This window comes from Marinovum sp., from assembly GCF_048263515.1.
Lineage (GTDB): Bacteria > Pseudomonadota > Alphaproteobacteria > Rhodobacterales > Rhodobacteraceae > Marinovum.
This window is the reverse complement of the sequence record NZ_JBLXEC010000003.1, coordinates 1-225,349: the sequence shown is the minus strand read 5'-3', so window position 1 is coordinate 225,349 and position 225,349 is coordinate 1. Positions and strand designations below refer to the sequence as shown.

Genomic DNA, 225,349 nt, shown 5'->3' with positions numbered 1-225,349 from the left:
CGTCGCGCCGCTCTGACCTCAGCACAATGACCTCCTGCGTTGGGAACTCCAACCCCTTCGGCAGCTTAGCGGCTTGCACGCGGCTATCTTCTGCCGGTGGCACAGTGCCCACCTCCACTATAGCCCCTGCCTTTAGTCCCGCCACTGGCAAGCGGTTATCCTGCCCTGCAAGAGGAATATCACCCAGGGCTGTGGTTAGTTGATCCAGGAGGCTTTTGGCATGTGCCGCATAATCATCGCGAAGCGGTTTGGGCTCAATCTTTCGCCGAGGAAAAGAATAGCCAATCCCATCCCGAAAAACATCGAATGAAATGTGCACATGCTTGCGTGCGTCGAAATCACCTTGCTCCGCCATTGGAACCTGCTCTGCTATTCAATAGGCCAGTTATGCACGCTCGGAGGGAAACTCTAAAGATCGGAGCCTTTCCGAAACTTACCCTTGAACGTCTGGCGATCATGCAGAGCCGAACGAAGCGCGTCAGCGGAAATCTTTGTCTCACCGTCAATAATCGCATCTTTCACAACGGAATCCGCTGCCCGGACCAATTCCCCGGGGCTCAAGCCGTCAAGAGCGGGAGCCAAAGCGGACCATGACCGAGCATTCAACTTGAACTTGCCGAGCCGCTTTTCGATGATCGCGCGCGCAGCCGCAGGGTCCGGCAACACGTATTCAACCACTTCATCGAAGCGGCGCGCCAACGCCTCGTCAAGAATTTCAACGTGGTTTGTCGCAGCCAGCACGAGGCTATCCGTGGCGTTCGGCTCTTCCATGAAGGCGAGCACAGAGTTAAGCACCCGACGGATTTCGCCCACGTCGTTCGGATCGCCCCGGCGCGCGCCGATGGCGTCGAACTCGTCGAGAAGATAAACGCCTCTCGTTTGCGCAATCTGATCGAACAGCACCCGCATTTTCGCTGCCGTCTCGCCGAAATAGCGGCTGAACAAGGATTCGAGTCGGACAGTAAACAAGGGCAGCCGGAGTTCCCCGGCCAGCGCCGAGGCTGTCATGGTCTTGCCCGTGCCCGGCGGCCCGACCAGAAGCAGATGGGTCGCTGGCTTCTGCCCGAAGTCCCGAAGTGTGGCCCGCTCCTGCTGCTGCCGCACCACGCGGGCCAGACGGATTCGGACTTCATCTGCCAGCACCATGCTTGCTAAGGTCGTTTTGGGATATGTGCTTTCGACAAGCCCCTGAAGTTCGGCACGCGGCCGAGCCATTGGAATCGGGGTCTGCCCGCCAGCCGGAGAACCGAGGCGGCGCTGATCGCGCGCTTTCTGCACGAGGCGCTTCAACTTCTCGGCGTCTTCGGGCTTGCCCTCACGGGCCTGCTGCGCCGCGATCTGTAGCGTGACCGAAAGGAACTGATCCTCGTCACCTTCAATATGCGAATTAAGGAGCGCGAGAATTTGCCGTGTCGTCATCATGCTCGCCTCCTCTCTTCAGAAGTATTGCCACAATCACAAAACGCCCGTGTCCACAGGCAGTTCACCAATTGAAAAATTCTCTACCTGAACCATGGATTCTACGCCACGAAAAAGGCACCGCTGTGGCGTCACGTCTCGTCGAAACGGCGTGCGAGCAACAGAATGTCGGTCAGCGCGGTGGTTTTGTGCTGCCCCTCGCCATCCAGATCAGCCTCCCCGACCGTTACCCGCGCATCACTGCCATTCATGCGCTGTGCGGCGAAGGTCGGCTGTCCGCCCTTCGTGTCGGAGGTTGGTCAGATGCTGGGTGAGGAATGAATATCGACGAATAGCTGTCTCAACCATTTCAGGCGCAGTCGGCGGATAGCGGACTTTTCGCTTCATCCGGGGGATGGGCATCCGCTTCACATGACCGGAAAGGACGGTCGCGACTGGTATCGCTGCGAGCACGTGAAGCTCGGCGGCATTCGCATGCCGACTTGTCCGGCCTGCGGTGTCGGCCTTCCGGTCCGGTGAGATCTGGTTTGCGGTGATTACGGCAACACCCCCAAAGGCCTATCCCTGCTGCGAAGCGAAATGACTGGTTGAACGGCGCGGCCGCAAAGGAGCATTTTTCGGCTGTGTGCGTTTCCCGGACTGTGCTGGCAAAGCCAAGCTAACGAAGAGCGCATGACATGCTGACAGGGCGGGGCTCAGCCCGCTTGCGGACCAATGATGGGCAATGCGACATCGCGAGGCTTAACAAGGGTTGAGAGGGAAGCCGTCGTCGTCGCCCCATGGAAGTGGTAATCGATCAAGGCTCATGTGCTCCGCTCTTACTGGATTCACATTAAGCCTTTCAGAACAGGTCAATTTTTCCGCTATCCGCGCGCCTGCGACGCGAAAAAATATGCGCGCCGCGAAAAAATATGCGCTCACCTACATGCCCTCAGAAGTCCAGGTTCTCCACGCTCAAGGCGTTCTTCTGGATGAACTCGCGGCGCGGTTCCACCACGTCGCCCATCAGCTTGGTGAAGATGTCGTCGGCCTCGGCCACGTCGTCTACCTTGACCTGCAACAGGGTCCGCGCGTCCGGGTCCAGCGTGGTTTCCCAGAGCTGGTCAGGGTTCATTTCGCCCAGGCCCTTGTAGCGCTGCAGGGTGTTGCCCTTTTCGCCCTCTTCGAGGATCGCCTTCAACAGGTCGAGCGGGCCGTAGATCATCTGGTGGCGATCCTTGCGGTGCAGCGTTGCCGCCTGGCCGTAGATCTCCTGCAGCGACTCGGTGAAGCTGCCGGTGCGGCGCGCCTCGCCGGAGCGCAGCATCGGGCCGTCGAGGGTGCGCACCTCTTCGACGCCGCGCAGGATGCGGGCGAGACGGATGCCGTGATCCTGAGTTATGCGGCCGCGCCAGCCCTTTTCGTATTCCAGCGCGATCAGGTCGAGCCGCTGCGCCACCTTGTCGGCCACGCCCTGCAGATCGGCATCGACCGCACCGGGCACGAAGCCGCCGGCAATCGCCGCCTGTTCGAGGATGTGGCGCGGGTAATGCGTCGGGAAGGCGTCGAGCACGCGCTTGAGTTGGCGCGCCTCTTCGACCACCCGCAGAAGGTCCTGACCGGTGATCTCCTCGCCGCCGGAGAGTTTCAGAACTGCGCCCTCAACCCCCTGATTCATCAGGTAATCATCCATCGCCGCCTGGTCCTTGAGATAGACCTCGGACTTGCCGCGCGACACCTTGTAGAGCGGCGGCTGGGCGATATAGAGATAGCCGCCTTCGATCAGCTCGGGCATCTGACGGTAGAAGAAGGTCAGCAAGAGCGTGCGGATGTGCGCGCCGTCGACGTCGGCGTCGGTCATGATGACGATCTTGTGGTAGCGCAGCTTGGCGATGTTGAACTCGTCGCGGCCGATGCCGGTGCCGAGCGCCATCACCAGGTTGCCGATCTCCTGACTGCCCAGCATCCGGTCGAAGCGCGCCCGCTCGACGTTGAGGATCTTGCCCTTGAGCGGCAGGATCGCCTGAGTGCCACGATCGCGGCCGGTCTGGGCCGAGCCGCCGGCGCTGTCACCCTCGACGAGGAAGAGCTCGGTCTTGGCCGGGTCCTTTTCCGAGCAGTCCTTGAGCTTGCCGGCAAGGAAGTTCACGTCCATCGCCGTCTTGCGCCGGGTCAGTTCGCGCGCCTTGCGGGCGGCTTCGCGGGCCAGCGCGGCCTCGATGATCTTGCCGACGATCTGCTTGGCTTCGTTCGGGTTTTCCTCGAACCATTCGGACAGCTTCTCACCGACGAGGTTCTCGACCGCCGGGCGCACCTCGGAGCTGACCAGCTTGTCCTTGGTCTGCGAGCTGAACTTCGGATCGGGCACCTTCACGGACAGCACGCAGGTCAGGCCTTCGCGCGCGTCGTCGCCGGTGAAGTTGACCTTCTCGCGCTTGGCGATGCCGGTTTCCTGGGCGTATTTCTGGATCGTCCGGGTCAGCGCGCCGCGGAAGCCGGCCAGGTGGGTGCCGCCATCGCGCTGGGGGATGTTGTTGGTAAAGGGCAGCACGGTCTCGTGGTAGCTGTCGTTCCACCACATAGCGACTTCGACGCCGATGTCGTCCCGCTCGCCGTTGACATAGATCGGCTCGGGCATCACCGGATGCTTGTGGCGGTCGACGTACTTGACGAATTCCTTGACGCCGCCTTCGTAGAACAGCTCGATATGCAGCGGCTCGGCAGGGCGGTCGTCTTCGAGGATGATCTTCACGCCGGAGTTCAGGAAGGCCAGTTCGCGCAGGCGCTTTTCCAGGATGTGGAAATCGTAGTCGAGGTTCGAGAAGGTGTCGGTCGAGGCGAGAAAGCGCACCTCGGTGCCGGTCTCGTCACCGCAGTCGCCGGTGACGCGCAGATGCTCGGTGGTCTCGCCATGTTCGAACTTGGCGAAATGCTCCTTGCCGTTGCGCCAGACCCGCAGCTCCAACCAGACCGAGAGCGCGTTGACAACCGAGACGCCGACGCCGTGCAGGCCGCCGGAAACCTTGTAGGAATTGCTGTCGAATTTGCCGCCGGCGTGCAGCTGGGTCATGATGACTTCGGCCGCCGAAACGCCCTCTTCCTCGTGGATGTCGGTCGGGATGCCCCGGCCGTTGTCGCGCACCGAGACCGAGTTGTCGGCGTGAATTTTCACGTGAACATAGTCGGCATGACCGGCCAGCGCCTCGTCGATGCCGTTGTCCACAACTTCGTAGACCATGTGATGCAGGCCAGAGCCATCGTCCGTATCCCCGATGTACATGCCGGGGCGTTTGCGGACTGCTTCTAAGCCTTTGAGAACTTTGATCGAATCCGCGCCATATTCGGGTGCGGGTTGTACTTGCTCGGACATGCGTAGCCTTCTTTTTCTCTTGCCCGGAATATATGCGGTTTTTGCGTATATGTCACGCAGATGCCACAAGATTTTGTGTGTCAGCCGGCGGGTCTCAGCCTGCCGCGACGTCGGATTCGCCGCCGGTTTCGCTGACCTCGAAACGTTGCGCCCGGTCGCCCAGATCGGCGAAAAGCTCGGGTCCCGTTCCGGTCATCCAGGCCTGGGCGCCAAGAGCGGTGATCTCGTCATAAAGCGCGGCGCGGCGGTTCGCGTCGAGGTGCGCCGCGACCTCGTCGAGCAGCAGGATCGGCGGGCTGCCGGTCTCTTGCGCCAGCGCCCGGCCATTGGCGAGGATCAGCGAGATCAGCAGCGCCTTCTGCTCGCCGGTGGAACAGTCGCGGGCCGGCACGCCCTTGGCCGCAAAAACGGCGTGCAACTCGGCCCGGTGCGGCCCGACCATAGCGCGGCCAGTGGCGAGATCGCGGAACCGGCTCTCGGCCAGCGCGGCGCGCAGGTCGGCCTCGCTGGCGGGCATCTCGCCTTCGGTGGCGGTGAGCTCCAGTTCGCTGACCGGAAAAGCGGTTTCGGTGTCGGCCTGGGCCTTGGCGATGCGTGCCAGCGCCGCCTGGCGGTTGGCATGGATTACCGCGCCGGAGCGGGCCATCTGCGCCTCGAGCGCGGCATACCAATGGGCGTCGCGCACCTGGTCCTTGAGCAGGCGATTGCGCTCGCGCATCGCCTTTTCGTAGTCGAGCACGGCAGAGGCGTGGTCGGGAAAGAAGCTGAGCGTGGTGCGGTCGAGAAACCGGCGGCGGCCATCGGCGCCTTCGATCCAGAGCCGGTCCATCGAGGGGATGAGCCAAAGCACTCGGGCGAGTTTGCCCAAGGCGATCTGGCTGGCGGGTTTGCCGTCGATCCTGACCTGCCGCGCGGCGCCGCGCTCTGACAGGCTCTCGATCTCTTGCGGACGAGCGTCGGCCTGAAGGCCGGCGGTGATCTTCCAGCCCAGCGCCTCTGGGCGACGGGTCATCTCTTCGGCGCTGGCGCGGCGCAACCCGCGGCCGGGCGAGAGCAGGGAGACCGCCTCGAGGATATTGGTCTTGCCGGCGCCATTGGCGCCGTAAAGCGCGACGGGGCGGGCGTCGGTGACCATCTCCACGCGCTTGTGCGAGCGGAAATGGGAGAGTTTGAGGTGGGTCAGATGCGTGGACATGGCTCAGACATGCAGCGCAAGCCGCGCGATCGCCGACCCGCGGGGTGGCGATGCCAGGTCAGTTCTGCCCGCTTTATCTCGACGTGTCAGGACAAAATCTGAACGATGCGCAAACGGCAACCAAATCGCCGCCCCGGGGTGCGGGTCGGCGATCGCGCGGCGCCTGCGGCGCTGTTCGCGCGGGGGTGCTGAAACAACGAGCGACAGTGAAGGGTCAGACCCGCATCGGCATGACGACATAGACCGCGCTGGTGTCATTGCCCTCGCGCATCAGCGTCGGGTCGCCGGCGGAGTTGAACATGAACACCGCGTTCTCGCGGTCCACCTGGCTGGCGATCTCCAGCAGGTATTTCGCGTTGAACCCGATCTCGAGCCGTTCGTCGCCATAGGCCACGGCCAGTTCCTCCTCGGCGGCCCCGCTGTCGGGCGCATTGACCGACAGGATCAGCCGATCCTCGTCCAGCGACATCTTCACCGCGCGCGAGCGTTCCGACGATACCGTCGCCACCCGGTCCACCGCGCGGGCAAAATCGCTGGCGTCGACCTCGAGCTTGCGGGTGTTGCCCTGCGGGATCACCCGGGTGTAATCCGGGAAGGTGCCGTCGATCACCTTCGACGTCAGCATGATGTCCGGCGTGGCAAAGCGCACCTTGGTCTCGGACACCGAGACCGCGATCTCCATGTCGTCATCGTCGAGCAGCTTGCGCATCTCGCCCACGGTCTTGCGCGGGACGATCACGCCGGGCATATCGGCCGCGCCCTCGGGCAGCGGCGCATCGATCCGGGCAAGACGGTGGCCGTCGGTGGCGACGCAGCGCAGCACCTTGCCGTCTTCGCCATCGGCCACGTGCATGTAGACACCGTTGAGGTAATACCGCGTCTCTTCCGTCGAGATCGCGAATTTCGACTTGTCGAACAGCCGCCGCAGCACCGGCGCCGGGGCTGAGAAGTTAGACGAATATTCAGACGAGGCCATCACCGGGAAATCCTCGCGCGGCAGGGTCGCCAGCGAGAAGTTCGAGCGCCCGGCCTCGACCGTGAGCCGCCCGGAAGCGCCCTCTTCGGCCAGGGTCACAAGCGCGCCGTCGGGCAGCTTGCGGACGATCTCGTGCAGTGTGACCGCGGCCACCGTGGTGGCGCCGGCGCGTTCGACCTGGGCCGGGGCCTTGTCGACCACCTCGATATCGAGGTCCGTGGCGCGAAAGGACACGGTGTCGCCTTCGGCTTCGATCAAGACATTGGCAAGGATCGGGATGGTGTTGCGCCGCTCGACGACCGATTGCGCCTGCGCCACTGCCTTGAGCAATGTGCCGCGTTCGATGCTGAATTTCATAACCCTGTCCCTCCGAAAGCCCGGGACCGGCACGTTAGCCGCATCCCCCCAGCGCTCCAAGCCCTTTTCGGGCAATTGCGAGAGGTTTCCAATGGTTTGACAGGGGCGTCAAGGGCACGGCGGGCCAAGAATGAACGCGGCCCGCCGATCGTGCTTTCCTGCTTACGCTTCGAGCGTCCGACGCAGCATTTCAAGATCTTCGGCGATCTGGCCGTCCTGCACCTTGAGCTCTTCGATGCGCCGCACCCCGTGCATGACGGTGGTGTGGTCACGTCCGCCAAAGCGGCGGCCGATCTCGGGCAGCGAGCGGCTGGTGAGCTGCTTGCAGAGATACATCGCCACCTGACGCGGCCGGGCAAAGACCCGCAAACGTTTGGGTCCGATCAGCTCGGACATGCGGATGTTGTAGTGCTCGGCCACCTGACGCTGGATTTCCTCGATGGTGATCTTGCGTTCCGAGGCGCGCAGAACATCCGCGAGGCAATCCTGGGTCAGCTCCATGGTGATCGGACGACCCACCAGCGACGCAAAGGCAAAGAGCCGCGTCAGCGCCCCTTCGAGCACCCGAACGTTGGTCGAGATCCGGTGCGCGAGAAACTCGAGCACCTTTTCGTCGAGCTCGAGCTCGGGATATTGCAGCCGGTGCGTCGCCAGCTTGGAGTGCAGGATGCCGAGCCGAAGCTCGTAATCCGTCGGATGCAGATCGACCACGAGGCCCGACTGCAGACGCGACTGGATGCGGTTCTCCATGTCCTTGATCTCGCCCGGGGCGCGGTCGGCCGAGATGATGATCTGCTTGTTCTGGTCGACCAGCGCGTTGAAGGTGTGAAAGAACTCCTCCTGCGTGCTGTCCTTGCCGGCGATGAACTGCACGTCATCGACCATCAGCACATCGACCGAGCGGAAGATCTGCTTGAAGTCCATCATCTTGCGGTCGCGCAGCGCCTGAACGAAGCGGTACATGAACTGCTCGGCCGAAAGATAGAGCACGTTGAGATGCGGCGACCGGGATTTCAGCTCCCAGGCGATGGCATGCATCAGGTGCGTCTTGCCGAGACCGACGCCGCCGTAAAGGAACAGCGGGTTGAAGGTCACTTCTCCCCCCTCGCCAACCCGGCGCGCGGCGGCATGGGCCAGTTCGTTCGGCTTGCCGACGACGAATGTGTCAAAGGTGAACCGCTTGTCGAGCGGTGCGCTCGGCAGCAGGTCGGCCAGATCCGCACGCGTTGTCATCGACTGTGCCGCCTTGGTCTGTTTCTGTCCGGTCCGTTCGGGCGAGTTGGCAGCCCGCGAAACGGCCGGCATGCTGGCCTTGTTGGCCGGCACGTCGAACTCGATCCGGCGCACATCTGCCCCGGCGTTGGTCATAGCATAGAGCAGCAGATCCCCAAAATTCCGCTGCACGTAGTTCCCCAGAAAGCTTGTCGGCACATTGAAATGTGCCACCCCGTCCGTCACCCCTTCGAATTCCAAAGGCTCGATCCAATTGGTGAAGTTGTTTACTCCAACGGTCTCGCGCAACTGCCCCTGTAGTGCTCCCCACTGGTCTTTTGTCATGTGTCCCTGCGTCCGTTCCCATGTATCCGGCTGTCTTTCGACAACCGGCGCTAAAAAATATGGCAGGTGGTCCCCTTGCCGGGCAAACCCGGCAACACCAGCCATCCTATAGAAACACCTGTCGTGTCCGGAGCTCATGGAGTCCGGGATTCGGTCTGACGACCCAAGTGTGTCTGTCTTGGACATGGCTTCGAGCAGAATGCTCTAGTCTGGTGTCGACACGGCCTTTCACGGCGCTGTCGACAACAATTTCAGTCGGTGCAAATCGACTGGTTCCGCCTGTCCCCCCAGTGCGAGCTGACTCGCAAGACCGAACCTAGCAACCTCTCCCGCAGAGCGGCAACCGAAACTAAATGTTGACTCGGCATGAGCTGAAAAAGAATCCCCAGCCCTGTGCAACTTTGCCACTATGCCGGAATGCACCCATTGATTTTGCACGAAAAAAAGCGCCCCAAGGGGCGCTTTAACTAACTTTACGTCACTTTTTCGGCTTAGCCGAGCGCGTTGACCCGTGCCGACAGGCGGGACATTTTGCGCGAGGCGGTGTTCTTGTGCATGACGCCTTTGGTCACGCCGCGCATCAGTTCGGGCTGGGCTTCGCGGAGCGCCTTGGTGGCCGCATCCTTGTCACCCGAGGCGATCGCCTCTTCGACCTGACGCAGGTAGGTGCGGATGCGCGAACGGCGAGCTTTGTTGATGGCAAAGCGCTTTTCGTTCTGGCGAGCGCGTTTCTTGGACTGGGGCGTATTGGCCATGCTGATCTTCCCTTTCGCGGGTCTGGTATGTCGATAACGCGATGCCAGACCGGCCCGGACGGATGTCACCGGGGATGATTCTAGCCGAGCGGGCTGCACGCGCATGTATGGCGGCGGGATATAAGCAAAATCGCCGCGCTTGCAAAGGCCAAAAGTGCGTGCACCCCGGCCTTTGCGATCTCTGGTCTATTTGTCGCGGAACTGCGGCTCGCGCTTTTCCTGGAAGGCGGCCATGCCCTCCTTCTGATCTTCGCTCGCAAAGAGCGAGTGGAACAGCCGTTTCTCGAAGAGCAGCCCCTCGGAGAGCGAAACTTCCTCGGCGCGGTTCACCGCCTCCTTGGCGGCCATGGTGGCCAGCATGCTCTTTTCGGCGATCTTCTGCGCCGCGCCCTGGGCCTCTTCCATCAGCTTCTTGGCCGGGACGACGCGGCTGACCAGCCCGGCGCGCTCGGCCTCTTCGGCGTCCATGAAGCGGCCGGTCAGGTGCATGTCCATCGATTTGGACTTGCCCACCAGACGGGTCAGACGCTGCGTACCGCCAATGCCGGCAATCACGCCCAGGTTGATCTCGGGCTGGCCGAACTTGGCGTTGTCGGCGGCGATGATGAAGTCGCACATCATCGCCAGTTCGCAGCCGCCGCCCAGCGCATAGCCCGCGACGGCGGCGATGATCGGTTTGCGAACGGCAGTGATCGCCTGATGTTCCTTGCTGAAGAAATCCTCGCTGAACACCTCGACAAAGGACTTGTCCGCCATTTCCTTGATGTCGGCACCGGCGGCGAAGGCCTTGTTCGAGCCGGTGAGAATGATGCAGCGCACCTTGTCGTTCGCCGATGCCTCGCCCAGCGCCTTGCAGAGCTCCCGCAGCAACTGCGAGTTGAGCGCGTTGAGTGCGTCGGGCCGGTTCAGGGTGATGGTGGCAACGTGGTCTTCTACTTCGACGGTGATCGTCTCATAGGCCATGTCAGATGCTTTCCGTTGTTTCGGTCGATTTCACGTGCTTATCACTCTGAATGTGCGGTTCAACCTATCTTTGGCAAGCCGGACAGTAGAAGCTCGAGCGGCCGGATTGCACGATCCGCGCCACCGTGGCGGTGCAGCCCGGGGTGCGACAGGGCTCGCCCTCGCGGCCGTAGACATCGAAGCTGTGCTGAAAATATCCAAGCTCGCCATCGGCTTGGCGGAAATCCTTGAGCGACGAGCCACCAGCGGCAATCGCCTGGGTCAGCACCTCGCGGATCGCCGGCACCAGGGTCGCGGCACGGGCCGCCGAAATCTGCCGCGCCTTGCGCCGCGGCGAAATTCCGGTGCGGAAGAGCGCCTCGCAGACGTAGATATTGCCCAATCCGGCGACGATTTTCTGATCCAGAAGCGCCGATTTGATCGGCGTGTTGCGATCCCTGAGCGCCGCAACCAGGACGGATTCGCCAAACTGGTTGCCCAGAGGTTCCGGCCCCAGCTTGGCCAGCAGCGGATGCTCTTCGGCGCGCGCGGTCTCCATCAGGTCCATCGCGCCGAAGCGGCGCGGATCGTTGAAGGTGATCCGCGCGCCGTTGGCCATGTCAAAGACCACGTGATCGTGCTTTTCCGGCGCCGGGTGGTCATGCACGAAACGCCCCAGCGGATCGCCCGAAATCAGGATGCGCCCCGACATGCCGAGGTGAACAAGCAGCGTCTCGCCACTGCCAAGGTCGGCCAGGATGTATTTCGACCGCCGCCGCAGCCGCAGTACCTTCTGCCCCGCCAGCCGCTCGGCCATCCTTTCAGGGAAGGGCCAGCGCAGATCGGGCCGGTTGACCGCCACCTGCGCCATGACCTCGCCCTCCATCACGGGGGCCAGACCGCGACGAACCGTCTCGACTTCGGGCAATTCGGGCATCAGGGCGCCTTCCGTTAGGGGGGCCGCATTGTAACGGCCATTCAGCGCTCTATAAGAAAGCGGGAGACAATAAAACGGCAAGCCCCATGAGCGACGACGAGCAGAAGACAACGCATTTCGGCTATCAGACGGTGCCCGAGACGGAAAAGGCCGGCCGGGTGCAGGGCGTCTTCAATTCCGTGGCCTCGCGCTACGACGTGATGAACGACGCCATGTCGATGGGCATTCACCGCATCTGGAAGGATGCGATGATGGACTGGCTGGCACCGCGCGTCGGGCAGAAGCTGCTGGATGTGGCTGGCGGCACAGGCGACATTTCGTTCCGCTTTCTCAAACGCGCCGGGCGCGGCCATGCCACCGTGCTCGACCTGACCGAACCGATGCTGGTCGAAGGCCGCAAGCGCGCCGAGGCCGAACAGATGGCCGGCAGCCTCGACTGGGTGGTGGGCGACGCCATGGCCCTGCCCTTTCCGGACAATACCTTCGACGTCTACACCATCAGCTTCGGCATAAGGAACGTGACCCGCCCCGAAGAGGCGCTGGCCGAGGCCTACCGCGTGCTGCGCCCCGGCGGCAGGCTCATGGTGCTGGAATTCAGCCAGATCCCGAACCCCGGGCTGCAATGGGCCTATGACCGCTATTCCTTCAACGTCATCCCGGCGATGGGCCAGGTGATCGCGAATGACCGCGACAGCTATCAATACCTGGTGGAGTCGATCCGCCGCTTCCCCGACCAGGAGACCTTTCTGCAGATGGTGCGCACCGCCGGCTTCGAGCAGGCCAAGTATCGCAACCTGACCCTGGGCGTCGCCTGCCTGCATTCCGGCTGGAAGCTCTGATGCGCGGACCGCACAATATCTTTCGCCTGATCCGCACCGGTGCCACGCTGGAACGCACCGGCGCAATGAACGACGTGCTCGATGCCTTTGACGCGCCGCCGTCGCTGCGGATCGCCGCCAAGACGCTGGGCTGGCCGTTCAAATGGCTGGGCTATCGCGGCGACCCCAGCCTGCCGCCGGTGACCCGCGCGCTGACGGCCATGGGCCCGGCCTATATCAAGTTCGGCCAGATCCTCTCAACCCGCCCCGACGTGGTGGGCGAGGACTTAGCGTTGCAGCTGCGCGTGCTGCAGGACAAGCTGCCGCCCTTCACCGTCGAGACCGCCCGCGCCAGCATCACCCAGGCCCTGGGCCGCCCGGCCGATGTGATCTTCTCGGAAATCAGCCCGCCGGTGGCCGCCGCCTCGATCGCCCAGGTGCACAAGGCCGTCGTGCGCGAAACCGGCGAAACCGTTGCGGTCAAGGTGCTGCGCCCCGGCATCGAACGCGCCTTCCGGCACGACATCGACGCCTTCTACTTCGCCGCCCGATGCGTCGATGTGCTGTCACCCTCGTCGCGGCGACTGCGCCCGATGGAGGTGATCCGGCATTTCGAAGGCGTGGTGATGGGCGAGCTCGACCTGCGCCTCGAAAGCGCCGCCGCCTCGGAATTTGCTGCCAACACAAAGGACGACGAAGGCTTCCAGCTGCCCGAGATCAAGTGGCACCTGTCGGACCGCCGGGTGATGACCATGGGCTGGGCCGAGGGGATACCCTTGGGCGACAATGCCGCGCTGGACGCTGCCGGCCATGACCGCGTGGCGCTGTCCGAACGGGTGCTGCAACTGTTTCTCAACCACGCCCTGCGCGACGGCTATTTCCACGCCGACATGCACCCCGGCAACCTCAAGGTCGCGGCCAACGGCGACATCATCGCCTATGACTTCGGCATCATGGGCCATATCGACGAATACACCCGCCGGGTCTATGCCGAGATCCTCTTCGGCTTCATCCGCCGGGATTATCAAAGGGTGGCCAAGGTGCACTTCGAGGCCGGCTATGTGCCCGCCGACCGCAATGTCGATGAATTCGCCCGCGCCCTGCGTGCGGTCGGCGAGCCGATCTTCGGCATGGATGCGACACGGATTTCCATGGCCAAGCTGCTGTCCTACCTCTTCGAGGTCACCGAACGCTTCGGCATGGAGACCCGCACCGAGTTGATTCTGCTGCAGCGCACCATGGTGGTGGTCGAAGGTGTGGCGCGCGCTTTGAACCCGCGCATGAACATCTGGGAAGTGGCCCATCCGATTGTCGAGGACTATATCCGCGGCAGCCTCGGCCCGCGCGCCTTTGCTGGCGATCTCGCCCGCACCGCTCAGGTTCTCGCGCGCTTCGGCCCGCGCTTGCCAGCGCTGGTGGAAAAGGCGCTGCTGTCAGAGGCCGAACGCAACTCGGAACCGGCGCAGGATCGCAATCGCGCCGCCCGCTGGGCCTATCTGGCCGCCGGTCTTTTCGCGGGGTTTGTCACCGCGGCGGTGCTGCTGCCGCTGGCTTGACCGCCAAACAGGCAAAGCTCCAGTCCCCAGACGCAGAAACGGCGGCCAATCGGCCGCCGCATCCGTGTTCAGCAGTAGAAATGTACTCAGTCGGTACCGGACGAGCTGCCGCTGCCGTTGGAGGTAGCCGCGAGGATCGTCAGCATGGTGACGCCGCCGACAACAATCAGTTCAGTGGTGCCTTGAGTGGACAGAAAGGGATTGGCGGCGGTGTCGGTCTGCTGAGCAACAGCAGGCACGGCCGTGACAAAAAGAGCAGCCGTCGCTGCCATGGCAAATTTCTTCATAATGTTCTCCAGACATTCTCGGGTGAACAATCACCCCACGCGGGAAGAACCTACTATGAAGGCCGTGTGGTTTCAAACCCGTTCGTCGGGAAAAAGCCGTCAATTCCGGAGGGTGCGCGGCCTGCGGCAATCGCGCAACAGATACGGGTGACGTAGGGTCTTTTGTCACCAGTATGCATCACCTGGCCGATTTCCATTGCCCAAAAAGCCGGCTTTCGGGTTAGGATTCAGCTGAAAGCGCGAATGCCGGTGACATTTCCCATGTCAACGGACTGGCCGCCCTCGACGATAAGCACCAGTTGGCCGTTCTCGATGCGCGCTTCGTCGACCTGCTGATAGCTGGAAACCGGTGACAGACCAATCGATTCGCCGCGCGAAAAGTTATCGACGACAAAGACATAATGGCCGTCGGGAAGCGGTGTGCCGCTGTCATCCAGACCGGTCCAGTCCATCTCGGTCTGGTCCACATCGATTGGCAGACGCTGCACCAGATTGCCCTGCAGATCGTGGACCTCGAGGAAGGCCTCTTCCGCCAACGGTGACGTCCCGACCGCAAGCGGAATGGACGAAGTGCCGTCGTAAAACGCCGGCGCGTCCGTGCGCACCTCTCGCCCGACCCAGCCGGCCATGTCGCCGAGACCTCCCACTTCCATCAGGGTGATCATGCCGCTCAGCAGGTCGTTGGTGACCACCTGCTGCTCGACCGAGGAAAAGGTCGCCAGTTGCGAGGCAAATTCGGTCGAATCGAGCGGGTTCAGCGGATCCTGGTTGCGCATCTGTGCGGTCAGCATCTGCAGGAAAGTGTCGAAATCCGACGAGAGCGCCCCGGTGGTCGACGCACCTCTCGCGCTGGGCTGAAACTGCGCCATGTTCTGGGCCGTCGGGCTGGTGGCGGTGATCATCTGTCTCTCCTATACACGAATGTCGAGGCGCGTGGTGGCGGTCCGGGCCGGCTCGGACTGCGCTTCGGGCGGTGTTTCCTCGGCCGGGTCGCCGGTGATATCGGCCTCCGGCAAGGGCGTCTCAGGCCCGGGCCGGCGCTTCTGCTGGCCCGAGGTGGAAAACTCGAAGGCGATATCGGTGTAGCCAAGCTCGCGGAACGCCCGCTCGACCACGTCGATGTGGCGCCGCATCAGGTCCTGGGTTTCCGGCCGCTCGGCCACCACCTGCAGCAGAATCTGCCCGTCCTGACCACTCATCCGCATCTGCACGCGGCCCAGCTCGTCCGGCCTGAGGGTGATCTCGGTGAATTCTCTGGGCACGGCGCGCAGGACCGGCGCCAACTGCTGGGCAATATCGCGGGCCATGGCCTGCGCTGCATGAGGCGGAGGCCCCCCCTGAAGCCCAGGCTCCCTGGAGGCCGTTGCCGGGTCTGCCATCGGAAGAGCCTGCGTCTCTGGCATGGGGGCGACTACAGCGAACTGGGCTGTCGGCCGCGTCTGGTCTGGCCCAATTCGCGGCGCGGCCACCATCGGTTTCGGAGCGTCGGCTGTCTCAAGCGCCCCTTTTGGCGGCGCCATCAGACGGTTCTCACCCTCGATTTCTCTGGGTGCGGCCATCACGGTGTCCTTCTGCGTCGGACCTTCCAATGAAAGGGCGGCGAATCGAGTGATCCGATCGCTGAAATCAGTCTGGTCCCGCGCAGGTGCCGCGATTTGGCGTTCGACTTCGACAGGCGCACTCGTTGACCGCACCTCAGACAGGTCCTTCGAGGTCGGTGCCATAGGCTTTCCCGGTGTTTCGGCGAGACCCAGGCTGGCGTGCCTTGGCCGGTTAACGCTTGCCAGGTTCACCGCGTCGGGCTGCGGTTCGTCGGTGTCGATTTCAGACATGGGTGCGCCTGCAGTCGACAATCTTTCAAGCTCGGGGCTGGCGCCCACGACCTTGGATTGCGCGACCTGTTGCGCCAGCAAGTCCGCTGACACAGGCCTCAGCGGTCGCGCCGCATGATCCGGCAGCGGGTTGTCGGGCGTCTTGGTCTCCACAGTCCACGCGACACGGGCTTGCCCTTCGTTGCCCGGTTGACGCGTCATGGCGGCTTCAAGATGGCCAGACTTTCCCGGGGTCGGCTCTGCTGTCAGAGCCTCGGTCGGGCGGGTGATGCGCAGGGTTCGACCAGAATCCATTGGTCTTTGCCGGACATCCACTGGCTCGGGAGTGCCGGAGCGAGCAAAGTTCGGCCGGTTCACGGGCCGTTTCTCAGTGGCGGATTGCGACGGCAGGGCTGCAGGCAAAGCGGATTGTCTTGCCTGATCTGAAGCGTTCGGACGGCCCACGCCGTGCTCAATAGAGGAAGGGCTCGACGCTCCTCCCGCTTGGATAGGGCGGACACCCAGCTCCTGACCACGTGATTTGTGCAATGGCCTCGCGTCGTCGCCGGTCTGGATCGGCACCCTCGCGGTGGCTTCGCGCGCACGAGAATGGCTTGGCAGCGCGAGATCGGGCATGTCCTGCGTTTCCTGCGTTGATCCGCCTGGGCGATTGGACTGCGGGACTACAGAGACTTCTGGGGGAAGAACTCTTCTCTGGAAGCGCTCAGGTTCGGGAGCATGCGGCCTGAGGTCCACAGCAGTGCGACCTGTAGCGCGAGGTGTCGGGTGCATCTTGGCAATGGGATCATCGGCGTGATCACCGGGACTGGCGCGTTCGATCAATGGAGCCGCAGTTTGTACCTGCTGCTGATCCGGAGGATCCCGACTGATCGTCGGGCTCGAATGCAGTTTCAGGCGAGCAGTGCCAGCCGGCCGGACGTCAGTCTCGAGGGCAGCGGCACCACGCTCGGGGCCCCTCTGTCTTGGGGAGGTCGCATGCGGCTCAGAAAGGGCAGGCCTCGGCGGAATTTTCGCATCAAGTTCGTGAGTTCGCACGCCTCCGGGCACCCTTTCGACCGCAACAAATCCTTTGCGCGCGGAGTTCCAGTGCTCTGGCTCAGCAGCGCTAGGTGCACCGGGCGGGTCCTCAGCTTTCGATGTCTCAGGAGCCGGCTGGAGCCTGGCGTCATTGGAACCTGGCCCGTCCTTGAGACCCATCGAAACAGAATCAGTCGATGCCCGAACCTGGACGTTCCGCGGCTCCATGCGGCTTGAGCTGAGCGTGTTCAGCGGACGGGCGTTGTGCGTTCTGTCGACCTGCGAAGGGGCGTCAGGCTGCGTTTCATCGAAGCCACGATCATTCGCTTTAACGGCGAGGAGTGACGGCGCGTCGGTTTGGGTAGAACCGCTCTCGGTCAAATTGGTACTACCGACGTCCTTCGCCACAGCTTGCGTTCGCAAAGGCTGCTCGATGGTCCCATCGGTCGCGGCAGGAGGATCGGCGGGCATTTCAATGGGCTCTGCGGCGAGCGTCGGAAGGCCGGATCGTATTGGGTTCTCCAACCGCCTCGTCATCTCCGGTTCTTCGGAGTCGGGACTGGCGCTCACCCTGCCACGGTCATTTTGCCCTCCGGCGGGAACCGTCCGGGGCGCCTTCGTCACGGCGGTCATTGAAGCAAAATCCGGGTCAGTATTGGTGCTACCGGCCACCTGCACAGCCAGAGGCTCACTTATTTCCGTCGACAAGACCGGGGTGTTGATCTCGCTGAATCGCTCGTCAGCCTCCCAGGGCCGAGTCCCATCCCTGTCCGCTGGCAGAACGTCCTGTGGTCCCCGGAGTGATTCGATGTTGCGACCGTCCGGCGTTGGCCGAGGTGCCGACGGCGACTCGACCCCCTGCTCTACCTGCCATGGTTCCATCGATCGGGGGGCCATCGTCTTTCGCCTCTCGGGTTCGATCACAGCCCGCTGGGGGTTGTCTTCAGCCAGCGGAGCCGCGTCTAAATCCGCCGCCTCATCGGAGGCCTCGGGTATGTCCCCCGCGCCTCCCGGCCCGTCCTCGGCCTGCTCATCCGCCTCGCCGGCCTGCTGATCAGAGGTCGCAGTGCTCTGGCGCTTCACCTCCAAAGCGCCATCAGCCTCCGGCGTTTGCGCTACGCGATCCTCTGTCGGGTGGCCAGATACCTGAAAGACCTGCGCGAAGCTGGCCGTCGGCTGCGCCCCTGCGGCAAGAGCCGCCGGCGCAGTGGCGCCTTGGCGTAGGGCGGGACCGCCCGCAATTGATTCAATTTGCATAAGGACTCCGGGAATTCTTCCTCTTCCGGTCCCTTATCCGCCATCACGGTTACCAGTTCTTTACCGCTGTCCCGTCAAATTGTGGAAAGCCGGAACAATTTAAAAGGATTGCGCCATGTACCCCGTGATACCCCCGACGAGCCTGCCCGCCCCGGGGCCGTCCGTCGACCCGCCTGAAATGAAAATGGTCGCGCAGGACCTCGAATCCACCTTCCTGGCCGAAATGCTGAAATCCGCCGGATTCGGAAAGCAGCCGGAAAGCTTCAACGGCGGCGTCGGAGAAGAGCAGTTCTCGTCTTTTCTCGTGCGTGCCCAAGCAGATGCAATGGTGCAGGCCGGTGGATTGGGGCTGACGGAACTGTTCGTCAAATCGATGTTGGAGGCCGAAAATGGCTGATCGGGAAGAGACTATTCTGGACGAATTGAACGATCTTCTGGAGCAGGAGCGGGCTTCGCTTCTCAAAGGCGATATCGACGAAGTCGGCCGGGTGCTCGATACCAAGGAAAAGCTGCTGCGCGAACTTACCCGATGCGCCAGCTCCGACACCGAGGGGCTGGATGAGCTTCGCATCAAGCTCAATAGGAATCAGGAACTTATCGAAAATGCCATGAAGGGAATCGAGGCCGTCGCCCAACGCTTTGCCACGATCAGCAAGGTGCGCAAGTCGCTCGAGACCTATGACCGCGCGGGCCAGCGCAGGATGATCGACATCTCGCCCGGTGGCCGCCTGGAAAAGCGCGCCTGAGCCGTTTGAGACAAATTCAGTCGATCCTCTCGGCAGGAATTAGGAAACCCTTAGGACATAGGCTGCAATTTGGCCCTTGCACCACATTGGTGGCGCAACCGACGCGAAGATCGTGAGGGTTGCACGTGTCAGAATGACAAGGACGCCGAGTGATCGGCGATGGCATTTAATTGGCGCAAAAGCGCCTCGCGTATGAGGAAAACCTATGTCCAGTATTCTGACCAACAACAGCGCAATGGTTGCACTGCAAACTCTCAAGGGGATCAACAAGGGCTTGTCCGACGTTCAGTCGCAAATCTCGACCGGCAAATCGGTCGCCACCGCCAAGGACAATTCGGCGGTCTGGGCGATTTCCAAGGTGATGGAATCCGACGTCAAGGGTTTCAAGGCCATCGGTGACAGCCTTTCTCTGGGCCAGTCGACGGTTGCCGTGGCTCGCAACGCCTCGGAAACGGTCACCGATCTGCTGACCCAGATGAAGGGCAAGATCGTCGCCGCTCAGGAAGACAACGTCGACCGCACCAAGATCAACAGCGACGTCACCGCCCTGAAAGACCAGATCAACGCAGTTGTCTCGGCCGCGCAGTTCAACGGTCTGAACCTGGTTGACGGCTCGACCGCCACCGCCTCTGTCCTGGCGTCGCTCGACCGTGACAGCTCGGGCAATGTGACCGCCTCGTCGATCACCGTTGCCGGTCAGGATCTGTCCACCGGCGCCTATGCCGCCAAGGACGTCTTCGGGTCTTCGGGCGGTGTGCCTTCGGCCGCTGGCGACACCGTGACGCTCTCGCTCAACGCGGGCGGCGGCAATGACTCGATCACCATCGACGATTCCGGCGCAGCCTTTGTTGCCGGTGACCGGGTGACACTGAATGTCGGCGGCGAGGAAGTGTCCTATACGGTCACCGCCGACGACGCTGCTGCCACGACCACCTCGGACATCGTCGCCGTCGGTCTGAAGAACGCGGTCGACAATCTGGGCATTGCGGGCCTGACCGTCGACTACGACAGCGGCACGCCGGGCGCACTGGCCTTCACCAATAGCGGCACCACCGACCTGACTGTCAGCGGCCAGTTCACCAATGCCGGTTCCGGCGGTCTCGGCGCCATGTCGGGGATCGATGTCACGACCAGCGGCGGGGCCACCTCGGCGCTGGCCACCGTCGAGACCCTGATCAACACCGCGATCAGCGCCTCGGCTGCCTTTGGTTCGGTCGAGGGCCGGATCGAGACCCAGGCCTCGTTCATCTCGAACCTGACCGACTCGATGACCACCGGCATCGGTGCCATGGTCGACGCCGACATGGAAGAAGCCTCTGCCCGCCTGCAGGCCCTTCAGGTGCAGCAGCAGCTGGGCGTGCAATCGCTTTCGATTGCCAACCAGGCACCGCAGCAGCTGCTGTCGCTCTTCCGCTAACGGTCACGGAGGGGGGCGATGCTTCGCCCCCCGAACCCCCGTTGACAGCAGACCCCACTTCAGAAGGAAGGATGCGGCATGAACGCCCAGTCCATGGCTCAGCGCGCCTATGCGCAATCCGCAGGCCCCACCAAGACCGACCGCCGGGCGGAATACGAAACCATTGCCCGCGCAACGCACGAATTGAAGGCCGCCGCCGAAAAGGGGGCCACGGATTTCCCCCGCCTCGCGGGCGCGCTCCACCGCAACAACCGGCTCTGGACCATTCTCGCCGCGGACGTGGCCGACCGCGACAACCCGCTGCCAAAGGATCTGAAGGCGCGGATCGTCTTTCTGTCGCAATTCACCAAGCGGCATAGCGCCCAGGTTCTGGCCAAGAAAGCCACAGTGGTCCCGCTGCTGGAGATCAACACCGCGATTCTGCGCGGATTACGCAACGGGAGCGCCAGCACATGACCGGCCTGGTTCTCAAACTCGGGCCCAAGGAGAGGGTGCTGATCAACGGCGCAGTGATCGAGAACGGCGATCGACGCAGCCGGCTCAATATCGTCACACCGAACGCCAACATCCTGCGGCTGCGCGATGCCATTCATCCGGAAGAAGCCAATACGCCGGTCCGCCGGGTCTGCTTTGCCACACAGTTGGTCCTGACCGGCGATGCCGAGCCCGGCGAATCCCGGCTGCAGCTCCTGCGCCGGATCGAGGAGTTGAGCCAGGTGTTGACGGATACCGACAGCCGCCGCCATCTGACCGCCGCCACCGATGCGCTCTTGGGCGATCAGTTCTATCAATGTCTCAAGTCGCTGCGCGCGCTGATCCCGCGCGAGGACCGGATTTTCGCCGCGGGGCACAGATGAGCTTTCAGCCGATCCTCTCCGGAACCGGCCTGCTGGGCTGGAAACTCCTCAATCGAACGATGGAGACCCAGCAGAGCGCGCTGAACCGATCTGCCGAGATCTCGCGCGATACGGCCTACTTCGAGGCCAATATCGCCAAGGTCGAAACGGCAGAGCAATTGGTCAGCGACCGCCGGCTGCTGCGGGTGGCTCTGGGGGCCTACGGGCTTCAGGACGATCTCGACAACAAGTATTTCATCCGCAAGATTCTCGAAGAGGGCACCCGCGACAGCGACGCGCTCGCCAACAAGATGGCCGACGACCGCTATACGCAGTTCTCTGCCGCCTTCGGCTTTGACCAGTTCTCCGGCGCCAACACCTATTCTCCGGCCTTCGCGCGCGAAGTGGTGGACAAGTTCAACCGCGCGTCCTTTGAACAGGCGGTGGGCAATCAGGACGACAGCCTGCGGATCGCGCTTTATACCGACCGCACCCTGCCCGAGCTGGCCGCCGACGAAAGCGCCACCGAGGACAGCCGCTGGTTTACCGTCATGGGGGTGCCGGCCCTGCGCGAGATTTTTCAGACCGCGTTGAACCTGCCCAGCAGCTTTTCGCAACTCGATCTCGACCAGCAGCTCGATGTCTTCCGCGAGAAATCAGGCGCCCGCTTCGGCGCCTCGGAAGTGGCGGATTTCGCCGACCCCGAGCTGCGCGAAAAGCTGGTGGAGCAATACCTGCTGCAAAGCCAGCTCAAGGAAAGCACCGCTTATTCCGGCATGTCGGTCGCGCTCACACTGCTGCAGAACGTATCACGCTAGGTCACCGCGGCCTGGCCTGCGGCCGCGCCGCCGGCATCCGGGCGGCCCCCTTCTGCCGCGGACGATAGGCCTCGGCCTCGCGCAGGACCACCTCGAGCCGCTCGAAGCTCTTGTCGATGCCGTCCTGCTTCTGTGAAATCAGTCCATCCAGCTTTTCGAACACCTGCACCGCCTGGTCGAGCACCGGGTCGCCGCCTTCGCTGTAGAGCCCGGCTTTGATCATGGTTTCCGAGCCGTGATAGGCGCTCAGCAGCTTGCGGGCAAAACCGATCCGCTCGTTTTCGCGATCGCTGGCGCAATCCGGCAGGCTGCGCGAGACCGAGCGCAGCACGTTGACCGCCGGATAGCGGCCGCGCTCGGCAATCGCCCGTTCCAGCACCACATGGCCGTCGAGCACCCCGCGCAGCACGTCGGCCACCGGTTCGTTCATGTCGGAGCCAGCCACCAGCACCGTGTAGATCGCCGTGATGTCCCCCGCGGCATCCGGCCCCGGCCCGGCGCGTTCGCAGAGCGACATGATCATGTGCGCCATCGAGGGCGGATAGCCGCGCAGCGCCGGCACCTCGCCACCGGCCACCGCGACCTCGCGATGAGCCTCGGCCAGACGGGTGATCGAATCGGTGAGGAACAATACCTGCAAGCCCTGGTCCCTGAAATGCTCGGCAATGGCCATGGCCGCGGCCGGGCAGCGCCGGCGCACCAGCGGCGAACGGTCCGACGTCGCGGCGACGACGACGCTGCGCGCCATGCCCTCCGGGCCCATCACGTCATCGACGAATTCACGCAGCTCGCGGCCGCGTTCGCCGACCAGCGCCACGACAACCACGTCGGCCTCCATCTTGCGGGCGAGATGGCCCAGCAGGCTGGTCTTGCCGACGCCGGACCCGGCGAAGAGCCCGATTCGCTGGCCGCGCACGATCGGCAGCAGGGTGTTGAACAGCACCAGCCCGGTGTCGAGCCGCCCGCCCAGCCGGCCGCGGCTGGCAGGATCAGGCGGGCGCGCGTGGATCGGGCGCAAATCGGGGCCGCCATGCAGCGGCCGACCGTCGAGCGGCGTGCCGTAGGGGTCGATCACCCGGCCGACCCAGCCGGAATGCGGCGCGATCTGCGCCTCGGGCATCAGAAAGACCTTGTCACCCAGCGCCACGCCCTCGAGCGCGTCATCGGGCAGCATCATCACCCCGCCCGGCGTGATCTTGAGCACCTCGCCGCCTAGCGCCGCCCCGCGCGAGCGCACCAGCCGCAGCTGGTCGCCCATGCGGACATTGTGGCCCAGCCCCGCCACCATCAGATAGGTGCCGTCGACGCTGACCACCCGTCCGAAGGGCCTGACCGGGGTCAGCCCGGAGATCCGATTCTTCAATCCTTCCAGTCGCGGCTTCTGCATCGTGCGCTTCCCTCATCTGTTGGGAACCATTTTTAAAGGAATCAGGGTTAAGCCTTGATTGAAGCCAATCGAGGGAGAAGCCCCGATGTTCGACAATCTCGAAGTCCTGCAACTTTCGCAGGCGATGGCCCGCCATGCGGGCGCCAGACAGGCCATTGCCGCGGGCAATCTGGCCCATGCGGATACGCCCGGCCACAAGGCGCGGGACCTCACGCCCTTTCCCCAGCTTGTCCTGCAGGATCAGGCGTCCTTCGGCCTGCGCGCCACCCGTGACAGCCATCTGGCCGGCGCCCGACATGGCGGCGCATATGAGCCGGTCGAGGACGAGGGCGCCGTGAGCGACCCCAACGGCAATTCCATCTCTCTCGAAACCGAAATGCTGCGCGCGGTCGACATCCGCCGCCAGCATGACAAGGCGCTCGCCGTCTATCGCGCCTCGCTCAACATCCTGCGCTCGAGCCTTGGCCGCCAGTGACCCGGAGCCCTGACCCATGACCGATTTCTCGTCCTCTTTCTCAGTTTCTGCCAGCGGGCTGAAAGCCCAGGCAGCGCGACTTCGCCATGTCTCTGAAAACATCGCGAATGCCGACACCCCCGGATACCGGCGCAAATCCGTGCCGTTCGAAGAGGTTCGCCAGAATGGCGAGACCCGGGGCCAGGTGACCACCGGTCGCGTCAGGCTGGATCAGAATGATCTGGCCACAATCTACGACCCCTCGCATCCGCTGGCCGATGACTCCGGCCATTACGAGGGGTCGAACGTCAACCTGGTGATCGAGATTGCCGACGCCAGAGAAGCCCAGCGCAGCTACGAGGCCAACCTCAAGATGTTCGACCAGGCGCGCCAGATGTCATCGAGCCTGATGGAGCTCTTGCGCCGTTAACCCCTTCCGAGGAGACCCAGAATGGATGTCCGCTCAATCTTTGCCGCCCAGAAATACGCGGCCTCTCGCCCCGCGACCCTGCCGGACGACGCTGCTCCTTCGATGGGCCAGGCGTTTACCGACAATGTCCGCGATTTCGCCCAGACCCTGCAGGAGGCCGAGGCCACGGCCAAATCCGCCATGGTCGGCGACGCCGATCCGCATGCGCTGGTCCAGGCGCTGGCGCAATCCGAGCTCGCGGTCGAGACCGTGGTGACGATGCGCGACAAGGTGGTCGAGGCCTACCAGGAAATCCTGCGGATGCCGGTCTGAGCCGATGGATGAAGCGGTCTTCTACGACACCATGCGCCACGGGCTTTGGATCTCGGTGACGATGTCGCTGCCGATCCTCTCGGCGGCGCTGGTCGCCGGGGTCACCATCGGGCTCTTCCAGGCGCTGACCTCGATCCAAGAGATGACGCTGACCTTCGTGCCGAAACTGGCCGCCATCGTCGCGGTCTTCTGGCTTTCGATGAGTTTCATGACCGAACGGCTCGTGGCCTTTTTCCAGAGCTGGATCATCCCCCTGATTGTCGAGGTTTGACATGGAAAACGCCACCTATACCACGCTGACCCGCCAGACCGGGCTGATGCGCGAAATGCAGGTCGTCGCCAACAATATCGCCAATGCCGCGACCACAGGGTTTCGCGCCGAGAACATGATCTTTTCAGAGCATGTGGTCGGCATCGAAAACGGCCCGTCGATCTCGATGGCCAGCGGCAATATCGGAGCGGCGTCGGACATGCAGGGCGCGCTGACCTCGACCGGCGGGCGCTTTGATTTCGCCATCGAGGGCGCGGGATATTTCCTCGTCCAGACCCCGGCGGGCGAGAGGCTGACCCGCGCCGGGAACTTCTCGCCCAATGGCCAGGGGGACCTTGTCACGAAGGACGGCTACCCGGTGCTCGACGCCGGCGGCGCGCCGATCTTCATCCCGCCGGACGCCAGCGATCTGGGCATCGGCTCCGACGGCACGCTCAGCTCGAACGGCCGGCCCTTGGCGCAACTCGGCGTCGTCATGCCGACCGACGGCCAGGACCTGATCCGGGAGGACGGTGTGATGTTCGCCGCCGAGGCAGGCTTTGAGCCGGTGGAAAATCCCAAGGTTCTGCAAGGGTTTCTGGAAAATGCCAATGTCGACCCGATCCGCCAGATCGCCCGGATGATCGAGGTGCAGCGCGCCTACGAGATGGGCCAGAACTTCCTCGACGCCGAAAACGAACGCATCCGCACCGCGATGCAGACCTTCCTCAAATAAGGAGAGCCGCCATGCGCGCCCTGAAAATCGCCGCCACCGGCATGACGGCCCAGCAGATGCGGGTCGAGACCATTTCCCAGAACCTCGCCAACATGTCGACCACCGGCTACAACGCCCGCCGCGCCGAATTTGCCGATCTGCATTACCAGCAATACGCTCGCGCCGGCGCGGTCAGCGCCTCTGATGGCACGGTCCTGCCCACCGGGGTGCAGCTCGGCCTCGGCGTGCGCCCGGCGGCGGTGTCGGTACAGCTCGAGCAGGGCTCGCTTTCGGCCACGCGCGGCGATCTCGATGTGGCGATCGACGGCAAGGGCTATCTCGAGGTCACCCTGCCCTCGGGCCAGGCCGCCTATACCCGCGACGGCGGGCTGAAACGCTCGGCCGAGGGGCTGATCGTCACCTCGGACGGCTTTCCCGTGGTGCCCGATATCGTCATTCCGCAGGACGCGCGCAGCATTTCGATCAGCGCCGACGGCGAGGTCTATGCCTACTTCAGCGACACGGTCGAGGCGCAGCTGCTGGGGCAGTTCACTCTTGCAGGCTTTACCAATGCCAAGGGGCTCGAGGCGATGGGATCGAACCTGTTTCTCGAAACCGAAGCCTCCGGACCCGCCATCACCACCGCCCCCGGGCAGGACGGGCTGGGCATTCTGCGGCAGGGCTATCTCGAAGACAGTTCGGTCGACGCGGTGCGCGAGATCTCCGAACTGATCGAGGCGCAGCGCGGCTACGAGCTCAACGCCAAGGTCATCTCCGCCGCCGACCAGATGCTGGGCGCGACGACGCAGGTGCGCTGATGCGGATCCTGCTGGCGCTCATATCCCTCTGTCTCGCCGGGGCCGCGCTGGCGGAAACCGTGGTGCCGGTGCGCACCCTGCGCGCCAACACGATCATTGCGCCCGGCGATCTGACCCTGCGCAGCGCCGATGTGCCCGGCGCCCTGTCGGATCCGGCCGGGATCATCGGCCAGGAGACCCGCGTCACGCTTTATGCCGGGCGGCCGATCCGCCCCGGCGACATCGGGCCGCCGGCGCTGGTGACCCGCAACCAGATTGTCACGCTGAATTTCACCGCCGGCGGGCTGCGCATTCTGGCCGATGGCCGGGCGCTGGGCCGCGGCGGCGCCGGTGACAGGATCCGCGTGATGAACCTGTCGTCGCGTACCACGCTCTTCGGCACCGTCCTGCCGGACGGCACCATCAAAGTCAGTCAATGAGGCCCGCGACATGTTGAAGATGACCTGCACCGCCCTGGTGGTCGCGCTGGGCGTGCTGCCCGGATGCGCGCGCCTCGATCATATCGGCCGCCCGCCGACCTTTTCCGAGGCCAGGGAAACGCCCGAACATTTCGCCATGCTGAGCCCCGGCCTGCCGCTCGAGACCGACCAGGGCCGGGTGTTGCCGGAACCGTCGCTCTGGGATGGCGGCCAGGCCTCGCTTTTCGGTGACAGGCGCGCCGCCAAGCGCGGCGACATCCTGACCGTGGTGATCGAGATCGACGAGAGCGCCGAGATCTCCAATTCCTCGAACCGCTCGCGCAACGGCAACGAATCGCTGGGCATTCCGCAGCTGCTTGGCCTGCCGCAGCGGATTGCCGACGACCTGCCGGAGAACTTCTCGCTCGACAACGCGGTCGACCTGAATTCCTCGTCCAGTTCCGGTGGCGACGGGTCGGTGCGGCGCAAGGAAAAGCTCGAACTCAAGATCGCGGCCACTGTCGTCGAGGTGCTGCCCAACGGCACGCTGTCGATCCAGGGGCTGCAGGAGGTGCGGGTCAACTTCGAGCTGCGCGAGCTGATCGTCACCGGCTACGTCCGCCCCGAGGACATCTCGCGCCAGAACGAAGTCACCTACGACAAGATCGCCTCGGCGCGCATTTCCTATGGTGGTCGCGGCCAGATCAGCGACGTGCAACAACCGCGGATCGGCCAGCAAGTGCTTGATGTCGTTCTGCCATTCTGAGGTATTCCGATGGGAAAGATCCTGCCCCTCCTGCTTGCCCTGATCGGCATCGGCGCCGGCGTCGGCGCCGGCATCCTGCTCAAGCCCGCGGAGGACCATGCCGAGATGGACAATCCCTGCGGCGAGCCGGTGCCGGCCAAAGCGGCGTCGGAGGAGGAGATGGAACCGACCGACGTCGAGTACATCAAGCTCAACAATCAGTTCATCGTGCCGGTGGTGAGCGAGGCCAAGGTCGCCTCGATGATGGTGATCGCGCTCAGCGTCGAAGTGCCCGAGGGCCGGTCGGAAGAGGTTTATTCCCGCGAGCCCAAGCTGCGCGATGCCTTTCTGCAGGTGTTCTTCGATCACGCCAACTTGGGCGGTTTCACTGGCACTTTCACCAGCTCCCGCAATCTCGACGTGCTGCGCCGCGCCCTGCGAGAAACCGCGCAGAGCCATTTCGGCGACCTGGTGCAGGATGTGTTGATCACCGATATCGCCCGGCAGGATGTCTGACCGGGCCTAATCCCCCGGCGGCGTCATCCAGCGCTTGTGCACTTCCAGCTCGACCAGCCGCTCGGTCTCCTGCCGGGCCGCCTCTTCCAGCGCCTCCTTGCGCAATTTCGTCTCCAGCGCGCCCAGCGCGGAGTGCCGGCCGAACGAGGCCCGCGCCCGCTGCTTGATGGTCTCCGTCACTGCCCGTTGATTGGCCAGCGCCATCAACAACTCGCGCCGCCGTGCCTCGGCCCAGGTCTGCCAGAGCGCCTCCCCGGTCTGGGCAAAGGCCACCGCCAGGTCACCGGTCAACGCTTCGGCCCGGCGCGCCTCGGACTCCGCGATCGCGTCCAGGGCCGCCTGCAACCGGGTCTCGGCCGCCACCGAGGTGCGCAACTCCGTGGCATCCCGGTCAAACTGCGCCTTGGCGAGTTTCTGCAGATCGGCAAGCTGCGTCACGTCCATGAGCGGCTCTTCCGGCTGAGAGCATCGGCATAGCGAATGGCCACCGCCACCGCCTCGTAGTGTTCGGGCAGGATCTGCTCGTCGAGTCGCACATGCGCGTGAAGCGCCCGCGCGGTCGGCGGATCGCTGTAGACGGCGATCCCGGCCTCATAGGCAATCTCCTTGATCCGCAAGGCAATTTCATCGACGCCCTTGGCCACGCAGACCGGCGCGCCGCCCGCCGTCCTGGACCATTTCAACGCCACGGCGTAGTGGGTCGGGTTGACGATCACCACGTCGGCCTCCGGCACCTGCTTGAGCATCTGGCTGAAGGCGATTTCCTGTGCCTTGGCGCGGCGGGCGGATTTCAGGTGCGGATCGCCCTCGGCATCCTTGACCTCGTCCTTGATCTCCTTGTCGGACATGCGGTTCTTGGCCATGTGGCTGCGGTATTGCCAGAGATAGTCGATGACCGCGATGGCCACGGCAATCGCCAGGACAATTCCCAGAAGCTGCACCGCGAGTTCAAGCCAGAGGGTGATCGAGCTGACCGCGTTCATCTGCATGGCGCCGATGATCACGTCGCTCTTGCCGCGCAGGAAACTGGCGAGGATCGCGGCGTAGATCGCCAGTTTCACCGCGCTCTTGAAGAACTCGAATAGCCCGTTCCAGCCGAACTTGTTCTTGAAATTGCTCAGCGGCGAGATCCGCGAGGCCTTGAATTCCAGCTTCTTGCCGGAAAACACCATGCTGCGCTGGGCGGCGATGGCGCTGAGCACGCTGACGAAGGGCACGGCGACCCAGGGCAGCACGGCCAAAGCCACCGCGCCGATCAGCTTGCCGGCAAAGCCCACGCCTTCGCCGTTGAACACCCCGGCGGCCAGACCGTGCGGCCGCGCCAGCAGCGGCGCCATGGCATCGCCCAGCGCCTGCAGCGAGGCCGCGCCGAAGACCGAAGCGACCACCAGAAAGCCGAAATACATCGCTGCGGTGTTGAGCTCGGCCGATTTGACCAGCTCGCCCTTCTTGCGGGCATCGTCGAGCTTTTTCGGCGTCGGCTCATGCGGCTTGTCGGCGGTTTCCGTCTCTGACGACATCAGGGCCCCCCGAGCGGATGGGTCAGGTATCGCAGGACGGCCGCCTGCCAGAGGCTCAGCATGTAGGGCGCGCTGAGCGCTAGGAACATCAGCCCGCCCAGGGTGATCACCGGCGCGCCGACGAAGGAGACCATGAGCTGCGGCATCGCCTTGTTGATGACGCCGAGCATCACGTTGTAGAGCATCGACAGGATGACGAAGGGCACCGCCAGGCGAAAGGCCAGCGTGAAGGTCTCGCTCACCTGGCCGGCGATCCACATTGCAAATTCGCCGGCGGCCGGCCGGGCGCCGATCGGCCAGACATCATAGAACCCGGCCAGGGTGCCCAGAAACTGCAGGTGCAGGCCCGACAGGAACATCAGCGCCAGCCCACCCACCACCAAAACGTGGCCAATGGCCGGCATCGGCTCGATCCCGGCGGTGCCGAAGATCTGGCTGAGCGATGTGGATTGCGCGGCGATGGTGCCAGCGGTGTGCAGCACGAAGATCATCAGCCGAAAAGACAGCCCGATGGCGAGGCCGATGAGCGTTTCGCTGGCCAGCAGGCCGATCTCGGGCGCGGGCACCGGCGTGGTCGGGTCGAAGAGCAGCAGCGCGAAGAAACCGCTGAGCGAAATCGCCAGCGCCAGCCTGACCCGCAGCGGCAGGCTCTGCGTGCCGATGCCCGGCATGACCGAGATCACCGCGCCGATGCGAAAGAACACCAGCGCCGCGAATTTCAGCCCCTCGCCCAAGGCGTCATAAAGCGCCTCGGGGGTCATGCCGCGACAGTTCCGACCAGCATCGGCTTGGCGTCCAACCCGAGTTCTTCGAAGGAGAGCACCGGCGTCTGAAATCCCTTGGCCCGCGCGATGCGGCTCAGAAAGCGGCGGCGGCGCGAGGAGGTGACGATCGAGGCGGAAAAGCCGCTTTCGCTGCTCTGCTCGATCTGATCGGCCATGGCGCGCGTCAGCTTGGCGAAAATCTCCGGCGGCAGGGCGACGTCGACGGTATTCTGATCGGAATCCACCTGGTAGGTGGTAAAGACATCCTCCCATTCCGGCGCCAGCTGGATCAGGGGCACCGAGCCATCGGGCCGCTTGAGCCCCGCGACGATCTGGAAGCCCAGCCTCTGGCGCACATGTTCGCAGATGCCTTCCGGCTGGGTGGAGAATTTCCGCGCTTCGCCGATGGCTTCGAGGATCACCGGCAAGTTGCGGATCGAGACCTGTTCGTCCAGCAGATGCTTCAGAACCTGATGCAGCAGGTCCATCGGCACCCTGTCGGGGATCATCTCGTCAAAGAGCTTTCGGTTGGCCTCGGCGCGGTCGGGCTCTGAAAGATTGACCATTTCGTCGAGCAGGCGGCGCAGCGCCTTGTGGGTGAACAGCCGGCTGAAACTGGTCTTGATGACCTCGAGCAGATGGGTGGCCAGCACCTCGTTCGGGGTGACGATGGTCAGCCCCTGAAGCGCGAGGTCTTCCTGCTCTTCCGGCTTGATCCAGCGGGCCGGGGCGCCATAGACCGGCTCGTCGACATCGCGCCCCGACGGCAGGTCGGACCCGCCTTGCGGGATCAGCGCCAGCACCAGATCGGGGTGCACCTGCGCCCGCGCCTGTTCGACGCCGTGGATGTGAATGATGTAGGTGCCCGGCGCGGCGGTGACATTGTCGGTCAGGCGGATTTCCGGCAGGATCAGCCCGAAGGCGGTGGCGATATGGGTACGCATGTTGGAGATCCGCGCGTCGAGCCCGGCGGCGGGATCGAGCACCATGTCCACCAGATCGCTGGCAAATTCGAGGTGGATGTCGTCGAGCGAGAGGACATCGCCAATCGGCCTGGACTGCGGGGTATCCGTCGTTTCGGGCTCCTCCGGCACCGCGGTGGCCTCGTCGTGCTTGCGGAACCGGTGCAGGCTCATCCCGATGAAGAGCGTCGCCCCGAGCAGGAAGGGCACCATCGGCAGTCCGGGCAAGAGCGCGAATAGCAGCTGCAGGATGCCCACGGCCATCAGCGCCGCGGGATGCTTGCCAAGCTGGCCCAGCACGGCGATGTCGGCGGTGCCGATATTGCCCCCTTTTGCCAGCAGCAGCGCCGAGCCGATCGAGACGATGACCGCCGGGATCTGCGTCACCAGCCCGTCGCCGACGGTCAGGATGGCATAGGTCTGCAGGGCGATGGTGAACTCCATCCCGTGCGACAGCACCCCGTTGGCGGTGCCGACGACGAGGTTGAGAATGGTGATCAGCAGCCCGGCCACCGCATCGCCCTTGACGAATTTCGACACCCCGTCGAGCGAGCCGAGAAAGGTGGTTTCGCGCTGATCATGTTCGCGGCGCTGCTTGGCGGTGGCATGGTCGATCGCCCCGGCAGAGACGTCCGAATCGATCGCCAGCTGCTTGCCCGGCATGCCGTCGAGCGCAAAGCGGGCCCCCACCTCGGCCATCCGGGCGGCGCCCTTGGTGATCACCATGAAATTCACGATAAGGATGACACAAAATGTAACGATCCCGATGACGAAATTGCCGCCCATGATGAAGCTGGCGAAACCGTCGATGACATTGCCGGCAGCCTTGGTGCCAGTGTGCCCCTCACCGATGATCAGCTTGGTCGAGGATACATTGAGCGCCAGCCGCAGCATCAGCCCGGCCAGAAGGATCGTCGGGAAGGAAGAAAATTCGAGCGGTTCGTCGATGAAGAGCACGATGACAAAGACAAGGATCGCCAAAGCGAAGGAGAAGGAGAGCCCGAGATCCAGCAGGAAGGCCGGGATCGGAAAGATCATCATCGCGACGATGCCGAGCAGGCCGACGGCCAGCAGCACCGTGTGATTGAGCATCATCGCGGTCAGGCCCCGTATCGGGCTGGTGCCGAGGTTCCTGGCCATTGTCAGCGCGCTCCCGCTTGCCTTGCCTGCATCATGGGTCGAGCCTCAGCGCCGGATCGGCCAGCACGGTGCCCACCAATTCGGCCAGCTCCGCGGTGGCATCGGTCAGGGCGCTGGCGTTCTTCAGGGTCAGTTCGGGTGCCGCATCTGCGTCCACAGGTTTTGACGCAAGCTCCAGCAGGGGATCGACCGGGTCGGGCTTGTTCAGCCGCAGCGCCACCTGCTTGGCCTCGGCAAAGCGGCCGGCGTCAAGTAGCGCGGCGTAACGGGCTTCGGCGGCTTCGGTAGTGTCGTCCTGCGGCGTTTCGAAAAGCACCTCGTCAGGGATGCCGACATCGCCGTAGTAGCGCGCGCCCAGCGCCTCGGCGAGAAGCGCGCCGCTCAGCGGTTCGGTGCGATCAAGCAGCCGGGCCGCGGGCTCGGGGAAGCGGTTTTCATACAGCCGCGCGGCCAGGGACTGTCGCACCTCTGCCGACGCGGTGGCGGCCAGATCGGGTCTGGCCAGCGCAATCCGCAGGAAGGTGACCGTGTCTGCGCTCTCGGCGAGGGCGCGGAAAAATTGTTCGGTGACGGCAGCCTGGGCCTTGGGCTCCAGGGTCTCGGCGGCCAGGATGGCAAGCGCGGCTTCGAAGTTCTGTTTCGAGATCAGCGAATAGGCCTCGGCCTTGCGCAAGAGGCCGCCTGTGTCGCTGTGGCGCTGCTCTTCGGCATGGCTCGCCACCAGATCGGCCAAGTCGTCCGACACCGTCTCGCCGGCCTCGATCTGGCGCTCGACCAGCATGGCGCTGGCCTCTGCGGCCTCCTCGCCAGTGGACTTCGCGATTTCGCCGAGGATTCGGGTCTGATCCGAGGGCGCATCGGCGAGCAGCACATCGGCCATGGTCGGGGTCTTGCCGGTGCCCGAACGGTCGAGGATGCGGGCGATCATGTTGGCCGGGTCCTTGCGGCCGGAACTGATCAGATTGGCCACGACCCGCGGCCCGACAAGGCGCAAGAGCGGACGCGGCAGAGATTCGGCGGCCCGGGCGATTTGCCAGGCGTCTTCCTCTGCCATCGGCTGGCGCGGTGCGGCCAGCACCGGCCAGATGGCACTGATCTCGGAACAATCTCGATAGGGCTCGAAGGTACTGCGCGGCAGGCTGTCGGGGTCTTCGATCAAGCGGGCCAGTTGTGCGAGAAAGGCGCGGCCGTCGTTTGGGCGCAGGATCATGGCAAGCATCTGCCGCGCCTCGGCGCCGAGCCCCTGCGACAGGTGCAACTGCGCCAGTTCCACTGCCACCGCCGGATCGAGCGTAAGCTGCTCGGTAAAGAGGCTGGCGGAAAGCTGCGCCTTTTCAGCGAAATAATCAATTTCCTCGGCAAATCGACCCAGCGGGGCCTCGACCACGCCGGAACAGGAGGCCAGGCGTTTTTGCGCCATCGCGCCGGAAGAACCTTCGGGCGCGTCCCCCGAAAAGGCGATATTCGGCAGGTCGATATTGCGGAACTCGGTACCCAGCGCGACCTGGCGTTCCGGTCTGGGGCTGTCTGGGTCGCCAACGTCGAGGATCTGCCGCGTGGTGCGGTCCGCCAGCGCCTCGGCGAACCGCGAGACGCTGCTGGTGGAATAGGTGTGGCGGGTGACCAATGGCGCGCGCAGGGAGGCTTCGAGCGCCGGCGGCGCGGCGTCTAGCGCGGGGGCTTCGAGACCTTCCTTGACGACGGCAGGTGCATCCTTGGTTTCCGCCACATCGATGATCAACAGTCTTGGGGGCTCGAAAATCGCCTTGGCCTCGCAGGCGCAATTCAGCGCGACGACGAGGCTGTTGCCGCCCGGCTGCGAGAGGCTGGCGATGCGGTTGCGGGCGATCCGGTCAAAGACGGTGGAGGTGTCAAACTTGTGCGTGGCCGTACCGCCGAGGGTCAACGTGGCACTCCGGCCCTCGCTGGTCATCCGCCATTGCGCGCCGTCCGGCAGAAAGGCGACGAGGCGGGTAAAGCTCCCATGCTCGCCGGATTTCACTGTCACCGTCGCGGCCTGGACCGCGGCGGCGACAAGCGTGAGGGCAAGGATGACCAGGGCGCGGATCATGCAGCATCCTGTTTCAGGGACTTCAACGCCTCTTCGAGATCGTTGAAATCGGGGCGAATGTGGGTCGGCGTGTTCTGCCGCCCGACCTCGATGCAGATGTTGGTCGGGTGGGAATGCAGGTTGGCCACCAGCACCTCCCGGATCAGCTGGTGAAAGTGCGAATCGTCCTCGACCACGGTCTTGACCCGCGCGGCGAAGGGGCCGACGAGGCCATAGGCCAGAAAGACGCCGAGGAAAGTGCCGACCAGCGCGCCGCCGATCATCTTGCCCAGCACCTCTGGCGGCTGGTCGATCGAGCCCATGGTCTTGATCACGCCGAGAACCGCGGCGACGATGCCCAGCGCCGGAAGCCCGTCAGCAATGGTCTGCAGCGCGTGGCTCGAGTGCATCTTGTGGTGCAGGCTCGCCTCCATGCGCTTTTCCAGCACCTCCTCGACCTGGTGCGGATCGTCGTAATTCATCGTCGCGGCGCGCAGCGTGTCGCAGATCAGATCGACCGATTCCTTGTCACCCTGGATCTTGGGGTATTTCGAGAAGATCGCGCTCTCGCCAGGGCCCTCGATATGTTCTTCGAGCGCCACCGGGTTCTGCTTGGCGATGCGGATCAGTTCGAACAGCAGGCAGAGCAGATCGCGGTAATCCTCCTGCTTCCATTTCGGGCCCTTGAAGACCTTGCCGATGTCCTTGACCGTGTGTTTCGCGCCGGCGCCGTCGTTGCCGATCAAGAAGGCGCCCAGCGCCGCGCCGCCGATCATGATCATCTCGAAAGGCAGCGATTTCAGGATGATGGCGAGCTTGCCACCCGCCAGCAGATAGCCGCCAAATACCATGACGAAGACCACTGCGATACCTACGAATCCGATCATCACTGCACCTGTTGTTTGCCTTCCCCTTCAATCGCATGGAAACCTAAACAAAGCGTTCGCTCACTCCTTGGGAACCTCGGCATTTCGGCCTGCCAGCACGACGCTGACCATGTAGGCGGTCTCGGGTGTGAGCCCGGTCATGATGCCGGCGGCGGCATCGGGGCGCATGCGGCCGAGGAACCCGGCGGCGAACTCGGGATCCATCGTCTCGAAGAGAGCAGCAGCGTCCTTGGGCTTCATGTTCTCGTACACCGTGGTGAGCCGGGTGAGATCGGATTCGGCAGCCTCATCGGCCAGGGCAATCGTCGCCCGCAGCGCCTGTTCCGAGGCCTTGAGCTCGGCCAGCTTGTCGGTGATCCGGTCGTCGGCCACCTGCAGCGCGCGCATCCGCATGGTCAGCCGTTCCTCACGCGTGCGCAGACGTTCCTCGCGCGCCTCCATCGCCTCGAGCAGGGGCAGGAGGTCGGGGTCGCTCACGCATTGCGCGGGTTCCGAAAGCGGCTCGGGCTCGGGCAGGCTCTGCGCCAATTCGGCGGGCTTGGCCTCGCGCGCGATGCCCTCGGTCGCCTGCAGCCCGACCCGCAAGAGCGCCGATCCCAGCAAAAGCACGGCAATGATTGACAAGGTGCCGCGACCGGGGCGGCGCGGGCGTTTACGGCGTTGCGTCATCTATTGGGCCCTCCCGTTGTCGCGCGGATGGCGGGCAAAGACCGGTGTCGGCGGCTCCTCTTCGGAGAGATCGGGCGGCGCGGCCTCCTGGTCGGAGATGTCATGCATCGAGGCGACCAACAGTTCGAGCTTGCGAGAGACGTTCTCGGCGCGCCCGGTCAGTTCCTCCAGCGACTTGCTGGAGCCGTTGGCTGCCGTCTGCGCCGCCTGCAATGTCCGGGTCAGATCATCGACCTGGGCCGAGAGCACCGCCACCGCGCCGCCGACCCCGGTTTCCAGATCGTTGAACCGGCTCAACCGCTTGGCCAGCACGTAACAATAGACCCCGGCGCCCAGCGCCCCGGCGACCAGAAGTACATCGGCAATCATTTCCACCATGTCACCCCCGTCAATTCACCACAAATTCCATGACCAGCAGGTTGTTCACCCGCTCGTCGCCCAGCACCAGCTGCGCCCGTCGCAAGAGATGCGAGCGGAACCGCAACAGCGCCGTCGGCTGTTCCAGATCGGCCACCTCGACGGCGCGCAGGTAGCTGTTGAAGACGTCCACGACCCGCGGCAGCAACAGTTCCACATCCGGTTTCGCGGCGATCGGCACTTCGAGTTGCGCGGTAAAGCGCAGGTGCCTGGCGCCGCCGCCGCCCTGAAGCGAGATCACCATCGGATCGAGCGGTACAAAGGCCACATCGGGCAGCACCATCGCCGCCGCCAGCTCTTCTTCGCTCTTCGGTTTCTCGGCCTTTGCCCCGTCGGAGGGTGGGCCGAGGATCATGCCGGAGCTGACCGCATAGAATCCACCACCGCCGCCGGCCAGCGCCAGGACGACGCCCAGGATCAGCGGCAGCTTGGATTTCTTCTTGACCGGCTCTTCTTCGATTTCCGCGTCCGACATGGGCCACCTCGATAACGGTTTCGAGTTTTATAACCTCAGAGGAACTAACCGATTGTTAAGGCTGATCGGCGAAACCGGAGGGGCACTGTCGTGCAGAACGCCGACCCGACGGAGGAAGCAGTGGACCAATTCGCCAAGACCTGGGCAGCGCTCAGCATGCAGAAGAAGATCGGCGCCCTGGTGGCCGGTCTGGGCATGTTCGCGGCTGTGTTCTTCATGAGTCGCATGGCGGCAACGCCCAACATGGCCCTTCTGTATGCCGGCCTCGAAAACGGCGCGGCGGGCGAGGTCGTGCGCTCGCTAGAACAGCGCGGGCTGGACTACGAGATCAGGGGCGGTTCGATTTTTGTTCCATCCAATCAACGTGATGAGCTGCGGCTCACGTTGGCGAGCGAGGGTCTGCCGGCCAACAGCACCAAGGGCTACGAACTGCTCGACCAGCTCAGCGGATTCGGCACCACATCGCAGATGTTCGACGCCGCCTATTGGCGCGCCAAGGAGGGCGAGCTTGCCCGCACCATCCTGTCGAGCCCCGGCGTTTCGGCCGCGCGGGTGCATATCGCCAATGCCTCGACCAACCCTTTTCGCCGCGATTCGGAAAGCTCGGCCTCGGTCTTTCTGACCACCGCCAGCGGCACGCTGTCGCCGCAGCAGGCCAAGTCTCTGAAATACTTGGTGTCTTCCGCCGTTCCCGGGCTCTCGCCGGAAAAGGTCGCGGTGATCGACAGCGCCGGCGGGCTGGTCTCGGCCAGCGAGGATGATGCCCCGGCCTCGGTCGGCGACGAACGCGCGGCGGCGCTGCGCGACGCGGTGACCCGGCTGGTCGAGGCGCGGGTCGGCTTCGGCAATGCGGTTGTCGAGGTCAGCGTCGACACGGTGACAGAGAGCGAATCGATCCGCGAACGGCGGATCGATCCCGATAGCCGCGTCGCCATCAGCACCGACACCGAGGAAAGATCGAACACCGCGCAGGAGGCCGGCGGAGGCGACGTCACCGTGGCATCGAACCTGCCCGACGGGGATGGCGGCGCCGGTGGCGAGTCGCAATCGCAGGGCAACGAGACCCGCGAGCGGGTGAACTACGAGGTGTCGCAGACCGAGCGTGAGGTGATCCGCGAACCCGGCGCCATCCGCCGGCTGACCGTCGCGGTGCTGGTCAATGGCACCCGCGCGCCCGACGACACCGGGACCGAGGCCTTTACCCCCCTGCCCGAGGCTGAAATCGAGGCGCTGCGCGAACTCGTGGCCTCGGCCGTGGGTTTCGACGAGGCGCGCGGCGACGCGATCACCATCCGCTCCATGGCGTTCGAGCCAATCTCAGAGATCGGCACCGAAGCCGCGCCGGGCCTTCTGGCGCAGCTGCCCTTCAACATCGGCACGCTGATCCAGATGGCGGTGCTGGGGGTGGTGGCGCTGATCCTCGGGCTCTTCGTGTTGCGGCCGATCTTCCGCAATCCGCCGGCGCCCGACGTGCTGGCCCTGCCGCCGCGCGACGGCCCTGCCCCGACCCGAGCCGAAGCCGCGCCGGTCACCGCCCTGGACGGCGAGATCGACGATGGCGAGGGCGGTTTCATCACCCTCACCCCGCGGCCCGACGAACAGGCCGCCGCCAAACCGCTCGCCCAGAAGGAGCCTCCGGCCGACCCGGTCGAACGGCTGCGCGGGCTGATCGGCGAGCGACAGGAAGAAACCGTCGAGATCCTGCGTGGCTGGCTCGATGACACCGGGGAGAAAGCCTGATGTCGATCCTGCACCTGGTGGAAGATTTCGGCGGCGCCCGGCGCGGCACCGGCCCCGGCGGCATCGCCATGGATGACGAAGAGATCGAGACCCGCCGTCTCGCCGCCTTTGAAGAGGGGTACCAGGCAGGTTGGGACGACGCCATCCAGGCTCATACCCGGGACAAGATGCGGATCACCTCCGATCTGGCCCAGAATCTTCTCGACATGTCCTTTACCTACAACGAGGCCTATACCCACCTGTTCCGCGAGCTTCGACCGCTGCTGGTCGAGATTGTCGACAAGTTGCTGCCGCGGATGATGCGCCGCTCGATCGGCCCCCGTATCGTCGAGGAGCTTCAGGCTGCCGCTTCCGACAACCTGCGCGGCGAGACGCATATCCTGGTCAATCCAGACCTCGTCGACATGGTGTCCGCGCTGGTCGAACAGGACGGCGCTTTCCCGGTCTCGATCCGCGGCGATGCCTCGCTGGCGGAAGGCCAGGCGCAGCTGTCGCTGCCCGACCGCGAGATCGAGATCAATCTCGACGAGATGATCGCCGAGATCTCCTCAGCGCTCGAAGCATTCACGCATGATCTTCAGAAGGAAGACAAGGATGAGCGAAAACAAGCCGTTTGACGCGGGCAAGAGCCCGTTCACCAGCGTTCCGATCGAGATCACCATTTCGGTGGGCAAGGCCCGCCCGACGGTGCGTGACCTGCTCCAGCTTGGCCCCGAGTCGGTTCTGACCCTCGACAAACGGGTCGACGACCCGGTCGAGCTCTACGTCGGCACCCGGCTGATCGCCCGCGGCGAACTGGTCGAAGCCGGCGATGACGCGCCCGGCCAGCTTGCCGTCAGGCTCACCGAGGTCGCCGATCTCCGGGACAACCTGGACCAGGGCTGATGGCCGGTCGCAAAGTCGCCCTCGGCGCGCTGTTCCTCGCCAGTGCCCTGCTTGCCGGCGGCGCGGCCGAAGCGCAGGAATTCTCGCTTGATCTCGGCGACGGCGGATCGCTCACACTGCGGTCGGTACAGCTGATCCTGGTGATCACCGTGCTCAGCCTCGCCCCCGGCATTGCCATCACCGTCACCTGTTTTCCCTTCATCGTGACGGTTTTGTCGATCCTGCGCCAAGCGCTCGGCCTGCAGCAGGCGCCGCCGAACATGCTGATCATCACCTTGGCGCTGTTCCTGACCTACTACGTCATGGACCCGGTCTTTACCGCCGCCTGGCAACAGGGCCTCCAGCCGATGATGGAGCAGGGCTTGCCGGTGGAAGAGGGCTTCGAGCGCACGCTTGCCCCCTTTCGCGATTTCATGGCCGCGCGGCTCGACCCCGAGACCTTCGAAGCCATGGCCGCCCTGCGCGCCGACGTGGCGGCGGATCAGGTCTCGCCGGAAGCGCCGCTGAGCGTGTTGATCCCAAGTTTTTTGCTGTCGGAAGTGTCGCGCGCCTTTCAGATCGGCTTCCTGATCTTCCTGCCCTTCCTGATCATCGACCTGGTGGTCGCCGCGGTGCTGATGTCGATGGGCATGATGATGGTGCCGCCGGCGATCGTCTCGCTGCCGTTCAAACTGGCTTTCTTCGTGGTGGCCGATGGCTGGGCGCTGGTCACCAGCAGCCTCGTGCGCGGCTATCTGGGGTAATTCAACCTCTTGCACGGGAAATTCCAATTCCGCAGCGACGTCGGAATGCGGTTGCTCGGCGTTCCCACGAACGCCCCACCCGTCGCAAACGGTGCGGCGCCGCCTCTCTGCCTTCATCATTATTGGCGAACCAACACCACGCCCCTCGGAGGGGCGTGCTTCCGTGTTGTTTCGCCCAAGCCGGAGCGGCGAGGCCGTCTCAGCGTACGATGAACTCGGCATGCAGCGCCCCGGCAGCCTTGATCGCCTTGAGGATGTCGATCATGTCGCGCGGCGCGACGCCCAGCGCGTTGAGGCCGGCGACAACCTCCGACAGCGAGGTGCCATCGGGCACTTCCGCCAGGTTGATGCCGGGTTCTTCCTCGATCTCGGCACGGGTTCGCGGCACCACCACCGTCTCTCCTTCTGAGAAGGGATTGGGCTGCACTGCCACCGGTGCCTCTTCGATCCGCAGGGTCAGGTTGCCCTGAGAGACCGCGACGCGGGATATCCGCACATCCTCGCCCATGACAATCGTGCCGGACCGTTGATCGACGACCACCCGCGCCTTGCGTTCCGGCTCGACGAGAATGTTCTCGATCCGGCCCAAGGCATGGGCCGGCGAGGCCATGCGGGTCGCCAGGATATCCAGCCGCACGGTGCCGGAATCGAGCATCAGCGCCACCGGTCGGCCAAAGGCCTGGTTGATCGCCGTTTCGATCCGGCCGGCGGTGGTGAAATCAGGCTCCCTCAGCGCCAGGCGAAGGATGTCCAGCGAGGAGAGGTCGAAATCGACTTCGCGCTCGATCCGCGCGCCGGCGGGAATGACCCCGGCGGTGGGCACGCCAAAGGTGACCTGGGCGGCATCGCCTTCGGCCTTGGCGCCGCCAGAGATTACCGTACCCTGCGCCACCGCGTAGATCTCGCCATCAGCGGCATTGAGCGGAGTCATGATCAGCGTGCCGCCGAGAAGGCTCTTGGCGTCACCAATGGCCGAGACGGTCACGTCGATCATGCTCCCGGACCGCGCGAATGGCGGCAATGTCGCGGTCACGAAGACTGCGGCCACGTTCTTGGGGCGGAACTGCTCGCCGGTCACGTTGACGCCGAGGCGTTCGAGGATGTTGGTCATGATCTCTTCGGTAAATGGCGCGTTGCGCAGCCCGTCGCCGGAACCGTCGAGCCCCACAACCAGGCCGTAGCCCACCAGGTCGTTGCCGCGCACACCGTCGAATTCCACCAGGTCCTTGATCCGGATCGGGTTGGCGGCGACATGGAGCGGCGCGATCAGCGCAACGAGGAGCAGCAGGCAGGTTCGCAGCATGGAAATCATCTCATGTAATCCAGAAGGCTCATGCGCGAGGCGCGCACGGTGACGGCGTAGAGTGTCTCGATCTGGGTCTGCACCAGCTCGAAGCGGGTGGCAGCCTCGTATTGATCCGCGGCCAGGAGCGTGTTGCGCGAGACCTCCAGCGCGAGGCCAGCGGCGGCGTTGCGCACCTGGCTGTCCTCGATCCGGGCCTGAACGACGCCAAGGCCGGCCATCGTCTCGGTCAGCGCCGGTTGCAGGGCGATTAACTCGGTTCCGGCGGTCTCGACCATCTGTGCCTGCAGATCATCTGCGAACCCGAGGCTGTCGTCAGCGGCAAGGGCGGCCATGGCTGTGGCCTTGAGCGTGTCGCGGAACACCTGATCGTCGGCCCGGATCGACAGGCCGATGCGCACGTCTTCGGAGAGTTGCAGAGGCGTGCCGTCCTCGGTCACGCCGAGATAGCCGAGGGTCTCGAAATCGCCGCCGCTGCCGAACCAGCTGTCGAGCCTGGCCTGGACCCCGGTCATCGTCACCTCTCCGGCGAGGGCGCCGCGCAGGGCGGCGAGCATCTCTTCCGGCGCGGCCAAGGCGGCACTGTCATAGGCAGCACCTGCAAAGAGCGATCGGCCTCCCGCGCGAGTGTTGAGCTGTCCGACGAGGCTGGCAAAGCCCAGCGCGGCGTCGCCGGAGACGTTTCGCACCGCCATCGGCGCGTCGGTCTGGGCAGCGAGCACGAGGCTGGTGGAGAGGTCCGACGTGACTTCCTGCATGGCGCCCAGCGCCGTCTGCATCATGGTGGTCATCGTGTCGCTTTCGGTGATGGCGACATCGTAGCTGTCGAGCATCGACAGGCTGCGCTCGATATCGGCGAGCTGGGCGTAGTCGCCGCGAAGGTGGCTGCGGGTATCCGCCGCCAGCCCGGTCGTCAGCTCGGTCTGACGCTGGAGCGATTCGGCCTGCAGGGCGGTCTGGCGGTGGCGCAGCATGTAGCTTTGCGACAGGTCGCCGATTGTGGTCAGGTTCATCAGGTAATCCCCAGCAAGACATCGATCATTTCATCCACTGTCCGAAGCACCTGTGCATTGGCGGCATAGGCCTTTTCGATCTGCATCAGCTTCTGCAGCTCGGTGTCGGAATCGACGCCGGATCGCAGTTTCTGCTCGGTCAGCTCGTTGCTGCGGGCGGCGGCAAAGCTCAGCCGATCCTCGTTGCGGGTCAGGTCCGCGCCGACCGTCGACAACAGCGCCCCGGTCAGCGCGGCGACGGTGCGGGACAGGCCGGACTGGCTGCCCGAGGCGATGGTCTCTGACGCAGTGAGCCGGTCGATCATCGACAGCAGCAGGCCGCCCTCGCCGGAATTGCCGGGCGTCGCGGCATAGAGCCCGTCGCGCAACCGCCAGGGAGCGCCGCCGGCCTCCACATCGACCTGGCTGTTCAGGGCGATGCGGCGGGACAGGCCGGTCTCATTGGCAGGATCAAAAACCAGGCCACCGTCGCTGAACAGCCCGGCATCGCCGGGGGCAATGGTGGGGTCGAGGCCGCTGTCCTGAAACCTTTCGACCAGGGTGCGGGCCAGAGCGTCGACCTCGGTCTGGTAAGATGGCAGCGTTTCGTCGCGCAGTTCGAAAAGTGCGGCGAGGCGGCCGCCGCTGATCCGGCTGATGGTGTCGCCGTGAATGTCGAAGCCGTCGATGCTCAACCCCGACAGGCCGCCATTGGCCAGGGTCCTGAACTCGGTCACCACATTGGTGGGCGTGAAGTCGAGTTCGGCGGCACTGCCGTCGAGCAGCACGGCGCCGGCGGTGGTGACCAGTGCCACCGCCTCGCGGTCGCGCGGCAGCACCCGCAGCGGCACGATCTCTGCGACCGTGTCGATGACCTCCTGCCGGAGGTCATGCAGCGCCTGGGTGTTCTCGCCATTGGCATTGGCGCTGATAATCCGGCTGTTGAGCGTGGCGATGTCGGACAGGTGACCGTTGAGAGCCTCGACGGTCTGGCCGATCGCACCGTCGACCTCGCTGCGCAGTGTCTGAAGTTCCGACGAACTGCTGCGCAGCGCCGCGGCGACGTCGCCGGCCGAGGCCGCAACGGCATCGAGACGTTGGCCGATGTCGGGCCGTGCCGCGGCCGAGACCAGCGAGGCCTCGAACCGGGTCATCAGGTCGGAAAGCGAGCCGGGCGTCTGCGGTGTGCCGAAGATCCGCTCGACCCGCGAGAGATAGCTGTTGCCGGTCGAGAGCTCTGCCGTGCTGGCCTGAGCGCGGCGCCATTCGCCCAGCAGCGTCGAGTTGACCGACCGGGTGACCCCGACAGCCTCGACCCCGCCCGAGCTGCCGTTGGTTCGGGCGGAGATCTCGAGATTGCGGGTCGCGTAGTTTTCGTTGGTGGCATTGGCCAGGTTGGACGCCACCAGCTCTGCCGCCAGCGACGACGTGCGCAACCCCGACAGGGCATTGGAAATCGATCCTGAAAAGGACATGGGTCACCTCGGTCCGGCGCGCTGCGCCCTAGCGTTTGATGTTGGTGGTTTCCTGCAGCATCTCGTCCACCGTCTGGATGACCTTGGCATTCGACGAATAGGCCCGCTGGGTCTGGATCATCGAGGTCAGCTCGGTCGCCACGTCGGTGGTGGATTCCTCGCGAGAGAAGGACTTGATGTCGCCGGTCGGGCCTTCACCGGAGTCCCACAGGAAGAACGAACCGCTGTCGGGCGAGACGCGATAGGTCTGCTGGTCGAGCGCCTGCAGACCGTTGGGGTTGGGCATGTCGACCAACGGGATCTGATAGAGCCGCTGGGTCACGCCGCTGTCGAAGAGCGCGTGCACATAGCCGTTCTCGTCGACCTCGACCGAGGTCATGTTGCCCACCGGCGAGCCGTCCTTGGTGATCGAGATCGGCGCGAAACTGTCGGACAGTTGCGACAGCCCGCGTGTGTCGCCGACCGCGCCGATATTGATGTCGATCGGACCGCCGGCCACCGTCACCGGGATGACGCCGGTGACCGGGTCATAGGCGCCGCCGGAGACATCCACCACCGAGGCGATGGTGCCGCCGGTGTCGCGGCTGTCGTCGAAGGTGATGGTATATTCGCCGACCACCGCGCCGGCCTGGGCGGAATCGGTCATCACCACGGTCCATTCGTTCGAAGCGCCGGTCGCCGGCACCGTTGGCGTGAACGTCATGGTGATGCTCTGCGAAGTGCCGAGGTTGTCGTAATATTCGACCGAGAGGTTGTAGGGATCGCCGGTGGCACCGGTGCTGGTGGCGGTGGCCGGCAGATTGAGGCTCATGTCAACCGCGGTGGTCGGATCGCCGGTCAGGTTCTGCGAGAACTGGATCGGCTCCAATCCGTCAGAGGTATCGCGCGAGAACGAAGGGATGGTGCCGTCGATATTGGCCGGCCAGCCCATGATGACGAGGCCAGAAGGCGTGCTGAGATAGCCATCCTCGTCCAGCCGGAACGACCCGGTCGAGGTCAGCAGCATCTCGGCATCGGAGCCGTTTGTGCGCACGTCGCCACCGGTGGCCACCGGCAGCATGCCGCGGCCGCGCACCGCCAGATCGGTCGGATTGGAGGTGGTGATCAGCGACCCGCTTTGATCGATCAGCCGCTGCGTGCTGGTTCGCACGCCGCCCGCCGTATAGGAGCGCGAGCTTTGCGTCAGCACCAGCGAATGGAACTCGGTCTCGACCCGCTTGTAGCCGTAGGTCGAGGAATTCGCGATATTGTCGGAGATGCCGGCCAACCGCGTGGCATTCGCGGTCAGCCCCGCCACACCGGCATTGAGGGAGGAAGAGATCGTCATGGACACGCCTTTCTGCTGCATCGGAGTTGATGCAACAGATAGACGCCGCGGCCTTAACAGCGCGCTAACAGCTAAAATCCTACGGGCTTTGAGTTCTGAGAAAGATCACCTCGAGCCGGCTGTTGCGCAGAGCCAGCGGGTTGTCATCGGCCAGTTCGCGGTCGGCATGGCCGGTCACCCGCGCCACATCGCCGGGCGGCAGGCCCTCGAGCTCGAGCATGTTGCGAAACACCTGCGCCCGCTGGACCGAGCGGTCCCAGGCGACATTCTTGCGCACCACGATCGGGCTGGTCGGCACATGGCCTTCGATCGCCAGCGGATTGTCGACCGTGCGCGCCGCCTCGGCCAGGGCATCGGCCAGCACCGCGAGGATTTCGGTCGGCTGACCCAAATCGTCGAACAGCCGGCTGTCGGCCAGTTCGAACAGTTCGAGCACAAGGCCTTCGTCGGTGGTCTTCATCACCACGTGTTTCAGCGCGTTTTCGGCCACCATGCTTTCGCCGCCGCGTCCGTAAAGCGCCTCCTTGATGGTGTTGACCTGTTCCTCGAAGGCCTTGCCCGCGCCATCCTCGCCAGAGGCATAGGTGCCGGTGGCGCCACGCGCCTTGTCACCGTTCGTCGGATGCTTGCTCGAGGCGCCGGTGCCGTTCTGCGGCAGGGTTTCCTCGGAAAACACGCTGTCGCCGCCAAAGGCGCCGCTGCCGCCGCCCGACACCCGGTTGATCGGAATGGTCGGCGCAAAGTAATCCGCCAGCCCCTTGCGTTGTTTCTCAGTTGTCGCGTTCAACAGCCACATCAGCAGGAAAAATGCCATCATTGCGGTCACGAAGTCCGCGTAGGCGACTTTCCAGGCACCGCCATGGTGCCCGTCGCCTGCAACAACCTTTTTCCGTTTGATGATGACCGGCGCGACGTTTCCGTCAGCACTCATGGTCTCACCACCCTTATTCACCCAAGGACTGGGATAGCAGGGAAGCTGTTACCGCTGGCTTAACATCTACAATTCGCCGAGTTTCGCAGGCCCCGGAGGCAATCGTTAATATGTCACAACTGCCAGCAATCGCCTTCGCTGTCATGGACTTGGAGGGTTTTGCCACCTATCACTGGGCCAAGACTATTGGGACGGGGCGATTTCATGCCAAATTCGTTGAAAGCTACCCTGCTGGGAAGCGTCGCCGCGATGCTGGCGGGGCTGACAGTGCTGAGCGCACCAAGCGCCACTGCCGAAAGCATTCCATCCTATAATCTCTACGGTATGCCCGGCCTGATCGACATGCCGACGGCGGAAATGGCGCCCGATGCGACGCTGTCTACCACTTTGGGCGGCGGTGGCACGCAAGCTCGCGCCACGCTTAGCTTCCAGATCGCGCCGCGGTTGACCGGTTCGTTCCGCTATTCGCGGATCTCTGATTTCAGCGCTGCCGGCTCGGTCAATGGCGTCTTCTACGACCGCAGCTTCGACCTGCGTTACCAGCTGGTGCGCGAAGGCGACCTGATGCCCGGCGTCACGGTCGGCCTGCAGGATTTCATCGGCACCGGGCTTTATGGCGGCGAATACATCGTCGCCACCAAGGAGGTCTACACCGGCCTCCAGGTTACCGGTGGCATCGGCTGGGGTCGGCTTGGCTCTCGCAATCCGCTGTTCCAGACCGGCGACCGACCGGAAGAGCTTCTGGGCGAAGGCGGCCTGCCGACCGTGGACCGCTGGTTCCGCGGCGATGCGGCGGCCTTTGGCGGGGTGCGCTATGCGCCGACTGAACGACTGGCCTTTACCGCTGAATATTCCTCGGACACCTATGCGACCGAGCGCCGCCTCGGCAAACACGACGATGGCTCGCCCTGGAACTTCGGGGTCGACTACCGCCTGCGCAGCGGCGGACAGCTGTCGCTCTATCACCTCTACGGCAATACTGTCGGGGCGCAGGTCAGCTTTCACACCAATCCCAAGACTGCTGCCGTACCCGGCGGTGGCGAAAGTGCACCGGTGCCGGTTGCGCCCCGGGCACCCGGGGCGGCCCGCGATCTGGGCTGGGTCAACACCGACACCGGCAGCTATCGCACCTCGCTCAACACCGCGATGACCAATGACGGGCTGGTGCTCGAAGGCATGAGGCTTGAACCGCGCCGGGCCATGGTGCGGATGCGCAACCCGCGTTATGGCGAGGTGGCCCAGGCCGTCGGCCGGACCGCCCGCGCCATGACCCGCGTGCTGCCCGCCTCGATCGAGACCTTCGAGATCGTGCCGGTGCTCAACGGCATAGCTCTGTCTTCGGTGAGGCTGCAACGCTCGGACCTCGAGGCGCTGGAACACCGCGACAATGCCGAGATCCTGGCGCGCACCGCCATTGCCGACGGGTTCGGCCGGGCGCCTTCGGCCTTTGACGATCAATTTCCCAGCTTCGGCTGGGCAATCGCGCCTTACACCCAGCTTTCGGCCTTCGACCCCGAAAGCCCGGTGCGGGCCGACCTCGGCATTCGCGCCAAGGCCACCTATCGCCCGACTGCCAGCCTCGTGCTCTCGGGTTCGGTCATCAAGCGGCTGGTCGGCAACCTGGCAGACAGCAACCGCCAGGATGACGACGCCCTGCCGCTGGTACGGACCGAAAAATCCCGCTACTCGCGCGAAGGCGACCCGGCGATTGAACGCCTGACACTGGCGCATTACGGACGCGTTGCGCCGAATGTCTACAGCCGCGTCACCACCGGCTACCTCGAAGAGATGTATGCCGGTGTCTCTGGTGAGCTGCTGTGGAAACCGGTCGACAGCCGCCTGGCGCTGGGCGCTGAACTCAACTACGTCAAGCCGCGTGATTTCGACCAGATGTTCGGTATCCGTTCGTCAGAGACCCGGACCGGCACCATTCCCGACCTCAATGGTCATGTTTCGGCCTATTACGATTTCGGCAACGGCTTCCACGGACAGCTCGATGTCGGCCGCTACCTTGCCGGCGATTACGGCGCGACGGTCACCGTCGACCGTGAATTCGTCAACGGCTGGCGCGTCGGCGCCTATGCCACCGTGACCAACGTCAAGTTCGAGGACTTCGGCGAAGGCTCGTTCGACAAGGGCATCCGCGTCACCATCCCGCTGGGCGCGGCCTCTGGCCGTCCCTCGACCCAGCGCAGCACCTTCAACATCCAGTCGCTCACCCGCGACGGCGGCGCCCGCCTTAACGTCGAGGACCGGCTGTATGAGCAGGTGCGCGACTACCACGAGCCCGAAATGGCCAAGAGCTGGGGCAAGTTCTGGAGATGAGCGTGACCTACGAGCAAAAGCAGATCCGCCGCTTTAGTGCCGGCCCGTTGGTGGCGCTGGCCTGTGCCTCGGTGCTGGCCGCCTGTTCCGGCGGCGAGCGTGTAGGCTCGGACCGCGGCGATATCATCCGCAACTCGCTGACAAATCGGCTGTCCGGCAAGACCGCGCAGGCGCCGAGCCGCATCACCCCCGAACAGGCAAGCCAGGCGGCAGCCCTGGCCACCCAGCCGTTGATGCTGATCGAACTGCCTCAGATCGGCTCCAATGCGCTGATTGCCAAGATCGGCGAAAACGGCCCGGTCGAGACCTTTGCCACCGCCAGCCGCCAGACGGTTTCCACTCAGAACGGTCTTGTCCGTGGCACACGCGGGCTGGGCGGTGATCTGATGTCGGCGGATCTCGGGTCCCTGCCCCACCTGGTGGCCAACCGCCGCTCCGGCACGACCCAGCGCGAGCTGCGCTTCCTCAATGGCGAAGACATCACCGTACGCTATCGATTCACCTGCGAAGTTCAGGTCGAAGGGCCCTCATCGGTCATCAAGGGCACCACGACCCTGCTCGAGACCTGCCAAGAAAATGGCACTTGGTTCCGGTTCAAGAACAAGTACCACGTCGACGGCCGCGGCCGCGTCGCAGGATCGGAGCAATGGCTCGGAAACGGGAACGGAACGGTCACGCTGCGGCAGCTGCGCTTCTGATTTGACAGGATAACGCTGCGGGCCTTAGCCGGCGCCAAGGCTTTCGCCGGCTTCAGCCGTCGCGACATTGCGGTCGCTTTCGACCCAACGTTCGGCAATCAGGCCGGCGGCTTCGACGTCATGGGTATCGACCGCGCGGCGCACCTCTTGCAGCACATTGGCCATTTCCAGCTCTGACAGGTGGGTTTCCTGTGCCCGCAGGATCTTGGGATGCGGCGTGGTCAGCATGTCGGTGCCGATCAGCAGTTCCTCGCAAAGCTTTTCACCAGGGCGCAGCCCGGTGAACAGGATCTCGATATCGCCGTCGGGATTGGCGGCATCTCGCACCCGGTAACCGGCGTTTTCGATCATCTTCCGCGCCACTTGCCAGATCGAGATCGGCTTGCCCATGTCGAGCACAAAGACATCGCCGCCGCGCGCAAAAGAACCGGCCAGCAGCACCAGCCGCACCGCCTCGCTCACCGTCATGAAATAGCGGGTCACGTCGGTATGGGTCACCGTCACCGGACCGCCATTGGCGATCTGGTCCTCGAACAGCGGAATGACCGAGCCGGATGAGCCCAGCACATTGCCGAAGCGCACCATGGAATACATCGTCCCGGTCGAGCGGGTCGCCAGATCCTGCACCAGCATCTCGGCCAGCCGCTTGGACACGCCCAGCATGCTCTTGGGTCGCACCGCCTTGTCGCTGGAAATCAGGATGAAGCGCTCGGCCCCGTGCCGCCGTGCGGCGTCGGCCACCACCTTGGTGCCCAGCACGTTGTTTCGCAGGCCTTCGATGGTGTTCAGCTCGAGCAGCGGCAGATGCTTGTAGGCCGCGGCGTGCAGAACGACCTCGATGTCATGCTCATCAAACATCCGGTTGACGAGACCCGGCTCGCAGATCGAGCCGAGGATCGGCACGATCTCGACGTCCTTCTGAAAGGCATTCAGCTTGCGCTGGATCTTGTAAAGCAGCAGCTCGGAGTGATCCATCAGGATCAGCTTGGACGGCTGGCACATCGCGATCTGCCGGCTCAGCTCGGACCCGATCGACCCCCCTGCCCCGGTGACCAGCACACATTTGCCTTCATAGGTCTCGCTAACCCCCGGCAATTCCGCCTCGAGGTGGTTGCGACCAAGCAGCTTGGAGAAATCCAGCGGCTTGGTTTCGGTGCGTTTGCCGTGGTCCATCAGCATCTGCGCAAAGGACGGCATGATGTGCACTTCGCAGGCCAGATGGCTCAAACGGCGGGCAATCCGCGCCTTGTCGGCCTCGCTGGCGCCTGGCATGGCAAGGATGATTCGGTCGATCCGCAACTTCTCGACCAGCGGTTCGATGCGGTTCGGCGAGTAGACCCGGAAGCCGGAGACGGTCATTCCATGGGTTGCCGTGTTGTCGTCGATAAAGCCATGCAGCTGCAATTCGATATCGGTGATCAGCGCCGAAGCCAGCTGTTGGCCGGTACGCCCGGCGCCGTAGATCAGCACACGTTTGCGCGATTTGCCCCGAAGGTAAATCCGCACAACAAGCTCGCGTAGCAGCAGCCTGACACTCGCCGAGGCGATCAGAAGGATCATCGACGCGATCACGAAGAGCTGGACAGAGATATATGTACCTACAGCAATGCTGGTGGCCAGACCGGCGAGACCTACCACCACAGCTACCAAAGCCGACTGCATCACGCCCTTCAGCTCGTAGGTGATCAGCTTTTTGCGGTGCAATCCGAGGTAGAGAATAACCGCCAAGCCGGCTGGCAACATCACCGAGAGGTAGGGCAAGCTGGCTCGCAGCACGGCCAAAGTAGGCACCTGTCCGGTCAGAAGAGAGTTGGCGCCGAGAAAAGAGAAAACGATCAGGGAAAGATCAATGGAGGCAATCACGGCGCCTTTCTGGCCCCGGCTCATTCGAACCAAAACACCGCGCAGCATCAAATGTCCCCCTAGAAATATTCAGTCTTCGTAATTTGTTACCAGCAGGTCTTGCACCGTCCGGGTTAGCATAAAATCCTGCACAGGATATAACCTTGATGACGATCCGGCTAGTCTTTGGGGGCATCTGCATATTTCTGCGGCTCCAACGGCGGATTCCCGCCAATCGAAGGATCAGCTGCCGCGCGCCCTGCCCCGGTGAATGCTGATTCGGCGAAACACCGTTGCGAACATCAACCGCAGGTCGAAACAGACGCTCTGGCGCCGGGCATAGATCATGTCGAGCCGCGCCTTCTGCGGCACGCATCGGCGGGAATATGCTGCGTCGGTCTCTTCCCGCGTGCCACAGGCGCCGAGGATGTTCTCTTCGTGGCCGTGATAGACCAGCGTGGCGAGGCCGGTAATCCCGGGGCGACATTTCAGCACCTCTGAATAGAGCTCGGGGAAGCGTTCGACATACATCCGCAATGGCGGACGCGGGCCGACAAAGCTCAGATCACCCTTGAGCACGTTGAAGAGCTGCGGCAGCTCGTCCAGCCGCTTGGCCCGCAGGAAGCGGCCGATCGGGGTGATCCGCTGGCTCTTGTCACCGCCGGAAACGCCGGAATCCGCGTCGGAATTGGTCATCGTGCGGAACTTCAGCAGCCGGAAGGGCTCGGTCGGGGTTTTCATCCGTTCAGAGACATAGAGCACCGGCCGACCGTCCTGCAGCAGGATGGCAATCGCCACACCCAGGATCAGCGGGCTGAGCACCACCAGCAGGAACACCGCGCTGAGGATGTCGAGAAGTCGTTTCTGCGGGGTCATTGTCTTCTGCCGATCCTGCGCCATTCGTCGACGATCTCTGTGGCATCGGTGCTGGGCGGGTCAAGCTCGACCAGCGAGGTCAGCCGCGCGACATCCAGCGCCATCACCGGCAACGCGCCCCTTGGCGCCGGTTTCCAGATCAGGTCGCAGCCAGTGGCGCGGACCAATTCCTCCATCGACACCGGCGCGCGCCCGCCGACATTGAGGATATCAGGCAGATCCCCCACCGGCAGCCAAACCAGCGCATCGACCACCTGCGCCATGGTCGCCAGTTGCAGGTAACTGCGCACCGGGCCGCGGCCGTCGGGAAAGCGATCCAGCGTCACCGCCGGCTTGTTGGCAATCGTGGAAAGCAGCCCGTCGGCGCCCGCAACATTGCCGATCCTCAGGCAGACGGCCTTGGGCTCGGCCCCGCGAAGGGCCTGTTCCATCCGCAGCTTGGCGGCACCGTAGGCATTGCGCGGCGCACATTCCGCTGCCTCATCGACCGGCAGAAGCGAGGGCGAATAGACCGCCGAGGACGAGGCATGCAGCACCCGGTCGGCGCCGCAGGCCAGGGCAATCCGCTGCGCCTCGAAGGCCAGCGAGATATTGCCATTCAGCGCCGCCTCGCCCCCAGATACAGCGCCCCAGAGCGCAAGAACCGCATTGCACTGTGGTAAATAGTCAACATCGCCACCGGACTGGTAAACTTGGTCGACCCCGGGCACCATGCGTCTCGAAACCCAGAAAAACTCCGTGTTTTCCAATGGCTTGGCCTCGACCTGCCGGCGCAGCAGGCGCGCGACACGCCCGGTTGCCCCGAGAACGAGCACTTTTTTCTTCTGCTGGATGCCTGACACGTTTGCGAGCCGTTGATTTTATTGAATTCACAGACTGTTTATCATCCTAAAGTGTCGCTAGAAAGCTGACGAAACAAGCGTCGATATTCGGGAGAAGTCTACGTGGACAAGTTCTTGCGTTTTTTCATTATTGCATTGGTCCTCGGTGTCGCGGCCTGTGGCCCGCTGCCGCGCGGTGCGGCGCTGGAACGCGAGGTCACCAAAGAGGCTCGTGCCGAAGATGCGCCCTTCGATCTTGTCCCCGTCACCCGTCTGAATGCCGCGCTGATCTCGAAATGGCCGGTCACCGGCTGGAGCGGCAGTTTCCACTGGATCGCCGCCAGCCGCGGCCCGCAAAGCCAGGTGCTGCGCCCGGGCGATCAGGTGAACATCCAGATCTGGGACAGCCAGGTCAATTCGCTGCTCACCCAGAACGGATCGAACATCGCCAAGATGGACGGGCTGGTCGTGTCGCCCAGCGGTGCGCTCTTCATTCCCTATGTCGGCGACGTCGTGGTCAACGGGTTGACCGCCGATGGCGCCCGCAGCCGTATCCAGCGCTCGCTCGAAGCGATTGCTCCGGATGCGCAGGTCCAGCTCACCGCCGCGCCGGGCGTGGCCCATGCCGTCAGCGTCGTCGGTGGGGTTTCGAGCCCCGGCAATTACCCCCTGCCCGACCGCAACACCTCGATCCTTACCGTTCTGGCCACCGCCGGCGGCATCAGTCCAAATCTGCGCAACCCGATTGTCACCCTCAATCGCGGCGACTCGAAATACTCGATCCCGGCCAAAGATCTGTTCGACAGCCCGGCCAAGAACACCCGCCTGCACGGCAACGACAAGATCATCGTCCAGCAGGACGAACGGGCCTTCAGCGCGCTCGGTGCTTCGGGCTCGGAAGAGCTGATCTATTTCCCCAAGGAATATGTCACCGCGCTGGAGGCCATGTCGCTGATGGGCGGGATCAACGACCAGCGGGCCAATCCCAAGGGCGTGCTGGTGCTGCGGGAATATCCGGCCAGACACGTGGTCCAGGAGCCGGCGAATGGCCCGAAAAAGCAACAGGTTATCTTCTCGCTCGATCTGACCAGCGCTGACGGGTTGTTCGCGGCGCGGAATTTCCTGATAAACCCCAACGATACCGTCCTGGCCACTGAATCGCCGGTTGTCGCCATCCGCACCGTGTTGTCGCTCTTCGGCACCGCGCTTGGCACCGCCTCAGACGTGGCCAGCACGGCACAAGCCTTGTCCAACTAGTCAAACGCGCCGGTCCCCCTGCTGCACGGGTCCGTGCCGCGGGGAGCCCCGTTGTGAGTAACCGATCTTTCCTGGTGCAGAACGCGCCCTGGCTGGGGGCCGGCGCGCTTCTGGCACTGATGTCCAGTTTCGGACAGACCTTCTTCATCTCGCTCTTTGCCGGCGAAATCCGCGCCGAATTCGGCCTGTCGCATGGCGCATGGGGCGGGATTTACTCGCTGGGCACCACGCTGTCGGCCGCCGTCATGATCTGGGCCGGGGCACTGACCGACCGGTTTCGCGCCCGGGTTCTGGGCTCGGGTGTACTGATCCTGCTGGCTTTCGCCTGTCTCGCGATGGCCTTTTCCACCGTCTGGCTGCTGCCGCTGGTGATCTTTGCCCTTCGGCTGACCGGCCAGGGCATGACGATGCACATTTCGGCCGTCGCCATGGCGCGCTGGTTCGTGGCGATGCGCGGCCGGGCGCTGTCGATTGCCGCCTTGGGCTTTTCCTTTGGCGAGGCGCTGCTGCCCATCGTCTTCGTCGCGCTGCTCGGGGTGTTTGACTGGCGCCTTCTCTGGGTCTTCTCGGCGATGATCGCGGCGGCGAGCGTGCCGCTGCTTCTGCTGCTGCTGCGCCGGGAACGCACGCCGCAAAGCCATGCCGAAAGCGATCATTCCCTCGGCATGGAAGCGCGGCACTGGACCCGGAAGCAGACACTGAACCACCGGCTGTTCTGGTTCATGGTGCCGGCATTGCTCGGGCCTGCGGCCTTCAACACCGCGTTCTTCTTTCAGCAGGTGCATTATGCCGAGATCAAGGGCTGGGCGCATCTCGACCTGGTGGCGCTGTTTCCGATCTACACCGCGATCAGCGTCGGCGCGATGATCCTGTCGGGCTGGCTGCTCGACCGACTGGGCACCGCGCGGCTGATCCCGTTCTACCAGCTGCCGATGGTCGCGGCTTTCATCTGTTTCGCCTATGCTGGCAGCCCTTCGTCGGCGCTGTTCGGCTTCTTCTTCCTGGCGCTGACCACCGGCGCCAATTCGACGCTGCCCAATGCCTTTTGGGCCGAATTCTACGGTACCGCCCATCTTGGCGCGATCAAGGCGATGGCAGCGGCGGTGATGGTGCTGGGCTCGGCGCTGGGGCCGGGGCTGACCGGGGTGCTGATCGATGCAGGGCTAGGCCTCGAGACGCAATACCTTGGCGTTGCAGGCTATTTCGTCTTTTCCAGCGCGATGATGGCGTTTGGCGTGATGCAGGCGCGGCCCAACCTCAGCGTCGCCGCCTGAGATAGACGTAATAGGCCCCGCCGCCACCGTGGCGGATATGCGCCTCGCTGATCTGCAGCACCAGCGGGCCCAGTGGCGGCATCCGCAGCCATTGCGGCACCTGGTGGCGCAAGACGCCGCGGCGCTGCGGGATCGGGCCTTCGTCGGGGCGGCTCTTGCCCTTGCCGGTGATTACCAAGACCAGCCGCATGTCGCGGGCCGACGCACGCTGGATAAACCCCACCAACGCCGGATGCGCCCGGTCGAGCGTCATGCCGTGCAGGTCGATCCGCGCCTCGGGCGTGAGCTTGCCGCGCTTGAGCCGGGTAAAGGCCTTCTTGTCCATCGCCACCGGATCGCCGGCAAGCGAGGCCGAGATCGACGGCGCCAGCGAGTGCCCCGGCGGTTTGGGCTTGGAAGACTGGCCGATCTGAAACGGCGGGATCTGCGGCGTCGGAGCCTGCGGTGCTGGCTCGGGCTTTTTTGGCGCGGCGCGGGTGCTGTCCATGCCACGCGCCTTGTCGAGCGGCGTGGCCGAGCGCGCAACCTGTCCCCAAAGCTCTGCTTCTTCCGGCCGCAGCTTGCGCTTGCGGGTCATTGCACCGATTCCGGCAAGAGCGCATAGGCCCGCTGGATCGGCATCAGCACCACCATCCGCCCCGGATCGCGCAGCCGCCCGGCCTTGCGGCCCGCATCGTCGCCGGTGCCGACAAAGATGTCGGCGCGCTGCGCGCCCTTGATCGCCGATCCGGTGTCCTGGGCGATCATCAACCGCCTGAGCGGCCCACGCCCGTCCTTTTCGATCCAGACCGGCGAGCCCAGCCGCACGATATCGGGGTCGACCGCGATTGAACGCATCGGCGTGATCGACCGGTTCATCGCCCCAAGCGGCCCCTTTTCGGCGGGTACTTCCGAGACTTCGCGGAAAAAGACGTAAGACGGGTTGTGAAACAGCAACTCTTCGCCGTCGATCGGGTTGCGCCGCACCCAGTTCTTGATGACCTGCGCCGAAACCTGGTGCGCCTGATAGACGCCGCGCCGCACCAGTTCCTGACCGACCGAGCGGTATTCGTGGCCGTTCTTGCCGGCGTAGCCCACCCGCACGACCGACCCGTCATCCATGCGGATGCGGCCAGAGCCCTGGATTTGCAGGAAAAACAGCTCGACCGGATCGTCGACCCAAGCAATCTCAAGGCCCCGGCCATCCATCACGCCCGATGTCAGAATCTCGCGCCGCGACAGCCAGGGTCGGTTCTGCGCCTCGCCCGGCATCCGGTAGACCGGCCAGCGAAAGCGGCCGCCGGCATAGCGCGACCCTTCGAGCTCGGGCTCGAAATAGCCGGTAAACAGCATCTCGTCACCGTCTTCCATCAGGACCGGGCGGAACATCAGCTCGAAGAAGGCCTTGCCGTCCTGCATGTCATGCGCCATCGCGCAAAGCGCCTTCCAGTCGGGGCCGCGCATGTCGATGCAGGTGTTGCGAAAGACGCGGAGCGCCGCGTCGTGGTCGTCCTTCTCCCAGCCGTCAAGCTGGTCGAAGGACAGAACCTTGTAGGAAATCTCGGACGCCACGGCCGGGGGACTGCCCATCGTCAGTCCGATCAGGCCGAGAAGACCGAGCAACCTCCGCATGGCACCGGCTCACTCATCCGTTGCCACAAGCAGCCAGTTGGGATCGTCGCTGCCCATGGTGCGGGCAAAGGTCCAGATGTCCTTCTGTTTCTTGACCTGCGTCGGGCTGCCTTCGATCACTTCGCCGGAGTTGTCGCGCACCACCTGGGTGAGCTCTCCGATGAACTTCATGGTGATCTCGGCCCGGTCGCTGGCCTTGTCAAAGGTCGCGCCCTGCAGCGCCAGCTCGCGCACGCCGACAAATTCCGCCTCGATGGTCAGACCCTGTTCCTCGCGCGCCTCGACCACCTCGGCAAAGGTTTCGTAGACGTCTTCGGCCAGGAACGGCTTGATCTCGGCCAGGTCGCCGCGTTCGAAGCCCATCAGGATCATCTCGTAGGCGCCGCGCGCCCCGCCCATGAATTCCGACACGTTGAACGACGGCTCCACCCGCTTCATCTCGGTCAGCGCCTGCGCCGCGGGCGAACCTTCGGGCACGTGATCGATGATGTCGTGATCCGGCCCGCCTTCGATCACTTCGAAATCGCGCTTGGTTTCTTGTGGTTCAGCCCCACGAGGCAGCGGCGGCTTCTCAAAGCCGTCGCGCGTGCCCAGCACGGATTTCAGCCGCAGAATCAGAAAAACGGCAATCCCAGCAAGGACAAGAAGCTGGAGCAGGGGCGAATTCATCAGGACCTCATGAGTGACACACTTTGAAAGCGGATGCTGTTGCACTTATGTAAGCGCAAGGTGGGTGCAAGTCCACCACACCATCTTTCACCTTCGGGGTATCGCCTAATGTATCTTCTGCTGGCCTTTCTGCTCGTTCCGCTGATCGAGATCGCGCTCTTCATCCAGGTCGGGGGTGCAATCGGTCTGTGGCCGACGCTGGCCATCGTGGTGATCACCGCGATCCTCGGCACCTTCATGGTGCGTCAGCAGGGGCGGCATGCCATCGCCAACCTGCAGCGATCCTTCTCGGAACTGCAGAACCCGACCAAGCCGCTGGCCGACGGGGCGATGATCCTGTTTTCCGGCGCGCTGCTGCTGACGCCGGGGTTCTTTACCGATGCGGTGGGCTTTGCCCTGCTGATGCCGCCGGTGCGCGCCGTGGTCTACGACTTCATCCGCAAGCGGGTGAAGGTGCAGCATTTCGAGATGGGCCAGCGCCCCGATCCGCGCCAGCCGCCGCGGCCCGGCCCGCGCGACACGGTGATCGACGGCGATTATTCCGAGGTTTCCGAGGAAAACGACAAGCGGGGCGGCCCTTCCGGCTGGAGCAACCATTGAGCCTGTAACAGCAGACTGGTAAAGCACCTCAAACGCATTTGGGGAGACAAACCATGGCCGAAAACGAAACCGCCGAAAACGGCGCCGCCGCACAGCCGCAACAACAGCAGCAATTGCAGCAGCCCAAGATGAACGTGCTGGCGCAATATGTCCGCGACCTGTCGTTCGAAAACATCCTGTCGCAGAAGGGCACCACCGGCGAGGTGCAGCCCGACATTCAGGTCGAAGTGAACCTCGACGCCAAGAAACGCCAGCTGGAAAACCAGTACGAAGTGGCGCTCAAGCTCAAGATCACCTCGAAGTCCAAGGGCACCAGCGATGTGCTGTTCCTGCTGGAAATGGATTACGCCGGTGTCTTCCACATCGAGAACGTGCCAGAAGACCAGCTGCACCCCTATCTGCTGATCGAATGCCCGCGGATGATCTTCCCCTTCGCGCGCCGCATCGTATCGGACGTGACCCGCGACGGTGGCTTCCCGCCGCTGAACCTGGAAACCATTGATTTCGTTTCTCTTTATCGCAACGAGATCATGCGCCGCCAAGCCGCTCAACAGGCCCAGGCGAAAGCCACGCCGGACGCGTAAGCCGTCTGACAATGCGCTACCGGCCGGGCTTATGCCCGGCCTTTTTCAATACCGGTTCCAGAGCGCGTTTTCGCCCATCGCCGCCACAAAGGCTGCATGGGCGGCGCGCTCTTCTTCTGTCAACCGCGAGGGCAGGGGCGTCGGGCGGGGTTTCGGCTTCCAGACACCGCCGCCGCTGGCGACATTGGTCCGCTCGACCGAGGCCAGCACCAGACCGGGCTGCCGCCCGCCGATCAGCTCCAGATAAACCTCGGCCAGGATTTCACTGTCGAGCAGCGCGCCGTGCAGCGTCCGCGCCGAATTGTCGATGTTGAAACGGCGGCAGAGCGCGTCGAGCGAGGCCGGCGAGCCGGGAAACTTCTTGCGCGCCATCGCCACGGTGTCGAGCGCCCGGTCAAAGGGGATCTGCGGCAATTTCAGCCAACCCAGCTCGGCATTGAGGAATTTCATGTCGAACGAGGCGTTGTGGATCACCAGGATCGAGTCATCGGCGACGAAATCGAGGAAATCCTGGGCGATCTGCTTGAACACCGGCTGCTGGGCGAGAAATTCGTCGCCCAAGCCGTGCACTTCGAAGGCCTCCTGCGGCATCGACCGCTCGGGGTTGATGTACTGGTGATAGGTCCGGCCGGTGGGCATGTGGTTGTACAGCTCGACCGCGCCGATTTCGACGATCCTGTCGCCGCTCTCGGGGTCAAAACCGGTGGTTTCGGTGTCCAGAACGATCTCACGCATCACCCAGCCTCTGTCTTATGTCTTTCAGCACATCCTGAACCTGCGCGCGGGCATGGTCCAGCGTATCGGTCTCGATCTCATAGTCGGCGCGGCGGCGCTTTTGGTCGATCGGCATCTGCTTGGCAAGGATCTGCGCAAATTGCGCCTCCGTCATCGTGCCCCGTGCCAACACGCGTTCGCGCTGCACCTCTGGCGCGACAAAGACACAGGCCACCGCGTCCATCGCGGCCTCGCCGCCGGTCTCGAAGAGCAGGGGGATGTCGAAGACGGTAATCGCGGCGCCATTGCCCGCGCCGAAGTCTGCACGATCCTGCGCCACCAGCGGATGCACGATCTGCTCGATCCGGGGCAGGGCGGTGGCATCGGCCCCTATGATTTCCTTCAGAACCGCCCGCGACACCGCGCCGTCGACAATCGCCTCCGGCCAGAGCGCGCCGATCGGCGCAATCGCCGCGCCGCCTTGGGCATAAAGCTTGTGCACCGCGGCGTCGGCATCCCAGACCGCACAGCCTTCTTCCGCAAACAGCTGCGCCGTGGTCGATTTTCCCATGCCGATGGAGCCGGTCAGCCCGAGGCGAAAGCTCATCCCAACACGGCCTGCCGCAGCTCGTCATCCACCTCGGGCCGCCGGCCGAACCAACGCTCGAACCCCGGCACGCCCTGATGCAGCAACATGCCCAGCCCGTCGACGGTCGGGCAGCCGCGCTCAGCCGCTACTTCCAGCAAGGGCGTGCGCAGCGGGCTGTAAACCAGGTCGGTCACCAGCGTGCCGGGCCGCAAACCGTCGAGCGGCACCCGCAGTTCCGGCTGGCCGACCATGCCAAGCGAAGTCGTGTTGACCACAAGCCCTGCGTCTTCCAGCACATTGCCAACCTGCACCCAGTCGACCACCTGCACCCGCATGCCGAACTCGTGCTGCAACTGCTCGGCCTTGATCCGCGTTCGGTTCGACAGCAGCACTTTCTCGACCCCGGTCTCGAGCAGCGAGGAAATTACCGCGCGGCAGGCGCCGCCAGCGCCAAACACCACCGCCGGCCCGGCCTTGGGGTCCCAGCCCGGCGCATTCTGCCTCAGGTTTTCGATGAAGCCGTAGCCATCGGTATTGTCGGCCATGATCGTGCCGTCGCGGCGCACGATCAGCGTGTTGGCCGCGCCGATGATGGTGGCGCGGTCGGTGACGCTGTCGACCAGATCGAGCACGTTGATCTTGTGCGGCAGGGTGACATTCGCGCCGACAAAACCCATGCGGGGCAGGGCGCGGATCACCTCGGCCAGGTCGGCCGGCTTGACGTCCATCGGCACGTAATGGCCGCGAATGCCGTAGCGGCGCAGCCAGTGGCCATGCATCTGCGGCGATTTCGACTGGTGGATCGGATGGCCGATCACCCCGGCCAGCGGCACATTTTCCGTCATGTCGCAATCTCTCCTCTAATCGCCAGCCAATTCAACAGAGGCAGAAGCGGAAGTCCAAGCACGGTGAAATAATCGCCCGAGATCGTGGTGAACAGGCGGCTGCCTTCCTCCTCGAGCTTGTAGGATCCGACGGAATGACGGATCGACGGCCAGTTCCGCGCCACATAGTCCTCTATATAGCCCGGGCTCAGCACCCGCATGCTCAGGGTGACGACGCCGACATGACGCCAGACCGGCGCTCCATTGTCAAAGGCCACGCAGGCCGAGAGCAGTTTGTGGCGTTTGCCGCTGAGATCAGAGAGCTGCGCCACCGCCCCCTCGGGCGTGTCGGGCTTCGACAGCAGCGTTCCGTCGAAGTCGAGCACCTGGTCGCAGCCCAGCACCAGCGCGTCAGGGCGTTTGCCGGCGACCTTGGCGGCCTTCATCTCGGCCAGCAGATCGGCAATGTCCCGCGGCGCGGCCTGATCCGCCAGCATCCCCTGTTTGACCGAATCTTCATCGACCCGCGCGGGCATCACCTCGACCAAGAGGCCGGCACGGCGCAACATCTCGGCGCGGATCTCCGAGCCCGAGGCCAAGACAAAGGGTTTCGGCATGTGGATGACTCCGTGGAAGGGCGGCGGATGAGACAGGGAATACATCCGTGAAATCCGAAGGTCGAGCGCCCCCGAGGCTCTGAAAGCCGAATTTCACCGACTTGGCCGCGAAGCGGACACAACGGGAAAAGGACAAGTCGGGATCTGTGAGCGGCCCGGACCGTGCCCGGACTATCCCGGGGCTTATCCCCAAGCTTGAAGGTCATTGAGGGGGCGTCAATAAATTGGAATCGCTGAAAGATTCAGAAATGCCGCGCGAACGCCGCCAAGATTTTCCACCTCCGCCCCGGGACTTCCTGCACAATGTTGATAAATACCGGGATGACAGCGTAATCCACAGAAAACCCGCGCCCTACACTCCAAATCAAACCTTCTTTTCTTTAATTTCTATGAAAGGGGTTCAGGACGATCCGCCCGGGGAAAAGCCGCTCCCGCGAGGGAGATTGACTTCCTGCGCCTCCATGGCTACCTAGAAGCTCCATACCGTCCGGTATGCGATTTTCCCATTCAGACGATGCCATGGCGCCGACATGCGGCGCAGGCCCGGATATGCCATGACAGAAGACCACCTGAACCTTGCCGACCTCAAGGCGAAAAGCCCCAAAGACCTCCTGGCCATGGCCGAGGAGCTCGAGATCGAGAACGCCTCAACGATGCGCAAGGGCGAGATCATGTTCCAGATCCTGCGCGAACGCGCGGACGAGGGCTGGAAGGTGTCAGGCGACGGTGTGCTCGAAGTGCTGCAGGACGGCTTCGGCTTCCTGCGTTCGCCCGAGGCGAACTATCTGCCGGGCCCGGACGATATCTATGTCTCGCCAACGATGATCCGCAAATTCTCTCTGCGCACCGGCGACACCATCGAGGGCGAGATCTGCGCCCCCGACGACAATGAACGCTATTTCGCGTTGGTGAATGTCACCGCGATCAACTTCCAGGATCCGGAACGCGCCAAGCACAAGATCGCCTTCGACAACCTGACACCGCTCTATCCCGACGAGCGGCTGAAGATGGAAATCGAGGATCCGACGATCAAGGACCGCTCTGCGCGGGTGATCGACCTGGTCGCGCCCATCGGCAAGGGCCAGCGGGCGCTGATCGTGGCGCCGCCGCGGACCGGCAAGACCGTTCTGCTGCAGAACATCGCCCATTCGATCGAAACCAACCACCCGGAATGCTACCTGATCGTCCTGCTGATCGACGAGCGCCCGGAAGAGGTGACCGACATGCAGCGGAGCGTGAAGGGCGAGGTGATCTCCTCGACCTTCGACGAACCCGCCGCGCGTCACGTGGCTGTCTCGGAAATGGTGATCGAAAAGGCCAAGCGCCTGGTCGAACACAAGCGCGACGTGGTGATCCTGCTCGATTCCATCACCCGCCTCGGCCGCGCCTTCAACACCGTGGTGCCGTCGTCGGGCAAGGTTCTGACCGGTGGTGTCGACGCGAATGCTCTGCAACGGCCGAAGCGCTTCTTCGGTGCGGCCCGGAACATCGAAGAGGGCGGCTCGCTCACCATCATCTCGACCGCGCTGATCGACACCGGCAGCCGCATGGACGAGGTGATCTTCGAAGAATTCAAGGGCACCGGCAACTGCGAGATCGTGCTCGATCGCAAGGTGGCAGACAAGCGCGTTTTCCCGGCGATCGACATCCTGAAATCCGGCACCCGGAAAGAGGACCTGCTGATCGAGAAGCTCGACCTGCAGAAAACCTTTGTCCTGCGGCGTATTCTCAACCCGATGGGCACGACCGATGCGGTGGAGTTCCTGCTGTCGAAGCTGAAGCAGACCAAGACCAACTCGGAATTCTTCGATTCCATGAACACCTGACCCGGAGGCAGATATGGACACGATCTTTGCCCTGGCATCCGCCCAGGGGAAGGCCGGTGTTTCGGTCATTCGGATTTCCGGCCCGCAGGCATTCGCCGCGGGCCGTTCGCTTTGTGGCACCTTGCCGCCGGTGCGTCAGGCCGGGCTGCGGCTGCTCAAGGATGCCGCCGGCACCCGGATCGACGAGGCGCTGGTGCTCTGCTTTGCCGAAGGCGCGAGCTTTACCGGCGAGGATGTTGTCGAGCTGCAGGTGCACGGCTCCGTCGCCGTGGTGCGCAAGGTTCTGGCCGACCTTGGCCAGATGGAAGACGTGCGGCTGGCCGAGGCGGGGGAATTTACCCGTCGCGCCTTCGAGAACGAATGCCTCGACCTGGCGCAGACCGAAGGCCTCGCCGATCTGATCGACGCCGAGACCGAGGCGCAGCGGCGCCAGGCCCTGCGCGTCCTGTCCGGCGATCTAGGAAAGCTTGTCGCGACCTGGCGCGAAGACCTGGTGCGGGCAGCGGCGCTGCTCGAAGCGGTGATCGATTTCGCCGACGAAGAGGTGCCGGTCGACGTCTCGCCGGAAGTGAACGATTTGCTGGCACGCGTCGAGGAGAGCATTTCGCGGCAGGTTGCCGGCGTCGCGGTTTCCGAACGCATCCGCAGCGGCTTCGAGGTCGCCATCGTCGGCAAGCCCAACGTCGGCAAGTCGACCCTGTTGAATGCCCTGGCCGGGCGCGCCGCCGCGATCACATCCGAAATCGCCGGCACCACCCGCGACGTGATCGAGGTCCGGATGGACCTGCGCGGCCTGCCGGTCACCTTGCTCGACACCGCCGGTCTGCGCGAGACCGAGGACCAGATCGAAGCGCTTGGCGTTGCGCTCGCGCGGGGCAGGGCAGAAGCCGCCGATCTGCGGGTTTTCCTGCTGGCGCCCGGGGATCAGCCTGAGCTAGAGGTGTGTCCCGGAGATGTGCTGGCCTACTCCAAGGCGGATCTACATCAAGTGGGTGAGTTCTCCATTTCCGCCAAGTCTGGTGAGGGCCTGGATCATCTTGTGGATCGGATTGCTTCGGTGTTGACAGAACGTAGCGCCGAGGCCGGTCTCGCCACGCATCTGCGGCATCGGCAGGGGATGGAGCGCGCCCTCGCTCATCTGTCGGTGTCGAAGGATTGGGTTCGAAATGGCCCGGATGGCTATGATATAGCAGCAGAAGAATTGCGCATCGCGATTCGAGCGCTGGGGAGCCTGTTGGGCAAGGTCGACGTTGAAGACCTGCTTGACGAAATCTTCTCGCGGTTCTGCGTCGGTAAATAGGAGTGTTTCACGTGAAACATTTTGACGTCATCGTTGTTGGCGGCGGCCACGCCGGTTGTGACGCGGCCCATGCCGCGGCGCGAATGGGGGCGAAAACCGCTCTCGTGACCCTCAAGCTCGAGGGGATCGGCGTGCTGTCCTGCAACCCCGCGGTCGGCGGGCTGGGGAAGGGGCACCTCGTCCGCGAGGTCGACGCGCTTGATGGCGTCATCGGCCGGATTGCAGACCGTGCCGGCATCCAGTTCCGCTTGCTCAATCGCCGCAAAGGTCCAGCCGTCCAAGGCCCGCGCGCCCAGGTCGACCGCAAGGTCTATCGCGAGTCCATGCTGGCCGAGATGCAAGCCTGCGAGGGCCTCGAAATCATCGAAGGCGAGGTCACCGATCTCCGGATGACCGGCGAGACCATCCAGGGTGTCGTCCTCGCCGACGGCAGCGAGATTTCCGCCAAGGCGGTCATCCTGACCACAGGCACCTTCCTGCGCGGCGTCATCCACATAGGCGACGTCTCCTATTCCGGTGGCCGCATGGGTGACGAAGCTTCCAACAAGTTGGCCGAGCGTCTCTACGCCATGGACCTGCCGATAGGTCGTCTGAAAACCGGCACGCCGCCGCGGCTCGACACCAAGACCATCAAGTGGGACCACCTCGAGAGCCAGCCGGGCGATGACGAGCCCGTGCTGTTCTCGTTCCTGTCCGAGGCACCATACCTCAAGCAGGTCTCCTGCGGCATCACCCACACCAATCCGCGAACCCATGAGATCATTCGAGACAATCTCGACCGCTCCGCGATGTACGGCGGCCATATCGACGGCATCGGCCCGCGCTATTGCCCCTCGATCGAAGACAAGATCGTGCGCTTCGCCGACAAGGAGAGCCACCAGATTTTCCTCGAGCCCGAGGGTCTCGACAGCGAGACGGTCTATCCGAACGGCATTTCGACCAGCTTGCCGGAAGATGTGCAGGAGGCCTACGTCCGTTCGATCGCCGGCCTCGAGGATGTGAAAATCCTGCAGCCGGGCTACGCCATCGAATACGACTACATTGATCCGCGTGCGCTGAACTCACGTCTCGGCCTGAAAGGTGTGGAAGGCTTCTTCCTCGCCGGCCAGATCAACGGCACCACAGGTTATGAAGAGGCCGCCGCGCAAGGTCTCGTCGCTGGGCTCAACGCCGCGGCCTTTGCACTCGGTCGCGATCCGGTGTTCTTCAGCCGCTCCGAGAGCTACATCGGCGTCATGGTCGACGATCTGATCACCCGCGGCGTCTCCGAGCCCTACCGGATGTTCACTTCGCGCGCCGAGTTCCGCCTGTCGCTTCGGGCTGACAACGCAGACCAGCGTCTCACCCCGCTCGGGCTGGAGATCGGTTGCGTCGGGCAGGCGCGTCGAGAGGCCTTCGAGGCCAAGCGCGAGAAACTGTCAGCAGGTCTCGATCTGTTGCAATCAACCACCTTCACACCGCGCCAGGCCGCTGAAGCTGGCATCACGCTGACCAACGACGGCGCGCGCCGCACCGGCTTTCAACTTCTGGCCTTTCCGGATGTTACCTTGGCACAGCTGGAGGCACTGCTGCCGGAGCTGTCGGAGGTGGAGCCAGATATTGCGATCCAGCTGTCGCGTGACGCTCTATATGCCAATTATGTCGAAAGACAGCGCCGCGATGTCGACGCACTGAAACGCGACGAGAGCCTGCAAATTCCTGCAGATTTCGATTACGACGGCATTGAAGGCCTGTCAAATGAGCTCAAGACCAAGCTGAAGTCGGCCAATCCCGAGAATATCCTGCATGCCTCCCGGGTCGAAGGGATGACTCCGGCAGCGCTGACGCTTCTGCTGTCGCGTATTCGCAAGCTCGATCAGCGCAGGTCCGCATGAGTCAGCCCTCAGCGTCAGCGCTGAATGTTTCACGTGAAACATTCGAGCGGCTCGAAATTTATGTCGCGCTTCTCCAAAAGTGGTCTCCGAAGATCAACCTGGTCTCCAAGGCCACGCTCGAAGACGTCTGGGAACGCCACATTCGTGATTCCCTCCAACTGCGCGAGGCAGCGGTCGGGCTGACAGGCTCCTGGGTCGATCTCGGTTCGGGCGGCGGGCTTCCTGGCCTCGTTATCGCGCTTTTGCGGTCCGAAGAGCTCTTGCCATTGGTCTTGATCGAGTCAGATCAACGCAAGGCGGCCTTTTTGCGCACAGTCCTGCGCGAAACCGAGAGCCCGGGCACAGTCATCGCAGAACGCATCGAGGCCGCCGAGCCTCAGAATGCCGCGATCCTCTCCGCCCGAGCGCTCGCCTCCTTGCCAAAGCTCCTCGAATTCGCCGAACGGCATCTGGCGCCGACCGGAACCGCGCTCTTGCCCAAAGGCATCACTTGGGAAAACGAAGTCGCCGAAGCCCGGAAGTCATTCCAATTTTCGTGGGAGGCGATTAAAAGCTGTACCCAAGAAGGCGCTGTCATCCTACGCATAAGAGAGATTTCCCGTGTCTGATCCGATCCGCCCCGTCGGCCCGAAAATCATCGCCATCGCCAACCAGAAGGGGGGCGTCGGCAAGACGACCACGACGATCAACCTCGGCGCCGCCCTGGCGGAGCAGGGCTACGAAGTGCTGATCGTTGACCTCGATCCGCAGGGCAACGCGTCCACCGGCATGGGTGTGGTACCTCAGGATCGCGACCTGACGACCTATGAATTGCTGCTCGAGGATGTCTCTCTGGCCGAGGCGATCAAGCCCACGGCAGTCGATAAGCTTGCGATCATTCCGGCCACGGTCGACCTCTCTTCGGCGGATATCGAGCTGATTTCCAACGAAAAACGCAGCTTCCTGCTGCATGACGCCCTGCGCCAGACCTCGATCGATTCCTTCGGCTTCGATTTCGTCCTGATCGACTGCCCGCCATCGCTGAACCTGCTGACCGTCAACGCCATGGTCGCGGCGCATTCCGTGCTGGTGCCGCTGCAGAGCGAGTTCTTTGCCCTCGAGGGCTTGTCGCAGCTAATGCTGACGATCCGCGAAGTGCGCCAGAGCGCCAATCCCAACCTGCGGATCGAGGGCGTGGTTCTGACGATGTACGACTCGCGCAACAACCTGTCGCAGCAGGTCGAGATGGATGCGCGCGACAACCTTGGCGATCTGGTGTTCCAGACGCTGATCCCGCGCAATGTCCGCGTCAGCGAGGCGCCGTCTTATTCGGTGCCGGTGCTGGAATATGATACCAACTCCAAGGGCGCGATGGCCTATCGCGCCTTGGCACAAGAACTGGTGGGTAAAAACGCTCGCCGCGCTGCATAGGGGGAGAGCAGATGAAACAGGAAAAACGTCGCGGTCTCGGCCGCGGATTGTCGGCCTTGATGGCGGATGTCGAGCCGGCCGCAAACGAGACCGGCGAGGGGACGCGACGGGCTGATCGCTTTGTTCCGGTCGAGCGGATTTTCCCGAACCCGGACCAGCCGCGCCGGCAGTTTACCCAGGATGCGCTGCAGGAACTGGCCAATTCGATTGCCGAAAAGGGCGTGATCCAGCCGCTGATCGTGCGTCCGCGCGGTGACGACGGTTACGAGATCGTTGCCGGTGAGCGCCGTTGGCGCGCCTCTCAGATGGCGCAGCTGCACGAAGTTCCGGTAATCGTCCGCGAATTCACCGACACCGAAGTGCTGGAAGTCGCGATCATCGAAAACATCCAGCGCGCCGATCTCAACCCGGTGGAAGAGGCGATGGGCTTTCGCCAGCTGATGGATCGCTTCGGCCATACGCAGGAGAAGCTTGCCAAGGCTCTGGGCAAAAGTCGCAGTCATATCGCGAACTTGCTGCGTCTGCTTACGCTGCCGGATGAAGTGCGCGAGATGCTGCAGAAGGGCGAGATTTCCGCTGGCCACGCCCGCGCACTGGTGACCTGCGAGGATGCGGTAACCCTGGCGAAGCGCGTTGTGGCCCATGGGCTGTCGGTGCGCGAGACCGAGAAGCTGGCAAAGCAGGGCGTCACGCCGCCAGAGGCGACCACGCCCACCACCAGTTTCCTGTCAGAGCCGAAAGGCAAGGATGCCGACACCCGCGCGCTGGAAGGCGATCTTTCGGCGCAGCTGGGTCTGAAAGTCTCGGTCGAGCACAAGGCAGGGACCGAAGGCGGCAAGCTGGTGCTGAATTATACGTCGCTGGAGCAGCTTGACGATCTCTGCCGTCGTCTCGGCAGCGATTGAGCTTCAGTCGAGGTCGCGGATCAGTTCTGAAATCACCGCATTGAGGATCGGTCGCCCCGTCGGGGTGACCGAAATCATGTCGCCTTCGACGGCGATCATTCCCATTTCCTGTAGCTGCGCCAACCGGGCAGGCGCGATCTCGGCGCCGGTCCGGGCCTTCAGTCGCGCCAGATCGAGCGGTTCGACAGTTCGTAGCCCCATCATGATGTATTCCAACACGATATCTGGTGTTGTTAACGTATCACGTGACTCTGCAGAGCCTTCCGACACACCCAGAAGCCAGGCGCCCGGGTTGCGGCGCGCCTCGGTGGCGATGCGTTGACCGTTCAGCGTCAGCCGGCCATGAGCGCCGGGGCCGATGCCGGCATAATCGCCGCCGCGCCAGTAGATCAGGTTGTGCCGGGATTGCCGGTCTTCGCGCGCGTGGTTCGACACCTCGTAGGCTGGCAGGCCCGCGGCCTCGCAAATCTCCTGCGTCAGCGCATACATATCGGCCGAGAGCTCTTCCTGCGGCAGGCCGCGCAGCTTGCCGGCCTTGAATCGGTCGCCAAAGGCGGTGCCGTCCTCGATCGTCAGTTGATAGAGCGACAGGTGATCGACGCCCATCGACAGGGCGCGGCGCAGCTCGGCCTCCCAATCGGTCAGGCTCTGGTCTTGCCGCGCATAGATCAGGTCGAACGACATCCGCTCGAAGGTGTCCTGCGCGATGGCAATCGCGGCTTCGGCCTGGGCCACGTCATGCAGCCGGCCAAGCCGCCGGAGATCGGGGTCGTTCAGGGCCTGCACGCCGAGAGAAACGCGGTTCACCCCGGCGGCGCGATAGCCGCGAAAGCGACCGGCCTCGACGGATGAGGGGTTGGCTTCAAGCGTGATCTCGACGTCGTTCGCCAGCGTCCAGCGCTGTGCCACGCGGTCGAGGATCGCCTCGACGGTCTCGACCTCCATCAGCGACGGTGTGCCGCCGCCGAAATAGACCGAGCGCAGCACGCGGCCCGGTGTTTCCGCGGCCACGCGGTCGATCTCGCTCAGATAGGCGGTGCGCCAGGCCTCATGGTCGATGCGGCGGGCGACGTGGGAATTGAAGTCGCAATAGGGGCACTTGGCCTCGCAGAACGGCCAGTGGACATAGAGCCCGAAGCCGCCGATCTGCCAGTCCTCAGTCAAAGCAGCCGGCCACCAGCTTGGCGAAGGCATCGGCGCGGTGGGAAATCTTGTTCTTTTCCCAGCGATCCATCTCGCCAAAGGTGATCTCGTAGCCCTTGGGTACGAAGATCGGGTCATAGCCATGGCCCTGCGCGCCGCGCATCGGCCAGACCACCTTGCCCGGCATCACGCCGGGGAAAACCTCGTCATGACCATCAGGCCAGGCCAGAACGAGGGTGCAGCAGAACCGCGCCAGCCGCGGGTGCGGGGCGTTCACCGCCTCGAGCTCTTCGTGGGTGCGGCGCATCGCCATTTCGAAGTCGCGGCCATTGGGCGTTTCGGCCCAGTCGGCGGTAAAGACGCCGGGCGCATTGCCCAGGGCGTCGATCTCGATGCCGCTGTCGTCGGCAAGGGCGGGCAGGCCGGTGGCCTGCGCCGCCGCATGCGCCTTGATCCGCGCATTGCCGACAAAGGTCGTTTCGGTTTCCTCGGGCTCGGCCAGCCCGAGGGCCGCGGCGCCCACAACCTCGACGCCATAAGGCGCGAGCAGGGCCTGGATTTCATCCAGCTTGCCCTGGTTGTGGGTCGCGATGACCAGCTTGTCGCCCGAGAACTTCCGGCTCATGCCACGGCTGCTTTCTGCGCGGCGGCAAGCTCCTCGACACCTTTTTCGGCGAGGTCCATCAGCGCGTTCATCTGATCGCGGGAGAAGACCGAGCCTTCGGCCGACATCTGCACTTCGATCAGCTGCTTGTTGCCCAGCATGATGAAGTTGCCGTCGACGCCGGCTTCGCTGTCCTCGGGGTAGTCGAGGTCGAGCACCGGCTGGCCGGCGTAGATGCCGCAGCTGACCGCCGCCACAGGATCGACCAGCGGATCGGAAACCACGTCGCCCACCTTCATCAGCTTGTTGACCGCCAGTTTCAGCGCAACCCAGCCCCCGGTGATCGAGGCGCAGCGGGTGCCGCCATCGGCCTGGATCACGTCGCAGTCGACGGTGATCTGGCGTTCGCCAAGGGCTACGCGGTCGACACCGGCCCGCAGCGAACGGCCGATCAGACGCTGGATTTCAACCGTGCGGCCGCCTTGCTTGCCGGCGGTGGCCTCGCGGCGCATCCGGGTGTTGGTGGCGCGCGGCAGCATGCCGTATTCTGCCGTCACCCAGCCCAGGCCCGATCCCTTGATGAAGGGCGGCACGCGGTCCTCGATTGTGGCGGTGCACAGCACGTGGGTATCGCCGATCTTGATCAGGCAAGAGCCTTCTGCATGTTTGGTCACACCGGTTTCGATTGAAACGGCGCGCATTTCGCTTAAATTCCGTCCAGACGGTCGCATGATCTTGTCCTTGCTGGTTTCTCCGCCGGGATACGGGGGGGCGACCTGTTTCGCAACCCTGTCGTGATATGCACCAGAGACAGGAATGGAAGGGGTCAGAGCCGATGAGCGAAGGCTCGAAGATACTCGAAGAGATGAATGATCGCTCGCGCGAAGTCTTTCGGCGGGTGGTCGAAGGCTACCTCAGCACCGGCGAGCCGGTGGGGTCGCGCACCTTGACGCGGACCCTGTCGGAAAAGGTCAGCGCCGCCACGGTGCGCAACGTGATGCAGGACCTCGAATACCTCGGTCTGCTCGACAGCCCACACGTCAGCGCCGGGCGCATCCCCACTCAGCAGGGGCTGCGGATGTTCGTCGACGGGCTGCTCGAGGTCGATGAGCTTGCGGTCGAGGACCGCGAGGCGCTGGATCAGACCATGGGCGACAATGCTAGCGACGTGTCGAACCTGCTCGACCGGGTCGGCTCGGCGCTGTCGGGGGTGACGCATGGCGCCTCGCTGGTGCTGACGCCCAAGCACGAGGCGCCGATCCGCCATATCGAGTTCGTCTCGCTGGCGCAGGACCGGGCGTTGGTGGTGCTGGTCTTTGCCGACGGCCATGTGGAGAACCGGATCTTTACGCCGCCGCCCGGCCAGACGCCCAGCTCGATGCGCGAGGCGGCGAATTTCCTCAATGCGTTGATCGAGGGCCGGACGCTGAGCGAATTGCGCAGCCAGTTCAGCAAGGAGATCAAGAAGCGCCGCCAGGAGATCGACAGCATTTCGCGCGAGCTGGTGGAAAGCGGTCTGGCGATCTGGTCCGACGATTCCGCCGATTCAGCGCGGCTGATCGTGCGGGGCCGGTCGAATCTGTTGGGCGAGCAGGGCGCCGAGGAGGACCTCGAGCGGATCCGCGTGCTGTTCGACGATCTCGAGCGTAAGCGGGACATTGCCGAATTCCTCGAACTGACCGAAGCAGGCGACGGTGTGCGGATTTTTATCGGCTCGGAGAACAAACTTTTCTCACTTTCGGGTTCCTCTTTGGTGGTCTCTCCTTATATGAACGCGGATCGAAAGATCATCGGTGCGGTTGGTGTGATCGGTCCCACGCGGCTGAACTACGGGCGCATCGTTCCGATCGTGGATTATACGGCACAGCTGGTCGGCAAGCTGATTTCCGACCGAAGTTAGAGGTGAAGAATGGCAGAGCCGGAAAAGGATTTCCTCGACGATATCGACGAGGCCGAAGCCGAAGAACTTGCAGGCGAGATGGAAGAGATGGACAACGCAGCGATCGAGCTGGACACGCTGCGGGCCGAGCGCGATGCGCTTCAGGACAAATTCATGCGCGCCCTCGCCGATGCCGAGAATTCGCGCAAGCGGGCGCAGAAAGAGCGTCATGACGCCGAGCGCTACGGCGGCTCGCGGCTCGCTCGCGATCTCCTGCCGGTCTACGACAACCTCAAGCGCGCCGTCGAGGCGACGCCCGAGGAGCAGAAAGAAGTGGCCGGCGCGCTGATCGAAGGCGTCGAACTGACCATGCGCGAGCTGGTTTCGGTGCTCAAGAAGCACGGGATCGAGCCGATCGCGCCCAAGGTCGGCGACAAGTTCGACCCGCAGCACCATGAAGCGATGTTCGAAGCCCCGGTGCCCGGCACCAAGGCCGGCGAGATCATCCAGGTCTCGGCCGACGGTTTCATCATGCACGACCGCCTGCTGCGCCCCGCGCAGGTCGGCGTCTCGTCGAACACCGGGGCGTAAGGCTTCGGGCTGCCTGCGATCAGGTCAGATGAATTCAACGCCGTCCCGCATCCGGGGCGGCGTTTTGCGTTTGCAAGTCCGGTCAAGTCGCCTGTGCCTTGCCCAGCCCGGAACAAGGCCAAAGGCCGCCGGGCCAGCGGCTGCCCGCCCCACCGGGCTGCCGCTTTGGCCAACGCAAGCGCGTCGCTCGACGGTCTTCCGGATATGGCTAAAATAAAGCGCCGCCGAACCAAGGCTGCAGCGGCACCCCGCGGGCAGCCGCTGTCCCGCCTCGGGCTTAGCTCACCAGCCCTTTGAGCTCGTAGATCAACTGCAACGCCTCCCTCGGTGACAGATCGTCGGGGTGCAAGTCCCGCAGCCGCGCCTCAGCCTCCGACGGCTCCGCCTGAGCCACCGGCGCCGGGGCCGCGGCCATTGCCGAAAACAGCGGCAGATCGTCGATCACCGCCTTGGCCTTGCCGCCTTCGCGCTCGCCCTGTTCCAGCGCATCGAGGATTTCCCGCGCCCGGCCGACAACCACCTTGGGCAACCCGGCCAGCTGCGCCACCTGCACGCCATAAGAACGATCCGCCGCACCCTTTTTGACCTCGTGCAGGAAGATCACCTCGTTCTCCCACTCCTTGACCGCGACAGTCGCATTCTCGACCCCCGCCATCCGCGAGGCCAGGGTCGTCATCTCGTGGTAATGCGTGGCAAACAGCCCGCGGCAACGGTTCACGTCATGCAGATGTTCCAGCGTCGCCCAGGCGATCGAAAGTCCGTCATAGGTCGCCGTGCCACGACCGATCTCGTCGAGGATCACCAGCGCCCGGTCGTCGGCCTGGTTGAGGATGGCGGCGGTTTCGACCATTTCGACCATGAAGGTCGAACGCCCGCGCGCCAGATCATCAGACGCCCCGACCCGGCTGAACAGCTGCGAGACCAGCCCGATCCGCGCCGCCGAGGCCGGCACGAAGGAGCCCATCTGCGCCAGCACCGCGATCAGCGCGTTCTGCCGCAGGAAGGTCGATTTACCGGCCATGTTCGGACCGGTCAGCAGCCAGATCGCCGAGGCGCCGTCGGCGTCGTTCAGATCGCAGTCATTGGCGACGAAGGGCGCGCCCTCGCGTTTCAGCGCCGCCTCGACCACGGGGTGACGGCCGGTTTCCACGTGAAACATCCGGCTGTTGTCGACCACCGGCCGGGTCCAATCCTCTTGCGCGGCCAGTTCCGCCAGCGCGCTGCTGACGTCGAGCTCGCTCAGCGCCCGCGCCAGATCGCCCAGCGGCCCGGCCGCGTCGAGCACCGTCTGGCGCAGCGCGGCGAACAACCGTTTCTCGATCTCCAGCGCGCGATTGCCAGCGTTGAGGATGCGCGTCTCCAATTCCGACAACTCGACCGTGGTGAAGCGCACTTGATTGGCGGTGGTCTGGCGGTGGATGAACCGTTCCGACAGCGCGTGCATCTTGTCCGCATGGGTCGCGGTGCATTCGATGAAATAACCCAGCACGTTGTTGTGCTTGATCTTCAAGGAATTGATGCCGGTCTCGGTGACGTATTCCTGCTGCATCCTTGCAATCACGCCGCGCCCCTCGTCGCGCAGCGTGCGCGCCTCGTCGAGGTCTTCATCATACCCCGGCGCGATAAAGCCGCCATCGCGCGCCAAGAGCGGCGGTTCCGCCACCAGCGCCTGATCCAGCAGATCGAGCAGGGTGTCATGGCCTGACAGCCGCGCCACAGCACCGCTCAGGCGTTCCGGCAGGTCGGCGTCGCCAAAGCGCGCGCCGATCTCACCCGCCTGTTCCAGAGCATTGCGCACCGCGGTCAGATCGCGCGGCCCGCCACGGTCGAGCGACAGGCGCGACAAAGCGCGATCGACGTCGGGCACCCGGCGCAGGGCGTCCCTAAGAGCAGAACGAAAGGCGGTTTCATCATGTGAAAAACGCACAGCCTCCAGCCGCGCGTCGATCTCGGCCAGATCGCGCGAGGGGCTCGACAGCCGCCGCTCCAACAGCCGCGCGCCGCCCGCCGTCACCGTCCGGTCGATACAGGCCAGCAGCGACCCGGCGCGCCCGCCGGAGAGCGCTTGGGTCAACTCCAGGTTGCGCCGGGTGGCGGCGTCGATCTGCATGACGCCGCCGCTGGCCTCTTTCACCGGCGGGCGCAGCAGCGGCAGTTTCCCTTTCTGGGTGATCTTCAGATAGTCGACCAGCGCCCCCATCGCCGAAAGCTCCGCCCGCTCGAACGACCCGTAGGCGTCGAGCGAGGCCACGCCGAAGACCCCCGCCACACGTTCCGCCGCCAGCGAGGAGTCGAACGACCCGCGCCCCAGCGCCGTGATCGCTGCGCCGGCCTCGCCGATCACCTCGGCCAGCTCGTTCTCCTGCGCTTCCGACACAAGCACCTCTGACGGGGCCAGCCGCGCCAGCTCCGGTCCCAACCGCACCTGCGGCAGGGCCATCACGTGAAACGCCCCGGTCGAGATATCGACCCAGGCCAGCGCCGCCTCGTCACGCACCAGCGCATAGGCGGCGAGGAAGTTGTGCCGCCGCGCCTCGAGCAGGCTCTCTTCGGTCAGGGTGCCCGGCGTCACCAGCCGCACCACGTCGCGTTTGACCACCGATTTGCCGCCACGCTTCTTGGCCTCGGCCGGGCTTTCCATCTGTTCGCAGACCGCCACGCGAAAGCCCTTGCGGATCAGCGTCAGCAGATAGCCTTCGGCCGCATGCACCGGCACGCCGCACATCGGGATATCGTCGCCATCATGCTTGCCGCGCTTGGTCAGGGCGATGTCCAGCGCCTCGGCCGCGGCCTTGGCATCGTCAAAGAACAGCTCGTAGAAATCGCCCATCCGGTAAAACAGAAGTGCGTCCGCATGACCGGATTTTATCTCCAGATACTGCGCCATCATCGGCGTCACGGTGGATTTGCCGCTGCTCATCGAGGCCCCCTTTGGTGTTGTGGCGGACCTTAAACTTCCGCGATTGTCGGGAAAAGCTGAAAGGCCCCTTAGCGATCTGTGGCAAAGCTTGCGCTTTGCATCGCCATGGGCCTTGGTTACAAACCGCGAAACAGCAATTGGGAGGCCTGCCACATGCCGAAAGCCAAGATCACCCGCGAAGAGGCCCTGGCCTTCCACCTCGAGCCCACGCCGGGCAAGTTCGAGATCACGCCCTCGGTGCCGATGACCACGCAGCGCGACCTGTCGCTGGCCTATTCGCCGGGCGTCGCCGTGCCTTGCGAGGAAATCGCGGCCAATCCCGAGCTGGCCTATGACTATACCAACAAGGGCAACCTGGTTGCGGTGATTTCGAACGGCACGGCGGTGCTGGGCCTCGGCAACCTCGGCGCGCTGGGCTCGAAACCGGTGATGGAGGGTAAGGCGGTGCTCTTCAAGCGCTTTGCCGACGTCAATTCCATCGACATCGAGCTGGATACCGAGGATCCGGACGCCTTCTGCAACGCGGTGCGGCTGATGGGGCCGACCTTTGGCGGCATCAACCTCGAAGATATCAAGGCGCCCGAGTGTTTCATCATCGAGCAGCGGCTCAAGGAAGAGATGGATATCCCGGTCTTCCACGATGATCAGCACGGCACCGCGGTGATCTGTGCCGCCGGGTTGATCAACGCGCTGCACCTGTCGGGCAAGAAGATCGAGGATTGCCGCATCGTGTTGAACGGCGCCGGGGCGGCGGGGATCGCCTGTCTCGAGCTGGTGAAATCCATGGGCGCCAAGCAGGACAACTGCATCATGTGCGACACCAAGGGGGTGATCTACCAGGGCCGTACCGAGGGCATGAACCAGTGGAAATCGGCGCATGCGGCGCAGACCGATCTGCGCACGCTGGAAGAGGCGATGAAGGGCGCAGATGTCTTCCTTGGCGTCTCGGCCAAGGGCGCGGTGACCCAGGAGATGGTGATGAGCATGGCCGAGGATCCGGTGATCTTTGCCATGGCCAACCCCGATCCCGAGATCACGCCGGAAGAGGCCCATGAGGTCCGCCCCGATGCCATCGTAGCCACCGGCCGCTCGGATTATCCGAACCAGGTCAACAACGTGCTGGGCTTTCCCTATCTCTTCCGCGGCGCGCTGGACGTGCACGCGCGCGCCATCAACGACGAGATGAAGATCGCCTGCGCCGAGGCGCTGGCCGAACTGGCGCGCGAGGATGTGCCGGACGAGGTGGCGCTGGCCTATGGCAAGAATCTGACCTTCGGGCGCGATTACATCATTCCGACGCCGTTTGATCCGCGGCTGATCCACCGCATTCCGCCGGCGGTGGCCAAGGCCGGCATGGACACCGGCGCGGCGCGCCGCCCGATCGTTGACATGGAGGCCTACGAGCTGTCGCTGAAATCGCGCCTCGATCCGACCGCCTCGATCCTGCGCGGCATCAACGCCCGTGCCCGCGCCAACCAGGCGCGGATGATCTTTGCCGAGGGTGACGATCCGCGCGTGCTGCGCGCCGCCGTGATGTACCAGCGCAACGGGCTGGGCAAGGCGCTGGTGGTGGGCCGCGAAGACGACGTGAAGACCAAGCTGAACGCCGCCGGTCTGGGCGATGCGGCGCGCGAGCTGGAGATCATCAACGCCGCCAACACCCGCCATCTCGAGGTCTACAAGGACTTCCTGTACAACCGCCTGCAGCGCAAGGGCCACGACGAGAAGGACATTCACCGTCTCGCCGCCCGCGACCGGCATGTCTTTGCCGCGCTGATGCTGGCGCATGGCCATGGCGACGGTCTGATCACCGGTGCGACGCGCAAATCGGCGCATGTGCTGGAGCGGATGAACTATGTCTTCGACGCCGACGCCGAACATGGCGCAGTGGGGGTCACGGCGCTGCTGCACAACGGTCGGATCGTGCTGATCGGCGATACGCTGGTGCAGGAATGGCCTGACGAGCATGACCTCGCCACCATCGCCGAACGCTCGGCCGACGTGGCGCGGCACCTGGGGCTCGAGCCGCGGGTGGCCTTTGTCAGCTTCTCGACCTTCGGCTATCCGGTGTCGGAACGCGCCACCAAGATGCATCTGGCGCCCAAGGTGCTGGACGCCCGCGGCGTGGGCTTTGAATACGAAGGCGAGATGACCGTCGACGTGGCGCTGAACGCCCAGGCGCAGAAGGCTTATCCCTTCTCGCGGCTGACCGGCCCGGCGAACATCCTGATCGTACCGGCGCGGCACTCGGCGTCGATCTCGACCAAGCTGATGCAGGAAATGGCCGGCGCCACGGTGATCGGCCCGATCCTCGCCGGCGTCGACAAGTCGATCCAGATATGTTCGTCTGTCTCGACGGCCAATGACATCCTGAACATGGCGGTGCTGGCGGCGTGCAAGGTCGGCTGACCGCCTTCGGGTGCCGGCACTCTGGCTGAGTGCGGCAGGCGCGGGCAGGGTGCCAGAATTTGAAGGGGGAGCGGCGTGACCATTTTCAACCTCGGCTCGATCAACGCCGACCTCTTCTATCACCTGCCGCATCTGCCGGCCCCGGGCGAGACGCTGGCCTCGACCCGCTTTCACCGCGGTCTTGGCGGCAAGGGCGCCAACATGTCGGTGGCGGCGGCCCGGGCGGCCGCGCATGTGGTGCATATCGGCGCGGTCGGGCCTGATGGCCGCTGGGCGGTCGAGCGGCTGCTGGAATACGGCGTCGACACCCGGCACATAACCGAGCTGGACGAGGCCACCGGCCATGCGATCATCCTGATCGACGCCGAGGGCGAGAACCAGATCGTGCTCTATCCCGGGGCCAACGTGGCGTTGGGGCAGGGGCAGGTGACGGCGGCGCTGGCCGGGGCCACGCCCTCGGATTCGCTTCTATTCCAGAATGAAACCAACCTGCAGAGCTTCGTCGCCGGTCTCGGCCGGCAAAAGGGCATGCGGGTGGTCTATGCCGCGGCCCCCTTTGATGCCGACGCGGTGCGCAGCGTGATCGACCGGATCGATCTGCTTGTTCTCAACGAGGTCGAGGCGGCGCAGCTTGCTGCCGCGCTAAAGCACCAGCTCGAAGACCTCGGGATCGCCGATATCGTGGTGACGCTGGGCCCTGACGGCTGCCGCCATCTCGATGCGCGCGCCGGCACCGATCGGCATTATCCCGGCATCGAGGTCGAGGCCGTCGACACCACCGGTGCCGGCGACACCTTTACCGGCTATCTGGTGGCCGGGCTCGACAGGGGAATGCCGATGGAACAGGCCATCGCCCGGGCGCAACGCGCCGGCGCGCTGATGGTGACGCGGCAAGGCACGGCGGATGTGATCCCCGATCTCAAGGACCTCGAGAGCTTTCGCGGCTGATCAGCCGCCGGCAAAGGGCGCGGCATCACCCCAGAGCGCCCGCACCCGCGCGTCGCGGCCACAGGCCTCGCGATAGCGCTTGTAGGCCTCGGCCCGCGAGATGCGGCCAAAGCGGGTGAAGGTGGCCTTCTGCGACTTGTAGTAATTCTGATGCGCGGCCTCGGCGGGATAGAACGTCGCGGCCGGAAGCACCGGCGTGACCACGGCCTTGCCCAGCTTCGCCTGCGCCTGCGCCTTGGCGCGGTCGGCATCGGCCTTGGCTTGCGCTGAGTCGAAAAACACTGCCGTTCGGTAGCTCTCGCCCCGGTCGCAGAACTGACCGCCGGCATCGGTCGGATCGACCGAGCGGAAGAACAGGTCGAGCAGTTGCGCCCGGCTGATCTGCGCCGGGTCATAGCGGATCTGCACCGCCTCGTAATGGCCAGTGCCACCGCGGGTGACCTGCTTGTAGGTCGGATTGGCGACCCTGCCGCCGGTAAAGCCGCTCACCGCCTCCTTGACGCCGCGCACCTTCTCGAAATCGGCTTCGACACACCAGAAACAGCCGCCGGCCACGGTCAGCACCTGAAGCTCTGCGGCGCGGGCCTTGCCGGCATTCACCAAAAGCGCGAGGAGGATCAGCACCCCCAGCAGGGCGGGTTTGAACGAGAAACGGGACATGGGCGGTACCTCCTGTCTCGAACCTGTTGCAAGAGCCCGGCACCGCGCAAGCGCTTCGCAGCCCTGTCACGCAGAGGTGAGCCAACGTGAGTGCCCTGACCCGGAAATTTCGCGCCGAGGGTGAAACTCCGCCGACGAACGCCTCGTATCTGCCTGTGCCGGACATGATCCGGACCAGATAACAGATTGTATTGGGAGACTACCGAATGACACGTTTCATGATGACCCTCGCCGCCACCGCCCTGACCGCCACTGCCGCCCTTGCCGGCGGCCACGGCATGACCCCCGCCGTCGAAGCCTCCGATCAGGACGTCTCGAACGGTGTGGTCTCCGCCGACAAGGTGACCGCCTCGGAAAACGGCTGGCTGGTGGTGCACCGCACCGATGCAGAGATGAAGCCCGGCGCAGTTGTCGGCTACGCCCCGATCCGCATGGGTGAAACCATGGATGTCGCCGCCATCCTGCAGGAAGAGGTTGCCGCAGGCGACATGCTGATGCTGATGGTCCACGGCGAAACCGGCGGCATGGAAACCGGCCGTTTCGAATACACCCTCGGCGCCAAGGAAGACGGCCCCGTCAAGGTGGACGACAAGCTGGTGATGGGAACGATTACCGCCCAATAACGTTGACACGACACGCCCGGCGCGGGCCGTGAGCCCTGCCGGTGCGTGTGTGTTAACGAGTAGAGCGCGGGACCGTCAGCCCTTCAATCGGCGGTTCCGTGCTGCGAGCAGTTTAAGCCGCAGCGCGTTGAGCTGGATGAAGCCCGCCGCATCCTTCTGGTCATAGGCGCCGGCATCGTCCTCAAAGGTCACATGCGCCTCGGAATAGAGCGAGTGATCCGACCAGCGGCCCACCGTGCGGGCCATCCCCTTGAACAGCATCAGCTTGACCGTACCCGACACATGCTCCTGGCTCTTGTCGATTAGGGCCTGCAGCATCTCGCGCTCGGGGGAGAACCAGAAGCCGTTGTAGATCAGCTCGGCATAGCGCGGCATGATCGAATCCTTGAGGTGACCGGCACCGCTGTCCAGCGTGATCTGCTCGATACCGCGGTGCGCCTCGAGCAGGATGGTGCCGCCGGGCGTTTCGTAGATGCCGCGGGACTTCATGCCGACAAAGCGGTTTTCCACGAAATCCAGACGGCCGATGCCGTGACGGCGGCCATATTCGTTCAGCTCGGTCAGGATCGTCGCCGGGCTCTTGGCGGTGCCGTTGATCGCAACCGCGTCGCCCTTTTCAAAGGTGATCTCGATGTATTCCGGCTGGTCCGGCCCGGTCACCGGGTCCTCGGTGCGCTGATAGACGTAGTCTGGCGCCATTTCCGCCGGGTCTTCCAGCACCTTGCCCTCTGACGAGGTGTGCAGCAGGTTGGCGTCGACCGAGAAGGGCGCCTCGCCGCGCTTGTCCTTGGCGACGGGGATCTGGTGCTGCTCGGCGAACTCCAGCAGGCGGGTGCGCGAGGTCAGGTCCCATTCGCGCCAGGGCGCGATCACCTTGATGTCGGGGTTGAGCGCATAGCAGGCCAGCTCGAACCGCACCTGGTCGTTGCCCTTGCCGGTGGCGCCATGGGCCACGGCATCGGCGCCGGTTTCCTCGGCAATCTCGACCAGCCGCTTGGAGATCAGCGGGCGCGCGATCGAGGTGCCCAGCAGGTAGAGCCCCTCATAGACCGCATTGGCGCGGAACATCGGGAAAACGAAGTCCTGGACGAATTCCTCGCGCAGGTCCTCGATGTAGATTTCCTTGACGCCCATCATCTCGGCCTTCTTGCGCGCCGGATCGAGCTCTTCGCCCTGGCCCAGATCGGCGGTGAAGGTGACGACCTCACAGCCGTACTCGGTTTCAAGCCACTTCAGGATGATCGAGGTATCGAGGCCACCGGAATAGGCCAGGACAACTTTCTTGGGCGCGGACATGGGGCGTTTTCCTTCTTGAAAGACGCAAGCGCGATACCGGGTTTTCGGGCGCGGGGCAAGGTGGCGGCGTTGACCTTGGCCGGGCTTGCGCCCAATGTGCGGCCGAAACCGGTGTCCAAGGAGTGCCCGATGAAAGCCTGGTCGATGTTCGTCCATTCCCTGCGGCTGGTGATCAACAATATCGACGTGGCGCTCAGGGTGTCGCTGGTGCTCTATTCGGTGCAGGTGATCTCTCAGGTCTACACCCATGCGGTGGATGACGGCAGCGTCATCGGTGGGCCCGACGGCATGCCCGTGCCGGACATCTCGGCCGGCGAAGGGCTGATCATGCTGGTGCTGGGCATCGCCGGGCTGCTGGCCTCGCTCTGGATCGCGGTGGCCTGGCATCGCTATGTGCTGCTGGGCGAGGTGCCCGAAGGCTGGCTGCCCGCATGGCCCGGCGCGGCAATCCCGGGATACCTCTGGCGCTCGGTGCTGCTGGGGCTGGTGGTGGCGCTGGCGGCGGTGCCGGTGGGGGCGGTGGTCTCGCTGATCCTGCCGCCGGTGCTGATGCTGGCGGTGACCGTGGGCGTTGCCTCCTTCGTCTTTTTCCGCCTCTCGCCGATCCTGCCGGCCATCGCGCTGGGCCAGAGCCTGAGCTTTGGCGAGGCCTGGCGCGCCACCGCCGGCGAGGCCGGCACCATCGTGGGGCTCGCCGGTCTGATGATCCTCGGCTCGCTGGCACTGCAGGTACCGACGATGCTCTCGGGTGATCCGAATTCGATGCTCAGCCTGATCTATTCGGTCGTCGTGGGCTGGTTTGCCACCATGATCGGCGTCTCGCTTCTGACCACGGTCTACGGTCATTGCGTCGAGGGGCGCGGCATCGACTAGGCTTGTCGCGCGGCATTTTCGCCCCATTTTCGCCCGGTAACCGCGGTATATGGCAGCGCATAGCTTTACCCCGGAGCCCGTGAATGCGATGTGCCTATGAATAGACCTGTCTGGACCATGCCCATGATCACACCCATTCCGTTCCGGCCCGATGATGCGCACCGGCGGCTCTACCGCACCGCGCTCGGCCAGTTCGCGACGGGGGTGACGGTGATCACCACGATGACCGACGACGGCCCCACCGGCATGACGGTCAATTCCTTCACCTCGGTCTCGCTCGATCCGCCGCTGGTGCTCTGGTGCCTGGCCGACAATTCGCAGCGCTACGATGTCTTCAGCGCGGCACAGACCTATGCGATCAACGTGCTGCATTCGGGGCAATACGATCTGGCGATGCTGTTCGCCAAGGACGGCGGGCATTTCACCGAGGCCAATTCCTTTGACGGCGCGCTGGGCGTGCCGGTGCTGCGCGATGCGCTGGCGGTGTTCGAATGCCGGCTGGAAAGGTCGGTCGAGGTGGGCGATCATTCGGTGATCGTCGGCCGCGTCGAACAGCTGAGCTACCGCGAGGGCGATCCGCTGATTTTCCAGGGCGGGCATTTTGGCACCTTCGCCGGATAAGCTTCCCGGGTTTGTTGATGGGCTCGAGGCCGTGGCACAGCCCGCCGGCCGCTGTCTGCTCTTCGCGCGCTACGACATTTCCCTTTATAAAGACAGCGATTACCCTGAGGCCGGCTTGGAGCTGCCGGAGTTCCTGTCGCGCGCCGTGGCCAAGCGGCGGGGCGAGTTCCTGGCTGGTCGGGCGCTGGCGCAGGCGGCACTGTCCCGGCTTGGAGCGCAGGGCGGTGTCGGTCGCGACGACAAGGGAGCCCCGCTCTGGCCCGAAGGCGTGCAAGGCTCGATTTCCCACAGTCACGGTTGTGTCGGCGTCTGGCTGGGGCAGGGGACAACAACCCTCGGTCTCGACATCGAGGCGCTGGCCGATCCCCGCGCCACCCGCGCCATCTGCCACTCGGTGCTGACCCCCGGCGATACCGCGCTGACAGGCCAGACGCCCGAGCCTGCCGTGGCCACCGCCGTGTTTTCCGCCAAGGAGGCGCTCTACAAGGCGCTCTTCCCCCGTGTCGGGCGGTTTTTCGGCTTCGATCACGCCGAAACCGTGGAAATCCGGCCCGACGGGCTGGTGCTGCGGCTCACAAAGCCCTTATCAACGGATTGGCCGGCCGGCCGCGATTTTGCCATCGCGCAGCACTGGCGGGCCGGCAAGATCATCAGCCAATGCGAGATTGCATCATGACCCCCGATTTGCGCCAGAGCGCCCTGCATCTTTTCGACAAGGCCGTCGAGGCCGCCGATCCGGCGATCGCCCTGCGCCGCGCTCTTGCAGAACATCCGCTGCCGGCGCCCGGGGGCCAACTGCACCTTATCGCCATCGGCAAGGCCGCGCCGGCGATGCTGCGCGAGGCCATGGCGCATGTCGACGGCGACGTGCCGGCGCTGGCAATCACCCATTACGAGAATGACATGGAGGTGCCGGGCGCCGAGGTGATCCGCGCCGCCCACCCGGTGCCCGACGCTGAGGGCCTGCGTGCCGGCGAAGAGGTGATCGCTCGGCTGGCCGGTCTCGGGGCTGACGACGCGGTGGCGGTGCTGGTCTCGGGCGGCGGTTCGGCACTGGTACCGGCCCCGGTCGAGGGCGTGACGCTGGAGGAAAAGGCCGAGGTCAACCGGCTGCTGCTGGGCGCGGGCCTCGATATCGTGAAGATGAACCTGGTGCGCCAGCAGCTCTCGCGGCTCAAGGGTGGTGGCCTGCTGCGCCATGCCGCGCCCGCGCCGGTGACCGCCTATATCCTGTCCGACGTGATCGGCGACGACCTGCGCGCCATTGCCTCCGGTCCCACCGTCGGCCCGATCGGCACCCGCGCCGAGGCCAGGGCGATCCTCGAAAAGGCCGGCGTCTGGGAGGCCTGCCCGGCCTCGGTCCGCGCGCATCTGTCGGCAGATGTCGCCCCGCCAGAGACACCCGCGGCGGCCAATCACCTGATCGGCTCCAACCGGAAGAGTCTCGAGGCGATGCTCGCTGCCGCCGAGGGGTTTGACGCCCGAATTGTCTCTGACGCGCTGGAAGGGGACGTCGATGATGCCGCCCAGGAAGTGCTGCGCGCCGCTGCCGCGGCACCCAAGGGCAAGGCGCAGGCGCTGATCTTTGGTGGCGAGACCACGGTCAACCTGCGCGGCGACGGTCGGGGCGGTCGCAACCAGGAACTGGCCCTGCGCGTGGCGCTGGCCGCCAAGGACTTTGACCTGCCGAAAGACTGGCTGTTTCTCTCAGGCGGCACCGATGGCCGCGATGGTCCCACCGATGCGGCCGGCGGCATCGTCGGGCCCGGCACCGCGGCGGCGATCGGGCCGGAGGCGCAGGCGCTTCTGGCCAACAACGACAGTCACGAGGCGCTGCGTCGCGCCGAGGCGCTGCTGATGACCGGGGCGACCGGCACCAACGTGGCCGATGTGCAGGTCTTCCTGATCGGCGCGGCCTGACCACGCCCCTTACCCCGCGCGCCGGGTTTGCAGACCATTGGCAAACTCGGCCCGCGAAGACGCATAACAATCGCGCACCCGCGTGACGTCGACCTGGGCGCCCTCGCCGGCGTTGGCGGCGCTCTCGCCTTCCTGGCACAGTCTGGCGAAGGCGTCGAACCCGAGGTTCAGCGCGCTGCCCTTGAGGAAATGCAGCTGCGCCTCGAGGTCCGCCATGCCCGGCGTCAGGACCTCGATCACGCCGTCAACCTCGCCCAGGAACAGCTCGACCACCTCGGCGAAATCCTCTTCGCCCACTTCCTCGCGCAGTTCGGAGACCCGGGACCAGTCGATCATCATGTCTTTCTCCTGACGTCTGACCCTCAGGCTAGGGGCCCCGGCCTAAGATATCGTTGCGGATTTCGGTAGGTTTTTCGGTAAATCCCGGCCTTCACCCCGGGTTAACATCAGCCCCCCATACCGGATGCCGAAGACACCAGGACGGAATCAGCAGGCGATGGATTTGGCAGCCAGACAGACACTTCCCGGCGCGGCCGCACGCGCGCCCCGGCCCTTGCGGATTCTGGTTGTCGATGACAGCGGGTTGCAGCGCAAGATCCTCTCGAGCTCGCTGTTGAAACAGGGCCATGACGTCGTGGTGGCCGCCGGCGGCGAAGAGGCGCTGGCGCTCTGCGAGGCGACGCCGCCGGATGTCGTGCTGTCGGACTGGATGATGCCCGGCATGGACGGGCTGGAATTCTGCAAGCGGTTCCGCGCGATGGAGCGTGAGGGCTATGGCTATTTCATCCTGCTTACCTCCAAGAGCGAGAAGGGCGCCGTGGCACGTGGGCTCGACAACGGGGCCGATGATTTCCTGACCAAGCCGGTGCATCCCGACGAGCTGCGCGCCAGGATCACCGCCGGCGAGCGCATCCTGCAGATGCAGCGCCAACTCAGCGATCAGAACCGGGTGATCTCGCGCACGCTGGACGAGTTGCAGGGGCTGTACGATGCGCTCGACAACGACCTGATCGAGGCCAAGAAGCTGCAGCAATCGTTGGTGCGCGAGCGCTATCGCCGCTTCGACACCGCCGATCTGTCGCTGTTGCTGCGCCCCTCGGGCCATGTCGGCGGCGATCTGGTGGGCTTCTTTCCGGTCGGCAAGACGCGGCTGGGGATCTTTGCCATCGATGTCTCGGGCCACGGCATTTCCTCGGCGCTGATGACGGCCCGGCTGGCGGGGTACCTCTCGGCCACCACGCCCGATCAGAACGTCGCCCTGCGCGAGGCCGGCGATGGCAGCTACGTGATGAACCCGCCTGACGAGGTGATCGAACGGCTCAACCGGCTGGTGCTCGAGGAGATGGAGACCGAGCACTACTTCACAATGCTGCTGGCCGATGTCGATCTGGCCACCGGCCATGTGCAGCTGTCGCAGGCCGGCCACCCGCATCCACTGGTGCAGCGCGCCGATGGCACGGTCGAGCTGGTGGGCACCGGCGGGCTGCCGGTGGGTCTGATCGAGGATGCCGAGTTCGACAAGTTCGAGCTGGAACTGGCCAAGGGCGACCGGCTGCTGCTTTATTCCGACGGCATCACCGAATGCCCTGACGCTGGCGGCGGGTTCTTCGAGGAGGACGGGCTGATCCGGCTGGCCAAGGCGCAGCGCCACCTGCCGGGGCGCGAGTTTCTCGAAGCCATGGTCTGGACCCTGGCGGAAAGCACCGGCACCGACGATTTTCCGGACGACATTTCGGCGGCGCTGCTGGAGTTCTAGCCGAGCGCGCCGGCGGCCAAGGCTCGGGCCAGGGCTGCACGGTCCACCGGGTTCGACAACAGCTTGCCGGCCTCGGTGATCGGCACAAAGATCACCTCGTGGCCGTCTTCCTCTGGCGGGCCAAGCGGCCGGACCGGGTGTGCGACGTAGATGGTGCAGAGCTTCTCGGCCCAGAGATCGTATTCAGGCATGAAGACAAAGCGCCGCCAGGCGCCGATCCGCCGCGGGGCGGCGATCTTCCAGCCGGTCTCTTCGCGCACCTCGCGGTGCAGCGCCGCAACCGGCGCCTCGCCCGGATCGATGCCGCCGCCGGGCAGTTGCAAAGGCTCGCTTGACCGCCATTGGCAGGTCAGAAGCAACTGATCCTCGAGCGGCAGCAGCGTATAGACCCCCGGCCGCAGCCGATGGCGTTTTTCACGCTCGGGTGCGGCGCCGATGCGTCGGATCATGGTAAACCCCTTTAATGCTGCGCTTTCGCGGCTATATAGAGGCGATATGCCAAATCCGGGCAACAAGGAACTCCCATGACCTCTGTGAACGCCATCGCCTGGGACGATACCGTCCTGCCGTTTCAGCTTGACCGATCCGACATCCGAGGCCGCGTCGCGCGGCTGGACGGCGTGCTGGAAGGCATCCTGAAACAACACGACTACCCCCCGGTGGTCGAGGCGCTGGTGGCGGAAATGGCCCTGCTGACCGCGCTGATCGGCCAGACCGTCAAGCTGCGCTGGAAGCTGTCGCTGCAGGTCCAGACCAAGGGCGCGGTGCGGATGATCGCCACCGATTACTACGGCCCGACCGAAGACGGCGAGCCGGCGCGCATCCGCGCCTATGCCAGCTTTGACCGCGAGCGGCTGACCGAGGGCACGCCTTTCGAGCAGCTGGGCGAGGGCTATTTCGCCGTGCTGCTCGACCAGGGGCAGGGGATGCAGCCCTACAAGGGGATCACGCCGATCGCCGGCGGCAGCCTCAGCGCCTGTGCCGAGAGCTATTTCGCCCAGTCCGAGCAGCTGCCGACGCGATTTTCGCTGAGCTTCGGCAAATCCTCGATGCCGGGCGAGGCCGAGCGCTGGCGCGCCGGCGGCATCATGCTGCAACACATGCCGAAAGCCTCTCCCTCGGTCACCGGCGAGGGGGGCTCTGGCGAGGGTGGTCTCTTGTCGGTCGAGGATCTGCTGGGGGACGAGGAGACGTCAGAGAACTGGAACCGCGCCAACATCCTGCTCGATTCGGTCGAGCTGATGGAGCTGATCGGCCCCTCGGTGCCGCCGACCGACCTGCTGGTACGGCTGTTTCACGAGGAACAACCGCGGGTCTATGACACCCAGCCGGTGAAATTCGGCTGCACCTGTTCCGAGGACCGGGTACGTCAGAGCCTGTCGATCTATTCCGCCAAGGACATCGAAAAGATGACCACGGAAGAGGGCCGGGTGACCGCCGATTGCCAGTTCTGCGGCGCGCATTACGATCTCGACCCTGCCACCGTCGGGTTCGAGGCGAATGACAAGTGATCCCCTGGCTCCGGTCATCGCGGCGCTGTCGTGCACGTCCGCGGCCTCGTCCGACTTTGACCTGAACCCGGATTTCCGGCTGCCCGAAGGCCGCAAGCTGCGCCCCGCCGGCGTGCTTGCGGCCTTTGTGCTTCAGGACGGCGTGCCGCATGTGATCCTGACCAAGCGCTCTTCGGCGCTCAAGCACCACCCCGGGCAGATCGCCTTTCCGGGTGGAAAGCAGGACGAGGGCGATGCCGACGTGGTGGCCGCTGCCCTGCGCGAGGCACAGGAAGAGGTCGGGCTCGATCCGGCGCAGGTCGAGGTGCTGGGCACGTTGCCGACGCATGAGACGGTGACCAGCTTTCTGGTGACGCCGGTTCTGGCGCGTGTCACGGGCGATTTCACCCCCCGGCCCGAACCGGGCGAGGTGGCCGAGGTATTTACCGTGCCGCTGTCGCATGTCTGTGATCCGGCGCGATTTTCCGTGCAATCTCGACGCTGGCGCGGGATGCGGCGATCCTATTACACTGTGCCTTACGGGCCCTATTACATCTGGGGCGCGACGGCCCGCATCCTGCGCGGGCTGGCAGACAGGATGGCCCAGGAAACGGCGTGATGAGGTTCGCATGAGGATCACCGGCGACTGGCTGATCGCACCAGAGACGCAGGCGGTCTGCGCCATGCTGACCGAGGCCGGGCATTCGGCCTATTTCGTCGGCGGCTGCGTGCGCAATGCGCTGATGGGCGCGCCGGTGTCCGACATCGACATCAGCACCGATGCCCACCCCGAGCGGGTGATGGAACTGGCAAAAGCCGCCGGCCTGAACGCCGTGCCCACCGGCATCGACCACGGCACCGTCACCGTGATCTCGCGCCGGGTGCCGCATGAGATCACCACCTATCGCCGCGACGTAGAAACCGACGGCCGCCGCGCCGTGGTGGCCTTTGCCGACACCATCGAGGAGGACGCGAGGCGGCGCGATTTCACCATGAACGCGCTTTATGCCGATGCGTCGGGGGCGGTGCGCGATCCGGTGGGCGGTCTCGAGGATCTCAAGGCGCGCCGGGTGCGATTCATCGACGACCCGGCCGAGCGCATCCGCGAGGATTACCTGCGCATCCTGCGATTCTTTCGCTTCAACGCCTGGTATGGCCGGCCCAAGGGCGGGTTCGATCGCGAGGCGCTGGCGGCGATTGCCGACAACCTGGATGGGCTGGAAAGCCTGTCGCGCGAACGGGTTGGTGCCGAGATGGTCAAGCTGCTGGCCGCCCCCGATCCGACCCGCGCAGTGGCGGCGATGGACAAGGCCGGCGTGCTGCTGCGCATCCTGCCCGGCGCGGTGATCACCGCGCTGGGCCCGCTGGTCTATGTCGAGGACGAGGCCGGCATCGCGCCCGACCCGATGCTGCGGCTGGCGGCGCTGGGCGGCGAGGATGTGGCCGAGCGGCTGCGCCTGTCCAAGGCGCAGGCCAAGGCGCTGGAGTTCTTTCGCCACGAGGTCGGCGCCGCGACGCCGCCGGCCGAGATCGGCTATCGCCATGGTGCGGAACTGTCGGAAAAGCTGCTCGCCCTGCGCGCCGCGATTCTGCAGGAACATATCGACGGCCGCGCCTTTGCTGAGATGGAAGAGGGCGCGGCGGCGATCTTTCCGATCCGCGCCGCCGACCTGATGCCCGACTACGAGGGCCCGGCGCTGGGCGCGCGGCTCAGGGCGCTGGAAACGCTCTGGATCACCTCGGGATTCACTCTCACCAAGGAAGAGCTGCTGGGCCGTCAGACCCCCGGGGGGTGACAAACCGGCGCTTTCGGGCTATCAAGACCGCACACGAACTGGAGAGTGCAGCATGGAAACAGAGACCCGCTTTCGCCTAGGCTAAGCCACGTTCTCTGTCTGCGTGGAATTTTCGCCACGCATGTCCACAAGTTGCCCTTTTGCGCGCAGGAGCGCCGCCATGTTCAAGTTTTTCGAAAATCTCGTTGATCCCTACCGCCCCTATCCGGCCTCTGATCACCCGCCGCAACGGCTCTGGCCGTTCCTCTGGGCCTATGCCCAGCCGTTCAAGCGCATCTTTGCCTTGGCCGCCATCATGTCGGTCATCGTTGCCTTGATCGAGATCGGGCTGATCTGGGCAATGGGCTGGGTGGTCGACATCCTGTCCGGCGCGCCGGAGCAGGTCTGGGCCGAAAATGGCGGCTGGCTGATTGCCCTGGCGGTGTTCCTGCTGGTGCTGCGGCCGCTGTTGCAGGCGGTGGACGTGGCGCTGCTCAACAACACCATCCTGCCGAACTTCGGCACGCTGATCCGCTACCGCGCCCATGCCCATGTGCTGCGCCAGTCGGTGGGCTGGTTCGAGAACGACTTTGCCGGCCGCATCGCCAACCGCATCATGCAGACCCCGCCCGCCGCCGGCGAGGCGGTGTTCCAGGTGTTTGACGCCATTACCTTTTCGCTGGCCTATGCGGTGGGCGCGGTGGTGTTGCTGGGGCAGGCCGACTGGCGGCTGTCGCTGCCCTTGCTGGCGTGGATGGGGTTCTACGGCCTGCTGATCCGCTGGACGGTCAAGCGTGTCGGCCCGGCCTCTCAGGCCGCCAGCGATGCGCGTAGCGAGGTGACGGGCCGGGTGGTGGATGCCTACACCAATGTACATTCGGTCAAGATGTTCGCCCATCATGGCCGCGAGATGGCCTTTGCCAAGGAGGCGATCGAAGGCGCGCGCCGGACCTTTCAGGTCGAGATGCGGATTTTCACCAGCATGGACGTGATGCTGAACCTGCTGAACGGCTTCCTGATCGTCGGGGTGGTCGGCTGGGCGCTGTACCTCTGGATGCAGGGGCTGGCCAGTGTCGGGGCGGTGGCGGCGGCAACGGCGCTGACGCTCAGGCTTAACGCCATGACCGGCTGGATCATGTGGGCGCTGACCTCGTTCTTTCGCGAGTTGGGCGTCGTCAAGGAAGGCATGGAGACCATTGCCCAGCCCATCGCCCTGCGCGACCGCGCCGATGCAGAGCCGCTGCGCCTGACCGAGGGGCGGATCGAGTTGCAGGATCTGTCGCATCATTACGGCCGGGGGCGCGGCGGGCTCGACCGGATCACGCTGACAATCGCGCCGGGCGAAAAGGTCGGTCTGGTGGGCCGCTCCGGTGCCGGCAAGTCGACGCTGGTGAAGCTGCTCCTGCGGTTCTACGACGCCGAAAAGGGCCGCATCCTGATTGACGGTCAGGACATCGCCCATGTCACCCAGGACAGCCTGCGCCGGCAGATCGGCATGGTGCAACAGGACAGCTCGCTGCTGCACCGCTCGATCCGCGACAACCTGCTTTATGGCCGCCCCGACGCCAGCGAGGCCGAGATGATCGCCGCCGCCAAACAGGCCGAGGCGCATGACTTCATCCTCGATCTCGAAGATCAGGCCGGTCGGCGCGGCTATGACGCCCATGTCGGCGAGCGCGGCGTCAAACTGTCCGGCGGTCAGCGGCAGCGGATCACTCTGGCGCGGGTGATCCTGAAGAATGCGCCGATCCTTCTCCTGGACGAGGCGACCAGCGCGCTCGACAGCGAGGTCGAGGCGGCAATCCAGTCGACGCTTTACGGCATGATGGCGGGCAAGACGGTGATCGCCATTGCGCACCGGCTCTCGACCATTGCCCAATTGGATCGCATCCTGGTGATGGATGACGGACGCATCGTCGAACAGGGCAGTCATGACGAACTTTTGTCCCGCGGCGGGCTTTACGCCGGATTCTGGGCGCGTCAGTCTGGCGGCTTCCTGACGGTGGATACACCCGAGCAGTCAGGCGAATCGGAGGCAGCGGAATGAAGGCACCCTCGTGGATCGATCCCTTTGCCGAGGCAGAGGCCCCGCCGCCGCGCACGCTTGGCGCCTTCATGCGCTGGGCGCTCAGGGGCAGCTTCGGCGTGATCGCCTTGGCCGGCGCGGCCTCGGCCTTTGCCGGCGTGCTCGAGGTGCTGGCGGCGATGACCTTGGGGCTGGTGGTGGACGCGGCGCTGAACGGCTCTCCCGAAAGCGTCTTTGCCGAGAACCTCTGGCTTCTGGTCGGGGTGACGCTGTTTTTCCTGCTGCTCAGGCCGCTGGTGCTGATGGTTTCGGCCTGGCTGCAATCGATCGTCATGCAGCCCAACCTGCTGAGCCTCGTGCTGTCGCGGCTGCACCGCTACACGCTGGGGCAGGACGTCACCTTTTTCGACAATGATTTCGCCGGCCGCATCGCGCAGAAGGAAATGCAGACCGCCCGCGCCATCATCGACGTGGTGGTCGAGGTGGTGCATACGGTACTCTTTGCCCTGGCCTCGGTTCTGGGATCGATCCTGCTGCTGGGCACGGTCGATACGCGGATCGCCTTTGGCCTGTTGCTCTGGATCGTCGGGTACCTGCTGATGATCCGCTATTTCATGCCGCGGATCCGCAAGCGGTCCAAGGCGCGGGCGGCGGCGCGGGCGATGGTGACCGGCCAGGTGGTGGACACGGTGACCAACATCAAGACCGTCAAGCTGTTTGCCCATGCCGATCACGAGGACAAGGCGGCGCTGAATGCCATGGCGCGGTTCCGCGACCGGCAGCTCGATTTCGGCCATGTCTCGGTGCAGTTCCGTTTCTGGCTGATGGCGCTGGCCGGGGTGCTGCCGGTGCTCTTGGTGGGCGGCGCGCTTTGGTACTGGTCGCGCGGGCTGGTCAGTGCCGGCGACATTGCCGCCACCGGTGCTGTCAGCCTGCGTCTGGCGCAGATGACAGGCTGGGTCTCCTTCACGCTGATGGGACTTTACGCCAACGTCGGCGAGGTCGAGGACGGCATGCGGACCCTGACCCCGCCGCACGGGCTGACCGATGTGGCCAATGCCCGGCAGCTCGAGGTGACCGAGGGCCGGATCGAGTTCCGCGACGTGGATTTCGCCTATGGCCGCGATGTCGGCGGGGTCGAGCATATCGCGCTGAACATCGCGCCGGGCGAAAAGCTGGGGATCGTCGGCGCCTCGGGGGCCGGGAAATCCACGCTCGTGGCGCTGCTCCTGCGGCTCTACGATGCCGAAAAGGGTGCGGTCTGCATCGATGGTCAGGACATTGCCGGCGTCACGCAGGAAAGCCTGCGGCGCCAGATCGGCATGGTCACCCAGGAAACCGCCATGTTCAACCGCTCGGCGCGCGACAACATCGCCTATGGCAAGCCCGACGCCACCGAAGAGCAGATCATCGAGGCGGCAAAACGGGCCGAGGCGCATGAGTTCATCCTCGGGCTCGAGGATCACGAGCATCGAAAGGGCTATGACGCGCATCTCGGCGAACGCGGCGTGAAACTCTCCGGCGGGCAGCGCCAGCGTATTGCGCTCGCCCGCGCGATCCTCAAGGACGCGCCGATCCTGGTGCTGGACGAGGCGACAAGCGCGCTCGATTCAGAGGTCGAGGCGGCGATCCAGTCGGCGCTGGAACGGGTGATGGAGGGCAAGACGGTGCTGGCCATCGCGCACCGGCTTTCGACCATCGCGCGGATGGACCGGATCGTCGTGCTCGACCGCGGCCGCATTGTCGAAGAGGGGAGCCACGAGGCGCTGCTCGAACGCGGCGGGCTGTATTCCCGCTACTGGGAACGGCAGTCGGGAGGGTTCCTCAACCTGGTCGAAGCCGCCGAATGAAGCGCATCATGATCGTCGGCCAGCCCGGCAGCGGAAAATCGACGCTGGCGCGCAAGCTGGGCGCGCGGCTGGGCCTGCCGGTGGTGCACATGGACCACATCCACTGGATGCCCGGCTGGGTGGAACGGCCCCAGGCCGAGAAGGCCGTGCTGGCACGGGCCGCCGAGGCGCAGGAGGAATGGGTTTTCGAGGGCGGGTTTTCCGCCACCTGGCCCTCGCGGCTGGCGCGGGCCGAGATGCTGATCGTGCTCGACTTGCCGTTCTCGCTGCGCTGTTGGCGGGTGTTCTGGCGCACCCTCCGGCATTGGGGGCAGAGCCGGCCGGATCTGCCGCAGAACTGCCCGGAACGCTTCGACCGTGAGTTCTGGAGCTGGATCTGGCGCACCCGCAAGACCAACCGCAGCCGCATCCTGTCGCTGGCGCGAATGGCCGCCAAGGGCAAGCCGGTGCATGTGCTGCGCAGCCCGCGCGAGGTGCGTGCCTTTCTCGCCTCACTCGACAGTGGCGGCGTTTGAAGGCAAAAGCCGGGCATGAGCACATATGATATCATCCGCCTCGGTCACCAGGGCGACGGCATTGCCGAAGGCCCGGTCTTTGCGCCGCTGACCCTGCCGGACGAGACGGTGAGCGGCGACCGCGAGGGCGACCGCCTTTACGACATCAAGATCCTGACGCCGTCAGAGCATCGGGTGGCGCCGCCCTGCCGGCACTTCAAGGCCTGCGGCGGTTGTCAGCTGATGCATGCCTCTGATGGCTTCGTGGCGGGCTGGAAGCAGGAGGTGGTGGAGCGCGCGCTTGCCACCCAGCGCATCGAGACCACGTTCCGGCCGATCGCCACCTCGCCGGCACAAAGCCGGCGTCGGGCGACGTTTTCCGCCCGACGCACCAAGAAGGGCGCGATGGCGGGCTTTCACGGCCGCGCCTCCGGCGTGATCGTCGAGATCCCCGACTGCCAGCTGCTGCACCCCGATCTGCTGGCCGCGCGGCCGGTGGCCGAGGCACTGGCGGCGCTGGGCGGCAGCCGCAAGGGCGAGCTGTCGGTGCAGATCACCCTGTCCGAGGCCGGGCTCGACGTGCTGGCCCAGGGCGGCAAGCCGCTCGACCGTGGGCTCGAGGTGTCGCTGGCCGAACTGGCCGGGCAATTCCCCATCGCCCGGCTGGTCTGGGAAGACGAGCCCATCGCCATGCGCAGCCCTCCGGACCAGCGCTTTGACGGTATCCGCGTGGTGCCGCCGCCGGGTGCGTTCCTGCAGGCCACGGCGCATGGCCAGGCGGTGTTGACCGCCGCCATGCTCGAGGCAGTTGGCAAGGCCGATCACGTCGCCGATCTCTTTGCCGGCTGCGGCACCTTTGCCCTGCCGCTGGCGCGCGGCGCCGAGGTGCATGCGGTCGAGGGCGAGCGCAGCATGCTCACCGCGCTGGACGAAGGCTGGCGCCGGGCCGAGGGGCTGAAGAAGGTCACCACCGAGGCCCGCGACCTGTTCCGCAACCCGCTCTTGCCGCAGGAGCTCGAGAAATATGACGCCGTGGTGCTCGACCCGCCGCGCGCCGGGGCCGAGGCGCAGGTGGCGCAGCTGGCGCAGAGCAAGGTGCCGGTGCTGGGCTTTGTTTCCTGCAACCCGGTGACCTTTGCCCGCGACGCCAGGGTGCTGATCGCCGGCGGGTATCGGCTCGACTGGGTGCAGGTGGTGGATCAATTCCGCTGGTCCAGCCATATCGAGCTTGCAGCGCGGCTGACCCGCGCACATATCTGACCGCGGGCAGAAGAGGGGCAGGCACAGATGCGCGAAAGACTGGCAGCATGGCTGGATCAGCCGAAGGTCCGCAACACGATCATCGGGGTGATCCTGTTCAACGCGGTGATCCTCGGGCTGGAAACCTCTGACGCGGTGATGGCCCGCGCCGGCGGGCTGATCGTGGCGCTCGACATGGCCTGCCTTGCGATCTTTGTCGCCGAACTGGGACTGAAGATGTTTGCCCAGGGGCTGGGGTTCTTCCGCCGTCCGTGGAACATCTTTGACTTTGTCATTGTCGGCATTTCGCTGATCCCCGCGGCACAGGGCCTGTCGGTGCTGCGCGCCCTGCGCATCCTGCGGGTGCTGCGCCTGCTCACCGTCGCGCCGCGCCTGCGCCGCGTGGTCGAGGGCTTTCTGACCGCACTGCCCGGAATGGCCAGTGTTTTCCTGCTGATGGCGCTGATCTTCTACATCTCGGCGGTGATGGCGACCAAGCTCTTTGGCGACACCTTCCCCGACTGGTTCGGCGATCTCGGCGCCTCGGCCTATTCGCTGTTCCAGATCATGACGCTGGAGTCGTGGTCGATGGGCATCGTCCGCCCGGTGATGGAGGTCTTCCCCTACGCCTGGGCGTTTTTCGTGCCCTTCATCATGGTCACCACCTTTGCGGTGGTGAACCTGCTGGTCGGTCTGATCGTCAACTCGATGCAGGACGCCCACCACGAAGAGGACAGCGCCGCCACCGACGCCTATCGCGACGAGGTGCTGGACCGGCTGACCGCGATCGAGAAACGGCTGGAAAACGCTGAGCGCCGATAAAGCCCCTTCGCTGCCCATTTGCCCCATGGTATAAGGGAAAAAAACCAGAACCGGGGCAGTGCAGATGCGGTTTCTACGAGTTATCCTGTTGATTTCATTGGCCGTGTCAGTGACGGCCTGCAGCAAGTTCAAGACATACAACGGGCCAGAGGTCACCCGCGTGGTGGTGGATAAGGGCGCGCGCAAGATGTACCTGCTGCACCACACCGAGGTGCTCGAGCATTACGACGTGGGCCTGGGCTTTGCGCCCGCCGGCCACAAGGCGCAAGAGGGCGACGGACGCACCCCCGAGGGCGAGTATCTGATCGACCGGCGCAATCCGAACAGCAGCTTCTATCTCTCGATCGGCATCGATTATCCCAACGAGGAAGACGTCCGCCGCGCCCGCGAGGCCGGGGTCAAGCCCGGTGGCGACATCTTCATTCACGGCCGCCCGTGGAAGAACCGCAAGGGCGGGCAGGACTGGACGGCGGGATGTATCGCGGTGAAGAACTCCGAGATGCGCGACATCTACGCCATGGTGCGCGACGGCACGCCGATCACCATCCGGCCGTAACGGCGCGGTCAGGCCGGCTGGCTCTGGCTGGCCTGAATCTCGTCCCAGGCCTTGTTGATGTCGATCAGACGGCGCTCGCTCATCCGCACCGCCTCTTCCGGGACACCGCGGGCGATCATCCGGTCGGGGTGGCTCTCGCGCACGGCGCGGCGCCAAATCTTGCGAATCTCGTCCAGAGGCATGTCGGGGCTGACACCCAGCACCGAATAGGGGTCCTTGGTGGCATCCGGCACGAAGCGGGTGCGCAGGGCGAGGAACTGGCGTTCGTCCAGCCCGAAGATCGCCGCCACCCGGCGCAGGAATTCATCCTCGGCCGGGTGATAGGTGCCATCGGCGACGGCAATGTGAAACAGCCCTTCGAGCAGGTCGGTCAGCGGCGCCTGGGTGTCTTCGAACATGGCGCGCACCCGGCGGGCATAATCCTCGAACCCGGCAACGTCCTGCCGCGCCAGATTGAAGACCCGCGCCGCCTGCGCCTCGTCCTCGGGCGCGATGAGAAACACCTCGCGAAAGGCGGTCACCTCGACCTTTTTCACCTGTCCGTCGGCCTTGGCCATCTTGGCGCCAAGGGCGATCACGGCAATGGTAAAGGCGACGCTGCGCTCCGGCGGGGTGCGCAGGCGATCGAAGACTTCGCTGAGCGGTTCACCACTGGTGAGCGCTGACAGGGCGGCGGAGATACGGGACCAGATCGACATGGGACAAGCGTATACCGCAGCGCGGCATAAGTCAGTGTGACAATGATAACATTTTCTGCAGCAGTACCAGATCCATCCAACGCCCGAACTTGTTCCCGACCTGCGGCAGGCGGGCGACCTCGGCAAAGCCGATGGCGCGGTGAAAGGCCACGCCAGAGGGGTTTTCACCACTGACCCCGGCAAAGAGCGAATGCACCCCCTCGGCGCGGGCGTGATCCTCGAGCATCGCCATCAGCCGCCGGCCGACCCCCTTGCCGCGGGCCTCTGACGACAGGGCGATGGAATGTTCCTTGGTGTGGCGATAGCCCGGCCCGCTGCGGAACGGGAAATAGCAGGCGTAACCGAGGATCATCGCGCCCTCGCAGGCGACGAAATAGGCGCCGGTGTCGCGGATCGCGGCGGCGATGTCTTCGGAGCGTTTCTCCTCGGTGGTGAAGGTCACGGCGGTATTGCGGATCAGCGGGTTGATCAGGTCGACGATGGCATAGGCATCGAGCGGCTCGGCCGGACGGATGATCATCGCAGGACCCCCTCGCCGGACGGGGTATTGAGCAGGGCCTCGAGCCTTGCCGGGCCGGTCTTGAACTGCACGCGGGCGTCCGTCAGCCAGGGGGCCAGGCGCTGTTGCAACCGGTCGGCCTCGGGATGGCTGACGCTCAGCGTCTCGAGCCGGCAACCGGAGGCGGGCAGGCTGTCGCCCGGCGGCGTCGGGCAGTCCCACTGGATCAGCGCCGGGAAGCAGCCGTCAAAGGGCAGGTGACCGGACGTCGGCACCGCCATGCGCCACTTCAGGTCGCCGCGCTCCAGCGCCACGATCTCGCCGGCCTCCGGCAGGGCGCGCGTCAGGCCCGTGATATCGTCGGTGCGACAGATCCAGGTGGTCAGACGTGGCGCGCCGGTGAAATCATCCAGCCCGAACCAGCGCGGATAGCCCGGCTTCGGCGCCTCGGGGTCGGTGGCAATCGCTTCGAGATAGAGCCCCTCGGCCAACCCCAGCAGGTGGTTGTGCGTGCCGAAATGCGCGTGCTGCCCGCCGGGGCGCAACGCCACGCCCAGCACGGCGGCCACATGCGCCGCGGCGGCGTCGCGGCTTTCGCCGGAGATCGCGATGTGATCGAGCTGCATCCTGTCACCCTCCGGTGGCATAATGGCACAAAATCAGCGCCCCGCCAGATGCAACAGATACGGGCCGGCAAGACTCCTCCGACCCGCTCCGAGGCCTGAGCGCAATGCACAAAAAGCCCCCCGGCAGTGCCGAGGGGCCCTCTCAACAGCTCGAAAGTCCGGGCTTAGTTGACAGCCTTGGCGTCAACCACGTCCTTTTCGATGGCCTTGGTGCCATTGGCGATCTCGATCCGGCGCGGTTTCAGCGCTTCGGGGATCTCGCGCTCGAGGTCGATGTGCAGCATGCCGTTCTCATGGCTTGCGCCCACCACCTTAACGTGATCGGCCAGGTGGAACCGGCGCTCGAAGGCGCGGGTGGCGATGCCGCGGTGCAGGTAGGTGCGCTCGTTGTCATTCTCTTCCGACTTGCGGGCCGAGACGACAAGCGCCTGCTCCTTGACCTCGACGCTCAGGTCCTGATCGGCGAAACCTGCGACGGCGATCGAGATGCGATAGGCATCTTCGGCGGTCTTTTCGATGTTGTAGGGCGGGTAGGTCTGCGACTGGACGTCATTGGCCAGAACGCGGTCCATCAGGTCGGCCATCTGGTCAAAGCCGACGGTTGCACGGTAGAGTGGTGCAAAATCAAAGCTACGCATGGGTCATCCTCCATTGAGCGATACCATTATGTTGCGCCTTCCCTTGGGGACAGGCACGAGAGGCGTCCAGACCCGTTGTGGCGTCCGGACAGCCCTGATTTGGGGATGGTTTCCGCGGTTTCAAGAGGGGTGCGGGGCGGAAAAATGCCGCCGCGTTGCGCTCAGGGGCGGATGAATTTTGCCCCGCCGGGCCGGGTGCGGTCGCTGGCCTGCTTGAAGCGCGACTGCGCCTTCAACTCGACCAGCAGCACCGAGAGCGGCTCCTCCAGCGCGGTGCCCAGCGACACCGGCACGCCGCCCGCCTCGGCCTTGGCCGAGATCAGCGAGACGATGCGCGGCTCGCCACTGTCGAGCGAGAACACCGGTGCGCCCGAGGCGCCGAAATCCGCCGCGCAGGACATCACCAGCACGCCGCGCCGCCGGTCGACCACCTCGCAGGCCTCCTGCAACGAGGGCGCATCGGCGCGGTCATGGGCATAGCTCACCACGCTGATCGCCGCGCCGGGACCGGGGCGGTTGGCGGTGTTGAAGGGCAGAACCTCGGTGTTGCGGATCGGCCGCGCCAGCTGCAGCAGCGCCACGTCGTTCTTGACCTGATCGGCATCGGTGTTGCGGGAATAGCGATAGCGCGGATGCAGCACCGCATGTTTCACGGCGCGATAGGCCGAGGCGCGGCCATTGCGCAGCCCGGCGCTGAAGCTGATCTCGGAGGCGGTGAACTTGCGCCCGGTCACCTTGTCGAACAGGCAATGCCCGGCGGTCAGCACCAGATCGGGCGCCACCAGCACCCCGGTGCAGAAGCCTGCGGTGTCAAAGTCGATGCGGCCGACGGCCTCCCAGCCGCGGCTTTCGTCACCGGTGTTGAGCTGCCGCAGGCTGCGGCTTTCGGCAAATGTTGTCGTTGCCGCCAGAATTCCGGCGAAAACCATGAAAAGGATACGCAAATTCGGCCCCCCGATCGTCGTCTTCCAGAGCTAACAACCACTTGGGGCGAAAATGCGGCAGGCGCCCGGATTTATTCCGGGCTCATTGCGCGCGGCTTCGGCCCGCCGGTGGCCCAGTCCAGCAGCTCGACGGTATGCACCACCGGCACCCCGGTGCTTCTGCCGATCTGCATCATGCAGCCGATGTTGCCGGCGGCGATCACATCCGGTTTGACCGCCTCCAGCGTCCTGACCTTGCGCTCCTTCAACTGCCCCGAGATCTCGGGCTGCATCAGGTTGTAGGTCCCGGCCGAGCCGCAGCAGAGATGGCTGTCGGCCGGCTCTGCCACCTTGAAGCCCGCGCGCTTCAGCAACGTCTTGGGATGGGTCTTGATCTTTTGCCCATGTTGCAGCGAACAGGCGGCGTGATAGGCCACGGTCAGTCCCTTGTCGGCCCCCTGCGGCAGGTCGAGTGTCATCAGCAGCTCGCTGATATCCATCGCCAGGTTCGAGACCCGCTTGGCCTCTTCCGCCAAGGGCTCGTTGCGGAACATGTGGCCGTAGTCCTTGACCGTGGTGCCGCAGCCCGAGGTGTTGATGACAATGGCATCGAGCCCCGCGCCGTCGATCTCGGCCCCCCAGGCGCGGATGTTCCTCGCCGCCGTGGCATGGCTCTCGCCGGTCTTGCCCATGTGATGGGTCAGTGCGCCGCAGCAGCCCGCGCCCTTGGCCACCACGACTTCGCAGCCCAGACGGGTCAGCAGCCGGATGGTGGCATCGTTGATGTCGGTGTTCAGCGCCTTCTGCGCGCAGCCGGTCATCAGCGCCACGCGCTTCTTCTGCGGCGCAACGGGCGCAAAGCTCTGCGGATCGTCGTTGCGGCTGACCGGCGGGATGCGTTTGGGCGCCATCTGCAGCATGGCGCGCAGCCGCGGATCGGGCAGGAGGCGCGCAAAGGGCCGGCCGATCTTGGCCCCCAGCAGCGCCAGCCGGAAGCGCCCGGGATAGGGCAAGATCCGCGCCAGCAGCCAGCGCAACGCCCGGTCGCTCCAGGGCCGGTCATAAGTCTTCTCGATATACTCGCGCGCGTGGTCGACCAGATGCATGTAATGCACGCCCGAGGGGCAGGTCGTCATGCATGCCAGGCAGGACAGACAGCGGTCGATATGCTTGACCGTGGTCGGATCCGGCACCCGCTCGTTCTCGAGCATGTCTTTGATCAGGTAGATGCGGCCGCGCGGGCTGTCCAGCTCGTCGCCCAGCACCTGATAGGTGGGGCAGGTGGCGGTGCAAAAGCCGCAATGCACGCAGGCGCGCAGGATCTCGTTGGCGCGCGCGGTGCCGGGGTCCTGCAACTGCTCTTCGGTGAATGTCGTCTGCATGTCTTACCCCATCAGCCCCGGATTGAGGATGCCCCTCGGATCGAATTTCCCGCGCAGCCCGGCCTCGAGGGCTGCCAGCGGGGCCGGCTGCGGCGGAAAGAGCGCGCCCTCGGTCCGCCGCTCTGCCGACGCACGAAAGAGCGTCGCATGGCCGCGTTTCACCGCGTCGCGCATCGGTGTGCCCTCGGGCGCCAGCAACCAGACCAGCCCGCCGCCCCAGTCATAGACCGCCTCGACCCCCTCCAGCTGCGCCACGGTCCCCGGCGCCTCTCCGGGCGTGACCGAGAGCCGCCAGACCTCGCCGTCCCGGCCGTGAAACGGAACCACGTCGCGGATGTACTGCCAGCCCGCTGTGGTCCGCTCCGGGTCGCGCTCGACGACGAAATCCCCGACATCTTTCAGAAGCCTCTGCAACTGCCCGCAGCGGTAGGCGACCGAGCCCTCCAGCCCCTCGACCCGGATCATCGTCACCGGCGCGCCATCAAGACCGCGCTGCAGATGCGCCGCGCCGCTGACCTCCCAGGGCGAGCCCAGCGCCCGGCTCAGCGCCGCAATCGCCGTCCCGTCGTCCAGCCCTTCGCACAGCAGCACGCCCACCGCCTCGGGCTTCGGCAGCACCTTGAAGGAGACCTCGCTCAGCACCCCCAATGTGCCCCAGGATCCGCTCATCAGCTTCACCAGGTCGTAGCCGGTGACATTCTTCATCACCCGCCCGCCGTTCTTGACGATCCGCCCGGTGCCGTCGACAAAGCGCACCCCCAGCATGAAATCACGCGCCGCGCCCACGGTCACCCGCCGCGGCCCGCTGGCATTGGCCGCCACCACGCCACCCAGGGTGCTCTCGCCGGCGCTGCCCAGCAGCCCGCGCCAGTCGCCGGGCTCGAAGGCCAGCCGTTGCCCCTCTGCCGCCAGCGCCGTCTCGATCTCGGCCAACGGCGTGCCGGCCCCTGCCACCATGGTCAGCGCCCCGGGCTCATAGAGCCGGATCCCCGACAACCCGCCGGTCTCCAGCACGTCGCCGGCTACGGCGCGCCCCACATCCCGCGTGCCGCCGCCGCGTATCCGCAGGGGGCCTGTCGCCCCCGCAATCATCTCTGCCAGCTCGGCCTCGGTCTCAGGTCGCATGATCCGTCTTCTTCTGTTTGAAAATACCCTCGGGGGAGTCCCGCAGGGACGGGGGCAGGGCCCCCTCCTACGCCGCCACCGGGCGCGCCCGCCGCCCTTCAGAGGCATCCAGCGGAAACACCTTGGCCGGGTTCAGCAGCCAGGCCGGGTCAAAGACATCCTTCACCGCCATCTGCGCCTCGAGATCGGCGGCATCGTATTGATCCCACATCAGGTCGCGCTTCTCGATGCCCACGCCGTGTTCCCCGGTGAGGCAGCCGCCGACCTCGACGCAGAGCTTCAGGATGTCGGCCCCGAAGCGCTCGCAGAGCTCGAGATCGCCTGGCTTGTTGGCATTGTAGAGGATCAGCGGATGCATGTTGCCGTCGCCGGCGTGAAAGACATTGGCCACTTCCAGCCCGTATTCCCGGCTCATCTCGCCGATCCGCCGCAGCACCAGCGGCAGTTCGTTCACCGGGATGGTGCCGTCGAGGCACATGTAGTCGTTGATCTGCCCCATTGCGCCAAAGGCCGACTTGCGCCCCAGCCAGATACGCCCGGCCTCGTCGGCATCACGCGCCTCGCGCAGCTCCAGCGGGTCGTGGCGCTCGGCAATCGCCTTGATCCGCGTCAGCTGGTCGTCGATCTCGGCCTCCGAGCCTTCGACCTCGACGATCAGCAGCGCCTCGCAGTCGGGATAGCCGGCATGGGCGAAATCCTCGCAGGCGCGGATGCAGGGCCGGTCCATGAACTCGATCGCCACCGGCAGGATGCCGGCCTTGATGATGTCCGAGACACAGGCGCCCGCCACCTCGTTGCTGTCAAAGGCCATCAACACCGGCCGCGCGCCCTCGGGCTTGGGCAGGATGCGCAGTGTGGCCTCGGTCACCACGCCCAGCTGGCCCTCGCTGCCGCAGATCACGCCCAGCAGGTCGAGCCCGCCGGCGTCCATATGCGCGCCGCCGATCTCGACCACGGTGCCATCCATCATCACCATGGTGACACCCAGAAGGTTGTTGGTGGTCACCCCGTATTTCAGGCAATGCGCCCCGCCGGAGTTCATCGCGATATTGCCGGCGATGGCGCAGGCCAGCTGCGACGACGGGTCGGGGGCGTAGAAGAAGCCGTCTTCCTCGACCGCGCCGGTGACGGAGAGGTTGGTGCGGCCGGTCTGCACCCGGATCACCCGGTTGGCGTAATCGGTGTCGAGCACCGCGTTCATCCGCGCCACCCCGAGGATCACGCAATCCGCCGTCGGCAGCGCACCCCCTGCGAGCGAGGTGCCGGCGCCGCGTGGCACCACCGGCACGCCCATCTCGTGGCAGATGCGCAGCACGTCCGAGACCTCGCCGGTGTCACGCGGCAGCACCGCCACCATCGGCGGGCAGCGATAGGCCGAGAGCGCGTCGCATTCATAGGCCCGCAGCTCGGCCAGTTCATGGATCACGCCCGAGGGCCCCAGCGCCTTGGTCAGCCGGGCCACGAGATCGGATTTCTGCGCCAGCCGTTCCGGCCGGGGAGGGGGCATGTCCATGGCGGTCTCCTATGATTGGTAAGAAAATATAACCAATTTTCGAATTAAGGCAAGTCGCTTGTCCGGGCCGCGGCCTCTTCCGCTTGTCCACCCCCGCCGCTAGGGTGCAAAAATGACATGGACAGACCGACTTGCGCTCTTTTCGATTTGGGATTTCGCCGCCCTCGCGCTGCTCTTTGCCGGCTGGATCGGCATCGGCCTGCTGATCGAATATCCCCGAAAACGTGGCTCGGTGTCCGCGCTGACCGCCGAGTATCGCCGGGCCTGGATGGAGCAGATGGTCACCCGCGATCCGCGGATCTTCGACAGCCAGATCCTCAGCATCCTGCGGCAGGGCACGGCGTTCTTTGCCTCGGCCTGCATGATCGCCATCGGCGGTATCCTGGCGCTGATCGGCAATGCCGAGCGGGTGGCCGGCGTGGCGCAGGATTTCACCCTCGAGACCGCGCCGATCATCGTCTGGGAGCTGAAGCTGCTGGTGGTGATCCTGCTGGCGGTGAACGGCTTTCTCAAGTTCGTCTGGTCGCACCGGTTGTTTGGATATTGCGCGGTGCTGATGGCGGCGGTGCCGAATGATCCGAGCGATCCCGCGGCCTATCCCAGGGCGCGCAAGGCAGCGGCGCTGAACATCACCGCCGCACGGAGTTATAACAAGGGATTACGATCAATTTACTTCGCCATGGCCGCCACGGCATGGCTATTGGGCGCAGTTCCACTCATACTGGCGGTGCTCTTCACGCTGGCCGTGGTCTACCGCCGCGAGTTCGCTTCGCAGTCCCGCGAGGCGCTGCTGGCCGCGGAAGGGCCCGCGCCGCAACCCCCGGAGACCCGATGATCCGCGCCACTTTTGCCTGTCTGCTGTTGCTGCTGCCCCTGCCGGCGCTGGCCGGCCCCCCCGAGATCGTCAAGGTCACGGTCAGCAAGCCCGACATGGGCTGGCTCTTCAAGGTCACCGTGCGCCATCCGGATGTCGGCTGGGACCACTTTGCCGACGGCTGGGAGATTCTGGACCGTCACGGCAAGCGGCTGGGCTATCGCAAGCTGACCCATCCGCATGTGACCGAGCAGCCCTTCACGCGCTCGCTGCGCGGGGTGATGGTGCCAGACGGCATCCGCATGGTGATGATCCGGGCACATTGCTCGGAGCACGGCTGGTCGTCGAAGCCGATCAAGGTCAAGCTCTCGCCGGCGGGTCGCGGGAAGTACTGAGCGTTTTGCGTTAACGTCTCCCATCGGAGCTGAAGCCCCTGCGCGGAATCAAGGCCGCAGGCCGCCGCGCATCGCCGGCGCGCCCCCACGCGGCGGCGATACTTCGACGTAGGCGCATCGCTCGGATTTCGTCCGGAAACGTCGGAAATAAAGCGCCGCCGAACTGATGTCAGATCGCCACCGCGCGCGCCGTCGATGCGCGGCTTCCTCTGAAGGGGCGAGCCTTAACGCCGCCCTTCCCGCAGCCACGCCCCCACGATCAGCGCCGAGGCCAGCAGCAGCACCAGCCAGGCCGGCAGCAGCGGCACCTGGGTCACGTCCCGGGTCTCGAAGGCCCCTCGGGGTGTCAGCCCGATCCAGCCGCGCCCCGCCGCCGGGCGGCCTTCGCGCACGTTGCGAATGCGCGGCAGACCATCGTCCAGCCGCAGCACCCCGCCGCGCAGGCTGTCGATCAGCGGCTCCAGCACCGCGCCGGTGGCAATCGTCTCTTCGAACTCCTTCGGCGCCGCCGGCCCCAGGCCGATCACGCTTTCCAGATCACCGTCGCGCAGCCGGTAGAGGCCGATCTCCGGCCCTTCGTACACCGCCTCGAACCGTCCGGGGCTGACCTCTTCCAGCTCCAGCACCACCTCGCTGCCGTCAGGCCCGATCACCGTCACCGGCCCGGCCTCTTCCTCCAGCGTGCGGCGGATGATCCGCATTGTCTGGCCATTGGCCTCGGCGTAAAGCGTCTCTTCCTCGAGCTCGGGCTCCTTCATCATCCAATGCGCCAGCCGCCGCAGCAATTCGAGCTGCGGCCCGCCGCCTTCGAACCCCCGGCTCCAGAGCCAGGCGTGATCCGAGGCCAAAAGCGCCACGCGGCCCTCGCCCACCCGGTCGAGGATCAAGAGCGGCTTGTCATCGACGCCGGACATCAGGATATCGCCGCGCTCGGGCTCGACCTCGATCTGGCGCAGCCAGCGGCCCCAGGTCTCGGGATTACCGAGGCCCACCGTCACCGGATGGCGCTCGCCCTGATCGGTGACTTTCGGCGAATAGCCCTCTTCGATCACCCGTGCGGTGGGCGACGCCGGCACCACCGCCGAGAGCGGCGACCGGTAGAGCGAATCCGCGCTGGCGAAGTCGGGGCCAGAGGCGATCAGCACCGCGCCGCCCTCTTCGACATAGCGCGCGACGTTGTCGAGGTAGATCGCCGGAAGGATGCCCCGCCGCTTGTAGCGGTCGAAGATGATCAGGTCGAAGTCGTCGATCTTTTCCAGAAACAACTCGCGGGTCGGAAAGGCGATCAGCGACAGTTCCCGCACCGGCACGCCGTCCTGCTTTTCCGGTGGACGCAGGATGGTGAAATGCACCAGATCGACGGAACTGTCCGATTTCAGCAGGTTGCGCCAGGTGCGCCCGCCGGGATGTGGCTCGCCCGAGACCAGCAGCACCCGCAACCGGTCGCGCACGCCGTTGATCTGGATCAGCGCGGTGTTGTTGCGCTCGGTCAGCTCGCCCTCAGCCTCGGGAACGATGAATTGCAGCACGTTGCGGCCGCCATGGGGCAGGGTGACGGGGATCTCGATGTCCTCGCCCAGCGGCACGTTGAATTCCATCGGCTCGCCGCCGTCGATCGAGACCTGCAGCGGCGTCTGCGTCGCGGCGGGCGCGGCGCCGCTGTCCTCGACCCGCAGGGTCAGGGTCACCGGCTCGCCCAGAATGGCAAAGGCCGGCGCATTGGACACGATCAGCCGCCGGTCCCAGTCGCTTTCGTGCCCGGTCATCAGCAGGTGCATCGGCGCCGGCAGCTGCGGCGCGCGGGCCATGTCGTGCACCCGGCCATCCGACAGAGCGATCACCCCGGCGATCCTGGCGCGCGGTTCCTCGGCCATGGCGGTGTTGAGCGCGGTCATCAACTGGGTGCCGAGGTCGCCCTCGCCATCGCCCACGGTGATGCGGCGCACCTCGGTATTGTCGCGCGCGCTCAGCTGCGCTTCGAGCGCAGTGGCGGCGCGCGCTGTCATCTCACCGCGGTCATCCAGCTTCTGCGAGGCGCTCTGATCCTCGACCAGCATGACGATATCGGTCAGCGGCGCGCGGTCTTCCTCCTGATAGGCCGGCTGCGCCAGCGCGGCCAGAACCACCAGACCACCCAGAAGCCGCAGCCCCCAGCCCGACAGCCCGCGCCAGAGCGCCAGCAGAGCGGCGGCCAGCACCAGAAGGCCCACGCCGGCCAGCACCGGCCAGGGCAGCATCGGGTCGAAGATGATGGTTCCGGTCATTGGCCCAACCTGTCGAGCAGAGCAGGCACATGCACCTGGTCGGATTTGTAGTTGCCGGTCAGCACATGCATGATGAGGTTGACCCCGAAGCGATAGGCCAGCTCGCGCTGCCGTTCGCCGGAATAGCCGCGGCCGACCGGGTAGATCGGATTGCCGCCATCGTCCATCGCCCAGGCCGCCGCCCAGTCATTGCCGCCGATCACCACCGGCGTCACCCCGTCGTTGAGATTGCGGAACGGCATGCCCTCGATCCGCTCGGCATCCGGCGGCGCGGCCTCGACCCAGACATCGCGGCTGGCATGGCGGCCGGGAAAGTCCTGCAACAGGTAGAAGGTGCGGGTCAGCACGTGATCCTCGGGCACCGGTTCCAGCGGCGGAATGTCGAGCGGCGCGGCCAGCCGCTGCAGCCGCTGGCCATTGGGCGAGGCCGCGCCGAAGCTGGCGATATCGGCGTCACGGGTGTCGAACAGGATCATCCCGCCGGAGCGCAGGTATTCGTTCAGCTTCGCATAGGCCTCGTCCGACGGGATCGGCTGATCCGCCGCGATCGGCCAGTAGAGGAAGGGGAAGAAGGCCAGTTCGTCGGTCTCGAGGTCGACACCGATCGGTTCGGCCGGTTCGACCGAGGTGCGAAAGAATAGCGTCTCGCTGAGCCCGGCCAGCCCTTCAAAGGCCATCTGGTCAAGCTGCGGATCGCCGGTCAGCACATGGCCCAGCACCACTTCGGACGTCACCGCGAGGGCGAAATCGTCGTTGCTCTGGGCCTCTGCGGTCTGTGGCAGGGCCGTGAAGGCCAAGAGCACCAGCGCCGCGGTCTTCATTCCGCCGGTCAGACGCCCGGCCAGCGCCAGCGAGGCCACCACATCCACCGCCAGCAGCGCCAGCGCGAGGCTCAGCAGAATGCCGGCCAGCGGCATTTCCTGCGGCCGGCTCAATCCCTGGACGGCGATGCGCGCGGGCCAGTCGGCGGCGGCCAGTTCGGTCTCGGCGGTGATCACGTTGCGCGCCAGGCGGCGATCCTCGCTGCGGTAAAGGCCGGGCAGCAGGTCGGGGCCTAAAGCGGCGCTCACCAGCTCGGGCCCTTCGACACCGGGGCGGGTGCCGGCATCGCTGAGCGTGCCGAAGGCGTCCATCACCTGCAGCGGCTCCCACGTGGTGCCATCGAGGCTTTCGGCGTCGGGGGTGGTGGCAGACGACGAGACCGCCAGCCGGTCGAGCATCTGCACGAAGAGGCCAGACAGCGGCAGGGTCGACCATTCGGCGTTGGCAGTGACATGCACCAGCACCACCTGGCCCTGCTCGATGCGCTTGCGGGTGACCAGCGGCGTGCCGTCGGCCAGCTGCGCGATCACCCGGTCGGCCAGCGTCGGATCGGGCTGGGCCATGACCTGGGCGCTGATACGCACGTCTTCGGGCACGGGCAGGCCGGCAAAGGGGCTGTCTTCGGGGAAGGGCGCCAGCGCCTTGGGCTCGCCCCAGGACATCGCGCCACCGACGGTACGGCCACCGGCGCGAAGGCGCACCGGCATCAGCGCATCTTCCTCGGCGCGGCTCACGTCAGACGCGGCGAGGCGCGGACCAGCGAAGCGCAGGAGGAGCCCGCCTTTCTCGACCCAGGCCAGCAGCGCCTCTTCCTCGGCCGGGGCCAGCGTGGCGACATCGGCCAGTACCACCACGTCGGGGTTGGCCGGCAGGATGTCACTCAGCGCGCCCCGCAGCAGGTCGGCATTCGGCTCCAGCGCCTTTTCCAGGTAGTGCAGCGGCGAGAGCAGTTCGAGCCCCTCGCGGTCGTCCCGCCCGGCGATCAGCGCCACCTCGCGCCGCCTGAGCGAATCGTCCGACAGCGCCACCGCCCCGGCAGAGCGCTGGCCTTCGACCTCGAAGTGGGTGATCCGGCCGCGCAATTCCGCAGGCAGCGCCAGCGCCACCTGCGCCTCGGCCTCGCCATCGGCAAAGTCCGCCCCGGCGCGGGCTAGAACGGCGGCATTGCCCGAGGGATCGACGCCATGGGCCGAGACCTGCGCCTCGTAGGACCCGGTGGTTGCGACCCTTCGCAGGGTCAGCTGGATCGCCCCGTCCTCGAAGCCCGGCGGCGCCATCACCACCAACGGCCGGGCTGATTGCACCACGCGCAGCGCGCCGCGCGCCTCCAGCGCGGTCAGGAAATCGTCGCGGCCCTCATGCGCCAGCCCGTCCGACAGCCAGAGCGTGTCGAACCGGTCATTGCCCAGCGCCTCGGCGGCCTCGGCATAAAGTGCCTCGCCCGGCAGCCAGGGCTCGGGCGCGAGGCCCGGCAGGCGCGAGCGCCAGGTCTCGGCGGCCTGGAATTGCAGCGGCTGCGGATCGGTGACCTTGAGCATCGCCACGGTGCGCCCGTCGCGCTGCGCCTCGAGCAGCAGCGCCTCGAGCGCCTCCTGCTGCGCCGCCCAATCGCCGGCGCTGGCCCAGCTGGCGTCCATGGCGATCAGCAGCGGCCCGCCGCCGCTCTCGCCCTCTTCGCGAGGATTGAGGATCGGCCCCGCCAGCCCGAGGATCACCGCAGCCACCGCAAGAATGCGCAGCAGCAACAGCCACCAGGGCGTGCGGTCGGTGACCTGATCGTCGTCCTTCAGCCCCAGCAGCAGCACGACGCCGGGAAACATCCGCCGGATCGGTGCCGGCGGCACCGCGCGCAGGATGATCCAGAGGATCGGCAGCGCAAGAAGCCCCAGCAACAGCCAGGGAGAGAGAAACCCGATACCAAACACAGTCATCGTACGCCTTCCATCGCCCGATAGAGCCAGAGCAGCGCCTCATGCGCCGAATGATCGGTGTGGTGGACGCTGTATTGCCAGCCCGTCGCCCGCGACACCCGCGTCAGCCAGTCCTTGCGCTCGGCCAGCCGCTGCAGATAGCGCTCGCGCAGCTCGTTGGCCTTGAGCGTTTCATGTCGCAGCGTCTTGCCGACGCTTTCGAAGATCGTGCGGCCGCGGAAGGGAAAGGCCTCTTCCGAAGGGTCGAGCACCTGCAGGATCACCCCGCGCACGCCCCTGTCGGCCGCCTTGGTCAGCGCCGCCTCGACCGGGGCGCTGTCGGCCAGGAAATCCGAGATGAAGATCGCGCGCGCATGCGGCAGCATCAGGCGGGCTTCCGGTGCGGCGTAATCCTCGGGCTGGTCGGTCGAAAAGGCCTCGGCCAGGCGCAGAAGCTGCGGCTCGCCCCGGCGCGGCGGCAGGCTGCCGCCGGTCAGGCCGACGCGTTCACCGCCGCGGATCAGCAGGATGGCGGTGGCCATGGCGATCAGCCGCGCGCGGTCGCCCTTTTCGGGCAGTGCCTTGTCCGACGAAAACCGCATGGACGCCGCCTGATCGACCCAGAGCATCACGCTCTGGGCGATCTGCCATTCGCGTTCGCGCACATATGTGCCGTCGGATTTGGCCGAGCGGCGCCAATCGATGCTGCGCCGCCGGTCGCCGGGCTGGGCCGGTCGGTATTGCCAGAAATCGTCGCCCATGCCGGCGCGCCGGCGGCCGTGTTCGCCCAGCAGGACGGTACCCGCCAGGTGTTCGGCCTTGGCCAGCAGCGGCGGCAGGGTTGCCGCCTCGGCCTCCGATCTTGCGCGCAGATGGGCGGGGCTTTGGCTCACGCAGCCGCCTCGGCCCGCATCAAGCCTGTTGCGGTCTCGTCGATCAGGTCGCTCAGCGACATGCCGCGCGCCCGCGCCGCGAAGTTCAGCGCCATGCGGTGGGTCAGCACCGGGCGCGCCATGTCGAGCACATCCTCGACCGAGGGCGCCAGACGCCCGTCGATCAGCGCCTTGGCGCGCACCGTCAGCATCAGCGCCTGCGCGGCCCGCGGGCCGGGGCCCCAGGCCACGTTTTCGCGCACCTTGTCAGAGGCTTCCGGCTCGTCCGGGCGGAAGGCACGGACCAGGTCGAGGATCATCTCGACCACGCTTTCGCCCACCGGCATCCGTCGCAGCAGCATCTGCGCCGCGATCAGCTCGTCGGCGGTAAAGACCTCATGCGCGGCTTCCTCGGTGGCGCCGGTGGTGGCAAGCAGGATGTCCCGCTCGGTGTTGCGGTCGGGGTAGAGCACGTCGATCTGCACCAGGAAGCGGTCGAGCTGCGCCTCTGGCAGCGGATAGGTGCCTTCCTGTTCGATCGGGTTCTGGGTGGCCAGCACGTGGAAGGGCGCGGCCAGATGACGGTTTTCGCCAGCCACTGTCACCTGTTTCTCCTGCATCGCCTGCAGCAGCGCCGATTGCGTGCGGGGCGAGGCGCGGTTGATCTCGTCGGCCATCAAAAGCTGACAGAACACCGGGCCCTCGATGAACTTGAAGGCGCGGCTGCCGTCGGACGAGGTTTCCAGCACCTCGGACCCCAGGATGTCGGCGGGCATCAGGTCGGGCGTGAACTGGATGCGATTGCCGTGCAGGCCCATCACCGTCGAGAGCGTTTCCACCAGCCGGGTCTTGCCGAGGCCGGGCAGGCCGATCAGCAGGGCATGGCCACCGCAGAGCAGTGCCGAGAGCGTCAGGTCGACGACTCGCTCCTGGCCGATGAAGCGCTTGGTGATCGAGGCGCGCGCGAGGGCCAGCTTTTCCTCGAGCGCCTCGATATCGGCGACGAGATCGGGGACGTCATTCATGAAAAAGGCTCCTTGCGCACTATGTCCTTGGCTGTGAGTGTATCGTTGAAACGGGAAATGGCAAAAGCAATGACGTCACAAAATCGAGTGCAGCCCTCGGCCGAGGGCCTTGCCGCCTCGGCCAAGGCCGCCAGCAAGGGCAAGGGCCTGCCGCCGGTGCATCTGTGGAACCCGCCGGATTGCGGCGATCTCGACATGCGGATCGCGCGGGACGGGACGTGGTTCTACCTCGGGACTCCCATCGGCCGGAAAGAGCTGGTGCGGCTGTTCTCGACCATCCTGCGCAAGGACGGTGACCGCTACGTTCTGGTGACCCCGGTCGAGAAGGTGGGGATCACGGTCGACGATGCGCCGTTTGTGGCGGTGGATTTCGAGGTGTCCGGAGAAGGGCGCGAGCAGGTGCTGACCTTCGAGACCAACGTGGGCGATTTCACCGTCGCCGGCCCCGAAGCGCCGATCCGGGTGGAGCGGGACGCCGAGACCGGCGAGCCCGCGCCTTATGTGCTGGTGCGGGCCGAGCTCGAGGCCTTGATCGACCGCAAGAGCTTCTACCGGCTGGTCGAGATCGGCCAACACCACGAGGTGGAGGGCGAGCGCTGGTTCGGGCTGTGGTCGTCCGGCGTGTTCTTCCCGGTGATTCCGTCAGCCGAACTTCCCTGACGCCGTCCCGGACCTGATCCGGGACCTCATCTCCGACGCTGGAGGCCCCGGATCACGTCCGGGGCGCGTTGCGCCGATTGCAACCCAAGCCCCCAGCCGGACCAGCGGCTGCCCGCGGGATGCCGCCATGACCTTGGTTCGGCCGCGCATTATCCCAGCCAAATCCGGAAGACCTCAGAACGATGTGCTCACGTCACCCAAGCGGCAGCCCGGGGGGCGGGCAGCCGCTGGTCCGGCGGCCTTCGGCCTTGAGTCCGGACCGGGGAAGGTAGCGCGGCTTGGTGCGCTGTGGCAGGGCAGAGGCACCCCGCCGTCCCGGGCTTGACCCGGGACCTCATGGCTGACGGAGAGGCCCCGGATCAAGTCCGGGGCACGACGGACACAATGCCCACCGAACCGATCCGCCTCAATGCGCCTCCGCCCAATTCGCCCCTTGCCCGGCATCTGCCACCAGCGGCACGTCGAGCTTGATCACCGGGTCCGCCGCGCCTTCCATCACTTCGCGGGCGCGCCCGATCAGGTCCTCCGCCGCCCCGGCCTCGACCTCGAACAACAGTTCGTCGTGCACCTGCAGCAGCATCTTCGCGGGCATCCCGGCGATCGCTTCGGGCATCCGGATCATCGCCCGGCGGATGATATCCGCCGCCGTCCCCTGGATCGGCGCGTTGATCGCGGCGCGTTTGGCGAAACCGGCGTGCGGCCCCTTGGCGCCGATCTCCGGCGTGTGGATCTGCCGACCGAACAGGGTCTCGACCCGCTTGTGCTCCTTGGCGAAGGCCACGGTCTGCTCCATGTACTCCTTGATCCCCGGGAAGCGCTCGAAATAGCGGTCGATGAAGCCCTGGGCATCGGCGCGCGGGATCCGCAGGTTGCGGGCCAGGCCGAAGCCGGAAATCCCGTAGATCACGCCGAAGTTGATCGCCTTGGCCTGCCGCCGCACCTCTGGCGTCATCTCGTCGAGCGGCACGCCGAACATCTCGGACGCGGTGGCGGCGTGAATGTCCTGACCCTCGCGGAAGGCCTGCTTCAGCGCCGGAATGTCGGCGATATGCGCGAGGATGCGCAGCTCGATCTGGCTGTAGTCGAGCGAGACCAGAACGTTACCCGGCTCGGCCACGAACGCCTCGCGGATGCGGCGGCCTTCCTCGGTGCGGATCGGGATGTTCTGCAGGTTCGGATCGGTCGAGGCCAGACGGCCGGTGTTGGCCCCGGCGATCGAATAGCAGGTGTGCACCCGCTTGGTCTCGGGATGGATATGCTCCTGCAGCGCGTCGGTGTAAGTGGATTTCAGCTTGCTGAGCTGCCGCCAGTCCAGCACCCGCGCCGGCAGATCGTGCACGGTGGCCAGGTCCTCGAGGATGTCTGCGCCGGTGGCATAGGCCCCGGTCTTGCCCTTCTTGCCGCCTTCGATGCCCATCTCGTCGAACAGGATCTCGCCCAGCTGCTTCGGGCTGCCGACGTTGAACTTGCGCCCGGCCAGTTCGTGGATCTCGTCCTCCAGCGCCGCCATCTTCTGAGAGAACGCGTTCGACATGCGCGAGAGCGTGTCACGGTCGACCTTGATGCCGTGCATCTCCATCTCGGCCAGCACCGGCACCAGCGGCCGTTCCATCCGCTCGTAGACCCGGGTCACGCCCTTGCGGTGCAGCTGCGGCTTGAAGGCCTGCCAAAGCCGCAGGGTGATGTCGGCATCCTCGGCGGCATAGCGCGTGGCCTTGTCGATCTCGACCTTGTCAAAGGTGATCTGCGCCTTACCAGTGCCCAAGAGCTCCTTGATCGGGATCGGGCTGTGCGACAGGTAGCGTTCCGACAGCGCGTCCATGCCGTGATTGTGCAGGCCCGCGTGCATCGCATAGGACATCAACATGGTGTCATCGATCGGCGCCACGGTGATGCCGTTACGGGCAAAGATCTTGGCGTCATACTTCATGTTCTGACCGATCTTGAGCACCGCCGGGTCCTCGAGCACCGGTTTCAGCAGCGCCAGACAGGCGTCAAAGCCCATCTGCCCCTCGGCCAGATCGTCCGAGCCGAAGAGATCGTCGGTGCTCGACGCGCGATGCGCCAGCGGAATGTAGCAGGCCTGACCGGCCTCGACGCAGAGCGAGATGCCCACCAGTTCGGCGCGCATGTCGTTGAGGCTGGTGGTTTCGGTGTCGACCGCCACGTAACCCCGGTCGTTGATCCGGTCGATCCAGACCTGCAGCGCCGCGGCATCGCGGACGCATTCATAGGACTCGGGGTTGAAGGCCACCTGTTCGACCTGCGCCTCCGGCGTCTCGGGGGCGGTGGGTTCCGGCATCGCCGGCGCCTCGACGCCCAGCTTGTCGGAAATCCGCTTGGTCAGGGTGCGGAATTCCATCTCGCTCAGAAAGCCCAGCAGGGTCTCGGCATCCGGCTCGCGCACTTCCAGATCATCAAGCCCGAAAGGCAGCTCCATGTCGCAATCAAGCTGCACCAGCTTCTTGGAAATCTCGATCTGTGCGCGCTTCTCGATCAGGGTCTGCCGGCGTTTCGGCTGCTTGATCTCCTCGGCGCGGTCCAGGAGCTCCTCGAGCGAGCCGTATTCGTTGATCAGGAGCGCCGCGGTCTTGATGCCGATGCCCGGCGCGCCCGGCACGTTGTCGACGCTGTCGCCGGCCAGCGCCTGGACGTCGACCACCCGCTCTGGCCCGACGCCGAATTTCTCGATCACGCCCTCGCGGTCGATGCGCTTGTTCTTCATCGGGTCGAGCATGTCGACACCGTCGCCCACCAGCTGCATCAGGTCCTTGTCAGATGATAATATGGTCACCCGCCCGCCGGCTTCGCGCGCCTGGCAGGCGAGGGTGGCGATAATGTCGTCGGCCTCGAAGCCCTCGATCTCCTTGCAGGCGATGTTGAAGGCCTCGGTCGCGCGCCGGGTCAGCGGGATCTGCGGCCGCAGGTCTTCGGGCATCGCCTCGCGGTTGGCCTTGTAGAGATCGTAGAGATCGTTGCGGAAGGTATGGCTGCCCTTGTCGAAGATCACCGCCACATGGGTCGGCGCATCGGGGCCGGCGTTATCCTCGACGAACTTCTGCAGCATGTTGCAGAAGCCCGAGACTGCGCCGATCGGCAATCCGTCGGACTTGCGCGTCAGCGGCGGCAGCGCGTGGTAGGCGCGAAAGATATAGGCCGATCCGTCGATCAGATGCAGGTGGCATCCCTTGCCGAATTGTTGCGTCATTGCGCATCCCTCCACTGGCGTCGGCCCGTTTCATGCCACGCGCGGGCCGGCATGGCCAGCCGGCCTCTACGTCTTCTCCATCACTATTGCATCGATCCCGGCCTTAGCCTCTTGCCGGGGCCCCGCCGCCACCCTGCGCCGCGCCCCCTGCTTCTTCTCTTTCGCAAATACGCCACACGACCTCAGGCCCGCCGCGCCCTGCCAAAATCCTGGCACAGTCAGGCCGCGCACCCCTGCTTCTTCTCTTGCACAAATACGCAACCCGGCCTCAGCCCCGCTGCGCCACCTGCCGGGGCTGCAGCGCCCGCGCCAGAAGCACGATCAGCGCCCCGGCGATGGCAAAGGCGGTGATCAGTGCCAGCATCCAGGCCAGGATGCCCAGCATGCCCTGCTTGCCGGGATCGAGGAAGAAATAGGGGAATTCGCCGTCAAACAGTCCCCGGATCAGCGCGTAGGCACAATAAATCGTCGGATAGGCCAGCCAGAGCGGCAGGCTGCGCCAGCTGACCTGCGCCTTGGGTTCGAAGGCCAGCCAATGCAGGCTGAACCAGACCGGCACAAAGGTATGGAAGGTCGCGTCGATCAGCCACTCGAGGCCGACATAGCTGTTCTCTGACGCCAGCAGCAGGTGATAGACCACGCCCACCGCCGCGATCGCCATCACCAGCCCGCCGCTGATCCGCCCGTCAAGCCGCCCGCGCAGGGCGATCAGCGCGGCGGCCAGGCCGACGGCGGTATTGGTCCAGATGGTGAAGTAGCGATAGATCCGCCAGACGGCCTCTGGCAGCGAATAGCCGTTAGCCTCGATATTCAGGGCGATCCGGGTGACGATGGTCGCCACCACGGCCAGCGCCAGCAGCGCGGCAGAGAGCCGCCGCAGGGTCATTTTCCGGCAGCTTGGGCAAAAGCCTCATGCACGTATTTCGCGTCGCAATAGGGGCATTCGACCCAGCCGGTCTCGGCCGGGATCATCAGCCAGACCCGGGGATGGCCCAGCGCGGCTTCGCCGCCGTCACAGGCCACCCGGTTGGTGGTCACGATCTTGGTTTCGGGCGGGGCGATTGTCATGTCAGTCTCGCTTGTGTGGGTAGGGTCTGGGCCGCTTGGACGCGATGCCCCGGGTCGGGCTGCATGATAGCGATCCCGGCCGCTTGGGCAAGGGCCGGGGCCCTGACGCCGGACCGCCATGCTTGACCTCTGCGCCCACTGCGCCATTTCCAGCATCACTCATGAGCGCAAGGGGATGGACGCATGGAGCAGGACGACGTCGGAGCAGAACAGATCGACGCGGATGTCGGCAACATCTTCGAAAAGATCGACGCCTGGCTCGACGGGTTCCTGCGATTGCTACCGAATATCGCGGTGGGGCTGGTTGTCCTTGTGGTCTTCTGGCTGCTGGCCGGCTGGATCGGCCGGGTGCTGGCGCGCCAGGGCCACAAGCACGACCGCCCGAGCCTTGGCGATGTCGGCGGCGCGCTGGTGCGCTGGGCGATCATCATCGTCGGCGTCATGCTGGCGATCACCATCATCGCGCCCTCGATCACGCCCGGCGATCTCTTCGCCGGGCTGGGCATCTCCTCGGTGGCGATCGGCTTTGCCTTCAAGGACATCCTGCAGAACATGTTGGCCGGCATCCTGATCCTGCTGCGCCAGCCCTTCCAGGTCGGCGATCAGATCGTGTCGGGCGGCTTCGAGGGCACGGTCGAGCGGATCGAGACCCGCGCCACCCTGATCAAGACCTATGACGGTCGCCGCGTGGTGATCCCGAACGCTGACATCTACACCGACGCGGTGACGGTCAACACCGCCTATGACACCCGCCGCTCGCAATACGATATCCAGATCGGCTGTTCCGACGATTTCGACAAGGCCTGCAAGATCATGGTCGAGACCTGCGCCGGGGTCGACGGCGTGCTGAACGACCCCGCGCCTGAGGCGCTGCCCTGGTCGATGGATGCCGACGGCAATACCGTGCGCCTGCGCTGGTGGACGAAATCGGCCCGCGCCGACGTGGTGCAGGTCTGGGCGCGGGTGATCCGCGATGTCTACAACGCGCTCGACAAGGCCGGGGTCGACATGCCCTATCCGACGCGGATGGTGCTGTTTCACGACCAGACCGAGGCGACCGACGGCGACCGCACGGCCCAGCGCGAAGGCTGGCCGGCGAACCCCGAGGGCGAAAACCCGGGCCCCGCGCGGATCGAAAGCGCGCTGTCGCGGCGCGGTGGGGAAGAAGGCAAGGACGGCGACCGCGCCGGGGCGCCCGCCTGATTGCCGGTTTCCGCCGGGCGCGGTTCGCGCTATCCCGGCGGTGTCACGATCAAACGAAGGTTCACATGTCCCCCTCTGCCATCGAGATTCGCGGGTTGAAGAAGACCTATGCCGCGCAAAAGAACGCCCCCGCCAAGGAGGCGCTGAAAGGCATCGACCTGGACATTCCCCAGGGTTCGGTCTTTGGCCTGCTCGGCCCCAACGGCGCCGGCAAGTCGACGCTGATCAACATTCTCGCCGGTCTGGTGATCAAGTCCGCCGGCACGGTGAAGATCTGGGGCTTTGACCAGGACGTGAACCCGCGCCAGTCGCGCGCCGCCATCGGCGTGATGCCGCAGGAGCTGAATCTTGATCCGTTCTTCACCCCGCGCGCCGCGCTGGAGGTGCAGGCGGGGCTTTACGGTGTGCCCAAATCAGAGCGCCGCAGCGACGAGATCCTCGCCATGGTCGGGCTCGAGGACAAGGCTCATGCCTATGCCCGCACGCTGAGCGGCGGCATGCGGCGGCGGCTGCTGCTGGGCAAGGCGCTGGTGCATCACCCGCGCATTCTTGTGCTCGACGAGCCGACGGCGGGGGTTGATATCGAGCTGCGGCAGATGCTCTGGGACAATGTCCGCAAGCTCAACCGTGAACGCGGCATGACGATCATCCTGACCACCCACTACCTCGAAGAGGCCGAGGAGATGTGCGACGAGATCGCCATCGTCAACCACGGCGAGGTGGTGGCGCGCGATTCGACCGCCAACCTGCTGGGGCGGCTCGATACCAAGGCGATGGTAATTCATCCCGAAGGCCCGGTCGAGACCCTGCCAGAGGCGCCGGGGCTCGAGGTCAGCCGCAGGGGCGAGGCCATCGTGGTGCAATACCGCAGCCATGCCACCAGCGCCGAGGATGTGCTTGACGCGGTGCATGCCGCCGGCATCCGCATTCGCGACGTCAAGACCCAGGAAGCCGACCTCGAGGACGTCTTCCTGTCGCTCACCCGGTCGCGGGCGGCGGTCTGAGGCTCAGAATTCATCCTGAGAGAGGTTGATCGCGGCGGCGGCGATATCCTCGATCGGCCGCAACCCGGTGGCAGGCGCCGAGGCGACCGAGGTGCTGGGCTGGTAACCCGGCGCGCCGGGGGCGCCCAGAACCATGGTCCACCAGATCTTACCGTTGGATTCCTGATGATAGGCAAAGCCCATGTCGCGGGCCTCGGGTGCCAGAATCACGTCGCGGGTGCCCGGCTCTTCCATCCAGGCGGCCAGGGTCTCGAGCTCGGTCTCGTAGGTTTCCGAGATCGCCTCGCCCAACAGACGGCCGCGATAGCCGACCCGCGCCACCCGGTCGATCGGCGACGAGCCGTCGGAGCCGAAGTGCCACGGGCGGTTCTGCACCGCCATGTCACGGGCATGGGTAGCGGCGGCGGCATTGAGCTGGGCGTCAAGCTCCACGGTCGACAGGCCCCGGGCACCGCGCAGGGCGTTGACGGCATCAAGCATGCGGAACTGCACCCGGCCTTCGTCGGCAGAGCCCAGCCGATAGACCTTGGGCAGCGGCTTGCCATCGGGGCCGAGCTGCGGCGGGCCGTAGTTCGACGTGGTACAGGCCGCAAGCACGAGGACCAGAGGCAGAAGCAGGACTGCGAAACGTTTCATGACATCAACCACCCGATATGCGTTTCACTTGCCTTATCCGGAAAAAAGTGGCCTTTCAAACCCACCTCGGCGGCGATCCGCGCGCTGACGCCGGTTTGATTTGCGACTGAGGCTTTCGCGCACTAAAATTCGCGTGATCCATGACAGCGTTCCCGAGGAGTGGGATTTATGACCAAGACTTCAGCGACTCAGTTGAATCGCCGTGCCTTTCTGGCCGGGTCCGCGGCGCTTGTCGGCGCGCCGGCAGTGGCACAGAACCAAGGCAGCACCGAGCTCGAGCGGGATATCTCCGGCGCGGTCCGGCGCAATATCTCGAGCTTCCGGTCGCTGGACTGGCAGCCCTACTTCAGTTCCCTTGCCAATGGCGCGATCCTCGTCGACATCACCAGCCGTGCGCTGCACTACTGGTCCGAGGATGGCCGCACCTACAAGCTGTACCCGACTTCGGTGCCGCTGACCGAGGATCTGACCAAGCGCGGCCGCACCTCGGTGGTGCGCAAGGTCGAAGGGCCGGAATGGCGGCCCACGCCCTCGATGAAGAAGCGCAATCCCGAATGGCCCGACTATGTCGGACCGGGGCCTGACAATCCGTTGGGAACCCATGCGCTCTATCTGAGTTGGACCTACTACAGGATCCACGGGACGCATGACACCCGCAAGATCGGCCGTCGCTCGTCGAACGGCTGCATTGGCCTGTATAATCAGCATATTGCAGAACTTTTCGCGCGCGCCGATGTGGGCACTCAAGTGTTGCTAATTTGACGACAAGATGGCGTTTTGCACGGCAGTTTCGTAAAGATGAGTTTGCAATCCCCCCGATAAGCTGCTTAGAAAAAACCACGAGGTAAGTCTTGGGTAGCTTGCCGCAACCGGTATGGTTAATGAGCGGCAAGTTAATATCTGGAGGATATGATATGAAGAAACTCGCACTCGCAGCGGCACTGTCCGCAGCAGCTTCGACCGCATTCGCCGGTTCGTACGCAAAAGACGACGTCATCATCGAAGCACCGGTGATCGTTGAAGAAACCGCACAAGCATCTTCGTCGGCCGGTATTCTGGTTCCGCTGATCCTGCTTGCCATCGTGGTTGCAGTGGCTTCGAACAACAACTAAGTTCGACGACCAGATCAAGGAAAAGCGGCGCTTTCGGGCGCCGCTTTTTCGTTTTCAGGGATAGATTTTTTTCTGGTACCCCGGCCCGCTCTGGCGCCCCTCGGGGCGTGGCTCAGTCGAGCCAGCCGCCGAGGTTCTCGCGGATCACCGTGCTCAGCGCCGCGATATGCGCCGCATCGTCGTTCAGGCAGGGCACATAGGTAAAGCGCTCGCCGCCCGCCTCTTCAAAGCTTTCGCGAATCTCTTCGTTGATCTCTTCCAGCGTCTCGATGCAATCGGCCGAGAACGCCGGGGCGATCACCGCGATGTCCTTCTTGCCGTCTTCGCGCGCCAGCCGCGCCACCTCGTCCACCGTGTAGGGCCGCAGCCAGTCCTCGGGGCCGAACTGTGACTGGAACGTGGTGGTGATCTCGGTATCCGCCCAGCCCAGCCGTTCCTTCAGCAGGCGCGTCGTCTTCTGGCACTGGCAATGATAGGGGTCGCCCTCCATCAGGTAGCGCTTGGGCACGCCATGGTAGGAGCAGACTAGGATATCGGGCCGTTTCTCGAGGTCGGCGTAGCGCCGCTCGACCGATTGCGCCAGGGCGTCGATATAGGCGGGATGTGCGAAGTAGGGATCAACGATCCGCGCCGTGGGCTGCCATTTCTCCTTCATCAGCGCGCGGAAGAACTGATCGTTCGCGGTGGCTGAGGTGGCGCCGGCATATTGCGGATAAAGCGGGAAAAACAGGATCCTGGTGCAGCCGGCGGCGACCATTTCGCGCACCTTCGACTGGGTCGAAGGGTTGCCGTAGCGCATGCAGAACTCGACCATCACCTTGTCGCCGTAGTGCCCGGTCAGCGTCTCGCGGAGGGCGTCGGTCTGGGCGCGGGTGATCGTCATCAGCGGGCTCTCGTTGGCCTCGGTGTTCCAGATCGTGCGATAGGCCGCGCCAGAGGTGAAGGGCCGCTTCGACAGGATGATCAGCTGCAGCAGCGGCTGCCATTTCCACGCCGGATAGTCGATCACCCGCTTGTCCGACAGGAACTCGCCCAGGTAGCGGCGCATCGACCAGTAGTCGGTGCCGTCCGGCGTGCCGAGGTTGGCCAGCAGGATGCCCACTTTCTGCGCGGGAATCGCCGGGTGGTCTTTCGGGGCATGGGCCGGGCAGGTGGCCCCGTCCGTGGGCTGGCTGGTATCACGCATCAGGGTCTCCGCTGGCTAGGATCGGGTGACAGATAACGACTGTCCCCCCGCCGTCAATCATTCAGCTTGGTTTCCCGGGTTGCCAATGCGTCAGCCAGCCGCGCCTTGGCCGATCCCGGGCGCAGCGGCTGCGGCTGGCTCTCGTCGGGGGCCCAGCCGGTCAGCACGAGGATCTCGAAGGTCGCCGGGATGCGGCCATCGGGCCCGGCATGGGTCTCGGCATAAAGCTCGGCGGCACGCAACAGCACCGCACGGCGGGTCGGGCGGCGCAGGCGGGTCGCCATGGCATTGGCCTCGCCCATGGCGCGCAGGTCGCGCATCAGGTGCAGGGCCGAGGCATAGGTGACCGTCAGCGCAAAGGCATCCGCCACCGGCAGGGCAAAGCCCGCGCGCTGCAACAGCCCGCCCATGTCGCGAATCTCGGCCATCGGTGCGATGCGCGGCGACAGCCCGCCGGTGATCTCGGCCTCGGCGGTGGCGAGACAGGCGCGCAGCTCCTGCAGGGTGCGGCCGCCGAACAGCGAGGCGAGGAAGAATCCGTCGGGTTTCAGCGCGCGGCGGCACTGGATCAGCTGGCCCACCGGGTCATCGGCCCAATGCAGCGCGTGGCTGTGCAGCACCAGGTCATGGGCCTGAGTCTCGAGCGCCAATGTTTCGACATCGGCAACAATCGCCGCAGAAGGCAGGGCATTGTCCCAGATCTGCGGCTGTCCGGTGACAATCGCCGGCGCGGTAAAGCTCCTGTTAACCAGGGTCAGCCGATCGTGAAGATCGTCCCGCGCGGCTTCGAACAGGAAAAGCGCGTCCGGCTTGGCGCGCTGGCGGTTGCGGGCAAGGGCCGCTGGATCGGTGAGGCGTGGCTGCATGAGGGCTAGATAGGCGCATGGGGGAGATTGTTCAAACCGCTCTGCGGATGATCTATCCGCCGCAATGCCTGCTCTGCCGCGAGATGGTCGAGACCGATTTCGGCCTGTGCGGGCCCTGCTGGCGCGACACGCCGTTTCTGGGCGGGCTGGTCTGCGATGGCTGCGGCGTGCCTTTGCCGGGCGACAATGCCGAAGAGATCGCCCATTGCGATGCCTGCCTGACCCGTCCGCAGGGCTGGGACCGGGGGCGTGCCGCGCTGCTTTACCGCGACAATGGGCGGCGGCTGGTTCTGGGAATGAAACACAATGATCGCAATGACATCGCCCGCACCGGGGCGATGTGGCTGGCGCGGGCGGTCAAGCCGCTCTTGCGCCCGCACATGCTGGTGGTGCCGGTGCCGCTGCACTGGATGCGGCTGATGTCGCGGCGCTACAACCAGTCGGCGCGGCTGGCCGAGGCGCTGGCGAGCGAGCTGGGGCTGTCCTATTGCCCCGACCTGCTGAAGCGGGTGCGCCGCACCCGTAGCCTGGGCCGGATGACCGGTGCCGAGCGTCGCAAGCTTCTGGAAGGCGCGATCCGCATGCATCCCGGGCGGCGCCATCGTATCGCGGCGGGGCGGCCGGTGCTGCTGATCGACGATGTTCTGACCACCGGCGCCACGCTTTCGGCCTGTGCCGAGGTGCTGCGCGCGGCCGGCGCCGGCACGATCTGCGCCGGTGTACTGGCAAGGGCGGTGCGGGAGGACTAGGTAAAGGGCAAGAGAAACAGGAAGACGCACATGCCTCAGATTGAAATCTACACTTCGCCGCTCTGCGGCTATTGCCACGCCGCCAAACGGTTGCTGACCCAGAAAGGCGTGGCCTTTACCGAGATCGACGTTCTGGAGAACCCCGATCGCAAGCCCGAGATGATCCAGCGCGCCAATGGCGGGCGCACGGTGCCGCAGATCTTTGTCGGCGACACCCATATCGGCGGCTGCGACGATCTCTTTGCGCTTGAGCGCTCGGGCAAGCTCGACCCGCTGCTCGACGCGGCCTGATGCGCGCGGCGCTGCTGCAGCTGTCGTCGTCGGATGACCCCTCGGCCAACCTCGCCGGCACCATGGCCAGGGTGGAAGAGGCGGTCGCCGGCGGCGCGGGGTTCGTGCTGACGCCGGAGGTGACCAATTGCGTCTCGGCCAGCCGGGCGCGGCAGCAGCAGGTGCTGCGGCACGAAGAGGACGACCTGACCCTCGCCGGGTTGCGCGATCTCGCGGCGCGGCGGGGCATTTGGCTGTCGATCGGTTCGCTGGCGCTCAAGACCCGCGACGCCGACGGGCGCTTTGCCAACCGCTCCTTCCTGATCGGGCCGGATGGCGAGATTGTCGCGCGCTATGACAAGATCCACATGTTCGACGTTCAGGTCAGCGAGACCGAGACCTACCGCGAAAGCGCCGGCTATCGCCCCGGTACGCGGGCGGTGGTGGCCGAGACACCCTTTGCCACCTTGGGTCTCAGCATCTGCTACGACGTCCGCTTTCCGCATCTCTACCGCGCGCTGGCCCAGGCCGGGGCCGAGGTGCTGCTGGTGCCGGCGGCCTTTTCGCCGGTCACCGGGGCGGCCCATTGGGAGCCGCTGCTGCGCGCCCGCGCCATCGAGAGCGGCGCCTGGGTGCTGGCCGCGGCGCAATGCGGCACCCACGCCGCGGCAGAGGGCAGGGAACGCAAGACTTATGGGCATTCCATGGCGGTCGCGCCCTGGGGTGAGGTCGTGGCCGAGGCCGGCGAGGCGCCGGAGGTGCTTTTTGTTGACCTGAGCCGGGAAGCGGTGGACAAAGCCCGCGGACGGGTGCCCTCGCTCACCCATGACCGCGACTTCACGGGACCCTGATGACCGATCAGACTGCCAATGGCCTTGCGGTGGCGCTGTTTTCCGAGCTGTTCACCGCCGATCAGATGTTGCGCAACCGGCTTAGCCGGATGCTGCCGAAGGGCATGGAGCTGTCGCACTTCTCGGTGCTCAACCACCTGGCGCGGTTCAAGCAGGAGCGGACGCCGGCGCAGCTGGCGCGGTCGTTCCACGTGACCCGCGGGGCAATGACCAACACGCTGAGCAAGCTCGAGGCGGCGGGGTTCATCCATATCCGGCCGGACTGGGACGATGCGCGATCCAAGCTGGTGACGATCTCGCCCGCCGGCGTGCAGGCGCGCGACGCGGCGCTGGACGCGATCACGCCGCTGATCACCGACCTGGTGGGGGAGTTGGGGCAGGACCGGGTGCGGGCAGCCCTGCCGATTTTGCGGGACTTGCGGTTGAAGTTGGAAGACGAGGGCTGACCGGGCGCTCTTGGCTGTTGGCGGAGCGAGGGGCCAGCCCCTCGCGCTCCCCGAGGGTATTTGGAGCAAGAGGAAATAGAGGCGTTGGTGGGTCAGGCTGGCTTCAGGCTGGCTGTGACGTAGTTGACGCTCAGGTCTCTCGCGGAGAGGGACCAGGACCAGGCGATGGGGTTGAAGACGAAACCCTTGCGGTCGACCGGGTCGAGGCCGGCCTGTTTCAGCAGGTCGAAGAGCTCATCGGGGGTGATGAATTTCGACCAGTCATGCGTGCCCTTGGGCAGCCAGCGCATCACCCATTCGGCGCCGAGGATTGCCATGGCAAAGCTCTTGGGGTTGCGGTTGAGGGTCGAGCAGATGTGCAGCCCCCCGGGCTTGAGCAGGCGCTGGCAGGCGGTGAGATAGGCCAGAGGGTCGGCGACATGTTCGACCACTTCCATGTTGAGCACCACGTCGAACGCTTCGCCCTGGTCGACCAGCGCCTCGGCGGTGATGTGGCGGTAGTCGATGTCCAGCCCCTGCTGTTCGGCGTGCAGGCGGGCCACCGGGATGTTGCCGGCGGCGGCATCGGCGCCGACCACCGTGGCACCGAGCCGCGCCATCGGTTCGCAGAGCAGCCCGCCGCCGCAGCCGATGTCGAGCAGGCGCAGACCCTCGAAGGGGCGGGGGGCGTTCAGATCGCGCGAGAACTCGCCGGCAATCTGGCTGGTGATATAGTCGAGACGGCAGGGGTTGAGCATGTGCAGGGGCTTGAACTTGCCGTTCGGATCCCACCATTCTGCTGCCATGGCCTCGAATTTCGAGATTTCCGACGGGTCGACGGTGGTCTGGGCGGATTGCATCTCATGCTCCCTATGGTCTTTCGGTCCTTCGGTCTCATATAGGATGAATATGGACAAGTTCTCAGGCCAAAAGCGCGCAGTGCAATATCTCTATCCGCAGATCGACCCCTTCGATCAGCGCATGCTGGACGTGGGCGACGGGCACAAGGTCTATGTCGAGCAATCCGGCCGGCCCGATGGCGTGCCGGTGGTGGTGCTGCACGGTGGCCCCGGGGGCGGCTGCAGCCCGGCGATGCGGCGCTATTTCGACCCCCGGTTCTATCGCGTGATCCTGTTCGACCAGCGCGGCTGCGGCCGCTCGCGCCCCCATGCCAGCGTCGAGAACAACACCACCTGGCACCTGGTGGCGGATATCGAGCGCATTCGCACCGAGCTGGGCATCGACAAATGGACGGTTTTTGGCGGCAGTTGGGGCGCCACCCTGGCGCTGATCTATGCCGAGACCCATCCCGAGGCGGTGCGCGCGCTGGTGCTGCGCGGGGTCTTCATGATGACCCAGGCCGAGCTCGACTGGTTCTATGGCGGCGGCGCCGGGCAGTTTTGGCCCGAGACCTGGCAGCGCTTTGCCGATCTGATCCCCGAGGGCGAGCGCGGCGACATGATCGCGGCCTATCACAAGCGGCTGTTTTCCGGCAATCTTCCCGAGGAGACCCGCCACGCCAAGGCCTGGTCGGCCTGGGAGAATGCGCTGGCCTCGGTCTATTCCTCGGGCCACGGCGGCGAGACGCCGGGCGAATATGCCCGTGCCTTTGCCAGGCTGGAGAATCACTATTTCATCAATGGCGGCTTTCTTGAATACGACGGTCAGATCCTCGACCAGGTCGAGAAGATCGCGCATATCCCCGGCATCATCGTGCAGGGCCGCTACGATATGATCTGCCCGCCGCGTCGTGCGTGGGAGCTGTCGCGCCGCTGGCCCAACTGCGACCTGCGGATGATCCGCAACGCCGGCCACGCGCTGTCGGAGCCGGGCATCTCGGCCGAGCTGGTGCGAGCGATGGATCAGCTGGCGGAAGGGTGATTATTCAAACCGGTTTACTTTCGAGGGGGGATCGCTAGGCTTTCCCCACCACTCGCAACACCGGGAAGACCCGCCACGTGCCAGGCGTCTTGAAAATCGTGCTTCAGAGATTGGGCCTCGGCCTTGTCACGCTTTTCGTTGTTTCCATCGTCATCTTTGTCGCGGTCAATGCATTGCCGGGGGATTTTGCCCAGGTGATTCTGGGCCAGGGCGCCACGCCGGAAGCCGTGGCGGCGATCCGGCGCGACCTGGCGCTCGATGATCCGCTGGTGCTGCGCTACTTCGGCTGGCTGGGGGCGATCCTGACCGGCGATCTCGGCACTTCCTTCGCGCAGCTCAACTTCCAGTCGTCGCTGGGTGGCGGCGAGATGAAGACCGTGGCCTCGCAGATCGCGCCGCGCTTTGCCAACACCATCTTCCTGGCCGGCGTGACAGCGGCGATCGCGGTGCCGCTGGCGGTGGCGCTGGGGGTGCTGGCGGCGCTGTATCGCGGCTCGGTCTTTGACCGGTTCACCAATATCTTCACGCTGTCCTCGGTCTCGAGCCCGGAATTCTTTCTCGCCTACATGCTGATCCTGTTCCTCGCGGTGCTGAACCCGGTTCTGCCGTCGCTGTCGAACATCTATGACGGCATGGCGTTTTCCGAGCGGCTCAAGGCCACCATGCTGCCGGCGCTGACCCTGACGCTGATCGTTCTGGCGCAGATGATGCGGATGACGCGGGCGGCGATCATCAACCTGCTGGCCTCGCCCTATATCGAGATGGCGCGGCTCAAGGGCATCAGCCCGATGCGGGTCATCGTGCGCCATGCCCTGCCCAATGCGCTGGCGCCGATCATCAACGTGATCGCGCTGAACCTGGCCTATCTGATCACCGGTGTCGTGGTGGTCGAGGTGGTCTTTGTCTATCCCGGCATCGGCCAGCTTTTCGTCGACGCGGTGAAGATCCGCGACATCCCGGTGGTGCAGGCCTGCTGCCTGATCTTTGCCGCCGCCTATATCCTGCTGAACCTGACGGCGGACATCCTGTCGATCCTGTCGAACCCGCGGCTGAGGCATCCGAAATGACCATCGTCTTCACTCTGCTCGGCGCGCTCCTCGCCTGTCTGGTGCTGGGCTGGCTGGGCCGCTTCGTGGCGCAGAAGGCCAGCGGCAACGCCCCGCGCTATCGTGACATGCCGCTGGCGGTGGCCTTCGGCTATGCGCTCTCGGCGCTTCTGCTGGTGGCCGGGGTCTGGTTCTACTTTCAACCGACGGTGACCGAGGCCGGCATTCCCCGCGCCAGCGTGATGTTCTTTCGCTGGGCGGTGCAGGGCTTCGTGATCTTTGCGCTGGCGGCCTTCGTCTTTCGCCTGCTGGGGCGTTACGTCGGGCCCGACCGCAGCCGCAAGCTGTTCCGCGAGATGCCGCTGACCGCGGCCTTCGGCATCCTGATGATCCTGATCTACGCCATCGTGGCGATCTTTGCCGCGCAGATCGCGCCGCATGGCCAGGCCGAGGTGTTCGACGCCGTCAACGTGCTGCCCGGCGGCAACCCCGCCACCGGCGGCAACCCGGATTACCCGCTGGGCACCGACCAGATCGGCCGCGACTTGCTGTCCCGGCTGATCTATGGCGCGCAGAACACCGTGGGCATTGCCTTTGTCACCACGCTCCTGGCGTTTTTCATCGGCGGCACGCTGGGCTTTCTGGCGGCGACGTTGCAGGGCTGGCTCGACCAGCTGCTGAGCCGGGGTGTCGACGTGATGATGGCGATCCCCTCGCTGATCTTTGCTCTGCTGCTGATGACCATCGCCAGCGCCTGGGCGGGGTCGGAGAAATGGCTGCTGACGGTCTACATGGTGATCATCATCGCGGTAATCGACAGCACCCGGGTGTTCCGGCTGGCGCGCGCGGTGGGTCTGAACATCGTCGTCATGGATTACATCGAGGCCGCCAAGCTGCGCGGCGAGGGCCTGCGCTACCTGATCTTCGAGGAGATCCTGCCCAACGCCATGGCGCCGCTCCTGGCGGAATTCGGGCTGCGGTTCTGCTTTGTCTTCCTGACCATCGCGTCGCTGTCGTTCCTCGGTGTCGGCATCCAGCCGCCGCTGGCCGACTGGGGCACCATGGTCCGTGATCTGGCGCAGTTCATCAACTTCGCCGCCTTCTCACCGCTGACGGCGACGCTGCCGCTGCTGGCAGCGGGGGCGATTGCCCTGCTGACCGTGGCGGTGAACTTCGTGGTCGACTGGATGCTGCACAAATCCTCGGGGTTGAAGGAATGAGCCGGCTGCTGACCATCAAGGACCTCGTGCTCGAGGGCCGCAGCGACGAGAGCTGGACCCAGATCGTCAACGGCGTCAGCCTGACGCTCGACCGGGGCGAGGTGCTGGGGCTGATCGGCGAAAGCGGCGCGGGCAAATCCACCGTCGGGCTGGCCGCCATGGGGTTCACCCGCGACGGCGTGCGGATTGCCGGCGGCTCGGTCGAGTTCGACGGCATCGATCTGGTCAAGGCCTCGGCCCAGACCAAGCGCAACCTGCTGGGCAAGCGCATCGCCTATGTGGCGCAATCGGCGGCGGCGTCGTTCAACCCCGCGCATCGGCTGATCGACCAGCACACCGAGGGCCCGGTGGTGCATGGCGTCATGGGCCGAAGTGAGAGCGCCGAAGACGCGATGGAGCTCTACCGGCGCCTGCGTCTGCCCAACCCGGAAGAGATCGGCTTTCGCTATCCGCACCAGGTGTCGGGCGGTCAGCTGCAGCGGGCGATGACGGCGATGGCGATGTCCTGCCGGCCCGACCTCATCATCTTTGACGAGCCGACGACGGCGCTCGACGTGACCACGCAGATCGAGGTGCTGGCGGCGATCCGCAAGATCGTCGAGGATTTCGACACCGCCGCGATCTACATCACCCACGATCTGGCCGTCGTGGCGCAGATGGCCGACCGCATCAAGGTGCTGCTCAAGGGCGACGAGGTCGAAGAGGCCGAAACCCGCGAGATGCTCGACAATCCGCAGGAGGAATACACCAAGAGCCTCTGGGCGGTGCGCGAATTCAAGCACGCCGAAAAGCCGCCGGCGCTCAAGGGCTCGGTGCCGGTGATCTCGGTACAGAATGTCACCGCCGGTTACGGCAAGATCGACGTGCTCAAGGACGTCAGCTTCGACATCCACGAGGCGCGCACCGTGGCCGTGGTGGGCGAGAGCGGATCGGGCAAATCGACCACCGCGCGCTGCATCACCGGGCTGCTGCCGCCGCGCGAAGGGCAGATCCTGCTCGACGGCACGCCGCTGCCGCTGGACTATCGCAAGCGGTCGAAGATGCAGCTGCGCCAGGTGCAGATGATCTATCAGATGGCCGATACCGCGCTCAATCCGCGCAAGACCATTGCCCAGATCATCGGCCGGCCGGTGCAGTTCTACCTCGGCCTGCGCGGCAAGGAGAAACGCCGCCGGGTGCACGAGCTGCTTGAACAGATCGAGCTCGACCCGGCGCAATATGCCAACCGTCTGCCCGGGGAGCTGTCGGGTGGCCAGAAACAGCGGATCGGCATTGCCAGGGCGCTGGCGGCGGAGCCCAAGTTCATCATCTGCGACGAGGTGACCTCGGCGCTCGATCAGCTGGTGGCCGAGGGTATCCTGCGGCTCTTGGCGCGGCTGCAGGACGAATTGCAGCTGAGCTACATGTTCATCACCCATGATCTGGCCACCGTGCGGTCGATCGCCGACGAGGTGGTGGTGATGAAGGACGGCGTGGTGGTCGAACAGGGCCCCAAGACCCAGATGTTCACCCCGCCGCACCATGCCTACACCGATCTGCTGCTCAGTTCGGTGCCGGAAATGGACCCCGACTGGCTCGACAAACTTCTGGCCGAACGGGGAGTTGATAACATCGGCGATGCCGCTGTTGATAAGATGTAGGGCGAATCACGCACGAGGGGCGGGATTTCAAATAAAAAAGACAGGGAGAACAACATGACACGACTGACACGACGCGGATTGCTGCGCACCGGTGCGGCTGCTGGTGTACTGGCGGCCTCGGGCCTGCCGCTGAAGGCCGAGATGAAGCGCGGCGGACGCCTGCGCGCCGGCCTTGCGGGCGCCAACACCTCCGACAACTGGGATGCGCGGACCCATACCGACGCCTTCATGCAGAACGCCTCGCAAGGCGCGGTCTTTGACGCGCTGACCGAGGTTGCGGCCGACGGCACCCTGGTGGGCGAACTGGCCGAAAGCTGGGAGGCCAGCGCCGATGCCAAGACCTGGACCTTCAACCTTCGCCAGGGCGTGACCTTCCACAACGGCAAGGCCTTTGGCGCCGACGACGTGATCGAGTCGCTGCAGATGCACGTGGCCGAGGATTCGAAATCCGCCGCCAAGCCGATCGTCTCGGCGATCACCGAGATGAAGAAGCTGGGCGAACACCAGGTTCAACTGGTGCTCGAGGCCGGCAATGCCGACCTGCCCTACCTGCTGTCGGATTATCACCTGATGATCTATCCCGCCGGCCAGATCGACGAGGCGATTTCCAAGGGGATCGGCACCGGTCTCTACCAGGTGGTCAGCTTCGATCCCGGCGTGCGGTTCGTCGGCAAGCGGGTGGACAGCCACTACAAGGGCGATGCCGCCGGCTTCTTCGACGAGATCGAGTTCATCGCGATCAACGATCCCACCGCGCGGATGAATGCGCTCTTGACCGGTCAGGTCGATGCAATCAACCGGGTCGACGTCAAGACCGAGGCGCTGCTCAACGCCAACCCGATGGTCAGCCTGCAGGAAGTGACCGGCAACCGCCATTTCACCTTCCCGATGCTCACCGACATCGCGCCTTTCGACAACGTGAACGTGCGCCGCGCGCTCAAGCACGGCATCAACCGTCAGGAGATGGTCGACAAGATCCTGCTGGGCCATGGCCGCGTTGCGCATGACACCCCGATCGGCCCGGCGAACCAGTATTATGCCGCCGATCTCGAGCCGATCCCCTATGATCCCGACAAGGCCGCCTTCTACCTGAAGGAAGCCGGGATGGACACGCTCAACATCGACCTGTCCGCGTCGTCAGCGGCCTTTGCCGGCGCGGTAGATGCGGCGCAGCTCTATCAATCCTCGGCCAAGCCGGCCGGCATCAACATCAACGTCGTGCAGGAACCGGCGGATGGCTACTGGTCGAACGTCTGGTTGAAAAAGCCGTTCTGCGCCTGCTTCTGGTCGGGCCGGGCGACCGAGGACTGGATGTTCTCGTCGGCCTACGAGGAAGGCGTGCCGTGGAACGACAGCCAGTGGGGCAGCGAGGACAGCGCCCGCTTCCAGGAGCTTTTGGTGATGGCGCGGGCCGAGCTCGACAGTGCCAAGCGGCGTGACATGTACACCGAGATGCAGATGATCCTGCGCGACGATGGCGGCGTGGTGATCCCGATGTTTGCCAACTGGGTGCAGGCGGTGTCGAACAAGCTGTCGGTGCCGGGCACGGTGGGCAACCTCTGGGGCATGGACAACGCCCGGATGGCCGAGCGCTGGGCGGTGGTCTGAGCCTTCGGTAATCGAGGCGCCTTCGGGGGCCGGAGCCCGTCCGCTGCGAAGCGGGCGGGTTTTTGATTAGGGAGTTGGGTGTGTCCTCGTGCTTTTGTTCGTTGCGCCGCGGTTGCACTCTCCGCTCAAATCGCCCACGTCGGATCAACTCCCAAGCGCGTTAACAGCGGCTGCAAGCCGCCGCGCATCGCCGGGCCGCCCCCCGGCACGGCGATTTGGCTGGCGTAAGCACGTCGATCAGGTCTTTTGCGGATTCGGTTGAGATAAAGCGCGGCTGAACGGTCCGTTGATCGCCGCACCGCGGCCCGACGAAGCGCGGCCCGCGGCAGAGGTGGGTTGTAAACCCACCCTACGGGTCACAGTGCGTTAGCAGCAGCCAGAGGCCGCCGCGCATTGCCGCACCGCGGTCCGGCGATGCGCGGCCCGCGGAAGGGTGGGTTGCAAACCCACCCTACGGGTCACAGCACGTAGCGGCTCACATCCGTCGAGCGGGTCAGCTCGCCCAGGTTCTTCTCGACGAAATCGGCATCCACCGTGACCTTCTGCCCACCGCGGTCCGGCGCGTGAAAGCTCAGCTCTTCGAAGACCCGTTCCATAACCGTGTAAAGCCGCCGCGCGCCGATGTTCTCGACGCTCTCGTTGACCTCGGCGGCGATCCTGGCGAGCTGGGCGATGCCGTCCTCGGTAAAGGTGACCTCGACCTCCTCGGTGCCCATCAGCGCGGTGTACTGGCGGGTCAGTGCATTGTCGGTCTCGGTCAGGATGCGGACGAAATCGCCCTCGGTCAGCGCCCGCAGGTTCACCCGGATCGGCAGCCGGCCCTGCAGTTCGGGCAGCAGGTCCGACGGCTTGGCGATGTGGAAGGCGCCCGAGGCGATAAAGAGGATATGGTCGGTCTTGACCGCGCCATGCTTGGTCGAAACCGTGGTGCCCTCGATCAGCGGCAGCAGGTCGCGCTGAACGCCTTCGCGGGAAACATCGCCGCCGCGCGCTTCTTTGCGGGCGCAGACCTTGTCGATCTCGTCGAGGAAGACGATGCCGTTCTGCTCGACCGCCTCCATCGCCGCCTTGTTGACTGTCTCGTCATCCAGCAGCTTGTCGGCCTCTTCGCCGATCAGCACGTCATAGCTCTCGCGCACGGTCATCCGCTTGCGGGTGGTGCGCTGGCCGAAGGCCTTGCCGAAGATGTCGCCGAGGTTCATCATCCCCATCTGGCTGCCGGGCTGGCCGGGGATGTCCATCATGCCCATCGGGTTCGAGGTATCCGCCAGTTCCAGCTCGATCATCGTGTCGTCGAGCAGCCCGTCCTTGAGCTTCTTGCGGAACATCTCGCGGGTGCCTTCGCGGGCGTCTTCACCGGCGATGGCGGTGATCACCCGTTCCTCGGCGGCGTGATGCGCCTTGGCCTTGACCTCGTCGCGCATGTAGTCGCGGGTCTGGATGATGGCGGCGTCGACGAGATCACGGATGATCTGCTCGACGTCGCGGCCGACATAGCCCACCTCGGTGAACTTGGTGGCTTCGACCTTGATGAAGGGCGCCTTTGCCAGCTTGGCGAGGCGGCGCGAGATCTCGGTCTTGCCGACGCCGGTGGGGCCGATCATCAGGATGTTCTTCGGATAGACTTCGTCGCGCAGGTCGTCCGACAGCTGCTTGCGCCGCCACCGGTTGCGCAGCGCCACGGCCACGGCGCGCTTGGCCTCGGCCTGGCCAATGATGAAACGGTCGAGCTCGGAGACGATTTCGCGGGGGGTGAGGTCTGTCATGATGGTCCCTTTGTGCTTCGCCCTGAGGTATGTCCGGCGGAGGGGATTTTGAAGGCTTGTAAGAGGCGCGGATCAGCCGCCGATGGTCTCGACCGTCAGATTGCCGTTGGTGTAGACGCAGATGTCGGCGGCGATGGCCATGGCCTTGCGGGCGACCTCTTCGGCGGACAGGTCGGTGTCCATCATGCCGCGCGCCGCGGCCAAGGCGTAGTTGCCGCCCGACCCGATGGCGGTGACGTCATGTTCCGGTTCCAGAACGTCTCCGGCGCCGGTGATCACGAACATCTGTTCGCCGTCCGAGACGATCAGCATCGCCTCAAGCTTCTGCAGGTACTTGTCGGTGCGCCAGTCCTTGGCCAGTTCGACACAGCCGCGCGCCAATTGGCCGGGGGTGCCTTCGAGCTTGGCTTCGAGCCGTTCCAGCAGGGTGAAGGCATCGGCGGTCGAGCCAGCAAAGCCGCAGACCACGTCCGAGCCGCCGGGGCTGATGCGGCGCACCTTGCGGGCGGTGCCCTTGATCACGGTCTGGCCGAGGCTGACCTGCCCGTCGCCGGCGATCACCACCTTGCCGCCCTTCTTGACGCCGATGATCGTGGTGCCGTGCCAGCCGGGGAATTCTTCACTCATGGGACTTCCTTTCGGTTTCGGCCTATATGGAACCCGGATCGACGCCATGCAAGGGGCGGGGCTGACGCAGCGTTCCGCGCCCCGGCCGGAGCCACTTCCACAGCGCGTTAACAGCGGCCAAAGGCCGCCGCGCATCGCCGGGCCGCCTCAACGGCACGGCGATTTGTCTGCCCCAAGCACGTCGCTCGGATCAATTTCGGACTTGGCTGGGATAAACCACTCCCGAACCACCCGAGGTTCGCCGCACCGCGGCCTGACGATGCGCGGCTCACAAAGCAAAAGGGCCGCCGGAGGCGACCCTTTCACGATGCCGAACCGAGACAGGCTCAGCCGATGTTCTCTTCGATCCAGCCCTGCAGCGCGGCCTTGGGCGCGGCGCCGGTCTTGTTCGACACCGGCTCGCCGCCCTTGAAGATGAACAGCGCCGGAATGCCGCGGATGCCCAGCTGGGCGGCGGTGTTCGGGTTGCTGTCGACGTCGACCTTGGCGATCTTCACCTTGCCGTCGTACTGCGCCGAGAGCTCTTCGAGCGCCGGGCCGATCTGCTTGCAGGGGCCGCACCATTCGGCCCAGAAATCCACCACGACGGGGATGTCGGAATTGCGGACTTCCGCGTCAAATGTCTCGTCGGTGACGGCAACGGTGGCCATGGGCTTTCTCCTGATGAGTCGAAATGGGGTCGCTTGGAGGGGGAAAGTAAGTACCCCCCCCGGTGGCGTCAAGGTGATGTAGTACGCGCCAGCGCAGCCGTCACAAGATCGTGTGGCAGCCTCATCAGCGCGGGGGTCTTCGTCCAGAGGATGGCGGTCTCGATTTCATGCTTTGGGTAGAGATGCTTAAGCATCTCGGCATAGGCCCCCATCTGCCGCAAGAGCGCCTCGGGCGTGGCCTCGGGGCGGTCGGGACGGGTGGCGTTGGTCTTGAAATCCACCGCAAGAACCCGGGTGTCGGAGACGACCAGCCTGTCGATCACCCCGTGTACCCGGCCCAGCGGCGCGACCTCGGCGCTGACGGCCACCTCGGCCAGGGTGCCGGGCGCGAAAAGTGCGGCCAGGTCCGGATGGGCCAGCACCGCGCAGGCCTCGTCATGGGCCAAGGCGCGCAGCGGATCGGCGGGACGGCGGGCGCGGGCGGCGTCCGGCAGATCGGCCAGCCGTTCCAGCGCCAGGTGCACCAGCGTGCCGTGGCGCTTGGCGGCCTCCTCGTCCTGGCCCATGTCACCGGGCAGCGCATGGGCGCCGCCCAAGCCCGAGGGCGAGCGGGTCTCGATCAGCGGTACGGGTGCCGCCGCAGGGCGCAGGGCCCAGTCCGGCAGGGTGACAGTCGAGAGGTCCTCTGGCGCCGGCGGCACCGCGGCCACCCTTGGCCAGTCGCCGCTCTGATAGCGCAGCCCTTCGCCAAAACCGAAGTCATGCGGCGTGGCATTGGCGGATTTCATCGCCGCTTCGACCGCGTCGTACCAGGTGTCACCCTCCTTGCCGAGATCGCCGGCGGCGGCGACGATCAGCCAGGTCTCGGCCCGGGTCATGGCGACGTAGAGCAGCCGGTCGCGCTCCTGCAACTGCCGCTCCTTGGCGGCCTCCAGCGCGGAGGACAGCGCGTTGGGGCATTCGGTGGCGGCGCTTTTCCACACGGCGGTCTCACCCATCGGGATCACCGCGTCGCGGATCTGCAGCTTGCGTTTGGCGGTGTCGGGTAGGATCACGATCGGCGCCTCGAGCCCCTTGGAGCCATGCACCGTCATCACCCGGATGCGGTCGCCGGCGGCATCCATCTGCCGCTTGATCTCGAGATCGTCGGTCTCCATCCAGATCAGGAAGCCGGTGAGGCTGGGGATCTCGGTCTTTTCGTAGGACAGCGCCTGAGACAGCAGCGCGTTGATGCCATCCTCGGCCTCGGTGCCCAGCCGCGACAGCAGTTTCTTGCGGCCGTCGTGCCGGGTCAGGATGCGCTCGATCAGGTCGTAGGGGCGCATGAAATCGGCGGCGTTCTGCAGGTCGGTCAGCATCGCCCAGAGCTCGGGGAACTCGGCCTGCCGCGCCGCCAGCTCGCGCCAGAGGTACTTCTGTTCGCGGCCATGGGCGAGGCTGAAGAGCATGCCTTCGTCCCAGCCGCCCAGCGGCGATTTCAGCACCGTGGCAAGGCTCAGGTCATCCTCGGGCAGCGCCAGCCAGGACAGAAGCGCCGCGAGATCGCGCACCGCCAGTTCGGCCCCCACCTTGAGCCGGTCGGCACCGGCAATCGGCAGCCCCTCTTCCTTGCAGGCGCGGATGATCTCGGCGAAGAGGTCGGAGCGGCGCTGCACCAGGATCAGGAAATCGCCCGGCGTGACGGTGCGCCCGGCCCAGCCATGCGGCTCCTTCTTCCAGGGGATCGGCGTGTTGGCGGCCAGCATCTTCTTGATTTCACGCGCGATCCGCCGCGCCAGCAGCACGTTGTGATGGGTATCGGCGGGCAGGTCGACGGGATCGTCCCATTCGCCCTTTTCGGCATCGCTCGATTTCTCGATGGCGGGCCAGAGATCGACGCGGCCGCCCATGTCGGACTTGAAGGCCCGGTGGGTTTCCTCGCGCGAAAAGCCCGACCGCGCACGCGCCTCGAACAGCGTGTCCACCAGCCGCAGGATCGCCTCGGCTGAGCGGAAGGAGAACTGCAGCGTGGTGTCCTGCAACGGCTGGTCGGCGGCGCGCAGGCGCTCGGCGAATTCGGCCTTCATCCGGTCGAACTCGGCCGGATCGGCGCCCTGAAAGGAATAAATCGACTGTTTCTTGTCGCCGACGACAAAGATCGTGCGCGCCACGTCCTGCCGCGCGCCTTCGCCGCTGGTGAATTCGCGCGCCAGCTCCTCGATCACCCGCCATTGCACCGGGCTGGTGTCCTGAGCCTCGTCGACGAGGATGTGATCAATGCCGCCGTCCAGCCGGTAAAGCACCCATTGCGCCACCTTGCGGTCGGTCAGAAGCGCGAGGGTCTTGTGGATCAGGTCGTCGAAATCGAGCCAGCCGCGGGCCAGTTTTGCGGCTTCGTAGCGCGGCAGGAATTCCGCCGCAAAGCCTTGGAGCGCCTCGGTTTTCGCCACCGAGCCAAGGGCGCAGCGGGCATCGCGCGCCTCCTCGACCCGGCGCATCAGGTCTTCCAGCCGGTCCATGACCCCGGCCAGCGCGCCTTCGCGCGGGCCCTTGGTGGGGAAGCTGCCGATCTTGGCGGAATAGGGCCCGGCCTTGGCCGAGGGACCATTGAGCAGCACGCCCTCCAGCACCGTCAGCGCATGCAGGTCGGGCGCGGTGATCGTGCGCAGCTTTGCCGCGGCCTTCTGGTCATTGGCGCCGCTGCCGGCGAGCACTTCGGCCACCTGGGCCAGGAGCTCGATCTCGTCGCCGAGGAAGACCCGGCCAAGCAGCCAGTCTTCGCTGGCCTCGGCGGGCAGGCCGAAAAGTTCGAGCAATTCGGCGCGGGGCAGGGCCCGCGCTAGGGCCTGACGGTGCCGCGTCACCTCGGCGGTGATATCGGCGAAATCCATGTCGGTCAGATGTGCGGCCATCGCCTCGACCTTCCCGGCACAGGCGCCATCCGCAATCTCGTCGACGATCTCGGCGCGCAGCAGCGCGGCGGCGCGGTCCTCCATCTCCTTGAACTGCGGCGACACCCCGGCCTCGAGCGGGAAACGTCGCAGGATGGCAGCGCAGAACGAGTGGATGGTCTGGATCTTGAGCCCGCCGGGCGCCTCGATGGCGCGGGCAAAAAGTGTACGGGCGCGGCGCAACGCTTCCTCCGAAATATGCCCGTCGATCCCCAACTCCTTCAGCGCGTCATGCAGGGCGGCGTCGTTCTTCATCGCCCATTCGCCCAACCGCTGGAAAAGCCGGTTCTGCATCTCGCTGGCGGCGGCCTTGGTGTAGGTCAGGCAGAGGATGTGCTCGGGCAGCACGTCCTGCAGCAGCAGCCGCGCGACCCGGTCGGTCAGCACCCGGGTCTTGCCCGAGCCGGCATTGGCGGCCAGCCAGGTGGAGCGGTCGGGATGCGCCGCCTCGATCTGGCGCTTCGTGGCCTCGTCGCGGTGGGTCATGGCACGGGCCTCGCATCGGGCAGGTCGGTCAGCTCCCATTCGCCGAAACGGGCAAGCTGGTCGTAATCGCCGACATCCTCGGCCTTTTGCATGGCGCGGCGGGCGGTAAAGCCCTGGCCCGCGTCCATGTAGCGCGCGATCAGCGTCTCGAACTGCGCCCAGACCGCAGCGGGCGGGGCCTCGGCCAGCGGCGCCTCGCGGTTTTCCGGGCTGGAGCCGAGGCCGATATAGACCGCGCGGGCGACCTGCGCCGGGGCCAGCCCCTCGAAGCCGCCGGCCTCGGCCACCGCCGCCTCGAGCAGCAGCTGCTTGTCGAAATGCTTCTGTTCGCCGGGGCCGGGCGGCTTGCCGGTCTTGTAGTCATAAAGCAGGAGCCGGCCGTCTTCGCGGCTTCGGTCGATGCGGTCGGCCTCGCAGGTCAGGCGGAAGCCGAGACGCGGGATATCGCGCCCGCCCCTGACCTCGAAGCGGATCGGCAGCGCCTCTTGCTGGCGCGCGGCCTCGTCTTCGATGAAACCACTGGCGACTCGCGCCATCCGCGCCTGCCACATCGCCCGGGCGGAGGGCCAGGGCACCTCTGTCCGCAGCACCTGCGCCGTGGTCGCCATCAGCTGCGACCGGGTGAGCCGGTCCGGATCCGTCACGCTTTCCTCGACGAAATGCTCCAGCACCTTGTGGGCGATGATCCCGCGCAAGAGCGCGTCGGGCGCCTTGGCCAGGCTGTCGAGCGGACGCAGCCGCAGCACGTGCTTGGCATAGATCGCATATGGATCGCGGATCAGCCGCTTGATCTCGGTGACCGAGAGCTGCCGGGGCCGCGCTTCGGCCGGCGGTTTCGGCGAGGGGCGCGGTGCGGGCGCGACCGGCGTGACCTGCTCGACCGCATGGGCCAGCGCCAGCCAGTCATGGCCGCGCGCCTGCATTTCGGCATGGGCCTCGCGGCCGGTGGCGCCCAACCCGCGCAGCAGATTGGTCAGCCGGTTGAGCCAGCGCGACGGCACGGTTTCAGCATCATCGGAGCGCACTGAACGGGTCAGCCAGACCTCGCGCGCGCCGATCGCCTGTTGGAAATCATGCGCCGACAGGCCGATCCGCCGCTCCGGCAGCAGAAGCCCGGCCTTGTCGCGCAGCACGCGGTTGAGCCAGGGGTCGGGCTTGGGCGGTTCCGGCCAGGACCCTTCGTTGAGCCCGCCGAGGATCAGCAGATCGGCGCCCATGACGCGGGCCTCGAGCGTGCCCCAGATACGGATATGCGGATGGCCGAGGTCGCGGTCGCGCTGCTCTTCGCGGCCCAGAACGGCCCCGAACAGATCGACGTAATCCCGCGCCGAGAGCGTGCCGCCATGCGGCGCGGCCTCTTCCAGCTTGCGGATCAGCGCCAGGGTCTCGATCCCCGCCACCTGCACCCAGAGATTGCCGGCGCCGTCGCGCCGATGGCCTGCGGCGAGCGCCTCGGCCAGAGTCCGATGACGCTGCAGCCATTCGGTCAGTGGCAGCGGCCCGAGCCCATCCTGCCCACAAAGCTGGACCAGCCAAGCGCCCCAGTCCGGCGCCTTGCGATCCTCGGCAAAGGCCGTGAGCATCGCCGCATCCGGAAACGGCGGGCCATGGCGGCGCAGGCGCAGCTCGAGGTCACGGGTCAGACGCAGGTGATCGTTGCGCCCCTCGCCGGAATGGCAGAGCGGGTGTTTCAACAGCGTCAGCAGGGCCGGCGCATCCAGCGGCGCGGCAAACAACGCCGCGACATGGCGGAGGAAACGCCCCGGCGCAGTAAGCTGCAGCGGAATGCCGGCGCTGTCATCGGGGATGATGCCCCAGCGGTCGAGCGTCGCGGTCACCTGCCGGCTGAGCTGCCGGTCGGGGGTGATCAGCGCCGCGCTCTGGCCGTCCTCGGCCGCCTGCCGCAGGCGCAGCGCGATGGTCAGCGCTTCCTCGCGGCGGCTCTGCGCCTCGATCAGGGTGACATCCTCGCAGGCGCGGTCGAGCTCGGTGAGCTTGGGCCCTTCGGCCAGCCAGGCGTCAGTCACCGGCGCCGGGCGCAAGGCCAGCGAAATCAGCCGGTTGCGCGGTGGGCAGGGCGCCGGGGTGCGGTGCCAATGGTGCACGTCGGCGGGCGTGCGTTCCAGCGCGCGCATCAGCTTGGCAAAGCGGTATTGCGGGTGATCCTCGGACACCAGCGCCTGATCCAGCGCCGCCCAGTTGGCGGGCTTCATGTCGAAATCGAAGCCCGGCAACACCAGCGCGCCCTGCGGCAGGTGGGCCACCGCCTGCATCAGCACCGAGGCCGCCCCGCGCGAGCCGGTGGAGCCGGCGAGGATCACCGGGTGATCCGGCGGGTCGGTCTGCCAGTGCGCCGCCAGCGCTTCGGAGATCATCCTGAGCCGCGCGGTGCCATCGGGCGCATCGGTCTCGGGATCGAAGAACTGTTGCACGATCGACAGGAAATCCCGCGAGCGCTGCCAGTGGCCCGACTGGTCGGTGACGTCGAGCGCGTCGATATCGGCGGGGGTCACGCCCTCGCCCTGCATCTCGTCCATCAGCCCGGCCAGCGAATCCGCCAGGTCGAAGAGCGCGGCGCGCGGGGCCATGTCGGGCTGTGCCTCGAGCAGGCCCGAGACCAGCTGCACCAGCTCCAGCCGCCGTTGCAGCGGCGAGACCGGCTCGGGGATATCGGCGGTCCAGGGCGGCTCGACCTCGCCCAGCACCCGGATGCGCGGCAGGGCGCGCGGCGGCCCGGCGTCAAAGATCGCCCGGATGCGGCGGCGCATGCGCTCGGTGTTGACGATCAGCTCGACCCGCGCCAGCGCCTCTGGCGGCCGGCCCTCGGTGCGCGCCAGAAGCCCGTCGACCAGCGCCTGCGGGAAATCCACGCCGGGGGGCAGACCAAAGACCCTGGGGGCGGCGAGACGCTCAAACATTGGCCAGCATCTCCTCTGCGATTTCAACGGCTTGCGGGTAGCCGACGTCACACCATTCGCCGTCGTAGGCGAGGCCGTGCATGCGCCCGGCCTCGAGCATCGGCTGCCAGAGCTCCCACATCGAGAACACCTGTTTGTCGATTCCGGCCAGCGCCTCGGTCTTGATGATCTGCAGCCCGGAATAGACCGCGCCGGGCCCGCGCGACAGCCGGCCATCCGGGCCGATCAGGAAGTCGCCCTTGCCCTTGTGGCCATGCACCTGGGCGCGCGGCACGCAGAGCAGAAGCGCGTCCATCCGGTCTGCATTCCACGTATCGCGAAGCGCGAGCAGCGGATTGGGCCCGCGCCAGACCGCATCGGTGTTGAGCGTGAAAACCGGCCCGGGGCCGAGAAGCGGCAGCGCCTGTTTCAGCCCGCCACCGGTTTCCAGCACCACCGGCGCCTCCTGTGACAGGGCCACGCCCGATCCATTGAGATGTGCCGCCAGCATGTCGCCGCGGTAATGCGCATTGGCCACCACTCGCGGCAGCGCCAGCGGCGTGACCAGCTCGAGCGCATGGTCGATCAGCGTCTTTCCGGCGACCTCGACGAGCGGTTTCGGCCGGTCGTCGGTCAGCGGCCGCATCCGCGTGCCCAGACCGGCGGCAAACAGAAGGGCGGCCTCGGGTTGGCTCATGCGGGCACCTCGGGGCTGGGCAGGGGGGCAAGGATGTCGCGCAGCGGCGCCAGCGCGGGGTGGGCCAGATCGGCCTGTAGATGGCGCCAGACGCGGGGCTGCAGGGCGAGGTATTGCGGCTTGTTTCGGGACTTGGCGAGGCGCGAAAAGATGCCGAGGATCCGCAGGTTGCGCTGGGCGCCGAGCAGGGCATAGGCGGCGCGGAAACTCTCGGGCTCGGCCCCGGTGCGGGCGATGAAATGCGCGAGGATCTCGTCCTCGGTGTCGGGCGCGACATCGCGGCGGGCGTCCTGCAGCATCGACACCAGATCATAGGCCGGATGGGTGGCAAAGGCGTCCTGGAAATCCAGCAGGCCGACCTGTCGGTCGCCCTTGCGGTCTGGCAGGAAAACCATGTTCTCGGCGTGGAAATCGCGCAAGGCCAGCACGGCGGGCGCCTCGGCCACCGGGCGCAGCGCCTCGGCAAAGGCCGCCTGCGCGGCGGGCAGGCGCGGGGCCAGGGCGGGAGCGTAGGCCTCGAAGGCGGGGGCTATCATCGCCGCCAGCGCCTCGGCACTCATCGGTTTCATGCCGGCGGGCAGGGGTTTTTCGTGCAGCCGCGCCAGCAGGTCGGCGGCGCTGCGATAGAGCGGACGTTCCTGCGCCGTGTCGCGCGCCATCACCTCGGCAAAGAGCGCATCGCCGAAATCCTCAAGCAGGAGAAAGCCGGCCTCGACGTCCTCGGCCCAGAGGGCCGGAGCGGAAAACCCGAAGTCGAACAAATGGTTGCGGATGTCGAGGAAGGGCTGGACCGAGCCGCAGGTGGCGGGGTCGGCGTCCATCAGGATCAGGCTGCCGGTGCCATCGGAAATCCGCTCATAGCGCCGGGCCGAGGCGTCGCCGGCCAGCGGGCGGCGGGCCCAGCCATCGCGGCCGGCCTCTGACAGAAAGCGCCGCAGCGCGTCTTCGCGGCTCATGCGGCGAGCGCTCCGGGCAGGTCATTCCAGCGGGCGGCGCTCCAGCTCAGGGTCAGGGTGCGCGAGGTCTCGGCGGGGCCGGGCTCGAAGGCGAGGTGCAGCGCCTCGGAGGGTGCCAGGGGACCCAGCCGGTCGGGCCATTCGACCAGGCAGATCGCGTCCTCGAAGGCCTCGGTCAGGCCCAGTTCCTCGACCTCGGAGACGTCGCCCAGGCGGTAGAGATCGGCGTGCCAGATCTCGCAGCCGCCGGTGTCATAGGTCTGCACAAGTGTGAAGGTCGGCGAGGGCACGTCTTCGGGCAGGGGCAGCCGGCTCTGGATCAGGCATCGCGAGAAATGCGTCTTGCCGGCGCCGATTCCGCCCTCGAGAAGCAGCACGTCGCCGGTCATCAATCGCGCGCCCAGCCGCGTGGCAAAGCGGCAGGTGGCCTCAGGCGAGGTCAGGCTCAGGGTCAGCGTCTGCGTGGCGTTCATGGCCGGACATTACCGCGCCCAACGGGCCATGCAACCCATGAAACCGGCGCGCCGCGCGGATCACTCGCGCAGCGGCAGATGGCTGATCGTCTCGGGCCGGCCCGGCGTCAGGCTGGCGGGGGTAAAGGAGATCAGCGTCGCCCCGCCGGACAGGGGTTCGGCGCAGAAGGCGAGCTTGCCGTGGCGCTGGTGCTCGACCTCGGCCTGGCGCGGCACCCGTTCGCCGAACGAGGTGACATAGGCCGGCAGACGGTCCCAGGCGGGGCAGGGCGCGCATTCCGCCTGCCAGATTCGCAGGGCGTCGGGCACGGTGGTCTCGGCAAAGCTGCTGTCGGGATCGAAGCGCCACATCTGGCGAAACGCCTCGTTCGAGAAGGTGAGGATGCCCAGCTGCGAGAAAACGGCCAGCGCCTTTTCCTGCCGGTCGAGCACCGCGTGGCTGGTCTCGAGCTCGGCGCGAAACCGCCGGGTGAGCGAGATTTCGGCGCTGATATCCTCGAACAGAAAGGCGATGGCACCATCGGGATGCGGTTTGCCGGTGATCCGATAGGTCAGGCCCGACGGCAGGTTCCAGGTCTTGGAATAGCGCCCGTCGCGCGCCGCGGCGATCAGCGCGCCGATCTTGTCGCGCCAGCTGGTGTAGTTCTTGGGCTCGGGCATGATCTGGTGTTCGCGCAGATAGTCGAAAAACGCCGCGAGACTGGGCTTCGAGGTGAGGAAATCCACCGGCATTGCCGTCAGGTCGATCAGCGCCGGGTTGAACAGCGCCAGCCGCTGGTGCCGGTCAAAGATCGCCAGCCCGATCGAGAGATGGGCGAAGGTCTTGCTCAGGGTCTGGACGAAGTTGCGCTGCGCCTGTTCGGCATGAACCACGGCGTCGATGTTGCTGGCGTAGGACAGGCAGCCGCCGGGCGTGCTGCGGGTGCTGACCTCGTACCAGTTGGCGCTGTCGCGCCCGGCAAGCTGCAGCGGCACCCGCAGGGCGTCGTCGTCACATTCCTCGGGCAGGGCAAAGAGCGGCCCGTCGCTGTCCTGACCGGCGAGGGCGGCCAGCTGGCTGTAGGCGTGGTTCTGCCAGCTGACGCGACCGGTGTCGTCGACCAGCCAGATCGGCGTCGGCGCCTCGGCCACCGCGTTGCGCAGAAAGCGCAATTCGCGGCTCTGGTCGAAGGAAATCTGCCGGTCGAATTCCTGCGGGGCATCGTCGAGCAGCGAGATTCGTACCCGTTCGTCAATGCGCGAGAACACCAGCCGCCCGCCGTCCTTGGGCGAGAGCGCCGCGTAGGTGCGCCGGCGCTCGGCGCTGGCGGCAAAGACATCGTCGGGCCGTTCGGGCAATTCGCCGAAGCGCGGGCGAAACACCGCGCGCAGGGCGTGCCAGTGGCCTTCCAGCGGATCGTCGGCCTCGGCCCCGGCCTTCTGGGCCAGGACCGAGGCCGGGCCTGTGGCATCCACCAGGTCGGTGCCGGCAAAGATGAAACACGTGCGGTCGTCATCCGGGGCAACGCGCCCGGCGCTCCGTGAGCGGCGCAGGGTCAGCGCGGTCAGCACCGTTCCCAGCAGGCTGCCTGTCAGTAGGACAGCGAGCTCGGCGATGGTCAGGTCGACTGGCATGGGCTCTCTCCCTCGCCACAGCATCCGCCAACGGGGTTAACAAGAGCTTAATGACAGGAGAGGTCGGCGCGGTGCCTCAGATCTCGATCGGCCGGTTCTCTCCCAGCGGCTCCGAGACCGCGCCCTGCGGCGCATCGAGCTTGCTGCGCGGCCAGATCACCTCGACCACGGCGCCGCATTTCTCGCCCGGGGCGGCGCGCAGCTCGTAGGGGTCGGAGGCATTGGCAAAGCTCAGCTCGGCACCGGAGCGTTCCAGCAGCGTCTTGGCGATGAAGAGCCCCAGCCCCATGCCCTCGTAGCCGGGGCGGCGGCGCTTGTCGCGCTCGCTGCGGCGGCGGCGGACAAAGGGATCGCCGATCCGGCCGATCAGCTGCGGCGGATAGCCGGCGCCGTCATCGACGATGCGCACCGAGATCAGGTCGTCGGTCCACATGGTGTCGATCCAGACGTTCCCGCGCGAGAAATCGACGGCGTTCTGCACCAGGTTGCGCAGCCCGTGGATGATCTCGGGCTTACGGCTGACGGTGGGCACGGTGTATTCGCCGCCGGGGCCGGGCGCATGTTCGTAGTGGATCTGCTTGCCACGGTCTTCATGCGGCTCGGCGGCCTCGCGGATCAGTTCCGACAGTGGCGCGCGGCGGACCTGCATGTCCTCTTTCCCCGCGCGACCCATTGAGCGCAGGATATCGCGGCAGCGGTCGGCCTGGGCGCGGATCAGGAGGGCATCTTCCTTGAGATCGGGGCGGTCATCGAGCTCTTCGGCGATCTCGGCGCTGGCCAGTTTGATGGTGGCCAGCGGCGTGCCCAGCTCATGCGCCGCGGCGGCGACGACACCGGCAAGATCGGTCAGCTTCTGTTCGCGCGCCAGTGCCATCTGCGTCGCGGTTACGGCGTCGGACATGGTGTGCAGCTCGCTGGTGACGCGGCGGGAATAGACCGAGAGAAAGATGATCGCGATCACCATCGCCAGCCATTTGCCAAAGACAAAGGTGTTGGGCGTGCGCAGAATGAAGCCTTCTTCGGTGCGCAGGGGCAGGTGATAGACCGCCAGCAGCGAGACCATCAGGATGGCGATCACCGCGATGAAGATCGTCGGCCGCGTGTTCAGCACCGCCGCCGAGATCAGCACCGGGCCGACCATCAGGATGGCAAAGGGATTGTGCAGCCCGCCGGTGAGAAACAGCAGGAAGGCCAGCTGCAACAGGTCGAACAGCCCCATCAGCATGTTCTCGGTGGAACTCAGCCGCTTGTTTTCGGGGAAGATGGCGATGGCGGCGAGGTTGCCCACCACCGACAGGCCGATGGCAAAATAGCACAACCCGATCTCGAGCGAGAGGTTGAACCAGCGCTGGGCGACGATCAGCGCGGTAAGCTGGCCGATGATGGCCGCCCAGCGCAGCATGATCATGGTGCGCAGCCGGACCCAGTTGCCCCTGCGGTGTTCGGTCAGGAAGTCCGACTCCAAATCTGTCATCTGCGCTTTGACCCTTGAACCCCGGTTTCAGATTGATACGTGTCACACGACTTTCGATCAACGTACTTCATGTCACGGGAGACCGCCCCATGGTCCGGACCGCCGCAATCCTTGCCTCCGCCGCCGTCATCGCCCTGGTGGGCGGGCTCTGGTATGCCTCGCGTCCGGCGGGCGGCGATCCGTTCGATCCCTGCCGCAGCTCGGCTGTGGCCGGCGGTACCGATGCCATCGGCGGCGCCTTTACCCTGGTCAACGGCCAGGGCGAGACGGTGACCGATGCGGATGTGATCACGGAGCCGTCGATCCTCTATTTCGGCTATACCTTCTGCCCCGATGTCTGCCCGCTGGATTTCGCCCGCAATTCCCAGGCGGTCGACCTGCTGGCCGAGAAGGGTCACAGCGCCACGCCGGTCTTCATCACCGTCGACCCCGAGCGCGACACACCCGAAGTGGTGCGCGACTTTGCCTTCAACAACCACGAAAAGGCCATCGGCCTGACCGGGACGGAAGAGCAGGTCAAGGCGGCGAGCCGGGCCTATCGCACCTATTACAAGGCGCAGGACAAGAGCGACGAGTATTACCTCGTCGATCACTCGACGTTTTCCTACCTGGTGCTGCCGGAGCATGGCTTTGTCGAATACTTCCGCCGCGACACCTCGCCCGAGGACATGGCGGCGCGGGCGGCCTGTTTCATCGACGCCGCCGGCTGAGGCGGTCCTGGCCCCCGTGATCACGGGGTGTGATCACGGCGGCGGGAAATTTCCCGGGGTTTTTGCCCCTTGCGACCCATGACCCGGGTTTGCCCGTTTGACACCGCCGGGGACACTCTCAATAATCGCCTGACACGGTGCGGAACCGATCGGGAGGAGTGACGATTTGGCCGAAATGACGGGGCACGAACTGGGCGAGGACAAATCGCTTCTGCTGGTCGACGATGATGAACCCTTTCTGCGGCGCTTGGCCAAGGCGATGGAAAAGCGCGGTTTCGAGGTCGAGACCGCAGGCTCTGTCGCCGGTGGGCGTGCCATCGCCACCGCCCGTCCGCCGGCCTATGCGGTGGTCGACCTGCGGCTCGAGGACGGCAACGGGCTCGACGTGGTCGAGGTGCTGCGCGAGAAGCGGCCAGACGCGCGGATCGTGGTGCTGACCGGATACGGCGCGATTGCCACGGCGGTGGCAGCAGTCAAGATCGGGGCGACGGATTACCTGTCGAAACCGGCTGATGCCACCGACATCACCAATGCGCTGCTGGCCAAGGGCGACGACCTGCCGCCGCCGCCGGAGAACCCGATGTCGGCGGACCGGGTGCGCTGGGAGCATATCCAGCGGGTCTACGAGCTTTGTGATCGCAACGTGTCGGAGACGGCGCGGCGGCTCAACATGCATCGGCGGACGTTGCAGCGCATTCTGGCGAAACGCTCGCCCAAATAGGGGATGGCACGCCCTTTGTCGGCGTAGGAGTGAGGGGCCGGCCCCTCACACTCCCCGAGGATATTTTTAGCAAGAGGAAGCAACAGGGATCAGCACTGCTGCAGCAGGGTGGCGTGCCTGGCGGTGAAGTCGTCGCGCACCTCGCGCGGGGGGCGGAGGGTGATCTGCAACCCGTCGAGCAGGCTCTTGTCGGGCTTGCCGAAGAAGCCGTTGGCCTCGTCCTCGGTGAAGCCCGCGATCTGCACCGCCTCCATCCAGGCGCTGACCCGGTCGGCGCGTTTGATCTGTTTCTTCACGCTGACCGGCAGGGCGGCGGGCAGGCCGAAGCGGATGTGGATCGCGGCGGTCAGCCTTGTATCGAGCTCGCCGTAGCTGGCGCCGATGGCGGTCTTGACCGGCGAGATCATGTCGCCGATCACGTATTCCGGCGCGTCATGCAACAGGGCGGCGAGTTGCCAGCGGACGGGGGCACGGGGGTACATGCGGGAGAAGAGCGCCTCGACCAGCAGGGAATGTTCGGCCACCGTATAGGCGAAATCACCATGGGTCTGGCCGTTCCAGCGGGCGACGAAGGCCAAGCCATGGGCGATATCCTCGATCTCGACGTCCATCGGCGTCGGGTCGAGCAGGTCGAGCCGGCGGCCCGAGAGCATCCTCTGCCAGGCGCGGGGCGGTTTGGGGGGCATGGCGTGTCTCCGTTCGGGCACCGGTCCTAGCGCGGTTTCCCGGCGGCTGCCAAGCCCAAACCCACGGGCAGGCACGAGATCGTAAACCGCCGTGCATGGAACCAAACCCTTGCGATGCGCATTTATCACACAGAGAAACCCGGGGCCTTTGTGCCAAACTCGCATGAGGCCTCTTCCCAAGGAGTAGCCCCATGTTCAAACGCCTTTTCGCCGCATCCCTGGTCTTTGGCACCGTGGCGCTGGGTCCCCCCGCCTTTGCCCAGGCCACCTGTCTGCCGCGCGAGCACATGGTCGATTCGCTCAGCAGCAAGTTTTCCGAAACCCTCGCTGGCGGTGGCCTTCAGACCGAGCATCGCCTGATCGAGATCTGGCGCTCGGCGGATTCGGGTAGTTTCACCATCCTGATGACCCGACCCGATGGCATATCCTGCGTTCTCGCCGCCGGTGACAATTGGCACGACAGCGCGCCGATGCCCGCTGGTGTCTCTGGCTGAGCGCAGTCAGCTTGCCCGCACAGGGCACTGATGTTATCTGCCGTCCAAAGCTCTTGCAGCAAGGACCGCAGACATGACCACTGATTACACGGTTAAAGACATCTCGCTCGCCGACTACGGTCGCAAGGAGCTGGATATCGCCGAGACCGAAATGCCCGGGCTGATGGCCCTTCGCGAAGAATATGGCGCGGCCAAACCGCTGGCCGGTGCACGCATCGTCGGATCGCTCCACATGACGATCCAGACCGCCGTGCTGATCGAGACCCTGGTGGCGCTGGGCGCAGACGTCCGCTGGGCGTCGTGCAACATCTTCTCGACCCAGGACCATGCCGCCGCGGCGATTGCCAAGGCCGGCATCCCGGTCTTTGCCGTCAAGGGCCAGTCGCTCGAAGAGCACTGGGATTACCTCGACAAGTCGTTTGCCTTCCCGGAAGGCGCCAACATGATCCTCGACGATGGCGGCGACGCCACGCTTTATGTGCTGCTCGGCGCGCGGGCCGAGGCGGGTGAGGATATCCTCGCGGTGCCGGGCTCGGAAGAGGAAGAGGTGATCAAGGCGCAGATTCACAAGCGGATGAAGGAAAGCCCCGGCTGGTTCACCAGGACCCGTGACGCGATAAAGGGTGTCTCGGAAGAGACCACCACCGGCGTGCACCGGCTTTATGATCTGCACAAGAAGGGCCAGCTGCCTTTCCCGGCGATCAACGTCAACGACAGCGTCACCAAGTCGAAGTTCGACAACAAGTACGGCTGCAAGGAATCGCTGGTCGACGGCATCCGCCGCGCCACCGACACGATGATGGCCGGCAAGGTCGCCGTGGTCTGTGGCTATGGCGACGTCGGCAAGGGTTCGGCCGCGTCGCTGCGTGGCGCCGGTGCCCGGGTGAAGGTGACCGAGGTCGACCCGATCTGCGCGCTGCAGGCGGCGATGGACGGGTTCGAGGTGGTCGTGCTGGAAGACGTGGTTCAGTCGGCGGACATCTTCATCACCACCACCGGCAACAAGGACGTGATCCGCATCGAGCACATGCGCGAGATGAAGAACATGGCCATCGTCGGCAACATCGGCCACTTCGACAATGAAATCCAGGTGGCGAGCCTGAAAAACCACAAGTGGACCAACATCAAGGAACAGGTCGACATGATCGAGATGCCCTCGGGCAACAAGATCATCCTGCTCTCCGAGGGTCGTCTGCTGAACCTCGGCAATGCCACCGGTCACCCGTCCTTCGTGATGTCGGCGTCCTTCACCAACCAGGTGCTGGCGCAGATCGAGCTCTGGACCAAGGGCGAGCAATACGACAACCAGGTCTACATCCTGCCCAAGCATCTGGACGAGAAGGTGGCCAAGCTGCACCTCGCCAAGATCGGCGCCAAGCTGACCGAGCTGGCGCCCGAGCAGGCGGCCTATATCGGCGTGAAGCCGGAAGGCCCGTTCAAGCCGGAACATTACCGCTACTGAGTTACGGTATGCGGAATCGGAAAGGGCCGTCCTGTCGGGCGGCCCTTTTGCGTTTCTGCGGCAGGTTGGGTCGGCTCTAGTACTCCTGAAAGTATTCTTCTTCCTCTTCGCCGTCGAAAGTGTCGACACCTACCCCTTCGTAGTCTTTCTCTACGGGGTCATCCGGCTCAGCCGGTGCGCTGTCATTGCCACGGGTCGGATTGGGGTCGGGCTTGTTCTTGTGCGCGTTGGCACTGCCCTTGCCGTTCGCCAGGCCATTGGCATTGGGGGCGCCGCCCTTGTCAGCGAAGGACACCGTGGGGGCCACGGCGAGGGCCGCGACGATGGCCAGTGTTGAAATTCCTTTGATCAGGCCAGTCATGAAAACACTCCTATCAAGCAATTAAAACGTGCCGGCATCCTACCATATTTCGGCCCTTTGGGGCCGCGCGAAATGAGCCCGCGTCGGCCGCGCCCCGGTGGCGCGATCCAGACGCGGTGACGAAACGCCCTCGCAGGCTGACCCAGCGCCATCTGCGGCATCCTTGCCGCGCCCGACCGGAGGGGGAAATCTGCGGCGACATTAACCGTTGCCAGACCGCTTTGAGCGGCTAATGTTGCCCGTGGAAAAGGCAGAGCCCGAATGCACGGGTCCACGAGGGGAGAGAGAACATGGGAAAACGCGACGATCTTATTGCGCAATACGCGGATGATCTTCGAAACAAATGCGGCACCGAGCCTGATCTCGATTTGCTGCGCAAGGTGACGATCGGCTGCGGGCCGGCGATCTACAGTGCCGATGCGGCGACGGTCGCAGGCTCTCAGCCGGCGGAGCTGCAGACCGTGAAGCAGAACTTTCTGGTCAAGAAGCTGGGCCTGAGTGACGGGCCCGAACTGATGGATGCGATCAACAAGGTGATCGAGACCTACGGCAAATCCGAGCGCAACAAGTATCGCGCGGTGGTCTATTATCTGCTGACCAAGCATTTCGGCAAGGAATCAGTCTACGGCTGAACCCGCCCGAACCGGCAGAAATCACAGGGGCGTTCCGTGAGAGGGCGCCCTTTTTCGTGGCCTGATGCAGAATACCCGGGAAACTCCTGTTTTGGTTGCCAAAACGTAACGCAATTCGGTGAGCCCTTGTTTTACAGGGCGCAATGCGCGGTGTCGCGTCAGGATTAACTTCATTTTTACTAAGGCGGATGGACCTATCGGGGATTTGGAGAAAAACCTATCTTCTTGGAGTTTGGATCGGGGGGCCCGTTAAGCTATTAAAGTTTCATCCCGACCAGAAAGGTTGGAGCCGAAATTCAGTTCACGAAGGATGTGTGGGAGCGTCCGGGTGAGAGGAGAGGGCTCTGACCTATCGCAGGTCAGGGCCCTTTTGCCGTCTTGTGACGCGCGGTTCAGAACAGCGTCAGCACCAGCCCCATCAGCGCACAGGCCACGGTGGCATAGCCGCCGTCGATCACCGAGAGCTTGGCCGGCCGGCTGCCGTAGAGATTGTTGATCACGATCCAGGGGCTGATGAAGAACAGCCCGATGCCCAGCCCGGAAACAAGGCCCTTGCCCAGCGTATCGACGCCGGAAAGCACGAAGGTATGGCGCATCATCCCCGCCACCAGCAGCAGCATGACAAAGGTGATGGCGAACATCACCGGCGACTGGCCGCCCTCGGGCTTGCCGTCGGGGCCGCGCTTGATGCCGACGGCCTCCATCCAGGGCTCGGCCAGCACCATGTACCAGACCGCACCAAGGCCGAAACCGGCGGCAGCGGCGATGAGAACGCTTAGAAAACCCATGTGAGTCGCTCCCTGTGCAGAGGCCCCGAATTCAGGCCATATTAACCTTACTGCAGGATCACCGGTTTCCACAGGATTTCAATTGATTTGTCGGTGTTAACCGCGATCAGACCCCGCCGAGGCCACAGATATGCCGCCATTCGGCATCGCTGACCGGCTGCACCGACAGGCGGGAGTTCTTGACCAGCACCATGTCGGCCAGCACCGGGTCGGACTTGATCGCATCAAGGCTGACCGGGCGCTTCAGAGGTTCCACGGCGCGGATGTCGACACAGTCCCAGCGGTCGTCGTCGGTGGTGCTGTCGGGATGGGCCGCGGCGCAGACCTCGACGATGCCGACGATCTCGCGCGCCTTCTGCGAATGGTAGAAGAAGCCGCGGTCGCCCACCGCCATCTCGCGCATGAAGTTGCGGGCCTGGTAGTTGCGCACGCCGTCCCATTCCTCGCCCGCCGCACCCTTGGCGACCTGGTCCTCCCAGGACCAGGTGGAGGGCTCGGACTTGAACAGCCAGTAGCGCATCAGCCGATGACCTTCTTCCATTCGATCAGCTCGACGCTGTCGAAGAGGCCGGCCTTGGCATAGGGGTCGCTCTCGGCCCAGGCCTCGGCCGCGGCCATGTCGGCGACGTCGAGGATTACCAGCGAACCGGCCATCTCGCCCTCGACGATCAGAGGGCCGGCCTGCGACACCACGCCGGTCTCCTTGATATAGGCGAGGTGAGCGTCGCGGTTGTCCTTGCGGGTTTGCAGGGCGCCGGGCTTGTCGCGGGCGATCAGGGCAATCAGCATGTCATTCTTCCTTCAGGGGTCGGGCGAGAAGCTGGTCCATCGCCGCGCCGACGTCAAGATCGCCGGCGATGATCGCGGTGACCGCGCGGGTGATCGGCATGTCGACCCCGTGGCGCTCGGCCAACTGCAGCATGGCGCGGGCGGTGGCGGCGCCTTCGACGGTGGTCCCGGCGGCGAACTCCTCGCCCCGGCCCAGTGCCTGCCCGTAGCGGTAATTGCGCGACTGGGTCGAGGTGCAGGTCAGCGTCAGGTCGCCAAAGCCCGAGAGCCCGGCCAGGGTTTCCGGCCGCGCGCCCAGCGCCTGGGCGATGCGGGTCATCTCGGCAAATCCGCGGGTCATCAGGGCGGCGCGGGCCGACTCGCCCAGCCCCGCGCCGATCACCACGCCGCTGGCGATGGCGATCACGTTCTTCAGTCCGCCGCCCAGTTCGGCGCCGGTGACGTCGGTGGTGCGATAGAGCCGCAGGTTGCGGGTCGAAAGCCGCTCCTGCAGGTCCTGGCTGCAGGCCAGGCTGGCGCAGGCCAGCGTCAGCGCGGTGGGCAAACCCTGGGCGATGTCGGCGGCAAAGCTCGGTCCGGTCAGGATCGCCGCCTGCGTCTGTGGCAGGATACGGGCGATCAGGCTGACGGGCCCCTCGCCGGTGCGCAGGGAAAAGCCCTTGCAGCAGGCGACGAGGGTCTTCTGCGCGAGGGTCTCTGCGTTGTCCTCCAGCAGCGTCTCGAGCTGTTGCATCGGTACCGAGAGCAGCAGGGTGTCGGGCGCGGTGGCCTCGGCGAAATTGTCGGTCGCAGTGAGGGTGTCGGGGAAGGGCGCGCCGGGCAGGCGCTTGGCATTTTCCCGCGCGTCCTGCATTTCCAGCATCGCCGTGCCGTCACGCCCCCAGAGCCGAACCTCGCGGCCGGCGGCGGCCAGCGAAATGGCCAGTGAAGTGCCGAAAGCGCCGGCTCCGATCACGCCGATGGTCATGCCTTGGCTCCTTTCTTGCCGCTGCCCAGCATCGGCGCGGCGGTCTTGTCGAGCGGCCAGCGCGGGCGGGCCGAGAGGGTCATGTCGTCAACCCGACCCAGGGCCATCCGTTCCAGCCCTGCATAGGCGATCATCGCCGCGTTGTCGGTGCAAAGCGCCAGCGGCGGCGCGGTAAAACCGACGCCGGCCTCGGCGCAGACGGTTTGCAACGCGGCGCGGATCGGCTGGTTCGCTGCCACGCCGCCGGCGACGGCGAGCATCGGGATTGCCGGGCTTTCATCGAGATAAGCGGCAAGCGCCCGTCGGGTCTTTTCCGCCAGCACGTCGACCACCGCCGCCTGAAACCCGGCACACATGTCGGCGCGGTCCTGTCGGGTCAGGCCGGATTTCTCGGCGATCACCGCGTCGCGGGTGCGGAGCAGCGCGGTTTTCAGGCCCGAGAAGGACATGTCGCAGCCCGGGCGGTCGAGCAGCGGGCGGGGGAAGGCAAAGCGTTTCGCCACGCCTTTCTCTGCCTCGGCCTCCACAGACGGCCCGCCGGGCTGCGGCAGTCCCAGCAGCCGCGCGGTCTTGTCAAAGGCTTCGCCGGGGGCGTCGTCGATGGTGCCACCGAGGCGGGTGAAATCCTCGGGGCCGCGGGCGATCAGGAACTGGCAATGCCCGCCGGAGACCAGCAGCATCAGGTAGGGAAACGACGCGCCATCGGTCAGTCGCGGGGTCAGCGCGTGGCCGGCCAGGTGATTGACCCCGATCAGCGGCAGCCCGGTGCCTATGGCGATCCCCTTGGCGCACATCACGCCCGACACCACACCCCCGATCAGTCCCGGCCCGGCGGTCACCGCGATTCCGTCGAGCGCGTCGAGACCCAGCCCGGCCTGCGCCAGCGCTTCCTTGACGCAGACATCCAGTCGCTCGGCATGGGCGCGGGCGGCGATTTCGGGCACTACGCCGCCGAACTCCTTGTGCAGCCCGGTCTGGCCTTCGACTACTGAGGCCAGGACCTCGGCCTTGCCGGGGGTGCCGCGCACCACGGCGGCGGCGGTGTCGTCGCAGCTGCTTTCGAGGCCGAGAAGAGTGAGCGTTTGGGTCATTGCGGCGCTTCGGTTCGTTGCGGAGGGGACAACCGGCAGGTAACACTTGCCACCATGGCAAACAATCCCGCCCAAGACCCGCCGGCGCTGCTGCTGACCCGGCCGCGTGCCGATGCCGAGAGCTTCCTCGCCGACCTGCGCAGGGTTGCCACGCCGGGCCGGGTGGTGATCTCGCCGGTGCTGGAGATCGTGGCGACCGGTGATGTGCCGGACATGACTGGCGTGACCGGGTTGATCCTGACCTCGACCAACGGCGTGCGCGCCTATGACGGCCCGCGAGGCCTGCCCGCCTATTGCGTGGGCGAGCGGACGACGCAGGCGGCGCAGGCGGCGGGGCTTCGGGCCGAGATGGCGGGCGAGACCGCCGATCAGTTGGTGGCGCATCTCGGCACGCTCAGGCCCAAGGGCCGCCTGATGCACCTGCGCGGCCGCCATGCGCGCGGCGATGTGGCGGCGCGGCTGGCGGCGCAGGGCCTCCGGGTGGATGAGACCATCGTGTACGATCAGGTGGCTTGCGGCTTTACTCGTGAGGCGCGTGTGCTACTTGACGAAGAGAGGCCGGTGATCCTTCCCCTGTTCTCGCCCAGAAGCGCCGAGATCGTCGCCGGGCAGGCAGAGGCGCGAGCCCGGCTTTGGATCGTGGCGCTCAGTCCAGCGGTTGCGCGATGCGTATCCCCTTTGACACCGGAGCGGCTGGTGATTGCCGCGCGGCCTGACCGTGCGTCGATTTGCGCAGCCGTGGCCGGGGTGATCGAGGGGGGAAGTCCGCTTGAGGGGGCCTCGAGGGTACCATAAGGTAATGATATTGCGCCGCTGCAGTAAGATTCGGAAAGGGTGATCCTTGGTGTCAAATTCGAAAGAGCCGAAACCGGAAGAAACCGAAGACAAACGCGCGGCAGATGACCGGACAGATGCGCCCGACGCGGCCGAGGTCTCTGACGGTGACACAGCGGGGTCCGACAGCCTGATGGCCGGGTCCGATGCGGCGGACAGCCTCGATGGGTCTGACACGCCCGGCGCGGATGCAGACCCGCTGCCCGGTGACACGCTGGACGGCGGAACGCTTGGCGGTGACAGCTTGGCTGGCGATACGCTGGCCGGCGACGACACCCCCCTCCACGACGAGATGACCGAAAACGCCGACCCTCTGGCCGAGCCGGACCCGGTGCAGGCCGAGATGGCCGCCGACGAATCCCACGTTGATGCCGGCAACGAGCCGGAGCCCGAGGTCTTTGACGACGCCGAGCCGGTGCGTGACAGCACGCCGCCGCCAATGAGCCCGCCGGTGACCGAAAAGGTCGTCGAACGCCGTGGCGGCTTTGTGCCCATGGTGCTGGGCGGCATCGTCGCCGCCGGCCTGGGTTATGGCGCGGCCTATTACCTCGGTCAGGACGACAGCTTCGAAACCGAGACCCGCGCCGCGCTGCAGGAGCAATCCGGGCGGCTGGACGACGTGTCCCAGCAGATCACCACCATGGCCGCCGACGTGACCGAGCGCACCGATGCGCTGGCCGCCGATCTCGAGACGACCAAGGAAGCGCTAGGCACCGCCGAAGGCGCGCTTGACGAACAGAACCAGCGGCTAACCGGCCTCGAGGCGCTGCGCGAAGAGATGGCGGCGCTCGACGAGCGGCTGACCACTCTGGCGAAACGCCCGATCGCCGACACCGTCTCTCGCGAGGCGATTGCCGCCTACGAGAGCGAGCTGGAGCGGCTGCGCGGCTCGATGGAAGAGCAGCGCAAGGCGATCGAGGACACAATCGCCGCCGAAAAGGCCAAGATCGAAGAGATCGCCCGCGACGCCACTCAGATGGAAGAACGCGCGCTGGAACAGTCGCGGCTTTCCGCCGCGCGCACGGCGCTGACCCAGGTGATCACCGCGCTGGAAACCGGCGAGCCCTACGAGGAACCGCTGGCGGCGCTGGCCGAGAACGTCGATGCGCCGATGGAGGGCCTTCAGGCCGCCGCGGCCGAGGGCGTCGTGACCCAGGCCGCGCTGCGCGAACGCTTCCCCGATGACGCCCGCGCCGCGCTGCGCGCCGCGCGCGACGCCGGTGCCGATGGCGAAGAGGCCGGGATCGGTGGCGTGCTGGAAAAGATGTTCGAGGTGCGCTCGGTCGCGCCGCGCGACGGCGTCGACACCGACGCCATCCTGTCACGCGCCGAAGCGGCGGTGCGCAACGGCAACTTCCGCGTCGCGCTTGATGAAATTTCGGCTCTGCCCGACGTGGCAAAAGAGCCTTTGGCCGGCTGGGTGGCCGACGCCGAAACCAGGATGTCGGCGCTGGACGAAGCCAACGCCATCGCGGCACGCCTGAACCAGGGATAAGGACGCATTCATGCTTTGGTCACTTCTGAAAATCCTCGTCTTTGTTGCTGTCGTTCTCGCGCTGGCCTGGGGCGCCGGTTGGCTGCTGGAATACGACGGCGCGGGCATGCGCCTGACCTTCAACGGACAGGAATTCACCTTTACCGCGCTGCAGGCGGTTCTGGCGCTGATGGCGCTTCTGGTGGCGCTCTGGGTGCTGCTCAAGATCGTGTCATTTCTGGTGGCGCTGGTGCGCTTCGTGAACGGCGACGAGACCGCGATCTCGCGCTATTTCGACCGCAACCGCGAACGCAAGGGCTTCCAGGCGCTGAGCGACGGGTTGATGGCGCTGGCCTCTGGCGAGGGCAAGCTGGCGATGGCCAAGGCCGCCAAGGCCGACCGCTATCTCAACAAGCCCGAGCTGACCAACCTTCTGACCGCCCAGGCGGCCGAGATGGCGGGCGACCGGGAAAAGGCCGAGGCGGTCTACAAGAAGCTGGTGGCCAACGAGAAGACCCGCTTTGTCGGCGTCCGTGGCGTGATGAAGCAGCGGCTGGCCGAGGGTGACACCGACACCGCGCTCAAGCTGGCCGAGCGCGCCTTTGCGATCAAGCCCAAGCATGAAGAGACCCAGGACATCCTGCTCAAGCTGCAGGCCGATCACGGCGATTGGGCCGGCGCGCGCAAGACCCTGAATGCCAAGCTGAAGTCCGGCAATCTGCCGCGCGACGTGCACCGCCGCCGCGAGGCGGTGCTGGCGCTGTCGGAGGCGCGCGAAGTCGCCGCCGACGGTCGCACCATCGAGCAACGCGAAACCGCGATCGAGGCCAACCGGCTCTCGCCCGAGTTGATCCCGGCGGCGGTCATGGCCGCGCGCAGCTACATCGAGCAGGGCAAGTCGAAATACGCAACGCGGGTGATCAAGAAGGCCTGGGAGGCGCAGCCGCATCCCGACCTCGCCGCCACCTTTGCCGCGATCAACCCCGACGAGACGCCCGCCGACCGGATCAAGCGCTTCCAGCACCTGACGCGGCTGGCGTCCGATCACCGCGAGACCAAGCTGCTGCTGGCCGAGCTGAACATCGCCGCCGAGGATTTCCCCGGTGCCCGCCGCGCGCTGGGCGATCTGGCCGAGACAGATCCCGACACCCGAACCCTGACCATCATGGCCGCCATCGAACGCGGCGAGGGGGCTTCGGACGCGGTGGTCAAGGGCTGGCTGGCCCGGGCGTTGAACGCGCCGCGCGGTCCCCATTGGGTCTGCGACAATTGCTCGAACATCCAGAACGAATGGACCGCGACCTGCACCAACTGCGGCGCGCTCGATACGCTCAGCTGGAAGACCCCGCCGGCCGAGGCCGCGTCGTCCAATGCCGACAGCGCCATGCTGCCGTTGATCGTCGGCGCGATCGAGGATCATTCCGGCAAGGACATGGCGGCGCAGGACAGCGTGCTGGCCGGTCGGGCGATGCACAACGGCCCGACCATGGGTGAAAAGCTGGCCGAGGATACCGAGCCTGACACCATGGCCGGCAAGCTGGCGCAGGATGCCAAGCCGACCATGGCCGAGAAGCTGGCCGAAGACGCCGAGATCGTCGGAGAAGATACCGTCCGGGCCTGATGGCCCGGACCGCCCCGGTCGTCACTCGGCCGGGGCAAACCCCAGCATCAGCTGGCGCAGGCCGATGTAGCCGCCGATCAGGATCGACCCCAGGGTCACCGGCGCGCTCCAGGCCAGCAGCGACATCGCCGACAGGCCCTGTCCGACGCTGCAGCCCGTGGCCGCCACCGCTCCGAACCCCATCAACACCGCACCGCCGATCTGGCGGCGCAATTCGCGCGGGTCGTCACAGGCCTCCCAGCGGAACTGGCCCTTGATCATCGAGCCGATGAAGGCCCCGGCCAGCACGCCCACCACCGAGCCTGCGCCGAAGTTCAGCGCCAGTCCCGAGGACAGCATGGCATAGAGAATGGTATCGCCCAGCGGCTTGGAAAAGCTGTGCGAGGTGACCGGCAGGTCGTCCCAGCCATGTTGCGCGATCCAGGAGGTGCCGGCCCAGGCGCCGACGATGGCAAGCCCGACGACCGCGCCCCAGAGCCAGACCGCAGGCGCCTGGCGCACGTGCTTCGGCCCGCCAACCAACGCCAGGATCGCAAGGCCGATCGCCAGACCGATCTCTGCCACCGGCAGCCCGGTCAGCCGGGCCAGGCCATGGGCGATGCCGGGCAGGGCCTGAGGGTCGGCCTCGAGCGGCGGAAAGACCGCGATCCGCAGGCTCGACAGCGGCCCCGAGAGCAGCGCATAGGCCGCAACCCCGGTCACCAGCACGATCACGAAGGAGCGCAGGTCACCGCCGCCCAGCCGGGCCAGCGCGCCGAAACCGCAGTTGCCGCTGATCGCCATGCCGTAGCCAAAGACCAGCCCGCCCAGCACCGAAGCCACCGGCGACCAGGCATTGGCGAGATAGGCCGGCGCTGCAGGATCTAGCCAACCCAGCGCGATCAGGGCAAAGCTGCCGGTCACCGCCACGCCGATGGCAATGCCCCACATCCGCAGGCGCAGGTCACTGCTGGAATAGAAGTAATCCTCGATCGCCCCCAGGGTGCAGAATCGCCCGAGCCGCGCCGCCAGCCCCAGGAGCACCCCGGTCAGCAGCCCGACAAGCGCCACGGCGGTGGCGTCTCCGATATAGTCCAGCATTTTGTCTCCCTCTCCGCGCGGTCCCTCTCCCGGGGGCCTGCTGGCGGAGTCTTCTCAAGAGGTGGTCGCCTCCGGTCGGCAGAACATCTCGTAGACGATCTCCATGATCTGCCGGGGCCGGTCGTCGGCCAGCGAATAATAGATCGCCTTGCCATCGCGGCGCGGCTTGACCATGCCTTCGAGCCTGAGGCGCGAGAGCTGCTGCGACACCGCCGCCTGGCGCGCCGACAGCAGGTCTTCGAGCTCGGTTACCGATTTCTCGCCGGTGGCGAGATGGCAGAGGATCATCAGCCGGCCTTCGTGGCCCAGCGCCTTGAGGAAGTTGGCGGCGTTGGTGGCATTTTCCATCATCCGCTCGATGTCTTCCTCGCAGGTATTCTCGTCAAAGGCCGGCAGTTTCGATGCCGTGGCGGCGCCGGTGTTCAATGCTGCGGTCATCCTGTGGCCCCTTGCGGTTTGGCGGTCTCGATCATCCGGCCCAGCAGCCCCCAGAAGAAATCCTCGCCCGGGTAGCCTTCGATGCGGCCGCTTTCGACCCCGTCGACCAACAGGACAAATGTCGGGGTAAAGTGCAGCCCGCGGGCAAAGCTCATGCCCTCTGGCGGGCGCTCGCGGATGTCGATCCGGTGCAGCGGCGCCAGCGCGCCCTCGTCGGTCTTGGGATAGATCGGCCCGATCTCCTTGTTCCACTTGGCACACCAGGCGCAGCCTGGCTCTTCGACCATGACAAGCGTCATCTCGGCGCGTGCGGGCTGCACGAGACCAAGGGTCAGCACCAGCAGGGCCGACAGCAGAAGCGGGACAATCCTCAGCATGCGAAAGATTTCATGTTTGATCCGAACCTGATATACCACATAATCTGAATATGTGAATTTTACAAGCAGGACGGTTGCGCGATGTTCGATGTCACCTTTGCAGGGGCGCTTGTGGCGGGGCTGTTGTCCTTTCTGTCACCCTGCATCCTGCCCATCGTTCCGTTCTACCTCAGCTATCTGGCCGGCGTCGGGATGAATCAGGTCAGCGCCACCGCCGAGATCTCGGGCGCGGTGCGGCTGCGCGCGGTGCTGGCGGCGACTGCCTTTGCGCTGGGGGTGATCACCGTCTTCGTGGCGCTGGGCGCCTCGGCCACGATCTTCGGCCAGATGCTGCGCGACTACTTCCACATCCTGCGCTGGCTGGCGGCAGCGGTGATCATCGTCATGGGGCTGCATTTCCTCGGCGTAATCCGCATCGGCCTGCTCTATCGCCAATTCCGCGCCGACACCGGCGCCACCTCGAACATGAACCTCGTTGGCGCCTATGTGATCGGCCTTGCCTTTGCCTTTGGCTGGACGCCCTGCGTCGGCCCGGTGCTGGCGGCGATCCTGTTCACTGCCGCCGGGCAGGAGACTGCCGGCACCGGCGCGGCGCTGCTGTTTGTCTACGGCCTCGGCATGACGCTGCCCTTCATCGTCGCGGCGATGTTCATCGGGCCGTTCATGCGCTGGATGGCGAAGTTTCGCCGCCACCTGCCCAAGATCGAAAAGGCGATGGGCGTTTTGCTGATCATATTCGGGCTGCTGATCGCCACCAATACGGTAAACTACATTGCACAATGGATGCTCGAGACCTTTCCGGTCTTCATGCAGATCGGCTGACCCCAGCCAAGGGAGGATCACATGACACGTTTGCTTGCCACCATCGCCGCGCTGCTACTGGCGCTGCCCCTCGCCGCCGCCGAACTGGGCGACGACGGGCTGCACAAGACGCCCTGGATGCGCGACACCTTCAAGGACCTGCGCGAGGATCTCGACGAGGCCAACGCCGAGGGCAAGCGCCTGGTGCTGTTCTTCGAGCAGCGCGGCTGCGTCTATTGCGACAAGATGCACAAGGAGGTCTTTCCGCGCCCCGAGATCACGCAGATGATCGAGGACAACTACTTCGTGGTGCAGCTCAACCTGCATGGCGACATCGAGGTGACCGACTTCGACGGCGAGACGCTCAGCGAAAAGGACATGGCGCGGAAGTGGGGGATTCTCTTTACCCCGACGGTGATGTTCCTGCCCGAAGAGGTGTCAGATGAGACCACGGCGCCGCGCGCGGCGGTGGCGGTGATGCCCGGCGCCTTTGGTCCCGGCACCACGCTCGACATGTTCACCTGGGTCGCAGAAAAGAGATACCTGCTTGATAACGGTGAGGATTTTCAGCGATACCACGCCCGAATGATTCAGGAACGCGACAATGGCAGGACCGACTGATCGCATCATCTAATTCAAAGTCATGAATTTGTTGTTGCGTCCAGATGCCGCAGTAGACTACGGTACGCAGAGCGACCTGAACCAAGAATGACAAGGTAGCGACTTAGGGAGGGAATATGAGGCTTACGACACTAGCACTGGCGGTCGCCTCGCTGGGCGCAACGGCTGCCCTGGCGGCAGAAGTGGCCCCGCAGGACGTCACCTACGACGATTACGGCGCGATCTCGGCCTCGTTGTCGGGCGCCCCTGGCGACCCGGAGCAGGGCGCCGTGATCATGAAGACCAAGTCCAAGGGCAACTGCGTCTCGTGCCACGCGGTCAGCGCGCTTGACGACGCGCCGTTCCACGGCGAGGTCGGCCCGGTGCTTGACGGCGTCGGATCGCGTTGGGAAGAGGCCGAACTGCGCGGCATCGTTGCCAACGCCAAGAAAACCTATGACGGCACGGTGATGCCGGCCTTCTACAAGACCAGCGGCTTCATCCGCCCCGGCGACGGGTTCACCGGCAAGGCCGGCACCGAGCCGCTGCCGCCGCTTCTGACGGCGCAGGAGATCGAAGACGTGGTGGCGTTCCTGATGACGTTGAAAGACGAGTGAGCGTCGGCCAGACGAGACCAAGGAGACACATGATGACTTTCACGCGACGCGAAACGCTGGCCCTCGGTGCCGGTGCCGCGCTTCTGACCGTCCTGCCGTTCCGCGCCTTTGCGTCGGTGGACGATCTGATCAACGAGTTCACCGGCGGTGCCGAGGTGGGTGAGGGCGGCCTCGAGCTGACCGCACCCGAGATCGCCGAGAACGGCAACACCGTGCCGATCGAGGTATCGGCCCCCGGCGCGACCGCCATCGCGGTCTATGCCGCCGGCAACCCGACGCCGCCGGTCGCCACCTTCACCTTCGGCCCGCTGGCCGCCGCGCAGGAGGCTGCCACCCGCATCCGCCTGGCCGGCACGCAGGACGTCATCGCCGTGGCCAAGATGGCCGACGGCAGCTTTGTCCGCGCGTCGAAGACCGTCAAGGTCACCATCGGCGGCTGCGGCGGCTAAGAGACATAGGGAGCTAGACAAATGGCAAAAGGTGTAAAACCCCGCGTCAAGGTGCCGAAGACGGCCAAGGCGGGCGAGGCGGTCACGATCAAGACGCTGATCAGCCACACGATGGAATCCGGCCAGCGCAAGGACGGTGACGGCAACGTCATTCCGCGCTCGATCATCAATCGCTTCACCTGCGATTTCAACGGCGAGAACGTCATCGACGTCAAGCTGGAGCCGGCGATCTCGACCAACCCGTACTTCCAGTTCGAGGCCACCATCCCGGAAACCGGTGACATGAAGTTCACCTGGTATGACGACGACGGCTCGGTCTACGAAGACGTCAAGAACATCGCGGTCGGCTGAGGCCCCTGTCCGCTCCGGATGATCCGGGGCGGACGCGCCATCTGACCCCGGACAACGGGGCAGGACAGCTCAGGGAGGGAATACATGAAACTTACCGCACTCACCGCCACCGCAGCGCTTCTGGTTGCTGCACCGGCGTTTGCCGGCGGGCCGGATGATGACACGCTGGTCATCAACGGCGAGATCGAGATGATCACCAAGACCGAGGCCCCCGCCCATCTGGACGGCGCGCTGGGCGAACAGGTGATCTCCGGCTGGCATTATCGCACCGACGAGACCCAGGCGCTCGAGGCCGACCAGTTCGACAACCCCGGCATGATCTTCGTCGACCAGGCGCTGGATCAGTTTGAAACCGTCGAAGGCGGCGCCGAAAAGAGCTGCGCCTCTTGCCACGAGGACATCGAGAGCTTCAAGGGCCTTACCGCCCAGATGCCCAAGGTGGACGAGGCCGGCAAGCTGGTGGTCATGGAAGACCTGATCAACGAATGCCGCACCGAGCGGATGGAAGCCGACGCCTGGAAATGGTCGGGCGCCGAGATGCAGGGCATGATCGCGGCCATCGGCGTGCAATCGCTGGGCCTGCCGATGAATGTCGCCATCGACGGCGCGGCGCAGCCCTACTGGGAGCAGGGCAAGGAGATGTACTACACGCGCTACGGTCAGCTCGAACTGTCCTGCGCGAATTGCCACGAAGACAACAACGGCAATTACATCCGCGCCGACCATCTCAGCCAGGGTCAGATCAACGGCTTTCCGACCTATCGTCTGAAGCAGGCCAAGCTGATCTCCAAGCACAACCGCTTCCGCGGCTGCATCCGCGACACCCGCGCCGAGACCTTCGCCGAAGGTTCCGACGAGTTCCGCGCGCTGGAGCTCTATGTCGCCTCGCGCGGCAACGGTCTCTCGGTCGAGACGCCGGCGGTTCGCCAGTAACACGATCCTGCCCCGCGCCGGCCTTGCCCGGCGCGGGGTTTTCCGCTGTTTACGCATTCACATATGCGCATGTGAGTAGTCAAAGAGGACGCCACCGATGATCTCCCGCCGCGATTTCCTTCAGGTCTCCATGGCCGCCTCAGCCCTTGTCGGTGCCTCCGGCTTTGGCAACTGGGCGCGCCTGGCCGCGCAGCAATCGCTGACGCAGGACCAGCTTCTGGAATTCGACACGTTCGGAAACGTTTCGCTGATCCACGTCACCGACATCCACGCCCAGCTCAAGCCGATCTACTTCCGCGAGCCGTCGATCAACATCGGCGTGGGCGAGAACAAGGGCGCGGTGCCGCATGTGACCGGGGCCGATTTCCGCCGGCTCTATGGCATCGAGGACGGCAGCCCCTCGCATTACGCGCTGTCGTCCGGCGATTTCTCGGCGCTGGCGCAGGGTTATGGCCGGGTTGGCGGGCTTGACCGGGTGGCGACGGTGATCAACTCGATCCGCGCCGCGCGCCCCGATGCGCTGCTGCTCGATGGCGGCGACACCTGGCATGGCAGTTACACCTGCTATCACACCGAAGGCCAGGACATGGTCAACGTGATGAACACGCTGAAGCCCGACGCGATGACCTTCCACTGGGAGTTTACGCTGGGTTCCGACCGGGTGACCGAGATCGTCGAGGGCCTGCCCTTCGCCGCGCTGGGCCAGAACATCTTCGACGCCGAGTGGGACGAACCGGCCGAGCTCTTCCCGCCCTACAAGTTCTTCGAGCGTGGCGGCGTCAAGGTGGCTGTCATCGGCCAGGCCTTCCCCTACATGCCGATTGCCAACCCGGGCTGGATGTTCCCGGAATACAGCTTCGGCATCCGCGACGAACACATGCAGACCATGGTCGACGAGGTGCGCGCGCAGGGCGCCGAGCTGGTGGTGGTGCTGAGCCACAACGGGTTCGACGTCGACAAGAAGATGGCCGGCATCGTCACCGGCATCGACGTGATCCTGTCGGGCCACACCCATGACGCGCTGCCGGAACCGGTTCTGGTGGGCGAGACGATAATCGTGGCCTCGGGCTCCAACGGCAAGTTCGTCAGCCGCGTCGACCTCGATGTGCAGAACGGCCGGATGATGGGCTTCCGTCACAAGCTGATCCCGATCTTCTCTGACGTCATCACCCCCGACGCCGAGGTCGCTGCGGTCATCGACGAACAGCGCGCACCCTACGAGGCCGAGCTGACAGAGGTGGTGGGCGAGACCGACACGATGCTCTACCGCCGCGGCAACTTCAACGGCAGCTGGGACGACCTGATCTGCGATGCGCTTCTGTCGGAGCGCGAAGCCGAGATTGCGCTGTCGCCCGGCGTGCGCTGGGGCCCCTCGCTGATCCCCGGACAGAAGATCACCCGCGAAGATATCTGGAACGTTACCTCGATGACCTACCCCGAGGCCTATCGCACCGAGATGTCGGGCGAATTCCTCAAGGTGGTGATGGAGGACGTGGCCGACAACATCTTCAACCCCGATCCCTATTACCAGCAGGGCGGCGACATGGTGCGGGTCGGTGGCATGGCCTACCGGATCGACATCTCCAAGCCGCAGGGCGAGCGGATTTCCGAGATGACCCTGATCTCGACCGGTGAGGCGATTGATCCCGCGCGCAACTACGTCGTTGCAGGCTGGGCCTCGGTCAACGAAGGCACCGAAGGCCCGCCGATCTGGGACGTGGTCGAAAGCCACATCCGCAAGCTCGGCACTGTCTCGCTTGATCCCAATCTCAGCGTCCAGGTCACCGGCGTCTGACAGACAACATGGAGGAGACCCGAATGAAACGCTTTGCAACCGCCGCGGCCCTTGCCGCGACCCTCGCCGCAGGTGCCGCCTGGGCCGAGGGCGTGACGCACCGCGTCGCGATCCACGTCGACGAGAATGATCCGCAGGTGATGAACATGGCGCTCAACAACGTCGCCAATGTCACCAAGTACTACGAGAGCGTCGGCGACACCGTGGTGGTCGAGCTGGTGGCCTATGGCCCCGGTCTCAACATGTTCATCCCCGGCAAGAGCCCGGTCGAGGACCGGATCTCGACGATGTCGCTCGAGAACGAGAACCTGAGCTTTGCCGCCTGCGGCAACACCCACCGCGCCATGAGCGAAAAGGCCGGCAAGGAAATCGAGCTGATGGGCGAGGCCAAGATGGTCACCTCCGGCGTCGTGCGGCTGATCGAGCTGCAGGAAGAGGGTTACGCCTACATCCGCCCGTAGGGGGCCCGTCACCAGCGCCCCTGCGGGGGGCGCGCCCGACATCGAACATTGCCGCGCCGCTTCGGCAGCGCGGTCTTCACCTGCGCCTGCCTGTCGGGCGCACCTGCAACCAATGGGAGAAGGGGCATCCATGTCTGACATCCTGAAATCTTCCCGCCGCGCCTTCCTGCGCGGCAGCGTGGCCGCCGCCGCCGGCGCGGTCACCGCCGGGGCCGCGCGTGCCGCGACCCCCGATCCTCTGATCACCGAAGTTCAGGACTGGGCCTCGGGTCTCGGCCATGGCGTCGACGAGGTGCCTTACGGCCTGCCGATCGAGTTCGAAAGCGACGTGATCCGCCGCAATGTCGAGTGGCTCACCGCCGACACGATCTCTTCGATCAACTTCACGCCGATCCATGCGCTCGACGGCACGATCACCCCGCAGGGCTGTGCCTTCGAGCGGCATCACTCCGGCGCGATCGAGCTGAAGAAAGAAGACTACCGCCTGATGATCAACGGCCTGGTCGAGACGCCGCTGGTGTTCTCCTATGCCGATCTCGAGCGGTTCCCGCGCGAAAACCACGTCTATTTCTGCGAATGCGCCGCCAACACCGGCATGGAATGGGCCGGCGCGCAGCTGAATGGCGCGCAGTTCACCCATGGCATGATCCACAACATGGAATACACCGGCGTGCCGCTGCGCACGCTGCTCGAAGAGGCCGGCTATTCCGGCGAGACCGAGGGCAAATGGGTCTATGTCGAGGGCGCCGATGCCTCGTCCAACGGCCGTTCGATCCCGATGGAAAAGGCGCTGGATGACGTGCTGGTGGCCTTCAAGGCCAATGGCGAAGCCCTGCGCAAGGAGCACGGCTACCCTGTGCGCCTCGTGGTGCCGGGCTGGGAAGGCAACCTCTGGATCAAATGGCTGCGCCGCATCGAGGTGCTCGATGCCCCGGTCGAGAGCCGCGAAGAGACCTCGAAATACACCGATACGCTGGCCGACGGGACCAGCCGTAAATGGACATGGGTGATGGACGCCAAGTCAGTCATCACCTCACCCTCGCCGCAAATGCCCATCACTCACGGCCCCGGGCCGCTGGTTATTACCGGCATGGCCTGGACCGGGCACGGGCGGATCACCCGCGTTGACGTCTCCAAGGACGGCGGCAAGAGCTGGGAGACCGCGCGGCTCGCGCAGGAGGGTGGAAACAAGGCGCTGGTGCGCTTCTATCTCGACACCGAATGGAACGGCGAAGAGATGCTGCTGCAGGCCCGCGCCATGGACGAGACCGGCTATGTGCAGCCGACCAAGGACCAGCTGCGCGAGGTGCGCGGCGAGAATTCGATCTATCACAACAACTGCATCCAGACCTGGCATGTGAAACCCAACGGGGAGGCCGAGAATGTCGAAGTTTCCTAATGTCGCCCTCTTCGTCGGCGGCGCGGCGGCGATTGCCGCCACCGCCGGCCTGGCGATCACCCTGGCCGACCGCTTTGTCGTGCCGATACCTGACTCGGCGCCCACCGTGGCGCTGCACATCCCCGGCGGTGGTGCCTCGGCCCCCGAGGCCGAGGTAGTCGAGACGACAGCTCAGGCCGAGGCCCCGGTTGAAGAGGCGGCTGAAGAGAGCGCGGAAGCGGTCGAAGAGGCGGCTGAAGAACAGCCGGAAGCAACCGCCGCGGCCGAGACTGCCGAAGAGGGCGCGGAGGCGACCGAAGAGGCCACCGAGGCCGAGGCTCCCGCAAACGAAGAGACGACCGCCGAGGCCGAAACCGCCGCGCCTGAAGCCCAGGGTTTCACCGCCGAGGCCAACACCACCGGCCGCTTCGGTCTGGGGCGCCCGGCGCTCGATGAAGAGATCGCCGCCTGGGATGTCGACGTGCTGCCCGACGGCACCGGCCTGCCGGAAGGTTCAGGCGACGTTCTGACCGGCGAAGAGATCTTTGCCGAGAAATGCGCCGCCTGCCACGGTGACTTCGCCGAAGGTGTCGGCAACTGGCCAAAACTGGCCGGCGGCTGGGACACGCTCGACCGCAAGGACCCGGTCAAGACCGTCGGCTCCTACTGGCCCTATCTCTCGACCGTCTGGGATTACGTCCACCGCTCGATGCCCTTCGGCGCGGCGCAGACGCTGACGGATGACGAGGTCTATGCCATCACCGCCTACATCCTCTACTCGAACGATATCGTCGACGAAGAGTTCACCCTCAGCCACGAGACCTTTCTCGACGTCGAGATGCCCAATGCCGAGGGCTTCATCATCGATGACCGGGCCGAGACCGAATACGCCCAGTGGCGCGCCGAGCCCTGCATGGAGAACTGCAAGGACAGCGTCGAGATCACCATGCGCGCCACCGTGCTCGACGTGACACCGGAAGAGGAAGGCAGCCCCGAAGAGGAATTTCAGGAAGACGCCACCGAGGTGAACGAGGACGCCCCCGAGGCCGCGACGGAAGAGGCGCAAGAGGTCGAGGAAGCCAGCGCCGCCGAGGCCGCGCCGGTCAAAGAGACCGCCGCCGCGCTCGACCCCGAGCTTGTGGCCGCCGGCGAAAGGGTCTTCAAGAAGTGCAAATCCTGTCACCAGGTCGGTGAGGGTGCCGAGAACCGCACCGGCCCGGCGCTCAATGGCATCGTCGGCCACCCGGCGGGCGCCATGGAGGGCTTCAAGTACTCCAAGGCGCTGGAAGAGGCCGGCCAAGCGGGCCTTGTCTGGACCGAGGAAGAGCTCAAGGCCTTTCTCGAAAAACCGCGCGACTACCTGAAAGGCACCAAGATGTCCTTCTCGGGTTTGCGCAAGGAAGACGATCAGGCGGCGATTGTCGAATACCTGAAGTCCTTCGACGCCGAATGATCTCGGGACGCGCCGCTCCGGCGGCGTGTCCCTCAGAATGCGCGACGGGCCCAGAATTCGATGTTAGGCTGCGCCCAGATGTCAGCTCCGGCCCGCACCGGAGCGGCGAAAGGAGCTTGAGCCATGACCCATCTCACCCAGACATACCTGGCCCCGCTGCTGCTGGCCGCCACCCTTGCCGCCGCGCCTGTGGCCGCCGAGGAGCCGGTGATCCTGCACGAATACGACGGCGCCTATGAGGACGCGATCTTCAGCGTCGAGAACGCCATCGTCAACAAGGGGCTGGTGGTGGATTACCGCAGCCACGTCGGCGAGATGCTGGCCCGCACCCGCGAGGATGTGGGCGGCGCGGTGATCTTCGACGCGGCGGATGCCTTCCTGTTCTGCTCGGCCCAGGTGTCGCGACAGGTGATGGAGGCCGATCCGGCAAACATCGCCTATTGCCCTTACAGCATCTTTGTCACCGACCGCGAGGGCAAGGTGGAGATCGGCTATCGCACCTATCCCGACGGCCCGATGGACGCGGTCGAGGAACTTCTGGCGAAAATCGTCGAAGAGGCGCTGGCGTTCTAGCGTTGAGGTTGGCGGTGGGCAGGACTGCCCACCCTGCGCAGGCTCATTCCCATTCCATCTGCTCGTAGACCCGGCCGGCGTTCTTGGTCGCCAGCTCCTCGAAGGTGTCGAGATGGGCATAAGGCGACTGGTCGACGTAATAGGCCCCGGCCAGATCGCCGCCTTCGTCGATATGATCGCGGATCTGGCCGCGCAGGTATTCCAGGTAGTCGCGGGTGTAGCGCCGCACCTGGTCCATGTTGGTCGGATGGCCGTGGCCGGGGATCACATAGGTCGCGCCCAGCGGCTCGAAGGCGGTGTCCCAGGTTTCGATCCAGTCGGCGGTGATCGTCTGCTCGAAGATCGGCAGCAGCCGCTCGTGAAAGGCCATGTCGCCGGAGATCACCAGCGATTGCCCGGGCAGCCAGATCACGATGTCGCCGGGGCTGTGCGCCGGGCCGAGATAGCGCGCCTCGATGCGGAAATCGCCTTTTTCGAGGATGTAGTCCCCGGCGAAGGTCTCGGTCGGCAGGGTCAGCTCGGTGCCCTCGCCCCGGTCGCGGTTGTAGCGCAACATGCCGGCGAGGATCTGCGGCCCATACTCCTCGAGCTCCTCTGCGGCCTCTTCATGGGCGATGATCGGCACGCCCTGTTCGGCCCAGTAGGAATTGCCCAGCGCCGCATGGCCCTGGCCGTTCTCGTTGAAGACGGCGATCACCGGCTGGTCGGTGATCGCCTTGATCTCGTCATGCAGCGCCGCGGCCAGCTGATGCGCCGCGCCGCCGTTGATCACGACGACACCCTCGCCGGTGACGATGAAGCTAAGGTTGTTGTTGTGACCGGCGTTTTCATAGGTCGGCGGTGCGGTGGCGCCGATGGCGGACCAGACGCCGGGGATGAACTCCACAGGCTTGGAATAGAGCAGTGAGCCGGGATACTGATCGGCGATCTCCTCGCTGGCAAGGGCGGGCGAGGCGGTGAGCGCCAGGGCCAGGGCGAGGCGCCTCATGCGTCTTCACCGATGAAGACATAGCCGTCGCCCTGACGGTCGACGCGGCCCAGCCCGCCGGGCAGGTGAAAGCCGATCAGGCGCATGTCGTCGGCGGTGATCCGGTCGAAGAGCGCCAGCCGGGTGGCGGCGGCGGTTTCGGCGTCCTGGTCAGACCCCGAGGGCCAGCCGGGCTGTGCAAAGGCCACGTGGTGATTGCCGATGGCATCGCCCACCACCATCAGCCCCTCTGAGCCGTTGCGCAGCTCGAAGGACATGTGGCCGGGGGTGTGGCCAAAGCTGGCATGGGCCAGCACGCCCGGCAGGATTTCCTCGCCATCGGTGAAGGTGGTGATCCGGTCGCTGATCGCCTCGAGCCGCCGCTGCGCGCCGACGGCAAAGGCCTGACGCGCGGCGCCGATGCTGTCGATGGTGGCGTCGTCCATCCAGTAATCGAGCTCGGTGGCGCCGATCAGGTGCGCGGCCTCGGAAAACAGCGGATCGCCGAAATCGTCGAGCAGCCCCCAGATGTGGTCGGGGTGGGCATGGGTCATCACGACGTGGGTGACGTCTTCGGGGCTGAGGTCGATGGCATCGAAGGCCGCCATAAGCTTGCCCGCCGAGGGCTGGAAATCCGGACCCGAGCCTGCATCAAAGAGCACGACCCGTTCGCCGTCGCGCAGCAGGGTGAGGTTGCATTCCGGGGTCAGGCTGTCGCGGCTGAGGCCGTATCTCTCGAGGATCGGGGTCAGCGCGTCCTGCGGCATCGGGCCGAAGACGAACTCGCCGGGCAGCACGAGGTTGCCGTCGCTCAGCGTGTCGATGCGCATCTCGCCGAGTTGCGTAGCCGACCAGACCGGGCCGGCGGCGGCGAGGCCGGCACTGGCACCGAGGCCGGCCAGGATCTTCCTGCGTGTGATCGTCATGGACAGCGCCCTCCCAAACATAATGTCATATGCGAATATGACTGTTCGTTTGCAGGTTGGCAAGCTGTGGCGCGGTGCGGGCCGGGGGGCGGGGAGGCCCCGGATCAGGTCCGGGGCGGGCGTGCCTGGGGTGATGAATGGGGGGCATTGGCCGGAGGGGGGAGGGGGGCGCTGCCCCCATCGCCGCAAGCGGCGATTCCCCCGGCGGTATTTGAAAAGAGAAGAAGGACTGGGGGCGGCGGGTCAGACGTCGTGGTCGCCGCCGAGGTGCTTTTCGCCGCGCTGGCGGGCAAGCTCGATCTGTTTCTGGCGTTCGCGGAAGCGGGCCTTGTCGTCTTCGGTGGTCTCGTCGGCGCAGTGATGGCAGGCGACGCCCTGTTCGTATTCTGGGCGGTCGCGGTCCTCTGGCAGCAGCGGGCGGCGGCAGGCGTGGCAGAGCAGATGCGGGCCTTCGCGCAGGCCGTGGCTGACCGAGACCCGTCCGTCGAAGACGAAGCAGTCTCCCTGCCAGGTGCTCTGCTCTTCCGGCACTTCCTCGAGGTATTTCAGGATGCCGCCCTTGAGGTGGAAGACATCCTCGACCCCCTGGCTGAGCAAATAGTTGGTGGATTTCTCGCAGCGGATGCCGCCGGTGCAGAACATCGCCACCTTCTTGTTGTGGAAGCGGTGCTTGTTGGCCTCCCACCAGGCGGGAAACTCGCGGAAGCTGGCGGTTTCGGGGTCGATCGCGCCCTCGAAACTGCCGATCGCCACCTCGTAGTCGTTGCGGGTGTCGATCACTGCCACGTCGGGGCTCCGGATCAGGGCATTCCAGTCGGCGGGCTCGACGTAATGGCCGACCTTGGCACGCGGGTCGACGTCGGGCTGGCCCATGGTGACAATCTCGCGTTTGAGGCGGACCTTCATGCGGGCAAAGGGCTGGGCGCTGGCGGTGCTTTCCTTGTGCTCGAGATCGGCGCAGCCGGGCAGGGCGCGGATATGGGCCAGCACCGCGTAGATGCCGGCGCGGGGGCCGGCGATGGTGCCGTTGATGCCTTCCTGCGCCAGCAGCAGCGTGCCGGTCACGCCTTGGGCGCGGCACAGGTCCTTGAGCGGGCCCTGCAGGGCGGCAGGATCCTCGAAACGGGTGAAGTGATAGAGCGCGGCGACGGTAATCATGCGCCTGCATGTACGCAGGCCGGGCGGCGCAGGCAAGATCGCGGTCTTACGCAGGGCGGGTTTCGCGGGCGGCGATGGCCAATCCGTGCACCACGGCGGTAAAGACCTCGGCGGTTTCCTGCCGGGCCTCGGGCAGGCGGGTGGCCAGCGCCTGGCGCACGCCGGCCAGCAGGCTGGAGCCGCCGACGAAGACCACCGTGTCGACCTTGTCGGGCGCGCAATCGGCGTCCTTGAGCGTGGCCAGCGCCATGTCACCGATACGGTCGGCGGCGGCGGCAAGCTCGGCCTGCATCTGCAGGCCCCAGAGATCGACGCGCAACCCGCGCTCCACCACGTCGAGCAGGATCTCGCCGCGCTGGGCGTCATTGGCGGCGATCTTGCCGGCCTCGACCGCATAGGCGATGTCATGACCGAGGTGCATCTCGAGCACTTCGGCCAGCCGCTCGAAGAGCACCGGGTCCTTGGCCAGCCGCACCCAGCGCTTGACCTCGCGCAGGAGCGCCGGTTCGTAGACGAAGGCGATCTTTTCCCAGCTGGCGAGGTCGTGGAACAGGGCGCGGGGGGCGGCGTGGGTCTTGGCGCCGAGCTCGGCGCCGATTTCGGCGCCGTGGCCCAGCAGCGGCATGACATGCGACAGGCTCAGGCTGCGGTCGAAATCGGTGCCGCCGAGCCGGAGACCGCGGCTGGCGATCACCCGGGTCTCACCATCCGTGCGTTCGCAGAGCGTGAAATCCGAGGTGCCGCCGCCGATATCGACGATCAGCATGCGGCCCTGGCCTGCCACCGCCAGCGCGGCCGCCTCGGGCTCTGGCAGGAAATCCACTGTCTCGAAGCCGGCGAGCGCATAAGCCTCGCGCAGGTCGGCCTCGGCCTGGGCATCCTTGTCATCTGACTCCGAATGGAATTTCACCGGCCGGCCCGAGATCACCGCGTCGTAGCGTTCGCCGGTGAGCTTTTCCGAACGACTGCGGATCTCGGCCAGAAACAGCCCGATCACCTCGATCAGCGTCATCCGTTCCGACAGAAAGCGTCGCTTTTCGCGCGCCAAGGGCGTGCCGAGGATGCTTTTGAGCCCGCGCATGAAGCGGCCGTCCTGGCCCTCCATCATTGCCCGCGCCGCGGCCTCGCCGTAGACGAAGCGCTTGTCGGTGAAATCGACGAAGACCGCCGTCGGCAGGGTCGGTGCCGTGCCCTCGAGCGGCAGGGTCACTGGGCGGCCATCCTGCAGGATGCCGGCGCCGGTGTTGGAGGTTCCGAAATCTATGCCAAGCCGTGCCATCCGCACCTCCGTTCACTCGCGAAGCGGCGGCTATAGCCGCAAGGATGAGCCATGGCAATTCCGCAAAGCCGATTCTAAGCTGCAAAGAATGCTGAATTGAGGAGGCGGCCTGATGCGCGCTCTTGTCGTGATCGACGTGCAAAACGATTTCTGCCCCGGCGGGGCGCTGGCCGTGGAGGGCGGTGACAAGATCGTGGCGCCGATCAACGCCCTGATGGCCGAATTCGACGCGGTGGTGCTGACCCAGGACTGGCACCCGGCGGGGCATTCCTCCTTCGCCAGCCAGCACGCCGGCAAGGCGCCTTTCGAGATGGTCGAGATGGATTACGGCCCGCAGGTGCTCTGGCCGGATCATTGCATTCAAGGCTCCGACGGGGCGGATTTTCACCCCGGGCTCGACACCACGCGCGCCGATCTGATCATCCGCAAAGGCTTCCGCCCGGCGATCGACAGCTATTCGGCCTTTTTCGAAAACGACCACGCGACGCCCACGGGGCTGGAAGGGTATCTGCGCACCCGCGGGATTTCCGAGCTGGTGATGGTCGGGCTGGCGCTGGATTTCTGCGTCGGCTTTTCGGCAGTGGATGCGGCGAAGCTGGGGTTCGAGTTGACCGTTCGGCAGGACCTGTGCCGGGCCATCGATCTCGACGGCTCGCTCGCCGTGGCGAAAACCAACATGCAAGACGCCGGCGTCACGCTGCGCTGACCGAAGGAACCCAAGATGGTCGATATCGCCACCCGCGTCTGGAACCACAAATGGAAGATCGATCCGATCGTCCGCTCGCTGATCGACACGGATTTCTACAAGCTCCTGATGTGCCAGTCGGTGTTTCGCAACAAGCGCGACACCCAGGTCACTTTCTCGCTGATCAACCGGACGAAATCGGTGCGCCTGGCCGAGCTGATCGACGAGGGCGAGCTGCGCGAACAGCTCGATCACATCCGGTCGTTGTCGCTGTCACGCGGCGAGAGCACATGGCTGCGCGGCAACATGTTCTATGGCAAGCGCTCGATGTTTCGCCCGGATTTCATGGAGTGGTTCGAGAACCTGCGCCTGCCGCCCTATCACCTTGAGAAACGCGAGGGGCAGTACGAGCTGACGTTCGAGGGCAGCTGGCCCGAGGTGATGCTCTGGGAGATCCCGGCGCTGGCGGTGCTGATGGAGCTGCGCGGGCGGGCCGTGCTCAATGACATGGGGCGGTTCGAACTGCAGGTGCTGTATGCCCGGGCGATGACCAAGCTCTGGGAAAAGGTCGAGAGCCTGCGCGCCATCGACACGCTGAGGATCGCCGATTTCGGCACGCGGCGGCGGCATTCCTTCCTCTGGCAGGATTGGTGTGTTCAGGCGATGACCGAGGGGCTGGGGCCCAAGTTCGTCGGCACCTCGAACTGCCTGATCGCCAAGAACCGCGATCTCGAGGCGATCGGCACCAATGCCCATGAACTGCCGATGGTCTATGCCGCCCTCGCGCCTGACGACGCGGCGCTGGCGCGGGCGCCCTATGACGTGCTGGCCGATTGGCAGGAAGAGCACGAGGGCAACCTGAGGATCATCCTGCCCGACACCTATGGCACGCAAGGCTTCCTCGACAAGGCACCGGACTGGCTGGCCGGCTGGACCGGCATCCGCATCGACAGCGGCGACCCGGCCAAGGCGGCCGAGGTGGCGATCGACTGGTGGAAGAGCCGCGGCGAGGACCCGCGCGAGAAGCTGGTGATCTTTTCCGACGGTCTGGATGTCGAGAGCATCGCGGCGCTGCATGCGCAATTCTCGGGCCGGGTGCGGGTGTCCTTTGGCTGGGGCACCAACCTGACCAACGACTTCCGCGGGCTGGTCCCCGACGGCGGGCTCGATGCCTTTTCGCTGGTCTGCAAGGCGGTTTCGGCCGAGGGTCAGCCGACGGTGAAGCTGTCCGACAACCCGGAAAAGGCGATGGGGCCGGCCGAGGAGATCAAGCGCTACAAGCGGGTGTTTGGCGTGGGCGAGCAGGAACGGATCGAGGTAGTGGTTTAGGCCGGGCCTTGGATCATTCGTCGACCTTACCGCGCAGCGCCTTGACTTCGGCGCGTTTCTTCTTCGCTTCCACCCGCTTGCGCTTCTGGTTCTGAGAGACCCGGGTGGCGATCCGGCGCTTTGGGCGTTCCAGCGCCTTGCGGATCATCTCGGCTAGCCGTTCGCGGGCGATCTCGCGGTTGCGGGCTTGGCTGCGGGTTTCATCGACCTGGATCACCAAGGCGCCTTCGCGGGTCCATTTGCGCCCGGCGATGCGCTGCAGCCGGCGTTTGACCGGCTCGGGCAGGGCGGGCGAGCGTTCGGCCTCGAAGCGCAGTTCGACCGCGGTCGAGACCTTGTTGACGTTCTGCCCGCCGGGGCCGGAGGCGCGGACAAATTGTTCGGTCAGCTCCCAATCGGCGATTTCGATCTGATCTGTGATGCGCAGGGTCATGCGGGTGAATATGGCAGGAAGAGGGGGATCGGCAAGGTTTGAGGGATAAGCGGCATCGCCATCGGCCTGTTCAGCGCATCCGGCCCGGACTCAAGGCCGCAGGCCGCCGGGCCAGCGGCTGCCCGCCCCCCGGGCTGCCGCTTTGGCTGACACAAGCTCTTCGCTCGGAGGTTGTCCGGGTTTGACGGAGACAAAGCGCTGCCGAAAAACCGTTGCTACGGCACCCCGCGGGCCGCCACTGGCCCGGTGCGCGTTGCTCTGGTGAAACCGGGGTCTTCAGCGCACCCGGCCCGGACTCAAGGGCGCACGCCCGCTCGTCGGGCCAGCGGTTGCTCGCCCCCCGGGCTGCCGCTTTGGCTGATACAAGTGCCTCGCTCGCAGCTCTTCCGGGTTTGACGGAGATAAAGCGCTGTAGAACGGCAGTAGCTTCGGTACCCCGCAGGCAGCCACTGGCCCGGCGCGCTGCCAAACGAAAAGGGCCATGCCCTGCGGCATGGCCCTTCGAGAATGTCAGGAGGTGGGGCCGGTTAGGTCCTACCAATTCGAGGGAGCGATCCCCCAAGGGCTGCCTCAGAGGGCGTCCCCCCGAACTGTTCCGACACCTTTCTCCAATACCTCTCTAGACACTGAAGCACCTCCTTTCTGTTTGTTGTCCGTATGAGAATCATGGCACGGACGAGACAAATCGCAAAAGGTTTTTTCAGGCCAGAGCGCGATTTTGCCCAAGCCGCGCGACGATTGCCCGAAACGGGATCAATGCAATCAGCGCCAGCGCCAGCTTCACCAGCCAGTCGGCAAAGGCCAGCGTCACCCAGAGCGGCGCCAGCGGGCCGGCGTTGAAGAAGGGCACCGCCTCCCAGGCCCAGTTGACCGCGCCATCGGCCTCGGCGCCGAAGAAGGTGACCGAGGCGGAAAAGGCGATGGTAAAGAACAGCGCGGTATCCAGCGCCGAGCCCACCAGCGTCGAGACCAGCGGCGCGCGCCACCAGCGTCCGCCACGGAACCGGTCGAAGACGGCGATATCGGTGAGCTGCGCCACCAGGAACCCGACGCCAGAGGCCACGGCGATGCGCAGCGGCACGGCGGCATAGGTGTAGCCATCGCCCTGCAGCATGATCTGCGACCCGATCAGCGAACAGATCACCCCGGTGACGAACCCGGCCAGCACGACCTTGCGCGCGGCAGCCACGCCATAGACGCGGTTCATCACGTCGGTGACCAGAAAGGCCAGCGGATAGGTGAAGGCGCCCCAGGTCAGGAGGCCGTCGAGAAGGAGAAACTGAACCAGGATGTTCGAGGCCACGACGATGGCGGCCATGGCAAGAATGCCGGGAAGATGAGTGCGTGTCATGTCTGATGCCCGTTTTTTGCAAGGTTGCGGCGACTTGGCCCCCTGATCGGGAACGGGCGGGGCTTATAGAGCGGAGGGCCTTCGGTCAAGCGAAACCGCGCCCCGGACCTGCTCCGGGGCCTCATGGGCGGCGGTGGAGGCCCCGGAGCAGGTCCGGGGCAGCCGCGCGCTCAGGGCAGCAGGTATTCGACGATCTCGCTGCGCTGGAAGGCGTTGAAGTTGTCGTCGGACACCATGGTCAGGCGAATCTGCCCGGCCGGGGTGCGGGTCACCGAGAGGCCCTCGAGGTTGTCATGTTTGGCCAGGTGGCTCTCCAGCAGCACCTCGCCGTCGCCCAGCGCCTTGGCGCTCAGGGCAAAGCGGCGGACCCGAGAGCGGAAGCCCAGGCCGGTGAATTCCCGCTCCAGAAGGTAAAACATGCCGTCGGGGCCGATATCGGCGCCGGTGGGTTGAAAGCCGCCGATCCGCGGGATCGAAAACGGCTGGTCCCAGGACTTGCCGTTGAAGCGATAGACCGGGAAGGGCCGGGTCATCTGGCCAGAGCGTTCCGGCAGGGTGTAGAGCCAGCCGCGGCTGTCGACCGCCAGCGCCTCGAGCGAGGAATTGTTCTGCAGCCCGGCGAAATCGGGATGTGCCGGCAGCGCCTCGGCGCGGCCCATGGTCGGATAGGCCCAGACCCGGTGATCGCCCTCGAACGAGATGTAGCGCCGGCCCTTGGCGTCGATCGCCAGCCCCTCGGCATCCTGCGCCTGCTTGCGGCGCATCGGCTTGCCCTCGGTGTCGAGCAGCGGCTGCGGCGCGCTGCTCTCGACGCTGACGATGCGGCCGTTCTTGCGCAGCAGACGCCCTTCGACGTAGGCGCCACGGTCCGAGATCGCGACAAAGCTCTCGCCGTCCTCGGCCAGTTCGATGGCCGACATGCCGCCAAAGCCCGGCGCAGAGCTGCGCCAGGAAAAGCTCTGCACATGCCGCGCCTGCGTCGGGGTTTCGGCGGCAATGCAGCCACTGGCGAGGCCCGCCAGGCCGAGGCAGGCCGCCCTGAGAATACGGTTCATGTGACTTCAGTTCGCCTCCAGCACGCTGGCGCATTGCAGCGGCAGGTCGGCCAGCACCAGTTCGCGCTTGGGCTTGGGCGGCGGAGCGTTCGGATCGGGCGGCGGCGGATTGAGGATGCGGTCGACCCAGCCCTGCGCCTCGGCGCAGCCGTCACCGGCGGGTGGCGGGTTCTGGTCGACGCAGCCGCTTGCACCGGAGGGGCAGGCCAGCCGCACGTGGAAATGGTAGTGATGTCCCCACCACGGCCGCACCTTGCGCAGCCAGGACCGGTCGCCCTTTTCGTCGTTGCACATCTGCACCTTGGCGCCGGGAAAGATGAAGATCCGCGCCACCCGGGGATCAGAGGCCGCGGCCTTGACCAGGGCGTGATGCTCGGGCGACCACTTGTCGTTGGTGAAGGCGCCGTTCGAGCGCCGCATCGAGATCGACGAGATCGACTCGCGCGCCTGTTGCGACAGCCCGAGGTTGCTGGCCGGGCGCAGCCAGATGTCGGCGTCAAGGCCCATCTGGTGGCTGGCATGGCCGGTCAGCATCGGGCCGCCCCGCGGCTGCGAGATGTCACCGATATAAAGCCCGTTCCAGCCCGGCAGCTGCGCCGCCCTTGCCGACAGCTTGCGCAGGTAGTCGATCATCTGGGGATGGCCCCAGTTGCGGTTGCGCGACAGGCGCATCGCCTGCCAGGTCGGGCCGGTTTCCGGCAGTTGCATGCCACCGGCTAGGCAGCCCTTGGCATAGCTGCCGTAGGGGGCCGGCGATTGCGCCGATCCGGCGCGTTTGGCGCCGAACAGCTGCTTGGCCTGCTTGCTGGACAGGACCCCCATGGAATCACCGATGGTGGCCTGTGGGGCGCTGGCCAGGGTGGCCCTCGTGCTGACACCGTCACCGCCGCCGCAAGCGGCGAGAAGGGCACAGAAAATCGTAAGGCTGGCTACTCGGAACGGTCGGACCATGCTGCTCGGTCTCCCTCATGTTTGACCCAGCGTAGCAACAAAAGTCCGATCAGGAAAAGGGCGATGAGCGGGGTTACGCCCAATTGCTGAGAGCCGGTGATCTGGGTCGTCACGCCGATCGACAAAGGCGCCAGAAACGAGGTCGCCTTGCCCGCCAGAGCATAGAGTCCGAAGGCCTCGGTCATGCGTTCCGGGTTGGCCTGACGCACCATCATCGTGCGGCTGGCGGACTGCAGGACGCCGCCCGCCGCACCGATGATCGCACCGATGCCGTAGAAGGCAATGTCGGGCAGCGAAGAGCCCTCTGGCAGCGCCATGCCATAGAGCGAGGTGGGCGAGACCAGCACCGTCGAGATCGCCGCAAAGGTCAGCGCCAGGATCGCGGCGGTGATCACCGGCTTCGGGCCGAAGCGCGCGTCCCACATGCCGCCCAGCCAGGCAAACAGCGCGCCGGAGATGATCGCCAGGATGCCGAAGATGCCGACATCGACCACGGTCCAGCCCAGCACCCCGGCGGCATAGATGCCGCCGAAGACATACATGCCGTTCAGCGCATCGCGGTAGAACATCGAGCTGGCGAGATAGGCAAAGAGCGAGGGCGAGCGCGGCAGGCGGCGCAGGGTGCCCCTGAGATCGCGCAGCGCCTGGACCAACGCGCCCTTGCGCGCCGTCACCGGCTTTGGGTCGCGCACCCAGAGGAAGAAGGGCACCATGAAGATCACGTACCAGACCGCCGTCAGCGGCCCGACAAAGCGCGTGCCTTCGCGGGTTTCCGGGTCGAGCCCGAAGAGCGGTGCGAGGCCCAGCATGGTGCGCCCGGTCTCGGCGCTTTCGGCAAAAAGCGCCAGCATGATCACCAGCGCCACCAGCCCGCCGACATAGCCGAAGGCCCAGCCATTGCCGGAGATGCGGCCGATCTCTTCCCTGGTGCCGAGGTCGGGCAGCATCGAGTTGGTGAAGATCGTCGCGAACTCCATGCCGATCAGCCCGATGGCAAAGGCCAGCAGGATCAGCAGCAGGTTGAAGTCGCCCGGCGCGGCATACCACAGCACCGCCGAGCCCAGCACGTACATCAACGAGAACACCCAGATGAAGCGCATCCTCTGGCCAGAGGTGTCGGCGATGGCGCCCAGCACCGGGGCGCAGAGCGCGATCACCAGACCGGCGGCGCCGATGCCATAGCCCCAGGCGGCCTGGGCGGTGGTGCCGTCGCCCACCAGTTCCTTGACATAGGGGCCGAAGATGAAGGTCAGCAGCAGGGTGTTGAACGGCTGGCTGGCCCAGTCGAAGAAGAACCAGCCCCAGATCCGTTTCCGTTTCGTCGCGTCCATGATGCCCCCCGCGGTTTTACAGGGTTAAGCCCGAGTGCCGGGGTTGGCGCAAGACTTTGTTGTTGCGGTGTTTGGATGTGGAGGTCGGGTCAGCTCGGAAGCCCCATGGCCCGAGCCTTTCCCGGCCCGGACTCAAGGCCGCAGGCCGCCTGGCCAGCGGCTGCCCGCCCCCCGGGCTGCCGCTTCGGCTGAGCTTTGTGCTGCGCTCAGAGGTTCTCAGGATTTAACTGGGATAAATCGCCGCCGAACTATCGTTGCAGCGGCACCCCGCGGGCAGCCGCTGTCCGGCGCGCGGGGCGCGGAATTCAGCGGTCTGCCATCGGCGGCCAGGGCCTTGTGTCTTCGGCGGTGATCCATGCGGTCACGTGCGCCGGAAGCTCCGGCATCTCGGTGACGCCCATCGCTGCCATCACTTCGGACGGCGGCACGATCCCCGCAGGACCGGTGACCGCCGTGCGGTACATCGCGTGGTTGGCGCATTCGCCAGAGGCCTTCCACATCGACTGCTCCATGTAGATGAACCGATGGTCCACCCCCGCCGCCCGTGTCCGCATCTCGAACCGCTCGAACGGCCGGATCCGCCGCCGGTAGCGCACGCAGGAGCCTGCCACCGTCAGCCCCCATTTCTTCTGCCGCAGCACCGGGATCAGACCGGTGCGCCGCGCCAGGGGAATGCGGCCGAGGTCGAAGAGCGTCAGCGTCCGGCCGTTGTTCAGCTCCATCCAGAAGTCGATGTCCCAGGGCCAGCACATGTGATGCGACACATGCGTGCCGTCGATCGGCAAGGGCGGCGCCTTGCGATGCACGTAGAGTTCCTTGAACATGCGGATGAAAGGATACATGTGAAATACCTCCGGCCGCCCGTGTGCGCCGCGCCCGACCCACGGGCAAGCCGTGACGCAGCGACACTTGTGCTTTGGTCGCGCCACGCTTACCTAGACGGCGCACAGCCGGAGAAAGACACGAGATGTACGCGATTTACGGGCCCCTGAAGCTCATCCTCGATGTGGCGTTCTTTATCATGATCGCCCATATCATCATGAGCTGGCTGATCAATTTTCAGGTGTTGAACCTGCATCAGCCGCTGGTCGCGCAAATCTGGCACGGTCTGAACCGCCTGCTCGAGCCGATCTATCGCCCGATCCGCAATATCCTGCCGGACACGCGGCCGCTTGATCTCGCGCCGCTGGTGGCCTTCATCGTGCTGATCTCGCTGCGCGATTTCATCCTGCCAGAGCTCTTCGGCCTGATCTGACGCCCGCCCCGGACCCCGCTCCGGGGCCTCGCCTCGGGCCCCGGCGACCGGCCAGCCAAGAGGTCCCGGGTCAGGCCCGGGACGCGGCGCTCTGCCTGTCTGGGCCTTGTTCACCGAATCTCAATGTGTGATTGTTCGTCTGAGAGCAGTTTGACACAGATATCGCAGGTCTTGCCCCATGGACGACGCCGCCACGCTTTTGCGGGACGTGTTCGGATTCGACGGATTTCGCCCCGGCCAGGGTGAGATCGCCGAAGCCGTGGCACGCGGCGAGAACGTCTTGGCCATCATGCCCACCGGTGGCGGCAAGTCGCTCTGCTTCCAGCTGCCTGCGCTGATGCGCGAGGGCGTGACCGTGGTGATCTCGCCGCTGATCGCGTTGATGCGCGATCAGGTGCGGGGGCTGCGTGAGGCCGGCGTCAATGCCGGCGCCCTGACCTCCGGCAACACCCCCGAAGAGACCGAGGCGGTTTGGCAAGCGCTTGAGGACGGCACGCTCAAGCTCCTTTACCTCGCGCCGGAGCGGCTGGCCGCCGGCGGCACCATGCAGATGCTGCGCCGCATCGGCGTCAGCTCGATCGCCGTCGACGAGGCGCATTGCGTCAGCCAGTGGGGCCATGACTTCCGCCCCGATTACCTGCGCATCGGCGAGCTGCGCCGCGAGCTGGGCGTGCCACTGGCCGCCTTCACCGCCACCGCCGACCGCGAAACCCAGGACGAGATCGTCACCCGGCTGTTCGACGGCGAAGAGCCCGCGCGCTTTCTGCGCGGCTTCGACCGGCCCAACATCCACCTCGCCTTTCAGCCCAAGGACAGCCCGCGCCGGCAGATCCTCGATTTTGCCGCCGCCCGCCGCGGCCAGTCGGGCATCGTCTATTGCGGCACCCGCGCCAAGACCGAGGGGCTGGCCCGCGCGCTGGCCGAGGATGGCCATACCGCCTGTTTCTACCACGGCGGCATGGAGGCCGAGGACCGCCGCATCGTCGAGAGCCGCTTTGCCCGCGAGGACGGGTTGATCGTCGTCGCCACCGTCGCCTTCGGCATGGGGGTCGACAAGCCCGACATCCGCTGGGTCGCCCATGCCGACCTGCCCAAGAGCATCGAGGCCTATTACCAGGAAATCGGCCGCGCCGGCCGCGACGGCGGGCCGGCCGAGACCCTGACGCTCTTCGGCCCCGATGACATCCGCCTGCGCCGCACCCAGATCGACGAGGGGCTGGCCCCGCCGGAACGCCGCGCCGCCGACCACGGCCGGCTGAACGCGCTGCTGGGTCTGGCCGAGGCGCTGGAATGCCGCCGCAAGACGTTGCTGGGTTATTTCGGGGAAGAGGCCGTGGCCTGCGGTCATTGCGACCTCTGCCAGACCCCGGTCGAGACCTTCGATGCCACCGACGCCGTGCGCAAGGCGCTCTCGGCGGCGCTGCGCACCGGCGAGTGGTTCGGCGCCGGCCATCTGATCGACATCGTCATGGGCAACGAGACGGACAAAGTCCGGCAGAAGGGCCATGACCAGCTGCCGACCTTCGGCGTCGGGCGCGAGTTCGACAAGCGCGGCTGGCAGGCGGTGTTCCGGCAGATGATGGGCCACGACCTGATGCGCCCCGATCCCGAGCGCCACGGCGCCCTGCGCATGACCGAGGCAGCGCGGCCCATTCTGCGCGGCGAGGCCTCGATCACCCTGCGCCGCGACACCATCGCCAAGGCTCAGGCCAAGCGCCGCCCGGCGGTCAAGGCGATGGTCTCGGAAGAGGATGCGCCGCTGCTCTCGGCGCTCAAGGCCAAGCGCCGCGCTCTGGCCGAGGCGGCGAGCGTGCCGGCCTATATCATCTTCAACGACCGCACGCTGGTCGAGATGGCCGAAACCCGCCCCGCCAGCCTGGATGAAATGGCGCGGATCTCCGGTGTCGGCGCCAAGAAGCTGGCGAGCTACGGCGCCGATTTCCTCTCGGTGATCACCGGCGCCGGCGAAGAGATGCACCCCAGCCGCCGCAAGCTGGCGGGCCGCGACGCCGGCTCGGTCTATGACCGGCTGATGCAGGTTCAGGCCGATCTGACGCGCGGCGAATGCGGCACCGAAAAGCCGCTGTCTTGTTCGGCCGCGCAACTGGCCAAGGTTGCCGAACGCCGCCCCTCGGTACCGGAAGAGCTGGAGCGGCTGCTGGGCGAACGCCGGACGGAACGTTTCGGCGCAGCCTTTCTGGACGTTCTGCGCGAGGCAAGCTAGGTCAGCCCTCGGCGGGCAAGGGGCCCGACCAGAAGGCGGAGGTGCAGGATGCTCGTGGTGATTTCCCCGGCCAAACGGCTGGACTGGTCAGAGGTTGCGGTCGAAACGACCGAGCCCGCGATGCAGGACGAGGCGCTGCGGCTGGTCAAGACCGCGCGCAACCTGACGCTGGGTGATCTCAAGGGGCTGATGGGGCTGTCCGACGATCTGGCCAGGCTCAACCGCGACCGGTTCAAGAGCTTCGAGGCCGCGCCCGTGCCAGAGGCCACGCGCCCGGCGATCTTCGGCTTTGCCGGCGACACCTACCAGGGGCTGGAGGCGCGCTCGCTGGACGAAGACGAGCTGCGCTATGCCCAGGATCACCTGCGGGTGCTCTCGGGGCTTTACGGCGTATTGCGGCCGCTCGACGCGATCCAGCCCTACCGGCTCGAAATGGGCTCGCGGCTCAAGACCCGACGTGGCAGCAACCTCTACCATTACTGGGGCGACCGGATCGCCAAGGCGCTGAACGCGCAGGGCGAGGCTACCGGCAGCGAGGTGCTGGTGAATTGCGCCAGCCAGGAATATTTCGGCGCGGTCGATTTAAAGGCGCTGAAACTGCAGGTGATCACGCCGCAATTCTACGACATGAAGAACGGCCAGCCCAAGATCATCAGCTTCTTTGCGAAAAAGGCGCGCGGATCGATGGCGCGCTACCTGGTGCAGAACCGGCTGCGCAGGCCGGAGGACCTGCTGGGCTTCGACCTTGGTGGCTATCGTTACAGTGCCGAGCTTTCGGCACCGGACAAGCCGGCCTTTCTGCACGATGGCCGCGACTGAGGTCGGTTTTTCAAAATCTGCCGAAGAAACCTATCGGTTTGCCACTTCTTCCCTAACACCGGCGAAGCGCGTTTAGTGCTTGGGTGATTGAATGAGGAGACAGGCCCGTGAGTGAGCGCAGCTATTACGCCCCCAAGGGGGGATTGCCCGGACAGACCGAGCTCTTGACCGGGCGGGCGGTGTTCACCGAGGCCTATGCGGTGATCCCGCGCGGCACCATGGCCGATATCGTGACCTCCTTCCTGCCGCATTGGGAAGGCACCCGCGCCTGGGTTCTGGCGCGGCCGCTCTCGGGCTTTGCCGAGACCTTTTCGCAATACATCATGGAGGTCGCGCCCGGCGGCGGCAGCACCCGGCCCGAACCCAACCCGGAAGCGCAGGGCGTGCTCTTCGTGGTCGAAGGCGCGATGTCCCTGACCATCGAGGGCGAGGCCCACGCGATGTCTGCCGGCGGCTTTGCCTATCTGCCGCCGGGCTGCAACTGGTCGCTGAAGAACGAGGGCGCCGAGCCGGTGCGGTTCCACTGGATCCGCAAACGCTACGAGCCGGCCGAGGGGCTGGACGCGCCAGAGGCCTTTGTCACCTCCGACGCCGAGGTCGCGCCGACGCCGATGCCCGACACCAACGGCGCCTGGGCCACGACGCGTTTCGTCGACCCCAACGACCTGCGGCACGACATGCATGTCACCGTGGTAACCTTCGAGCCGGGTGGGGTGATCCCCTTCGCCGAGACCCACGTGATGGAACATGGCCTCTACGTGCTCGAGGGCAAGGCGGTCTACCGGCTCAACCAGGATTGGGTCGAGGTCGAGGCCGGCGATTTCATGTGGCTGCGCGCCTTCTGCCCGCAGGCCTGTTACGCCGGTGGCCCGGGGCGGTTCCGCTACCTGCTCTACAAGGATGTGAACCGCCACGCCAGGCTCTGACGGCGCGCATGGGCCAGCGCCATCGCGCCCCGGACCTGATCCGGGGCCTCCAGCCCGACGCACGGACCAACACCTTCGCGCCCCGGACCTGATCCGGGGCCTCCCGCCCGACGCATGGACCAGCGCCACCGCGCCCCGGACCTGATCCGGGGCCTCTCCACCCGACGTCGGCAATGAGGTCCCGGATCAGGTCCGGGACGCGGGTCACCAAGCTCAGCCGGCCTTCATCACACCGGCCTTTGGCGCGTATTTCCCCAGCATCTCCTCGATTGCCGCGCGTTTCAGGGGCTTGGTGATGTAGTCGTCCAGCCCCACCGCCAACAAAGCTTCGCGGTCGCCGGTCATCGCATGGGCGGTGCAGGCGATGATCGGGGTGTGGTGGTCGCTCTCGGCCTCGAGCTTGCGGATGGCGATGGTGGCCTGTCGGCCGTCCATCTCGGGCATCGAGATGTCCATGAAGATCACGTCGGGCCGCAGGGTCTGAAAGGCGGCGACGGCCTCGCGCCCGTTGTTGGCGAAATGCAGCTCGACCGGCAGCGATTTGACCATCTTGCGAAAGACGAACTGGTTGGTCTTGTTGTCCTCGGCGGCGAGGATACGCAGCGGCGCGCCTTGCTCCGGGGTCTCGGGCTGCGCGGGCGGGGCCTCTGGCGCGGCAGGCGGCGCGGGTGCCGGGGCGCGCGGCGCCGAGGAGACACCGCTCAGCACCTCGAAGAGCCGCGCGCGGGTCACCGGCTTCTGCAGGATGGCATGCATGTGACGCGACGCCGGGTCCTGCTCGGCATGGCCGGTGTTCGAGCTCAGCATCACCAGCGGCACCGTCTGGCCGGCAGCACGCAGCGCCTCGGCCAGCTCCAACCCGTCGACACCCGGCATGTTGTGATCGGTCAGCACCAGGTCAAAGCCCATCCCGCCCGCGACCAGATCGAGCGCCTCGCGGCCATTGGCGCAGCTCGCGGTCTCGACCTGCATCACCTGCAGCTGCTTTTCCAGGATCAGCCGGTTGACCGGCTGGTCATCGACGATCAGCACCCGGCGCAGGTGGCGCGGCAACACCGGCGGCTGCACGATCTCGCCGGAGGGGCAGGGCAGGTTGAGGTTGAAGCCGAAACTCGACCCTTGGCCCTGCACGCTGTCGACCCAGACCTCGCCGCCCATCAGCCCGATCAGCCGCTTCGAGATCGCCAGCCCCAGCCCGGTGCCTTCGAACTTTCGGTTGCGGGCATCTTCGACCTGGTTAAACTCGCCGAACACATGGGCGAGCTTTTCCGGCGGGATGCCGATGCCGGTGTCCTCGACGGTGACATGGATCGCGGTGCTGCCATCGTCGCGGGGCACGCCGACCACGCGGGTCAGCACATGGCCCTGCAGGGTGAATTTCACCGCATTGCCGATGATATTGGTCAGCACCTGCCGGATGCGCCCGGGATCGCCGGTGAACTGCGTCGGCAGGAAGATGTCGTAATCGACCAGCAGGTCGATGCCCTTGTCGCGGGCGGTGGGCTGCAGCAGCATGATGATCTCGTGGATCGCCCGTTCCAGATCGAAGGGTTCCGGGTGCAGCACCAGCTTGTCGGCCTCGATCTTGGAATAATCCAGCACGTCGTTGATGATCACCAACAGCGCCTCGCCCGAGTTGCGCATGGTGTTGACGTAAAGTCGCTGTTCCTCGGTCAGTTCGGTGTCGGTCAAGAGTTCGGCCATGCCGATGACGCCGTTCATCGGCGTGCGGATCTCGTGGCTCATGTTGGCGAGGAAGGCCGATTTGGCGCGATTGGCGGCCTCGGCCCGGTTGCGGGCCTCGCGCAGGTTCTTTTCGTAGCGGATGGTGCCGGTGATGTTGAGCACAAGGCTGACCACATCGCCGGCCTCGCCGCGCTTGTCGTGCAGCTTGATGTAATTGTCGTTCCAGAGCCGCAGAGTCACCGGTTCGGGGTTGGGCGATTGCCAGCGCGCCAGCATCATCGCGCGCCAGTCCGCCGGCGACAGATCGCCGGGATCGACGATGCCCTCTTCGGTCAGGATCTGCAGGATGCGGGCAAAGGAGACACCGGGCTGAATCTCGTCCATGCCTTCGAAGACCGAAAGATAGGCGGAATTGGCGAAGATCAGGCAATGGTTGGCGTCGAAGAAGGCAAACCCGTCCTCGATGGTCTCGACCGCCTCGACCAGCCGGCGTTCGGCCACTTCGAGGTTCTCGGTGGCGCGGTTGAGGTCGGATTTCACCCGCTGGTTCTCGTCGCGGACGGTGGCCATCTCGGCGCGTTTCTCGACGATCTCCTCGCTCAGCACGCGGGCGTGGTGGCCGAGCTTGCGGTTGGCTGCGAAGAGCTCGGCCTGCTTGAGCTCGAGCAGACGCTCCGCCGCGAGGCGGGCGCGGCGTTCCTCGGCGAGTTTGCTGGCGAGACTCATCGCCCGGCTCCGGAAATTCTTCGGCTCATCGCCGGCACCTTGGCGGCAAGGAATGAAGATCTGTTTAAGCCTCTCGGGCCTCCGATGACGATGACGTCACGCCCCGGAGGAATCGTTGCCAGAGCGCCGCGCCGCATGAGACACTGGCGGCATTGAGACCGGAGGATTTTTCATGCGCCGCTTTTTGATGTGCCTTTCGATCATCTTCACAGGCTTGCCGGCCTTGCCAACCCTGGCGCAGGAGCTGGTGCCGGAGCGGCGGGTGGTGGTCTCTCGCGATGTGGATTTCTACGGCTCCGACCTGCAGGCGCTGTTCGACACCTCGCTCGACGCCTGCCAGCGCGTCTGCCTGGCTGATGCCAGTTGCGCGGCCTTTACCTTCAACAGCCGGTCGAATTCCTGTTTCCCGAAATCCGCGGTCACCGAGCGTCAGGATTACCAAGGCGCGATTTCCGCCATCGTCGTGACCGGCGACCCCGCCATTGCGGCGCAGGCCGAGGCGCGGGCAGGCGACCTCGCGTTCCTTCCCCGGCGCGATCTCGATGCGGCGCTGGCGCTGGCCGAGGGGCTGGGCCCGCGGCACATGGGCGGCAAGTGGACGGTCGAGGCGCTGCTCGACGCCGCGCGCGAGAAGGAGGGCGAAGGCGATCTGGCCAATGCGATGCACTGGACCGGCGCGGCGCTGGCGCAGAACGATGCGGCCGACCTCTGGGTCGATTACGCCCGGCTTGCGCTGGTTGCCAGCGACGACGAAGGCCGCGGCGGCGCCCGGCGCGACCTGATCGCCATGGCCGTGGCGGCCTCGGTCAACGGCTATCTCCGCGCGCCCTCTGACGGCGGGCGGATCGCGGCGCTGCTGCAACTGGCCGAGGCGCTCGAGGAGGACGGTCGTGGCGCCGAGACCGTGCCCGCCCTGCGGCTGGCCGAGGCCATCCAGCCGCGCGCCGATGTACTGGCGGCGCTGGAGACGGCGCTGGGCCGATACGGTTTCCGCATCATCGAGCATCGCACCGAGAGCGACCGGGCCGAGCCGCGGATCTGCGCGCAATTCTCCGAGGATCTGCTGCGCGCCGGGCTCGACTACACGCCTTATGTCCAGCTGCCCGATCCCGGTCTGGTGGTCAGCGCTTCGGGCCGTGACATCTGTGTCGGCGGCGTGGCCCATGGCGCGCGCTACGCCATCACCTTTCGCGCCGGCCTGCCCGCCGCCTCGGGCGAGACCCTGGCCCGCGACGTCACGATCACGCAATATGTCCGCGACCGTGCGCCCTCGGTGGCGTTCAAGGGCCGGGCCTAAGTGCTGCCGCGCGCCACCGACGCCGCCCTGCCGATCGAGACGGTGAACCTGTCCGAGGTCGACCTGACTCTGCGCCGGATTTCCGACCGCAACCTGCTGCGCGCCATCCAGGACAGCTATTTCGGGTCGCCGATGGGCTATTACACCGAGCGCCGCTTCGAGCAGGAGCTGGGCGAGACCCTGTGGCAGGGCATCGGCGAGGTCGAGCAGCAGCTCAACCGCGACGTGACCACCCGGCTGCCGCTGGGCGACCTGCTGGCCGATCAGCCGCCGGGGATCTATGCGCTGACCGCGCGGGTGCCGGGCGAGGACGAATATTCCGAGAACGTGGCGACCCAGTGGTTCGTGCTTTCCGATCTGGGGTTGGCGAGCCTGTCGGGCAGCGACGGGCTGCATGTGTTTCTTCGTGGTCTGGGCGATGCCGCGCCGCGCGAGGGTGTGACGGTGCAACTTCTGTCGCAGGCCAACCGGGTGCTGGCCGAGGCCGAGACAAACGCCGAGGGGCATCTGCGCTTTGACCCGGGCCTGTTGCGCGGCACCCAGGGTGCGGCCCCGGCGCTGCTGGTGGCCAGGACCGGCGACGACATCGCCTTTCTGTCGCTCAAGGACCCGGCGTTTGATCTGTCGGATCGCGGTGTCGAGGGGCGCGAGCCTGCCGGGCCGGTGGATGTCTTCTTGGCGACCGATCGTGGCGCCTATCGCGCCGGAGAGGTGATCCACGCCACGGCGCTGGCACGTGATGCCTTGGCCCATGCCATCGAGGACCTGCCGCTGGTCGCGGTGCTGACGCGGCCCGACGGGGTGGAATACGCCCGCGAGCTTTCGAACGAGAGCCTGGCGGGCGGTCATGTCTTCGACTTGCCCTTGGGCACCACGGTCCCCCGCGGCAGCTGGCGCATCGCGCTGTTTTCCGACCCAGAAGCCCCAGCTTTGGCCACGAGCACCGTGCTGGTCGAGGATTTCCTGCCGGAACGGATCGATTTCGACCTGACCCTGCCAGACGGCCGGCTGACCATCGACGACAGCCCCGAACTGACCGTCGAGGCGCGCTATCTCTTTGGCGCCCCCGGGGCCGATCTGCCCGCCGAGGTGAGGGTGCGGCTGTCGCGCGCCGAGGGGATCGAGGGCTGGCCCGGCTTCCGCTTTGGTCGCCATGACGTCGCCTTCGATCCGCGCACGCGCTACCTCGAAGGTGATCTGCGCACCGATGCCATGGGCCGGCTGACCGTGCCGCTGGCCTTCCCCGAGATCGAGGCCGAGGCCGCGGAACTGCCGATGCAGGCGCAGGTCGTGGTCACCCTGTCCGAGGGCTCCGGTCGCCCGGTCGAACGGCGGCTGACCCGCGATCTGGCGGCCTCCGGCCCGGTGATCGGCATCAAGCCGCTGTTTGACGGTGTGGTGCAGGAGGGCAGCGAGGCGCGGTTCCAGCTGATCGCGCTGGACGCCGCTGGCCGGCCCGACGCCATGTCGGTGACCTGGCGGTTGAACCGCGTCGAGACGCGCTATGAATGGTACCGGCTGCACGGCGAATGGAACTGGGAACCTGTGGTCACCCGCTCCGAGATGGCCAGCGGCACGGCGACGCTTGGCACCACCGCGACCGAGATCGCGGCGGATGTGACCTGGGGCAAATACGAACTGGTGGTCGAAGGCGAAGGCGGGGCCTATGTCGCCGCCTCGACGGATTTCTGGGCCGGCTGGTACGCGCCGGTCACCGCCTCCGACACGCCGGACATGCTGGAACTGTCGCTCGACAAACCGGCCTATCGCCCGGGCGAGACCGCCACCGTGCGGCTGCTGCCGCGTTACGCCGGCACCGCGCTGATCACCGTGATGTCGCATCGGGTGATCGACATGCAGACCGTCACGGTCAGCGAAGGCGAGAACATCGTCACCCTGCCGGTGACGGACGACTGGGGCGCCGGCGCCTATGTCTCGGCCACGGTGATCCGCCCGATGGATGCGCCCGCCGGTCAGAACCCGTCCCGTGCCCTTGGCCTCGCTCATGCCAGCATCGACCCCGGTCCGCGGGCGCTGGATGTCGCGCTGATCACCGGCGAAAGCTCGGCCCCGCGCGGGCCGCTGACCGCCAGTGTCGAGGTCACGGGCATTGCCGAGGGCGAGACCGCCTATGTCACCCTCGCCGCCACCGATCTCGGCATCCTCAATATCACCGGCTTCCAGAGCCCCGATCCGCAAAGCCATTACTTCGGCCAGCGCAAGCTGGGCGTCGAGATGCGTGACCTCTACGGTCGGCTGATCAACGGGCTCGACGGTGCCATGGGCCGAGTCCGCTCTGGCGGCGATGCCGCCGATGCGGCCCGTTTCAACAGCCCGCCGCCGACCGAGGAACTGGTGGCGCTGTTCACCGGCCCGGTTCAGATCGGCCCCGATGGCCGCGCCGAGGTGCGCTTTGACATCCCCGAGTTCAATGGCACCCTCCGCCTTGCCGCCATCGCCTGGTCACCCACCGGTGTCGGCCAGGCCGAGGCCGATGTGCTGGTGCGCGATCCTGTGGTGGTCACCGCCAGCCTGCCACGCTTCCTGTCGCCCGGCGACCAAAGCCGGCTGCTCTTGGAGATCGTTCATGCCGAGGGGCCCTCGGGCGCCATGGCATTGGCCGTCACCGGCGAGGGCGTCAGCCTCGACACCGAGGCGATCCCCGAGAGCGTGACCCTGGCCGATCAGGCCAAGGCGCGGATCACCGTGCCGCTGACCGCCGGCACCGAGGGCGATCACGCCATCACGGTGGCACTGACCACCCCCGACGGGAAAACGCTGAACAAGCGGCTGACCGTACCGGTGCGCGACACGGACCCCGAGATCGCCATGACCCGCCGTTTCAGCCTTGCCGCGGGCGAGACCTTCACCTTCGACGACAACGTCTTTGCCGGGCTCGACCCGCGCGGTGCCTCGGCCCTTGTGGCCGCCGGGCCGCTGGCCCGTTTCGATGCGCCAAGGCTGCTCGCCGCGCTCGACCGCTACCCCTATGGCTGCACCGAGCAGATCACCAGCCAGGCGCTGCCGCTGCTCTATTTCTCTGCAGTGACCGAGGCGATGGGCCTGACCGAGACCGCGCGCATCGCCGAACAGATCGACCAGACCGTCGCCCGCATCCTGACCCGGCAGGCGCCCAACGGCGCCTTTGGTCTGTGGCGGACTGAATCCGGAGATTTCTGGCTCGACGCCTATGTCAGCGATTTCCTCGGTCGGGTGCGGGCGCAGGGCTTTGCCGTGCCGGACACGGCCTTTCGCCAGGCGATGGACAACCTGACCAACCGGGTGAACTATGCGCCGGATTTCGACGACGGTGGCGAGGACATCGCCTATGCGCTGATGGTGCTGGCGCGCGAAGGTGCTGCCGCCATGGGCGACCTGCGCTACTATGCCGACGTCAAGGGCCGCGACTTTGCCACGCCTCTGGCCGCCGCCCAGCTGGGCGCGGCGCTGGCGATGTACGGCGATCAGACCCGGGCCGACGCGATGTTCCGCATCGCCGTGGCCAAGCTGAACCAGCGGCCCGCGGTCGAGGCGCCGGTCTACCGCGTCGACTATGGCACCGATCTGCGCGATGCGGCGGGGCTCTTGTCGCTGGCGGTGGCCTCTGGCTCTGCCGTGGTCGACCGCGAGGCGCTGGTGCAGCGCATCACCGGCGCCGGGCGCGAGCTGTCGACCCAAGAACAGGCCTGGTCGCTGCTGGCGGCCCAGGCGATGGGGGCCGATGCCACCGGCGCCGGCCTGCTGCTGGACGGTGAGCCGGTGTCCGGCCCGCTGGTCCGGCGCTTTACCGGCGGCGCGGCACCCAGGACCCTCACCAACAGCAGTGCGCAGCCCACCAGCGTCACCCTCACCACTATCGGCCAGCCCGAGGGCCCGGTGCTGGCCGGCGGCTACGGCTACCGGCTGGAGCGGCTCTACTACACGCTCGAGGGCGAACCCGTCACCGGGCCGGTGCCCGTCGGCGCGCGGCTGGTGACGGTGCTGCGGGTGATCCCGGCCGAGGACACCGGCGCGCGGCTGATGATCGATGATCCGCTGCCGGCGGGCTTCGAGATCGACAACCCCAACCTCTTGCGCTCCGGCGATATCCGGGCGCTCGACTGGCTCGACCCGGTCGAGGCGACGCACAGCGAGTTCCGCGCCGACCGCTTCCTGGCAGCGGTCGATCACGGCGGCACCCAGCCTTTCGAACTGGCCTATATCGTCCGGGCTATTTCTCCGGGCGACTTCCATCACCCGGCGGCGGTGGTCGAGGACATGTATCGCCCGCAATACCGCGCGCGCACCGCATCGGGGCGGCTCGTGGTGGCGGAATGAGGCGCTTCGGCCTCTTTGCCCTGGTGGCGCTGCTCTGGGGCGGGGCGGCGGCGCGCGACGGCTTTGAGGATTGGGTCGAGGCCACCGTGCTGCCGCCCGTGCTGGCCGAAACCTCGGTCGAGGTGCGTGACCGTGCCGGGCTGCTCTTGCGCGGTTATACGGTCGAGGACGGGCGCTGGCGCTTTTCGGTGACGCTCGACCAGATCGACCCGCTGTTGATCGACATGCTGGTTGCCTATGAGGACAAGCGATTCTGGGATCATCCGGGCGTCGACGGGATCGCTATCGGGCGCGCCGTGGTTCAGGCGCTGCGCGAGGGGCGGGTGGTCTCTGGCGGGTCGACCCTGACGATGCAGGTGGCACGGCTGCTCGAGGACAGCGGCACCGGCGCGCTTGCGGGCAAGCTGCGTCAGGCGCGGCTGGCGCTGGCGCTGGAACGGCGGCTGACCAAGCGCGAGATCCTGACGCTCTATTTCACCCATGCGCCCTATGGCGGCAACCTCGAAGGGGTGCGCGCGGCGACGCTGGGCTATTTCGGCAAGGAGCCGCATCGCCTGACCCCGGCCGAGGCAGCCTTGCTCGTCGCCCTGCCGCAAAGCCCCGAGGGCCGGCGCCCCGACAAACGTCACGCTCGCGCGCTGGCGGCGCGCGACCGGGTGCTGGCGCGGATGCAGCGCTTTGCGGTGATCGATGGTGACACCGCCGCCGCCGCAAGGCGCGAAGCGGTGCCCGCCGCCCGCCGTGACGTGCCGGTGCTGGCCGCGCATCTGGCCGACCGCGCGCGCGAGGCCGCGCCTTTCGCCCAGGTGCATGACCTGACGGTGGACCGCGCCCTGCAGGCCCGGCTCGAGGCGCTGGCGGCGCGGGCGGTGCGGGGTCGGGGCGATCACCTTTCGGTCGCCATGGTGGTGGCCGATCACGTCACTGGCGAAATCCTCGCCTCGGTGGGCTCTGCCGGTCTGGACGCGGCCGAGAGCCGCGACGGCTTTGTCGACATGACGCGCGCCCTGCGCTCGCCCGGCTCGACGCTGAAACCGCTGATCTACGCCTTGGCCTTCGATCGCGGGCTTGCGCATCCGCAGACCCTGATCGACGACAGCCCGGTGCGCTTCGGGCCTTATGCGCCGCAGAACTTCGACGGCCGGTTTCGTGGCGAGGTGACGGTGGAGCGCGCCCTGCAGCTCTCGCTCAACATCCCGGTGGTGCGCCTGACCGAGGCGCTGGGGCCGGCGCATCTGATGGCCGCGCTGCGCCGCACCGGTGCCGCGCCGGCGCTGCAGGGCGGCGCCCCGGGGCTGGCGATTGCGCTGGGCGGGCTGGGGCTGACTCTGGAGGACCTGGTGCAGCTCTACGCGGCGCTGGCGCAGGGCGGCCAGGCTCGCCCGCTGCATTGGCGCGAGGGTGCCGAGGGCGTGCCGGGGCCAGAGGTCACTGACGCAGTGGCGGCCTGGCAAGTGGGGCACATCCTGTCCGAGCTGGCGCCGCCGCCCGGCGCGCCGCGCGACTGGCTGGCCTACAAGACCGGCACCTCCTATGGCCACCGCGATGCCTGGGCGCTGGGCTATGACGGAAGGCATGTGGCCGGCGTCTGGCTGGGCCGGCCCGATGGCACGCCGGTGCCTGGGGCCTTTGGCGGCGAGATCGCGGCGCCGGTGCTGTTCGAGGCCTTCCAGCTGCTGAAACCCGCGCCGGAAGAGCTGCCACCGCCGCCCGCCGCGACGCTGATGCTCCGCAATGCCGATCTGCCGCAGCCGCTGCGCCGCTTTCGCGCCCGCGACGGGCTCTATCGCAGCGCCGGCAGCCGGCTGGAGCTGGCCTATCCGCCCGACGGCGCGCTGCTGGCCGGGCAGCAGGTCACGGTCAAGCTGCGCCACGGCACGCCGCCCTTCACGCTGATGGTCGATGGCGCGCCGCTTGTCACCGGCGCGCGGGCGCGGGCGCTGCCGGTTCTGCTGCCCTCGGCCGGGTTCTCGCGGCTTTCGGTGGTGGATGCCACCGGCGCCTCGGCGGCGGCGATGGTCCAACGGGAGTAGCCTGTGCGACCCAAGTTAAATGAACGTTAACGGTGGTCGGGCTCACACAAGCGTGGGGCCGACGCTAAACGCAACGGCCCCAAGCAAAGGTTACATCAAAGTTAATCCAAAGTTACGCCAAGGTTAAGCCAGGTTACACGAACGTTAATCCCGGGTTACACCAGCGTTAATCCAGCCTTAAACGAAAGTTAAACCCGCTCGATCGCCAGCGCGATGCCCTGACCGCCGCCGATGCACATGGTGATCAGAGCGGTCTTGCCGCCGATGCGCTCGAGCTCGTAGAGCGCTTTGACCACAAGGATGCAGCCGGTCGCCCCCACCGGGTGGCCCAGCGCAATCGCGCCGCCGTTGGGGTTCACCTTGGCGGCGTCGAGCCGCAATTCCTTGTTCACCGCCAGCGCCTGCGCCGCGAAAGCCTCGTTCGATTCGATCACGTCGAAGGCGTCGAGGCTCAGCCCCGTGCGCTCCAGCAGGTTGCGCACCGCCGGCACCGGGCCGATGCCCATGACCTCAGGCCGCACACCGGCATGGGCATAGCCCAGCACGCGGGCGCGCGGCGTCAGCCCGGCCTTTTCGGCCGCCTCGGCCCGGGCCATGACAATCGCCGCCGCGCCGTCGTTGATGCCGCTGGCATTGCCCGCCGTCACGCTGCCATCCTTCTGGAACACCGGTCGCAGGCCGGCCAGCGCCTCGGCGGTGGTTGCCTTGGGGTGCTCGTCGGTCTCGAAGGGTACCATGTCGCGCCTGACCCGCACCTCGACCGGGGTGATCTGCTCGGCAAAGCGCCCTTCGGAAATCGCATGCGCCGCGCGCTGCTGGCTTTCCAGCGCAAAGGCGTCCTGATCCTCGCGGCTGATCTGGTGCTCGCCGGCGACGTTTTCGGCCGTGACACCCATGTGGCCGGTGCCGAAGGGGCAGGTCAGCGCGCCGAGCATCATGTCGACGGTCTTGATGTCGCCCATCTTCTGGCCGAAGCGCTGCGACGGGTTGAGGAAGGGTGAACGGCTCATGCATTCCGCGCCGCCGGCAAGGGCGAAATCGGCGTCGCCCAGCATCAGCGACTGCGCGGCCGAGGCCACCGCCTGCGCCCCCGACCCGCAGAGCCGGTTGACGTTCATCGCCGGGGTGGTGTCGGGAATGCCGGCCTCGATGGCGGCGGCGCGGCTGAGGTACATGTCGCGCGGCTCGGTGTTGATGACGTGGCCGAAAACCACGTTGCCGATCTGACCGGGCTCGACGCCCGACCGTTCCATCGCGGCCTTGCTGGCAGCGGTGGCCAGCGCGATGGGCGGGGTGGCGGCCAGGCTGCCGCCGAAGGTGCCGATGGCGGTGCGCGCGCCGCCGAGAATGACGATATCCTGAGACATGGGGGTCCTCCTGCTTGAGTCTGGCGCGAGTATGTCGGGGCCCCGGCCCGCTGTCATCGGAACGTTGGGTCACTGTTCCGGCTTGCCAGTTCTGGCGTTCCGCGCCACTATTCCGCCATGACGGATTCATCTGACGATATTCTGGCATTGCTGCCAGCGCGGCTGAAAGAGGCCCGCCGCACCCAGGGCCTGTCGCTCGACGCGGTGTCGAAGCTTTCGGGCGTGTCGCGTTCGATGGTGAGCCAGATCGAGCGCGGCGAAAGCTCGCCCACCATTGCCACCCTGTGGAACCTGACCCGCGCCCTGCAGGTGGATTTCGCCGGGCTGCTCGAGCAGGAGACCCAGGTCAACCGCATCGAGGTGCTGCGCGCCGACCAGATCCCGACAATCGACAACATGGGCGAGGGCTGCCGCATCCGCATCCTCTCGCCGCCCGAAGAGGCCGGGCGCAACGAGCTTTACGAGCTGCGGTTTGATGAGGGCGGGCGGCTTGACAGCCAGCCGCACAAACGCGGCACCATCGAGATCGTCAGCGTGATCAACGGCACGATCGAGATCACCTCTGACGAGGCCACCGAGCGGCTCGAGCGGGGTGACAGCGCGCGTTATGCGGCCGATCTGCGGCATTGCATCCGGGCGGTGGGCGGCAATGCCAAGGTGTTTCTGGTGGTGCAGGACGCGGGGTGAAGCGTCGGGCGGTGTTTGCCTTGGCGGGCGTGGGGCGGCGTATTTTGGAAAGAGAAGAAGCAGGTGGTTGGGAGTGATGCCACTGGGCCTTGGCGCGGTGGTCGGCAAACGGCGGCTGTCCGGTATATCGGAATTATTCCGCTAAGAAGAAAATCCGCTATTCCGGACGAGCGTCTGTTGTGCTAGAAGGGGGAGACGAAAGGAGTCGCACCATGGCGCAGGCATTTCTCGAACATCTCACCGATACCCTGTCTCGGATCGAGGCCGAGGGGCTGATGAAGGTCGAACGGCCGATCACCGGCCCGCAGGGGGCGCGAATGCAGGTGAACGGCCGCGAGATGATCAATCTCTGCGCCAACAACTACCTCGGGCTGGCCGATCATCCCGATCTGGTGGTTGCCGCCAAGGCGGGACTCGACAGCCATGGGTTCGGCATGGCCTCGGTGCGTTTCATCTGCGGCACCCAGGACCTGCACCGCGAGCTGGAGCAGAAGCTGGCCGATTTCCTGGGGCAGGACGACGCCATCCTCTTTGCCGCCTGTTTCGACGCCAATGGCGCGGTTTTCGAGCCGTTGCTGGGACCGGAGGATGCGGTGATCTCGGATGCGCTCAACCATGCCAGTATCATCGACGGCATTCGCCTTTCGAAGGCGCGGCGCTTTCGCTACGCCAATTCCGACATGGCGGATCTGGAGGCCAAGCTGAAAGAGGCCCGCGAGGGCGGCGCGCGGCATGTGATGATCGCCACCGACGGCGTCTTTTCGATGGACGGCTACCTGGCGAAGCTGGGCGAGATCCGCGCCCTGGCCGATCAATACGACGCGGTGCTGATGGTCGACGATTGCCATGCCACCGGCTTCATGGGCCCCAAGGGCGCCGGTACCCCGGCCCATGCCGGCATCCACGCCGACATCCTGACCGGCACGCTGGGCAAGGCACTGGGCGGGGCGATCGGCGGATATGTCGCGGCCTCGCAGCCGGTGGTGGACCTGCTGCGGCAACGCGGTCGGCCGTATCTCTTTTCCAACTCGCTGCCGCCCGCCGTGGTCGCTGCCGGGATCAAGGCGCTGGAACTGGTCGAGCAGGGCGACGATCTGCGCGAGCAGCTCTTCGAGAACACCAAATACTGGCGCGCCGGGCTGGAAAGGCTGGGCTTCGACCTGCTGCCCGGCGAGCATCCCATCGTGCCGGTGATGCTGGGCGAGGCGCGGCTGGCGCAGGACATGGCCGCGCGGCTTTATGACGAGGGCGTCTATGTCTCGGGCTTCTTCTTCCCGGTGGTGCCCAAGGGCCAGGCGCGGATTCGCACGCAGATGAATGCGGCGCTGACCCGGGCCGATCTGGACGAGGCGCTGGGCGCCTTCGAGCGCGCTGGCAAATCCCTGGGGGTGCTGTCATGAGAAACGACATGAAGGCGCTGGTGAAAGCCGAGGCGCGCGAAGGGCTCTGGATGCAGGACGTGCCGGTGCCGGAAATCGGCCCGGACGACGTGCTGATCAAGATCACGAAGACCGGCATCTGCGGCACCGACGTGCATATCTGGAACTGGGACGACTGGGCGCAGAAGACGGTGCCGGTGCGGCTGGTCACCGGGCATGAATTCGCCGGCGAAATCGTCGAGATCGGCGCGCGGGTCGAAGACCTCAAGATCGGTCAACGTTGTTCCGGCGAAGGCCATCTGATCGGCAAGCATTCACGGCAATCGCGCGCCGGCAAGTTCCACCTCGATCCGGAAACCCGGGGCATCGGCGTCAATGAGCAGGGCGCCTTTGCGCAGTACCTGCGGCTGCCGGCCTTCAACGTGGTGCCGTTGCCGGACGAGATCGACGACGAGATCGGCGCCATCCTCGATCCGCTGGGCAATGCGGTGCACACAGCGCTGTCGTTCGACCTGGTGGGCGAGGATGTGCTGATCACCGGGGCCGGCCCCATCGGCATCATGGCAGCGGCGGTGGCCCGCCACGTCGGCGCGCGTCACGTGGTGATCACCGACATCAACCCCGATCGTCTGGCCCTGGCGGAGAAGGTGGCGGATGTGGCGCCGGTCAACGTGGCAGAGCAAGACCTCAACGACGTGGTTGCCGGGCTGAAGATGAAGGAAGGCTTCGATGTCGGGCTCGAGATGTCGGGCAACCAGCGGGCGCTCGACCAGATGGTCGAGGCGCTGGTGATGGGCGGGCGGATCGCGCTGCTGGGCATTCCACCGGGCAAATCGCCGGTCGACTGGAGCCGCATCGTCTTCAAGGCGATCACCATCAAGGGCGTCTACGGCCGCGAGATCTTTGAGACCTGGTACAAGATGATCGCCATGCTGGAAAACGGGCTGGACGTGCGCGGGGTGATCACCCATCGCTTCAAGGCCAGCGACTTCGAGCAGGGCTTTGCCGCCATGCGGTCCGGCAACAGCGGCAAGGTCGTGCTGGACTGGTAGCGGCCCGCCCCTGACGCCAGGCGCACAGGGGCGGGAATTCAGCGAGTGCGGCTATAGGGCACGAAGAGGGCGCTTTGGCCCAATTCGCGCAACAGCCGGAACACCCCGAAATCCTCGCGGGTGTTCCTTTCCATCGCGTCAACCACGTCGTTCAGGCCTGTCTGAGTCGTCTGGTGCATCCGTCACCCTTTTTCAGCAAAGCCCCCGTGGGACAGGCTGACGGATGCGGGTTAACGCGGGCTTACCCGCCCCAAAGGGGATTGCACGGATTTGAGTCAAACAACACTGGGGTTGGACGGTGGGTTATAAACCCACCCTACGCGGGACCGCAGGGTGGGTTTTCAACCCACCGTCCCACTCACGCCCCGTAGGGCACCCAGATATTCTTGACCTCGGTCGCGGCGTCGAGGAAGGCCCGGCCTTCGCCCTCGGGCCCGAACCAGTCGCGCGCGCGGCCATTGTTGACCCAGGTGCGCTTGAGGTTCGCCGCCGCGCCGCGCTCGATCTCTGTCGCCAGATCGCTCGAGGAAAAGCTCCAGACCGCGTCGACATCCATGTGCTCGGCCAGGGTCTTGGCCAGTTCGCCGTGGCTGCCGGTGAGGATGTTGACCACGCCGCCCGGCACGTCCGAGGTTTCGAGCACCTGGTAGAAATCGGTTGCCGCCAGCGGAAAGGCCTCTGACGCCACCAGCACCGCGCGGTTGCCCATCGCCATCGCCGGCCCCATCACCGACACGAGCCCCAGCAGCGGCAGCGCATCGTCGCAGAGCGCACCGATCACGCCCACCGGTTCGCGCATCGCCAGCGCCACGGCGCGGACCGGCACGTTGTGCACCTGACCGTCGAACTTGTCGGCCCAGGCGCCATAGGTGAAGAGCCGGCTGATCGCCGCCTGTACCTCTTTCGCGCCGTCCTTGCGGCCGGTCAGCGCCTCGATCCGGGCGGCAAACTCCTCTGCCCGGGCCGAGAGGTTCTCGGCGATGTAATAGAGGATCTGCGCCCTGAGATGGCCGGTGGTGGCGCCCCAGGAGGCCGCGCCCTTGGCCGCCTCGACGGCATTGCGCACATCCTTGCGGTTGGCGAGGCTCACATGACCCAGAAGCGCGCCATCGGGGCCATGCACGTTGCGCGAATAGCCGCCATCGGGCCGCGCCTGCTTGCCACCGACATAAAGCTTGGCGGTGCGGTCGAGCGGGTCGCTGGGGCCTGCGGTGCCCTTGAAGGCCTCGACCTTCCTGAGCGTCTCGCCCTCGGCCTTGGGCCGGGTATAGGCGCTCATCCCCTCCCAGCCGCCTTCGCGGCCAAAGCCACTCTCGCGGATGCCGCCGAACCCGGCAGCGGCGTCGAACATGTTGGTGCCGTTGATCCAGACCACCCCGGCGGCAAGCCTGGGCGCGATGTCGAGCGCCACGTTGATGTTCTCGCTCCACAGCGTCGCGGCCAGTCCGTACCGAGTGTTGTTGGCGATCTCCACCGCCTCTGACGGCGTGCGGAAGGTGGTGCCGACCAGCACCGGGCCGAAGATCTCGTCCTGCATCAGCGCATCCGAGGGATGCAGCCCGGTGATCAGCGTCGGCGGGTAGAAGCAGCCCTCGGCGGGCAGATCGACATTGGCGCGATAGACCTCGCCGGCGGTGTTGCCGTCGACCATCTGCGAGATGGTCTGCAATTGCACCGGGTCGACGATGGCACCGACGTCGATGCATTTGTCGAGCGGGTTGCCCAGGCGCAGCTTGTCCATCCGCGCGCGCAGCCGGTCGTGGAAGGTCTCGGCGATGCCCTCCTGCACGATCAGCCGCGATCCGGCGCAGCAGACCTGGCCCTGGTTGAACCAGATGGCGTCCACCAGCCCCTCGACCGCCGAGTCGATATCGGCGTCTTCGAAGACGATGTAAGGCGACTTGCCGCCCAGCTCGAGCGTCAGTGCCTTGCCGCTGCCCGCCGTGGCCGCGCGGATCGCCCGGCCCACGGGGGTCGACCCGGTGAAAGCCACCTTGTCGATGCCCGGATGATTGACGATCGCCTCGCCCACCGCGCCATCACCGGTGACGATATTGACCACGCCCCTGGGCAGGCCGGCCTGCAGGCAGATGTCTGCAAACAGCAGCGCCGTCAGCGAGGTGTATTCCGCCGGTTTCAGCACCACGGTATTGCCCGCCGCCAGCGCCGGGGCGATCTTCCAGGCCAGCATCAGCAACGGGAAGTTCCACGGGATGATCTGGCCGCAGACGCCATGCGCCTCGCGCCCCGGCAGCTCCGCCTCCATCAGCTGCGCCATGCCGGCGTGATAGTAGAAATGCCGCTGCGCCAGCGGCACGTCGATGTCGCGGCTCTCGCGGATCGGCTTGCCATTGTCGAGGGTTTCCAGCACCGCGAAGAGCCGCGCATGTTTCTGCAGCAGCCGGGCGATGGCATAGAGGTATTTCGCCCGCCCATGGCCGCCAAGTCCGGCCCAGCCCGGCTGCGCCGCGCGCGCGGCAGCAACCGCATCGTCGATCTCCGAGGGGATCGCCTGGGTCAGATCGGCCAGGGTCTCGCCATTGGCGGGGTTCTTCGAGTGGAACTCGCCGCGGGCAGCGGTCCAGTCACCGTTGATGAACATGCCGAACCGGCTGCCCTGATCGACGATCCAGGCCAGCGCATCACCGGCGCTTTCGGGGGCGGGGCCGTAATCCATGCTTTCGAAAATTTCCTTGACGGTCATGACGGTCTCCGATCAGGCCAGCGCGTGGCGGTGGCTGGCCGAGTAGCGGCCGGTGACATGGTGTTCGAGCTGGCGTTCGATATCGCCTAGCAGCGACGAGGCGCCAAAGCGGAACATGTCGGGCTGCAGCCAGCGGTCGCCCAGCTCGTCCTTCATCAGTGCGAGGTAGGTCAGCGCGTCCTTGGCCTTGGAAATCCCGCCGGCGGGCTTGTAGCCCACGCGGACGCCGGTGCACTGGTGGTAGTCGCGGATCGCGCGGATCATCACCAGGCTGACGGGCAGGGTGGCATTGACGCTTTCCTTGCCGGTCGAGGTCTTGATGAAATCGGCCCCCGCCATCATGCAGACCAGGCTGGCGCGGGCGGCGTTCTTCAAGGTGCCCAGCTCGCCGGTGGCCAGGATCGCCTTGACATGCGCCTCGCCACAGGCGGCGCGAAAGGCCCGCATCTCGTCATAGAGCGCCTGCCAGTTACCCTGCAGCACGTGCCGCCGCGAGATCACGATATCGATCTCCCGCGCCCCGGCCTCGACGCTTTCGTGGATCTCGGCGACCCGCAGGTGAAACGGCGACAGCCCGGCGGGAAAGCCGGTGGAGACGGCCGCAACCGGGATGTTCGTCCCCTCCAGCGCCGCAACGGCCGTGGGCACCATGTCGTGATAAACACAGACCGCGCCGGTGGTCAGCCCTTCCATCCCCAGCTCCTGCAGGATGTCGGCCCTGACCGGCTGTCGCGCCTTGGCACAGAGCCTGCGCACCCGTCCCTCGGTGTCATCGCCCGACAGCGTGGTCAGATCGATGCAGGAGATCGCGCGGCAGAGCCAGGCGGCCTGATAGTCCTTCTTCACGCTTCGCCGCCCCGGCAGGGTGGCTGCGCGGCGCTCGATCGCCGAGCGGTTGGCATGAACGCCCAGCACCCAGTCGAGATCGAGCGCCATGCCCGGGTTTCTCGGCTCGAATGTCTGCGGCAGATGTGTGGTGTCGTCAGTGGCTTTGGTCTTCGTGGCCATGGGCAGTGCCTCCCGGTCGCTTTGCCGCAACGGTGCCATGGGCAGCCAGAACCGGCAAGAGGTCCCTTCGCGGCAACACCCCGCGCCCACAAAGCCCCCGCTCGCCCCCAAGCCCCCACATCACCCCCGGAGGCACCCCGCCCCCTGCTTCCTCTTGCTGCAAATACCCTCGGGGGGTCCGGGGGGCAGAGCCCCCCGGTTCAGACACGGAGGGTCCGGGAGGCGCGGCCCCCCGGTTCAGGCATGGGGGTCCGGGGGGCAGAGCCCCCCGGCCGGTCGACGTGCGCAGGCACGGCGAAACCTGACTTGACTACTTGACCCAGACCTCGACCCGCCGGTTGGCCTGCCGCCCCCAGGCGGTCTCGTCGCAGGCCAGCGGCAGGGCCTCGCCAAAGGCCTCGACGTCGATATGCACCCGGTCGAGGTTGGCGGTCTCGGCCGCGGCCACCACCGCGTCACGCACCGCCTCGGCCCGACGCGAGGCGATGGCGCGGTTGGCTTCCGCGGCGCCCTGGCCGTCGGAGAAGCCGACGAAGAGGATCGAGCGGGTGTCGTATTTGCCGCCCTCCAGCGCCCGGGCCAACTGCTGCACATTGGACAGCGACTGCGCGTCAAGCAGGGTCGAGCCGGCGCGGAAGCGGAAGGAGGTCGACAGCCGGTGGCGGCTGCCCAGCGTGCCCACCAGCCGCTTGAGCTCCGACAGCGGCGTCTCGGCGCCGGCGGCGGTGATCGCATTGGCAAAGCGGTCGCCCTGGGCGTTGATCTCGACCTCTTCCGGCGCCTGATCGACGAATCCGGCGCGGCGAATGACGATCTGCGCCGGGTCCGACCGGGTGAAGGTCAGGAAATCCCGCGCCAGCTTGGGCAGGCGCCGGGCCGGCAGGTAGAGGAACATCGGCGCGGTCAGCGGGTAATCCTCGGTCTTGATTGCCAGCCGCGAGGCGCGCAGCTGAAAGCCGCAGCGCCCGGTCAGCACCACCGGCTTGGCATTGCCGATCTCGGAATGGCTGGTGATGCCGATCGCCAGCACATCCTCGGCCACCGCAGCCGAAAGGCTGGCGTTGTCGGCATGACGCTCGACCTGCTTGGCCAGATCGGCGCGCGCCGGGGCGATCAGCTTGTCCTGCACCGATTGCGCCAGCCCCGAGCTGGGCTGCGGCAGATGCAGCACGATCGGCGCATCCGGCCCGCCCATCTGCAGCCAGTTGGTGATCTGCCCGCCGAAGATCCGTGCCAGCTGCGCCGGGCTGATCGCATTGAGCGGGTTCTTGTGCGACACGATCGGCACCATGGCATCAAGCGCCAGCACCCGGCTGCGGTTCGGCCCGGTCAGATCGCCCAGCCCGGCCTCGCGGGCGGCACGCACCTCAGAGGCGCGGACCTCGCGCAGCGACATGACGATATCGCTGTCATCGGCCAAGAGGTCGGCAAAGCCCTCGTCGGTATTGGTGGTGTGAAAGCGGAACAGCGCCTTTTCGACGCCGGTCTCGCGGTCGCTCAGAGCATAGTCGAAGCGGTTCTCGCCTGCCTCGGTGCGGGTCGCCACAAGGCCGTTGCGCAGGGCAAAGGCCTCGATCAGCGCCGGCATCAGCACCCGGCCCATGGTGGCCGCGCCGGACACCCGCATCTCGGCCACGAAGGCCTCGAGGTTGGGGCAGCCCGGTCCGGCGCAGCTGACGCCGGAGGCATCGACGGTGATCTCGCCATAGACGGTGTCGAGACGGTAGAACTCGCCGTCGAACCCCTTGAGCGTGCCGTCGATCTCGACCGCGCCGTCCAGCGAGGTCAGCGTCACGTCCTGTGCCATCGCGCCCCGGGGCAAGACCGCCGCAAAAAGGAAAAGTGCGGCGCAGAACGCCGCACGCAACTTGTACATCCGAGGCGGGCCTTCCTGTCGGGTTCAGTTCGACGCGACTTTCAGGTCTTCGAAGAGATTTTTCAACACCAGAAAGTCTCCACCAGCGTCACAGGCCGGCATATAAAGCGTCACGTCGCGGGTGCGGAGCTTTTCGCCGGGCTTGAGCTGCAGCGTCTGGGCCGCGATCTCCTTGCCGCAGTTGGCCTCGGTGACTTCGGCTTCGACCGACAGGCCGATCTGACCGGCCGTGTTCGAGGTGCCCGAGGGGAAGGTGTAGACCTCGGCCATCAGCGCGTCGCCACCGGCATTCTCGCCAAAGCGGGTCAGGAAGCCCGAGGTGCCGCTGGCCGCGGCGGTCAGGTCGCTGGGGCTGGCGGAATGGATGTGACCCTTGCCGAAGTAGCGGGCGTCGAATTCCAGCGCATGCAGGCCGAGCCCGGCATGTCCGCGCCATTGCGCCACGACCCGGTCGTAGAATTCCAGCGTCGGCACTTCGATCTGCGCCACCGCGCCTTCGTTGTTGTCGAAAGAGGCGATGAAGACCGCGTTGCGGGCCAGCGCCGGGACGCGTAGCTGGCTGCGGCCGGAGCCGTCGGTCAGGGCGTGGAACATCATGCCGTTATGATGCAGGGTAAAGCGTGCATCGGGCAGGCAGCCGGCCTCGACCATCAGGTCGACCATTGCGGCCGGCGCCGGATCGGCGGTCATGTTGATTTCACAGGGCAGGACCGGGCTGCTCTCGGCGGTTTCGAGGGTGTCCGGGGCCGTTTCAGGCGCCAGCGGTGCCGGGGCGGCAGTGTCCTCGAGCGCGGCCAGGGCGGCGGTGCCGGTCACGCCATCGGCGACCGGGGTGGCCTGGGTCTCGCGCGGCAGGGCCGGCAGCGGCCGATCCATCGGCAGGATGCTGGCCGAGGTCGGGGTGATCGCCTCGAGGTCGATGTCGCGCTCGAGCATCGGCACCAGCGTGGCGCTCTGCACCTTGGGCGGATGGGCGGACTTCAGTTCCGAGGCCGGGTGGCTGCCGAAGTTCTGCAGCACGAAGCCCACCGAGAAGATGATGATGCCGCTGCCCAGCGCCACCGTGGATTTGTTGAGCGGAATGCGTTTCGGCAGGGTGAACCTGGCCTTGCCCTCTGCACTGCTCGTGGCCGGCGCTTCTGTCTTGGGCGCGCCGCGGCCAATGGAAAGTTTGCCCATCGAAAGTTTGCCAACCGGAAGTTTCATCTCTGCCTCCTTGCCCCTGAAAGGGCTGTTCCTGGGCTCAGGTATCGCCGGGGAAGCGGGCGGAGATTGGGCGGCTTGGCGGAGTCTTTGCGCCGTTTGCCGGGGATTGTCCGCAATTGAGACACAATTGAGCGGAGTTGCGGTTGGTGTGGAGGGATGAGGTTGGCGCGGAACAAGGCCGCGGGCCGCCGCCCTGGCCCGGCGATTAGGTGACGTGAGCGCGTCGCTCGTCCAAAGCGCGCCAGTGGCGGGGATAAAGTACTTTGACCGGAGGTTTCTTCGCCGCGCCACGGCCCGACGCTGGCGCTATTTCAACCGTGGTGACGTCAGATCGATGCGCCACGGGCGCGGAATCAAGGCCGCAGGCCGCCGCGCCATCGCCGGGCCGCCCCCTGGCCCGGCGATTGGGTGACGTCAGCACTCCGCTCGTTCAAAGCGCGCCAGTGACTGGGATAAAGCGCTCCGATCGGAGGGTGCTTCGCCGTGCCGCGGCCCGACGCTGGCGCTTCTCCGACCGGCGCACCCGGAAACGCGAAAGGCCGGGCAGATGCCCGGCCTTTCCATCACTTCTGCAACAGCTCAAACGCGGCCGTGGCAGTGCTTGAACTTCTTGCCGGAGCCGCAGGGGCAGGGCTCGTTGCGGCCGGTGTTGGCCCAGGCCTCGGGGGTCTCCTCGTCGAAGCCCGGCGCGGCGGCCTCGGCCTCCTGCGGCGGCGGGGCGTTTTCGCCCACCGGCTTGGCCTGGTCGTTCAGGGCCTTCTGAGCGGCCTGCTGCTCCTGAATCTGACGCAGCAGGGCGGCCTGTTCCTCTTCGGTCATCGGCCGGATCTGCGCCAGCTTCTGGCTGACATCCTCGCGCAGGCTCTCGAGCATCGATTCGAACAGGTGGAAGGCCTCGTTCTTGTACTCGTTGAGCGGATCGCGCTGGGCGTAGCCGCGGAAGGCCACAACCGAGCGCAGGTGCTCGAGCGTCAGCAGGTGCTCGCGCCACTTGGCGTCGATGGTCTGCAGCAGAACCTGCTTTTCGATGTTGCGCATGGTCTCGGGGCCAAAGGCCGCGGCCTTTTCCGCCATGTAGGCGTCGCTCTTTTCCTCGAGACGCTCGCGCACGACTTCCTGGTCGACACCCTCTTCCTCGGCCCAGTCGCGGATCGGCAGGTCGAGCCCGAGATACTGGATCACCGCGCCCTGAAGGCCCTCGGCGTCCCATTGATCGGCATAGGACTTCGGCGGCAGATACTGATCGACCAGCTCGTCGATCACCTCGTGGCGCATGTCCTGAACGATTTCCGACAGGTCCTCGGCTTCCATGATCTCGCGGCGCTGCGAGAAGATCACTTTCCGCTGGTCGTTCATCACGTCGTCGAACTTCAGCAGCTGCTTGCGGATGTCGAAGTTGCGCCCCTCGACCTTGGCCTGGGCGCGTTCCAGCGACTTGTTCACCCAAGGGTGCTCGATCGCCTCGCCTTCCTTCATGCCGAGGGTGTTGAGCACCTTGTCGAGCCGCTCGGAGCCGAAGATCCGCATCAGATCATCGTCAAGCGACAGGAAGAAGGACGACCGGCCCGGGTCCCCCTGACGGCCGGACCGGCCGCGCAGCTGGTTGTCGATCCGGCGGCTCTCGTGGCGCTCGGTGGCCAGGACATAGAGCCCGCCGGCCTGCTTCACCGCCTCTTCGTCGGCCTTGTGCTCCTCTTCGATCCGTTGCCGGATCTTCTCGGGGTCGGCTTCGGGATTGGCGGCGATGGCCTCCATGATCTTGAACTCGACGTTGCCGCCCAGCTTGATGTCGGTCCCGCGGCCGGCCATGTTGGTGGCGATGGTCACCGCACCCAGCTTGCCGGCATCGGCGACGATCTGCGCCTCTTGCTCGTGCTGGCGGGCGTTGAGCACGTTGTGCGTCAGACCGGCCTCGGTCAGCGCGCGGCTCAGCATCTCGGACTTCTCGATCGACGTGGTGCCGACGAGGACCGGCTGGCCCTTTTCGTGCGCCTTCTTGATCTCTTCGATGATCGCCTTGTACTTCTCGTCGTTGGTGCGGAAGACCTTGTCATCGTCGTCGATCCGCTCGATCGGCTTGTTGGTCGGCACTTCGACCACGCCCAGCCCGTAGATCTCGGAAAATTCCTCGGCCTCGGTGGCCGCGGTGCCGGTCATGCCGCCAAGCTTGTCATAAAGCCGGAAGTAGTTCTGGAAGGTCACCGAGGCCAGCGTGACGTTCTCGGGCTTGATCTCGCAGCCTTCCTTGGCCTCGATCGCCTGGTGCAGACCGTCGGACAGCCGCCGACCGGCCATCATCCGGCCGGTGAATTCGTCGATCAGCACGACCTCGTTGTCGCGGACGATGTAGTCCTTGTCCTTCTGGAACAGCTTGTGCGCCCGCAGACCCTGGTTGACGTGGTGCACCACGGTGGTGCTTTCCGGGTCATAGAGCGACTGGCCTTCGGGCAGGAGGTCATGGGCGCGCAGCTGCGCCTCGAGGAACTCGTTGCCGTCATCGGTAAAGGTGACGTTGCGGGTCTTTTCATCCAGCGTGAAGTGGCTGTCTTGCAGCAGCGGGATCAGCTTGTCGATGGTCTGGTAGAGGTCAGAGCGGTCCTCGGCGGGACCCGAGATGATCAGCGGCGTCCGCGCCTCGTCGATCAGGATCGAGTCGACCTCGTCGACGATGGCGAAGTTGTGGCCGCGCTGGAACATGTCCTTCAGCTCGGACTTCATGTTGTCGCGCAAATAATCGAAGCCCAGCTCGTTGTTCGTCGCATAGGTGATGTCGCAGTTGTAGGCGTCGTGCTTTTCCTGCTCGGACTGCCAGGGATAGACCACGCCGGTGGTCAGCCCGAGGGCACCGTAGACCTTGCTCATCCACTCGGCGTCACGTTTCGCCAGGTAGTCGTTGACCGTGACGATATGCACGCCCTTGCCGGTCAGCGCGTTCAGGTAGGCGGGGAAGGTGGCGACAAGGGTCTTGCCCTCACCGGTCTTCATCTCGGCAATGTTACCCTGGTGCAGGAAGATCCCGCCCATCAGCTGCACGTCAAAGGCGCGCAGGCCCAGCGCCCGCTTGGCAGCCTCGCGGCAGTTGGCAAAGGCCTCGGGCAGCAGCGCATCGAGGCTCTCGCCACCGTTGGCGCGTTCGGCCAGGGACTTGGTCCGTGCCTTGATCTCTTCGTCGCTGAGTTTCTCGAACTCAGGTTCCAGAGCGTTGATCTGTTCGACCAGCGGGCGCGTCGCCTTGATCTTGCGGTCGTTCGGTGTTCCGAACACCGATCTGGCGAGTTTTCCAAAGCCCAGCATACTCTCTCCGTCGAATAATGCGCACATCTTTGTGTCCGCGGCTTGCCCGTCCGCACCGCAACCCATATGCCTTTTCGGGAATGGGGCGTCCGTCGGGACAAAAGCGATGTAAGGGTCGCCCCCTGCAGTGTCAACGCCGCCCACCGGCGCGGCCATGAATGAAGGAAAACTTGATGTTGAAAAGCGTGAAAACCGCCGCTCTGATGGCCGCTCTGGCCTCCCCCGTCCTGGCTGAACAACATGCGCCGGTCGACGTGGATCAGGTGGTGGCCACGGTCAACGGAACCGAAATCACCCTCGGCCACATGATCATGATCCGCGCCTCGCTGCCCGAACAGCTGCGCCAGCTGCCCGACGACGTGCTCTGGGAAGGCATCATGGACCAGCTGATCCAGCAGACCCTGCTGGTGCAGGCCGGCCCTGAAGAGGTGTCGCAACGCGTGGCTCTGGCGCTCGACAACGAGGAACGCGCCCTGCGCGCCGCCGAACATGCCCAGGCGGCGATGGATGAAGCGGTGACCGAGGCGGCGCTGGCCGACGCCTATGCCGAGACCTACGAGGGCGAGAACCGCGGCATGGAATTCAATGCCTCGCACATCCTCGTCGAGACCGAGGAAAAGGCCGCGGCCCTGGCCGAACGCGCCCGCGCCGGCGAGGATTTCGCCGAGCTGGCCAAGGAAAACTCGACCGGTCCCTCCGGCCCCAATGGCGGCGAGCTGGGCTGGTTCGGTGCCGGCATGATGGTGGCCGAGTTCGAAGCGGCGGTAAAGGAACTGGGCGCCGGCGACATCTCGGACCCGGTGCAGACACAGTTCGGCTGGCACGTGATCAAGCTCAATGAGACCCGCGTCGCCGAGGCGCCCGCGATGGAAGAGGTTCGCGCCGAGCTCGAGCAGCAGGTCCGCAACGCGGCGCTCGACGAAGTGCTGGACGGCCTGACCGAGGCCGCCGAGATCACCAAGACCGACAAGGCAGAGGTCGACACCTCGGTCCTGAAGAACATCGACCTGATCGGACAGTAAACCATGGCCAAATCCCTGCCTGTTTCCCCCCTCGCGCCCGCCGCGTTCCCCGAGATGCCCGTGATCGACGGTGTCACTTTTGCCTCGGCCGAGGCAGGGGTGCGCTATGCGGGGCGCAAGGACGTGATGCTGGCGCTGCTTGCCCCGGGCAGCGCCGTGGCAGGGGTTTTCACCCGCTCGGCCACCCGCTCGGCCCCGGTGCTCGACTGCCAGGCCAAGCTGGGCAGCGCCCTGGACGCCGGCGCGGCGATCCTGGTCAATGCCGGCAATTCCAACGCCTTCACCGGCCAGCGCGGCGTGGCCTCGGTCGCGGCGATCTGTGCGGCGGCGGCCGAGGCTGCCGGCGTGCCCGAGGCGCGGGTCTTCACCTCGTCGACCGGGGTGATCGGCGAGCCGTTGCCGCATGACCGGATCATCGACGTGCTCGATCACCTGATCGCGGCACAGGACCCGGGCGCCATCACCGATGCCGCCCGCGCCATCATGACCACCGACACCTATCCCAAGGGCGCCACCCGCAGCATAGAGATCGACGGCAAAACCGTTCAGATCGCCGGCATCGCCAAGGGGTCGGGCATGATCGCGCCCGACATGGCGACGATGCTGGTCTATATCTTCACCGATGGCGTCTGCGCCCAGCCGGCGCTGCAGGCCATGCTGTCGAAGCTGACCGACCTGACCTTCAACTGCATCACCGTCGACAGCGACACCTCGACCTCGGACACGCTGCTGCTGGCTGCCACCGGCAAGTCCGGCGTCGACGTGGCCGACAACGTGGCCTTCGAGGAGGCGCTCTTCGAGGTGATGATGGACCTCGCCCACCAGGTGGTGCGCGACGGCGAGGGCGCGACCAAGTTCGTCCAGATCGACGTGACCGGCGCCGCCAGCGATGCCGAGGCCCATACCCACGCCATGGCCATCGCCAATTCGCCGCTGGTCAAGACCGCCATCGCCGGCGAGGACCCGAACTGGGGCCGCGTCGTCATGGCAATCGGCAAGAGCGGCGCTCAGGCCGACCGTGACCGCATCACCATCCGCTTCGGCGATACGCTGGTGGCGGAAAACGGCTGGGTGCATCCCGACTACAAGGAAGCCGATGCCGCGGCGCACATGAAGGGCGACCATATCGCCATCGCCGTCGATCTGGGGATCGGGCAGGGCGCCAAGCGCGTCTGGACCTGTGATCTGACCCACGGCTACATCGACATCAACGCCGATTATCGCTCCTGATCTTCTTCTCTTTCCAAATACCGCCGGGGAGCGCGAGGGGGAGACCCCTCGCACCCACGCCCGCCAGAAGCACAGCGCCATGACACATGTGATCCTCGTCTCAGCCGTTGCCCTGATCGACCGTGACGGCCGCGTGCTGCTGGCGCAGCGGCCCGAGGGCAAATCCATGGCCGGGCTCTGGGAATTTCCCGGCGGCAAGGTCGAGCCGGGCGAAACGCCGGAAGCGGCGCTGATCCGCGAGCTGCAGGAAGAGCTGGGCATCGACACCTGGGCCTCCTGCCTGGCGCCGCTGACCTTTGCCAGCCACGCCTACGACAGCTTTCACCTGCTGATGCCGGTCTTTGCCTGCCGCAAGTGGCAGGGCATACCGCAGGCGCAGGAAGGCCAGACCCTGGCGTGGGTGGCGCCGAACAGGCTGCGCGACTACCCGATGCCGCCCGCCGATCTGCCGCTGATCCCGATCCTGCGCGACTGGCTCTGAGCGGTGTTTCGCCGGTGGCGACAAAGGACGCAACGTTCGATGCATTTTACAGCGCTTTGATACAACAGCGGGCTGTTTGTGACCTTCTGCGCCCCTCGACAATGTCGACGGTTTCCATAAGGTCTGTCGCAGGCAACCGGAGGATCAGGATATGTTGAGAACGATATCGCTGGGAAAGTACATCACGGTTCAGGGTATTTTCTTGCGCCAGCTGGCCGATGGCCGGATTGCGGTGCGCGATGGGGCGCGGGTGTTCCTGGGGCTGCCGGTCTGAAGGGTCTCTGCCCTTCGATCTGACGGCCCTGCCTCCCGCCATCCACGGTTAACGAGTCAACGAAAAAGGGGACAGATTGCTCTGTCCCCTTTTCCATTTTCACACTTTGCGGTCGGATCAGTCGAGCTTGCGTTCGACTTCCGTGCGCTCGAAGATCTCGATGACGTCGCCGGGGCGGACATCGTCGTAGTTCTCGAAGGCCATGCCGCATTCCTGGCCGGATTGCACTTCGGCAACCTCGTCCTTGAAGCGCTTGAGCGTCTTCAGCGTGCCTTCGTGGATCACCACGTCGTCGCGCAGCAGGCGGACACCGGCGGAGCGGCGCGCCACCCCTTCGGTCACCAGACAGCCGGCGACCTTGCCGACGTTGGAGACCTTGAAGACCTCCTTGATCTGGGCATAGCCGATGAAGTTCTCGCGAACCTCTGCCGACAGCAGGCCCGAAGCGGCGGCTTTGACGTCGTCGACCAGGTCGTAGATCACGCTGTAGTAGCGGATTTCCACGCCCTTCTGGTTGGCCGAGTTCCGCGCCGAGGCATTGGCCCGGACGTTGAAGCCGAGGATCGGCGCGTTGGACGCCTCTGCCAGGCCCACGTCGGTCTCGGTGATCGCGCCCACACCATAGTGCAGCACGCGCACGCGCACCTCGTCGTTGCCGATCTTCTCCATCGCCTGGACGATGGCCTCGGCGGAGCCCTGCACGTCGGCCTTGACCAGGATCGGCAGCTCGGCCACGTTCTCGTCTTCCTTGGCTTTCGCCAGAAGCTGATCGAGCGTGGTCGCCGCACCGGCCGCGGCCCGCTTGTCCTTGGCGGCCTGCTCTCGGTATTCCGCGATCTCGCGCGCCTGCGCTTCGGTGTCGACCACGTTGAGCACGTCACCCGCTTCCGGTGTGCCGTTCAGACCCAGCACCTCGACAGGCACCGACGGACCGGCCTCTTCGACCCGTTCACCGGTGTCCGAGATCAGCGCCCGCACCTTGCCCCACTGCTCGCCCACGACGAAGATATCGCCCTGTTTCAGCGTGCCGTTCTGCACCAGAACGGTGGCGACGGGGCCGCGGCCGACGTCGAGCTGGGCTTCGATCACCGCACCATGCGCGGCACGGTTCGGGTTGGCCTTGAGCTCGAGAATCTCGGCCTGAAGCGCGATGGCTTCGAGCAGCTCGTCGAGGCCCTGACCGGTGATGGCCGACACTTCGATGTCCTGCACGTCACCCGAGAGCTTCTCGACGATGACTTCGTGCTGAAGCAGGTCGGTCCGCACCTTGTCGGGGTTTGCGGCAGGCTTGTCGCACTTGTTGATCGCCACGATCATCGGCACCTTAGCCGCTTTCGCGTGGGCAATCGCCTCGATGGTCTGCGGCATGACCGCGTCATCGGCAGCCACCACGAGCACGACGATATCCGTCACCTGGGCCCCGCGCGACCGCATCGAGGTAAAGGCGGCGTGGCCCGGCGTGTCGAGGAACGACAGGATGGCACCGGTGTCGGTTTCCACCTGATAGGCGCCGATGTGCTGGGTGATGCCGCCGGCTTCGCCGGAGACGACCTTGGTGTTGCGGATCGCGTCGAGCAGCGAGGTCTTGCCGTGGTCGACGTGGCCCATGATGGTGATGACCGGGGGACGGGACTGGAGATCCTCTTCCTTGTCCTCGACCTCCTTGATGACGTCTTCGACATCGGCATCGGAGACCCGCTGCACCTTGTGACCGAACTCTTCGATGATCAGCTCGGCGGTATCGGCGTCGATCGTCTGGTTCTGGGTGACCATCATGCCCATGTTCATGAGCGATTTGACCACGTCCGCCACGCGTTCCGCCATGCGGTTGGCCAGCTCGGAGACAACGATCGCCTCGGGCAGCTTGACCTCGCGGACAACCTTCTCGCGCTCGACCGGGCCGCCCATGGCTTTCTGCCGGGCACGTTCCTGCTTGCGCTTCATCGCGGCCATCGAGCGCTGACGCCCGCCTTCGCCACCGGTGAGCGCCTGGTTCACGGTCAGCTTGCCGGAGCGACGGCCGCCATCGCGGGCACCCTTGCCCTTGTTCTGACGGTCCTGCTCGCGCTCGGGCTTCTTGGCCGGGGCCTGCTTGGACCCGCCACCGCGCTGCGCGTCGGGCTGGCCCTCGTCGGGGGCCGCGGCCTTGGCTGCGGCGGCCTTGGCCTTGGTCTCGGCGGCCTGGCGCTTGCGCTCTTCTTCCTCGGCCTTTGCCTTGGCTTTCTCTTCGGCCTCGCGCTGTTCGCGCTCCTTGGCCTCCATCTCGGCGCGGCGGCGCTCGCGCTCTTCGGCGCGCGCCTCCTCGTCCGCCTTGCGGGCCGCGGCCTCTTCGACTTCGCGCGCCTTGGCAGCCTGGACCGCCTTCAGACGGCGCTCCATCTCGGCATCAGTGATCCCGGCGGGCCGTTTGCCGGCACCACCCACGCCCCCGCCAGCCCCGCCAGAGCCGGGTTTGGCCCCGCCCGGCTTGGGCACGACCACGCGCTTGCGTTTGGTTTCAACCACGACGTTCTTTGTCCGCCCATGGCTGAAGCTCTGCTTCACATTGCCCGGACGGGAGCCGCCACGTAAACCAAGGGTCTTTTTGCCGTCATTATCGCTCAAAGCTCTATTTTCCTTTCCGGTGACCGTTGCCACCGTCGTCTTGCGCGCGTAGATTTTTCAATCTTGCGGCTTCCTCTACTACACGTTCCGTGAGTCCACCAGACGCCAGCGCGCCATGTATCACAGTTTGTCGGCCGAATGCCAATCCTAACTCGTCTGCGGTCAGCCAGCCGATGAACTTGCCCCCGTAGGGGGTGCTCAGCTTGGTCTTGCCCCTTTCGGAGCCGTCGCTGGCCTGGATCAGGACGCGAGCCTCTTCTTTCTGAAGCCAGTCCTTGACCTTTTCATACCCGGCGACCGCGCGCCCGCCCTTGCGGGCGAGCGAAATCAGATCGACCACGCGGCGCGCGATCTGTCTTTCAACCTCGGCCACCAGCCCGTCGGGGACGGTGACCGGCTGTTTCGCGCTGCGCGCGAACAGCTTTTTCGATACCGCCTTTTCCAGGGCGGCCCGGTCCGACGACACCCAGATGCCGCGCCCGGGCAGCTTGCCCAGGATATCCGGCACCGCCTGGCCCTCGGGGCCGACGACGAAGCGGATCATCCGCGACACCGGCAAGACCTCGCCGGTGGCGATGCATTTACGCTCGGGCCCGGTGTCGTCCCGGTCCTTGTCTTTTCCGCCGCGTGTCATCGTTTCGCCTCCGCGACCGTTCAGTCCCGTGCCTCTTCGGGCGCTTGCGCGTCCTCATCGGCGGTGGCGTCTTCGTCTTCTTCTGCGCTGTCGTCTTCCGCGGTTTCGAGATCCGCCGGATCCACCCAGCCCAGCTCGACCCGTGCGGTCATCACCAGCGCCTGGGCTTCCTCGAGCGAGACGTCGAAAGGCTCGAGCAGGCCGTCATCCTTGATGCGCTCGCCATTGGCCGTGGTCCATCCGCCGGCCAGCTCCCAATCGGCGCAGGTGGCGAAGTCTTCGAGAGTCTTGATACCGTCCTTGGCCAGAACTTCGATCATTTGGGGTGTCAGACCGTCAAAGTCAATAAGGCTGTCCTCGGCACCCAGTTCGCGGGCACTGGCCAGCGCCTTGCGGGCCTGTTCCTCGAGATATTCGCGGGCGCGGGTCTGCAGCTCTTCGGCGGTGCCTTCGTCGACACCATCGATCACCAGCAGTTCGTCCTGCTCGACATAGGCCACCTCTTCGAGGTTGGTGAAGCCTTCCGAGACCAGCAGCTGGGCGAAGAATTCGTCGAGGTCGAGCGTGTCCATGAACAGCTGCGTGCGCTCTTCGAATTCCTTCTGACGACGCGCCGATTCCTCGGCCTCGGTCATGATGTCGATGTCGAGACCGGTGAGCTGTGAGGCCAGACGCACGTTCTGACCGCGACGGCCGATGGCGAGCGAGAGCTGCTCTTCCGGCACCACCACCTCGATGCGCTCGGCTTCCTCGTCGAGAACCACCTTGGTGACCTCGGCGGGCTGCAGCGCGTTCACCAGGAAGGTGGGCTGGTCCTCGTTCCACGGGATGATGTCGATCTTTTCGCCCTGAAGCTCGTTGACCACGGCCTGGACGCGCGAACCACGCATACCGACGCAGGCGCCGACGGGGTCGATCGAGCCGTCATAGGAAATGACGGCGATCTTGGCGCGCGACCCGGGATCGCGGGCGACGGCCTTGATCTCGATGATGCCGTCGTAGATCTCGGGCACTTCCATCTTGAACAGCTCGGCCATGAACTCGGGCGCGGTGCGCGACAGGAAGATCTGCGGGCCACGGGCTTCGCGGCGCACGTCCTTGATGTAGCAGCGGATACGGTCGTTCGGGCGATAGCTCTCGCGGCCGATCTTCTCGTTGCGGCGCAGGATGGCTTCGCCACGGCCCACGTCGACGATGACGTTGCCGTATTCTTCGCGCTTGACCTGGCCGTTGATGATGGTGCCAGCGCGGTCCTTGAACTCCTCGTACTGGCGGTCACGCTCGGCTTCGCGGACCTTCTGCAGGATCACCTGCTTGGCCGATTGCGCCGCGATCCGGCCCATTTCCACCGGCGGCACTTCCTCGACATAGGTGTCGCCGACCTTGGGATCGGCCATGTACTGCTTGGCCTGTTCGACGGTCATCTCGGCCTGGTAGTTCTCGAGCTCTTCATCCTCGACCACGGTGCGCACGCGGGTGAATGTCGCCCGGCCGGTGCGGCGGTCGATCGAAACCCGGATGTCCATTTCGGAGCCGTAGCGCGACTTGGCGGCACGGGCGAGGCTCTCTTCCATCGCCTCGACGACGAGGCCGGGGTCGATCATCTTCTCGCGTGCCACCGCCTCGGCGGTCTGCAAAAGCTCAAGCTGGTTGGCTGAGGTGATTGCCATTATTCTTTCTCCTCTTGAGACGCCGCTTCTTCGGTCTCGATCTCGTCAAACTTGGTTTCGTCCACGTCCGCTGCCTTGCGCTGGCGCAGCATCTCGCGGATCAGCTCGTCCGTCATGACCAGCTTGGCATCGCTCAGCCAGTCAAAGTCCAGGCCCAGGGTCACCGTCTCTTCGCCCTCTGAGGAGCCGTCGACGTTGATCAGCACCTCGTTTCCCTCGACACCGGCCAGCACGCCCTTGAAGCGGCGGCGGCCGTCGATCAGCTCGGTGGTCTCGATCTTGGCCTCATATCCCTCGAATGTCTCGAAATCCTTGAGCCGGGTCAGCGGCCGGTCGATGCCGGGGCTGGAGACCTCGAGCGTATAGGCGTCGAGAATCGGGTCCTCGACGTCGAGCGTGGCGCTGACCGCATTGGAAATCGCCGCACATTCGTCGACCTCGATGCCGCCGGTGGGGCGTTCGGCCATGATCTGCAGCGTCTGGCTCTTGCCGCTCATCAGCCGAATGCGGACCAGTTCAAAGCCCATATCTTCAATCACCGGGCCGATAATCTCGGCCAGGCGGCGGTCGATCGCGGCTTTGGCGATCAGGGTATTCGACAGAATATCACTCATGCGGCTTCCTGCGGGTTCGGCCCGGCGAGCGGGCACAAAAAAACGGGCGCGCGGCCCGTCGAACTTTCCGGTGGAGCTTCGGGTGTGGCCCGACGCGCCGCTGTTGGATCGGCATATACGCGCTGCCGGCCTCTGACGCAAGGGGGCAGCGCGCAGGTTGTTGGTCAGAGCAGCAGCGCGTCGTCGGCACCGACCTCCTCCTCAAGCGGATCCGGGCTGCTGGTGTCTCCCTCCGCCTCGAGCCCGAGAAGCGCCTCTGCCATCGCCTCTGGCGAGGGCGCGGCGGTCTCGCCGGGGTCGGGGGCGCCGGTGATCGGCAGCATCTGCTCGCCGGTGTCGGGACCGCCCCAGCGGAGGTAGAGCATCTGGTCCTCGGTCCGGTCGAGATAGAGCACCTGGAAGTCATGTGCCCCCGGTTCGAGCGTCACCTCGGCCTGCTGGAACCACTCCGAGCCCGGCGCCTCGTTGTCGAGGATCACCTGACCGTCGAGACTGATCACCGCGCCATCATCGGCAAACATCTCGAAGCGGTAGGTGCCGCCGGTCTCGATCAAAAGCTCGGTGGTGTAGCGCACCGCAAAGTTGTCGTCCGGCCCGCCGATCCAGGGGGCGGGGTCGCTTTCGGTAAAGCCGATGCTTTCGACGGTTTCGGTCATCTCGGCGGCCGAGAAATCGGCGGCAGTGACCGAGGCGATATCCGGCGCGACCGAGAGGTATTCGGCGGTGATGACCCCGGGGGCCGGTGGGGGTGTGGGCTCTGGTTCCGGTTCAGGTTCTGGCTCCGGCTCTGGTTCGGGCTCCGGCTCCGGTTCAGGTTCGGGTTCGGGCTCCGGCTCAGGTTCTGGTTCCGGCTCGGGTTCCGGCTCGGGTTCTGGCTCAGGCTCCGGCGGCGGCTCGAAATCGGCGATGTCAAAGCCCGCCGCTTCCAGTTCGACCGAGATCACCGTGTCGATCTCGGTCAGCCGCTCGGCGATCCGGGGATCGATCTCTGGCGGGATCACCATGTCGGGCGGCACCGCCTCGCCATAGATGGCCGAGTAATTGATCATCCCGGCAAGGAAATACAGCGTCTCGGTGCCATGCGGCGCGGTATCGACGTAAAGCTCTTCGATGGTCAGATCCGCCAGCACGCCGCCATCCTGCAACAGTTCCGACAGGATGGCGCCGGTGGGCAGCACCGCCACATCGGCATCGGGATCGGCGGCAATCACCTGGGCGGCGAGGTCTTCGTACCAGTCAAGATAGTCGCCCTGATTGTAGGCGTGATACGCCTCGATCACTCCCTCGGCACTGGACAGATCCTCGGAAAACAGCCCCAGGTCGGCCCAGCCCTGATAGATCAGGATCTCGGCCCCTGGGTGCGCCGTCGTCATGTCGGCGACGATGGCCTGCATGTCGGTCAGTGCCGAGCGACTGCCGTCGCCATAGGGGGCGTCGGGTGGCTGCCACTGGATGAAGTTGGCGGGGCCGACCATGATGACATCGAGTTGCGCCGCCTCGAAGGGCTCGGTCTCGGCGTCCCAGGCCGGGGCCACACCTTCGAAGCCCCAGCCCGATCCGGGCGTCTCGGCGTCGGCGAACTGCGACAGGAACCCCGAATTTCCGCTGAGCTCGTAGCTGTGGCCGGCGGCCTGGGCGATGTAGTCGGTCCAGACCGGCACGTTGGTCTGTGGCCCACCGTTATGGTTGACGAGAGAATTGGCCAGGATGAACTGGCTGACAGTATGCGGCATTGGGGCACCTCGCAAAATCGCGGAAGGCGAGGTGCATGGCCAAGGCATCGCCGCAGCCTGCGGACGGCCCGGCATGCAGGATCGATTTTACCAGCCCCCACCGGTATCCTGCGATTTTACCAAACCCGTAAAGTTTGGATCAAGTTTTCATGTGAACAGGAGGCGTGCTGCCGGAATATTCACGCGACAAGCGGTATCATAGTACCAAAGAGCTTGACCAAGGCCTCGTTTTGCTTGAACTCCCGGCGGTACCGGGACACCAGTGCCGCAGATGATTCGCCGTTTACTTCGCGTCGAGCCGCCCGGCGGATTCCTTGATCGCGTCGTATTGACCGGTCGGGCGGAAGCGCCAGAGGTAGTCCGGCAGCACGGCCTCGGTCGCAGTGGGGCGAATGCCGAGGTCGGACAGGCCCCGCGCGCCCTCTGACACCACGTTGTCGGAGCGCAGCGAGCGCACCTGGTCTCGGGTCAGGATGCCGTTGGAGAAAAGCCCGAGCGTCAGCTTCGACAAGAGGTCGAAGCCGCCCGCCATCAGGTTGGCCGCCCAGAACGGCAGGTTCAGCACCAGCCGGCGGCGGCGCACCACTGCCAGCATCTCCTGCATCAACTCGCGGAAGCTGGCCACATCGGGACCGCCCAGTTCATAGACGCCGCCGGGAACCTTGCCGGTGGCGCCAAGCGCCGCGGCCATGGCCACGTCGTCGACATAGACCGGCTGGAATTTCGTGTCGGCGCCCACCACCGGCAGGATCGGCCCCATCCGGGACATGCCGGCGAACCGGTTGAAGAAATTGTCCTCTGGGCCAAAGATCACCGAAGGCCGCAGGATCATCGCGCCCGGCATATGCGCCAGGACATTGGCCTCGCCCTCAGCCTTGGTGCGCTGATAATCGCTCTCCGACTCGGCATTTGCGCCGATCGCCGAGATATGCACCATCCGGGCCACGCCGCTTTCCGCCGCGATGCGGGCCACGCGGCCGGCACCCTCGGCCTGAACGGCGTCGAAGTTGTTCTTGCCGGTGGCGTCGAAGGTGCCGACGCAGTTGATCACCGCCTCGGCGCCCTGCATCACCTGGCGCACGCTGGTGTCATCGCGGATGTTGCACAGAACCGGCTCGACCTGGCCCACCACACCATAGGTGCGCACGAAATGGGCCTCGTTCGGACGCCGGCAGGCCACGCGCACCCGCCAGCCCTCTTTGGCCATGTGTCGTGCAATATATCGACCGACAAAGCCGGAGCCGCCGTAGATCGTGACCAGTCTGGACATCGGAGCCTCGCGTTTTTCCTTGCCTAAAGGGAATATAACCGGGTCCAGGGTGTGACAAGACGATAAGCTGTCGCCTTCCTGGCATTTCTTGCAGATTCTGCGTTGACACTCTCCGCGGCCAATATTAAACGCCCCCTCACGACACCTGCCCAGGTGGCGGAATGGTAGACGCGCTAGCTTCAGGTGCTAGTGTCCGTATGGACGTGGAGGTTCGAGTCCTCTCCTGGGCACCATAATCAAGCGAAAAAACCCAGCATAGCTGGGTTTTTTGCGTTTTTGCAGGTGTTTTGGCCGAAAACTGCCCCACAGAGTGCCCCACACCTCCGGGCCTCGCCTGCCCGATCTTGGCTACCCAAACGCTTGG

At 65.6% G+C, this 225,349-nt stretch carries 210 protein-coding genes, 1 tRNA gene and 1 pseudogene (1 of these 212 cut by a window edge); 104 read left to right on the top strand and 108 right to left on the bottom strand.

Annotated features, from left to right (window positions below; translation table 11 throughout):
- On the bottom strand, window positions 1-355 hold the beginning of the coding sequence (locus tag ACN0SE_RS05365) for a S8 family peptidase (protein WP_417523461.1). 2,195 nt of this gene lie to the left of the window's left edge; 355 of the gene's 2,550 nt are visible here — the first part of the coding sequence; its start codon is at window positions 353-355; its stop codon lies off the left edge, out of view.
- Window positions 356-408: 53 nt separating this feature from the next.
- Window positions 409-1,422 carry an AAA family ATPase gene (locus tag ACN0SE_RS05360; protein WP_417523460.1) on the bottom strand — a complete coding sequence of 338 codons (1,014 nt, stop codon included), beginning with the start codon at window positions 1,420-1,422 and terminating at the stop codon, window positions 409-411.
- 580 nt (window positions 1,423-2,002) lie between these two features.
- Here ACN0SE_RS05360 and ACN0SE_RS05355 point away from each other — a divergent pair.
- A complete protein-coding gene (locus ACN0SE_RS05355) occupies window positions 2,003-2,095 on the top strand; it encodes a topoisomerase DNA-binding C4 zinc finger domain-containing protein (RefSeq protein WP_417523476.1) in 93 nt (30 codons plus the stop codon).
- A 255-nt stretch (window positions 2,096-2,350) separates the two neighbouring features.
- Here the strand turns inward: ACN0SE_RS05355 and gyrB are convergent, their stop codons facing one another.
- From gyrB to mutM, 7 genes are all read right to left on the bottom strand, one after another.
- Window positions 2,351-4,768 (bottom strand): DNA topoisomerase (ATP-hydrolyzing) subunit B, encoded by a 2,418-nt coding sequence (gene gyrB / locus ACN0SE_RS05350; protein WP_417523459.1) that lies wholly within the window; start codon window positions 4,766-4,768, stop codon window positions 2,351-2,353.
- 94 nt (window positions 4,769-4,862) lie between these two features.
- Entirely contained in the window at window positions 4,863-5,963 is a 1,101-nt protein-coding gene (gene recF / locus ACN0SE_RS05345) for a DNA replication/repair protein RecF (RefSeq protein ID WP_417523458.1), read from the bottom strand.
- Window positions 5,964-6,177: 214 nt separating this feature from the next.
- The gene (gene dnaN / locus ACN0SE_RS05340) at window positions 6,178-7,296 is read right to left on the bottom strand and encodes a DNA polymerase III subunit beta (RefSeq protein WP_417523457.1); all 1,119 of its coding nucleotides are present in this window, start codon (window positions 7,294-7,296) and stop codon (window positions 6,178-6,180) included.
- Between the two features lie 162 nt (window positions 7,297-7,458).
- On the bottom strand, window positions 7,459-8,853 hold the full coding sequence (gene dnaA, locus ACN0SE_RS05335; protein ID WP_417523456.1) for a chromosomal replication initiator protein DnaA: 1,395 nt from the start codon (window positions 8,851-8,853) through the stop codon (window positions 7,459-7,461).
- A gap of 491 nt (window positions 8,854-9,344) precedes the next feature.
- Entirely contained in the window at window positions 9,345-9,608 is a 264-nt protein-coding gene (gene rpsT / locus ACN0SE_RS05330; RefSeq protein ID WP_417523455.1) for a 30S ribosomal protein S20, read from the bottom strand.
- Between the two features lie 186 nt (window positions 9,609-9,794).
- Complete coding sequence (locus ACN0SE_RS05325) at window positions 9,795-10,571, bottom strand: enoyl-CoA hydratase (RefSeq protein WP_417523454.1); 777 nt, start codon at window positions 10,569-10,571, stop codon at window positions 9,795-9,797.
- Between the two features lie 64 nt (window positions 10,572-10,635).
- Window positions 10,636-11,487 (bottom strand): bifunctional DNA-formamidopyrimidine glycosylase/DNA-(apurinic or apyrimidinic site) lyase, encoded by an 852-nt coding sequence (gene mutM / locus ACN0SE_RS05320; RefSeq protein ID WP_417523453.1) that lies wholly within the window; start codon window positions 11,485-11,487, stop codon window positions 10,636-10,638.
- Between the two features lie 86 nt (window positions 11,488-11,573).
- Here mutM and ubiE point away from each other — a divergent pair, with 86 nt between their 5' ends.
- Window positions 11,574-12,326, top strand: coding sequence for a bifunctional demethylmenaquinone methyltransferase/2-methoxy-6-polyprenyl-1,4-benzoquinol methylase UbiE (gene ubiE, locus ACN0SE_RS05315; RefSeq protein WP_417523452.1), 753 nt, complete (start codon window positions 11,574-11,576; stop codon window positions 12,324-12,326).
- Complete coding sequence (gene ubiB, locus ACN0SE_RS05310; protein ID WP_417523451.1) at window positions 12,326-13,861, top strand: 2-polyprenylphenol 6-hydroxylase; 1,536 nt, start codon at window positions 12,326-12,328, stop codon at window positions 13,859-13,861. The genes ubiE and ubiB overlap by 1 nt, the downstream gene beginning before the upstream one ends.
- Before the next feature lie 86 nt (window positions 13,862-13,947).
- Here ubiB and ACN0SE_RS05305 read toward each other — a convergent pair whose 3' ends face one another.
- The 3 genes from ACN0SE_RS05305 to ACN0SE_RS05295 form a co-directional block, all read right to left on the bottom strand.
- Window positions 13,948-14,148, bottom strand: coding sequence for a hypothetical protein (locus tag ACN0SE_RS05305; protein WP_417523450.1), 201 nt, complete (start codon window positions 14,146-14,148; stop codon window positions 13,948-13,950).
- Window positions 14,149-14,375: 227 nt separating this feature from the next.
- Window positions 14,376-15,050, bottom strand: coding sequence for a flagellar hook capping FlgD N-terminal domain-containing protein (locus tag ACN0SE_RS05300; RefSeq protein ID WP_417523449.1), 675 nt, complete (start codon window positions 15,048-15,050; stop codon window positions 14,376-14,378).
- A gap of 9 nt (window positions 15,051-15,059) precedes the next feature.
- On the bottom strand, window positions 15,060-16,595 hold the full coding sequence (locus tag ACN0SE_RS05295) for a flagellar hook-length control protein FliK (RefSeq protein WP_417523448.1): 1,536 nt from the start codon (window positions 16,593-16,595) through the stop codon (window positions 15,060-15,062).
- A gap of 1,774 nt (window positions 16,596-18,369) precedes the next feature.
- On the opposite strand from ACN0SE_RS05295, the gene ACN0SE_RS05290 reads away from it, so the two are divergent.
- From ACN0SE_RS05290 to ACN0SE_RS05265, 6 genes are all read left to right on the top strand, one after another.
- The gene (locus ACN0SE_RS05290; RefSeq protein ID WP_417523447.1) at window positions 18,370-18,651 is read left to right on the top strand and encodes a rod-binding protein; all 282 of its coding nucleotides are present in this window, start codon (window positions 18,370-18,372) and stop codon (window positions 18,649-18,651) included.
- On the top strand, window positions 18,644-19,000 hold the full coding sequence (locus tag ACN0SE_RS05285; protein WP_417523446.1) for a flagellar biosynthesis protein FlgN: 357 nt from the start codon (window positions 18,644-18,646) through the stop codon (window positions 18,998-19,000). Before ACN0SE_RS05290 ends, ACN0SE_RS05285 begins: the two co-directional genes overlap by 8 nt.
- Before the next feature lie 205 nt (window positions 19,001-19,205).
- Window positions 19,206-20,417 carry a flagellin gene (locus ACN0SE_RS05280; protein WP_417523445.1) on the top strand — a complete coding sequence of 404 codons (1,212 nt, stop codon included), beginning with the start codon at window positions 19,206-19,208 and terminating at the stop codon, window positions 20,415-20,417.
- Window positions 20,418-20,495: 78 nt separating this feature from the next.
- On the top strand, window positions 20,496-20,873 hold the full coding sequence (gene flaF, locus ACN0SE_RS05275; RefSeq protein ID WP_417523444.1) for a flagellar biosynthesis regulator FlaF: 378 nt from the start codon (window positions 20,496-20,498) through the stop codon (window positions 20,871-20,873).
- Entirely contained in the window at window positions 20,870-21,274 is a 405-nt protein-coding gene (flbT, locus tag ACN0SE_RS05270) for a flagellar biosynthesis repressor FlbT (protein WP_417523443.1), read from the top strand. The genes flaF and flbT overlap by 4 nt, the downstream gene beginning before the upstream one ends.
- Entirely contained in the window at window positions 21,271-22,071 is an 801-nt protein-coding gene (locus ACN0SE_RS05265) for a DUF1217 domain-containing protein (protein WP_417523442.1), read from the top strand. Before flbT ends, ACN0SE_RS05265 begins: the two co-directional genes overlap by 4 nt.
- A 1-nt stretch (window position 22,072) precedes the next feature.
- Here ACN0SE_RS05265 and ACN0SE_RS05260 read toward each other — a convergent pair whose 3' ends face one another.
- Complete coding sequence (locus ACN0SE_RS05260) at window positions 22,073-23,434, bottom strand: FliI/YscN family ATPase (protein ID WP_417523441.1); 1,362 nt, start codon at window positions 23,432-23,434, stop codon at window positions 22,073-22,075.
- 109 nt (window positions 23,435-23,543) lie between these two features.
- On the opposite strand from ACN0SE_RS05260, the gene ACN0SE_RS05255 reads away from it, so the two are divergent.
- From ACN0SE_RS05255 to ACN0SE_RS05215, 9 genes are read left to right on the top strand one after another with little or no spacing between them, the layout of a single operon-like run.
- Entirely contained in the window at window positions 23,544-23,933 is a 390-nt protein-coding gene (locus tag ACN0SE_RS05255) for a FlgB family protein (protein WP_417523440.1), read from the top strand.
- Between the two features lie 16 nt (window positions 23,934-23,949).
- The gene (gene flgC, locus ACN0SE_RS05250; RefSeq protein WP_417523439.1) at window positions 23,950-24,342 is read left to right on the top strand and encodes a flagellar basal body rod protein FlgC; all 393 of its coding nucleotides are present in this window, start codon (window positions 23,950-23,952) and stop codon (window positions 24,340-24,342) included.
- A 21-nt stretch (window positions 24,343-24,363) separates the two neighbouring features.
- Complete coding sequence (fliE, locus tag ACN0SE_RS05245) at window positions 24,364-24,654, top strand: flagellar hook-basal body complex protein FliE (RefSeq protein WP_417523438.1); 291 nt, start codon at window positions 24,364-24,366, stop codon at window positions 24,652-24,654.
- 4 nt (window positions 24,655-24,658) lie between these two features.
- Window positions 24,659-24,925, top strand: coding sequence for a flagellar biosynthetic protein FliQ (locus ACN0SE_RS05240; RefSeq protein ID WP_417523437.1), 267 nt, complete (start codon window positions 24,659-24,661; stop codon window positions 24,923-24,925).
- 1 nt (window position 24,926) lies between these two features.
- Entirely contained in the window at window positions 24,927-25,640 is a 714-nt protein-coding gene (locus tag ACN0SE_RS05235; RefSeq protein WP_417523436.1) for a flagellar hook-basal body complex protein, read from the top strand.
- Window positions 25,641-25,651: 11 nt separating this feature from the next.
- On the top strand, window positions 25,652-26,437 hold the full coding sequence (gene flgG, locus ACN0SE_RS05230; protein WP_417523435.1) for a flagellar basal-body rod protein FlgG: 786 nt from the start codon (window positions 25,652-25,654) through the stop codon (window positions 26,435-26,437).
- Entirely contained in the window at window positions 26,437-26,856 is a 420-nt protein-coding gene (gene flgA, locus ACN0SE_RS05225) for a flagellar basal body P-ring formation chaperone FlgA (RefSeq protein ID WP_417523434.1), read from the top strand. The genes flgG and flgA overlap by 1 nt, the downstream gene beginning before the upstream one ends.
- Window positions 26,857-26,866: 10 nt before the next feature.
- Complete coding sequence (gene flgH / locus ACN0SE_RS05220; RefSeq protein ID WP_417523433.1) at window positions 26,867-27,601, top strand: flagellar basal body L-ring protein FlgH; 735 nt, start codon at window positions 26,867-26,869, stop codon at window positions 27,599-27,601.
- Window positions 27,602-27,610: 9 nt separating this feature from the next.
- Window positions 27,611-28,096, top strand: a complete 486-nt coding sequence (locus ACN0SE_RS05215; RefSeq protein WP_417523432.1) for a flagellar basal body-associated FliL family protein — start codon at window positions 27,611-27,613, stop codon at window positions 28,094-28,096.
- Window positions 28,097-28,102: 6 nt separating this feature from the next.
- Here ACN0SE_RS05215 and ACN0SE_RS05210 read toward each other — a convergent pair whose 3' ends face one another.
- From ACN0SE_RS05210 to ACN0SE_RS05170, 9 genes are read right to left on the bottom strand one after another with little or no spacing between them, the layout of a single operon-like run.
- A complete protein-coding gene (locus tag ACN0SE_RS05210; RefSeq protein ID WP_417523431.1) occupies window positions 28,103-28,540 on the bottom strand; it encodes a hypothetical protein in 438 nt (145 codons plus the stop codon).
- On the bottom strand, window positions 28,531-29,616 hold the full coding sequence (locus tag ACN0SE_RS05205; RefSeq protein WP_417523430.1) for an EscU/YscU/HrcU family type III secretion system export apparatus switch protein: 1,086 nt from the start codon (window positions 29,614-29,616) through the stop codon (window positions 28,531-28,533). Before ACN0SE_RS05205 ends, ACN0SE_RS05210 begins: the two co-directional genes overlap by 10 nt.
- Window positions 29,616-30,377 (bottom strand): flagellar biosynthetic protein FliR, encoded by a 762-nt coding sequence (locus ACN0SE_RS05200; RefSeq protein ID WP_417523429.1) that lies wholly within the window; start codon window positions 30,375-30,377, stop codon window positions 29,616-29,618. Before ACN0SE_RS05200 ends, ACN0SE_RS05205 begins: the two co-directional genes overlap by 1 nt.
- A complete protein-coding gene (locus ACN0SE_RS05195; RefSeq protein ID WP_417523428.1) occupies window positions 30,374-32,482 on the bottom strand; it encodes a flagellar biosynthesis protein FlhA in 2,109 nt (702 codons plus the stop codon). Before ACN0SE_RS05195 ends, ACN0SE_RS05200 begins: the two co-directional genes overlap by 4 nt.
- 31 nt (window positions 32,483-32,513) lie before the next feature.
- Complete coding sequence (locus ACN0SE_RS05190; RefSeq protein ID WP_417523427.1) at window positions 32,514-34,553, bottom strand: hypothetical protein; 2,040 nt, start codon at window positions 34,551-34,553, stop codon at window positions 32,514-32,516.
- The gene (gene motA / locus ACN0SE_RS05185) at window positions 34,550-35,419 is read right to left on the bottom strand and encodes a flagellar motor stator protein MotA (protein WP_417523426.1); all 870 of its coding nucleotides are present in this window, start codon (window positions 35,417-35,419) and stop codon (window positions 34,550-34,552) included. The genes ACN0SE_RS05190 and motA overlap by 4 nt, the downstream gene beginning before the upstream one ends.
- A gap of 60 nt (window positions 35,420-35,479) precedes the next feature.
- Window positions 35,480-36,088 (bottom strand): MotE family protein, encoded by a 609-nt coding sequence (locus tag ACN0SE_RS05180; protein ID WP_417523425.1) that lies wholly within the window; start codon window positions 36,086-36,088, stop codon window positions 35,480-35,482.
- Complete coding sequence (locus ACN0SE_RS05175; protein WP_417523475.1) at window positions 36,089-36,463, bottom strand: hypothetical protein; 375 nt, start codon at window positions 36,461-36,463, stop codon at window positions 36,089-36,091. It lies immediately after the preceding gene.
- A 13-nt stretch (window positions 36,464-36,476) separates the two neighbouring features.
- The gene (locus ACN0SE_RS05170) at window positions 36,477-36,980 is read right to left on the bottom strand and encodes a flagellar basal body-associated FliL family protein (RefSeq protein WP_417523424.1); all 504 of its coding nucleotides are present in this window, start codon (window positions 36,978-36,980) and stop codon (window positions 36,477-36,479) included.
- A gap of 120 nt (window positions 36,981-37,100) precedes the next feature.
- Here ACN0SE_RS05170 and fliF point away from each other — a divergent pair, with 120 nt between their 5' ends.
- Genes fliF through fliP form a run of 4 tightly spaced genes read left to right on the top strand, consistent with a single transcriptional unit; the run spans window position 37,101 to window position 40,348 of the window.
- The gene (fliF, locus tag ACN0SE_RS05165) at window positions 37,101-38,720 is read left to right on the top strand and encodes a flagellar basal-body MS-ring/collar protein FliF (protein WP_417523423.1); all 1,620 of its coding nucleotides are present in this window, start codon (window positions 37,101-37,103) and stop codon (window positions 38,718-38,720) included.
- Window positions 38,720-39,337, top strand: a complete 618-nt coding sequence (locus ACN0SE_RS05160; protein ID WP_417523422.1) for an ABC transporter ATP-binding protein — start codon at window positions 38,720-38,722, stop codon at window positions 39,335-39,337. The genes fliF and ACN0SE_RS05160 overlap by 1 nt, the downstream gene beginning before the upstream one ends.
- On the top strand, window positions 39,315-39,605 hold the full coding sequence (locus ACN0SE_RS05155; RefSeq protein WP_417523421.1) for a FliM/FliN family flagellar motor switch protein: 291 nt from the start codon (window positions 39,315-39,317) through the stop codon (window positions 39,603-39,605). Before ACN0SE_RS05160 ends, ACN0SE_RS05155 begins: the two co-directional genes overlap by 23 nt.
- Window positions 39,605-40,348: a flagellar type III secretion system pore protein FliP gene (fliP, locus tag ACN0SE_RS05150; protein WP_417523420.1), complete on the top strand. Its 744-nt coding sequence runs from the start codon at window positions 39,605-39,607 to the stop codon at window positions 40,346-40,348. Before ACN0SE_RS05155 ends, fliP begins: the two co-directional genes overlap by 1 nt.
- A 199-nt stretch (window positions 40,349-40,547) precedes the next feature.
- Here the strand turns inward: fliP and ACN0SE_RS05145 are convergent, their stop codons facing one another.
- From ACN0SE_RS05145 to ACN0SE_RS05125, 5 genes are all read right to left on the bottom strand, one after another.
- Window positions 40,548-41,651: a flagellar basal body P-ring protein FlgI gene (locus ACN0SE_RS05145; RefSeq protein ID WP_417523419.1), complete on the bottom strand. Its 1,104-nt coding sequence runs from the start codon at window positions 41,649-41,651 to the stop codon at window positions 40,548-40,550.
- A gap of 5 nt (window positions 41,652-41,656) precedes the next feature.
- Window positions 41,657-42,664: a flagellin gene (locus ACN0SE_RS05140; RefSeq protein ID WP_417523418.1), complete on the bottom strand. Its 1,008-nt coding sequence runs from the start codon at window positions 42,662-42,664 to the stop codon at window positions 41,657-41,659.
- Window positions 42,664-44,118 (bottom strand): flagellar hook-associated protein FlgK, encoded by a 1,455-nt coding sequence (gene flgK / locus ACN0SE_RS05135; protein WP_417523417.1) that lies wholly within the window; start codon window positions 44,116-44,118, stop codon window positions 42,664-42,666. Before flgK ends, ACN0SE_RS05140 begins: the two co-directional genes overlap by 1 nt.
- A gap of 28 nt (window positions 44,119-44,146) precedes the next feature.
- Complete coding sequence (locus tag ACN0SE_RS05130) at window positions 44,147-45,445, bottom strand: flagellar hook protein FlgE (protein ID WP_417523416.1); 1,299 nt, start codon at window positions 45,443-45,445, stop codon at window positions 44,147-44,149.
- Between the two features lie 79 nt (window positions 45,446-45,524).
- Window positions 45,525-46,376, bottom strand: coding sequence for a flagellar motor protein MotB (locus ACN0SE_RS05125; RefSeq protein WP_417523415.1), 852 nt, complete (start codon window positions 46,374-46,376; stop codon window positions 45,525-45,527).
- Window positions 46,377-46,580: 204 nt separating this feature from the next.
- Here ACN0SE_RS05125 and ACN0SE_RS05120 point away from each other — a divergent pair, with 204 nt between their 5' ends.
- Window positions 46,581-48,701 (top strand): YjbH domain-containing protein, encoded by a 2,121-nt coding sequence (locus ACN0SE_RS05120; protein ID WP_417523414.1) that lies wholly within the window; start codon window positions 46,581-46,583, stop codon window positions 48,699-48,701.
- Window positions 48,702-48,703: 2 nt separating this feature from the next.
- A complete protein-coding gene (locus ACN0SE_RS05115; RefSeq protein ID WP_417523413.1) occupies window positions 48,704-49,399 on the top strand; it encodes a YjbF family lipoprotein in 696 nt (231 codons plus the stop codon).
- A 24-nt stretch (window positions 49,400-49,423) separates the two neighbouring features.
- On the opposite strand, the gene ACN0SE_RS05110 is transcribed toward ACN0SE_RS05115, so the two are convergent.
- The 3 genes from ACN0SE_RS05110 to ACN0SE_RS05100 form a co-directional block, all read right to left on the bottom strand.
- Window positions 49,424-51,127 (bottom strand): polysaccharide biosynthesis protein, encoded by a 1,704-nt coding sequence (locus tag ACN0SE_RS05110; protein WP_417523412.1) that lies wholly within the window; start codon window positions 51,125-51,127, stop codon window positions 49,424-49,426.
- A gap of 357 nt (window positions 51,128-51,484) precedes the next feature.
- Complete coding sequence (locus ACN0SE_RS05105; RefSeq protein WP_417523411.1) at window positions 51,485-52,117, bottom strand: sugar transferase; 633 nt, start codon at window positions 52,115-52,117, stop codon at window positions 51,485-51,487.
- Complete coding sequence (locus tag ACN0SE_RS05100) at window positions 52,114-52,932, bottom strand: NAD-dependent epimerase/dehydratase family protein (protein ID WP_417523410.1); 819 nt, start codon at window positions 52,930-52,932, stop codon at window positions 52,114-52,116. The genes ACN0SE_RS05105 and ACN0SE_RS05100 overlap by 4 nt, the downstream gene beginning before the upstream one ends.
- Before the next feature lie 141 nt (window positions 52,933-53,073).
- Here ACN0SE_RS05100 and ACN0SE_RS05095 point away from each other — a divergent pair, with 141 nt between their 5' ends.
- On the top strand, window positions 53,074-54,195 hold the full coding sequence (locus ACN0SE_RS05095; protein WP_417523409.1) for a polysaccharide biosynthesis/export family protein: 1,122 nt from the start codon (window positions 53,074-53,076) through the stop codon (window positions 54,193-54,195).
- 53 nt (window positions 54,196-54,248) lie between these two features.
- Window positions 54,249-55,469 carry an MFS transporter gene (locus ACN0SE_RS05090; protein ID WP_417523408.1) on the top strand — a complete coding sequence of 407 codons (1,221 nt, stop codon included), beginning with the start codon at window positions 54,249-54,251 and terminating at the stop codon, window positions 55,467-55,469.
- Here the strand turns inward: ACN0SE_RS05090 and ACN0SE_RS05085 are convergent.
- From ACN0SE_RS05085 to ACN0SE_RS05075, 3 genes are read right to left on the bottom strand one after another with little or no spacing between them, the layout of a single operon-like run.
- Window positions 55,453-56,046: a Smr/MutS family protein gene (locus ACN0SE_RS05085; protein ID WP_417523407.1), complete on the bottom strand. Its 594-nt coding sequence runs from the start codon at window positions 56,044-56,046 to the stop codon at window positions 55,453-55,455. The genes ACN0SE_RS05090 and ACN0SE_RS05085 overlap by 17 nt on opposite strands.
- Complete coding sequence (locus tag ACN0SE_RS05080; RefSeq protein WP_417523406.1) at window positions 56,043-57,038, bottom strand: murein transglycosylase A; 996 nt, start codon at window positions 57,036-57,038, stop codon at window positions 56,043-56,045. The genes ACN0SE_RS05085 and ACN0SE_RS05080 overlap by 4 nt, the downstream gene beginning before the upstream one ends.
- A gap of 51 nt (window positions 57,039-57,089) precedes the next feature.
- Window positions 57,090-57,749: a Tim44/TimA family putative adaptor protein gene (locus tag ACN0SE_RS05075; protein WP_417523405.1), complete on the bottom strand. Its 660-nt coding sequence runs from the start codon at window positions 57,747-57,749 to the stop codon at window positions 57,090-57,092.
- Between the two features lie 108 nt (window positions 57,750-57,857).
- On the opposite strand from ACN0SE_RS05075, the gene ACN0SE_RS05070 reads away from it, so the two are divergent.
- Both ACN0SE_RS05070 and secB read left to right on the top strand, forming a co-directional pair.
- A complete protein-coding gene (locus tag ACN0SE_RS05070; RefSeq protein WP_417523404.1) occupies window positions 57,858-58,349 on the top strand; it encodes an FxsA family protein in 492 nt (163 codons plus the stop codon).
- Between the two features lie 53 nt (window positions 58,350-58,402).
- Entirely contained in the window at window positions 58,403-58,933 is a 531-nt protein-coding gene (gene secB, locus ACN0SE_RS05065; RefSeq protein ID WP_417523403.1) for a protein-export chaperone SecB, read from the top strand.
- A gap of 45 nt (window positions 58,934-58,978) precedes the next feature.
- Here secB and dnaQ read toward each other — a convergent pair whose 3' ends face one another.
- Genes dnaQ through ACN0SE_RS05045 form a run of 4 tightly spaced genes read right to left on the bottom strand, consistent with a single transcriptional unit; the run spans window position 58,979 to window position 61,677 of the window.
- Window positions 58,979-59,668 (bottom strand): DNA polymerase III subunit epsilon, encoded by a 690-nt coding sequence (dnaQ, locus tag ACN0SE_RS05060; protein ID WP_417523402.1) that lies wholly within the window; start codon window positions 59,666-59,668, stop codon window positions 58,979-58,981.
- On the bottom strand, window positions 59,661-60,254 hold the full coding sequence (gene coaE, locus ACN0SE_RS05055) for a dephospho-CoA kinase (protein WP_417523401.1): 594 nt from the start codon (window positions 60,252-60,254) through the stop codon (window positions 59,661-59,663). Before coaE ends, dnaQ begins: the two co-directional genes overlap by 8 nt.
- Window positions 60,251-61,081, bottom strand: coding sequence for a shikimate dehydrogenase (locus tag ACN0SE_RS05050; RefSeq protein ID WP_417523400.1), 831 nt, complete (start codon window positions 61,079-61,081; stop codon window positions 60,251-60,253). The genes coaE and ACN0SE_RS05050 overlap by 4 nt, the downstream gene beginning before the upstream one ends.
- Complete coding sequence (locus ACN0SE_RS05045) at window positions 61,078-61,677, bottom strand: Maf family protein (protein ID WP_417523399.1); 600 nt, start codon at window positions 61,675-61,677, stop codon at window positions 61,078-61,080. Before ACN0SE_RS05045 ends, ACN0SE_RS05050 begins: the two co-directional genes overlap by 4 nt.
- Before the next feature lie 554 nt (window positions 61,678-62,231).
- On the opposite strand from ACN0SE_RS05045, the gene rho reads away from it, so the two are divergent.
- From rho to ACN0SE_RS05015, 6 genes are read left to right on the top strand one after another with little or no spacing between them, the layout of a single operon-like run.
- Window positions 62,232-63,503, top strand: a complete 1,272-nt coding sequence (gene rho / locus ACN0SE_RS05040; protein ID WP_417523398.1) for a transcription termination factor Rho — start codon at window positions 62,232-62,234, stop codon at window positions 63,501-63,503.
- Between the two features lie 13 nt (window positions 63,504-63,516).
- On the top strand, window positions 63,517-64,803 hold the full coding sequence (gene mnmE / locus ACN0SE_RS05035; RefSeq protein ID WP_417523397.1) for a tRNA uridine-5-carboxymethylaminomethyl(34) synthesis GTPase MnmE: 1,287 nt from the start codon (window positions 63,517-63,519) through the stop codon (window positions 64,801-64,803).
- A gap of 11 nt (window positions 64,804-64,814) precedes the next feature.
- Window positions 64,815-66,677, top strand: coding sequence for a tRNA uridine-5-carboxymethylaminomethyl(34) synthesis enzyme MnmG (gene mnmG, locus ACN0SE_RS05030; protein WP_417523396.1), 1,863 nt, complete (start codon window positions 64,815-64,817; stop codon window positions 66,675-66,677).
- Window positions 66,674-67,285: a 16S rRNA (guanine(527)-N(7))-methyltransferase RsmG gene (gene rsmG / locus ACN0SE_RS05025; protein ID WP_417523395.1), complete on the top strand. Its 612-nt coding sequence runs from the start codon at window positions 66,674-66,676 to the stop codon at window positions 67,283-67,285. The genes mnmG and rsmG overlap by 4 nt, the downstream gene beginning before the upstream one ends.
- On the top strand, window positions 67,278-68,087 hold the full coding sequence (locus ACN0SE_RS05020) for a ParA family protein (protein WP_417523394.1): 810 nt from the start codon (window positions 67,278-67,280) through the stop codon (window positions 68,085-68,087). Before rsmG ends, ACN0SE_RS05020 begins: the two co-directional genes overlap by 8 nt.
- Before the next feature lie 11 nt (window positions 68,088-68,098).
- Window positions 68,099-68,992, top strand: a complete 894-nt coding sequence (locus tag ACN0SE_RS05015) for a ParB/RepB/Spo0J family partition protein (RefSeq protein WP_417523393.1) — start codon at window positions 68,099-68,101, stop codon at window positions 68,990-68,992.
- 3 nt (window positions 68,993-68,995) lie between these two features.
- On the opposite strand, the gene hemW is transcribed toward ACN0SE_RS05015, so the two are convergent.
- Genes hemW through rph form a run of 3 tightly spaced genes read right to left on the bottom strand, consistent with a single transcriptional unit; the run spans window position 68,996 to window position 71,470 of the window.
- Entirely contained in the window at window positions 68,996-70,186 is a 1,191-nt protein-coding gene (gene hemW / locus ACN0SE_RS05010) for a radical SAM family heme chaperone HemW (RefSeq protein ID WP_417523392.1), read from the bottom strand.
- On the bottom strand, window positions 70,149-70,760 hold the full coding sequence (gene rdgB, locus ACN0SE_RS05005) for an RdgB/HAM1 family non-canonical purine NTP pyrophosphatase (protein ID WP_417523390.1): 612 nt from the start codon (window positions 70,758-70,760) through the stop codon (window positions 70,149-70,151). The genes hemW and rdgB overlap by 38 nt, the downstream gene beginning before the upstream one ends.
- Window positions 70,757-71,470 carry a ribonuclease PH gene (gene rph, locus ACN0SE_RS05000; protein ID WP_417523389.1) on the bottom strand — a complete coding sequence of 238 codons (714 nt, stop codon included), beginning with the start codon at window positions 71,468-71,470 and terminating at the stop codon, window positions 70,757-70,759. The genes rdgB and rph overlap by 4 nt, the downstream gene beginning before the upstream one ends.
- Before the next feature lie 104 nt (window positions 71,471-71,574).
- Between rph and hrcA the strand changes: the two genes are divergently transcribed.
- Window positions 71,575-72,639 (top strand): heat-inducible transcriptional repressor HrcA, encoded by a 1,065-nt coding sequence (hrcA, locus tag ACN0SE_RS04995; protein WP_417523388.1) that lies wholly within the window; start codon window positions 71,575-71,577, stop codon window positions 72,637-72,639.
- Window positions 72,640-72,648: 9 nt separating this feature from the next.
- On the top strand, window positions 72,649-73,209 hold the full coding sequence (locus tag ACN0SE_RS04990; protein WP_417523387.1) for a nucleotide exchange factor GrpE: 561 nt from the start codon (window positions 72,649-72,651) through the stop codon (window positions 73,207-73,209).
- Window positions 73,210-73,486: 277 nt separating this feature from the next.
- Here ACN0SE_RS04990 and mutS read toward each other — a convergent pair whose 3' ends face one another.
- Window positions 73,487-76,129 carry a DNA mismatch repair protein MutS gene (gene mutS, locus ACN0SE_RS04985; protein ID WP_417523386.1) on the bottom strand — a complete coding sequence of 881 codons (2,643 nt, stop codon included), beginning with the start codon at window positions 76,127-76,129 and terminating at the stop codon, window positions 73,487-73,489.
- Between the two features lie 153 nt (window positions 76,130-76,282).
- On the opposite strand from mutS, the gene ACN0SE_RS04980 reads away from it, so the two are divergent.
- Both ACN0SE_RS04980 and ACN0SE_RS04975 read left to right on the top strand, forming a co-directional pair.
- Window positions 76,283-78,538, top strand: a complete 2,256-nt coding sequence (locus tag ACN0SE_RS04980; RefSeq protein WP_417523385.1) for an NADP-dependent malic enzyme — start codon at window positions 76,283-76,285, stop codon at window positions 78,536-78,538.
- Window positions 78,539-78,613: 75 nt separating this feature from the next.
- Window positions 78,614-79,486 carry a ribokinase gene (locus tag ACN0SE_RS04975; protein WP_417523384.1) on the top strand — a complete coding sequence of 291 codons (873 nt, stop codon included), beginning with the start codon at window positions 78,614-78,616 and terminating at the stop codon, window positions 79,484-79,486.
- Here ACN0SE_RS04975 and msrA read toward each other — a convergent pair whose 3' ends face one another.
- Window positions 79,487-80,146, bottom strand: coding sequence for a peptide-methionine (S)-S-oxide reductase MsrA (msrA, locus tag ACN0SE_RS04970; RefSeq protein WP_417523383.1), 660 nt, complete (start codon window positions 80,144-80,146; stop codon window positions 79,487-79,489).
- 278 nt (window positions 80,147-80,424) lie between these two features.
- Between msrA and ACN0SE_RS04965 the strand changes: the two genes are divergently transcribed.
- Entirely contained in the window at window positions 80,425-80,769 is a 345-nt protein-coding gene (locus ACN0SE_RS04965) for a hypothetical protein (protein ID WP_417523474.1), read from the top strand.
- A gap of 75 nt (window positions 80,770-80,844) precedes the next feature.
- Here the strand turns inward: ACN0SE_RS04965 and ACN0SE_RS04960 are convergent, their stop codons facing one another.
- A complete protein-coding gene (locus tag ACN0SE_RS04960) occupies window positions 80,845-82,065 on the bottom strand; it encodes an argininosuccinate synthase (protein ID WP_417523382.1) in 1,221 nt (406 codons plus the stop codon).
- 129 nt (window positions 82,066-82,194) lie between these two features.
- On the opposite strand from ACN0SE_RS04960, the gene ACN0SE_RS04955 reads away from it, so the two are divergent.
- From ACN0SE_RS04955 to ACN0SE_RS04940, 4 genes are all read left to right on the top strand, one after another.
- Window positions 82,195-82,938, top strand: a complete 744-nt coding sequence (locus ACN0SE_RS04955) for a hypothetical protein (RefSeq protein WP_417523381.1) — start codon at window positions 82,195-82,197, stop codon at window positions 82,936-82,938.
- 123 nt (window positions 82,939-83,061) lie between these two features.
- Window positions 83,062-83,559, top strand: a complete 498-nt coding sequence (locus ACN0SE_RS04950; RefSeq protein ID WP_417523380.1) for a flavin reductase family protein — start codon at window positions 83,062-83,064, stop codon at window positions 83,557-83,559.
- Between the two features lie 31 nt (window positions 83,560-83,590).
- Complete coding sequence (locus tag ACN0SE_RS04945) at window positions 83,591-84,235, top strand: 4'-phosphopantetheinyl transferase family protein (RefSeq protein ID WP_417523379.1); 645 nt, start codon at window positions 83,591-83,593, stop codon at window positions 84,233-84,235.
- Complete coding sequence (locus ACN0SE_RS04940; protein ID WP_417523378.1) at window positions 84,232-85,479, top strand: glycerate kinase type-2 family protein; 1,248 nt, start codon at window positions 84,232-84,234, stop codon at window positions 85,477-85,479. The genes ACN0SE_RS04945 and ACN0SE_RS04940 overlap by 4 nt, the downstream gene beginning before the upstream one ends.
- Window positions 85,480-85,488: 9 nt before the next feature.
- Here ACN0SE_RS04940 and ACN0SE_RS04935 read toward each other — a convergent pair whose 3' ends face one another.
- Window positions 85,489-85,815, bottom strand: a complete 327-nt coding sequence (locus ACN0SE_RS04935; RefSeq protein WP_417523473.1) for an Hpt domain-containing protein — start codon at window positions 85,813-85,815, stop codon at window positions 85,489-85,491.
- 217 nt (window positions 85,816-86,032) lie between these two features.
- Between ACN0SE_RS04935 and ACN0SE_RS04930 the strand changes: the two genes are divergently transcribed.
- Window positions 86,033-87,235 (top strand): PP2C family protein-serine/threonine phosphatase, encoded by a 1,203-nt coding sequence (locus ACN0SE_RS04930; RefSeq protein ID WP_417523377.1) that lies wholly within the window; start codon window positions 86,033-86,035, stop codon window positions 87,233-87,235.
- Here ACN0SE_RS04930 and ACN0SE_RS04925 read toward each other — a convergent pair.
- Window positions 87,232-87,684, bottom strand: coding sequence for an NUDIX domain-containing protein (locus tag ACN0SE_RS04925; protein ID WP_417523376.1), 453 nt, complete (start codon window positions 87,682-87,684; stop codon window positions 87,232-87,234). The two genes, ACN0SE_RS04930 and ACN0SE_RS04925, sit on opposite strands and share 4 nt — an antisense overlap.
- Before the next feature lie 75 nt (window positions 87,685-87,759).
- On the opposite strand from ACN0SE_RS04925, the gene ACN0SE_RS04920 reads away from it, so the two are divergent.
- From ACN0SE_RS04920 to ACN0SE_RS04880, 9 genes are all read left to right on the top strand, one after another.
- On the top strand, window positions 87,760-88,746 hold the full coding sequence (locus ACN0SE_RS04920) for an Hsp33 family molecular chaperone HslO (protein ID WP_417523375.1): 987 nt from the start codon (window positions 87,760-87,762) through the stop codon (window positions 88,744-88,746).
- Window positions 88,736-89,344: a CoA pyrophosphatase gene (locus tag ACN0SE_RS04915; RefSeq protein ID WP_417523374.1), complete on the top strand. Its 609-nt coding sequence runs from the start codon at window positions 88,736-88,738 to the stop codon at window positions 89,342-89,344. Before ACN0SE_RS04920 ends, ACN0SE_RS04915 begins: the two co-directional genes overlap by 11 nt.
- Window positions 89,345-89,354: 10 nt before the next feature.
- The gene (locus ACN0SE_RS04910) at window positions 89,355-90,521 is read left to right on the top strand and encodes a CCA tRNA nucleotidyltransferase (protein WP_417523373.1); all 1,167 of its coding nucleotides are present in this window, start codon (window positions 89,355-89,357) and stop codon (window positions 90,519-90,521) included.
- Window positions 90,522-90,681: 160 nt separating this feature from the next.
- On the top strand, window positions 90,682-92,547 hold the full coding sequence (locus ACN0SE_RS04905; protein ID WP_417523372.1) for an ABC transporter ATP-binding protein: 1,866 nt from the start codon (window positions 90,682-90,684) through the stop codon (window positions 92,545-92,547).
- The gene (locus tag ACN0SE_RS04900; protein ID WP_417523371.1) at window positions 92,544-94,376 is read left to right on the top strand and encodes an ABC transporter ATP-binding protein; all 1,833 of its coding nucleotides are present in this window, start codon (window positions 92,544-92,546) and stop codon (window positions 94,374-94,376) included. The genes ACN0SE_RS04905 and ACN0SE_RS04900 overlap by 4 nt, the downstream gene beginning before the upstream one ends.
- Complete coding sequence (locus ACN0SE_RS04895; RefSeq protein ID WP_417523370.1) at window positions 94,373-94,891, top strand: AAA family ATPase; 519 nt, start codon at window positions 94,373-94,375, stop codon at window positions 94,889-94,891. Before ACN0SE_RS04900 ends, ACN0SE_RS04895 begins: the two co-directional genes overlap by 4 nt.
- Window positions 94,892-94,906: 15 nt before the next feature.
- The gene (locus ACN0SE_RS04890) at window positions 94,907-96,130 is read left to right on the top strand and encodes a class I SAM-dependent RNA methyltransferase (RefSeq protein WP_417523369.1); all 1,224 of its coding nucleotides are present in this window, start codon (window positions 94,907-94,909) and stop codon (window positions 96,128-96,130) included.
- A 27-nt stretch (window positions 96,131-96,157) separates the two neighbouring features.
- On the top strand, window positions 96,158-96,931 hold the full coding sequence (locus ACN0SE_RS04885) for an ion transporter (protein WP_417523368.1): 774 nt from the start codon (window positions 96,158-96,160) through the stop codon (window positions 96,929-96,931).
- 64 nt (window positions 96,932-96,995) lie between these two features.
- Entirely contained in the window at window positions 96,996-97,487 is a 492-nt protein-coding gene (locus tag ACN0SE_RS04880) for a L,D-transpeptidase family protein (RefSeq protein ID WP_417523367.1), read from the top strand.
- A gap of 8 nt (window positions 97,488-97,495) precedes the next feature.
- Here the strand turns inward: ACN0SE_RS04880 and ACN0SE_RS04875 are convergent, their stop codons facing one another.
- The 8 genes from ACN0SE_RS04875 to ACN0SE_RS04840 all read right to left on the bottom strand — a co-directional run bounded on the left by ACN0SE_RS04875 (window position 97,496) and on the right by ACN0SE_RS04840 (window position 104,891).
- Entirely contained in the window at window positions 97,496-98,185 is a 690-nt protein-coding gene (locus tag ACN0SE_RS04875) for a TerB family tellurite resistance protein (RefSeq protein WP_417523366.1), read from the bottom strand.
- Between the two features lie 31 nt (window positions 98,186-98,216).
- The gene (locus tag ACN0SE_RS04870; protein ID WP_417523365.1) at window positions 98,217-98,705 is read right to left on the bottom strand and encodes a GNAT family N-acetyltransferase; all 489 of its coding nucleotides are present in this window, start codon (window positions 98,703-98,705) and stop codon (window positions 98,217-98,219) included.
- Window positions 98,702-99,310 carry a VOC family protein gene (locus ACN0SE_RS04865; RefSeq protein WP_417523364.1) on the bottom strand — a complete coding sequence of 203 codons (609 nt, stop codon included), beginning with the start codon at window positions 99,308-99,310 and terminating at the stop codon, window positions 98,702-98,704. Before ACN0SE_RS04865 ends, ACN0SE_RS04870 begins: the two co-directional genes overlap by 4 nt.
- 164 nt (window positions 99,311-99,474) lie before the next feature.
- A complete protein-coding gene (locus ACN0SE_RS04860) occupies window positions 99,475-99,948 on the bottom strand; it encodes an Hsp20 family protein (RefSeq protein ID WP_417523363.1) in 474 nt (157 codons plus the stop codon).
- A gap of 161 nt (window positions 99,949-100,109) precedes the next feature.
- Window positions 100,110-100,877, bottom strand: coding sequence for a trypsin-like serine peptidase (locus ACN0SE_RS04855; RefSeq protein WP_417523362.1), 768 nt, complete (start codon window positions 100,875-100,877; stop codon window positions 100,110-100,112).
- An 86-nt stretch (window positions 100,878-100,963) separates the two neighbouring features.
- The gene (gene glcF, locus ACN0SE_RS04850) at window positions 100,964-102,253 is read right to left on the bottom strand and encodes a glycolate oxidase subunit GlcF (RefSeq protein WP_417523361.1); all 1,290 of its coding nucleotides are present in this window, start codon (window positions 102,251-102,253) and stop codon (window positions 100,964-100,966) included.
- Between the two features lie 3 nt (window positions 102,254-102,256).
- The gene (locus ACN0SE_RS04845) at window positions 102,257-103,378 is read right to left on the bottom strand and encodes an FAD-binding protein (protein ID WP_417523360.1); all 1,122 of its coding nucleotides are present in this window, start codon (window positions 103,376-103,378) and stop codon (window positions 102,257-102,259) included.
- Window positions 103,379-103,445: 67 nt separating this feature from the next.
- The gene (locus ACN0SE_RS04840) at window positions 103,446-104,891 is read right to left on the bottom strand and encodes an FAD-linked oxidase C-terminal domain-containing protein (RefSeq protein ID WP_417523359.1); all 1,446 of its coding nucleotides are present in this window, start codon (window positions 104,889-104,891) and stop codon (window positions 103,446-103,448) included.
- Between the two features lie 112 nt (window positions 104,892-105,003).
- Between ACN0SE_RS04840 and ACN0SE_RS04835 the strand changes: the two genes are divergently transcribed.
- Both ACN0SE_RS04835 and ACN0SE_RS04830 read left to right on the top strand, forming a co-directional pair.
- Window positions 105,004-105,726 carry a DUF599 domain-containing protein gene (locus ACN0SE_RS04835; RefSeq protein WP_417523358.1) on the top strand — a complete coding sequence of 241 codons (723 nt, stop codon included), beginning with the start codon at window positions 105,004-105,006 and terminating at the stop codon, window positions 105,724-105,726.
- Window positions 105,723-106,100 (top strand): hypothetical protein, encoded by a 378-nt coding sequence (locus ACN0SE_RS04830; protein WP_417523357.1) that lies wholly within the window; start codon window positions 105,723-105,725, stop codon window positions 106,098-106,100. Before ACN0SE_RS04835 ends, ACN0SE_RS04830 begins: the two co-directional genes overlap by 4 nt.
- 224 nt (window positions 106,101-106,324) lie before the next feature.
- Here ACN0SE_RS04830 and ACN0SE_RS04825 read toward each other — a convergent pair whose 3' ends face one another.
- From ACN0SE_RS04825 to ACN0SE_RS04810, 4 genes are read right to left on the bottom strand one after another with little or no spacing between them, the layout of a single operon-like run.
- Complete coding sequence (locus ACN0SE_RS04825; protein ID WP_417523356.1) at window positions 106,325-108,364, bottom strand: hypothetical protein; 2,040 nt, start codon at window positions 108,362-108,364, stop codon at window positions 106,325-106,327.
- A complete protein-coding gene (locus tag ACN0SE_RS04820; RefSeq protein WP_417523355.1) occupies window positions 108,361-111,117 on the bottom strand; it encodes a DUF4159 domain-containing protein in 2,757 nt (918 codons plus the stop codon). Before ACN0SE_RS04820 ends, ACN0SE_RS04825 begins: the two co-directional genes overlap by 4 nt.
- Window positions 111,114-111,989 carry a DUF58 domain-containing protein gene (locus ACN0SE_RS04815; protein WP_417523354.1) on the bottom strand — a complete coding sequence of 292 codons (876 nt, stop codon included), beginning with the start codon at window positions 111,987-111,989 and terminating at the stop codon, window positions 111,114-111,116. Before ACN0SE_RS04815 ends, ACN0SE_RS04820 begins: the two co-directional genes overlap by 4 nt.
- Window positions 111,986-112,993, bottom strand: coding sequence for an AAA family ATPase (locus tag ACN0SE_RS04810; RefSeq protein WP_417523353.1), 1,008 nt, complete (start codon window positions 112,991-112,993; stop codon window positions 111,986-111,988). Before ACN0SE_RS04810 ends, ACN0SE_RS04815 begins: the two co-directional genes overlap by 4 nt.
- 69 nt (window positions 112,994-113,062) lie before the next feature.
- On the opposite strand from ACN0SE_RS04810, the gene ACN0SE_RS04805 reads away from it, so the two are divergent.
- A complete protein-coding gene (locus tag ACN0SE_RS04805; RefSeq protein WP_417523352.1) occupies window positions 113,063-113,653 on the top strand; it encodes a DUF1285 domain-containing protein in 591 nt (196 codons plus the stop codon).
- A 406-nt stretch (window positions 113,654-114,059) separates the two neighbouring features.
- Here ACN0SE_RS04805 and polA read toward each other — a convergent pair whose 3' ends face one another.
- The 3 genes from polA to ACN0SE_RS04790 all read right to left on the bottom strand — a co-directional run bounded on the left by polA (window position 114,060) and on the right by ACN0SE_RS04790 (window position 117,929).
- A complete protein-coding gene (gene polA / locus ACN0SE_RS04800) occupies window positions 114,060-116,861 on the bottom strand; it encodes a DNA polymerase I (RefSeq protein ID WP_417523351.1) in 2,802 nt (933 codons plus the stop codon).
- A 268-nt stretch (window positions 116,862-117,129) separates the two neighbouring features.
- Window positions 117,130-117,747, bottom strand: coding sequence for a Pr6Pr family membrane protein (locus ACN0SE_RS04795; protein ID WP_417523350.1), 618 nt, complete (start codon window positions 117,745-117,747; stop codon window positions 117,130-117,132).
- A complete protein-coding gene (locus tag ACN0SE_RS04790; protein ID WP_417523349.1) occupies window positions 117,744-117,929 on the bottom strand; it encodes a zinc-finger domain-containing protein in 186 nt (61 codons plus the stop codon). The genes ACN0SE_RS04795 and ACN0SE_RS04790 overlap by 4 nt, the downstream gene beginning before the upstream one ends.
- A gap of 183 nt (window positions 117,930-118,112) precedes the next feature.
- Here ACN0SE_RS04790 and ACN0SE_RS04785 point away from each other — a divergent pair, with 183 nt between their 5' ends.
- A complete protein-coding gene (locus tag ACN0SE_RS04785; protein WP_417523348.1) occupies window positions 118,113-119,132 on the top strand; it encodes a mechanosensitive ion channel family protein in 1,020 nt (339 codons plus the stop codon).
- Window positions 119,133-119,197: 65 nt separating this feature from the next.
- On the top strand, window positions 119,198-120,136 hold the full coding sequence (locus ACN0SE_RS04780; RefSeq protein WP_417523347.1) for an ATP-binding cassette domain-containing protein: 939 nt from the start codon (window positions 119,198-119,200) through the stop codon (window positions 120,134-120,136).
- A 3-nt stretch (window positions 120,137-120,139) separates the two neighbouring features.
- On the opposite strand, the gene ACN0SE_RS04775 is transcribed toward ACN0SE_RS04780, so the two are convergent.
- Window positions 120,140-120,772, bottom strand: coding sequence for a CAP domain-containing protein (locus tag ACN0SE_RS04775; protein WP_417523346.1), 633 nt, complete (start codon window positions 120,770-120,772; stop codon window positions 120,140-120,142).
- A gap of 168 nt (window positions 120,773-120,940) precedes the next feature.
- Here ACN0SE_RS04775 and ACN0SE_RS04770 point away from each other — a divergent pair, with 168 nt between their 5' ends.
- Window positions 120,941-121,534 carry a L,D-transpeptidase gene (locus ACN0SE_RS04770; protein WP_417523345.1) on the top strand — a complete coding sequence of 198 codons (594 nt, stop codon included), beginning with the start codon at window positions 120,941-120,943 and terminating at the stop codon, window positions 121,532-121,534.
- Between the two features lie 152 nt (window positions 121,535-121,686).
- Window positions 121,687-121,884 (top strand): ferrochelatase, encoded by a 198-nt coding sequence (locus ACN0SE_RS04765; RefSeq protein ID WP_417523344.1) that lies wholly within the window; start codon window positions 121,687-121,689, stop codon window positions 121,882-121,884.
- A 112-nt stretch (window positions 121,885-121,996) separates the two neighbouring features.
- On the opposite strand, the gene hemH is transcribed toward ACN0SE_RS04765, so the two are convergent.
- Window positions 121,997-123,070 carry a ferrochelatase gene (gene hemH, locus ACN0SE_RS04760; protein WP_417523343.1) on the bottom strand — a complete coding sequence of 358 codons (1,074 nt, stop codon included), beginning with the start codon at window positions 123,068-123,070 and terminating at the stop codon, window positions 121,997-121,999.
- A gap of 53 nt (window positions 123,071-123,123) precedes the next feature.
- The gene (locus ACN0SE_RS04755) at window positions 123,124-123,936 is read right to left on the bottom strand and encodes a methyltransferase domain-containing protein (RefSeq protein ID WP_417523342.1); all 813 of its coding nucleotides are present in this window, start codon (window positions 123,934-123,936) and stop codon (window positions 123,124-123,126) included.
- Window positions 123,937-123,953: 17 nt separating this feature from the next.
- Between ACN0SE_RS04755 and ACN0SE_RS04750 the strand changes: the two genes are divergently transcribed.
- From ACN0SE_RS04750 to ACN0SE_RS04735, 4 genes are read left to right on the top strand one after another with little or no spacing between them, the layout of a single operon-like run.
- On the top strand, window positions 123,954-124,685 hold the full coding sequence (locus tag ACN0SE_RS04750) for a double zinc ribbon domain-containing protein (RefSeq protein ID WP_417523341.1): 732 nt from the start codon (window positions 123,954-123,956) through the stop codon (window positions 124,683-124,685).
- Window positions 124,686-124,715: 30 nt separating this feature from the next.
- Window positions 124,716-124,976: a glutaredoxin 3 gene (gene grxC, locus ACN0SE_RS04745; protein WP_417523340.1), complete on the top strand. Its 261-nt coding sequence runs from the start codon at window positions 124,716-124,718 to the stop codon at window positions 124,974-124,976.
- A complete protein-coding gene (locus tag ACN0SE_RS04740) occupies window positions 124,976-125,806 on the top strand; it encodes a carbon-nitrogen hydrolase family protein (protein WP_417523339.1) in 831 nt (276 codons plus the stop codon). Before grxC ends, ACN0SE_RS04740 begins: the two co-directional genes overlap by 1 nt.
- Complete coding sequence (locus ACN0SE_RS04735) at window positions 125,806-126,252, top strand: MarR family winged helix-turn-helix transcriptional regulator (protein WP_417523338.1); 447 nt, start codon at window positions 125,806-125,808, stop codon at window positions 126,250-126,252. Before ACN0SE_RS04740 ends, ACN0SE_RS04735 begins: the two co-directional genes overlap by 1 nt.
- 92 nt (window positions 126,253-126,344) lie before the next feature.
- On the opposite strand, the gene ubiG is transcribed toward ACN0SE_RS04735, so the two are convergent.
- Window positions 126,345-127,091 carry a bifunctional 2-polyprenyl-6-hydroxyphenol methylase/3-demethylubiquinol 3-O-methyltransferase UbiG gene (gene ubiG, locus ACN0SE_RS04730; RefSeq protein WP_417523337.1) on the bottom strand — a complete coding sequence of 249 codons (747 nt, stop codon included), beginning with the start codon at window positions 127,089-127,091 and terminating at the stop codon, window positions 126,345-126,347.
- 49 nt (window positions 127,092-127,140) lie between these two features.
- On the opposite strand from ubiG, the gene pip reads away from it, so the two are divergent.
- From pip to ACN0SE_RS04705, 5 genes are all read left to right on the top strand, one after another.
- Window positions 127,141-128,112, top strand: coding sequence for a prolyl aminopeptidase (gene pip, locus ACN0SE_RS04725; protein WP_417523336.1), 972 nt, complete (start codon window positions 127,141-127,143; stop codon window positions 128,110-128,112).
- A 77-nt stretch (window positions 128,113-128,189) separates the two neighbouring features.
- Complete coding sequence (locus ACN0SE_RS04720) at window positions 128,190-129,179, top strand: ABC transporter permease (protein WP_417523335.1); 990 nt, start codon at window positions 128,190-128,192, stop codon at window positions 129,177-129,179.
- The gene (locus tag ACN0SE_RS04715) at window positions 129,176-130,378 is read left to right on the top strand and encodes an ABC transporter permease (protein WP_417523334.1); all 1,203 of its coding nucleotides are present in this window, start codon (window positions 129,176-129,178) and stop codon (window positions 130,376-130,378) included. The genes ACN0SE_RS04720 and ACN0SE_RS04715 overlap by 4 nt, the downstream gene beginning before the upstream one ends.
- Window positions 130,375-132,018, top strand: coding sequence for an ABC transporter ATP-binding protein (locus tag ACN0SE_RS04710; RefSeq protein WP_417523333.1), 1,644 nt, complete (start codon window positions 130,375-130,377; stop codon window positions 132,016-132,018). Before ACN0SE_RS04715 ends, ACN0SE_RS04710 begins: the two co-directional genes overlap by 4 nt.
- Before the next feature lie 54 nt (window positions 132,019-132,072).
- A complete protein-coding gene (locus ACN0SE_RS04705) occupies window positions 132,073-133,626 on the top strand; it encodes an ABC transporter substrate-binding protein (protein ID WP_417523332.1) in 1,554 nt (517 codons plus the stop codon).
- A gap of 458 nt (window positions 133,627-134,084) precedes the next feature.
- Here ACN0SE_RS04705 and hslU read toward each other — a convergent pair whose 3' ends face one another.
- The 10 genes from hslU to regB form a co-directional block, all read right to left on the bottom strand.
- Window positions 134,085-135,392 (bottom strand): ATP-dependent protease ATPase subunit HslU, encoded by a 1,308-nt coding sequence (hslU, locus tag ACN0SE_RS04700; protein ID WP_417523331.1) that lies wholly within the window; start codon window positions 135,390-135,392, stop codon window positions 134,085-134,087.
- 72 nt (window positions 135,393-135,464) lie between these two features.
- Window positions 135,465-136,019, bottom strand: coding sequence for an ATP-dependent protease subunit HslV (hslV, locus tag ACN0SE_RS04695; protein ID WP_417523330.1), 555 nt, complete (start codon window positions 136,017-136,019; stop codon window positions 135,465-135,467).
- Window positions 136,020-136,345: 326 nt separating this feature from the next.
- Window positions 136,346-136,669 (bottom strand): thioredoxin, encoded by a 324-nt coding sequence (gene trxA / locus ACN0SE_RS04690; protein ID WP_417523329.1) that lies wholly within the window; start codon window positions 136,667-136,669, stop codon window positions 136,346-136,348.
- Between the two features lie 68 nt (window positions 136,670-136,737).
- Complete coding sequence (gene addA, locus ACN0SE_RS04685) at window positions 136,738-140,085, bottom strand: double-strand break repair helicase AddA (RefSeq protein WP_417523328.1); 3,348 nt, start codon at window positions 140,083-140,085, stop codon at window positions 136,738-136,740.
- Window positions 140,082-143,003, bottom strand: coding sequence for a double-strand break repair protein AddB (gene addB / locus ACN0SE_RS04680; protein WP_417523327.1), 2,922 nt, complete (start codon window positions 143,001-143,003; stop codon window positions 140,082-140,084). The genes addA and addB overlap by 4 nt, the downstream gene beginning before the upstream one ends.
- A complete protein-coding gene (locus tag ACN0SE_RS04675) occupies window positions 142,996-143,679 on the bottom strand; it encodes a nucleotidyltransferase family protein (RefSeq protein ID WP_417523326.1) in 684 nt (227 codons plus the stop codon). Before ACN0SE_RS04675 ends, addB begins: the two co-directional genes overlap by 8 nt.
- Window positions 143,676-144,635: an aminoglycoside phosphotransferase family protein gene (locus ACN0SE_RS04670; protein WP_417523325.1), complete on the bottom strand. Its 960-nt coding sequence runs from the start codon at window positions 144,633-144,635 to the stop codon at window positions 143,676-143,678. The genes ACN0SE_RS04675 and ACN0SE_RS04670 overlap by 4 nt, the downstream gene beginning before the upstream one ends.
- Entirely contained in the window at window positions 144,632-145,108 is a 477-nt protein-coding gene (gene tsaE / locus ACN0SE_RS04665) for a tRNA (adenosine(37)-N6)-threonylcarbamoyltransferase complex ATPase subunit type 1 TsaE (protein ID WP_417523324.1), read from the bottom strand. The genes ACN0SE_RS04670 and tsaE overlap by 4 nt, the downstream gene beginning before the upstream one ends.
- Before the next feature lie 60 nt (window positions 145,109-145,168).
- On the bottom strand, window positions 145,169-146,722 hold the full coding sequence (locus ACN0SE_RS04660; protein ID WP_417523323.1) for a PAS-domain containing protein: 1,554 nt from the start codon (window positions 146,720-146,722) through the stop codon (window positions 145,169-145,171).
- 76 nt (window positions 146,723-146,798) lie between these two features.
- Entirely contained in the window at window positions 146,799-148,196 is a 1,398-nt protein-coding gene (gene regB / locus ACN0SE_RS04655; protein ID WP_417523322.1) for a sensor histidine kinase RegB, read from the bottom strand.
- An 89-nt stretch (window positions 148,197-148,285) separates the two neighbouring features.
- Between regB and ACN0SE_RS04650 the strand changes: the two genes are divergently transcribed.
- Both ACN0SE_RS04650 and ACN0SE_RS04645 read left to right on the top strand, forming a co-directional pair.
- Window positions 148,286-148,906 (top strand): SCO family protein, encoded by a 621-nt coding sequence (locus tag ACN0SE_RS04650; protein WP_417523321.1) that lies wholly within the window; start codon window positions 148,286-148,288, stop codon window positions 148,904-148,906.
- A 175-nt stretch (window positions 148,907-149,081) separates the two neighbouring features.
- Complete coding sequence (locus tag ACN0SE_RS04645) at window positions 149,082-149,627, top strand: ActR/PrrA/RegA family redox response regulator transcription factor (RefSeq protein ID WP_417523472.1); 546 nt, start codon at window positions 149,082-149,084, stop codon at window positions 149,625-149,627.
- A gap of 89 nt (window positions 149,628-149,716) precedes the next feature.
- Here the strand turns inward: ACN0SE_RS04645 and ACN0SE_RS04640 are convergent, their stop codons facing one another.
- Window positions 149,717-150,313, bottom strand: a complete 597-nt coding sequence (locus tag ACN0SE_RS04640; RefSeq protein ID WP_417523320.1) for an HD domain-containing protein — start codon at window positions 150,311-150,313, stop codon at window positions 149,717-149,719.
- 191 nt (window positions 150,314-150,504) lie between these two features.
- Between ACN0SE_RS04640 and ACN0SE_RS04635 the strand changes: the two genes are divergently transcribed.
- Both ACN0SE_RS04635 and ahcY read left to right on the top strand, forming a co-directional pair.
- On the top strand, window positions 150,505-150,807 hold the full coding sequence (locus ACN0SE_RS04635; RefSeq protein WP_417523319.1) for a hypothetical protein: 303 nt from the start codon (window positions 150,505-150,507) through the stop codon (window positions 150,805-150,807).
- A 73-nt stretch (window positions 150,808-150,880) separates the two neighbouring features.
- Window positions 150,881-152,269, top strand: a complete 1,389-nt coding sequence (gene ahcY / locus ACN0SE_RS04630; RefSeq protein WP_417523318.1) for an adenosylhomocysteinase — start codon at window positions 150,881-150,883, stop codon at window positions 152,267-152,269.
- Window positions 152,270-152,345: 76 nt separating this feature from the next.
- Here ahcY and ACN0SE_RS04625 read toward each other — a convergent pair whose 3' ends face one another.
- Entirely contained in the window at window positions 152,346-152,630 is a 285-nt protein-coding gene (locus ACN0SE_RS04625; protein ID WP_417523317.1) for a hypothetical protein, read from the bottom strand.
- A 290-nt stretch (window positions 152,631-152,920) separates the two neighbouring features.
- On the opposite strand from ACN0SE_RS04625, the gene ACN0SE_RS04620 reads away from it, so the two are divergent.
- Entirely contained in the window at window positions 152,921-153,262 is a 342-nt protein-coding gene (locus ACN0SE_RS04620) for a DUF2853 family protein (RefSeq protein WP_417523316.1), read from the top strand.
- Window positions 153,263-153,654: 392 nt separating this feature from the next.
- Here the strand turns inward: ACN0SE_RS04620 and ACN0SE_RS04615 are convergent, their stop codons facing one another.
- From ACN0SE_RS04615 to tsaD, 5 genes are all read right to left on the bottom strand, one after another.
- Entirely contained in the window at window positions 153,655-154,050 is a 396-nt protein-coding gene (locus tag ACN0SE_RS04615) for a DUF1761 domain-containing protein (protein WP_417523315.1), read from the bottom strand.
- A gap of 106 nt (window positions 154,051-154,156) precedes the next feature.
- A complete protein-coding gene (locus ACN0SE_RS04610) occupies window positions 154,157-154,570 on the bottom strand; it encodes an EVE domain-containing protein (protein ID WP_417523471.1) in 414 nt (137 codons plus the stop codon).
- Entirely contained in the window at window positions 154,570-154,839 is a 270-nt protein-coding gene (locus ACN0SE_RS04605) for a YciI family protein (RefSeq protein WP_417523314.1), read from the bottom strand. The genes ACN0SE_RS04610 and ACN0SE_RS04605 overlap by 1 nt, the downstream gene beginning before the upstream one ends.
- A gap of 1 nt (window position 154,840) precedes the next feature.
- On the bottom strand, window positions 154,841-155,806 hold the full coding sequence (locus ACN0SE_RS04600; protein ID WP_417523313.1) for an NAD(P)H-dependent glycerol-3-phosphate dehydrogenase: 966 nt from the start codon (window positions 155,804-155,806) through the stop codon (window positions 154,841-154,843).
- Complete coding sequence (tsaD, locus tag ACN0SE_RS04595) at window positions 155,803-156,897, bottom strand: tRNA (adenosine(37)-N6)-threonylcarbamoyltransferase complex transferase subunit TsaD (protein WP_417523312.1); 1,095 nt, start codon at window positions 156,895-156,897, stop codon at window positions 155,803-155,805. The genes ACN0SE_RS04600 and tsaD overlap by 4 nt, the downstream gene beginning before the upstream one ends.
- 54 nt (window positions 156,898-156,951) lie before the next feature.
- Here tsaD and ACN0SE_RS04590 point away from each other — a divergent pair, with 54 nt between their 5' ends.
- The 3 genes from ACN0SE_RS04590 to ACN0SE_RS04580 are packed head-to-tail and all read left to right on the top strand — an operon-like array spanning window position 156,952 to window position 160,826.
- Entirely contained in the window at window positions 156,952-157,692 is a 741-nt protein-coding gene (locus tag ACN0SE_RS04590) for a uroporphyrinogen-III synthase (RefSeq protein WP_417523311.1), read from the top strand.
- A gap of 49 nt (window positions 157,693-157,741) precedes the next feature.
- A complete protein-coding gene (locus ACN0SE_RS04585; protein WP_417523310.1) occupies window positions 157,742-159,226 on the top strand; it encodes a hypothetical protein in 1,485 nt (494 codons plus the stop codon).
- A 10-nt stretch (window positions 159,227-159,236) separates the two neighbouring features.
- Window positions 159,237-160,826 (top strand): heme biosynthesis protein HemY, encoded by a 1,590-nt coding sequence (locus ACN0SE_RS04580; RefSeq protein WP_417523309.1) that lies wholly within the window; start codon window positions 159,237-159,239, stop codon window positions 160,824-160,826.
- Window positions 160,827-160,847: 21 nt separating this feature from the next.
- Here the strand turns inward: ACN0SE_RS04580 and ACN0SE_RS04575 are convergent, their stop codons facing one another.
- From ACN0SE_RS04575 to ACN0SE_RS04565, 3 genes are all read right to left on the bottom strand, one after another.
- Entirely contained in the window at window positions 160,848-161,906 is a 1,059-nt protein-coding gene (locus ACN0SE_RS04575) for a YeeE/YedE family protein (protein ID WP_417523308.1), read from the bottom strand.
- 54 nt (window positions 161,907-161,960) lie between these two features.
- Window positions 161,961-162,257: an ArsR/SmtB family transcription factor gene (locus ACN0SE_RS04570; RefSeq protein WP_417523470.1), complete on the bottom strand. Its 297-nt coding sequence runs from the start codon at window positions 162,255-162,257 to the stop codon at window positions 161,961-161,963.
- Between the two features lie 83 nt (window positions 162,258-162,340).
- Window positions 162,341-162,721 carry a hypothetical protein gene (locus tag ACN0SE_RS04565; RefSeq protein ID WP_417523307.1) on the bottom strand — a complete coding sequence of 127 codons (381 nt, stop codon included), beginning with the start codon at window positions 162,719-162,721 and terminating at the stop codon, window positions 162,341-162,343.
- Between the two features lie 81 nt (window positions 162,722-162,802).
- On the opposite strand from ACN0SE_RS04565, the gene ACN0SE_RS04560 reads away from it, so the two are divergent.
- From ACN0SE_RS04560 to ACN0SE_RS04510, 11 genes are all read left to right on the top strand, one after another.
- Window positions 162,803-163,543, top strand: a complete 741-nt coding sequence (locus ACN0SE_RS04560) for a cytochrome c biogenesis CcdA family protein (protein WP_417523306.1) — start codon at window positions 162,803-162,805, stop codon at window positions 163,541-163,543.
- A gap of 21 nt (window positions 163,544-163,564) precedes the next feature.
- On the top strand, window positions 163,565-164,143 hold the full coding sequence (locus tag ACN0SE_RS04555; protein WP_417523305.1) for a thioredoxin family protein: 579 nt from the start codon (window positions 163,565-163,567) through the stop codon (window positions 164,141-164,143).
- 116 nt (window positions 164,144-164,259) lie between these two features.
- A complete protein-coding gene (soxX, locus tag ACN0SE_RS04550) occupies window positions 164,260-164,739 on the top strand; it encodes a sulfur oxidation c-type cytochrome SoxX (RefSeq protein WP_417523304.1) in 480 nt (159 codons plus the stop codon).
- Between the two features lie 32 nt (window positions 164,740-164,771).
- Window positions 164,772-165,188, top strand: coding sequence for a thiosulfate oxidation carrier protein SoxY (gene soxY, locus ACN0SE_RS04545; RefSeq protein ID WP_417523303.1), 417 nt, complete (start codon window positions 164,772-164,774; stop codon window positions 165,186-165,188).
- Window positions 165,189-165,209: 21 nt separating this feature from the next.
- Window positions 165,210-165,539 carry a thiosulfate oxidation carrier complex protein SoxZ gene (soxZ, locus tag ACN0SE_RS04540; RefSeq protein WP_417523302.1) on the top strand — a complete coding sequence of 110 codons (330 nt, stop codon included), beginning with the start codon at window positions 165,210-165,212 and terminating at the stop codon, window positions 165,537-165,539.
- Window positions 165,540-165,623: 84 nt separating this feature from the next.
- Window positions 165,624-166,472 carry a sulfur oxidation c-type cytochrome SoxA gene (soxA, locus tag ACN0SE_RS04535; protein WP_417523301.1) on the top strand — a complete coding sequence of 283 codons (849 nt, stop codon included), beginning with the start codon at window positions 165,624-165,626 and terminating at the stop codon, window positions 166,470-166,472.
- Window positions 166,473-166,569: 97 nt separating this feature from the next.
- Complete coding sequence (soxB, locus tag ACN0SE_RS04530) at window positions 166,570-168,267, top strand: thiosulfohydrolase SoxB (protein ID WP_417523300.1); 1,698 nt, start codon at window positions 166,570-166,572, stop codon at window positions 168,265-168,267.
- 23 nt (window positions 168,268-168,290) lie between these two features.
- Window positions 168,291-168,728: a hypothetical protein gene (locus tag ACN0SE_RS04525; RefSeq protein ID WP_417523299.1), complete on the top strand. Its 438-nt coding sequence runs from the start codon at window positions 168,291-168,293 to the stop codon at window positions 168,726-168,728.
- Between the two features lie 130 nt (window positions 168,729-168,858).
- Complete coding sequence (soxC, locus tag ACN0SE_RS04520) at window positions 168,859-170,127, top strand: sulfite dehydrogenase (RefSeq protein WP_417523298.1); 1,269 nt, start codon at window positions 168,859-168,861, stop codon at window positions 170,125-170,127.
- 412 nt (window positions 170,128-170,539) lie between these two features.
- Window positions 170,540-171,559: a c-type cytochrome gene (locus tag ACN0SE_RS04515; RefSeq protein ID WP_417523469.1), complete on the top strand. Its 1,020-nt coding sequence runs from the start codon at window positions 170,540-170,542 to the stop codon at window positions 171,557-171,559.
- Between the two features lie 123 nt (window positions 171,560-171,682).
- Window positions 171,683-172,132: a DUF302 domain-containing protein gene (locus tag ACN0SE_RS04510; RefSeq protein WP_417523297.1), complete on the top strand. Its 450-nt coding sequence runs from the start codon at window positions 171,683-171,685 to the stop codon at window positions 172,130-172,132.
- Between the two features lie 43 nt (window positions 172,133-172,175).
- On the opposite strand, the gene ACN0SE_RS04505 is transcribed toward ACN0SE_RS04510, so the two are convergent.
- The 4 genes from ACN0SE_RS04505 to ACN0SE_RS04490 form a co-directional block, all read right to left on the bottom strand.
- Window positions 172,176-173,120 (bottom strand): MBL fold metallo-hydrolase, encoded by a 945-nt coding sequence (locus ACN0SE_RS04505; protein ID WP_417523296.1) that lies wholly within the window; start codon window positions 173,118-173,120, stop codon window positions 172,176-172,178.
- Window positions 173,117-174,025 carry an MBL fold metallo-hydrolase gene (locus tag ACN0SE_RS04500; RefSeq protein ID WP_417523295.1) on the bottom strand — a complete coding sequence of 303 codons (909 nt, stop codon included), beginning with the start codon at window positions 174,023-174,025 and terminating at the stop codon, window positions 173,117-173,119. Before ACN0SE_RS04500 ends, ACN0SE_RS04505 begins: the two co-directional genes overlap by 4 nt.
- Window positions 174,026-174,268: 243 nt before the next feature.
- A complete protein-coding gene (locus ACN0SE_RS04495) occupies window positions 174,269-175,183 on the bottom strand; it encodes a rhodanese-related sulfurtransferase (RefSeq protein WP_417523294.1) in 915 nt (304 codons plus the stop codon).
- 46 nt (window positions 175,184-175,229) lie between these two features.
- Window positions 175,230-176,462 (bottom strand): Hsp70 family protein, encoded by a 1,233-nt coding sequence (locus ACN0SE_RS04490; protein ID WP_417523293.1) that lies wholly within the window; start codon window positions 176,460-176,462, stop codon window positions 175,230-175,232.
- A 112-nt stretch (window positions 176,463-176,574) separates the two neighbouring features.
- On the opposite strand from ACN0SE_RS04490, the gene pncA reads away from it, so the two are divergent.
- Window positions 176,575-177,168, top strand: a complete 594-nt coding sequence (gene pncA / locus ACN0SE_RS04485; RefSeq protein ID WP_417523292.1) for a bifunctional nicotinamidase/pyrazinamidase — start codon at window positions 176,575-176,577, stop codon at window positions 177,166-177,168.
- A 15-nt stretch (window positions 177,169-177,183) separates the two neighbouring features.
- The gene (gene pncB / locus ACN0SE_RS04480) at window positions 177,184-178,476 is read left to right on the top strand and encodes a nicotinate phosphoribosyltransferase (RefSeq protein WP_417523291.1); all 1,293 of its coding nucleotides are present in this window, start codon (window positions 177,184-177,186) and stop codon (window positions 178,474-178,476) included.
- A gap of 13 nt (window positions 178,477-178,489) precedes the next feature.
- On the opposite strand, the gene arfB is transcribed toward pncB, so the two are convergent.
- From arfB to ACN0SE_RS04450, 6 genes are all read right to left on the bottom strand, one after another.
- Window positions 178,490-178,909 (bottom strand): alternative ribosome rescue aminoacyl-tRNA hydrolase ArfB, encoded by a 420-nt coding sequence (arfB, locus tag ACN0SE_RS04475; protein ID WP_417523290.1) that lies wholly within the window; start codon window positions 178,907-178,909, stop codon window positions 178,490-178,492.
- Window positions 178,910-179,609: 700 nt separating this feature from the next.
- Complete coding sequence (locus tag ACN0SE_RS04470) at window positions 179,610-180,260, bottom strand: queuosine precursor transporter (protein WP_417523289.1); 651 nt, start codon at window positions 180,258-180,260, stop codon at window positions 179,610-179,612.
- A gap of 170 nt (window positions 180,261-180,430) precedes the next feature.
- A complete protein-coding gene (locus tag ACN0SE_RS04465) occupies window positions 180,431-181,315 on the bottom strand; it encodes an esterase-like activity of phytase family protein (RefSeq protein WP_417523288.1) in 885 nt (294 codons plus the stop codon).
- 6 nt (window positions 181,316-181,321) lie between these two features.
- Window positions 181,322-182,266, bottom strand: a complete 945-nt coding sequence (gene mepA / locus ACN0SE_RS04460; RefSeq protein WP_417523287.1) for a penicillin-insensitive murein endopeptidase — start codon at window positions 182,264-182,266, stop codon at window positions 181,322-181,324.
- Entirely contained in the window at window positions 182,245-183,597 is a 1,353-nt protein-coding gene (locus tag ACN0SE_RS04455) for an MFS transporter (RefSeq protein WP_417523286.1), read from the bottom strand. Before ACN0SE_RS04455 ends, mepA begins: the two co-directional genes overlap by 22 nt.
- A 305-nt stretch (window positions 183,598-183,902) precedes the next feature.
- Window positions 183,903-184,439 (bottom strand): acyl-CoA thioesterase, encoded by a 537-nt coding sequence (locus ACN0SE_RS04450; RefSeq protein ID WP_417523285.1) that lies wholly within the window; start codon window positions 184,437-184,439, stop codon window positions 183,903-183,905.
- A 125-nt stretch (window positions 184,440-184,564) separates the two neighbouring features.
- On the opposite strand from ACN0SE_RS04450, the gene ACN0SE_RS04445 reads away from it, so the two are divergent.
- The 4 genes from ACN0SE_RS04445 to ACN0SE_RS04430 all read left to right on the top strand — a co-directional run bounded on the left by ACN0SE_RS04445 (window position 184,565) and on the right by ACN0SE_RS04430 (window position 188,821).
- Window positions 184,565-184,852 carry a YggT family protein gene (locus tag ACN0SE_RS04445; protein ID WP_417523284.1) on the top strand — a complete coding sequence of 96 codons (288 nt, stop codon included), beginning with the start codon at window positions 184,565-184,567 and terminating at the stop codon, window positions 184,850-184,852.
- A gap of 178 nt (window positions 184,853-185,030) precedes the next feature.
- Window positions 185,031-187,076: a DNA helicase RecQ gene (gene recQ / locus ACN0SE_RS04440; RefSeq protein ID WP_417523283.1), complete on the top strand. Its 2,046-nt coding sequence runs from the start codon at window positions 185,031-185,033 to the stop codon at window positions 187,074-187,076.
- A gap of 48 nt (window positions 187,077-187,124) precedes the next feature.
- A complete protein-coding gene (gene yaaA / locus ACN0SE_RS04435; protein ID WP_417523282.1) occupies window positions 187,125-187,895 on the top strand; it encodes a peroxide stress protein YaaA in 771 nt (256 codons plus the stop codon).
- Window positions 187,896-188,002: 107 nt separating this feature from the next.
- Window positions 188,003-188,821 (top strand): bifunctional allantoicase/(S)-ureidoglycine aminohydrolase, encoded by an 819-nt coding sequence (locus ACN0SE_RS04430; RefSeq protein ID WP_417523281.1) that lies wholly within the window; start codon window positions 188,003-188,005, stop codon window positions 188,819-188,821.
- Window positions 188,822-189,034: 213 nt separating this feature from the next.
- Here ACN0SE_RS04430 and ACN0SE_RS04425 read toward each other — a convergent pair whose 3' ends face one another.
- Window positions 189,035-191,233 (bottom strand): response regulator, encoded by a 2,199-nt coding sequence (locus tag ACN0SE_RS04425; protein WP_417523280.1) that lies wholly within the window; start codon window positions 191,231-191,233, stop codon window positions 189,035-189,037.
- 172 nt (window positions 191,234-191,405) lie between these two features.
- Between ACN0SE_RS04425 and ACN0SE_RS04420 the strand changes: the two are divergent.
- Window positions 191,406-196,847 (top strand): annotated as a pseudogene (locus tag ACN0SE_RS04420) (alpha-2-macroglobulin family protein).
- Complete coding sequence (gene pbpC / locus ACN0SE_RS04415) at window positions 196,844-198,880, top strand: penicillin-binding protein 1C (protein ID WP_417523279.1); 2,037 nt, start codon at window positions 196,844-196,846, stop codon at window positions 198,878-198,880. Before ACN0SE_RS04420 ends, pbpC begins: the two are co-directional and overlap by 4 nt.
- Window positions 198,881-199,068: 188 nt before the next feature.
- On the opposite strand, the gene ACN0SE_RS04410 is transcribed toward pbpC, so the two are convergent.
- Window positions 199,069-200,247 (bottom strand): acetyl-CoA C-acyltransferase family protein, encoded by a 1,179-nt coding sequence (locus ACN0SE_RS04410; protein ID WP_417523278.1) that lies wholly within the window; start codon window positions 200,245-200,247, stop codon window positions 199,069-199,071.
- 117 nt (window positions 200,248-200,364) lie between these two features.
- On the opposite strand from ACN0SE_RS04410, the gene ACN0SE_RS04405 reads away from it, so the two are divergent.
- From ACN0SE_RS04405 to tdh, 3 genes are all read left to right on the top strand, one after another.
- Window positions 200,365-200,934: a helix-turn-helix domain-containing protein gene (locus ACN0SE_RS04405; RefSeq protein ID WP_417523277.1), complete on the top strand. Its 570-nt coding sequence runs from the start codon at window positions 200,365-200,367 to the stop codon at window positions 200,932-200,934.
- A gap of 212 nt (window positions 200,935-201,146) precedes the next feature.
- A complete protein-coding gene (locus ACN0SE_RS04400) occupies window positions 201,147-202,334 on the top strand; it encodes a glycine C-acetyltransferase (RefSeq protein WP_417523276.1) in 1,188 nt (395 codons plus the stop codon).
- Entirely contained in the window at window positions 202,331-203,365 is a 1,035-nt protein-coding gene (gene tdh / locus ACN0SE_RS04395; RefSeq protein ID WP_417523275.1) for an L-threonine 3-dehydrogenase, read from the top strand. The genes ACN0SE_RS04400 and tdh overlap by 4 nt, the downstream gene beginning before the upstream one ends.
- A 38-nt stretch (window positions 203,366-203,403) precedes the next feature.
- Here the strand turns inward: tdh and ACN0SE_RS04390 are convergent, their stop codons facing one another.
- The 6 genes from ACN0SE_RS04390 to secA form a co-directional block, all read right to left on the bottom strand.
- Entirely contained in the window at window positions 203,404-203,544 is a 141-nt protein-coding gene (locus ACN0SE_RS04390; RefSeq protein WP_417523274.1) for a hypothetical protein, read from the bottom strand.
- A gap of 179 nt (window positions 203,545-203,723) precedes the next feature.
- Complete coding sequence (locus ACN0SE_RS04385; RefSeq protein ID WP_417523273.1) at window positions 203,724-206,069, bottom strand: aldehyde dehydrogenase family protein; 2,346 nt, start codon at window positions 206,067-206,069, stop codon at window positions 203,724-203,726.
- A 12-nt stretch (window positions 206,070-206,081) separates the two neighbouring features.
- A complete protein-coding gene (deoC, locus tag ACN0SE_RS04380) occupies window positions 206,082-207,077 on the bottom strand; it encodes a deoxyribose-phosphate aldolase (RefSeq protein WP_417523272.1) in 996 nt (331 codons plus the stop codon).
- A 310-nt stretch (window positions 207,078-207,387) separates the two neighbouring features.
- Window positions 207,388-208,953, bottom strand: coding sequence for a substrate-binding domain-containing protein (locus tag ACN0SE_RS04375; RefSeq protein ID WP_417523271.1), 1,566 nt, complete (start codon window positions 208,951-208,953; stop codon window positions 207,388-207,390).
- Between the two features lie 24 nt (window positions 208,954-208,977).
- Complete coding sequence (locus ACN0SE_RS04370; protein ID WP_417523270.1) at window positions 208,978-210,159, bottom strand: hypothetical protein; 1,182 nt, start codon at window positions 210,157-210,159, stop codon at window positions 208,978-208,980.
- Window positions 210,160-210,738: 579 nt separating this feature from the next.
- Window positions 210,739-213,453 carry a preprotein translocase subunit SecA gene (gene secA, locus ACN0SE_RS04365; protein ID WP_417523269.1) on the bottom strand — a complete coding sequence of 905 codons (2,715 nt, stop codon included), beginning with the start codon at window positions 213,451-213,453 and terminating at the stop codon, window positions 210,739-210,741.
- Window positions 213,454-213,626: 173 nt separating this feature from the next.
- Between secA and ACN0SE_RS04360 the strand changes: the two genes are divergently transcribed.
- The 4 genes from ACN0SE_RS04360 (at window position 213,627) to ACN0SE_RS04345 (ending at window position 216,460) form a co-directional block, all read left to right on the top strand.
- Window positions 213,627-214,475, top strand: coding sequence for a peptidylprolyl isomerase (locus tag ACN0SE_RS04360; protein ID WP_417523268.1), 849 nt, complete (start codon window positions 213,627-213,629; stop codon window positions 214,473-214,475).
- 3 nt (window positions 214,476-214,478) lie between these two features.
- Complete coding sequence (argJ, locus tag ACN0SE_RS04355; RefSeq protein WP_417523267.1) at window positions 214,479-215,705, top strand: bifunctional glutamate N-acetyltransferase/amino-acid acetyltransferase ArgJ; 1,227 nt, start codon at window positions 214,479-214,481, stop codon at window positions 215,703-215,705.
- Between the two features lie 79 nt (window positions 215,706-215,784).
- Window positions 215,785-216,186, top strand: coding sequence for an 8-oxo-dGTP diphosphatase MutT (gene mutT, locus ACN0SE_RS04350; RefSeq protein WP_417523266.1), 402 nt, complete (start codon window positions 215,785-215,787; stop codon window positions 216,184-216,186).
- A 151-nt stretch (window positions 216,187-216,337) separates the two neighbouring features.
- Entirely contained in the window at window positions 216,338-216,460 is a 123-nt protein-coding gene (locus tag ACN0SE_RS04345) for a hypothetical protein (RefSeq protein WP_417523265.1), read from the top strand.
- A gap of 117 nt (window positions 216,461-216,577) precedes the next feature.
- On the opposite strand, the gene infB is transcribed toward ACN0SE_RS04345, so the two are convergent.
- The 6 genes from infB to ACN0SE_RS04315 form a co-directional block, all read right to left on the bottom strand.
- Window positions 216,578-219,064, bottom strand: a complete 2,487-nt coding sequence (gene infB, locus ACN0SE_RS04340; protein ID WP_417523264.1) for a translation initiation factor IF-2 — start codon at window positions 219,062-219,064, stop codon at window positions 216,578-216,580.
- Between the two features lie 4 nt (window positions 219,065-219,068).
- Window positions 219,069-219,698 (bottom strand): RNA-binding protein, encoded by a 630-nt coding sequence (locus ACN0SE_RS04335; RefSeq protein WP_417523263.1) that lies wholly within the window; start codon window positions 219,696-219,698, stop codon window positions 219,069-219,071.
- Between the two features lie 20 nt (window positions 219,699-219,718).
- Window positions 219,719-221,368, bottom strand: a complete 1,650-nt coding sequence (gene nusA, locus ACN0SE_RS04330) for a transcription termination factor NusA (protein WP_417523262.1) — start codon at window positions 221,366-221,368, stop codon at window positions 219,719-219,721.
- Complete coding sequence (gene rimP, locus ACN0SE_RS04325) at window positions 221,368-221,970, bottom strand: ribosome maturation factor RimP (RefSeq protein WP_417523468.1); 603 nt, start codon at window positions 221,968-221,970, stop codon at window positions 221,368-221,370. The genes nusA and rimP overlap by 1 nt, the downstream gene beginning before the upstream one ends.
- A 176-nt stretch (window positions 221,971-222,146) precedes the next feature.
- Complete coding sequence (locus ACN0SE_RS04320) at window positions 222,147-223,715, bottom strand: PA14 domain-containing protein (RefSeq protein ID WP_417523261.1); 1,569 nt, start codon at window positions 223,713-223,715, stop codon at window positions 222,147-222,149.
- Window positions 223,716-223,998: 283 nt separating this feature from the next.
- Window positions 223,999-224,985 (bottom strand): complex I NDUFA9 subunit family protein, encoded by a 987-nt coding sequence (locus tag ACN0SE_RS04315; protein ID WP_417523260.1) that lies wholly within the window; start codon window positions 224,983-224,985, stop codon window positions 223,999-224,001.
- Window positions 224,986-225,132: 147 nt separating this feature from the next.
- On the opposite strand from ACN0SE_RS04315, the gene ACN0SE_RS04310 reads away from it, so the two are divergent.
- Window positions 225,133-225,218 (top strand) — tRNA-Leu (locus ACN0SE_RS04310).
- Window positions 225,219-225,349 lie beyond the last annotated feature (131 nt).

Bases quoted from the DNA above. Each gene is read 5' to 3' on its own strand.
- ACN0SE_RS05180 (WP_417523425.1), bottom strand. From the start codon at position 36,088: ATGACGCAACGCCGTAAACGCCCGCGCCGCCCCGGTCGCGGCACCTTG.
- ACN0SE_RS04840 (WP_417523359.1), bottom strand. From the start codon at position 104,891: ATGGACATGCCCCCTCCCCGGCCGGAACGGCTGGCGCAGAAATCCGAT.
- trxA (WP_417523329.1), bottom strand. From the start codon at position 136,669: ATGGCCACCGTTGCCGTCACCGACGAGACATTTGACGCGGAAGTCCGC.
- ACN0SE_RS04495 (WP_417523294.1), bottom strand. From the start codon at position 175,183: ATGATTACCGTCGCCGCGCTCTATCACTTCACCCGTTTCGAGGATCCT.
- dnaA (WP_417523456.1), bottom strand. From the start codon at position 8,853: ATGACAAAAGACCAGTGGGGAGCACTACAGGGGCAGTTGCGCGAGACC.
- ACN0SE_RS05140 (WP_417523418.1), bottom strand. From the start codon at position 42,664: ATGAACCTGACCACAATCGGCGACCTGTCGCAAAGCTACATGCTGCGC.
- soxZ (WP_417523302.1), top strand. From the start codon at position 165,210: ATGGCAAAAGGTGTAAAACCCCGCGTCAAGGTGCCGAAGACGGCCAAG.
- flgG (WP_417523435.1), top strand. From the start codon at position 25,652: ATGCGCGCCCTGAAAATCGCCGCCACCGGCATGACGGCCCAGCAGATG.
- ACN0SE_RS04830 (WP_417523357.1), top strand. From the start codon at position 105,723: ATGATCCGCGCCACTTTTGCCTGTCTGCTGTTGCTGCTGCCCCTGCCG.
- soxY (WP_417523303.1), top strand. From the start codon at position 164,772: ATGACTTTCACGCGACGCGAAACGCTGGCCCTCGGTGCCGGTGCCGCG.
- ACN0SE_RS04940 (WP_417523378.1), top strand. From the start codon at position 84,232: ATGACCCCCGATTTGCGCCAGAGCGCCCTGCATCTTTTCGACAAGGCC.
- pip (WP_417523336.1), top strand. From the start codon at position 127,141: ATGGACAAGTTCTCAGGCCAAAAGCGCGCAGTGCAATATCTCTATCCG.
- yaaA (WP_417523282.1), top strand. From the start codon at position 187,125: ATGCTCGTGGTGATTTCCCCGGCCAAACGGCTGGACTGGTCAGAGGTT.
- ACN0SE_RS04825 (WP_417523356.1), bottom strand. From the start codon at position 108,364: ATGACCGGAACCATCATCTTCGACCCGATGCTGCCCTGGCCGGTGCTG.
- ACN0SE_RS05130 (WP_417523416.1), bottom strand. From the start codon at position 45,445: ATGACGATCTCTTCCTCCCTCAATGCCGGTGTGGCGGGGCTGACCGCG.
- ACN0SE_RS04510 (WP_417523297.1), top strand. From the start codon at position 171,683: ATGACCCATCTCACCCAGACATACCTGGCCCCGCTGCTGCTGGCCGCC.
- ACN0SE_RS04335 (WP_417523263.1), bottom strand. From the start codon at position 219,698: ATGACACGCGGCGGAAAAGACAAGGACCGGGACGACACCGGGCCCGAG.
- ACN0SE_RS04755 (WP_417523342.1), bottom strand. From the start codon at position 123,936: ATGCAGCCACGCCTCACCGATCCAGCGGCCCTTGCCCGCAACCGCCAG.
- ACN0SE_RS04605 (WP_417523314.1), bottom strand. From the start codon at position 154,839: ATGCTGATTGCCCTGATCGCCCGCGACAAGCCCGGCGCCCTGCAAACC.
- ACN0SE_RS04885 (WP_417523368.1), top strand. From the start codon at position 96,158: ATGCGCGAAAGACTGGCAGCATGGCTGGATCAGCCGAAGGTCCGCAAC.
- ACN0SE_RS05120 (WP_417523414.1), top strand. From the start codon at position 46,581: ATGCCAAATTCGTTGAAAGCTACCCTGCTGGGAAGCGTCGCCGCGATG.
- ACN0SE_RS04835 (WP_417523358.1), top strand. From the start codon at position 105,004: ATGACATGGACAGACCGACTTGCGCTCTTTTCGATTTGGGATTTCGCC.
- ACN0SE_RS04425 (WP_417523280.1), bottom strand. From the start codon at position 191,233: ATGAGTCTCGCCAGCAAACTCGCCGAGGAACGCCGCGCCCGCCTCGCG.
- ACN0SE_RS05190 (WP_417523427.1), bottom strand. From the start codon at position 34,553: ATGATCCGCGCCCTGGTCATCCTTGCCCTCACGCTTGTCGCCGCCGCG.
- ACN0SE_RS04445 (WP_417523284.1), top strand. From the start codon at position 184,565: ATGTACGCGATTTACGGGCCCCTGAAGCTCATCCTCGATGTGGCGTTC.
- arfB (WP_417523290.1), bottom strand. From the start codon at position 178,909: ATGACCCTGCGCATCACAGATCAGATCGAAATCGCCGATTGGGAGCTG.
- ACN0SE_RS05170 (WP_417523424.1), bottom strand. From the start codon at position 36,980: ATGTCGGACGCGGAAATCGAAGAAGAGCCGGTCAAGAAGAAATCCAAG.
- ACN0SE_RS05050 (WP_417523400.1), bottom strand. From the start codon at position 61,081: ATGACGGAAAATGTGCCGCTGGCCGGGGTGATCGGCCATCCGATCCAC.
- ACN0SE_RS04890 (WP_417523369.1), top strand. From the start codon at position 94,907: ATGAGCACATATGATATCATCCGCCTCGGTCACCAGGGCGACGGCATT.
- ACN0SE_RS05195 (WP_417523428.1), bottom strand. From the start codon at position 32,482: ATGGCCAGGAACCTCGGCACCAGCCCGATACGGGGCCTGACCGCGATG.
- mnmE (WP_417523397.1), top strand. From the start codon at position 63,517: ATGGACACGATCTTTGCCCTGGCATCCGCCCAGGGGAAGGCCGGTGTT.
- ACN0SE_RS04935 (WP_417523473.1), bottom strand. From the start codon at position 85,815: ATGATCGACTGGTCCCGGGTCTCCGAACTGCGCGAGGAAGTGGGCGAA.
- secA (WP_417523269.1), bottom strand. From the start codon at position 213,453: ATGCTGGGCTTTGGAAAACTCGCCAGATCGGTGTTCGGAACACCGAAC.
- addB (WP_417523327.1), bottom strand. From the start codon at position 143,003: ATGTTTGAGCGTCTCGCCGCCCCCAGGGTCTTTGGTCTGCCCCCCGGC.
- ACN0SE_RS04635 (WP_417523319.1), top strand. From the start codon at position 150,505: ATGTTCAAACGCCTTTTCGCCGCATCCCTGGTCTTTGGCACCGTGGCG.
- polA (WP_417523351.1), bottom strand. From the start codon at position 116,861: ATGACGCAACAATTCGGCAAGGGATGCCACCTGCATCTGATCGACGGA.
- ACN0SE_RS04990 (WP_417523387.1), top strand. From the start codon at position 72,649: ATGGCAGAGCCGGAAAAGGATTTCCTCGACGATATCGACGAGGCCGAA.
- hemH (WP_417523343.1), bottom strand. From the start codon at position 123,070: ATGCGTGATACCAGCCAGCCCACGGACGGGGCCACCTGCCCGGCCCAT.
- ACN0SE_RS04610 (WP_417523471.1), bottom strand. From the start codon at position 154,570: ATGCGCTACTGGCTGTTCAAGTCCGAGCCCTCCACCTGGTCCTGGGAG.
- recF (WP_417523458.1), bottom strand. From the start codon at position 5,963: ATGTCCACGCATCTGACCCACCTCAAACTCTCCCATTTCCGCTCGCAC.
- ACN0SE_RS05205 (WP_417523430.1), bottom strand. From the start codon at position 29,616: ATGTCGTCAGAGACGGAAACCGCCGACAAGCCGCATGAGCCGACGCCG.
- hrcA (WP_417523388.1), top strand. From the start codon at position 71,575: ATGAGCGAAGGCTCGAAGATACTCGAAGAGATGAATGATCGCTCGCGC.
- ACN0SE_RS04645 (WP_417523472.1), top strand. From the start codon at position 149,082: ATGACGGGGCACGAACTGGGCGAGGACAAATCGCTTCTGCTGGTCGAC.
- ACN0SE_RS05075 (WP_417523405.1), bottom strand. From the start codon at position 57,749: ATGAATTCGCCCCTGCTCCAGCTTCTTGTCCTTGCTGGGATTGCCGTT.
- ACN0SE_RS05325 (WP_417523454.1), bottom strand. From the start codon at position 10,571: ATGGCCTATGAGACGATCACCGTCGAAGTAGAAGACCACGTTGCCACC.
- ACN0SE_RS04525 (WP_417523299.1), top strand. From the start codon at position 168,291: ATGAAACGCTTTGCAACCGCCGCGGCCCTTGCCGCGACCCTCGCCGCA.
- mutT (WP_417523266.1), top strand. From the start codon at position 215,785: ATGACACATGTGATCCTCGTCTCAGCCGTTGCCCTGATCGACCGTGAC.
- deoC (WP_417523272.1), bottom strand. From the start codon at position 207,077: ATGGCCACGAAGACCAAAGCCACTGACGACACCACACATCTGCCGCAG.
- ACN0SE_RS04765 (WP_417523344.1), top strand. From the start codon at position 121,687: ATGAAGAAACTCGCACTCGCAGCGGCACTGTCCGCAGCAGCTTCGACC.
- ACN0SE_RS04785 (WP_417523348.1), top strand. From the start codon at position 118,113: ATGGAGCAGGACGACGTCGGAGCAGAACAGATCGACGCGGATGTCGGC.
- ACN0SE_RS04675 (WP_417523326.1), bottom strand. From the start codon at position 143,679: ATGAGCCAACCCGAGGCCGCCCTTCTGTTTGCCGCCGGTCTGGGCACG.
- ACN0SE_RS05255 (WP_417523440.1), top strand. From the start codon at position 23,544: ATGTTCGACAATCTCGAAGTCCTGCAACTTTCGCAGGCGATGGCCCGC.
- ACN0SE_RS05285 (WP_417523446.1), top strand. From the start codon at position 18,644: ATGGCTGATCGGGAAGAGACTATTCTGGACGAATTGAACGATCTTCTG.
- addA (WP_417523328.1), bottom strand. From the start codon at position 140,085: ATGACCCACCGCGACGAGGCCACGAAGCGCCAGATCGAGGCGGCGCAT.
- ACN0SE_RS04620 (WP_417523316.1), top strand. From the start codon at position 152,921: ATGGGAAAACGCGACGATCTTATTGCGCAATACGCGGATGATCTTCGA.
- argJ (WP_417523267.1), top strand. From the start codon at position 214,479: ATGGCCAAATCCCTGCCTGTTTCCCCCCTCGCGCCCGCCGCGTTCCCC.
- hemW (WP_417523392.1), bottom strand. From the start codon at position 70,186: ATGCCTTCGCCAAGCTGGTGGCCGGCTGCTTTGACTGAGGACTGGCAG.
- nusA (WP_417523262.1), bottom strand. From the start codon at position 221,368: ATGGCAATCACCTCAGCCAACCAGCTTGAGCTTTTGCAGACCGCCGAG.
- ACN0SE_RS04905 (WP_417523372.1), top strand. From the start codon at position 90,682: ATGTTCAAGTTTTTCGAAAATCTCGTTGATCCCTACCGCCCCTATCCG.
- soxA (WP_417523301.1), top strand. From the start codon at position 165,624: ATGAAACTTACCGCACTCACCGCCACCGCAGCGCTTCTGGTTGCTGCA.
- flbT (WP_417523443.1), top strand. From the start codon at position 20,870: ATGACCGGCCTGGTTCTCAAACTCGGGCCCAAGGAGAGGGTGCTGATC.
- ACN0SE_RS04580 (WP_417523309.1), top strand. From the start codon at position 159,237: ATGCTTTGGTCACTTCTGAAAATCCTCGTCTTTGTTGCTGTCGTTCTC.
- ACN0SE_RS04320 (WP_417523261.1), bottom strand. From the start codon at position 223,715: ATGCCGCATACTGTCAGCCAGTTCATCCTGGCCAATTCTCTCGTCAAC.
- ACN0SE_RS05080 (WP_417523406.1), bottom strand. From the start codon at position 57,038: ATGGGCAGTCCCCCGGCCGTGGCGTCCGAGATTTCCTACAAGGTTCTG.
- ACN0SE_RS04895 (WP_417523370.1), top strand. From the start codon at position 94,373: ATGAAGCGCATCATGATCGTCGGCCAGCCCGGCAGCGGAAAATCGACG.
- ACN0SE_RS04470 (WP_417523289.1), bottom strand. From the start codon at position 180,260: ATGACACGCACTCATCTTCCCGGCATTCTTGCCATGGCCGCCATCGTC.
- ACN0SE_RS05160 (WP_417523422.1), top strand. From the start codon at position 38,720: ATGTCGATCCTGCACCTGGTGGAAGATTTCGGCGGCGCCCGGCGCGGC.
- rph (WP_417523389.1), bottom strand. From the start codon at position 71,470: ATGCGACCGTCTGGACGGAATTTAAGCGAAATGCGCGCCGTTTCAATC.
- ACN0SE_RS04490 (WP_417523293.1), bottom strand. From the start codon at position 176,462: ATGGCACGGCTTGGCATAGATTTCGGAACCTCCAACACCGGCGCCGGC.
- mepA (WP_417523287.1), bottom strand. From the start codon at position 182,266: ATGGTCCGACCGTTCCGAGTAGCCAGCCTTACGATTTTCTGTGCCCTT.
- ACN0SE_RS04855 (WP_417523362.1), bottom strand. From the start codon at position 100,877: ATGGTTTTCGCCGGAATTCTGGCGGCAACGACAACATTTGCCGAAAGC.
- ACN0SE_RS04870 (WP_417523365.1), bottom strand. From the start codon at position 98,705: ATGATCATCCGTCCGGCCGAGCCGCTCGATGCCTATGCCATCGTCGAC.
- ACN0SE_RS04710 (WP_417523333.1), top strand. From the start codon at position 130,375: ATGAGCCGGCTGCTGACCATCAAGGACCTCGTGCTCGAGGGCCGCAGC.
- msrA (WP_417523383.1), bottom strand. From the start codon at position 80,146: ATGTCCCGTTTCTCGTTCAAACCCGCCCTGCTGGGGGTGCTGATCCTC.
- ACN0SE_RS05105 (WP_417523411.1), bottom strand. From the start codon at position 52,117: ATGACCCCGCAGAAACGACTTCTCGACATCCTCAGCGCGGTGTTCCTG.
- flgC (WP_417523439.1), top strand. From the start codon at position 23,950: ATGACCGATTTCTCGTCCTCTTTCTCAGTTTCTGCCAGCGGGCTGAAA.
- rdgB (WP_417523390.1), bottom strand. From the start codon at position 70,760: ATGAGCCGGAAGTTCTCGGGCGACAAGCTGGTCATCGCGACCCACAAC.
- ACN0SE_RS04915 (WP_417523374.1), top strand. From the start codon at position 88,736: ATGACAAGTGATCCCCTGGCTCCGGTCATCGCGGCGCTGTCGTGCACG.
- grxC (WP_417523340.1), top strand. From the start codon at position 124,716: ATGCCTCAGATTGAAATCTACACTTCGCCGCTCTGCGGCTATTGCCAC.
- ACN0SE_RS04860 (WP_417523363.1), bottom strand. From the start codon at position 99,948: ATGCGTAGCTTTGATTTTGCACCACTCTACCGTGCAACCGTCGGCTTT.
- ACN0SE_RS04590 (WP_417523311.1), top strand. From the start codon at position 156,952: ATGGCAAACAATCCCGCCCAAGACCCGCCGGCGCTGCTGCTGACCCGG.
- ACN0SE_RS04715 (WP_417523334.1), top strand. From the start codon at position 129,176: ATGACCATCGTCTTCACTCTGCTCGGCGCGCTCCTCGCCTGTCTGGTG.
- ACN0SE_RS04740 (WP_417523339.1), top strand. From the start codon at position 124,976: ATGCGCGCGGCGCTGCTGCAGCTGTCGTCGTCGGATGACCCCTCGGCC.
- ACN0SE_RS04565 (WP_417523307.1), bottom strand. From the start codon at position 162,721: ATGCTGAGGATTGTCCCGCTTCTGCTGTCGGCCCTGCTGGTGCTGACC.
- ahcY (WP_417523318.1), top strand. From the start codon at position 150,881: ATGACCACTGATTACACGGTTAAAGACATCTCGCTCGCCGACTACGGT.
- ACN0SE_RS04575 (WP_417523308.1), bottom strand. From the start codon at position 161,906: ATGCTGGACTATATCGGAGACGCCACCGCCGTGGCGCTTGTCGGGCTG.
- mutS (WP_417523386.1), bottom strand. From the start codon at position 76,129: ATGAGCAGCGGCAAATCCACCGTGACGCCGATGATGGCGCAGTATCTG.
- secB (WP_417523403.1), top strand. From the start codon at position 58,403: ATGGCCGAAAACGAAACCGCCGAAAACGGCGCCGCCGCACAGCCGCAA.
- ACN0SE_RS05085 (WP_417523407.1), bottom strand. From the start codon at position 56,046: ATGACCCGCAAGCGCAAGCTGCGGCCGGAAGAAGCAGAGCTTTGGGGA.
- ACN0SE_RS05210 (WP_417523431.1), bottom strand. From the start codon at position 28,540: ATGGACGTGACGCAGCTTGCCGATCTGCAGAAACTCGCCAAGGCGCAG.
- ACN0SE_RS05145 (WP_417523419.1), bottom strand. From the start codon at position 41,651: ATGCTGCGAACCTGCCTGCTGCTCCTCGTTGCGCTGATCGCGCCGCTC.
- ACN0SE_RS04625 (WP_417523317.1), bottom strand. From the start codon at position 152,630: ATGACTGGCCTGATCAAAGGAATTTCAACACTGGCCATCGTCGCGGCC.
- ACN0SE_RS04845 (WP_417523360.1), bottom strand. From the start codon at position 103,378: ATGCGACCTGAGACCGAGGCCGAGCTGGCAGAGATGATTGCGGGGGCG.
- ACN0SE_RS05290 (WP_417523447.1), top strand. From the start codon at position 18,370: ATGTACCCCGTGATACCCCCGACGAGCCTGCCCGCCCCGGGGCCGTCC.
- ACN0SE_RS04670 (WP_417523325.1), bottom strand. From the start codon at position 144,635: ATGAGCCGCGAAGACGCGCTGCGGCGCTTTCTGTCAGAGGCCGGCCGC.
- ACN0SE_RS04880 (WP_417523367.1), top strand. From the start codon at position 96,996: ATGCGGTTTCTACGAGTTATCCTGTTGATTTCATTGGCCGTGTCAGTG.
- soxB (WP_417523300.1), top strand. From the start codon at position 166,570: ATGATCTCCCGCCGCGATTTCCTTCAGGTCTCCATGGCCGCCTCAGCC.
- ACN0SE_RS04770 (WP_417523345.1), top strand. From the start codon at position 120,941: ATGACCAAGACTTCAGCGACTCAGTTGAATCGCCGTGCCTTTCTGGCC.
- dnaN (WP_417523457.1), bottom strand. From the start codon at position 7,296: ATGAAATTCAGCATCGAACGCGGCACATTGCTCAAGGCAGTGGCGCAG.
- soxX (WP_417523304.1), top strand. From the start codon at position 164,260: ATGAGGCTTACGACACTAGCACTGGCGGTCGCCTCGCTGGGCGCAACG.
- coaE (WP_417523401.1), bottom strand. From the start codon at position 60,254: ATGAGCTTTCGCCTCGGGCTGACCGGCTCCATCGGCATGGGAAAATCG.
- flgH (WP_417523433.1), top strand. From the start codon at position 26,867: ATGTTGAAGATGACCTGCACCGCCCTGGTGGTCGCGCTGGGCGTGCTG.
- ACN0SE_RS04900 (WP_417523371.1), top strand. From the start codon at position 92,544: ATGAAGGCACCCTCGTGGATCGATCCCTTTGCCGAGGCAGAGGCCCCG.
- ACN0SE_RS04410 (WP_417523278.1), bottom strand. From the start codon at position 200,247: ATGTCTCAGGATATCGTCATTCTCGGCGGCGCGCGCACCGCCATCGGC.
- fliP (WP_417523420.1), top strand. From the start codon at position 39,605: ATGGCCGGTCGCAAAGTCGCCCTCGGCGCGCTGTTCCTCGCCAGTGCC.
- ACN0SE_RS04315 (WP_417523260.1), bottom strand. From the start codon at position 224,985: ATGTCCAGACTGGTCACGATCTACGGCGGCTCCGGCTTTGTCGGTCGA.
- ACN0SE_RS04820 (WP_417523355.1), bottom strand. From the start codon at position 111,117: ATGACTGTGTTTGGTATCGGGTTTCTCTCTCCCTGGCTGTTGCTGGGG.
- ACN0SE_RS05155 (WP_417523421.1), top strand. From the start codon at position 39,315: ATGAGCGAAAACAAGCCGTTTGACGCGGGCAAGAGCCCGTTCACCAGC.
- ACN0SE_RS04450 (WP_417523285.1), bottom strand. From the start codon at position 184,439: ATGTATCCTTTCATCCGCATGTTCAAGGAACTCTACGTGCATCGCAAG.
- ACN0SE_RS05215 (WP_417523432.1), top strand. From the start codon at position 27,611: ATGGGAAAGATCCTGCCCCTCCTGCTTGCCCTGATCGGCATCGGCGCC.
- ACN0SE_RS04920 (WP_417523375.1), top strand. From the start codon at position 87,760: ATGACCTCTGTGAACGCCATCGCCTGGGACGATACCGTCCTGCCGTTT.
- ubiE (WP_417523452.1), top strand. From the start codon at position 11,574: ATGAGCGACGACGAGCAGAAGACAACGCATTTCGGCTATCAGACGGTG.
- ACN0SE_RS04955 (WP_417523381.1), top strand. From the start codon at position 82,195: ATGAAAGCCTGGTCGATGTTCGTCCATTCCCTGCGGCTGGTGATCAAC.
- ACN0SE_RS04735 (WP_417523338.1), top strand. From the start codon at position 125,806: ATGACCGATCAGACTGCCAATGGCCTTGCGGTGGCGCTGTTTTCCGAG.
- pbpC (WP_417523279.1), top strand. From the start codon at position 196,844: ATGAGGCGCTTCGGCCTCTTTGCCCTGGTGGCGCTGCTCTGGGGCGGG.
- hslU (WP_417523331.1), bottom strand. From the start codon at position 135,392: ATGACAGACCTCACCCCCCGCGAAATCGTCTCCGAGCTCGACCGTTTC.
- ACN0SE_RS04505 (WP_417523296.1), bottom strand. From the start codon at position 173,120: ATGAGGCGCCTCGCCCTGGCCCTGGCGCTCACCGCCTCGCCCGCCCTT.
- soxC (WP_417523298.1), top strand. From the start codon at position 168,859: ATGTCTGACATCCTGAAATCTTCCCGCCGCGCCTTCCTGCGCGGCAGC.
- ACN0SE_RS05305 (WP_417523450.1), bottom strand. From the start codon at position 14,148: ATGAAGAAATTTGCCATGGCAGCGACGGCTGCTCTTTTTGTCACGGCC.
- pncA (WP_417523292.1), top strand. From the start codon at position 176,575: ATGCGCGCTCTTGTCGTGATCGACGTGCAAAACGATTTCTGCCCCGGC.
- regB (WP_417523322.1), bottom strand. From the start codon at position 148,196: ATGACAGATTTGGAGTCGGACTTCCTGACCGAACACCGCAGGGGCAAC.
- glcF (WP_417523361.1), bottom strand. From the start codon at position 102,253: ATGCAGACGACATTCACCGAAGAGCAGTTGCAGGACCCCGGCACCGCG.
- ACN0SE_RS04465 (WP_417523288.1), bottom strand. From the start codon at position 181,315: ATGAACCGTATTCTCAGGGCGGCCTGCCTCGGCCTGGCGGGCCTCGCC.
- ACN0SE_RS04980 (WP_417523385.1), top strand. From the start codon at position 76,283: ATGCCGAAAGCCAAGATCACCCGCGAAGAGGCCCTGGCCTTCCACCTC.
- ACN0SE_RS05295 (WP_417523448.1), bottom strand. From the start codon at position 16,595: ATGCCCGATCTCGCGCTGCCAAGCCATTCTCGTGCGCGCGAAGCCACC.
- ACN0SE_RS05200 (WP_417523429.1), bottom strand. From the start codon at position 30,377: ATGACCCCCGAGGCGCTTTATGACGCCTTGGGCGAGGGGCTGAAATTC.
- fliE (WP_417523438.1), top strand. From the start codon at position 24,364: ATGGATGTCCGCTCAATCTTTGCCGCCCAGAAATACGCGGCCTCTCGC.
- ACN0SE_RS05360 (WP_417523460.1), bottom strand. From the start codon at position 1,422: ATGATGACGACACGGCAAATTCTCGCGCTCCTTAATTCGCATATTGAA.
- ACN0SE_RS04650 (WP_417523321.1), top strand. From the start codon at position 148,286: ATGGTCCGGACCGCCGCAATCCTTGCCTCCGCCGCCGTCATCGCCCTG.
- ACN0SE_RS05300 (WP_417523449.1), bottom strand. From the start codon at position 15,050: ATGATCACCGCCACCAGCCCGACGGCCCAGAACATGGCGCAGTTTCAG.
- flgA (WP_417523434.1), top strand. From the start codon at position 26,437: ATGCGGATCCTGCTGGCGCTCATATCCCTCTGTCTCGCCGGGGCCGCG.
- ACN0SE_RS05015 (WP_417523393.1), top strand. From the start codon at position 68,099: ATGAAACAGGAAAAACGTCGCGGTCTCGGCCGCGGATTGTCGGCCTTG.
- ACN0SE_RS04810 (WP_417523353.1), bottom strand. From the start codon at position 112,993: ATGAATGACGTCCCCGATCTCGTCGCCGATATCGAGGCGCTCGAGGAA.
- rsmG (WP_417523395.1), top strand. From the start codon at position 66,674: ATGAGTCAGCCCTCAGCGTCAGCGCTGAATGTTTCACGTGAAACATTC.
- pncB (WP_417523291.1), top strand. From the start codon at position 177,184: ATGGTCGATATCGCCACCCGCGTCTGGAACCACAAATGGAAGATCGAT.
- ACN0SE_RS04405 (WP_417523277.1), top strand. From the start codon at position 200,365: ATGACGGATTCATCTGACGATATTCTGGCATTGCTGCCAGCGCGGCTG.
- ACN0SE_RS05070 (WP_417523404.1), top strand. From the start codon at position 57,858: ATGTATCTTCTGCTGGCCTTTCTGCTCGTTCCGCTGATCGAGATCGCG.
- ACN0SE_RS05235 (WP_417523436.1), top strand. From the start codon at position 24,927: ATGGAAAACGCCACCTATACCACGCTGACCCGCCAGACCGGGCTGATG.
- tsaE (WP_417523324.1), bottom strand. From the start codon at position 145,108: ATGAACGCCACGCAGACGCTGACCCTGAGCCTGACCTCGCCTGAGGCC.
- ACN0SE_RS04960 (WP_417523382.1), bottom strand. From the start codon at position 82,065: ATGTCCGCGCCCAAGAAAGTTGTCCTGGCCTATTCCGGTGGCCTCGAT.
- hslV (WP_417523330.1), bottom strand. From the start codon at position 136,019: ATGAGTGAAGAATTCCCCGGCTGGCACGGCACCACGATCATCGGCGTC.
- ubiG (WP_417523337.1), bottom strand. From the start codon at position 127,091: ATGCAATCCGCCCAGACCACCGTCGACCCGTCGGAAATCTCGAAATTC.
- ACN0SE_RS04640 (WP_417523320.1), bottom strand. From the start codon at position 150,313: ATGCCCCCCAAACCGCCCCGCGCCTGGCAGAGGATGCTCTCGGGCCGC.
- ACN0SE_RS04910 (WP_417523373.1), top strand. From the start codon at position 89,355: ATGAGGATCACCGGCGACTGGCTGATCGCACCAGAGACGCAGGCGGTC.
- ACN0SE_RS04400 (WP_417523276.1), top strand. From the start codon at position 201,147: ATGGCGCAGGCATTTCTCGAACATCTCACCGATACCCTGTCTCGGATC.
- ACN0SE_RS04560 (WP_417523306.1), top strand. From the start codon at position 162,803: ATGTTCGATGTCACCTTTGCAGGGGCGCTTGTGGCGGGGCTGTTGTCC.
- ACN0SE_RS04750 (WP_417523341.1), top strand. From the start codon at position 123,954: ATGGGGGAGATTGTTCAAACCGCTCTGCGGATGATCTATCCGCCGCAA.
- ACN0SE_RS04455 (WP_417523286.1), bottom strand. From the start codon at position 183,597: ATGGACGCGACGAAACGGAAACGGATCTGGGGCTGGTTCTTCTTCGAC.
- ACN0SE_RS05045 (WP_417523399.1), bottom strand. From the start codon at position 61,677: ATGCCGAAACCCTTTGTCTTGGCCTCGGGCTCGGAGATCCGCGCCGAG.
- motA (WP_417523426.1), bottom strand. From the start codon at position 35,419: ATGATCGGATTCGTAGGTATCGCAGTGGTCTTCGTCATGGTATTTGGC.
- ACN0SE_RS04570 (WP_417523470.1), bottom strand. From the start codon at position 162,257: ATGATGGAAAATGCCACCAACGCCGCCAACTTCCTCAAGGCGCTGGGC.
- ACN0SE_RS04795 (WP_417523350.1), bottom strand. From the start codon at position 117,747: ATGACCCTGCGGCGGCTCTCTGCCGCGCTGCTGGCGCTGGCCGTGGTG.
- ACN0SE_RS04950 (WP_417523380.1), top strand. From the start codon at position 83,062: ATGATCACACCCATTCCGTTCCGGCCCGATGATGCGCACCGGCGGCTC.
- ubiB (WP_417523451.1), top strand. From the start codon at position 12,326: ATGCGCGGACCGCACAATATCTTTCGCCTGATCCGCACCGGTGCCACG.
- ACN0SE_RS04390 (WP_417523274.1), bottom strand. From the start codon at position 203,544: ATGCACCAGACGACTCAGACAGGCCTGAACGACGTGGTTGACGCGATG.
- ACN0SE_RS04615 (WP_417523315.1), bottom strand. From the start codon at position 154,050: ATGGGTTTTCTAAGCGTTCTCATCGCCGCTGCCGCCGGTTTCGGCCTT.
- ACN0SE_RS04360 (WP_417523268.1), top strand. From the start codon at position 213,627: ATGTTGAAAAGCGTGAAAACCGCCGCTCTGATGGCCGCTCTGGCCTCC.
- tsaD (WP_417523312.1), bottom strand. From the start codon at position 156,897: ATGACCCAAACGCTCACTCTTCTCGGCCTCGAAAGCAGCTGCGACGAC.
- ACN0SE_RS05240 (WP_417523437.1), top strand. From the start codon at position 24,659: ATGGATGAAGCGGTCTTCTACGACACCATGCGCCACGGGCTTTGGATC.
- ACN0SE_RS04780 (WP_417523347.1), top strand. From the start codon at position 119,198: ATGTCCCCCTCTGCCATCGAGATTCGCGGGTTGAAGAAGACCTATGCC.
- rpsT (WP_417523455.1), bottom strand. From the start codon at position 9,608: ATGGCCAATACGCCCCAGTCCAAGAAACGCGCTCGCCAGAACGAAAAG.
- ACN0SE_RS04875 (WP_417523366.1), bottom strand. From the start codon at position 98,185: ATGTCGATCTGGTCCCGTATCTCCGCCGCCCTGTCAGCGCTCACCAGT.
- ACN0SE_RS04925 (WP_417523376.1), bottom strand. From the start codon at position 87,684: ATGATCCGACGCATCGGCGCCGCACCCGAGCGTGAAAAACGCCATCGG.
- ACN0SE_RS04775 (WP_417523346.1), bottom strand. From the start codon at position 120,772: ATGAAACGTTTCGCAGTCCTGCTTCTGCCTCTGGTCCTCGTGCTTGCG.
- ACN0SE_RS04865 (WP_417523364.1), bottom strand. From the start codon at position 99,310: ATGCAGCTCGATCACATCGCGATCTCCGGCGAAAGCCGCGACGCCGCC.
- ACN0SE_RS05280 (WP_417523445.1), top strand. From the start codon at position 19,206: ATGTCCAGTATTCTGACCAACAACAGCGCAATGGTTGCACTGCAAACT.
- ACN0SE_RS04555 (WP_417523305.1), top strand. From the start codon at position 163,565: ATGACACGTTTGCTTGCCACCATCGCCGCGCTGCTACTGGCGCTGCCC.
- gyrB (WP_417523459.1), bottom strand. From the start codon at position 4,768: ATGTCCGAGCAAGTACAACCCGCACCCGAATATGGCGCGGATTCGATC.
- flgK (WP_417523417.1), bottom strand. From the start codon at position 44,118: ATGTCCTTTTCAGGATCGATTTCCAATGCCCTGTCGGGGTTGCGCACG.
- ACN0SE_RS04345 (WP_417523265.1), top strand. From the start codon at position 216,338: ATGTTGAGAACGATATCGCTGGGAAAGTACATCACGGTTCAGGGTATT.
- ACN0SE_RS04805 (WP_417523352.1), top strand. From the start codon at position 113,063: ATGACGTCACAAAATCGAGTGCAGCCCTCGGCCGAGGGCCTTGCCGCC.
- rho (WP_417523398.1), top strand. From the start codon at position 62,232: ATGACAGAAGACCACCTGAACCTTGCCGACCTCAAGGCGAAAAGCCCC.
- recQ (WP_417523283.1), top strand. From the start codon at position 185,031: ATGGACGACGCCGCCACGCTTTTGCGGGACGTGTTCGGATTCGACGGA.
- ACN0SE_RS04375 (WP_417523271.1), bottom strand. From the start codon at position 208,953: ATGTACAAGTTGCGTGCGGCGTTCTGCGCCGCACTTTTCCTTTTTGCG.
- ACN0SE_RS04705 (WP_417523332.1), top strand. From the start codon at position 132,073: ATGACACGACTGACACGACGCGGATTGCTGCGCACCGGTGCGGCTGCT.
- dnaQ (WP_417523402.1), bottom strand. From the start codon at position 59,668: ATGCGTGAGATCGTTCTGGACACCGAAACCACCGGTTTTGACCCCGAG.
- tdh (WP_417523275.1), top strand. From the start codon at position 202,331: ATGAGAAACGACATGAAGGCGCTGGTGAAAGCCGAGGCGCGCGAAGGG.
- ACN0SE_RS04965 (WP_417523474.1), top strand. From the start codon at position 80,425: ATGACCCCCGCCGTCGAAGCCTCCGATCAGGACGTCTCGAACGGTGTG.
- ACN0SE_RS04385 (WP_417523273.1), bottom strand. From the start codon at position 206,069: ATGACCGTCAAGGAAATTTTCGAAAGCATGGATTACGGCCCCGCCCCC.
- flaF (WP_417523444.1), top strand. From the start codon at position 20,496: ATGAACGCCCAGTCCATGGCTCAGCGCGCCTATGCGCAATCCGCAGGC.
- ACN0SE_RS05125 (WP_417523415.1), bottom strand. From the start codon at position 46,376: ATGAGTGCTGACGGAAACGTCGCGCCGGTCATCATCAAACGGAAAAAG.
- ACN0SE_RS04790 (WP_417523349.1), bottom strand. From the start codon at position 117,929: ATGACAATCGCCCCGCCCGAAACCAAGATCGTGACCACCAACCGGGTG.
- ACN0SE_RS04500 (WP_417523295.1), bottom strand. From the start codon at position 174,025: ATGACGATCACACGCAGGAAGATCCTGGCCGGCCTCGGTGCCAGTGCC.
- ACN0SE_RS04660 (WP_417523323.1), bottom strand. From the start codon at position 146,722: ATGCCAGTCGACCTGACCATCGCCGAGCTCGCTGTCCTACTGACAGGC.
- mutM (WP_417523453.1), bottom strand. From the start codon at position 11,487: ATGCCCGAATTGCCCGAAGTCGAGACGGTTCGTCGCGGTCTGGCCCCC.
- ACN0SE_RS05265 (WP_417523442.1), top strand. From the start codon at position 21,271: ATGAGCTTTCAGCCGATCCTCTCCGGAACCGGCCTGCTGGGCTGGAAA.
- ACN0SE_RS04600 (WP_417523313.1), bottom strand. From the start codon at position 155,806: ATGACCATCGGCGTGATCGGAGCCGGCGCTTTCGGCACTTCACTGGCC.
- ACN0SE_RS04370 (WP_417523270.1), bottom strand. From the start codon at position 210,159: ATGAAACTTCCGGTTGGCAAACTTTCGATGGGCAAACTTTCCATTGGC.